The organism is Bremerella cremea (assembly GCF_003335505.1).
GTDB classification, from domain to species: Bacteria; Planctomycetota; Planctomycetia; order Pirellulales; family Pirellulaceae; genus Bremerella; species Bremerella cremea_A.
The window spans coordinates 807,402-1,038,087 of record NZ_QPEX01000010.1 but is presented as its reverse complement, the minus strand read 5'-3'; the positions used below and the strand labels follow the sequence as shown (position 1 = coordinate 1,038,087).

Here is a 230,686-nt window from a genome sequence, read left to right as displayed (position 1 = left end):
CACTTCAAAGGGCCAGTCTTCGGCAGTAAGCCCATGGATCACGGCGATTCCTGCGGCATTGGTAGAATGGTCGCGCTGTAGATCGGACCACGGCAGGCGAACTCGGGCATCTGGAATAGGCGTGTCATCCGAGTCTTGCAAGACTTTGACTACCAGCGATGGGGCCGAACTCAGCTTGAGTTCGACCTGGTCTCCAGGGTTAACCCGCTGCTGCTTAAACCGTTTCGCACGCGTGGCCATGTCTTTATAAAACGCGGCAATACGGTGATTGCCAGGCTTGATGTCGGTAAACTGAAACTTCCCCTCGGCATCGGTTTGTGTAGTGAAGTGGTCGTAGTTGCTTTTCGCTTGGTTGTAAGTCAACAAGCGAACCTCGGCACCCACAGCCGGTTGCCCATCGGGCAGGAGGACGTTGCCTTGGATTGATTGGGGATCTTGTTGGGCCGCGTCTTCTTGAGCTAAGGCCTGCGATGCGAGTGTTAGGCCAGCGGTCGTTATGGCAGTCGCACCGATCAAGATGAGCAGGATCGTAGAATCTTGCAGGCCGATACGCTTTGCTAATGGACGCTGGGTATCGATGGCCCGTTCAACCCGCTCTTCGATTTCTGACTTGCGCGCCATTCCCACCGACAACGGTTGCAAGCGGCCATGTTGCTGAGAAACCCGTGCGGCCATCTCTAGCAAGATACGGGCATATTGATTGCGTTCGCCGGTTTCGCCGATTACTGCGTCGTCGCACGCATGTTCGGCCAGGTCGGTCAAACTGTGCTGAAGCCACCATGAGGTTGGGTGGAACCAGTAAAGGGTTGTGCAGATGGCAGCCAGGCAAGCGGTCAGTGGATCGCGCCGGCGTAAATGCTCGGCCTCGTGCGAAAGGACCATCGCCAACAGCGAAGCGTCCCAGGTTTTCCAGTCTGCGGGAAGTAAGATCGTCGGCTGCCAAATCCCTTGGCACAGCGGAACGGTAATCGCCGACGATTGAACCACTTTCGCACTGCCTGCCAAGTGGGCGACAGCGGAAGGTAATTCCACTCGATGACTGTCTTGCAGCAGTTGGCGACAATGATAAACGGCCCAGGCCAAACGCACACTCATTACCAGCCCGCCAGTTAAGTAAATTGCTGCCACCAAAACCACTAACCCATCGATGCCGCGTGGCCAGGTGGAAGAAGTCGGTGGATTATTAGGAGCAGGCAAGACCACCGGGGCCGCGGCTACCGGCGTGTGGGTTTCAGCCATTGGTGGCGCGATTTGTGGTAGAGTTGGCCCTGACGGGGTGTTTTCTGCGGGAGGAAGGGAAGCTTCAAGCGGCTTCGCAGGAAGAGGCTGGGTGGTTGGCTCTGCGGCGGTGACAGGGATTGTTGGTGGAACATTTGCGGACGCGACTTCCGCTTGTGGTGGCGGTGCTTGCCAGGCGAGAAATTCGGTCCCGGGAACTGGGATCGATGGAGCAAGAACGGCCAGCAGAGGCATGCCCAGCAGCGCAAGCAGGCAAAACGACCAGGCACGATGAGCCCAGGTTGCACTACGAACGCGGGCAATCGTCAGGCCAGCCCAGACCAGTATCGACAGTAATAGAGCTTTCAGGGAAAGAGTCAGCAGCAGCCCTGAAAGCCACCATGCGTATGCGATCAATAAGGAAACGTTCACGGCCTATTCTCCTCGTTTTCGACGTGGCTTCTTGCTCGGGGCGGTTTGGTTTTTCGCTTGCTTCTCTTGCTCAGCAATCTTGTCGGCCAGCTTTCGAAGGGTTTCTGGCGAAACGACTTCCCGATCGACCATGCCCAGTAATAACGTCTCGATCGAGCCACCACAAAACCGCTCGATGATCGACCGCACCGCATCGGCGGCCACGCTTTGCGAGCGAACCTGGGGCGCGTAGACATACGTGCGGCCATCCAGGCGATGACTCACATACCCCTTTTCCTCTAGGCGACGAAGTATCGTGCGCACGGTCGAATCCTTGAGCGGCGGATCGGAGTCGAGCTGCTGACGAACCTGATCGGCGGTGACTTCTTGCTGCTGCCAGACAATCGTCATGACCTTGTTCTCAAGGTCGCTTAGCGGCGGCTTCTCTTGACGGGCCATGCGTTCTCCTTTGTGCTACATGGTGTAACGCTAATGGTTGTAGTGTTACGCGTTGTAACTGTCAATCGAAAACGCCTGAGACGAAGGTAAATAGAGAGTTGAAATTCTCGCAAGAAATTTCTGGCACGCTGCTTGAATCTGGCTGAAAACTAAATAAGAATACATGCACAATCGATTGAGCAAAATCGACTGTACTCATCCCCCATCCTGCAATGCCTGCCCAGAAATTGAAAAAAACACGCGCTAATTCGACCTTGAGCGATGTTGCCAAAGCGGCCGGAGTAAGTGCTTCGACCGCTTCACGGGCACTCAATGGGCTCGCACAAAAGTACCGCATCAGTGAAACGACCGAGCGGTTAGTTAAGGAATCGGCTGAGCGGCTCGGCTTTCGCCCCAGTCAGGTTGCCAGGTCGTTAAGGTTGCAGCGGACAGGCTTGTTAGGGATTGTGGTGCCTGATTTGGCGAACCCCTTCTTCTCTGCGATTGCTCGTGAAGTGACGGTCGCTGCCGAACTGGGAGGCTTTTCGGCGATCTTGGCCGATAGTGGTGGCTCGGTGAAAAAAGAACGGGAGCTAATCGATCAACTTCAGGCCCGTCATGTTGAGTCGCTAGTTGTTTGCCCTGTTGGTCTTGAATTCGATCACCTGGCCGGAGCAATGCAGCGAGGTTTGCCGCTGGTTGCTGTTGATCGGTGCCAAGCCAACTCGTCCTTGGTCCAGGTAACCTCCGACCATCTGGCTGGGGCCAAACTCGCGATGCAGCTGCTGCTCGAGAATGGACATCGTCGCATCGGTGTTTTGCAAGGGTTGCCAGGGACCTTGCCTACCGAGTTGCGGCGGCAAGGGGTGCGAGAAACACTTGCCCAAGCGGGCATTCCGTTCGATCCTCAATTGGTCGCTGGCGATCAGTTTTCGGAACAAGCTGGTTATCACTCTGCCCGTGAACTGCTGACCACATCGCCTGATCTGACGGCGTTGTTCGCGATGAGTACGCCCAATGCATTTGGCGCGTGTCGCGCGGCGAGTGAACTTGGTTTGCGAATCCCTCAAGATTTGTCCTTGCTCTGCTTCGATGATGTCGCGTTCGTTGAGTTCATGAAAGTGCCCCTCACAACGATCGCCCAAGATGTGCCTGAGCTGGGGCGACGGGCCGCCAAATTGGTGACCGAGCAAATGCAAACAGGCAACCCTCCGCGTAAGAAAATGCACAAAATCCCCGTCAAACTGATGTCCAGGGCATCGGTTGGAAAGGTCCCCTCCTGATGAAATGGTTCATGCCACTGCTGGTTCTTTTGATTCTTCCACAGGTTGTTTTCGCAGAGGAAGCCCGAAAGCCGGTACCGGTTATTTTCGATACCGACATTGGCAACGACTGCGACGATGTGCTGGCACTAGCGATGCTGCATGCCCTTGAGTCGCGTGGTGAGTGCAAGTTACTCGCCGTTACGATCACGAAAGATCACGATCTTGCAGCGCCGTTTACCGATTGTGTGAACACTTTTTACGGGCGCGGAGACATTCCGATTGGTGTCTGCAGCAGCGGTGTCACGCCCGAAGCGGGGAAGTTTAATCCGTTAGCAAGTGCCAAAGATGACGGCAAAATGCGTTATCCGCACGATCTTGTGTCGGGGAAAGAAGCCCCTGACGCGGTCAGTGTGCTTCGTAAAACCCTGGCCGCCGCCGAAGATGGATCGGTGGTCATTTGCCAGGTTGGTTTTTCCACGAACTTGGCCGACTTGTTAGAGTCGCCAGCGGATCAGTACAGCGAACTAAGTGGAATCGATTTAGTGAAGCAGAAAGTTCGTTTGCTCTCGGTCATGGCCGCCGCGTTCACCGATATCCCGGACGGAAAAACGGGCGAGTTAAAACGTTATCGCGAGTACAACGTGTTCAAGGATGTTCCTTCCGCACGGCGTCTATTCAGCCAATGGCCAGGGCCGATTTTATGGAGCGGTTTTGAAATTGGATTGAACCTCCGCTATCCGCACGAGAGCATCGAACGCGATTATGGCTACGTCGATCACCACCCGGTGGCCGAGGCGTACGAAATTTATATCATGCCGCCACACGATCGTCCCACTTGGGATCTGACGTCGGTCTTGGTTGCCGTTCGGCCAGAGCATGGCTATTTCGATCTTTCGTCCCCAGGCAAGGTTACCGTGGAAGAGGATGGCTATACGACCTTTGTCCCGGCTGAGGGAGGCCGCGATCGGTATTTGATTTTGCGAGACGAGCAGAAGCCACGCATCCTTGAAGCGTTAACGCTCCTTTCGAGTGAGCCGCCGCATGCTTCCTCAAATTCGACTGCGAGCGAAAGGTAATCGGGATGTCTGATTCGTGCGCCCGGCCGCGTGTTGTGGTGGTGGGTTCGATCAATATGGACCTGGTGCTAAAGTGTGCCCAGTTCCCTCAGCCTGGCGAGACCATTGCTGCCGATTCTTTCAACGAAGTTCCCGGCGGGAAAGGGGCAAACCAGGCCGTTTCCGCCGCCAGGGCAGGGGCATTGGTCAAGATGATTGGCCGTGTCGGAGACGATGCGTTTGCCGGTCGCTTGGTGGCTGGGCTGCAGCAGTGCGGCGTCGACTGCACTTCGGTTTGGTCAACCGAAAAATGCGAAAGTGGCCTCGCGTTGATCTTGGTCGAAGAGAGTGGCCAGAACACGATTGTCACTGTGGCCGGGGCTAACGCTCGGCTATTGCCAGCCGACATCAAGGCCGTGCGAAACGTGATTCAGGAGAGCGATGTCGTTTTGCTGCAGTTGGAAGTGCCTTTGGAAACCGTGCGTCAGGTTATCGAAATCGCCGCAGAAACAGGAACCCGCGTCATCCTCGATCCGGCTCCAATTCCGCAAGGCTTGCCGAACGAGTTGCTGCAAGTCGATTTGATTTGTCCGAATGAGCGAGAAGCGGAGCAACTCACCGGGCTATCGATTACCACACTCGCAGAAATTGAAGAGGCCGCAAAAGGGCTTTATCAACGTGGCCCCAAGCATGTGGTGATAACCTTGGGCAGCCAAGGGGCGTATCTCTTCGACGAAAACGGTGGGCGGTTGATCCCTCCTTTTCCAACCGATGCCGTCGATACCACTGCCGCTGGCGATGCGTTTGCCGGAGCGTTGGCCGTGTGGTGGGCTGAAGGTGCCAGCGTAGAAGAAGCCGTGCGAATGGGAAACGCGGCGGGCGCGATTGCGGCTTCACGGCTCGGCGCTCAGCCTAGCATTGGATCTCGTGCTGAACTTGAACAACTTGGAAAACCCCAATCATGAAACGACTACTCTTAATCAGCCTGCTGCTATTGAGTGGCTGCTCGAGCGAACCAGCTTCTCCCAAGGGAGACCACGGCAACGCCGACAAACCGAAGGTTGCTTTGATTATGAAATCGTTGGCCAACGAGTTCTTCTCGACCATGGTCAAAGGGGCCGAGACGTATCAGGCCGAAAACCCTGATCAGTTTGAATTGGTCGTCAACGGTATCAAGGACGAACGGGACTTAGGGCGTCAGGTTGCGTTGGTGGAAGAGATGATCGCCAGCAACGTCGACGCGATTGTGATTGCTCCGGCAGATTCCAAGGCCCTGGTGCCGGTGCTCCGCCGGGCCAAGAAGGCGGGCATTGTAGTCGTGAATATCGACAACCGCCTCGATACCGAAGTGCTCGCCGCAGAAGGTGTAGAAATCCCATTTGTTGGGCCAGATAACAAAGCGGGGGCCAAGCAAGTGGGCGCCTATCTGGCCAGCAAACTCAAGCAAGGGGACGGCGTTTGCATCTTGGAAGGCGTACTAACTTCCTTCAACGGCCAACAACGTTTTGCCGGGTTTGCCGAGGCCATGCAAGACGCCGGAATTAAGGTCATTGATCATCAAACGGCGGAATGGGAGATGAGCAAAGCCAACACCATCGCTTCGTCAATGCTAAGCGAACACCCCGAAACCAAAGCGGTCCTCGCTGCTAACGACAGTATGGCATTAGGAGCGGTTGCCGCCGTCAAGGCTGCGGGGCGAAGTGGCGAGGTGTTGATTGTGGGCTTCGACAACATCTCGGCCGTCCAACAAGCGATTCGTGATGGAAAAATCTTGGCGACGGCCGATCAGCACGGCGATCAGCTGGCCGTGTTTGGGATCGAAAAGGCCTTGCAGCTGTTGCAAGATCCCCAGGCGGTTGTCGAGGACGTCGAAACGCCAGTTGATTTGATCACACAAGAGTCGTTGACAAAGTGAACACCGTGGCGGAGCCCTTGTTAGAACTCGTAGGCCTGACGAAACGCTACGGCGAGCAAACCGTTTTGCGAGATTGTCCGCTATCCGTGCGCCCCGGCGAAATTCATACGTTGCTGGGTGGCAATGGAGCTGGTAAGAGCACGCTAGTACGTATGGTGGCCGGCCTGGTAAGTCCGACCGCTGGCGAGATGAAATTGGCCGGTAAACGATACGCTCCGCAAACCAAACGCGAGGCAGAAAACGCCGGCGTGGAAATCGTCCAGCAAGAGTTTAATCTCATTCCAACTCTCTCTGTAGCCGAGAACCTCTTGCTGACGCGAATGCCTGCTTGGGGCAGTGTGATTAATCGCCGGGAACTGCATCGGCATGCTCAAGCGGCGCTCGATCGACTTGAACTCAAGGGAATCGCTACCGATGCGATTGTCGAAACGCTGGGCGTTGGCCAACAACAGATGATCGAGATTGCGGCGGCACTCGACCGAAAGTGCCGTTTGCTGATTTTAGACGAACCGACGGCCGCACTCAGTACCGGCGAAGCCGAGTTGTTGTTTCAGTGGCTGGATAAGCTACGGGCTCAAGGGGTGGCGATTATCTATATCAGTCATCGCTTGGATGAAGTGTCTCGACTGTCCGATCGAATCAGCGTCCTACGGGATGGAGCGTATGTGGGTACTTACGAAGCTGCTCGGCTGACGACCGATCAAATGGTCGACCTGATGACCGGCGATGTCCATCTGGCCACGCAAAAGCATGAACCTGGCAATGCCTCCCCAAAAGCAGAAACCCAGTTTGCCCTCCGTGTTTCGGGGCTAACAGGGGGAATCGTTCACGACGTATCCTTTGAATTGCGTCGTGGCGAGATCTTAGGAATCTCGGGGTTGGTCGGTTCGGGACGGACGGAACTATTACGCTTGATCTTCGGTGCCGACGTGGCGACCGCAGGCAGTATCTATGTTGGCAGTGATGCCAGGCCGCATCGATTTCGTCATCCCAAGCAAGCGGTGGATGCCGGAATCGCCATGGTGACGGAAGATCGCAAAAAGAACGGCTTGCTTTTGCCGCAATCGATTCTAGTGAACAGCACTTTAGCCGCGATGGAGAAGTGCTTTAGTCGCTGGGGGCTGATTCGTGCACGAGCCGAGTCCGCGTCTACCGAGCAGCATCGGCAAGCGATGGAAATTCGCTGCGAATCGATCCAGCAACCGGTTCGTACGTTAAGTGGCGGAAATCAGCAGAAAGTGGTCATAGCCCGTTGGCTAACGACCGGCGCCGACGTTTTCCTGCTCGACGAACCGACACGAGGAATCGATGTGCCAGCACGGCGGCGCATTTATCGATTGGTCGATACGCTGGCTGCCGAAGGGAAAGGGGTTGTTATCGTGAGTAGCGACCTGGAAGAACTGTTGGAAACATGCGATCGGATTGCCGTGATGTCCAACGGAAGATTAGTCAAGACATTTAACCGCCCTGAGCTATCGCACGATGCGATCATGCAGGCCGCTTTCTCTGGGTATCTCGATCAAAAGGCCCCTGCGTGAACCAGCGATATTTCCGGAATTGGGCGATTCAGTATGGCGGGCTCCTTTTAGTGTTGGCCGCCATGGTTGCTGTGTTTAGTTGGCAGAGTGATAACTTTCTGCAGCGTTCGACTTTCACATCGATTGCGAATCAAATTCCAGACCTGACACTCGTAGCCGTGGGGATGACCTTTGTGCTGGTGATTCGGGGCATCGATCTTTCAGTGGGGGCGATCTTGGCGTTGTCTTCGGCGGTGCTAGGGGTGTTGATGGTCGATGCTGGCTGGTCGCTTTGGGCGGCGATTCCTATTTGTCTCTTAAGTGGGACAGTGTGCGGGCTGCTCAATGGCGCGGTATCGGTTGGGCTGAGTATCCCTTCCTTCATTGTGACCCTCGGCATGCTGGAAATTGCACGTGGCGTAACCAAGAAGATCACCGACTCACAAACCAAATACATCGGTTCCGCAGTCGAGGGAATTGGGGAACCGCTTCCCTATATTCACCTTTCGCCAGCCTTCCTGCTGGCGTTAGCGGCGGTGTTGATCGGGCAGTTTCTGTTAACGCGGACCATCTTCGGGCGATACTGCATCGCGATCGGTACAAACCAAGAGGCGGTCAAAATGTCGGGCATTCGCACCGAGCCCTATGCCGTTTGCGTGTTTGCCTTCAGCGGGCTATTGTGCGGGCTAGGAGGGCTGGCGCAGGTTTCGCGATTGTCGAGTGCTGACCCTAACGCAGCGATTGGCCTAGAGCTTTCGGCGATTGCCGCTTGCGTGATTGGTGGCACCAGTCTGATGGGAGGCCGGGGGAGCGTTATCAGTTCGTTTATTGGGGTGCTGATTATCTCGATTCTGCAAACCGGCTTGGCTCAGATGGGCGTTTCGGATGCGAACAAGCAGATTATTACCGGGGTGGTGATTGTCGTAGCGGTGCTGATTGATGCCCTCCGAAATCACTTTCGCCGTTAATTGCTGGATTTTGTGCCAGAAACTAAATGCTTGGCCAGGATCAACTCGGACTGGTGTATTTTCAACTCATCGTACCTTCCTCTCAGATAGTTATCTTCAATTCCTTTATGCTTCTTTGGCAACTGCCAGTGAAGTACCCACCTTGAACAATTCGCGAGAAAGTCATGAAGAACCTGCTTGGTATTCTTGGTTTATTCCTCTTAACGACGACGACTTTCGCAGCAGACACTTCGCCTGCGAAAATCATCGATGTGAAGAAAATATGGGACGAAGCTCCCCACAACGCATTCACAGACCTAATTCGTTATCAGGACAAATGGTACTGTGTGTTTCGTGAAGGAGGGGGGCATGTATCGAAGGTCGGCTCGCTTCGGGTGCTTCGCTCTGAAGATGGGAAGAACTGGGAATCGGCCTCGTTAGTAACCTCTGCAGATGCCGATTTGCGCGATGCGAAGATTTCTGTTACGCCTGATGGAAAGCTTTGCTTGGCAGGGGCAGGAGCATTGCATCAGCCAGCCTCGGCGAAACATCAATCGTATATCTGGTACTCCGAAGATGGCGAAAAGTGGAGTGACGCGATTCCGATTGGTGAGCAGAATTTTTGGATTTGGCGAGTGACCTGGCATGACGGTAACGCCTACGGTGTTGGCTATAGCACGGTCGAGCCTCGGGCGGCAAAGCTCTACAAAAGCGAAGATGGCAAGACCTTTGAGCAGGTCGGCGATAAATTTGATGTGGAAGGCTACGCCAACGAAACCGGCTTGATCTTTTTGGAAGATGGAACGGCAATGTGTGTGTTGCGCCGCGATCCAACGGCCGCTTTACTCGGTACGGCGAAGGCACCTTACACCGATTGGACTTGGCAAGATCTGGGAATCCGTGTGGGGGGCCCAGAGCTGATCCTACTGAAAGATGGTCGTTTCATCGTCGCAGGCCGAAGATATCCTGGCGGTGCTAAGACGGTTGTCTGGGAACTCGATCCCAAGCAAGGCAAGCTGCACGAGTTGGCGACACTCCCTTCCGGCGGCGATACCAGCTATCCTGGCTTAGTTGAATATGATGGCAAGCTGTGGGTTAGCTACTATTCCTCGCACGAAGGGAGAACGAGTATTTACTTCGCGGAAATCGAGCTGCCCAAAGACTCTGTGCTGGAAGATGCTGCCGGCTAAAACCACTGCAAAAGAAAAAGATTGATGAACAAGGGAAGTGAACGGGAGTCGCTGTTAGAAAAGCTGGGTTGTCTGGTCAAACGCACGACTCCTGAGGGCTCAGAGGTTTCCGTTGAAGAAGCCACCCAAGCGGCGGAACGATGCGCGGCCAATGTGTTGCGGGCAGTTCGTGCTCATATCGGCACGCTCGAACTGCTTTTGGTATGGCCCAATTGCCATTAGGGGCCAGCGTGGTAGTGGAAATGATTTTAAGATTACGTGCTTAGCGGCTTTGGCTGCTAGGCAAGTCATTCAACCAGGCGAGTCGTTTTCGCAAAGAACGGCTCGCCTTATTTCGTATACAAGAGTCGCAAGCCAAGTCCTGCTTGGTTTTCTAGCTTCTGCGAGGTAGTGGTTTGCCGATTGGTTACCAGCACATCTAACTCATCGAGATCGGCGATATGTCGCATCGCATGATGGCCAAATTTGGAGTCATCGGCTAAGACGGCAACTCGGTCGGCATGCTTAATCATCAGCCGCTCGCTCTCGACGACATGCTCGTTGTCGTTAAAGATGCCGGCTTCTGTAATGCCTCCTGCTGAAAGCAATGCCCAGTTGGCGTGGTACTGCACAATGCCAGCTTGGGCGCTCGGTCCGACTAACAGACCCGAGCCAGGGAAGAGGAAGCCGCCGGTCAGGAAGATCTCCCACCGCCCACGTCCAGCAGTACGACTCTCGATCGCTGCTGCCAAGGTAAGTGAATTGGTGATAATACGGAGCTTGACTGGGGGCAAGCATTGGGCAAGCTGCAGGGTGGTGGTTCCGCCATCCACAAAGATCACATCCCCCTCGCTGAGCAAGCGACTTGCCCGCCGCGCGATCTCGAGTTTCTCGTCCGCATGCTGAACTTCTCGGGCGGTAAAGGGAAGCATGCCTCCTTCGTTGGCCATGCGAATGCCTCCGCGCACTCTTTGCACGAGCCCGCTTTCCGCTAGGTGGTTGAAATCACGGCGAATCGTGGCAGGGCTCGCAGCAAAGCGGCCCACCGCTTCTTCAACATGCAAGGTGCCTGTCTCGGCAAGCAAACGAAGTATTTGATCGTGTCGGTCTGGACGCATGGTGTCTCTGATCAAAAGTAATCAAATTCAATCACTTTATCTAATCGAGTACGATTCAAGTTGCAAGCAAAGAAGCTTCAAACGCTTGAATTACATAAAAAATAGCCAAGTAAGCTTAAGATTGAAAATGACTGGTATTGAGTGATTCTGATCGGGCCATACGATGAAGGTATCGACTGCGGCTTCGCAGGCTCCTATCTCTTTCCTCGGCAATGGTTTTCCCCTGCTATGTCTCTTACGCTCCAGCTTGGCGTCAAAACCGACCCAATTGAGTACCGCTATTCCTTTCCTTGGCTCTTTCGTTTGCTGGCCGAAGAAGAGGTGCGTTTGGTCCAAATTGGAACCTGGTTCGAGATGTACCAGTTGCCGGACGAGTTCTTCGTGCAGTTGCGACAGCAAGCGGAGAATCACGGAATCCAGATCGCCAGCATGTTTACGGCCCATCGCGAACTGGGTGGTTTCTTTCGCGAAGAGGTCGGCTTCGAGCAAGTCGCGCGGCGAAATTTTGAACGCTATATTGAAATCGGCTCGCTCTTGGGTGCCGACTCAATTGGATCGAACCCTGGGGCCATCCTGCGCGATCGCATGGGAACGAAGTCGCAGGGAATAGAGTGCTATCTGAAACACATGCGCGAGCTGATGCACTATGCGAAAGAGAAAGGTTTGTCTTGGCTGACCATAGAGCCGATGTCGTGCCTGGCCGAACCGCCGACACTGCCGGAAGAGGTTGCCGCAATGGGGCAGACATTGATGGATTATCATCATCAACACTCTGATTCCACGGTTCCAATTGGTTTTTGCGCCGATATCGCCCACGGCTACATCAACCAACAAGAGGAAGTGGGCTTCAATCATGTCGAACTATTCGAGGCCACCTATCCTTGGCTCTACGAATTTCATTTGAAGAATACCGATGCCCGGTTTAACTCGACGTTTGGTTTCAGGCCCGAAGAACGAGCCAAGGGAATCGTCGATGTAGCGCAATTTCGCGAACTATTGATGGCCAACGCTGACAAATTGCCGGTCAACGAGATCACCGGTTACCTTGAGATCGGTGGCCCGAAGCTAGGACGCGATTACAGCGACCATCATTTGGAAGAAATGTTGCGGAGTTCCCTACGACACTTGAAAGCAATGTTCCTCGGACAAGAGAGAGAAACGCCACATCTCGCGGCCCCGGCGGCGGCTGTCACCGCTAAGCCGATTGAAATTTCTCCTTCAATGATGTGTGTCGATCCACTCAACTTCGAGGCGGCGCTACGTCAGGTCGAACGAGTCGGTGTCGACATGTTGCACCTGGATATCATGGATGGGCATTTTGTACCGAACATGCCGATGGGACTAGGGATTGTCGAGGCCCTGCACAAAGCGACTGACTTGCCGTTGGATGTTCATTTGATGGTGGCGGACAACGACTTCTTTGTCGAACAGCTTGCCAAAATGGGCGTAAGTCAGGTTTCTGTTCACCTTGAATCATCGAAGCATCTTGATCGCACGTTGGCTCGTATTCGGGAGCTCGGGATGAAAGCTGGTGTTGCCATCAATCCTGGCACTTCCCTGGCCGCAATCGATTATGTGCTAGAACGAATCGACTACGTTCTAGTCATGACAGTGAACCCTGGTTACGCCGGTCAAGCGATGACGCCGGCTTCGCTGCGTAAGATTGCTGATTGTCGCGATCTGCTGGCATTTCGCGGTTTTGATTTGCCAATCCAAGTCGATGGAAACGTCAGCTTCGAGAACATCCCTGGCATGGTCGCCGCAGGCGCAACGAATTTGGTCGCCGGGACCAGCAGTTTGTTTCATCGCTCGGCTTCGCTGACTGACAATAAAAGCCGCATGTTGGCTGCGATTGCTGAAGGTTTGGCAGCTTGTGGCAAGTCTTAGTTGATGTCTGCTTAGTGCCCAAAATTCCCTGCAATTTAGCGAAGGTATTCGCCGAACATGAGTCAACCAATAGAATCCCAAATGGAAGCGATCGTTCTGCATGGCGTGGGCGATTTGCGGTACGAGAAGGTGCCTGTCCCTCCGGTTGAGCCTGGCAAGGTTCGTGTGAGGATCGGTTTTTGCGGCGTGTGTGGTTCCGATATTCCACGCTGTTTTAGTAAAGGAACGTACTCCTTTCCTACGATCTGCGGACACGAATTTGCGGGAACGGTGGAAGCGTGTGGCGAAGACGCACAACAGTTTCAGCCAGGAGACCGGGTGGCTGTGTTTCCTTTGTTGTGGCGTGAAGATCATGCGGCATGCGAACAAGGCAAATATGCTCAGTCCGACGGCTACGACTATCTTGGCTCTCGTAGCGATGGGGCATTTAGCGAGTATGTGGTTGCCCCAGAGCGAAATCTAATTCGTGTGCCAGAGAATGTCTCGTTAGAAGAAGCCGCAATGACCGAGCCAGCCGCGGTTGCTCTGCATGCTGTTCGTCGGGCGAAGGTGCGGTTGGGGGATTCGGTTGCCGTGTTCGGCCTTGGTCCGATTGGCTTAATGGTTGCCCAGTGGTTAAAAGCTTCCGGTGCCGGGCCGATCTTGCTGTTTGATATTCAGCCAGAAAAGCTTGAGATCGCACGCCAGCTTGGTTTCGAGCACGCCTACGATAGCCGCGCTGTCCAAGTGAGTGATGTGGTAAACGAACTGACACATGGACACGGTGTGCATGTCGCGATTGAAGCAGCTGGCGTCCCTCCCACTATGCTGGCCGCATTGCAAGTCGCAAGACGTGCTGGCCGCGTCGTCTTGCTCGGCAATCCGTCCGCCGATGTTACGTTGCCAGCTCCGCTAATCTCGCAAGCAATGCGACGCGAAATCGATCTTTTAGGCGTGTGGAATTCCGACTTCAGCGTCTATAGCGACGACGATGATTGGCGGACGGTTTTGGCGGCAATGTCCAGCGGCATCTTAAACCTCAAGCCGTTGATTACCCACCGTGTTCCGTTGGTGGAAGGGATTGCCGCGCTCGAAATGATGCACGCTCAGTCCGAGTTTTTTACCAAGGTTCTGATTCATCCGGAAGCGAAGTAAGTTGCTTGTTGCGTTTGCCTCTCCCCTGTCACGCCCATCTCGAAAACTTGAGTTACTATGAAATCGCAGATTCAATACCTTGATCAACCTGGCGGCCAATTCACCCTCAGCGAAGCCGAACTGGCCCAACCGGGCCCAGGCGAGATTCGTTTGAAGACGGTCACTACGTCGGTTTGCCAATCGGACGTGGTAATCTATAAGCAAGGTCTGCCCCGGATTAAAAAATGGCCTGCGATTCTTTTGCACGAAGCAGCTTGTGTGGTGGACGAAGTGGGCGAAGGTGTCACCCAGTTCGCGCCTGGCGACCTGGTGGGACTAGGGTGCGACATCCCTTGTGGCGATGAAGCGTGCATTTACTGTGGCGAACACGGCACTGGTGATTGGACGAGTTGCCCTAATACCTGGGCCACCGGTCACGAGTTCGATGGCTTTGCCCGTTCGCACGCGATCTTACCGGCTTGGTTCGTAAAGTATGGCCCGATTGTGAAGTTTCCCCAAGGGTTTAACCCCTCGCACGCTTGCCAGTTGGAACCGCTGGCTTGTTGCTTGGAAGGAATGACACGGGTAAATCATTGCATCGAAAACCGGATTGTTGTCCTGATCGGCGCCGGTTCGCAAAGCACCTACGCCCTGCAATGTGCCCAAGCCATGGGGGCGCGGAAGATTATCGTGATTAATCGAGGCCAAGAACGTCTCGAACGTGTGCTCCGCGATTTTGGCGGACCCAATGTGGTGGGTGTTCGCTGGGATGAAAACGTGGTGGAGAACGTCTTTCAGGAATGTCATCCATTTAATGAACCACATTTTGTGATGGTCAACGCACCCGTCGCGGCGGCGTATGAATTGGCACCTAAGTTAATGGGCTACGGTACGGTGATGGATGCCCATGCCGGGGTGAAAGGAGCCAGCGGCAAGCCACGTTTGGCTCACGAAGTCGATCTCAATAACGATATTCACTATCGGCTGCAGTGTTATCAGGCCACGCACGGCTCTAGCATGCGTGGCATTCGCCTGGCTCACCAGTTTCTGGCCGAAGGGCGCCTGCCAAAGATTGATTTAATGACAAACGAAACCGAGCGTTTCGGACAGAACGAAATTAAAGCAGCGATTGACCGAGCCGCCGACTCGGATAGCTTGAAGGTGATCATTCACTGGGATTAGTTTTCGGTAGCGGCGACTTGAGGAACTCTAGCAAGTCTGCCATTTGGTCGAGCGAGATTTCCTTTTCCAGACCACTGGGCATTAGTGATTGATCGCTCGTTTGGAAAAGTTCGATCTCGGAGCGTGGAATTTCCAGCGTCTTGCCATCGGCTGTTTGCAGCACCACGGCTTGCGAAGTTTCCGTGGTGACGACCCCACCGTAGGTTTGCCCGCTGGCGGTCAGGATTTGGCTTGCGGCATATTTCGGTTCCACTTTGCCGCTTGGATCGAGGATGTCGAACAAGATCGCTTCACGAGGGCGGTTTTGCGAGTCCGACAAGTCTGGCCCCACGGTTGGTCCGCCAGGCTCGGTGGGAGCATGGCACTTGGCACATTGCCTAAGGAATACGGCACGGCCAGCTAAGGGGCTGCCGATGGTATGCGTAGCTGGTTCATATTGGGCCAGCACGGCCGCCCGATCGGTAGAAGCCGCTTGCCCGAGCAAGTCTTCTGCTTGCTTGCGGATCGCTGGATTGGGGTGTTTCCGGATCCAAGCTTGCTGGTCCAAGCTAATCTGATTCGGGGTAATTTCCCCGGCGCGAACCTTGTTAAGCACGAGCTCGATTCCTACCGGCTGACGCAGCAGTAAGGTAAGGGTCGTTTCTCGGGCGGCTGGTGCCATTTCTTTCCACAAGTTCAGCAGAACGCGTCCCCGTTGTTCGCTTGGCTCGGCAGCTAACGCGGTAATCGCGGCTTGCTGAACCAGGGGGGGCTCTTGCGGTAAGCAGAGCTTCGTCATCAGGCGAGCATCGCTTTGCGAGCATTTCATCATCAAGAAAATCGCATCACGGCGGTCCTCGGCATTGCTTTGGTTGTCTGCGGCGATTGCTGCTAACTGCTGAAAGAACGCTTGACGTTGTTTCTCAGACGTGGCGAATAAATGATCGATCTTCGACTTGCCATTTAGTCCTTCGGCCAAGCCAGACATGATAACGAGCTTGCGGTGTGGGTTGGGATGTTCCGAAATGGCACTTACCGTACGAGCCAACTCTTCTGGATCTCTCCGGGCTCCAACCACTTTCGCTAATCGGCGTAAGATGGCATCGGCTGTTGGGGGAGCATTGGATGTATTCCATAGCACCGCCCCTGAGCACGTTTCGGTGGCGGTAAGAATGGCATCGGCAAAATCGGGGTTGCCTCCGTCGTGGGAAGCCAAGAATGCCAGGGCTGGTATGCGGTTCGGAGCATCGGTGGTGCCCAGGGCTAAAGCTAACTGGTAACGGACCCAAGGATCTTTGTCTTGCGTTCGTTTGAACGCCGTCTGCAGAAGTTGAGGTGCGGCTTGCCAATGCCGCGAGGCCAAGCGAACCGCCGCCGCGCGAACTGCGGAAGATGGATCTTCCAGCAAGGCTTGAATGGTATCGGCATCTAGCTGTTTCAACCCTTCGAGCGTCCATAACGCGTGCAAACGTCCGAACTCGGACTGGCTCGTCGTGGCTAGGTGTTTCAACGCCGGAGCGGCCTCGGTTCGCTTCCCTTCGACCAACAATTGTTGGGCCGTGCGGCGCTGCCAACCGTTGTTGTTTGCCAGCATCGCCACAAGATCTTCCGTGCTTTTTGGAGCATGATAAGAGGGCTGCTTTTTCAAGTCTTCCGGCACGATTCGCCAAATCCGTCCTCGGTCTTCGCCAGCCCGCCAATCTAACTGGGCAGCGATTTCTGGCGGTAGGAACTTGGGATGCTCGACCCATAGTCGATACATGTCGGCCAAGTAGAGCATGCCATCAGGACCATTGGCCAAGCTGGCTGGGCGAAACCATGTGTCGGTCGCCGCTAGGAAATCAGCATCTTCGCGGGCACGCTGCGAATGCAAACGGGCACCGTCGCGCGAAACCACCGCCCGGGTAACCAGGTGGCCAATCGGTTCACAGGCAAAAACACTATCGACCATCTTCGGCCCGAGTCCGTCGCCGACATACGCGGTGGTGCCGCAAGCGGAAGTGTGTGTCCCCGCGTGTGAAAGCCAGTTACTTTTCATCGCTACCAACGGGAAGACTTTCGAGTTGCCACCGGACGGAGCGACATCGTACTGGATACCACGCACCGCAAAAAATTTGTTGCGTGTGGCTTCCTCGTTGGTCATCGTGGTAGCAATGATGGGGTTGCGATTGGTGGCAAACAAGCGGTCTCCCCAAGCAGTGATCGTGTTGCCATATTGGCCCGTGCCACTCGCAGCGCCGAACTCGTACGTCAAAGGATCGAACCAAAACTCTTGCCCGGGAATTTTGGTGGCTGCAGTTTGGCCTGGTCCCATGATGTTGCCCACGCCGTAGTTGAGGTAAATGCGGTTATCCAAACCCCACCGAGGGCAACCAACTTGCATCTGGGGATGGGCAGGCTGAAAGCCACTGAACAGCACTTCGCGGACGTCGGCCTGGCCATCGTTGGTGGTATCTTTTAGCAGAATCAACTCGGACTGCGCACAAGCTAAAATTCCTCCTGCGTGGGGTATCAAGCTGTGGCAGAAATTCAGCTTGTCGGCGAAGAGGTGCCGTTTGTCCATCACACCGTCGCCATCGACATCTTCCAGCCAGACAATCCGCGACAAAGGTGCGTCGCTGCTGTTTGCCGGGCCGGTCGGGTAGTCGCTATACTCCGCCACAAACATCCTACCGTCGGCATCAAACGCAATCGCAACGGGGTCTTGAACCAACGGTTCAGCGGCGACTAATTCGATACGATAGCCAGGTTCGATTTGAAACGAGGCTAGTTCTTCCTGAGGGGTACGGGGGGCGGGAGTCTTCTCCGCGACCCAGTGTCGGCCTCCTTTGGTCTGCTCGTCGGCGCTTACGGGAGTAGCGGCTGTCGCATCCGTTTGCGTCCCGTCGTCGGCCAGGCTTTGCAATTCACTAGCCGACAACGCGCGATTGAACATAGCGACCTCGTCCAAGCGGCCTTCCCAGTTGTTTTGATTACTGGACTGCCCGCCGAGATAAACGATGCTGTCCGATTCAGGCAACGCAGCTTCGGTTTCGATTTCTGTTTCGCCGTTGAGCAGCACACGAACCGTTTTCCCTGCGCGAACGAGGGCAATTTGATCCCAGGCCCAACGCTTGAAGGCGGTCTTGCCGAACTGGCGTGAGGCTTCGTCGTCGCCAATTTGCAGCATCAGTTGGCCGGCGTGCTCTCCGTCGCCAGCCAAGCCTAGGTGAATACCATGATGCGATGCCAGCCAACCGGCAACCGGGCGAGCTTTCAGATCGATTCCGTTCCAGCCCCAAAGACTGATCGTGAAGTCGCCAGCAAGTTCAGGAACGTCCGCTACAATTCGCCCGCCTGCGAAGTGGGCAGCTCGGTTAAGCTGGTTCTCGGTGGCTAGTGCAGGTCCGGTTGCCCCTTCCAGGTAGAAGACAATGCCATCTTCAAACCGAGCATTGTTTTCATGGTTGGTTGCTTCGTAGACTTGAGTCCCTTGCATGTCATCAAGCGGAAAATAGCGGACCGGCTGCATGCCCTTGATCTTGGTGGCCATTAAGCTGGCCGGGGGCAGGGCAGGGCGTTGCGGCTGTCCGACGGCTTGTTCCAAAAGCTTGACGCTGGCTTCAACAATCTTTGGTTCCGCTGTGGTTTCTAAGCCAGCCGAACGGGCCGCCCAGGTGTTGTAGCCGCCGAGGAAATGTTGTTCCGGGGGAGGGATATATCCGTCGCCTCCGTTGGCCAGTTCAATGACCATCGTTTGTTCTAGCGGGCTACGGGCCTTTAGCTTCAAGCCAGTCAATGCGTAAGTTTCGTTAGGGGTTGTCGCGATGGCGATTGAGCCGATCTTGAGAGCTTGCAGCACGATTTCGGTTGATTGGCGTTCGTGCAGAATCAACTGCTCTAGGGCGTAAACTTCTTCGCGGGTTTGGGGAAGACGGTCGCCCATCGCATCGACGATTTGCTTGGACTTTGCCAGGCGTGAGGCGTCGGGAACGCGATAGTCAAGCCGCATTCGCGTTTCGGCCATGTTCAACGGGACATCGCTCTGATAGTCGATCCCTTCGAGGGCCTGTTTGGTTTTGGCAATCATGCCGTCCACGAAACCATCGAACGTTTGATTGGTGCCGTTGCGATAATCGACACGCCAGATATCGCCGCTGCAGCCGTGCGACATGACGGCGACGAAAGGAGCTTGTTTGTCTTGCGGTTGTGGAGCAAGCTCTTGTTCCAGTTTTTGACAGTAAGCACCAAAGTAGTCCGCCGCTCCTCCGCCGCCAAAATAGTGCATCGAGAAGTTCGCCAAGACGGCGATCGGCTTGTCTTCTAGCGTTTGAAAGGAGATCACGGCGAGTTCTGGATCTTCTGGCCCTGATTCCCCGGTGACGTTCGCCAAATTGTTTTTGGCCGTGTGCATACTGGCCCGCACCGTCTTTTCGCCGAACGGATCGATCTGCATTTGGTCGGGGCGCAAGATCCAACGTCGTAAAGCGGTAAATTGATTGGCGTCGACAGACCCCCAACCAACCTTGGCTGGGGCCAAGTTCTTTTCGGCGGCTAGTATAGCTTCGGCTAGTTTGATCCGCAGATAAGGAACGTAGGTTTCGTCGGGTGGCGTCCCTAAGGCTCCCATAGAAGAAGGTGCCGTGTGGGTGTGAGTGGCCGAAATCAGCATGTGGTCGGGCTTGATCTGCGATCGCTGGGCGGCGAGTTGCTTGGCGCTATCGATCAGATCCTTCGGCAGCATACAGCTATCGGTCACCACGATGGCAATGCGTTGTTCGCCATCGTCCAGCACAATCGCCCGGGCGTAAATGTCTTTCGGTTCGCCTGTGCGTGAAAAGAAGCCACCGTTGATCAATACGGGAAAACGCTCTGGCGTGACATCCACTGCAGCGGCACCGACTTTTAGTTCCGCTTGCAGGGGAGTGGCCAAAGCGAACGCACATATCAGGGCAAGAACAACAAGACGTGCCTGCGGCATCGTAGGACTCCGGCGGGACGAAAAAAGGTGGGACTGCGAATAGGGTTCGCGAATCACAATATGCCATGACTCGACGAAGAAGGCAAACATTCTCTAAGAGCAGCATCAAGAATGTGATGCCTCGTGATATGTTGACGGAGTGTTTTGCCCGCGTTATGGTCAGAAAGCCCGCATTTGAGGGGCGTTCTTTCTTTTGCAAAAATTGCACCTTTCGTTTGAGAGTCCTGCCGATGTTTTCGACCAAAGCTCACCGATCTCGTTTAGGGCTACACCGGATGAAATGGTTGCTCGGAATTTTGTTAATCGGCGTCGCTATGGGATGGGCTTTTGCTGCCGAACTGGCGTGGCAAGATCCGGCACTCAACTATCGACTCGACACTACAATCGAGACGTTTGGAGTCAGCCGGGATGGCAAAGGCGATATGACGATCCCGCTGCAAAGAATGATTGATTCCGGGATTGGCAGCATTCACTTGCCACGCGGAACCTACCGGATTAGCAAACCGCTGGTGGTTGATCTGGAAAAGGTGGGCGTGACTTCCTTTATCGGTGATGGAACGCCCCGAATTGTGATGGAAGGAGCCGGACCGGCAATTAAGTTTGTGGGAACGCACGAGGGAAGTGCCGATCCCAAGACCGTGAAAGACAACGTCTGGCAGAAGCAACGCATGCCGTTGGTGGAAGGGATTGAAATTGTCGGTGGGCATGAGGCTGCCGACGGAATTGAAGCCGTGAAGACGATGCAATTAACGATCTCGCGAGTGGTCATTCGCCAGGTACGTCATGCGGTGCATCTGACCGAGAGAAACCGAAACGTGGTGATTGTTGGCTGCCACTTTTATGAGAACCACGGCATCGGTGTCTTCTTAGATGATGTGAACCTGCATCAAATCAACATCACCGGCAGCCACATCAGTTATAACCAGGGAGGAGGCGTCGTCTCTTACCAGGGGAACACCCGCAACATCCAAATAAGCGGCTGCGATATCGAAGCGAATGTCCAGAACGTTTTGATCGATAGCGGTGGAACGAAGTATGGGACGGCAGAAGTCGCGATTACCGGCTGTACCTTGCAACACTCAGGCGGACCTGATTCAGCCAACGTGCGTTACATTGGTGCCGACCTAGAAGGGGAGCGGTGCTGGGGGCTAGTGACGATAGCCAATAACATTCTTAGTGACGTCGAAACGAATATCGACATTCAGAAAGCACGCGACGTGGTGGTTGTCGGCAACACGATTTCCAGCGGCTACAAGTACAATTTGCGTGTCGAGGATAGCTCGAACGTAGTTGTCGGCGCGAATGTGATGGGGCGAAATGCTCCGTACAAAGACGACGAAACCTGTGACAACCGAGTGCTGTTTCGCAATTGCGACGACGGCACGGTCAACGGATTGCATGTTCATCGGGTATTGCGTGGCGAAGCTGGTATCGTACTCGACCAGTGTCGCCGCTTTCATGTTTCTGGCTGCACGGTACTCGACTGCGACAAGGCGGGGATCTTGCTAAATGAGGTGGAAGATTGCCTAGTCAGCAATAACTTGCTATCGAATCAAAAGAGTGCCACCGACCAATGGCAAGCCGTGAAGGTGGTGGGTGGCCAGGGGGACGCGATCGTCCCCTAACTAAGTCGGCATTTTCTGGCAGCGATGAGGGAGTGATCCTCAGGGCACTCGCGGGATGCTAAACGAGGCGTCAAACAGCGCCTCGTTGTTTGCAGCTAATACGAGTCGGTTCACGTGGTGGAAACGAGAAGTATGATGCGTTTCCAGAAACGAATGTAAGCAGTTGGCTGCCTACGAATCTTCGTCGCCTGACGGACCGTAGAGAGCTGGCACAGGGATATCATTCACACGGAAGTAAACCGTTAGGATCCCCCGGTGATGGATCGTATGGTTGATCACCCAGGTACGGACCACTGCCATTTTGGGCATCGTGAACAATACCTGACCGGAGTTCAGAAACGACCAAGGCTTGTCCAGGTCTTCATCTTGAAAAGTGGCCATCGCCTCACGGGCATCGGCCAGGTTCTTGTCAAAGATTTCGAGCGTTTCTTCAATCGTGGGTGGGCGGGTTGGTTGAACCGGCGGAGCGTCAGGCGGGCAAATATCAAAGCTATCATGCTTCAGTGCGGAAACGGTCCAGCTCGGAATCTCGGCCAAATGGCCAGCTAACCAGCCGATCGTGTTCGACTTCTCGTGAATCTTCCAGTCCCACTTATCGTTAGGAATCCGCTCTAAACATTTACGAGTGTTGGCCATCTCATGTTCGAAATCAGCAAAGATCTTTTCACGCAGGCTCATAGTCAATCATCCCTAATTCAAAAAGTGAGTATTCATCAAACATACAGCTGCCCCGAGAACGCCTGTAATGTATACATGCGTTCAGTGTTTCGCAAGCCGGTTTGGATAAATCTTTTTTTAAGGGCGTGGGTTAGCCAGTGGCTTGGCGTTTCCTAGAGCAATTGCGTATGCAACGGCGTGAGTGCGGCAGTGCGAGATACTGATTTGCACTTCCGTGATTCCACGGCGTTTGGCCGAGTCGAGCGCTCCGCCAGAGAGGTGAATGATTGGCTTGCCACCAAATTGGTTGGCAACTTCCACATCACGCCAGGTAATGCCTTTGATCCAGCCGGTTCCGATCGCTTTGAGCACGGCTTCTTTGGCAGCCCAGCGGCCAGCATAGTGCTGCGTCGCCGCTTTGCGTTCGCTGCAATATTCAATCTCGTGCTGCGTGTACACTCGATTGATGAACATCTCGCCATGCCGCTCGATCATTTGGGCAATACGCAGGCATTCGATGATGTCGGTACCTATTCCGATGATATCCATGCGTTGCTTTATCCTACTTCAATCGTGCGTGCCAGGCGGAAATACCAGATGCCTCTTGGGCCCGCGTCAGGACTTCACGGGCTTTTTTACGGGCAACCTGGGCACCGTCACCGAGAATCTGTTTGACCTTTTCTGGGTGAGCCACCAGTTCCGCCCTGCGCTGGTGGGCTTCCGCGAAATAAGCTTCCGCCGCATCGGCTAAGGCTTTCTTCACGTGACCGTAACCAAAGCCCCCTTTGCGGTAAAGCGCGGCCATCTCTTCCAAGTCGGCAGGAGCAGCAAACAGCGAGTAAAGCTGGTACAAGTGATCGATTTCAGGATCTTTGGAATCTTCCATCGGACGCGAATCGGTGACAATTCGCATGATCTTCTTGCGGGCCTGCTTGGGTGGCTCGAACAGTTCGATGATGTTGCCGTAGCTCTTCGACATCTTCTCGCCATCGGTCCCGGGGACTTTGGCCGAGGCGTCGAGCACCTTAGGTTTGGGCAGCACAAAGACTTCGCCATATTGGTGATTGAAGCTTTGAGCAATGTCGCGGGTCACTTCGATGTGCTGGACTTGGTCTTGGCCCACCGGGACGACGTCGGAATCGTACCCTAAGATGTCTGCCGCCTGTAGAACCGGGTAAGTGAACAGCCCAGCATCCGCTCTTAGCCCTTTGTCTTTTTTGTCTTTGTAGCTGACACAGCGTTCGAGCAATCCCATGGGGGTGCCGGTCATCAAAATCCAGCACAGCTCGCTGATTTCTGGCACGTCCGACTGGACGAAGAGCGTTGCCTGGTCGGGATCGAGCCCGAGCGCTAACAAGTCGAGCGCCATGTCAATGGTCGCCGTTTCCAGCTTTTCGCGGTCGCGAACCGTCGTTAAGGCGTGCAAATTAGCAATAAAGTAGAACGACTGCTCGTTCCCTTGCAGCTCGATATATTGCTGAATGGCACCAAAGTAGTTGCCCCAGTGGGGACGCCCGGTTGGCTGGATTCCGGAAAGGACACGCATGGATTTATGGGAATACGGGGACCAAAGAAGTCAGAACCAGCGTGTTATTATGACGGACGGCAGGCGAACGTGTCACCCCGGGTAGACGCTCTCAGCCAGCGTTTACGTATGAAGCGTTCCGACCACATCTGTGACGCTGGCCGCCCCGATACTTTCCAACGCCGCCGGAAGCTCTTTGATCACCCGGTTGGAAAGGGTGGGATCGAAGTAGTTGGCCGTGCCGATTTGAATTGCCGTAGCCCCGGCGATCAGGAATTCCATCACATCGTCCAGGCTACTAATCCCGCCAATACCGATGATGGGAATACTCGTTGCTTTGGCGATCTGGAAGACACATCGTAGGGCCACCGGCTTGATGGCAGGCCCTGAAAGCCCTCCGATCACGTTCCCCAGCATCGGTTTCTTCCGCCGCCAATCGATCGCCATCCCTTGGACCGTGTTGATGGCCGAAACGGCGTCGGCGCCGCCAGCTTCGGCGGCTTTGGCGATCGCGGCGATGCTGGTCACGTTGGGGGTTAGCTTGGCAATAATCGGATGCGGGCAGGCCGCGCGAACTTCGGCAACCAGCTTCTCGCACGTTGCCGGATCGGTACCGAAGTCGATTCCACCACTGACGTTAGGGCAGGAAATATTCAATTCAATCGCCGCCACTTGGGCATGCTCGCCCAGGGCGGAAGCCATGGCGACGAAGTCTTCGCGGGTTTTGCCAGCAATGCTGACCACCAGGGGCGAACCCAGCGACCCCAGATAAGGCAGGTGGTTCTGCAGAAAGTAGTCGATACCGTCGTTGTCGAGCCCAATGCTATTGAGCATCCCCCCTGTGGTTTCGACCGTTCGCCACGGCTTGTTGCCTGGGCGGGGGCTGCTGGTGATGGTCTTAGGCAGGATGCCACCAAGCTTTGCCAGATCGACAATGCCGGCCATTTCCTTGGCGTAACCAAAAGTACCGGAAGCAACCAAGACAGGATTAGGAAGGGAAAGCCGCCCAAGCTGGACAGCAAGTTCAACAGACATGCCAGATGCGATCGTTGAAGAAGTCAAATAAACAGGCTCTACCCGGCCGTTAACAGTCTGTTGATTTTCTGCTTCGTGAGCGAGTTATTGAGATTGGAGCGAGTGCAAGGCGTGAATCCGCAGGCATATCCACTAGATATGTCGAGGAATTCACAACGCCGCAATCGGTCCAATCTCAATAACGTAGCCGATCTGAGAAATTCAACAGGCTGTTAAGCCGCAAAAACGGTAAGCCAATCGTATCGGCGAAAGAGCGATCTCGCAACGAGGTAGGGTTTTATGGAGAGAGTCTTATATATTCATTTGGCTGTTCGTCCAATAAAACGATGCCGTCTGATTGCTGTTCGCTAGGCTCACTCAGGGTAATCGTTTCCCAAGCTCGTCAGCGAACCCAGCCACGAGAACCACCACAAACTGAGAACCCAACCCACGACGAGCCCCGATCACTCGGCAGCCGGTGCCACGGTTCCGGGGAGGGGGCCGGTTGTGCTGGTCGTAGGGGTGGGGAGGGTCAAATCGGCCATCCGATACCAGGGGTACACCCGGCATAATCGGCAGCCCTTTTGGCGCTGGTGGCGAAACTGACTAACGCGTCAATAACTTCTGAAAAAGTCATCAATAATACGATGGCGATAAGGTTCAATTTCTCCACATAGGACACTTCGTGCCGTAATGGACCAAATCGCGCGAGAGTTACGAAAAGGGACGCATCTTTTTCATAACTTCATAAGTCGTTGGATTTTTGCCTGACGAATCGATATAGAGCGAAAGATACTCGACCTGATAAATAAGTGAAAATTGCTAGAACTAGCTGAATCCCTGTCCAAGCGACGAAGATGCCCCAATCATTTGCCCAGTCCCAATATCCCTGCTCTTGCCTTAGTGACTCCGCAAAATCAACGCCTATCAGGCTTACACTAAACCAGGCTGGTGAAATACAACGAATCGCTTCGCCCCAACCTATGGGCCTATTTGGCCAATCCTTGCATCTTTCTAGGATGAAAAAAGTAGCAGTCATTGCGAAGGTAAACGCGATACCCGAAATAGGCATGAGTTTTAAGATGGACGATCTAAATCCGAGGTACAGACACACACAGCAGACCAGAAGAATCAAGTGGGCGAGTGAAATCTGCCATATGGGCTTCACTTATCACCTCCGTCTTTTTCGCGGAGGAGGGTTCAAGATGTCATTGATTTGATCCGTGACATCGCCGACAACAACATTGTCTATAGCTGTATGTGGGGTGTTTGTGTATCCATTGTCATTCATCCACGGCGATCGCACCATAAATCACTTCCCCAGCAGCACTTCCAGCAGGTACTTGTCGTTTCGCCCTGCTTTTAGTCGTTTGTTCTTCACGCCGACCTTGGCCGTTTTGTTGTTCTTTAGCAATCTCAGACTTGTCCGCCTTAACAGGCTGAAGTTGATGTCGGCGTGTCCTTTCCTAATCCGGCTTTGGTCTTCACCGAACGTTACGTCGAGTTGCCAGTGCAGTGAATTCTCGATGCTCCAGTGCCCGCGAACCGCTTCGGCGAAACGTTTGCCGCTGAGGTATTTGCTGACGATATAGTAACGAACGTCGCTCGTCTCCTTGCCGTTTCGTTTCACCAAGTTAACCGTCATGCCGATTGCCTTCAGGCCTGACCAGTTCGAGGCGTGCGGGAACTCTTCGGCATCGATCGGGCAGAGGTAATAGTATCGCGACTCTTCACGGCCATGCCCTTTCTCGTGCGTTTCGTGACGGTGCACTTTCATCTTCTTGAAGTCAACATCCATCGCGGCGACGAAGTGATCGCGGATTGCCTGGTGCAAGTAACGTTGATTCCCCTTAATCGCCAGGCAATAATCACCGCCGCCGTCAACGATCTTCGCAGCGATTTCCTTCTGACAACCCATCGCGTCGATCGTTACCAAACAGCCTGAAACCTCGATGATTTCCAGCAGTTTGGGGATCGCTGTGATCTCATTACTCTTCGCTTCAGTCGCGACCTGACCAAGGCTCACGTGGTTGGCCGTCGCCCAGGCACTGACCATGTGAATGGCCGCCTTGCTGCTGGCCGCATCGAAACTCCGCCGCAGCGTCTTGCCGTCGATCGCGATGATCTGCCCGTCGGTCACATCCTGCAGCGCGGTGATCCAACTCAACAAACACTTCTCGAATTCGGCTGGCTTGAGCGCGCCAAGAATTGCATTGAAACGATCGTGCGATGGGACGCCAGTGCTCATGTCGAGAAACTGCGCGAGCCACTCCTTCTTGTCTTCGGCCCAATCGGCGATCGCCACAAAATCATCCGCCCCGCCAAGCACCGCACACAGCGACATCGTCACAATGTTGACCAACGGATAAGTAACCTTACGTACGCGCGGATCCGTCAAATCGGCGAAGTGCTGTTGAATCGAAGCGGCGGACGAAGACGACGAAGCAGACATGCGATAACCTCCCTGCAAAGCTAACCCAGGCCGCGAAACAAACATCGCAAAACGCCTAAGATGCACTTGCCGAATTGTCGCAGATTACCCATCATGGCGCAATCGCCCTGATGGCGGCACCTGCTATATCAGTTCAAACACAAATGACTGATTGGCAAGGTAAATTGCTAAAGCACACCACAAGCACATGACTAGCATGAGGGCAAAAAAGAATGCCATGTATGCCAACGATCCATATCGTACAACCTCGTCATTACGTGATATCCACAAAATCGAACTGGAAATTGCTGCAAGAGGAATGATCACCCAAGAATAACCATAACTAAACCGAAAACATTCGGAGATCTGTGGCAAAGCGTTATCCGAATTCTCAATGTACGGCTGATGGTGCTCGAATTCGAACAGTCCAGCGGTATAGATAAAACCGTAGCACGTCGCAGAGCTTGAAATGACAATAATGGCAATCATTGCCTTGTAGAAGTTAATCACAATTTCTATTCTCTACTCGTCGTCTGGGAGTATTATGTTGTCGCTTGTTGCTGTAACCCCATCGTTAGTTACAGTGATTGTGCCATAATCTGGCTGAGTCGGATCCCATCCTCCCGCAAGCACAAATATAATCTCAACTTTTTTGCATCGATCTGGATAAGTCTTTAGCCACTCTTTTGCTTTCTTTATTGCTCCTTTCACTGCTTCATCTATCCAGTACTTTCGAGTGTGGGTGGGGCCGCCTGATGGGTTGCCGGCACCAGTGTGAATATGTCTCTTTTCTACCATCATCAGCCCTTCGATCTGCCAGTGCTCCGGAACTTTTTTATTGGTTGCACCAGCATCGCATCCAATGAATCCACCTGCTTGTTGTGAATCACGGAAATTAAAGGTATGAGGCTTTGTAGACGCACCATGCCCGTAGAGCAGGATAATTGTCCAGTTTTCTTTTACTGTGATGGTTGTGGATTTATCCTTATTGGTTTCCTCTATGTATTTTTCCAGCCCACTTGGATCAATGAAATTCGTCGGACTGTTCCCCACGTAACGCCGTAGGTTCGTGTCCTCTGCGTCAAACTCAATTGGATCTTCGCTAAGCCACTGACCAATGGTTGGATCGTACATTTCAAATAACTCCTGAAGTTATAGCGGCTTCCTAATGGGTTGCCAGTTGACTGGCTTCGTAGTTGTTAAGAATGCGGTTGACGTTCTTGATCACATTTGGACGAAAGTTTCGATGGCATCGCCACGCAGTTCAAGGGCTGCCAAACCGATGGCGGATTGAAATGGCATCTTCTTACTGAGTTGACGGAACTTTTGTAGCTCGTTCCATAGCTGGGCTGTGTAAAACCCCCGCTTGTAGCTGTTGTGATAAATCGCATTGCTGGGAGCAAGCTGCTTGGCGCAAGCTAACGCTTCTACCGCTGACTCGAATTGAAAGTTATCCATCAGACAATTCGCTCGCTGTCCAGCAAGCATGGCGAATTCTTCTTGCTGGGTTTGTGGCCGGATATGTCCGTAGTCTTGTTCCTGTTTCGGAGTAATCGGGAAGGGCCATTTCCGATAGTAATCTTCCGTTGGAGCATTGAAGCCTTGACTGGCAGGCTCAAAGCAAAACGACTCGTCACCATCCCAACGGCAGAAGACGTGTTGATTGGTGGTTGCCAAAGAAATGGGGTAACGAAGCCTACGACCAATGGCAGTGTAAACCATGGGCAAGAGAGGCACACGTACCTCCAAAACCGGTGAGAACGCCGTGAATGAAGAGGTTGCGGGAATCGCTGGCGTCGTACTCCCCCTTCATGAAGCCAAAGTTGAACTTGATTCCAATGTGCCGCTGTAAACATTCGATCATGGCCACGACACAGAATTGAGCTTCCGTAAAATGTCGCCGCTTACCTCGAAGCCTCTTCTGGGCCGTCTTGGTGAAGTTTTCAACCCGGTCTGTCCACTCATTGATTTTGTCGATCCCCAGCTTTACCAGTTCATTTTTCATGCCAGGTAGATCAACCGCACAGCGAAGATTCATCTCGGCAATGTCGTACTGCTCCAGCTTCGGTTGCTGGATTAGCTCATGGAACCATCGGCCCCAAGGCGTTACCCGAACTTGAATAGTCGCTGTCATCGATCAGGGAGTTCCGCTGCCGTAATCGGGAGGGGATAAGCATTCGACCGATGAGTACATCGGGTTAGTAACCGATGGTCTAATAAAATGCTGGGGCTTAAATTATCCAAGGCCCCACCGCGCATACAAAAAGACACCATCCGACTGCGCAAACGCAGCCTGATGGTGTCTCGTTTCACGGTTCTTTAAACGGAGAGCGTCCTTAGAGGATGCCGCCGTGGGTGCGGTAAGGTGTCAGGTGGCTAGGCTGGTCGAGGAACCAGATGCGTTGCCATTCCTCTAACACGTGTCGCATGTTTTCCGAGGTATAGATCAATTCGGTCGTACGAGTGGTCGGGTCAGCCGAGTAAATCGGCAGGAAGCAACCGGTGTTGCCGATAAGTGCGATCCCTAGCAGCGTCGCAATGATGAAGTTACGCATCTCATTTCCTCCGTGAAACTTATGAAGCGGCCATCCTGACCGTCTGCGTTAATGTTCCGTCGACCGTGGTCTTGAAATTTGGAGAGTTCGGAGAGACCTGCGTAAGTGGCAACCGAAAGCGGTGATTTGCTTTACGAGCCGTAATCGCCTGGGTTGGGCGGATTGGGCTGGCTCGAATAGGGCGAACCGTAGCTTGGTGTTTCGCTAGGTGGTTGCGAGGGAGAACCATAGGGGGAAGGGGATGATTCGCCAGAGCTTTGCTGCTCTGACTCGAGGCGGCCTTGGCGGGCCTTTTCCTCTAGCTGGCGAACGCGTTCTTCCATTTCTTTGCCGGGCTTGAACGTGACGACGAATTTTTCATCGACGTCTACCTTGGCACCCGTTCGCGGGTTTCGTGCCTTGCGAGCGGCTCGCTTCTTGACCTCGAAAACGCCGAAGTTGCGTAGCTCGATGCGTCCTTCCTCCACAAGGGTGGTGACGATGGCATCGAACGTCTTCTGGACGATCTCTTTCGTCTTGAGTTGTGTGAGCCCGATCTCTTCAGAAATCGTCTTCACAATCTCTTTTTTGGTCACGAGTCGACTCCCACACATGGAATGAATGAAACGCCGTAAGTTTTTCAAGCAACTCTCGGCAATTGCTCCAAGTGTAGGAGCCACAAGTACTAGAGTCAAGACGATTCTGACGCCACGTTTATTTAACGCGATGCCAGCATCCTCACCTGACGCTAGTTTTCAGGCTTCTCCGAACTATCCAATTTTCAAAGAACAAAGGTCTGAAAGGCCAGTTTTAGATCGATCGGGGTGAATTTCACCCTGGGCGGTCTAAGCATACCGTTCTCCGTGTAATCGGTATCGACGGAATAATCGGTAAACCTTCAATCGAAACCGGGTATTTTGACCTGAAAAATCGTTAAATTCGGATTTCGCTAGCACGCTCTTGGATTTCCTCCAGCGTATACAGCCGCCCTTGGCCGCTGCCAGGGCAGAAATCGCAGGTCGATTGCCAGTCTTCCGGGGTACGAATATTCGAGTCCCAGAAAGGCCAGGTTTTGCATTGGCGAGGACGTGCCGGATAGACCGTACAACCCCTTTTTTCGGTATCGAGAAAAACGCAGTCTCCGGTTGAGTATTCTTTCAAACTCTTTCGCATGCCAACTTGGCGAACGTAAACCGACTCGAATTGCGGGACGGTCATTCCGGTCTCTTGGGCCAAAGCTTCGATTTCGGCATCGTTTACCCACACGTAGCCAGGCCCGCCGGTGCAGCAGTCGCCGCACTGCGAGCATTCAAATTGAAGTCCGTCCTGGTACCAAGGACCTTTATTAGGGGAAGAATTCGACATGTTCTTGAAATCTCGTAGAGACGGTGAATGCTTACTTCAAGATCGTTCGCAGAGCGTCTAGCGTGCGTTCGATTTGTGGCGGCGTGTTGAAGATGCCTAGGCTAAACCTAAGCGTACCGCCGGAACCGATCGTCCCCAAGTGCTGATGCGTCAGCGGGGCACAGTGCAGGCCAGCCCGGCATTGAACGCCGAAGGCGGAATCGAGTGCGGTTGCCAGTTCGTGCGGGTCGAAGGCTTCGACCTGAATGCTTACCACCCCAACGCGGTGTTCTAGGTTCTCGGGGCCAAAGATGCGAATCTTGGGGAGGCTCTGCATCCCTTCGAGAAGTTGGGCCGTGCACTGCATGGTTTGGCGATGCAAAGCGGTAACGGTCTGTTCGCGAATATATTCGACACCAGCTCGTAGGCCCAGCAAGCCGGGCACGTTGGCATTTCCACTTTCGTACTTTGTGGGAAGCTCGTCAGGCTGCTCGTCTATTTCACTTTTGGTACCGGTGCCGCCTTGGCGACGAGATTGCAGCTCGGGAACGACCTCGGATTGAACGATCAAGACCCCAGTGCCCAGTGGACCAAGCAGCCCTTTGTGCCCTGGAAAAGCGACGAAGTCGATGGGTGTTTCTGTCAGGTTGATGTCTAAGTGGCCTGCGGACTGGGCGGCATCGACCAGCATGCGTACGCCACGATCTTTGGCAATTTGATAAATGGCCTCGATTGGCTGAATCGCGCCGGTGACGTTCGAGACGTGGGTGATCGCGATTAGACGCGTATCAGGACGAATCGCTTCCCCGATCGCTGCCGGATCAACTCGACCATCTTCGCCAGGAGCAACATAAGTGACTTCAATCTCTAGCGTTTTCTTCAGGAAAGAAAGCGGGCGCAAGATCGAATTGTGCTCTACCGTGGTGGTGATCACATGATCCCCCCGGCGAAGCAGGCCGTGCAATGCTAGGTTTAGCATGTCGGTGCCGTTGTAGCCGAAGATGACATTTTCGAGGGTATGCGTCCCAAACAAGTAGGCGATTTGCTTGCGGGCGTCTCCGATCAGACGTTCAACTTCATTCGCCTCGCGATACCCGCTTCTGCCTGCGCAGGCCCCTAGTTGGGTCAGGTGATGCTGAACGGCCTCGACCACGCTAGGCGGTTTGGGCCAGCTGGTTGCCGCGTTATCTAAGTAGATTCTTTCCCTTGCCACTTACCTGACGCTCACTTCCTAAGGTTGCTTAACCCCCGATTTGATACATGGCACGTTCTGGCGGAACGAACTCGGGGGAGTCCATTCCATGCGAGGCCTTCTTGGCCCTCACGCAATCGCTTAATAGTTTGGCCAGTTCGTGATCACTTCCACCGCTTCGTAAAATCTGTCTGGCGTCCCACTCGGTGGTACCGAACAAACAATTACGTAGTTGCCCCTCTGCTGTCATCCGTAGCCGATTGCACGAGCCACAAAAGGGCTCTGTTACGCTGTTAATAAAGCCAACGCGTTGTTTGCCATCGGCATACGCATAATCGGTTGCTGGTTGGCTTTTGTCGAGGCGGTCGATTTCCACGAGCGGAGCCACGTCGCGCGAGATGATCTCTCGCAACTGACGCCCGGAAAGGACCTGATCGGTATGCCAGGCCTTGTCGGCATCGAGCGGCATGAATTCAATAAAACGCAAATGGAGGTCATTTTCACGTGCAAAGTTGGCCAGCGGGACAATTTCTCCCTCGGTTAAATGCCGAATTGCAACCGTATTGAGACGGATTTCAGCAAAACCAACCTTTTGAGCAGCCGCAATACCAGCCAAAACACGCTCGACCCCAGCGCGCCGCGTGATCTGCTGAAAGATCTCTTCGTTCAGCGAATCGAGGCTGATATTCACACGGCTGAGGCCAGCTTGCTTCAGGGCCTCGGCTTGTTCGGCCAGTAAGATCCCGTTGGTGGTGAGCGCGACTTCTTCGATGCCACCGATTTCACGCAGCAGGCGAATCAATTCTGGTAGGTTAGAACGGACCAGCGGTTCGCCTCCCGTAAGGCGAAGTTTGCGCACCCCGTGTAAGGCAGCGACACGAACAACGCGGGCGATTTCCTCGAAGGTCAACAGTTCAGCACGTGCTTTGAAACGAATGTTTTCTAGCGGCATGCAGTAAAAACAGCGTATGTTGCAGCGATCAGTGACACTGACGCGCAGGCTGGTGTGGGCACGCCCGAAGGAGTCGACAAGCGGATTCTGAATATCGGAAGACATACCGCTATTGTACTCCATTATCGTCCTGAGAAGGGAATAAGCCTGGATGGACCCAATCAGTCCCACCTTGGGCCCAATGTTCTTTTTTCCAGACAGGAACTAGCTCTTTCAGGCGATCCATCAACCAGCTTGCCGCTTCAAAGGCATCGCGGCGGTGAGGGCTGGAAACAGCTACTGCAACGCTGGCTTCTCCGATCGGAACCTCCCCCAAGCGATGGACAATTGCGCACTTTTCAACCGGCCAACGGGCTTGTGCCTGAGCGGCGAGCTTCTCCATTTGACTTTGCGCCATCGGAGCATAAGCGGTATAGGTGAGCGTAAGGGTTTCCTTGGCGTCGGTGAATTGACGCGTTGTTCCCAGAAATAGCACGATGGCGCCACACTGCGGTGAGCTGACCGCTAGGCGGATTTGCTCGGCATCGATCGGGGCTTCCGTAAGTTCAATCATCTACGCAGACTTTCGTCGCTTTTGGTATTAACCACCACTAACTGGCGGTAAGCAAGCAATTTCGGCTTGGTCACGGACTTCGGTAGCATTGGTGGAGTATTCGTTATCGACCGCGAACGCGCAGCTAGGCAGGATCGGCCCTAAAGCGGGAGCCGCTTCCGCCAAGGCTAAGCGAATCGCGGCAATCGTTACCGGTGGAGCAAGCTCGAGAGAAACCTCTGAGGTGCCTGCGAGGTCTTGGGTCAGGGCAAACAGCTTGACGCGAACGTTCATGAAACAAACAAGTCGTGAGCGATGGGAGCAAAGAGGTCCGAGTCAGGGTCGAGGACGCCGTACGATTTGGCCAGCAGTTTGATGGGATGCACGACCGCTTTATTGCCGGCTTGCTCGATCTGCATTTTACAGGCACTGCATTCCGTAGAGCCAATCTGAATTTTTTTGCTTCGCATGGCTACGATTAACTCCCAGCCGATGCGAAGACTACTACGGAAGTTCTTGCGCGTAAGCCCAAAGGTGCCTGCCATGCCCGAACAGCCCTTCTCAATGGAGCGAACCGAAAGCCCGGGGATTAACTGCAAGATTCTTTGCCCGTACGAAACTTCGTGCAGTGCACGCAGATGGCAAGGAACATGAAAGCCAACGACCGCATTCAGCGGTTTCAAGTCGAGTTCCAATTCACCATGGTGATGCAGGTCCCACAGAAACTCGCAGGCCTCGCGCGTGTTCTCGGCCACAATTCGAGAATCGTCCGAATTAAGCAAGTTGGGGTACTCGCGCGTCAGGGCCATCACGGCAGAGGGTTCGGTCGCAACGATCGTGTAACCTTGCCGAACCGCTTCGGCCAACGCTTGCACATTGCGATGGGCGAGCCTGGCTGCCAGCGTTACGGCTCCTTGGGCAATTGCCGGCATGCCGCTGGTTTGTTGCTTCGGATGAACGTAGACCGCAATCCGGTTATGATCCAAAACGTTGACAAACGCCTGGGCTAGTTGGGTGTCGAACAGGTTGGCGTACATGTCGACGAAGTAAAGTACCTTCCGGCCACTACGCCGGGTTGCGGTTGTTAATCCCCGGCGAGCCGCTTGTTTGATGAAGCTGCGATGGGCTAGGTGGGGCAGCTTCCGCTGCTTGGCGAGGCCAACCAGGCGTTCCAACAGCCAACGCATCGCCCGGTTGCCCAAAGCCCAATTCGTTACGTGAGGAAAACGATTGCCCCACAACGCCCAGCGATGAATCTTGGCCTGGAAAGAGGAATCTTGCGTCAGCCCGTTGGCATCGACGTTATGAGCTTTCATTTCTAACGCCATCTTCGGAATATCAACGTTCGACGGGCAGTCGAGGCGACATTGGTGGCAATGAAAGCACGTGTCGAGCAGTTCTTTGGTGTCGTAGGTATCTAAACGATCTGGCGAAAGTTGACCCGAAAGAACGCTTCGCAGCAGATTCGCTTTCGCCCGGGGCGAAGCTTCCTCGCGCGAATCGAAACGGAAGACTGGACACATTCGCGTGTCGGCCCCATAAGTGCGGCAGCGACCGCAGCCATGGCAACTTCGGGCCGTGTTAGCCATCTCTTCCATCGTCCAATTCAAGATCGGCAGTTCCATCTCGCTGCCGGCTGGCAGGGAAGCGTCGTCGTTGGTGTCGACTTGAGATTCGGTCGATAGGGTGTTGGCAGGCAGTTCGACACGCCGGACGAGTTCCATCGGCGAAAACGTCGAAGCGAGCACCTTTTTGCCAGGGTTAAGAATCCCTTGCGGATCGAACAAATGTTTGATCCGCCCGAAGAGATCGTACAGCGATCCGTACTGCCGCGGTAAATAAGGCGTTCGGCTAATTCCATCGCCACTCTCGCCACTGATGGAACCATGGATCTGGAACAACTCTTCGTAAATCTCGTCGGCGATCCGTTCCAGTTTGGCCAAATCGTTAGGGTCGGCTAAGTTGAGCAGGGGACGCACATGCAGATGGCCGTGCGCCGCGTGGGCAAAGATCGAAGCGATTGTTTCATGTCGCTTCATGACATCTTGCACCTTGGCCAGAAACGCAGGCATTTGTGCCGGCGGGACGACGATGTCTTCAATGAAGGGCAGGGGACGCGTGTTGCCTTTGAGGCGATAGAGGATCGGGGTCATTCGCCGAGCCAGTTCCCAGTAGGTACCTACTTCGCTGGGATTGGTCGTAATCAACGAATGAAACGCCATCCGGCGACGACGTCGAATTCGATCGGCAATTTGTTCTAAGCGGTCATGAACCTCGGCCTGAGAATTGCCGGAAACCTCGACCAAGAGCATGGCTTCGGTGTTCTCAGGAATGAGGTTGGAGTAGCGTGGATCGGTTTCGCGCGCGATCGATAAGATTCGGCGATCCAGCAAGTCGCAGGCACTGATATTAAATTGGCGAAGCTGTACGGCAGCCTTTGCGGCATTGTCGATGCGTTCAAAAAACAGAAGTACCAACCCGCGAGCTGGCGATCGAGGCGATGTCTTAAGCTTGGCCTGTGTGATCAGGCCCAAGGTTCCTTCCGACCCGGCCATGATCTTGCAAAGATCGATCTGATTCTCTTGCACGATGCCAGACAAGTGGTAGCCGCTTCCCTGGTTGAACGTTTGGGGAAGGTGCCCTTGAATTTTGTCGGCGTGCGATTGCAGTAACTCTGCCAGGCCTGAAGTGATCCGCACGAGCTCTGGCGACTCTAACTGCGAAACATGATCCAAATCTGTGGGCAGCAACGTAACCGATTCGCCACTGGCCAAAACCACTTGGAGTTCGAGAATATGATCGTGGGCCGCACCATGTTGCAGCCAGTGACTTCCCGAAGCGTCTAGGGCCAGGACACTGCCCATGGTGGTCACGCTACGGGTGGCTGGATCGGGGCCGAAGATTCGTCCGCGCTGCGCCAAGTGACGATTGAGGTTGGCCAGAATAACGCCTGGTTGGACACGTACCCAGTCGTCGCCCGTTTCTAGAATTCGCCGCATCGAATGGGCAAAATCAATGACAATGCCTCTTCCCAGCGATTCTCCGGCAGTGCCGGTGCCGGCACCACGGGCGTGGACTGGAATTTGGTTTTCAGCTGCATACTGAACCGTGGCAAGGACATCCGCCGTCCGTTTGGGGCGAACAACGGCCAGCGGTTTAATTTGAAAGATGCTCGCGTCGGTCGAATACAGTTCGAGAAATGTATCGTCGCAACGGATCTCGCCGCGCACAATTCCACGGAGATCGGCTCGTATTCGTTCGCGTTCTAGATCCATTGGCTGCAGAGATCAGTGGTAACTCGGCAAAAGCGGGCCACCGTGGAGCGTTGGTTCAATTCGACGTCACGACAACGCTTCCCAGCCAACGCCGACAGACGATGGGTGGTTGCTGCCAGTCAGTTGGCGTTCATGGTAATGGGATTCGAGCCTGCTGCCCAGGGATCTTGCGGATGGGAACCATGGGCAAAACTTGGTTCGAGGAGGGCTAAGAACTAAAAGATTGTTCTCTGCCCAGACAATAAATTCCAGCCCTGACCGGCAAAGAAGCAGGAAAAGAAGCTAGTTACTAAATTTCTTCGCCGATACAGCCAAGATCCCTAAAACGATCAAAAGTCCCCCCACGGTGTACCAAAGCGTCGAGCTTTGATACCACGCGACAAGTGGTGCTCCGGTGCCAGGTTGAACCCATTCTTCGAGGAAGAAATTGCACCGTGGGCAATGGTCGCCGGGGCCGTAACCGGTTGGTAATTCCAGGCGGCAACCAGGACAGTGGCCAGGTTCGACATCTTGTGCTGGGTTACTACTGAAACGATCAGGAAAGCTAGGCGATTCTGTGCCGGTCTCAGGCGAGGTACTCTCCATAGGCTGGCCATCGTTGGCGGCAAGGTCGTTCTCGCCAGGCTGCATGCCGGCCGGTTGCCCGCCACCAGGGCTTTGGAAGTTAGGATCGCCGCCGTTGGATGTGGGCGTTGACTCAGACGGCGGAACGTAAGGGGCGCCGGCTGGGGGAAGGGGATTAGAAGGTTGCATGGGCGAGCTGTCGGACTTGCCACTGGTGGCGGCAAGCTTGCTCATGTACTCGTCCAGCTCTTTGTGAATCGTGGGATTAACCCGTTCCATCACTTCACGCGGAAGGATCTTGTTGGCTTCTCCTCTCAGAGCCAGCTGTTTCCGCAGCCAGTCTTGGTCGTCTTGGCTTAAAAGGTAGAACGAGATCGGGGGCTGCCCTTTATTGCCACGAATGAGATAGACATAGCCATCTTTCATGTTGGCGAAACGCGCGGTCAACGAGCGTCCCTGGAAGTTCGTCCACAGCCGGTCCTCATCGAGTTCGTCTTTCACCGGCGGAGAATCTGGCTTGTTCTGCTTGGCCACCGTCTGCTTGACGTACTGTTGATCGGCTTCGCTAAACACATTCAGGGGGATCGAGTAGGGCTTTCCATCGTCTCCTTGGATTTTGACCAATTCCTTCGAGTCTTTGGTGATCAACTCGACAAAGGTACCCGTCAGCTTCTTGCCCCCTTTGTCGGTCCACTCACGCGACTCTTGAGCCAAGGCCGAAGCGGTCAGTAAGCAAAAGAGAGTAGGAATTAGCAAGTAATGTCGGCTGGCCAACATGGTGTAGGAACTCCCGATTCCGGGGATGGATTACTAGGGGACGACAAGGGTGCAGACTGTCGATGTTCTGCTACCAAGGGTCTGCTAAGAGAAGGGGCGATCTCTGTGGCAATTAATATAACCGAGGACGCTAAACGAGTCTTGCCCGAATCGCTTGGCTGGTCGATTAAGAGCTTTTCTCTAGTTGCCGCAACGTCCCAGGAGACTAGCTGCGGCAGCTGTGAAATGCTCTAGCTTATGCCTAATAGTAAACCAAATCCGCCGAGGGTTAAACAAACTCCTAGCAGCATGGTCAACAAAGGAACGCTCGCTTTGTCCCATTCGGAAATACCGAACATGATGGCCATGCCTGGGATCAGACTGCGTAGTCCCCATTCCAGGTTCTCCATAAAGGCCAACGCAATCAACCACATATACCCTCCGGCCATCATCAAGCAGCCGCCAGAAAGCATTACCACCGCAAAAACTTGAAGATTCCAGTCTGCCGTCGTGAATTCGCGCGGCGCGGGAGGTTCTATGGGGGTGAATTCCGACGATGGGGTAAACAGCTGTGAATTGCCAAATTGCGGATTGCCATCCCCGCCAGATTTTGGGGAAGAAGGGGCAGGGCGTTTGCTTCCACCACTTGCCGACGAACCAAATGGATCGGGGGCCGAGGTGGTCCGCTTGGGCGAATTGCCCGTGGGAGGTAACTGGGGCTCTGGGGTTGTCTGCGTTGGCGAATTGCTTGTTGGTTCATCGAAACCTCCCGGTGACCGCGCAGGAATCGAAGCGACATCAAACAGAGGACGATCGTCGTCGCTCTCAGAGCCGGAAGAAGAATCGACAATCGTCGAATTGGGGAGGCCAACTTTCTTCGGACGATTGCCCCCCACAGGAGTGAAGGATTCGTGAACTTCCGTGGCTTCTGGAGTTGTATTGGAAAGATCACCAAAACCAGAGGCTGGTAACTTCACTTCCGCGTCGAACGGTGTGGAAGGGGTGGTAGTCGGATCGATCGCTCCGAAACCGTTATCAGGCAATGCGATTCCAGAATCGGAACCTTCAATCGAGCCGAAACCGTTAGGGGGTAGGTTCTCTTCGCTATCTGAAGTGCTGCTGCCGGTTCCGGAGGCCGGTGACATCGGCGGGTTCGAAGGGGTGGGAGGATGCTCTTGGTAGGCCGGAGGCTCCATGCCAGGATCGGTCAAGTCATTTCGCACCGGTGGAATCATGTCGGCTTTGCCCATCGCGGCATGGGCATCGTAGATAAACTGGCGGTCTTCTACGGAAAGATCGTAGAAGTCGATTTGGTCGTAGTTAAAACCGCTCAGCTTCAACAGGACAATGCTCCCTCGCATCCGCACGAATTGGGCATCAACGGTAACCCCTTCCCGCGAGGTCCAAGTCCGACGCGATTTCAGGCGAATGGTATTCGGCTCTTTATCGACTTCCTTTTCCTTTTCTGACTTGGCATCTTCCGCGATATCATCGGCGATATCTTTCTCAATCTCGGCGGCGGTGGGGCGTCGCATGGCATCTTGCAGGCCTTCGACGTATGCCTGATCTCTGACGGAAAGACGCTCTAAGCTGACTTCGTACCGTTTCCCTTTGACGTCTAAGAGAACCCCCTTGCCGTCTTGGACAATCTCGACCAATTCAGCCTCTACCTTGGTCCCCTCGGCTGTGGTCCAAATGCGAGCCTCTACCGAGACTGGAAGCAAGAGCCCCAAGCCACATAACAAGATAGTTAAGCGCAGGCTGGTGGTTCGGATTTGTGGCAGTAACATGAGGTTCACAATCAGGTTGGGCTAGGGAAGCTGGCCAAAGCGCGCGTAGCTCATCCGAAAACAACGTTATAACATTCAGTCTTGCTGATAGACGAACCGGTTTGAAAAAGAGTTTCTTGATTCCCCGATAGAGGGATATGATCATATCCTCCAGACCAAGCCAATGTCAATTTTTAAAAATCAAACCCAAGGACGAGCAATTGCCACAAATTATTTCATAATAAGGCCATTCGCCATTTGCTCGCTTATCTTGAAAACCAAAATACGAAGTCTCTATGGATGTCGCCGCAACGATAAAAAAGATTCTGGGAAATGTTGAGAAAGTCATTCTCGGAAAGCGTCAGCAGGTCGTCTTTTCGCTGGTTGCTTGGCTTTCCGAAGGTCACATCCTGATGGAGGACGTGCCCGGTGTTGCTAAGACTATGCTAGCAAGGGCTTTAGCGAAAAGCGTTGGCTGCACGCTGAAACGCATTCAATGCACGCCCGACTTGCTGCCGACCGACGTCACTGGGACTTCGATCTTCAATCAGAAGACTTCCGAGTTTGAATTCCGCCAGGGGCCGGTTTTCACGAATATTCTTCTCGCGGACGAAATTAACCGGACAACACCCCGCACCCAGGCCGCACTACTCGAGGCGATGGCCGAATCGCGCGTCACGATCGATGGGGTCACGTACGATCTTGATCCGCCGTTTCTGGTGCTTGCCACGCAGAACCCGGTTGATCATGAAGGCACGTTTCCGCTGCCGGAAGCGCAGTTGGACCGCTTTCTCATGAAGTTCAGTCTTGGCTATCCCAACATGGAAGACGAACTGAAGATGCTCTCCGCCTCGCGCAAGCAGCATCCGTTGGAAACGATCGGCCCGGTGGTGACCAAAGAAGAACTGCGGGCCTGCCAGAAAGCGACGCGGAGTGTCAAGATTCACGAAAAAGTCCAACGCTACATTGTCGAACTGGTCCATGCCACGCGGAGGCACGACCAGTTGATGCTCGGGGCAAGTCCTCGTGCTTCGTTGGCCCTGTTTCGGACAAGCCAGTCGTTGGCGGCGATTCTCGGACGCAATTACGTTTTGCCCGACGACGTCAAACGAGTCCTTGCTCCGGTCATGGGGCATCGCATGATCTTGCGGCCCGAAAGCCGCCTGCGAAAGGTGACCTCGCAAGACGTTTTAGAGGACATCTTGCAGGAAGTCCCGGTTCCGATGATCGACGAGGCACCGGTTTAATGCGTTGGATCTTGGGGGCGGCGGTTCTCTTGGCAATTGCCCTGGTCTTTGGGCTAGGGCTGATGGTGTATGCCATGTACGCGCTGATCGCCGTGATCCTCGGTTCGCGCTTGCTGGTTCGTTATTGGCTGATGCATCTGGCCGGTACGCGGCACGTGAGTCGGCTGGATGTAGAAGAAGGGGACGAAATCACCGTCGGAATCACGCTACGTTATGACGGCGTGATCCCCATGCCCTGGATGCTGGTCGAAGATCTCTTGCCACGTCACGCGATCGTCACTCGTCCGCCTGCTTTAGAAGTACAAGGCAAGCGTTTGTTCTTGGCCATGCTGTGGCCTCGTTCGACACGTCTGTTGACCTACCGCATTCTTTGCAATCGACGAGGTTATTTTCAACTAGGCCCAGCCGTACTCGAAACGGGTGACGTTTTCGGTTTGTACAAACAATTTAAGATGATTGCCGAGCCCGAGTTCATCACCGTCGAACCGGCCATCATTCCGCTCGAAGGTTTTGACTTGGTTTCTAAGCGTCCCCTGGGCGAGATCAAAATGCAGTCTCGCTTGTTTGAAGATCCCTCGCGAATTGCAGGCGTGCGCCGCTATCAATTAGGAGATCCGCTCAATCGAATTCACTGGGCCTCGACCGCACGAACGGGCCAACTGCATAGCAAGCAGTACGAAGCCACCTGCATCGCCGGCGTGAGCATTCTGCTAGATATGCACCCCGATAGTTTTCCGGCGAAAGACGAACCGATCCGTAGCGAGCTTTCCATTAAATGCGCGGTGGCGATTGCCAATGCGGTGCAGTTGATGGACCAGCAAGTGGGCATCGTGACCAACTCCGTCGATGCTGCTCAGCGAATGAAATACGAAGGGTGGGACTTCGATGCCCGCACACGCGATGCCGCGCGGAAGTCTGCCGGGAAGGTCGATCGCGATCCACGTCTGGCCCCGCAAAAAGTACGCACGCGTCGCGGCGCCGAGCAGTTCCAGCAGATTCGCCACATGATGGCCCGTAGCGAGAAAAACGAAGGGCTTAAACTCCCTTCGCTCCTTTTGGAAATGCATAGCGATTTGCCACGCGATGCCACGGTCATTCCTATTCTGACGACGGTAACGCCTGAAATGGCCTTGGCGCTGGGCAATCTTGTCCGCAGCGGTTACGTGGTGACGCCCATCATTAACTGTTTCGACGAATACGAATTCGCCCAAGGTGCCGGCATGCTGCTGGCGGAACGGATGGTGGCCAAGCAATTGAAATCGTTAGAGGCCATCGGGCAGATCTGCCAGGAACAAGCGTACCCCTTATTTTGAACTCGAATCGAAAACAACGCGCGTAAATCGTCCACCATGCGACCTCGTTTCAACGAACTCGATTATGCCATTGTCGCCGTTGCTCCGGCGCTGATCATGGTTTTGGTCGGCAGCTTGATGCTGTTTGCCGTCGGGTTGTTCTATCACGGTCCGCATACATTCCGTCTGAATTGGATCGTTTGTATGTTTGTGCTGGGGATCGTCTCTCTGGCTCGGGTGCATATCGAAGAAGGAGTAGCCCGTTCGTCAACGCTGGGGGCGGCATTCAGCGCGGCCATGTTGTATGCTGTCTGGCGGTTGGTCCCCGATGCGATGCTTCTGGCTGTTTTCATCTTGATTGGCGTGTGGTGGCTCAGCACTCGTTTGGTGTACGACTGCACAGTGCTAGAGCAATCAATCGATGCCTCGAAGAAGGGGCTGATGCAGTGGATACGACCAGAAGCAGAAGAAGACAGCAGCGAACGCCAAGCAGCCCCACAGATGCAGCCAGAGATCGAAGGAGTTACTGGCCAGTCGCCCGCAGAGAAGCCGGTTACTCTCGCCGACAAGGTCGATGCCTGGCTCAATCCGACGAACACCAAGTTTGCCCCGGGGGCGTGGGTCGTTTACTTTTCGCTGGGAGCGCTGCCCATCTTTGGTTTTGGTCAGGCCTTTGCCCCCAGTCTGGCACCAGACAGCCGTTGGTATCTCTTCAAGTTGCTGGTTGCTTATGTCTTTGCGGCGTTGTGCTTGTTAGTAACGACCAGCTTTCTCGGCTTAAGGCGTTACCTGCAACAACGCGGCGTCGAAATGCCGCTGAGCATGACCGGAACCTGGCTGGGGGTGGGCTTCGGCGTGGTCGCGCTCACGTTGATCGTCGTCTCGATTCTTCCTCGCCCTAATGCCGAGTACGAGCTGGCCAAGATTCCCTTCTACGAAGATCAACAGCAGCGTCAGGCTTCGCGTTATGCCCAAGGAGAAGACGGCACTAAAGATAACCGCAAAGACCGGGCCGGTACGACCAAGAACCAAGATCAAGCCGACGAAGATTCCGCCAAGTCGAACGAAACCCGCTCAGACGGGAAAGAGCCCAGCAAGCAGACCGATGCCAACGGTAAGCAGACCAAGCAAGGGAAGTCACAAGATTCCAGTAAACAAAGTGGCGATCAAGCGAAAAGCGACCAGCAGCAAAAGGGAGAGTCGGGCAAGAGCGACTCGAAGTCTGGCGAGAATTCCTCAGACCAAGGCAAATCGCAAGATAGCCAAGCGAAACAACCGCAGGGGGATCAAGCGAAGCAGCAAGATTCACAACAAAGCAAATCAGGGGATCCGCAACAAGACAACAACCAAGCAAACGACTCGCAAAAGGAGAAGCCGCAGTCTAACAGCGACCAGCCAGACAAGGCGAAAGGGAATGCTGATCCTCAGAAGTCTGCAGAAGACTCTAGCCAATCGGAGCAAAGCGATACGCAGCAGCAGCCTTCCTCTGGGAGTAATTCGTTCTCGTTACCAGACTTGGGCGATTTGTTAAAGTTGGTTGTCTATGGGGCCGTCGCTGCGCTCATCCTCTTTATCGTTTGGAAATTCCACGAAGACATCGCCAAGGCTTGGGCCGATTTTTGGAATAGCTTGTTCGGTGGCAAGAAGAAGGAATCAGGCGAGCAAGAAGAGGCCGCACCAGCACAAAAGCCGCGCCGACGATTTGCTTCGTACCGCAATCCGTTCCAAGATCCGGCCTGGAAGAAGAAGCCAGCGGAAGAGTGGGTTCGCTATAGTTTTTCAGCCTTGGAAGCTTGGGCCGATGAACGGGGGCATGCTCGGAAGGAAGAGCAAACGCCTGGGGAGTTTGCTTTGATGTTAGAGCAACACTTCGACGAACTAACCGAGAACGTGCGACGTGCCGCCGAACTTTATGGACAAGTTGCCTACGGATCTGGCAAGGCCCCTGGGGAAACGCTCGAAATTTTGCGAAAGTTATGGCAGAACCTCAACCGTGCGGCTTGAGGTGCAAATCTGTGGTTCCGCCAGCCTCACTTGAAGAAGTCACCATGATCGAAGATCTCGCCGAGCGAAAAGCCCAGGCCCGCCGCGTAGTGCGGCAGTTGAAAAAAGACTATGCCGATGCCGAGTGCGCGCTCAACTTCGATTCGCCGTTTCAACTGTTGATTGCAACCATTCTTTCGGCCCAATGCACGGACGTGCGGGTCAATATTGTGACGAAAGACTTATTCGCCAAATATCCAACGGCGCACGATATGGCGGTTGCTCCGGTCAAAACGCTGGAAAAAATGGTTCAAACCACCGGCTTCTTTCGTAACAAAGCCAAAAACATCCACGCCGCCTCGCAGGCCCTGGTCGACGACTACGACGGCGAAGTCCCTCAAGATTTGGCAAAGCTTGTCGAACTGCCCGGTGTAGGACGCAAAACGGCCAATGTTGTGTTAGGGACTGCGTTTGGAATTCCTTCAGGCATCGTCGTCGATACGCACGTTGGCCGCCTCACGCGACGCTTGGGGCTGACCGAGAAAGCGGATGCCGTAAAGGTTGAAGAGGAACTGATGGAAGTGGTCCCCAAGAAAGAATGGATCGACTTCTCGCATCGCCTGATCCACCATGGCCGCGCGGTTTGCAATGCTCGTAAACCGAAATGCGAAGCGTGCCACTTCTTAAAGTTCTGTCCGCAAGAAGGGGTAAGCTAACCCGCTTTCCTCCTTCAACGGCTGTCAAACTTTGGTTTGCTAAGTGGACAGTTTCTCGTTACGGTAACATCTGAATACGGGCCAGCGGATCCGGCGTTTTGCCGTGCGCGGTACGAATCTTGTCAGCCGCAGGGGAAGTCCAGCTGACATACTCAAAACAAACCGTGAGAGGAGTTTTGAGTATGAACTTGGTTAGATCGTTTTTGCTCAACGAAAACGCTGGGCAGGAGTTTTGAGTATGAAACCAAAACGAAGTTAAACCAGTCTCGGGTGCCCCGGGCATCTTGCCCGGGAGGCCCTGCTGACCGGGTTTTTGCTTCACACCGGCAGGATGCCAGCGGCACACATAGATATGCTCAAAATAGCTAGAACCGAGTTTTGAGTATGAACTTGGTTAGATCGTTTTTGCTCAAAGAAAACGCTGGGAAGGAGTTTTGAGTATGAAACCAAAACGAAGTCAAACCTGTCTCGGGTGCCCCGGGCATCTTGCCCGGGCGGCCCTGCTGACAGGGTTTTTGCTTCACCCTGGCAGGATGCCAGTTGCACACAAAGATATATCCTCAAAATAGCTAGAACCGAGTTTTGAGTATGAAACCGGATGGCAGTAAAGGTATTACCGTGAGAAGAGTTTTGCGTAGGAAACGGTTGTCGCATGAACGACAACGCTGTGGAAACTAGCATTTAGCGGTGTTCATTCCTCGTTCGAGGGGGGCTTTCACTGGGGACAGATAGAGCTACTCCGTTTTATTTTCGTGAAATCGTTCTATAATCAGCACTTCGGCTTCTTTTTGGACATCTCGCCTGCGTGAAATCTTGGTGGTTTTTCGCGGATAACCCAGGACCCCTCCATGATTCTTTCCGGTAACGAAATTCGGAAACATCTCGGCTCCAAGATCTTCATCGAGCCGTATGACGAGAACCGGTTGAATCCTAATAGTTACAACTTGACCCTAAACGACGAGTTGATGACCTACGAGGAGCTAATCCTTGATATGCGTCATCCTCATCGGGTCCGGCGGATTACTATTCCTGAGGAAGGTTACGTGCTGAATCCCAATCAGCTGTATCTAGCTCGGACCAACGAATTGACCGAAACGCACGGTTTCGTCCCGATGATCGAAGGACGTTCTTCGATTGGACGGCTAGGGCTGTTCGTTCACGTGACTGCTGGGTTCGGCGATGTGGGCTTCAAAGGTTTTTGGACCTTAGAGATGTTCGCGGTGCAGCCGATTCGCATCTATCCGAACGTCCCAATCTGCCAGATTTTCTACCACGAAATTACCGGCGATATTACCGAATACGTCAGCGATAAGTATCAGAACAATCAAGGAATTCAGCCAAGTTTGCTGTTCCAAGAGCTGAACCCCGGGGCCAAGCCGCCGGACGAATCGCAATTGGCGTTTCCCTTCGACAACTCCTAAGCACCTCCCTTTTCCCTTCCGAGGTCGATCTGCCATGCCCCACAATACTCCGCATGTATCGCGTCGAAATCTGTTAAAGACTGCCCTGGGAACGGGGATGGTCGGCAGCATGGCCGCAGGGGGAACGGTTTGGGCGACCGAGGATTCAGCCGCGAAAATACCTCCGGCAGATTTCCGCGCCACCGGTAAGAACATCAAGCAGTCCGTCATGGCATGGTGTTTCAATCCGATGCCGATGGAAGAGTTTGTGCCGGCGTGTGCCCGCATGGGGCTGGTCGGTGTCGAGGGGATCGATGCGAAGTATTATCCACTGATGAAAGAGCACGGGCTCAAGGTCTCGCTTTGCTCTGGGCATGGTTTCAAGCAAGGCCCGTTGAATCCTGAATACCACGAGCATTGCCGAACCGAGTTACGAAAAGCGATCGACCGCGCGGTGAAGTGGGACTGCCAGAATGTGATTACGTTTACGGGCATGCGGGAAAAAGAAATCAGCGACCAACAGAGCCAGAAAAACTGCGTCGAACTCTGGAAGTCGGTAATCGACTATGCAGAAGCAAAGAACGTGACGCTGGTTCTCGAACACTTGAACAGCCGCGACGATTCGCATCCCATGAAGGGACATCCGGGCTATTTCGGCGATGATGTCGACTTATGCATCGATTTGATCAAGCAAGTCGACTCACCGAACATGAAGTTGCTGTTCGACTTTTACCATGTGCAGGTAATGAACGGCGACGTCATTCGCCGTTTTCAGCAGGGTCTGCCTTATATCGGCCACTTGCACACCGCCGGCAATCCTGGTCGCTGCGAATTGGACGAAAACCAGGAGATGAACTACGCCGCGATTATCAAAGCCGTGGCCGAATCGGACTACGACGGCTATGTCGTGCAAGAGTACATCCCGACCTGGGACGACAAACTTGGCTCGCTGCGACATGGCGTCGCGCTATGTGACGTCTAAAGAAACGTTACTTGGCCCCATGCTCGGCCAACGTTTGTTTGAAATCGGTCCAAAAGGCGGTGTCTTTTTCGTACTTGTCTTTAGGAATCTGGTTCTTGAAATAGTCCAGGTAGTCCAAGAACTGCTGGGCTAAGTCTTGGTAAGAGAAGTCCTTCGCAGCCATCGGATTCACCCAATCAGGATCCCCTGGCTCGCGTTGTCGCACAAATTGTCCATAGTCGTCGACAATAATGTTGGCCGTCATGACGGAGAGCTTCATCTGCAGCTGGTACATCATTTTGTCCCTCGGGGACATGTCGGCCGTCGTTTCATTCCAGGCATCGACCACCGCATCGGGGGTGCGGCTATCGGGGAAACGAATGAGGTTGGCTGCCCCTACTTGCGTGAGCCCGTCGTTGTTTGCATCGACCTGAGCAGGTTGCGGAACGAGAAGATTCAGGGCACCTTCTTCGGTGATGGCATTAGTATCGATGGGACCAGCCAAGCGATTCACGTGCTGAACGATTTCCATGTCCTCGTCGCTGAGGCTATTGAGGAAACCCTTGGGATCCGCGTAGCCTCCTTCTTCGTAGGCACGTACCAGAATCTGGCCGTAGCCAGTTTTCAGCTCCTCGGAATGAACCCCTTCAGGATGGTTCCCCGTATCGCTAACCGAGAACCAATCGTCCCAGGTCTGCTGAATGTCCGTTTCCACGGTGTTTTCCGAGTCGTATGCTTCGGCGGAAGCATAGCCAGCTTGCCCTGCTTGCGTCAGGATCTCGTTGAACAGGTTTTGAACCTGCTCGCCGGTAGCTTCCCGGCGTTGCTGACGTGTGAGAGAGGGCGCAGTCGCCGATTCAACTTGCATGGCACATTCTCGCTGTTGGCCGAAAACCGTGGGTTGTTATTCATGGTTTTCGGCTTCTCGGGGGAACGACTTCAATCGTTTCCCCCTCTCCAGCGGATTGGCGTTGCAATGCGGTGTTTGCGAAGAATAGGCAAATGCCTAGCGAGTGGACAGCCGCTTTTTGGCCGCCATCACTTCGTCGGCCGCCTCGTCTACGGTAGCCGCAGTAACCGTGAGGTGGCCCATCTTCCGACCAGGACGTGGCTGGTGCTTGCCGTAAAGATGCAGCTTAATTGCTGGGTTTTCGCAAGCAGCCGCCCAATTGGGGATATCAGGGTCCCACACGTCACCCAGCAAGTTGATCATCGCGGCTGGGCGAAGCTGATCCGTCGAGCCCAATGGCAAGCCGCAAACGGCCCGCACTTGTTGTTCAAACTGGCAGGTGACATGAGAGTCGATCGTCAAATGCCCCGAGTTATGCGGCCGAGGGGCAAGCTCGTTAATCAGCAGACGATCGCCGGGTGCCAAGAAGAACTCGACGCATAGCACGCCAACCACGTCGAGCTCTGTTAGCACAGCCGTGGCAATCTCGATCGCTTCGCTGCTGGCCTTGGCGGAAAGTCGACCAGGCGAAATCGAAACGTCCAGAATGTGATTCGTATGCAAGTTCTCGATCGGGGCATAGCAGCGAACCGTGCCATCGATACTACGGGCAGCGACCACGGAGAACTCTTTCTCGAAACCGACCAGTTCCTCCAAGATCGCTTCCTGCTTCAACTCTTCTGTCCAGGCTCGCCGTAACGAATCGCGGTCGGTTACTTTGGCTTGGCCTTTGCCATCGTAGCCCCAAGCCGCTGTCTTCAGCACGCCAGGGAGCAGCGCGTCGGGAGCTGTGTCTAGGTCGGCTAGTTTGCCAATGGCATGAAACTTAGGGACCGGAAAACCATGATCACGCAGAAAAGTCTTTTCCCGCAGGCGATGTTGCGTGGTATGCAACACCCGCCCAGCCGGGCGAACAGGCACCTTTTCGTTGACAACGTTGACCGTTTCAAGGGGAACATTCTCGAACTCAAACGTGACCGCGTCGACCGAATCGGCAAAGCGCGCGACCGCAGCGAGATCGTCGTAAGGGGCTTCGATTTCCAAATCGGCAACTTGGCCGGTTGGCGTGTCTTTGTCGGGGGAAAGGACATGAACCCGATAGCCCATTCGGCGAGCGGCAATGGCGAACATGCGGCCAAGCTGACCGCTGCCGAGCACACCAAGGGTTCCGCCTGGTAGTACCGTTTTGGTCACAGTTCTGAGTCCTCAAGCACTTTGCTAGTCTGTTCTTCCTGGAAAGCTACCAACTTGGCTTGCAGGGCTGGATCGGTCGTGCCGAGAATACGGACGGCCAGAAGAGCCGCGTTCTTGGCTCCCGCGTCCCCGATAGCCAACGTGCCGACAGGAATTCCGCCGGGCATTTGCACGATCGAGAGAAGCGAATCGAGCCCAGAAAGGGCTCGGCTTTTCACGGGAACACCCAGCACTGGGAGCGTCGTTTGGGAAGCGACCATGCCGGGCAAATGAGCGGCACCGCCAGCCCCGGCAATGATGATCTTCAAACCACGCTCTTGGGCGGTAGTGGCATACTCGTTCATCCAAGCGGGCGTGCGATGGGCGGAGACGACCCGCTTTTCGTACGGCACGTCGAACGATTCCAGCATTTCACAGGCATGCCGCATGGTTTCCCAATCGGACTTGCTACCCATGATCACACCCACCAGGGGGTTGGTCGCTTGAGACATCTCTGGCTCACTCCAAGGTCAGTATCGTCTGCCGGTATTGTGCCAAGTTTGACACAGCCTTCTCACGACAAATGGTACCGGGAAGAGCCGTTTTTCGCACCAGGAGGGGGCCGTTGGCAGACCCAGAAACTTCGCCTCAGGCCATAATTTTGGGGATACCGCTGCCAAGATATCCATAAAAAAAGGTGGCCAAGCCTTGCGAATAAGACTTGGCCACCTCTCACCAAGAGACGCGACGGGCGTTAATCGTAGGATTCGTCGTTGGAAGTCTCTTCGGAAAGAACTTGCAACACGATCTTGCCGACAACGTGCTCCCCTTCGCTCTGGCGATGGGCATCGGCGACTTCATTCAAAGGATAAACGGTATCAATCACCGTTCGTAACTTTCCTTCGTTCGCCAGCGAAGCCAGAGCTCGCAGGGTATCGCCATCGGGACGAGCCAACACGACATGACAGCCTTGACGCTGGAGCTTCGAGATGACGGAGAAGCCGATATTCTCCACGGAGGGTAGCGTAGCGATGTAGTGCCCGGTTGGGTTCAGAATGCGACGGCATTCCGAATAGGTAGACTTACTAACCGCATCGAACACGATATCGAACGTGCGATTGAGACGGGTGATGTTAACCTGGTGATAATCGATTGCTTCGTCGGCCCCGAGGCTGCGGACGAGTTCATGATTGCTCTCGCTACATACCGCAGTCACCTTAGCCCCGAGTGCTTTAGCGATTTGCACGGCATACGTCCCCACACCTCCGGATGCTCCGTTGATCAGGACTTCGTCGCCGGAATGAAGCTGCCCTAACTTCACTAGCGACTTCCAAGCCGTGGTGCCTGCCAGCGGAATACCAGCCGCTTCTTCGTAAGAGAGATTGTCTGGCTTGCGGGCTAACAGCTTGGCATCGACAGCCACATACTCTGCGTAACAACCACCGAGCGTATTATCAGAGAAAGCCATGACTGCGTCGCCAACTTTCCAACCTTGTTGTTGGGCTGCGTAGCCGACTTCGCTAATTTCACCCGCCGCATCAAAGCCCAGCACCCCAGGCAACATGTCTGGCATTACCCATTTAAGCATTCCCTGGCGTAGCTTCCAATCAACAGGGTTCACACTTGCTGCGTGAATCTTGATCAACACTTGATCGGCGGTAATTTTGGGAGGGCGAATACTGGTTACCTGAAAGTTGTCGGCCGAGCCGTAACGTGGCAGGACGATAGCTTGCATTAGGTTTGTGTTGACTTCGGGTTGTGCTTCGGCAGTGGCCATGAGAAATCTCCTCGTTTGTGTACGGTTTCTTTAATTGGGTGGTTACCGAATCAGGTAATCGTCGTGGCGTTGTAACTGGGAGGATCACTCGCCGGAAACGTTTCTTCCAACGCCTCGTCCACCTCGTTATTGCGATCGATCTCAGGCTTGGTCTTTTTGGCGGTCGCCTGATCGCTGAATAGGGTTGTCACCAACAGGGCGCTATCGATAACCGCGTCGACACGGTAGGGTAGCCCCTTGCCGATATAAATCATCTGGTTGGCGGTAACGTCGTGGTGCTGACCGTTAATGGTCACGTCTAACTTGCCGATAACGCAAAAAAGCAGCACTTCACCCGAAGAGACATGCGTGCTGGTATGTTCCCCACCCGCGAGCCGAAGGTAGTCCGCACTAGGGGAAAACGCCTGTTTAGAGTCGCCCGGGAACTCGCTAACAGAGGTCGGCTCACCGATCCCAGGGAGCTTTTCGACATCAATCCTGGAGTTTGAAGCAGTCATGACATGCCTCCTTTGGTATTAAAGCACACTAGAAGTCTAGTGCATGTTTCATACCAATCCCCTTTTGGCACACCTGGCGTGCGTGATGGGCGAATAGAAGGAATAAGGGGCCTGATACACGACCAGCTTGGTCAGTAATTGACCAGAACCACACAACTCGAAGTGGAATTCTTCCCTTTTAATCTGCCGCATTTCAGGCAAGCGGTTCGCCCTGTTTACCCCAGCCACCACCCCCCGGCGTTCGCAAAGTGAGGCGGTCTCCCGGCTGGACTTGAAAGCTGATGGTATTGGGCAAGCGGATTTCCTCGGCTCCCTTTCTTTGCAGAAGGTTTTCACCCAATTGGCCTGGCATGCCTCCCGCGAGACCATACGGAGCATAAGGGCCGCGACGCTGCGTCAACAGCGAGACATCGAGAGGACGAAGGAATTCAATTTCTCGGACGATACCATCTCCGCCGTGGTGTTGGCCAACTCCGCCAGAGCCACGACGAATCGCGAACTGATGGAGTCGCACGGGAAAGCGGAGCTCGAAGACCTCGACATCGGTTAACCGAGTGTTGGTCATGTGGGTATGGACAGCGGAAGCTCCAGCATTCGTTGATGTTGCGCCTGAGCCTCCACAGATGGTCTCGTAATACCCAAAGCTGGCATCGCCAAAGGTCAGGTTGTTCATCGTTCCCTGGCTGGCTGCGGCCAGATTCAAAGCGCCGAGTAAAACGTCGACCACTCGCTGCGAAGTTTCGACATTCCCACCGGCAACCGCCGCGCATTCGGCAGGCGAGTGGTGGCGAGGAGGATTCAGCAGGCACTCTGGCAAGATAATGGTTACCGGTTCGAGCACACCTTGATTGAGAGGGATCTCCTCATTTAACAGGCAGCGAAGACAATACATGACCGCAGCGGTAACAATCGCGCGGTTCGCGTTCAAATTGCCCGCGAGCACGGGGCCGGTGCCTGTGAAATCGATGGTCGCAGTTTCGCCTTGCAGGTTGATGGAAACCGCGATTGGAGAACCATCGTCAAGGTGATCGGTAAGCTGATAGATACCAGACGGAATTTTGGCTAACGCGGCACGAGTTTTACGGGCAGCGGCGTCTTGAATGTAAGCGGCATACGAGCGAACCATGGCCAACCCATAATGCCGAATCATCTGGTCCAGGTTGGTAACCCCATGGTGATTCGCCGCGATCTGGGCAGCGATGTCTGCCAAGTTGTCGGGAACGTTGCGGGAAGGGTAGGGGGCATCGCGTAAGATAGCTTCCATCGCTTCCCACTGCGGTTCGCCTGCGGAAACGACTTGGAAGTTATCGATTAAGACCCCTTCCTCCGCCAAATTGGTCGAACCGGAAGGCATCGAGCCTGCGGCGATTCCACCGATCTCGGCATGATGCGCACGACTGGCGGCAAAGAAACTGGGGCAGGTATCCGTAGTAGTGGCAAACATCGGTGTGATAAGGGTCACGTCCGGAAGGTGTGATCCACCGCGATACGGATCATTGGTCACGAAGACGTCACCCGCTTGCATGTGGGGATGCCGCGTGATGGTCGCCTTCACGGTTTCCGACATCGCCCCGAGATGCACGGGAATATGTGGTGCATTGGCGATCAGGTCGCCGTTGGCGGTAAACAGAGCACAACTAAAGTCGAGTCGCTCTTTCACGTTGACGCTAACCGATGTGTTTTGCAGGGCGACGCCCATTTGTTCGGCGATTGCCGCGAACTGATTATTGATAATCTCGAGCAAAACAGGATCTGGTTCGTTACCGATCGTAGCGGAGGAAGTCGTTACGGCGTTCTCCTTTTTCGCAGTGGCAACCCGCGCGGCCAGAAGTTCGCCGCCCGATAGCATCTCGGCCTGCCAATTCGGATCGATCACCGTCGTGGCCAGCGATTCCGCGATCAGGGCCGGGCCAACGATCTTGGCACCCGGACGTAGATCATCTCGATCGAAAACCTGTGCGTGGCAGGGCTTGCCTTGAAAGGTGATCTCAACGGTTTGATTGGGAGTTGGGTAATAGGTTGCCACACGCTCGCTAGAATTCTGGGCTTGGCGGGCAATCCCAATTGCTTCGACCCGAGCTGCCACGATCTCAACGGTTTGCTGACTCCGATCGTACCCATAGCGACGACGATGCTCGGCGTGATACCGTTCGGTCGCATTCTCTAGCGGGTAGGCTTCAATGGTCAGCGAAGCTTCAAGACCGCGATAACGCAGTTCTAGTTGAGGTTGCAGTTCGATCCGATCAAAGTCCCCTTCCTGCTCGACTTCGGCCTGGGCTTGCTGGCTCAGCTTATCAAGAACACCGTCAAGCTGGGAAGCGACTTCGCGCAGTGGGGCATAAAACGGTTGCGTCGCGAAGCGATTGATATTTGCGGCACCGATGCCCACGGCGCTCAAGATGCCGGCACTCGGATGAAAAAGCAGCTGCGATCCTCCCAGCAAATCGGCCACCGCACAGGCATGCTGACCAGCAGCACCGCCAAAGGGAACCAGTAGATAGCTGCGCGGATCGTACCCTTTGGCCACCGAAATCGTACGAATCGCTTCGGCGATGTTGGCGTTGGCGATCTGCAGAAAGCCCTCGGCCAGTTCCAGAGGAGAGCGGCGAATACCGGTGGCGGCTTCAACCTGATCGGCGATTTGCTTTAAACGGTTTTCGACCGCCTCGGCATCTAAGGGAAAGGGGAGCCGGGCTGCTTTAAGTTTTCCCAACGCGAAGTTGATATCGGTTACCGTTAGCGGACCGCCACGACCATAACAGGCCGGACCAGGGGCGGCGCCGGCGCTGCCAGGCCCAACGACCAGCTTCACGCCATCGAACGCGCAGATCGATCCTCCACCGGCGGCGACCGTTTCAATCGCCATCATCGGCGCAACAATTCGCACGCCTGCTTTTTCGGTTTCAAACTGGCGTTCGTAGGTGCCATCGAAGCGGGAGACATCGGTGCTGGTCCCTCCCATGTCGAAACCGATTGCCTTGCGCATGCCGATTGCTTGGGCGGCCGACGCAAAGCCGACGACGCCTCCGGCGGGGCCAGAGAGGATGCTATCTTTCCCCGAAAAAGACTCGGCCGCAACCAAGCCACCGGCGGAAGTCAGCAGCCGCAGTTGGCTACCTTTGCCGAGGGCAGATTGAATCCGTTGAACATAGTCTTGCAGAATTGGATTCAAGTACGCGTCGACCACCGTGGTATCGCCTCGCGAAACGATCTTGATTAACGGAGCGACCGCATGGGAAACGCTGATGTTGGTGAAACCAAACTCTTGAGCGATCCGAGCTGCTCGTTGTTCATGCTGCGGCTGGCGGTAGCTATGCAAAAAACAGATGGCCAACGAGCGGATGCCGTCGTTTTGAAGATTGCGAAGCTGCTGCCGAAGATCGGCCTCGTCCAAAGGATGCAAGATTTCGCCGGTCGCGTCGAGCCGTTCGCGCACTTCGGCAACTTTCGTGACCAATGAAGTCGGTTTGCGAATGTTTAGATCGAACAGCTTGGGCCGACTTTGCGAGCCGATCTCCAGCACATCGGCAAAGCCAGAAGTGATCAGCAGCCCAACTCTTTCGCCGGTTCGCGTGAGTAGCGCGTTGGTACCACGTGTTGTTCCTAAACGTACATCAACAGCCGGTAACGGCTCGTCACGAGAAATCCCCAACAAGTAACGCATCGCCAACAGGGGAGCCTCTTCTCCGCCATCTAGTAAGTAGACCGTGCCAGGAAGGGGAGTAACTGTCAGCGGAGTATCGAGGGAAAGTTGGCAAGTGGCGGGATCGAACGAGCGAACATTTGCCTTCTGGACGATGTTCCCTTGACGGTCGAGCAGTTGAAATTCGTAGCCACGCCAAACATCGCGTGCATCGGACTGACGGGTAAGATCGACGATCAATGCTGGCTGGCTGCCAGCGCCGACTTGGCCTTGGACTTTGCCTGAGCTAAGCACTTTGTGCCGGGCAGTCGGTTGCCCTGGTTGGTGAAGCAAACAATCGGTGAACGTTCCGCCAACATCAATCCAGAACTCAGGTTGCATTAAAATCGTCACAATACGCAGGCAAAAAATGTCATTCCTTAGCAGAACCCCATGATAGAGCAGTCAGGGCGACGTTCGGAAGACTAGCAGCCGATTGAATTTCCCGGATCGGCTACGGTATTGCGTTTTGGGACCGGAGGCTCCCCGTTTGTTCTCGGCTGTCTACCAAAAAAGCCCCAGACATCCGCTGAATCTTATTCGGCGAAATCCTCGGGCTCGACGTTGAACGATGGCCACATCTACGCAAGTTACTTAGGGAGAACCATTGCTACTGGAAGTCGCAACGTAGAGCCCTTTTGCCATCTCGAAGAGTTTTTCGTAGGTGTTTTCATTACCCGGTTCCGGCGGCGCGAATTCAACACCGTTGCGTACCATGTAGGAAAGCAGAGATGTTAAGTTTTGGCCATCAATAGACGGCGTGTAGCCGCTCAGGATCAAAGCACCGTCTGCCTTGCCAACTTGTTTCAGGCGACGAGCCGCATGCGAAAGGCTTTGTAAGTGGGTTTCGGATTCCCGGTAGATGTAGTAGTCTTGGACCCCCTTGCGAGCCATGGCCTGACCGTCGACTTCTGCCAGGAACTTATTGGCCAGCGCCAGAATCGAGCTTTCTAGTTGAGCCGTTAATTGGGGATCGATTTCCGATTGCTGCGATGCGGCTTGGCGAATTGAGGCTAGGTTGGCTTCAATCGCTTCTCGCTCGGTCTTGAAACGGTCGTCACGCAATAGCTTTGGCCACCATTGAAACGTGTTGAGTTGTCCCGTATCGGCGCGAAAGGTGCCGGTTTCGCCTCGCACGTTTGTAAGTCTTAAATTGATTTTGGAAAGATCTTTCGGGGTTAATTGCAAACGAGACATCAAGTCCGCGACTTCGTAATCTTCGTTCAAATAGGCAAAGGAAAGCACGCTCGAGCGGAGGGCTTCTTTCATCGTGTTAAGCGCCTTGCCGTTGGTGATTCCTTCCCCGGTCATTTCGGGGTGATCGACCAAGCGGCGAAGTGCGCCCGTCTTTCTTTTGTCAGCTTCGTCGAGGTGATTTTTCAGCACCTTAGCATCGCGTAGTTCCCGCCGGCGAAAGTAAATGTCGACCGTTTTAAGGGCGTTATCCAGTTCCATATTGTAGGCTTCGGCGGCAATCGTGCGGGCCGTTTGATAGTCGACCGCCGCTTCGGCTTGAGAGCGAATTAATTCGGCTTGGCCAAAGACGAGGCCAACTTCCATGTGAGGCGAAAGCGAGTAAATAAAAGGTCGCTGATTGTTGTTGTCGATGACAACCTGTGCGTCCGCCAGCTCCAGCGGCAATGCTGTTACACCGAAGATGAAGCAACACTGAAGTAGACGACAGAGCATGGTACTTTCCTCGGCAATGCCCGATTAGTTGTTGGTGAATTGACGAACAAACGGCAAGACATCGACCAGAACCGTCGCATCGAACGTTTCGCCAGTAGGAGGCGCGCCTAACTTGATTTCCGGAGTTGCACGAGAATAGATCCCGACAAGTTCGCCTTGAGAATTCAGCAGGGGAGAGCCGTTCCAGTTGGTATCTAAGTGAAGTTTGGTTTGGTCGGGCGCGTCAAATTTGGCTACCACCAACCGAGCGTTCTTGGTATCGCCAGCCACCCCACTGCTGTTTTGCACGCGTATGATTGCATCGCTGATAGGGAGAGGGGAATCAGCAGCATAATACGGCGCCAGGCGATCGTACCCATGCCCTAATAACGTCAGTCGTTCGCGAGGCATTAGGGCCGCGCTGTTTGCTATCGGAAGCCAGAACGGAATCGACTCGGTCACTCGAATGACGGCGACATCATAGTGGCTCGGCTTTTCGGCGATGACCATGTAATGACGATAAGCTTCTTCTAGAGCCTGCGCGAGCTCGTCGGGAAGTTCTGATAAGTCGGTTGTTTCGACCTGGGAATAGATCTGATCGAACTTCCCCTTGGCCTCTTCCGCCTCTTGAAACGAGGCGACGTAGGTGGGATGAGGGGTGAACTCTTCGATCGTAAGTGCAGGCTTGCCCAGCAAAATAACCTGCGGATATTTCTTGCTCAGTAGCTCTTGCACCATGTGCACGGTGCTTGAGGTCACAATGGTATGAGGACCGACGGCGACCCCAGTGCCAATGCGAAAGACCTGCGACTGATCGGCGTTGGCTACGGCGATCACATGGATGGCGTCTTCTGGGTGATCGACAACCGCTTGATTTTTTACGGCCTCGCTGGGAGAAGGGGATGGGCTTGATTTGGCTTTTGGAGCAGCCGCCGTGTTGTGATTCTCGTTATCACTGGATGCAGAGGTTGCGGGATCGTTCGCATTAGGCGTTTGGGTATCGGCACCACCGCCCCAGAAGATAATCGCGATGACGACCAGCAGCAGAAGAACGGCCGCCGCCACGCCACTGCCAATGAGTAAGTGCAGCGGAAAGCCAGGTTCGTCCTCGAAAGGGGCATCGACCGGAGGGGCCGGCGTAGGAGTAGGAGAACGCTTAGGAGCAGGGGCCGGTGCGGTCAACTGCGATGGCATGGGCATCGTGACGCTTTTGCCCAACGTGACTAACGCGTCGGGATGAATTTGCTTGCGTTTGAAAATCCGCTCGCCGTTTACAAACGTGCCGTTGGTCGACTGAAGGTCTTCGATGAAAACGCGTCCTTCATCAAATTCCAGGCGGCAATGCTCGCCGGATACCGTGGGCTGGTCGACCACGATGTCGCACGTTTCGCGAGCGCCGACAATCCAGACCTTCTTCGCTCCCATATTCTCCTTACACCCATCCTTCCTTCTTCATCATAGCTCGCAGTGCATTTTGCATTTCACGGGCGTTGGGATATCGCTCGCAGCACTCGGTTCGGAGGGCCGTATCTAACACTTCGGCCAGCCCCGCATGCATCCCTGGATACCGCTTCCGCAGCAGTGGTACTTCTCCCTGCAAAACCAACGATAACGAGTCACTTCCCTTATCGTCTCCGCGCGGAAAGCGTCCTGTGATGATTCGATAAAAACTCGCCGCCAGGCTAAACACGTCGCTTGCTGGATTGACATATTTATAATCGGTCAGAAGCTCTCGCGGCATGTAGGGGAGGCTACTCGCAGTGGTTTCTGTGAGGGGCGTCCCTGAGAAGCCTGCTTTTTCGAATGCCTTGTTCAAGCCAAAATCAGATATCTTGGGAATCCAGCGTTTCTTTTTTCTGGTCGCCAGCAAATTCGATGGCTTGATATCTCGATGAACCAAGCCTTTGTCGTGGGCATACGACAAACCATCTAACAGCAGATAAAGCGAAACGGCGATATGCTTGGCCTGCAGCGAATTCTTTTTGGCCCGAAATAGGCGGGCGAGAGAGCCACCATCGCAATATTCGGTAACGAAGTAGAATTCATTGCCAAGTTTGCCAGCGCCGTAGAGCTGAACGATGTTGCGATGTCTCAGCCGCGCGCTCGTTTCCATCCCTTGAAGAAATTCGTCTTGAGCTTCTTTTGCAATGTTGATTCGCGAAGCGAGAAATTTCACCGCGACCGGACTATTGTCAAGCGTTCGCTTAGCGAGAAAAACTTCGCCCAAACTGCCGGTGCCAAGCGATTGGTTAAACTCGAATCCTTGAAGAATCGGGAATTCACCAAGTTGACGTTGGGGAAATGGGGAGGCAGCCGTTTCGTGATGTCCGACATGGCTACCTAAGGCACCAGCTGTTGAAGATGCTCCTTCGACCATCGTGGCTCGTCCAGCAATCAAAGCAATTTCGTCCCGCCTGTCTGCCGGTTCGTTGATGGTCTGACGCCCGATGCTGGGGCCCGATGGCGAAGGCATTTCGACAATCGTTTGTCGTCCCAGGCTGGGGGGCAACTCATGGATTGTTTGGCGGCCCACATGGGATGCTGCGTTCGGGCTTGGCATCTCGCAAATCGTACGGCGAATATCGGGCGAAGGAGCAGCCGGTTCATCTTCCTGATAAGGAGCACGCCCGATATCGTGGGGTGCTGTGATGTTCTTCTGGTTTTCGACAAAAACCTGAAAAACAGTTTTGCCAGCGGTGATTACATCTCCATTGGTTAGGTCGACCGTGGGCCCGGCCACTTTGGCGTTCTCTTCGGCTGCCGCAAAGGTGGCACGGCCGCCATGCTTGGTGCCGTTGACGAATGTGCCGTTACGGCTCCCTAAATCTCTGAGGCGGGAAAGAGGCGGATTGACTTCTAGTAGAAAGTGATGCCGCGAAACGAATGGATCTTCTTGAATGGAAGCATGGCAATGTTGCTCGTCCCGTCCGAACAGGAAGATGTCGTGGTCTTCAAATGTAAAGACCTTTCCTTGCATGGGGCCTTTTTTAACTTCGATACGAATCAATTGTCGTCTCCACAAGGGAAGTCGCGGCACTTGCCCGACAACAAATAAGACTCTACTTCAAAGGCTTGGGAAGTCATCACGCGATGCCGCGACCAATTGGCATCAGGTGAAAACTTCTCGCCTGCGATCTACTTCGCGAGAACCTCAGTCGTTATCAATAGTTTGGGCAAGAGTTTGCCTAAGTTTCCCCAATTGTGACCGATCTATCGTAAATCATGGATAAGAAACGCTTCAGAATGCCAAGCCCCAGGCCAAAGCGACCGATCCAGCGGAACATCCGTTCCCATAACACTTTATCCTATCACACCCCATCGATTCTAAGCTGCACCAATCGCAGCTTGCAAATTCTTTTCTGAGATGGACTTAGGTTGGTTTTTTTTCTGCTGAATCTTGATTTATGGGCGACTAGGCGTCATACCGAGGGAATCGCCTTGTCTGATCGACGTTTGTTGATGAGACGACACCGAATCACCAGGTCATTTCCGCGCAAATTGATCGACAAGCCAGTGGCCAGGCCAACCTAGGCTGCCCTAAAGGGGATTAGGCTAATTTCGGCAAAAAGAGGGGGGCTATACCGTTCGGGGAGAGAATGACCAATTGCCCAGAGCTTGGCCGTCGATGCTGGTCGCCGTTAGCTTGAACTGCTTGGAATCGGCGAAGCCGCGCAAAATGGTGCCGCGTGATAGGCTGGGACCACCTCCGACGATTTGGGCATAGGAGTGATCCTCGGTCGGCTTATCAAAACGAAACTGGTGGGTATGTCCACTGGCCACCAGTTGTACTCCGGCTTCAGCCAGGTGTGGGTGCCAGGCTTGTTGCGACTGCCGAGAGTAGCTCGCATATCCTTCGAGCGTGTCCCCGGGGTTATCGCCAGGTAGGCCCCACAAGGGAATATGGCAAAAGACAACAATGTAGGGCGCCGAAGCGATGTCTTCTCGCTTGAGGGTTTCGGCCAGCCATTCTCCTTGGGCTTGGCGATACGGCTCGAAATTGGCAAGACCAGCGAAGACCGGGTGGGCATCTGGTTTATCTTCGCCGGTATCTAAACCAATGATTGCCAAGGGCCCCTGACGCACGGCGAACGAACGCCCGAGCTCTGCCGAACTGGGCCAATCAAGGATGGCCTGCGAGAGCGAACGTGCATTCACGCCTCGGACATCGTGATTACCGCTGGTGAACAAAACCGGACGTTCGACCGCATAGCCACCGCCAGCTGGTTCCAAGACCTGAGCGACAATTTGATCGTCCGTGCGGATATCGTTGAAGACGTCGCCGTTCCAAATGGTAAAGTCCGCTGGCTCGGCCGCAAGTTGTTTCATGATCGCTTGGAGGACTTCTGGCTTTTCGTGCGTATCGTTGATCATCGCAAACGAAGCGGTTGGTGCCGCCGCGTCTGGGAGCTGAAATGTAAACGTTTCGCTAACCTCCGGATCACCCGGCTTGATTTGATAGGCGGTTCGGAAGTCAATTGGTGTGGTTACCGTGCGATAATAAATCTTTTGCCCCGCAGGCAGGTCTTGCAAACGGGCCGAGAGAAAGTGACGGTTAAGTTGATTGAGCCCATTCGAAGAAACAGACGTTCGTTTGCCGAGTTGAGGCGTCGTTCCATATTCCACCCACCCCGTCGCTAACTGGGGAGCCGACCAGGCAACCGCAATGCTGTCAGCGGTCGGGGTTTGCAGTACCGGCAAACCCGGCTTGCCAGGCATAGGCCGTTTATCTTCGGCCTGAACCGTTTCCGGAAGCAGGCTGGTCCCTATCGCCAAAGAAGAGACGGCCGTTAAAAAGTTGCGGCGATTGGAGGAAGAGTGGTAAGCAGGGGAAGAATCGGTGGGCATCGATACAGCTCGCGAAGCTAGAAGTTAGGCTAGGGGCCTGGAGGGTTTACTTTACCGTAACTAGACTGCGCGGAAACGTAAAGTCTAGCGGCTTTTTTCGCTCGCTGGCAGGAACGAGGCCTATACGTTGGCTTGTTCTGGCGAGTCGTTGGTGGATTGAGACGATTCGGTCTCACGAGGCACGCCTGTAATCAAACGCGCCGAGCGGCCGAACGTGATAAAGCTCCAGATCCACTGAATGAAGACGAGAATCCGGCTCTCGAATTGACTCAGGTTGGCGATATGAATCACCAGCCACAGCGTCCACGCCAGGAACCCGCTTAGCTTCCAACCGCCAATCTCTGCGACAGCGGCTGATCGGCCAATTGTGGCCAAGCTGCCTTGGTGGTGATATTGAAACGGTTCGCGTTTTCGGGGCTTGTTGGTTTCTGCCAAGGCAAGTTCCTCGCGAATCAACTTCGCCACGTATTTTCCTTGCTGCATTGCTACCGGAGCAATGCCAGGCAGTGGTTTACCATCAGTTCCGGTGCAAGCGGCCATGTCGCCGATAACGAAAACTTCCGGATGCCCTTCTAGGCTCAAGTCCGATTTTACGGCAACTCTGCCGGCGCGATCGATATTGGCATTGGCTTGCTCACCCAGACTTTTGGCCAGAGGAGATGCCTCGACGCCGGCAGCCCATAAAATGGTGGTTGCTGGCAGATGTTCTTGCTGCTGATCGGATGAGGCCAGCGTAAGCAGACCTTCTTCGACGTCTAAGACACGCGTTTGGCAACGAACTCGCACGCCGAGTCGCTCGAGCGAAGCTTGGGCCTCAGCCGATAACTTGGGTGGGTACATGCCAAGAATGCGATCGGCGGCTTCTACCAAAATGATGTGAGCCGACGAAGGATTGATTTTGCGGAACTCAAATTCCAGCGTATGCCGAGCGATTTCGGCCAAAGAGCCAGCCAGTTCCACACCGGTTGGCCCCCCGCCGACGATCACGAAAGTAAGCAACTGACGCCGTCGATGCTCATCGGTTTCGTTTTCTGCCGCTTCAAAGGCGGACAATATCTTGCGGCGAATCTCGGTAGCGTCTTCGATGGTCTTCAAGCCAGGAGCGGCCGATTCCCATTGGCTATTGCCGAAATAACTGTGCCGAACCCCTGCCGCGACGACCAGGTAGTCGAACGACACCTCGTGACCATCGCTTAGCAAGACCATCTTGCGCGTGAGATCGATATCCGTTACTGCTTCTAGTTGGACCGAAACATTCCAGTGTCGCCGCAACAAATTACGCAGCGGGGCCGCGATATTGGCAGGCGAGAGGCTCCCGGTGGCGACTTGATAGAGCAGCGGTTGGAACAGGTGAAAGTTGCGACGGTCGACCAGCGTCACTCGCGATTCGGTTCGTCCCAAGTTCCGCACGGTTGCCAGGCCGCCGAAGCCACCGCCAATGACCACCACATGGGGCAGTTTGTCACCGCTGTTGGTAAAGCGTTCTCTGGCCTTTTGCCAACGCCAAAGGTCCAACGAACGCGTCACACTTATCAGCAGCGTGACTACGGTGATGGGAATCGCGAAGCAGATCATCAAGACTTCAAAGGCCGGTAACGCCGTGCTTTTCGTTGTGAAAAGGATGATTGCCACGAGATACGCGACATAGTAGCCAACGAACAGCAAGCCTTCTCCGCGCGCGATACGGTGGCCGGTGAAGAACACCGGTAAGCAGGCTGCCGCCACGGCAATCATCACCGGCATGTCAAACTTCCAGGCCTGTTCTGCCACGGTAATACCGCCAGGAAGAACGGCTGCGGAAAGCCCCAGCACACCGAGAAGATTAAAAATATTACTCCCTACGACGTTGCCCACAGCAATGTCTCGATGTCCACGTAGTGCGGCCACGACCGATGTCGCCAATTCTGGCAAAGACGTCCCCGCAGCGACGATCGTCAGCCCAATCACCAGTTCGCTCACACCCAAACTGCGCGCGATGGTTGTCGCGCCCGAGACCAGGCAATTGGCTCCTATTACCAATAGAACGAGCCCGCCGACAATCAGAGACAATTGCCAAACGACATTCACCCGCGTCGCAGAGGGCGTTTTGTCCTCGTTGGTGGCAAGATACGCATCGTTGTATTCTTGTTTCACCTCGATCGATTCTTGGCGACCAACCAGAACACAGCGGATTGTGTAAGCAATCAACCCTGCAAACAGGAGAGCCCCTTCCCATTGGCTGATTCTGAGATCGTATGCGAACAGCCAGACAATGATCGAGATAACTAGAATCAGCGGAACGTCGAAGCGAACGAGCTTCTGATCGACGACCAAAGGGGTAATCAGCGCCGACAAACCCAGGATAAGCAACACGTTAAAAATGTTGCTACCGGTAACATTGCCAACGGCAACGTCGGAACTTCCCGTAAGTGAGGAGGTAACCGAGACGGCCATTTCCGGCGCACTGGTACCAAAGGCCACCACGGTTAGCCCGATTATAAGCGATGAAATCCCCATCGACGCAGCGAGCTTGGATGCGCCTTGAACCAGTATTTCAGCACCAATAACGAGGGCGATTAAACCCACTACGATCAGCAGCAAGGCTATCATTCTTTTGACTTAACATCCAAAGAGAATGGGCGTGCTTGAATATGCTTTTCTAGACACGCATCGAGCGAAATTGTTCAGAGAGGCGTGTCTCAACAGAACATGCTGCCGAGTGGCTGGCAAGGGGGGACGAACGCGCGATAACACCAACGGTAACCTAGCCGCCACCATTGCCAATCAGTGGTAAGCCACCCGGCAATTTACGGCTACTTCACGGATAATCCTTGTGATGCGTGTTCAAAATGACATGACTTTGTTGGCCAGCGACAAGGCTCTTTCAAGGGGGATCGCTAGGGGATATGCGTAAAACAGGTATTTTGTCTGCTGGGGTTTGCTAGAATGAGGGCCTCAGTCCTGCTCAAAACGAGGCAGGAAAACGCCACCCACCGAATGATTTTCCTACCTGGAGTTTTTGAATGCGAAGTTTGTTTCCCCGTGTCTTGATGGCGGGCGTTGTTGTTGCACTCGGTTTTCCCACGTTTTTACAGGCCGACCAGCCGCAACCCCCGGAAGGCTTTCGGGCTTTGTTTAATGGCAAAGACTTAACCGGTTGGTATGGCTGGAATCCTCATTCCTCGGTCAAGCTCGCAGGAGAGAAGAAAGAAGAGAACCTGAAGAAGCAGCGTGAAGAGTTTCCGCAGAATTGGACCGTTGAAAATGGCGAGCTGATCAACGACGGGCATGGCCCCTATGCGACGACCGAAGAAGAATTCGGTGACATCGAAATGCGAATCGAATACAAGACGGTCCCCTCCGCCGATAGCGGGATCTATCTGCGAGGTACGCCTCAGGTTCAGATTTGGGATTCTAATCAAAAGTTCGATCCCATGCGTCCCACACGCCGCCCTCATCTGGGCTCTGGTGGGCTGTTCAACAATGCTCCGGACGCCCCTGGTCGCGACCCTGCTGTTTTAGCTGACCGTCCGTTTGGTGAATGGAACACGTTACGTATTCGCCAAATTGGTGATCGAACCTGGGTTTGGTTGAACGATCAAGTGACGGTGGACAATGCGGTGATGGAAAACTACTGGGATCGCAGCAAACCTCTGCCTGCGAAGGGACCGATCATGCTGCAGACGCACGGAGGAGAAATCCGCTGGCGAAATATCTTCATCCGCGAAATCAGCCCTGAAGAAGGAAAGAAGATCTTGGCGGAAGCCGCAGCCAAGCAGTAAGACCAACGGTTGCAAAACAGCCGATGGCTTACTGGGCTTCTTCTTTGACGACACGGAAGCCTAGGTAGCTGAACGCGTCATTGGCTTCCGCGAACGCGCGAACGGAACTCCGGCATTGCAGAGGAGCCACATACCAAGAGCCGCCACGCACGGTCCGCCAGTCGCCGTGGCGGTGCTTGGGAGTGTCTTCCGGGCCGGTGGGATCGACAATTGGTTTCGGGTGCGTGCGAGAACCTTGCTGCCGGGCCTGGGCAAGCATGTCTTGGTAGTGTCGGTCCGAGTACTTATCGCTGCACCATTCCCAAACATTGCCGTGCATATCGTGTAGCCCCCACGCATTGGCAGGAAAAGAGGCAACCGGTGCGGTATAGACATAGCCATCGGCGAACTTGTCATCGGTACCGACCGTTCGTTGTCGGATGACATCTTCTGGGAAAACAGCCGATAAGCTCGAGTCTGCCACGTTCGCCACGCGGTAAAGATCGTCCGGCTTTTCGCCGCACCAGTACGAACTGCGTGTGCCTGCTCGACAGGCGTATTCCCACTCGGCTTCGGTCGGCAAGCGATAGGTCGCTCCTTCTTGTTCGCTCAGCCAACAGCAATAAGCTTGGGCATCGTTCCAGGAAACGCAGGTAACTGAATGGTTCTCGGTTTGTTCGAAACCAGGGTTCTGCCAATTGGTGCCAGCGACTCTTTGAAAACGATCGAGCGGTTCTTCTGCTTGCGGTGTGAAAACGAATGCTCCGCCAGCTTTGTCCGCGTCGGTCTGGTAGCTGGTTGCTTCAACGAATTTACGAAATTGCCCGACGGTCACCTCCGACGCGCCAAGCGAGAAGGGCTTGGTCAGCTTGACGGGAAACGCAGGGGCTTCCACATAATCATGAATCTCGCGTTGATAAGCGCTCGACTTGTGCTCCAGTTTTAAACGATGTTCGTCCAACATGCCCATCTCGAACTCGCCGGCTGGCAAGCGGACCAGCTTCATTCCTACGGAATTTTCCGAGAAGGTGGGCTTTTGGGCGTGAGTCAAGTTTGGAACAAGCCCAACGCACATGGCGAAAACGGTGGTCGATATCAATCTTGGTAAACGCATGTTATCCCACCAGGGCGGCAATCGTGCCGGGGCTGTCTTGGAAGTGATCGGCAACCGGCACGCCAACGCGATCAAGCATTGTTTGCCAGAGCGAGGCCAAAGGTACTTCTTGCTCGAGCTGCAAATGGCCATGATGTTTGACACCTAGCCCCATCCCACCGCTGAGTACGGTAGGGAGATTATTCTTGCTGTGCTCGAAGCCCATGCCGCTAGAGAGCCCTAACAGCGTGCGATCGAGCAAGGTGCTATCTCCTTCGCGGATCGACTTCAAACGATCCAATAAATAGGCCCAATGCTGCATGTAAATCGTATCGACGCGGGCCAATTCCTCTAAGCTTTGGGGATCGTTGCCGTGATGGGAAAGCGAGTGATACCCTTGCGAAACGTTGAATTCTGGATAGACACCGCCGGCAAGTTCCTTGCGAACGACATACGACACTACCCGGGTAGAATCGGTTTGAAATGCCAGGGCGATCAAGTCGTACATCAGCTTGGCATAGTCATCGTACAGATAATCTCCGTTGCCTTCCGGACCTGCCATCTTCTTGTCGTACGTGCCGTGCAGGCTATCGGTTTCGATCGATGGCTTAGGCGTGTCGGCCCATTCGACGCGGCGTGCCAACGATTGTTCTAACTCGCGAACGGAGTTGTAGTATTGGTCTAACTGGTCTCGGTCAGTCTTACCGAGCTTGCGGGCCAACTGCTGGGCATCGTCTCGAACTAGATCCAAAATGGAACGCCGTCGTCGGAACTCGTTCTTCTCTTGCGACTTCTCGGCTTGGGTATCAGGGCGGAAGAGTTTGTCGAAGATTGCTTTCGGATCGTTTTCTGCGGCTAAAGGAACGCCTTGTTCGTTCCACGAAATGGTCGCCAAAGCCTGGCTGCCGTAGTTGGTGCCTCGGTCGACCGAGAGTTGTAAGGAAGCGAAACGTGTCTCGGAACCGATCGCGGCAGCTGCAATTTGATCAGGGCTGCGCTGCTGCTTTTTTCCCTTCGCAATCGAGGTACTAAATGGATAAGCGCCATCGTGGCCACCCCCTTCGTTGAGATAGGTGCCGTTGATGGCCGTAAAGCTGCCGCGATGCTTCTCTAGCGGTTTAAGAATGCGAGAGCTCGCGGCATCAACTCCGCTTCGTTCCGGCCAGAACTGTCGCATGTTCATGCCGGTGCCAAAGTAAAACATGCCCATGCGGGTTGGCGCTGCCGGGACCGGCGCGGCGAAGACGCTTTGTGGCATCATCGCCTCCAGGTAGGGTAACGCCATGGCCACGCCGGTACCACGAAGGAAAGTTCGGCGCGAAATCCAAGGTTTGGCGGTGCTGTTCATGCGAAGGGTTGCCTGGGACGAAGTGTTGCTACTTGGTTTGGAAAGTATCGCTGAGAACGATGCCATGAATGAGTGAACTAAGCGTGTAGTTTTGTTGTTGCATTTGCTGGGTGAGCTGATTCAGTAAGCCTCGGTCAGTTGGTTCGAGAGGGCGCCCCAACGCATAGACGAGCATTTTCTCGGCGAGCCCACGGGCAAAACGTTCATCTTGCTCAAGCAAAAGGGATTTGAACTGGGCAAAGTCCGCGAAAGACTTGCCGTTAGGAAGGGTGCCAGAGGCATCGATCGGCGGTGAATTGCGCCCGCGAAAGTCTTCGCCATCTTGCTGGTTTCGCCATTGGCCGATAACGTTGAAATTTTCCAGGGCAAAACCATAGCAATCGATCGAGCGATGGCAGGCCGCACACGAGGCAATTTGTTGATGCTGAATCAACCGCTCGCGGACCGTCAAGCGTTCTCCTTGAATGTTGGGTTCTACTTCGCCAGCATTCGGTGGAGGTGGGTTGGGGGGATCGTTGAAGAGAACCTCGCGCAAGTAAACACCACGATTAACGGGCTTGGTGCGATTCCCGTCCGAGCCTCGCAGGGCAACCCCGGCCATAGCTAAAAGACCTCCACGAGGTGAGTCCGCCGGCAGTGTTACGCGGCGAAAGTGATCTCCTTGGACCCCTTCAATCGCGTAGAACTTGGCCAGTCTCTCGTTAAGCATGGTCCAATCGGAATCGATGAATGTAAGGGCCGATTCATTTTGACGGAGCACTTCGCCAAAAAAAGCCAACGCCTCGCCAACCATGGCTTCTCCCAACTTGTCGTTGTAATCGCGATAGAGTCGGCTATCGGGCATGAAGTTGCGGAACTCACCGGTTTTTAGCCACTGGGCACCGAACCCTTGGGTGAACCCCTCAATCTTCTCGTCGGCGAGCATCCGTGTGACTTGTTGAGAAAGGACTGCAGGATCGCGCAGCTTTCCGGCTTCGGCTAAGGCAAACAGTTCGTCATCGGGCATGCTGGACCATAAAAAGTAACTCAAACGCGAGGCCAGTTCCCAGTCGTTCAGTGGGCGTTTCTCGGTGGCGTCCGAGGGTTCTAGCAGGTAGAGAAACTTTGGCGAACAAAGCACGGCGACTAAGCCGGTCCGTACTGCATCGTTAAAAGTGGCACCGGCAGCCAGTTCGCTGTTGCATAAGGTCACGATGCGATCGACTTCAGCTGCGGTTACCGGTCGCCGGAAAGCTTTGGGAAGAAAGCGGGTGAAGATCTCGCGGAGATACTCTTCGTTCTCCGGCTTGTGCGCCCCACCAAAGAGAAGTGTTTCGTGGCTTTTGGGGGGCCATTGCTCGAAGAGAGGCCCTTCGCATTCAAGCCAGTCAACAATCAATTTACGCAGTTTCGAGCGATCTGCGACTGCGGGATTCGGTTTGCTCCATGTTAGGTTTTCCATCTGCTGCCGCGCTTGCAGACGCATGACCTGCTCGAAATTCTTTTCTTCGCCGGCTTTCTGCTGCAAATTGCGGAGATCGTTGCCCACACGGCTCGATATTTGGAAGCCAGCTTCGTTCACGATCGAGACGTTATACTCACCACACTTGGGGTCACGCGGGACGACGATTTCGTAGATTTGCGGAGTGGCCGTGACCTCCGTTTCTAGCAACAGTTGTTGGTCGGCGTTAGGATGGTTTTGCCTCACTCGCATGACAACCGGCTGCCCATCCTCACCAGGCTCGCCCCAGGCACGTACGCGAATTCGGTACATGCCTTCGATGGGAATCTCTTGTCGCAGGCCTGGGTATTTCATCACGCCAAAAGAGCGAGTGGAACCTTGCATCAAGACGATCGCCTTTTCCTGGCATTCAATGCCTGGGCTGGCGCACAGGTAACGGATCGCGCGGTTCTCGGCAATGTCTTCCATTTCCAAACGCATCTTTTCTGTGGGAAATGGAGGTGCCCCATCCACAATGGCCGAGTCCGCAATGCGCTGGGCAACTTCGAAATATTTATCGAGCAAGGATGGATCGAGCATCAAGGCCACCGAGACCTTGTCGAACCCCTCCGCCGTTCCGTCCGGGGGGAGAAGGCTCTCAGGGCTTTCGCCAGGCAGAAAATCGAGCGAGAGAAGATCGCGGACCGTATGGGCATATTCCGCCCGGTTCATCCGCCGAAGGATTACGTGTCCCTGAGCACCCAGCTTTTTCCGTTCCGCCTGACGCAACTCGGTGGCAATCCAGCCGGTAACCGAAGCAACTTCTTCCGGGCTCGGAAGCGTTGATCCCTCAGGCGGCATTTCGCCCAGGTTCATCTTGTCCATGACTTCAATCCAAGTACTAGCCGTCCCTGGTTGGGCGAAATCAGGTTGAAGTTGATCGAGACGCAGATCCGATTCCTGGGTTTCGATTCCATGGCACTCGACACAATATGTCTTCAGAAAACGCCCAATCTGCTCTTGGGCGATTAGAGATGTTTCCGAGTGATCCGCAGGAGACTGAGCGTAGCCGATGGTCGCAAGGGATAGCCACGCAATGACAGCCGTAAGCTGGCAAAATCGCATGAGTGGGCGGGCTTCTGGGAAACCTGGAAAACGACCTGTCATGGTCTATGCTTTCGAAATCTGCCTAGGGCCGGGGAGGAGAGGTGGCGAGAGTAGAATTCCAGTCTACCTCATTTCCGCACAAGACGAAAACGAAGCGTTAAGGGGGGCTCTATAGAAGTATGTTCGTTAGCTGGAAAAGGTTTCAGGGGCAACGCAAAATAGCAGCGTTCCACTGAATCGTTGATAGAACGATGAGAAAGCACACGCGAGAATGCACGCCTTTGTTGGCACGGAATTGCTTGCTAACAAGGGTAGAATCGGCGCAAAGTACTCTCGGGAAGCTCCCTATTTAGAATACTTCCGAGAAGAGCTTTGGCTGAGAATCGCTTGCTAGACATCGGCGACGGTACCGGTGCTGTCGGCAAAGCGATCGGTTTCGACGCCTAGGCGTTGAAGCATGGTGACAAACAGGTTCGACAGCGGAACGTCTTCGTGGTCGACTTCTTTCTGCCATGGTTCACGACCCCCGAGCCAAGCTCCACCGGCAGGCTTTTCGGGGCCGTAGTTGAGGTATTGGCCATGCCGGAAGCCCATATTCTTGCCACCTGCCAGGATCAGGGGATAGTTGCGGGAAAGGTGGAAGGCACTCGATGCCGAACCGAAAAGAAGCAACGTATTGTCTAACATGCTACCGCTTCCACCGACGTCGGGTGTGGCTTTTAGCTTGGCCAGGAAGCGTCCGTATTCTTCGCTGAGGAAGCGACAGTAGGTGCCAAAGTTCTTCCAGCCGTCTGGTTCTTTGGTGTTATGAGTTAGTTGATGGGTCAAGTTGAAGCCTACGGCCCGCGCCAGATAATCGCTTACACCAATCGCGTTTTCACGGCCAAGCTGATAAGTCGCAACCCGTGTGGAATCGGTTTGGAAGGCTAGATAAATCAACTCAAACATCGTTTGCAGGAACGCACGAGGATCCTCTGGCGTAATGTCTAACTTAAGGTGATCGACATTTACAGTGGGAAGCGGCATGTTGACCCAACGTTTGGCTTTTTCAACACGGATTTCTGTTTCACGCACCGATTGAAGATACTCGTCCAAGGTCGCCTGATCGTGCTCCGAAAGCCTCTGCCGTAACGATTTGGCATCGGCCAGCAGGTCGTCGAGTGCGCTTTGGCTGAGGGCCAACCGCCTGGCGGCATCGTTGTCGCTCTTCACAAACAGCATGTCGAAAATCAACTTGGGGCGATGTTCGGCAGGAATCGCTTTCCCGCTTCGATTGAATGACATCGTGTGCGCGCCACGCGGGGTTCCGGTTCCTCCGTCGGTGGAAAGAACCAGTGAGGAGAATCGCGTTTGGTCACCAACTTGTTCGGCAAATACTTGATCGAGCGAAATAGAATTGTGATAGTCGCCTGCCGCGCCCGTCGAGGCCCCTGTTAGGAACTGGTCCGCATTCGAGTGTCCATGAATACTTCTAGCTGCAGGGTGTGAGAAGCCCGATAGAACGGTAAGTTCATCTCGCAGTGGTTCCAGCGGATCGAGGCATTTGGTGAAGCTGAAGTCTTTACCGCTGCCATGAGGAAACCACGCCCAGTCATGGTGAGCAGGGTCTTCGGCGAGCGGCATCGGGACACCGTCCGGCATGTAGAAGCAGGCCAAGCGTTGACGGCTGGCGCCTGCGGGCGAAGCTGAAGCCAAACTCGAGAAGGTTTCAAACCACGGCAGTGCTAGGGCGATCCCTGTTCCACGGAGAAAACGACGGCGATCTAACGAGGCGAGGTTAAAAGTCATCACAGTTTACCTTCTCGAATCCGTGGGTGGGTATCTTGCTTCCGGCTAGGGGCGACCAGAGGCAATGGAGGAATTTGTAGGGGCTGGAAAACCAATGGCAAGCGATAAGACTGGGCGTCTTATCTACGCAAGATGGTGGTGAGGTGGGAAAGAGAATTAAGGAGGTAACTTGTGGGGCAATTTACCATATCTCGTCAAGGGTACACAAATTTTACTCCGACTGAAATAGATCGCTGGCGACAATCAGCTTGATGGCGGTTGCCAGGCCATCGCCTTGCTGGCGAAGTTTCGCCGTTATATCGTCGACGCTGGCTCGGTCGCCAAAATTCAAATGTCTGCCTAACGCATAGCTCGTTAGTTTGTGGACGACTGCCTGGGTGAATTGATCTTGGCGTTCTTCCAGCAGATAGCGCTTCAGCCCTTCCACGCCGTCTAGCTCTTGGTTGTTGGAAAGCATGCTCGACGCATCGACCGGTTGTCCGCCGACTTCGGTACGCCAGCGACCGATGGCATCGAAGTTTTCGAAAGCGATTCCCCATGGGTCGATCTTGGCATGGCAAGATTTGCACGCTGCTTGGTTGCGGTGGTTCTCGATACGTTGCTTCAGCGTCATTTTGGCGATCTCGGGGTCGGCCAGATCAATGATCGGTACCGCCGCAGGAGGCGGGGGAGGGGGATCATTCAGCAGGCTCTTGAGTACCCAGATGCCCCGTTTCAACGGGTGAGAATCCTTGCCATCCGAGTTCATTGCCAGCAAGCCAGCTTGCGTCAGCAGCCCGCCACGTTGATGCTGTGGCTGAAGATTCACGCGGCGAAACGTATTTCCATGAACATCTTTGATACCGTAATGCATGGCGAGACGCTCGTTGGCAACGGTGTAATCGGCATGAATAAAATCGAGTACGCTTTCGTTATTTCGCAGCACTTCGTCAAAAAACGCGACTGGTTCTTCAAGCATTGCTTCTTTCAGCGCGGGATCGAACTGCGGATAGGTCTTCCGATCGACGTTTAGGTAGTCGAGCAGTTGCAGCCCCAACCATTGGCGGACGAAGTGCTCGGAAAAACGACGTGAACGTGGATCGGCCAGCATGCGATCGACCTGAGCGTTCAAGATGGTGGGATCACTTAGCTTCCCTTGCGCGGCCAGGGTTAAGAGTTCCTGATCTGGAATACTGCACCAGAGAAAAATCGAAAGACGGGTTGCTAGACGCTCGTTGGCGATAACGTTCTCGGGGACGGTGGCATCGGTGTTCGAGTGCGAAAGGTAAAGGAATTGTGGCGAAGAAAGAACGGCCGCCAAGACTTCCGTCATCGCCTCCTCGAAGTCGGTGCATTGAGGACGGATGGTGGTGAAGAGTTTAATCTTCTGGGCAACTTCTGCCTCGGTCACGGGCCGTCGCCACGCACGCGACATGAAAGAGGATAAGATCTCGCGAGCGTAGTTGGTTTCATCGGTTTGATTCACGCTTTCGATGAAGATGCGTGTATGCGATGCTGGCGGCCATTGCTCGTAAATGCCTGCGGCGACAGTAACATGATCGATCTGCACGTCGGCTGGAGAAACCGAGCTGTTGACCAGTTTGATAAACTCGGAAGGACTGGGGAGATCTCCTAGCTTGTTAATATGACGCACCGAGTTGCGGGGCTGAATCTCGCTAAGAGGCACTCGCCATTCGTAGAATTGCGGGCTGTCGGGAACGGCGTCGATAACCTTATCGGGGCCGCCAACTCGTACAGCGGCGTATGAATCGTTACTGGCCTGCCAACCGAATTCAAGGCTCAGGCTAGGCAGACGCGGGTTGTCGAGGGAAGCTCTGGCAGCTCGTACCCGTACACGCAGCATTCCTTCTTCAGGAATGGTGTCCCCCAGTTCGAGGATCAGCCTTTTCTGCGGAGGGATCACGGCGACAACTTCTGGCTGGCCCGTGGGGGCATCGACTGGTTGTGCGATGGGCTTACGAGCATATCTAGCGTTGTAGTAAGCCCACTCTTCACTGGCCGTGTGCCCGTTGGCCAAATCAAGATAATAGGTATCGCGCGGTGTGGCCTGGGCGTTCTTCAACCGTTTTTTTAAGGTCTCTGGATCATCCTTGAGTTCTTTTTTGATGTTTGCGATTTGTGCATCCTTTTTCTGGAAGTCAATCGCTGCGGCATCCTTCATCGAAATATCCCAGTAAATCGGGTGGGGCATCTCGCCCCGAACGATCGCATGTTGCAAGGCATCGTGGCTCAACTGGCGGTAGGCAGAAAACTGAATCGCCGACATCGTGAGCGTTTCGGAACTGTTCTGAAAGCCATCCTCGGAAGAAGCGTCTGGCGGTAAGTCGCGAGCGAAGTTGTACGGCAGCCCCAAGAGATCTTGAAGTGCATAGTTGTACTCGTAACGGGTCATCCGGCGAAACGACGAGTGACCTTCTTCGGCCCGGCGAACGGCAGAGGCGACCTGAATTTCCGAAGTCAGCCACTCGACAATCGCGGCCCGGTCTTGGTCAGAAAGATCACCTTCATCTGGTGGGGGCATCTCGCCCTTGCTTAGCGCCGCGAGAACTTCCAACCACCACGCTACGTCTTTGCCATGCAGTAAATTGGGATCTAGCGTATCGATCCGGATATTGCCTTCCTCGGTATCAGGACCGTGACAGTCGACACAAGCCTGCAGCAACACAGGCTTAATGCTTGCGTTGAATTCAGCCAGTTTGGGCTGCGGCGGTTCTTTGCCGAGCGGCGAAGGGGTGAAATCGCGGAGCCGAGACTGTAACCGGCCTGTTTCTTTCAGATTCTCTAGCGTGAGAATTTTGGTTGGTACTGGCGTCGGCTGATTTTCGAGGCTTTCCGGAGTTTGCCCGATCGCCAGCGAGGCAAGCAGACACACCGTAGTAAGAGAGGCAAGAGTTTGGCGAATACGCATTGGGCAGGCAATTTTAGGAGGTGGGATCGAGTAGCGGCTAGATTCACTATAACAAAACCAGCGTCGTATCTCGTAATATTTCTGGCTGAGCAAAGCTTGGCCACTTACAATCGGTTTCAAGAGGCCTGAACCGATTGCTTTAGCGTCATCGATCGCCGAATGTCAATTTAACTCGCTGCCCGAGCGAAAAATCAAGCAGAAGTTCTTGGTGCCTGTTCAACTGAGCGAAACTGGACCAAACGTTCAGCCTGCGAATTTTGGATTCAATCGGGACGCTGTTCGGGCATCGAACACCCCACACCCTTTTATAACGAAAGAGACTATGCCCAGGTATTTTCAGGGGACCATTAGTTGCGTGCTGCTTCTCTTGACCACGTCGTGGGGGATGGCAGATCCACCTGAAGTTACCGCTCCAACGTCATTAGCTGAAGCCCGTTCGAGAGCGGTGCTGTTGCACGAAACCATTCATGGTGCTTTGCAAGTGGTGCATCGTGATTTTTTTCTGGAAGATGAATCTCGCGTGATCCCATCGGCTTCCTTTGAGGATGTGTTTCATTCTCTGGAAGAACGTCATCAGGTTCGTCTGAAATGGTTAGTTGTTGAAACGGACGTGGTGAATGTCGATCACCAACCAGAAGGAGCGTTTGAAAAGGAAGCCGTCAAAGCTCTTGCAAGCCGTAAACCTTACTGGGATGGGGTCGAAAAAGAGACCTATCGGTTTGCTGGTCCGATTCGCTTGGCTTCTCAATGTTTGAAGTGCCATGTGCGAAATCGGAAAGATACCAACGATCGCACTGCTGGGTTGGTGATCTCGATGCCGATATCCCTGCCTCCGCAAAAACCGAACGTACCGTAAGTGCCTACTACTCCTGTGGAGGACGTATGCCAATGTCCCATTGTCAGTTACATGTGCCCTTATTCTTCCGTTGAAATCGCCGGGACTGCTGAGACAGACTCTGCCGCCAAGGGCTCGTTTGGGCGTGTGAAGATAACCCGTCGCGGATTGAAGAAGAGCCAGCAGACCGCCCCCAGCAGGTAAATAGCAGCAAACAAAGCGAGGACCAAGTTCCAATTATCGGTCCGCTGAAAGATCTGCCCGATAACAATGGGGCAAAGAGCGGCGGCAAAGTTACCAACCATATTAACCGCCCCTAAAACCTGAGCTACGCGCGAGCCGCTAATATCAATGACCGAAGTAAAGGTCGCAGGCCCGGCCAGCGAAGCAAACAAGACGCCTGCAGTGAGAAGGCCGATCGCCAGATAAACGTCTTCTACGAGCCAGCTTCCTAAAATCAATAGGCCGCAAGTACCAAGGGAAAACGCACCCATTCCGCTACGGCTCAGCCAAAGGTTGCCACTGCGCCGCCAAATCCAATCGGTAAGCAGCCCGCCGAGAAGGCATCCGGTAAGTGCTCCGGCGAGCACCAGCCCTTGCATATAGCCAGACTCTTTGATGGAGACGCCGCGTGTCTCTTGCAGGAACGTGGGAAACCAACTTGCAAAAAACATGTAGCCAGCCGCACGGCAGATTTGCTGTCCATAGATCAACCAGATACCGGGATGGCGAAGCATGGCTTTCCAGTCCGTTGGGCCCGTTTCATGGTCGGCGTTGTGTGTTTGCTCTGAAGGGCGGCCTGCACGGATGAGCGAACGTTCGGCAGCGTTGGTTCGCGGATCAAGTTCCGGGCGATCGCGAAATCGAAAATAGAATGCCGCCGCCCAAAGAAACCCTGGCAAAGCAAAGAGTACGAAAACCCACCGCCAATCGATCGCTTCAAGTAGCTCGCCTGTCAGGACCGAGGCAACGATGGCTCCGACCTGCATGCCCACCGCCAGCATTCCGCAAGCCAACGATCGATTGGCCATCGGAGTCCAGTAATTTACGGAGTTGGTCGAAGCCGGGAAAATGCCTGCTTGGGCAATGCCCATTAATAGCTGAGCAGAAATCAATAGCCAAAAACCAGGGGAAACGGCGGTCGCGAACGTAGCCGCAGACCAACCGATCGCAAACAAGGTCAAAGCAATTCTTGTCCCGAAATTATGGGAAAACGAACCGGTGGGAACCTGGAAGATCGCGTACGTCCAAAAGAACGCTCCTAGAATGTAGCCAGATTCATTCAGCGAAATATCAAGGTCGCCGCGGATACGGCTTTCGGCGATACCAATGGCATTGCGGGTTAAATAGGCGAGGGATGCGGCGGTCGTCAGCCAGAGGATCGCTAGAAAGCGAATATTCGTCGGCGGCAGGGTATCGATCGTCGGGGCCGATGTTTCGGCTTGCAGGTCTTCTCGATCAGACATCAAGCGAATTCCTCTGTGTTGAGCGTAACTTTCTCTGGCGGCAATCCACAATTGGCTTAAGGGTGCGCCAACGCATGGTGTGCTGCAGGGGGGCGTCGAGCGATTTCGATTCTCGGAAGCCTCAGCGTAATACCTTCGCTAACCGCAGGAAAAGTCGATCCACCTCGGCTTGAGTCTCTGCGTCGAGTTCCCAAGCGACCGGCTGCCTCTGTAGCGTGTTGGGGAACAGCCCCCGTTTTTTCATCAAGTACTTTTCAATCGCCAGAAAGCCATCCAGCCCAGCGGACAATTGCAACGCGACCAAAGCCCCAAGCGGGAGCGATATTTCGTAGGCACGTTCTTCATTCTTCGCTTCAAGGGCCTGCCAAAGGGCGATGACGGCATCCAGCAGATCGGTTCCTGGCATCGTTCCTTGAATTCCGCGACGATAACAATCGACGAGGTTAATTCCACCAGAGCCCTCAAAGATGCGGGCCTGGCCTTGGGTGGCGTCTCGGAGGCGAGATAAATTGGGGCCCAAGGGATGTGCTTCCGGCTTGAAGAAGATTCGTTCGGGGCCAAATTGTTCCAGCAGGTCGAGATAAACGTCGAGAGATATCTCTGCTCCGACATATCCGGAAGCATCTTGAACCACCAAAGGAAGATCGATGCTCTGAGCAATCGCGGCAAAATAAGCACGTATCGCCCCAGAGCCTAACCGCGACGCGACTGGTGGGATTGCCATTACGGCTGATGCCCCGGCTTGTTGCGCGTGTTCGGCGAGTGAACACGCCTCTAAGGTGCTCTCGGCGCCGACGCTTATCACGCTAAATCCGCGACCTTGGGCCGAGTTGCAAATGAGTTCCGCAAGTTGGTGCCGCATCGGTTGAGGCAAACGCCCTACCTCGCTGACCATTGCCATGACAACCCCGTGAGCACCCGTTTGAAACGCCCAGTCAATCTCTCGCGCGAGCGTAGCCTGGTCGATTGCTCCATCTTCTCGAAAAGGCGTATGCAATACCGGCAAAACACCATAGAGCGACTTGTTAGGAGAGAAGTTCATGGATGGTTTGCCTTGCCGCTGAAAGGGTTTGCTCTAGGCAGCCACGATCGAACGGTGTCTGCCAGACAGGATAAATTTCGAGGTCATACAGTTCTTGGGGCGGGAGATACCCCAGCGAACCATTAATCAGGTTCATGCAAATCACCGCCTGAGTAGGAAACTCGGCACGCAACTCTTTTTGGAAAATGGAATACGCTTCTCCGAGACTGCCAACGAAGATCGCATCGCCAATCTGCAAGGTGGAAAGCGGAAGCGGATAGACCGTGCCATCGCCGAGTGCCAAACGAATTCCCAGCCGTCGACGCAAGCGTTCTTTTTGATAGCGGTCGTTCGATGCCTCGTACGCTTCTTGAATCTGAGCGGAGCTGGGCCAAGCTTTTATCGGGATTTCCACGGTGGTTAGGCGAGCCTGTAGATGGGACGAAGCCTGCTGCGGCACATGCTCCCAGGCCGCCAATGGCGCACCCGATTCGACAACCTGAGCAAATTTCAGCGTGGTTCCAGCGGGCTCCATGCCAGCTAAGGTCGAAAGCACCGCGTGTCCCAATTGCCAACCATGTGCGTCAGGAATGGAAGTGTCGCCGGTGTATTGATTACGGGGCGCCAGTTCGCCGCAAGCTCCAAGAAGAAACAGCATGGGCGCCCCGGTCTCGCGTTCGACTAGTTCCCGCGTGGCACCGATATAGTCGGGCGAGATCGCGGTGTTTGCCCAAGCCAGGGTGGTAGGATGGCAGGCATAGTTGACGATCGTCGCCTTCATGTTTCCGTGAAGGTCGACCATCCGGCCAACCAGTAACGTGTCGTCGGCATCCTTGTCGGGCGTGTAGCCGCACAGATAGCGATCTTGTGTTGGATCGGGATCGGGCAGATCACGGGGCTTGGCAAGCGTGCAGCGCCCCGTTTCCCATTCGAGCGTCGCCGGGCAGCTGTTCTTCTCGGCAGCGCGAACGGTCTCGACGATCTTCGGAGGCAACGATTCCATCCAAGCTTGCAGCAAGTCACCACCGGGAAGCGGTTCGTCGGTGAGCATCAGAGGTGGGGTCGCATGCGAGTGAGAAAGGGCGAAGATAATATTCTCGCGGGGGAGTCCCAGTTTGCTAAGGAACCGCTCATGGAAGCCGGCCATCGCCTCAGGCGTTTTCCAGAAACTCAGATCCCCGCAGATCAGCACCAAAGGCGAAGGATGCTCATCGGTCGCGATGGTCATCGCGGTCAGCGTTAAAGGGCGGTGAATTGACGCAGCGGTGTCGTGAGTCGCCGCACCCCAACAACGCGAGTAGATTCCGACTGGGGGCGTAATTTCGCATTGGGCGACCCCAATGTGGCCACGAAACGCAGGGTGACGAAATTCAAGAGAAGCCATGGTGTTACCGGTAAAAAGCAAATGAGAAAGAATCTATCGGCAGCATGTGCAAACAGAACCGGCTACCAGTCTCCTACCGCCCCATCGCGATAGAAGACACGTTGGGGGAGTTCCTGCTGGAATGGATATTTCTTAATCGCCTCTTCGTTGATGGTTACTCCCAAGCCAGGTTTCATGTTGGGGCTTATGGTGCGGGTTTTCTCGTCCAAAACGTAGCCTTCCTCAACAACATCTCGCCGCCAAGGGACATCTTCATGAACCGATTCGCAGATAATGTAACTTGGCTGCGAGAAACCAAACTCCAAAGACGCCGCAGTGCTGACTGGCCCCTGGGGGTTGTGAGGAGCGAGGGCGATTCGGTGGGCATCCGCCAACGCAGCAATGCGGCGAGCCTCGGTGAATCCGCCGCAATGGGTTAGATCGAGCTGGCATACTTCACAGCCCCGTGCCGCAAACAAATCGCGGAATGCGGCCAAGTGTGTTAGACGTTCACCGGTCGCAATCGGAGTGGTTACTGCCGCATTGATGGCAGCAAGCGATTCAAGGCTTTCCGGCCAACAGGGTTCTTCAAAGAAATAGAGCCCATACAAATCGAGTGCTTTGGCAAACTGCATTCCCATCGCCGGCGAAGGTCGGGCATGGCAGTCGACCATAATATCGATATCTTCCCCGACGGCGTCACGCATCGCCGCGACACACTTATCGGCAGCCCTGATAGAACGCATGCCTTCGATCGGCATCGTCGGGGGGACTGCCATCGACTTGAACGCACTAAAGCCATCTTCGGCTGCTTGCTGGGCTAGGTCTGCGAATTGAGCGGCGTTGTCGACCGGTGTTTCATAAAAGCTTTCCAGGCGGCCTCCACCCAAGTGGCAATAAGTGCGAATGGAATCGCGAACCGGACCTCCCCACAGTTTGTGACAGGGGACTCCGTGAACCTTGCCGATAATATCCCACAAAGCGAGATCGATTCCTGAGATCGCCGTTGAACGGACAACACCGCTTCCGTGCCAGAAATGCTGCCGCCACATCATCTGCCACAAGTATTCGACACGCGTGGGGTCTTCACCGATTAGCAGTTCCGCTAGGTCTTGCACGGCGCCGACGACACCCCGCGTGTGCCACTCGAGCGTCGCTTCGCCCCAGCCAACTAAGCCTGGTCTATTGGTCAGGATCTTCACGAAAACCCAGTTGCGCATGCGGGCATTACAAACCAGCGTTTCTATCGCGGTGATCTTCATAGAGGAACCAAAATTGGGTGAATTCTTGATCATAAGCCGTTAGATTAAGTATTTGACTTTGGCATCACCGTAGTTGATATTGTTGACAAAAACAAGTACTGCGATCGGCTTTGGTTGGTCATTATGCTTGTATACAGCTTACTTGTAGGTAGTAAAATTTGACTTTGTTTACAATGTAATTGACTTTGGCGACAAAGGCACGTATAGTCACGCTCATGTCTATTTCCAATTACATCCGAGACGATTTAGCCAACCGCTTGCGGTCGGGGCAAGATTTGCCTGCTCAGCTAACCATTGGCTCACTGGCTGAGCTTTATGAAGTGAGTTTTACGCCGGTCCGCACGGCCATTGCCGAACTCATTCACGATGGCTTTCTGGAAAAAGGCCCCAATCGCCGTTTGGTGGTGACATCCCCGTTGCCGACAGAAGTTGACAAAACGGGGCCGGTTGCTGCGCCTGCTCCCCCGCGCGATCCCTATCAAGAAATCGTTAGCGATTTGGTCCAGCTCAGCCTTAAAGGGAAAACAATCTACCTCCGCGAGGAGGTAACCGCCGAGCGTTACGACATCAGTCGTTCCGTGATTCGCAATATCTTTCATCGTTTGACCGGCGAAGGAATTCTCGATCACATTCCGCGGCGAGGATGGCGGCTGAGGGCTTTTCGCCAAGATGATTTGCAGGCTTACATTGAGGTGCGAGAGTCTCTGGAGTTAAAAGCCTTGTCGTTGGCTTTTTCCCGAATCGATAAGAAAGAAGTCAAGCGGATGTTGGATGCCAACGTTTATCCAACCTCTGCAGCCCAGTCGCCGAAGATTGACGAGTCGTTGCATGCCTACTTAATCAAGCTTTCCGGCAACAGCTATATCCAAGACTTCTTCGCACGTCAGGGGCGATACTACGAACTGCTGTTTTCGTGGGAAGATCACGATCGCGAGACGGCCATCGAGACGGTTCGGCAGCATCGTGCCATTCTGGCTGCCTTGCTGGAAAGCAACGAGCATGCCGCACGGTCCGCTCTCTCGTACCACATCTTGAACAACCATCCAATTCTCAGTCAGATTGCCGAGCAAAGCTTGGCTCTGGAGGAGGAGTAAATCGATGCCAGACCGAATTCGCATTTCAGGTCGACGTATGTCGCTACTGCAGGCAGTGTTGGCAATTGCGCTGAGTGCTGCGGTCGTTGATTCCGGTTTACTTTTTGCTGCCGACGGGGGCGTGGACTACCAGCAGCAAATCAAGCCGCTTCTGCGAGCGCGCTGTTACGCTTGTCATGGCTCGTTGAAACAAGAAGGTGGTTTGCGACTGGACACGGCGGCGCTGTTAAAAATGGGGGGAGATTCCGGCGAGGCTATTTTCCCCGGCGAAGAAGCCGCTGCCAGTCTCTTATTGGAACGGATTGCTACGAAGGATGTTTCGTACCGCATGCCCCCAGAGCACGAAGGGGAGCCATTCAACACGCACGAAATCGACCTCATTCGAAAATGGATCGCCGGTGGTGCCCAATCTCCAGAAGACGAACAGCCTGAGGCAGATGTATCCGACCATTGGTCGTTTCAACCGATAGAAAAAGCTCCGCTGCCAGAAGTAAGTAATACGCAGTGGGTGCGCAACCCAATCGACCGCTGGATTGCTGCCGGCCACGAAAGCCAAGACTTGCAGCCTCAGCCAGAAGCCCCACGCATTGTCCTTGTCCGCCGCTTGTATCTCGATTTGATCGGCGTTCCCCCAACCGCAGAGCAGATCGCAGCTGCCGAGGCGGATACCTCCGACGATTGGTACGAAAAGATTGTCGATCGCCTGCTAGAAGATCCTCGCTATGGAGAACGTTGGGCACGGCATTGGATGGATGTCTGGCGATACAGCGACTGGTGGGGATTAGGCAATCAGTTGCGAAATAGCCAAAAACATATGTGGCATTGGCGAGATTGGATTGTCGAGTCACTCAACGAAGATCAGCCGTACGATGAAATGGTCTGCTTGATGCTGGCCGCAGATGAAATTGCCCCGAACGATCTCGATAAACTACGAGCAACGGGGTTTCTTGCACGCAACTATTTCATTTTCAATCGCGATAAGTGGATGGATGAAACCGTCACCCATGTCGGTAAGGGGTTTCTTGGGCTGACGCTGAACTGTGCGAAGTGCCACGATCATAAGTTCGATCCGATTCCGCAAACAGACTATTACCGCATGCGGGCCTTCTTCGAGCCGTATCACATTCGGATGGACATGGTCCCAGGCACAACCAGTTTTGCCCAAGACGGAATTCCACGGGCATTCGATGGCAGTCCCGACGACTCCACGTTTTTGTTCATTCGTGGTAATGAAGCCCAGCCAGATAAGTCACACCCTATTTCGCCCGGCGTGCCAGAAGTCGCTGCTTTTGAGGAAATCGAGATTCAGCCCGTCGAGCTTCCCGAAGAGGCCTGGCAGCCGGGACTACGGAGTTGGGTGCTAGAGAATCATCGCAAGGACGCACAGAGCCAGTTGGCGACTGCTCAAGCTCAGCGAGACGAAGCCGCGAGTCAGTTGAACGCAACGCAGGAGACACCGGAACCGCCAGCGATTATTTTTGACCCCATCGTAGAGACGTTTACCACCCTCGATCGCCAACGCTGGCAAGTTCGTGGGGAAGGTTGGCAGCATACGGCAGGCAAGTTACAGCAGAATTCAAACGCGCCGGTTCGTTCCGAGATAACGCTCCTAGAAGAGGTGCCGCGTGACTTTGAAGTGGTTCTTCAGTTCAAGATTGTGGGAGGAACCACCTATCGTAGCGTCGGAATCGATTTCGATGTTCCCGGCCCGCAATCTGGCGAACAGGACTCGTATTCCTTCGTTTATATCAGCGGCCATTCTTCCGCTGGCAAGGTTCAAGGAGCCTTTTCACAAGATGGCAGTACGCACTACCCACCGGAAGGACGTCGCAGCTATTCGGTAGAACTGAATCAGCCGTATACACTGCTTTTGCGTGTGCGAGATGGTTTGGTCAACGCCGTGCTCAACGACAAGCTCGTTCTCGCTTGGCGTACGCCGGTAGAACGCCATCCGGGTGCGATTCGGCTGATGACCTACGACGCAGTGGCAGAGATCACCCATTTTGAGTTGACGGCACTTGATCCGGCCAGCGAGCTTACCGAAACATCGGGAAAACCGACCGTTACCACTCGCGAGACATTCGATCGCGCCGTCGCCAATTTGACTGTAACGGAGACATACCTAAGCTCGGTCGAGCAGCGGATTGCGGCAATCGAATCGCGACAAAAGCAGGAAGCTGCTGAGAAGCAGGAAAAGCTCCGCATCGCGGCAATTCGAGCCGAACAACATTACGCAGTTGCCTTAGCTCGCCGAGAGGTTCTTGTCGCGGAGCAAAATGCCACCAAAGCCCCTCAGGAAAAAGCCACTGAGGCCGAAAAGCAGCTGGCCTCCGCCAGAAAAAAGTTGAAAGAAGAACTAGCGAAGCTGGATAGTGAAGTCGCCTCGGATGCAACATTCACGTTGTTTCAAGGGGCGGAATGGTCCGCTACTCGGTTCAAACACACAGGGCATGATGATCCCACGCTTCCATTCCCAGCAACCAGCACCGGCAGGCGAACGGCTTTGGCTGAATGGATTACTGATCGACGCAACCCGCTGACTGCTCGCGTGGCGGTTAATCATCTTTGGGGGCGGCATTTCGGGACTCCCTTGGCAACTTCGCCGTTCGATCTTGGTCGCAATAGCCCGACTCCAACGCACGCAAAACTAATCGATTGGCTGGCTGCTGAGTTCATGGAACATGGTTGGAGCATGAAGCATCTGCACCGTCTGATCGTAACTTCAGCTACGTATCGCATGTCCTCCTCGCGACTCGGTGCCGAGAAAAACATCGAGAGCGACTCGGACAATCTCTATCTGTGGCATCGTCAGCCGCTGCGTATGGAATCGCAATTGGTACGAGACGCTATTTTGTCGCTAGCGGGTACGCTTGATTCGACAATGGGAGGCCCTTCGATTCCGCCTGGGCAGCAAGAGGATTCCCACCGTCGCAGTCTTTACTTTTTCCATTCGAATAACGAACGCAATCTGTTTCTCTCGACGTTTGACGAGGCAGAGGTAACCGAATGTTACCGCCGCGATGAAAGCATTGTTCCTCAGCAAGCTTTGGCAATGACTAATAGCAAGCTGGTCCTTGAATCGGCTCCCTTGATTGCTAAACAGCTCAGCGAATCGGCGGAAACCGAACAAGCGTTTCTTCAGACCGCGTTCGCTGTGGTTCTGGGGATTCATCCCACATCAGAAGAAATTGAAGCGAGCCACCGTGCGCTCGAGGAGTTGCAGGAGTTGCCAGAGAGTACAACCGAACGAGCCCGTGCTCAGTTGATCTGGATACTTCTTAATCACAACGACTTCGTTACGGTTCGCTAATCCGAGGATGAGAGGAGATCGATATGAGTACGCCATTTCAACGACCATTGTCGCGTCGCTCGTTTCTAAGTGATACATGCCTCGGCTTTTCTGGCTTGGCATTAGGGGCAATGCTCCGCCAGGAGGGAGTCGCGCGAGCTGGTTGGTCGCCACCGACCGGGAAACCACATCGACCTCCAAAAGCGAAAAGTGTCATCTGGCTGTTCATGAACGGTGGCGTCAGCCAGATGGAGAGTTTCGATCCGAAGCCAATGCTGTCCAAGTATGGCGGCAAAACAATCGCGGAAACTCCGTTCGCTGATACCCAAGATCCGAAGAAGCTGGCCATTGAAAGACTGGTCGCCCCCGATGGGAACGGCATGCAGCGCAATACGCTGTATCCACTGCAAGTTGGCTTTAAGAAGCATGGACAGAGCGGAATCGAAGTTAGCGACTGGTTCCCGCATATCGCCAGCCAAGTCGATAAACTAGCCGTTATCCGCTCGATGTGGACAACCGACAGTAATCACGGAGCTCAGGCTCAGTTTCACACCGGTCGGCATTTGAACGATGGAGCTTTTCCCACGTTAGGTGCCTGGGTGCATTATGGGCTCGGGTCCTTAAATGAAAACCTGCCGCAGTTCATTTCTATCGGCAAACGCGAATATTGGAACAAGCGAGACGGCCAATATCTTGGCCCAGCACACGATGCCGTGCCGCTGCGAATCGATCCTCAGAATCCCCTTGATTTCAGTCAGCCAGAGATCGAGATTCCGGCTGGTGCGAAAGGAATCGGTAAAGAACTGCTCGGCAAGTTAAACTCTTTACGCGAAGCAGAGTATCCTCACGATCCTGCCATGGAAGCCAGAATTGCTTCGTACGAACTTGCCTTCAGAATGCAGACTTCGATTCCCGATATTGTCGATCTCGCACAAGAAACGCCTGAGACGCTTTCGCTTTACGGAATTGATCAACCCCATTGCAAAGAGTTTGGCACACAACTGTTAGCAGCTCGCCGCATGGTGGAGAAGGGGGTTCGCTTTATCCAGATTCAGCACGGTGGCGGCGGAGCTGGTGCGTGGGATGCCCACAGCGGTTTGAAATCAAATCACGAAAAGCTTTCTAGCGCGGTTGATCAACCGATCGGCGCGTTGCTGCAAGATCTTGACCGGCGAGGTTTGCTCGATGAAACCCTCGTTGTTTTTTGCACCGAATTTGGACGGACCCCAGGCACGCAAGGTGCTGACGGTCGTGATCACCATATTTTCGGCTTTACCGTTTGGATGGCCGGAGGTGGAATCAAGGGAGGAATCACACATGGTGCCACCGACGAGATCGGCTTTCATGCGGTGGAAGACCGTCACTACGTTACCGATGTCCATGCAACCATTTTACATCAACTCGGGCTCGATTCCCGAGAACTAGAACTCCCTGGTCGCAAACGAACTGAAATCGACCACGGACATCCTATTTTCGAGATCATGGCCTAACGGAGTTGGCATTTGTTCCGTCAATCAAACGACGAACGAATGCGCAGAACCTATTGCAAATCATATTGCGTGATGCTTTTGAGCTCTCTCGAAAATCTATTAGTAAATAACAGCGGTGTTGATCGAACAGGAAAGACTTTTATTTGCCTCGGACTTTGCGAGGTGAATGCTTAACCCCGTTTAGACTGCGTCTGCGGACATCACTCACTCTTCCCCTCATGCTTTGCCCTTTATGCACTTGGGCAAGCTTGCTCCTTTTCGCGACTACTTTTAATTCGTCTGTTCTCAATAAAGGTGTGCAATGAGTAAGAAGTGTAAGCAGGGCTTCACGCTAGTTGAACTGCTAGTCGTGATCGCAATTATCGGCGTCTTAATCGCCCTCTTGTTGCCAGCCGTACAGCAAGCCCGTGAGGCCGCGCGGCGAATGAGTTGCAGTAACCACGTAAAACAGCTTGGTTTGGCACTGCACAACTATCACGATACTTTCGGGGCGTTGCCTTACGGTGGACGTGGGCAGTTCAATCAATCGTGGTTCGTTTCGATTTTACCGCAGATCGAACAGTCGGCAATTTACAACCAGTTCAAGTTTGATGTCACGATGAGTGGCTACCCAGGCGGCGTCAACGGGACACTGTTGAATCAACTGACGCCTGATTATGTCTGGTGTCCATCGAGCTCGGCGGAACGCGTGAACCGCCGCACGGATGTTGCCAATCGTTTTTCAACGGCCTCGTATATCGGAATCGCAGGGGCATCGACCAGTGCTACGGTGGCCAGCGATCCTACTGGCCAAGGACGTTGCGTGGCAGGTTCTCAAGGTTATGCGTGTGCCAACGGCATGATGATTCCTAACAAGGTCTCGCGCTTTCGCGATAGTATTGATGGGCTGACCAACACGCTCATCATCGGAGAGCAATCCGCAGTCGGCAAGAATAGCAGCGGCGCTCGGGTCGATATTCGTAGCAGTTATGAATGGGGCTGTTGGATCGGTCCTGGTGCGACGGTGGTTCCGCCTGAGACGGGCGGGACTTATGCCTGGTCTGGCACGCCTTGGAGTCGCAATACGACGACCGTTCGTTATCCTGTTGGTACCATTACCGAAGGGGCTGGCAATACACGCGATGGGGTGAATACATCGATCTATTCAGAACACCCTGGTGGTGCCATGGTTCTTCGTGGTGACGCCAGCGTGACATTCGCAATCGAGACCATGGAACTGCTGACCTTGCGAAATCTATGCATTCGCGACGATGGCCAGGTCATCGGTAACGATTTTCGATAGACCAAGCGGGGAAGCTGCAAATGCTTCCTGCTCGAACGCAGGCAACTTGGCGCAGTGAGAGACGATACGATTCGTCTCTCACGCGAAATAATCTGTGCGCGATTCTTCATGAACGTTATTTGAGAACCCATACGCTCTTCGTAGCGCCAATTAGGATGAAACAGGATGACCGCGAATTTTCGATTTCGTGAGAAACACTTTCGCCGACAATGGGGATCGTTGGCTTGGTTGATCGGTTTGGCGGCACTCGTTGGCTGTAACATCGGGGCCTCTCCCTCGGCTTCGGTCGATGGAGCGGTAACATTAAACGGTAAGCCAATTCCCGACGGCTCGATTGTATTGGTCAACGACCAAGGCTCGATTGCTACGGCTGCGCTTCAGCCAGATGGTAGTTACTCGCTCAAGTGCCCTCCCGGCAAGTACCTTGTGGCCGTTACGCCTCCGCCTGAGCCCGATCCGCTGGCTCCAAAAAACGTGGGACCTGCACCTAAGCGAATAGACATTCCGCGATCTTACTTGGATGTCGGTACAAGTGGCCTTATCGCGGAGGTCAAAGAAGGAGGAAACAGTTTCGACTTCGATCTCGATTCCAAATTCAAGGGACGTTAAAGCAATGAGTCGGTTTTCTATTGCCCGGTGGTTGGGGTGTGTGACGATTTTGCTGGTGCTCCGAAGTGTCGCCATGGCGGAGGAACCTAAGACTGCGGCCTCGCGTCCGGTTCTGCTGTTTACGGTGCCGGAATATTGCGAGGGAATCGTTTTCGACCATGCTGGCAATGGTTACATCTCGCACGGCGCAGAGATCACTCGTTTCACCCCGGACGGTAAGCGAAGCTTGTGGGCAACCACCGGAGCGCCGAATGGGCATAAGATCCTGGCCGACGGAACTCATCTCGTCTGTGACAAGAGTCAACACGCCGTGTTACGTCTATCCGCCAACGGCAAGCCCCTGACTCCAGCAGCAACCGACTGCGATGGCAAGCCGTTGCGTGGACCTAACGACCTGACTTTGGATACTCCGCACGGAGGTTTTTATTTTACTGATCCAGAAGAAAGCGATTTGGAAAACCGAATCGGTACCGTTCATTATGTTGATCACAACGGGAAGACCAGCTTAATCGATCATGGCCTGGCCTATCCGAATGGAATTGTCCTGAGCCCCGATGGCAAACGTTTATGGGTGGGCGAAAGCATGACCAATCGTGTGCTTGTGTACGAAGTGGAAGGGCCAGGCAAGGTGAAGAACCGTAAGATCTTTGCCCAGTTGCCGCTTAAAAATGACCAGCTAGGACAAATCAACAACCTGCCAGACGGTATGTGTCTCGATGACCAGGGCAACCTGTACGTTGCCCATTACGGCATGCAACGCGTGCAAGTTCTCGATCCGTCCGGCAAATGGATCAAGCAACTTGACGGCGGCAACCTAACGACGAGCAACGTCGCGTTCGGCGGCCCCAAAATGAACCGGTTGTTCGTCACTGGCGGCTTAGCGACTGGCCAAGGGGGACTATTTCGTCTCGACTTAGAGGGGACTAAGGGCCTAACGATAACCCCACAAATCTCTCTGCACTCTGAGAAGTGAGCGTTCCGTAGTCTCGTTCGCACTTTGCGCAGACATCAAGGGAGAGTTTCCAGGCGGCGATAATTGTCTGCGATTGACCCGTATCGGAATTCCTCGAACCATGCCGTCGGTCTGCTCGCCCAATAGACCTCGGCTTCTGCGCGAGCAAGTTGCCTGACCGTGGTCTGCAACGTTGCATTTCGATTGTTCCATCTGCTCGTTCGGTGCCCGGCGCGGTGTTACCGAGGTGTGTCATCGAATTTTGCGGCCTGTGTTGCGCAGAAAAGGAGATAATCAGGCCGCACGATCTAACGATCATGCCCCCGACTTGTTTCCTCTCGGAGAAGATGAGAAGGTAAATGCTACTTCGTTGGCAGGAATTAAGCAGAGGGGCAAGCAAGCCCTGAGTGAACACATCCTTAGGGTCGTCCGTATTATTGATGTTTGCACTAGCAATTAAGCATGGGCGACCCATGAACGCCTCATAATTTGCGGCATTTCGGATGGAATCGAGGTTTGAATTCCTGCACCAACAAAAAAACATGACAACTTGACGGCAATGCAGGCCGTTCTGTTCGTTTCCCCCCCGGATTTTACCCCTGGAGATTTCCTGATGAATTTTGATCGCCGAAAGTTCCTGGCATTGGCAGGTACGGCTGGAGTGATGGCGGCTTCCGGATCTTTTACGAATATTGCCTTTGCGGCTGAGGCCACCTTGCCGCCGCTGCCCTACGCGTTTGACGCGTTAGAGCCATACATTGATGCCAAGACAATGGAAATCCATCACGACAAGCATCATCAAGGGTATGTGAATAAGCTAAACGCGGCCCTGGCCGAGCACCCTGAATTACAGGAAATGCCCCTTGAGAAGCTACTGGCCAACCTCGATGCCGTTCCCGAATCGATTCGCACCGCAGTACGTAACAACGGAGGCGGGCATCTGAACCATTCGCTATTCTGGCAAATGATGACCCCGGATGGTGGCAAACAAGACAAGGGAAGAGTGGGGGACGCTATCAACAAGACCTTTGGGAGTTTTGAGAACTTCCAGAAGGAGTTTGCGGCGAAGGCCGGAGGTCAATTTGGGAGCGGATGGGCTTGGCTTGTCGTAGGTGATAATGGCAAGTTGGAAGTTATTTCAACCCCCAATCAAGATACGCCGGTCTCGCAAGGCAAGACGCCAATTCTCGGCGTCGACGTCTGGGAACATGCCTATTATCTCAAATATCAGAACCTGCGCGGCGGCTATGTGGATGCTTGGTGGAACGTTGTGAACTGGGATTTTGTGAATGAGTTGTTCGCAAAAGCCAATCGCTAGAACGTAGTAAACAACGGCACAACAACGTTGACTCGGCAAACGGTCGGGCATAGTTTACGAACTCTGCCGACCGTGCGTCGAGATTGTGTTTGGAGATACTCCAGAAACAGATTCCACCGTCTTAAAGGTCCTGACCAACCGAATTGGGACTGAGACTCATACGCAATCTTGCTGCGGGGTTTGCTAGATGTTCGCATCGCCAGATACGACTGGCCCGCAGCTATTGACGCTTCACAACGGCGTTTTCTGTAGGCCGATTGCGATTGCTTAACAAAGGACGCTGGCTCACGATCCTTCATTCGATTCTACAGAATTCAGCCAGGGGCAACGTTTTTCTACCACGCAGACGCCATTCGATAAGCGTCTTTTTTGAACGTTCCACGGATCTCTTAGCGGCGATTTACGAGTGTCTCAAACTTTGATTGCCGAAACTCAGGCTACGATCGATTCGCAACGAGGCTTATGGGTGTATGCGCAAGGAATCCATGCATCAATCCATCCGTTGGCTGCCAGTGGCTTGTCTGGGAGCTAACTCCCGCACCGCTTTGACGTCGTCAGAGGGAGGTTGACGCAGTACGAATCGTAAGTGCAGATTGAGAGATCGATAAATCACTGGCGGTAGCATGTCAACGAGAATCAATTTCGCATATCCTGACAATGAAAGATGGCTCGTCAGGCATGCTTGGCGGCGAATCGGAATCGATCAGTGTCGAGTTACGTGCTCAGCCATCCATCGGTTCGATTCGCTTTAGTTCAGGGATCTGGCAGAGGAAGTAGAACGCACGTTGCTTCAAATGATAGAGGATGCAGCCCCTTGACCCATGCTACCGAATCTCCACGCTCAGGCAGATCCGAGAAAACTAACCCGTCCAAGGAATCGGCTAGTCAGATGGTCAACTGGTGGAACCGAAAGTCGCTCGGCATCGCGGCCTTTGCCATTTTAGCAATTCTTCTACACCTGCTGCTGCGATTTGGTGTTCAGACCACCGCCGCAACAAGCGATTTGCCGCTGCTGACCACGCTGGTTGTTGGTGGTTTGCCTCTACTTGTAGACTTGTTACGAAAGCTGCTCCAGCGAGAATTTGGCTCGGACTTGCTGGGGGGGATTTCTATCATCACCTCGGTATTACTGGGGGAGTATCTTGCTGGATCGATTATCGTGTTGATGCTCTCTGGAGGCGAAGCATTGGAAGCGTATGCGCTTCGCAGTGCATCTTCGGTACTGGCGGCGCTGGCCAAGCGTATGCCGTCGGTTGCTCATAGAAAACGTGGTTCCGAGATTGTCGATATCGATTTGCACGACGTGGTTGTCGACGACACGTTGGTTATCTTTCCGCACGACATCTGCCCTGTAGATGGTGTCGTGATTGAAGGTCGCGGAGTTATGGATGAATCCTACTTGACCGGCGAGCCTTTTCAGATCACCAAGACATCGGGCTCAAAAGTAATCTCGGGCGCCATCAACGGTGAATCGGCTTTGACTATTCGCGCAACCAAGCTTGCTGCCGATTCGCGTTATGCCAAAATCATGGAAGTGATGCGTGAATCCGAAGCGAAACGCCCGAACTTACAGCGTTTGGGCGATCGGCTAGGTGCAATCTACACGCCGGTGGCGTTGGCAATTGCTTTTCTGGCCTGGGCGATCAGTGGCGAGTCGATTCGTTTTCTATCGGTGTTGGTGATCGCGACGCCTTGTCCACTATTGATCGGAATTCCGGTTGCCATCATTGGTTCGATATCGCTTTGTGCACGCCGCGCGATCATTGTCAAAAGCCCTATCGTGCTAGAACAGATTGCCGCATGCCGCACAGCGATTTTCGATAAGACTGGGACGTTGACTTATGGTGAACCGTCGCTTACTGAAAAGTTGATCGCTCCCGGCCACGACCCACATGAGGTTTTGACGCTTGTCGCTAGTTTAGAGCGTTACTCGAAACACCCCTTAGCGATCGCTGTTCTTTCGGCCGCTAGTAAAGCGGGAATCGTGTTACCCGAAGCAACTGAAGTTAGTGAGCAGCCAGGACAAGGCTTGAGGGGGAACGTTGCTGGGCATTCGTTACAAATTACCAGCCGCAACAAGCTCGCTTCGCAGAAGATCTCCGGACTCGATCAACTTCCGCCAATCGCTGGAGGTCTAGAGTGTGTGGTCGCAATCGACAACCGTTTCGCCGCCGCGTTTCGATTCCGTGATGCGCCGCGATCGGATAGCCGTTCGTTCGTAAAGCATCTCGCTCCTCAGCATCAGTTTAATCGCATCATGATTCTATCAGGGGATCGCGAAGCGGAAGTTCGCTACTTGGCCGATCAAGTGGGTATCACAGAGATCTATGCGGAACAGAGTCCCGAAGAGAAACTGGCCATTGTCCGTAAGGAAACAGCTGAGGCGAAGACGTTGTATGTGGGGGATGGGATCAATGACGCACCTGCGATGATGGCCGCGACGGTCGGAATGGCGATCGGACAAAATAGTGACGTGACTGCAGAAGCAGCCGGCGTTGTCGTGATGGACAATTCCCTTACCAAAGTCGACGAGTTCATGCACATCAGCCGTCGCATGCGAACGATTGCCCTTCAGAGTGCCGTCGGTGGTATGGCACTCAGTTTGCTTGGAATGGGTTTCGCTGCATCGGGATACCTAACGCCAGTTGCCGGTGCCATCCTGCAAGAGGTCATCGATGTCGCCGCAGTACTGAACGCCTTGCGAGCCGCTTTCCCTCCCAAGGTAATCCATGACCTTTAATACCTGATTGTATTATCCGGCAAACAATGAAATTCGCGAAACCAGTCGTCGCCGGGGTATAAACGCTAAGATCAGGAACTGCTCTGGAAGATTAATGTCTCGTCACTAACGACAGATGGACGTATATCCTCATGCGAGTCAACGCGAACTGCTCCGCGACCTACGGCTGCCCGAATTGTGTGGCTAAACAGAAGGCGATTCCAACCAGTAGCGGATGAATCCCCTTCAATTCGTGTCTGCCGAGCGACCTGCTGGATTAGTGGCACCGTTCTCAAGAAAGATCGATCGCGTCTGGTTCGAGAAGGGCATTGTAACGGGAGGTGGTGGGGATAGAGTTCTTCTTTCTTCTACCCAACCGATAGGGATAAAAAAGAAGGCTCTGGCAAAATTGACGTCTGGGCGACTCTAACGCGTTTGCAACGAGACGCGATCGAGGCCAGCGAGAAACTCTCTTGAGTTTTCTAGATTGGGATTCGCTTTTAGTGCCTCTTGGAAGGCCTGGCGTGCTTCCACATCCCGACCTTCTTGAGCTAACAGCACTCCCATGTTTTGATGTGCGGCCGCTGGTCCCACCACTTTCGCAAAAGCTCGGTGGGCTTCTTCTAGGCGGTTTTGCCTAAATAAGGTCCGTGCCAAGTTCGTTTGTGCGTGTTGATGGGTGGGGGCAATGGCGAGCGCGGCTCGAAATTCTTGTTCGGCCTGGGTGTTATTGCCCTGGCGAAAATAGAAGTATCCGAAATCATTGCGCAGATCAGCATCGTTGGGATGCTTTGCCAGTGCAGCGTGAAACGCTTGTTCTGCTTCCTCTGGCATGTGTAATTCGTCGTACAGAACTGCCAGATGGCGGGCATAGTCGTACCGTTGGGGACTCTCTGCCTGGGCTTTTTCCAACAGCTTGGCCGCTTCCAGATAGTGCCCTTCCTGGTGAAGGGTTTGTGCGGTCACGATACAGGCTTCGGCTCGCTTGTCTTGTGGATCGCTAGGGGACTCAACGAGTGACTTGGGTAAGGACGGCATAAGTGATGTTGCCGAGCCCCAGGTCTTGCACCCGCACGACGCCAACAGAGCCAGAACCAAAGGTAACCATCCCAAGCGTAACATGCGGTTCCCCTTAGTAGCCAATCGCGGAGTTGTTGGAGGCACGGATCTGAGAGCCACCGAGGTAGGTACTGGCGACCCCTTCTGCCTCGATGCCATACATCGGTTCCGCTTTGGCATACCCGAGAACGACCCACTGCTCAGGCTGAGGGAAGTCGGTCTTGGACAACACTTCTTGGATGTAGGTCAAACGTTGTTGGTCGAGTTCGTGATTCTCTGACATTTCAACCACAATCGGCTCTCCCAACTGCATCGCAAGCGTGGGAAGGTCGGTCATATGCCGCTTGCCATAGGGGCCCAGGTCGGTCGAGGCACCAATCCATTCAGCCTGATAGATCGTCAGCATATCCCTTTGGGCTGCAGTGGTTTGGGCATTCTGCCAACCGCAGCCGTAGGTTCCCAGTGGTTGCGGGATGGCTCCAGCAGGAATGTCGGCGCAGCGATCCCAGCAAAAGGGGCTACCACACTTCGAGCAGCACCCTGTTTGCCAAAGGCAAATGCCAAACAGCAGCAATAGCCAGGCATTGTTTCGAGTTTGGATCATCATGAAACTACTTTGTCGGGGTAGGGCAGCGTGGAATTACTTGGCCAATATGGGTTGACGACAGCAATCGAATGCTCGACCTGATGGGCCAATCAGGAACTGGCATTCATCGCAATGATTTCCCACATGCTGACGTTGATGGTCGGTTCGCACCGGGCTTCGGTATCCTTGGGAATGCCGGCTTTCTAGGCGATTGAGTAGAAAGAACTCAATGTCGTTGGGTTCATGCATATCTTCCCCTGGCAGTGGTGGCCCTTCGCATGCGTCGATGGGATGAACAAGTTGAGGCGTAATCAGCACGACCAACTCTTGTTCATCCGCAGAGGTGTTGTTCAAACCTCCGGTGTTGCCAATAAATGGAAGGTCTCCCCAGAAGGGGATTCGCTTCCCGTCTGCCCCAAAATTGTGCTGAATCAGGCCGGCAACCGCCAACGTTTGTCCTTCACGAAGCTCGACCGTCGTGCTGAAATCGTTCGATTGCAACCCGGACACACTGGTACCCCCTGCTGACGCATTTCCCCCCACGCTCGTTCCCAAGCTTTCGTCTCGGCTGCTGACCGTGGCATTGACGACCAAGCGAATGCGGTCACGGTCGACGATATTTGGCGTGAAGTTCAGTTGGACACCAAAAGGCACAAACTGAACGCTTTGTGCCGAACCACCATTGGTTATCACCGCAGAAGGGACCGGGAACTCGCCCCCAGCGCTAAAACTGGCGGTTTGTCCATTGAGCGTGGTGAGAGTTGGTTCTGCCAACGATTTTGCCAGGTTCATCTGACGCAAGGCGCGAATGGCCAGATTCACTTGCCCTCCATCCAAAGAGGCGAGAACGTTACCGGCAGTGGAACCAGTGGTAAGGCCATTGGAGAGAATCCCAGCGGTCGTTTGTCGAAAAATCGTTCCCGCACTGTTGGCAACGGAAAAGTCCATCCCGATGCTTCGTGCCGCGCTGCGGTTAACTTCTGCAACGGTCACCTTCAGCATTACCTGCTGATCACCCGGGATTTGTAGCAGGTTGATAATATTAGCTTGCCGCAATTGCTGACTAATAGCATCGATTTGCTCCCGATTGACGTTGTCGGTGACGGTGCCTGGGACATAGTTGGTCTGGAGCACAACATCCCCTTCCCGAATTGTGGGACGAGATGCCGCACGGGGCGCGTTGGCGGCAACTACTTGTAGGATACGCACGGCCTCCAAGGCGTCTTGTGCCTGACCTTGAACAATCAATTGGTTTCCAACGAACTTCAACTCAACATAGCTATTAGGAAAGGCCTGGTTGATCTCGTTGGATAGATTTGCATAGGTGGCGGACAAGTACTGGGCCGCCTCAACATCGGGTTGCACGCGAATCAGATAGCTCAACACACGCTGGCCACTTGGCTGCGAGGGATCGGCAACCCAGATATTCAGAACCGTCGTGCCACGTCGAACCCCGACAATTGAAATCTCTTTGTTGGAGATGACCTGGTACGTAGCAACTTGATCATCCGGCAGGTAGACCCGAATCGGTGTTTCTTTAAACACCAAAATACGAGGGCGTCCCTCGACAACCGTCAGAGTGTTTTCAGGGTCGATGGTTCCCTGAATAAATTGCCCGTACGTTTTCTGTAAGGCTTCTGTCGGCTGAGGCTGCTGTAGTCCCGGCGGGAGCGTTTCCAGTCGTTGCAGACGGTCGACCCCTGGCTGGGGAGGTGCCTGTTCAGGGAGACGCGGAGGCTGGGCAACTTCAATCGGGCGATCAGTGGCTTGAGCCAGACGCACAATCGGTGCCTGGGTAGGGCTGGCAAATTCATGCACCAACGGTTGCCGCGTTTGGGCATTCGCGATAAGTGGCCATGCCAGCAATATGATCAATAGAAGCGCACGCATCATCGAGCCAAACCTGGTTCGAGAAAGTCCATGTAGGGGCAACCCATGCATGGAGAGAATTTTGAAACACCTTTGCGTGCTACTGAAGAGTAACACCACAACGTATCGTCTTAATCGTCATGATCAATCCAGACCATTTATTCCGATCAATCGGAAATCAAGCGGTTTGTCGCCATAAAGAGGGAGGCAATACTCGATGGTTTGCGGAAAAGTCCTTGCGATCGCTCGCTAGCAAGACATTCTGTCCGACATGAAGTCGCGGAGGATATTGGGCCAGCGTCTCGACGACAAAGTGTGCCTGGCGATTCGAGGCGATGCAGAGCCAGGGTCTGGCATCGAGGTGCTGTGATAGCACGACTCCTTCCGCCGAGCAAAAGAAGATATCCAGAGAGAAGCGTAGGAAGTGAGTATGTATCGAGCGGCAAGGAGCCAGCAACAGGCCTTCCTCCGGAGCCAATGGGGCGGCACCTTGCAGCCCGCAAAAGCGTTTCCAAAAAGAAGTCGCTAAAAGCAAGCGAGGGATAACGACTTCTTCTGTCTCGCGATCAATTAGTTGCACGGTAGAAGACACTAAAAATTCCGTACCTGCGTGAATGTATCCGCCATCTGGATCAACTGGATGAATACGGGCCCTAGCGTCCAGACAAAAAGGCCTGGCAAAAAACAGACGACCAGCGGAAACATTCGTTTGGTTGCCAGCCCCATGGCAAACATATTGGCTCGTTCCCTTCGTCGCGATCGGAGGTCGTCCGCCTGGCGTCGTAGGACATCTGAAATGCCCATGCCGACTTGATCGGCTTGAACCAACGCGGAAGTCAGAATCGAAAGGCCTGGCACGTCAGCTCGCCATGCCAGGCGGCGCAGGCATTCTGAGCGCGTTCGCCCCGATAGGATGTCCCCCTGGTAACTGCGGAGTTCCATTCCCAGCGGTCGTCCCGCCAGACGTGTCTCCATCACGCGGGAAAGTGATGCATCGAATCCAAGGCCGGCCTGGCTAAGGGTGGCCAGTAGTTCCATTGCCAAGGGGAGGTCTTGTTCTATTTTCTGGACGCGTTCGCGTCGCTTCTGACGAACCAGTAGCCACGGTCCCAAACCCAAAGTGATTGCCAGGAACCAAGGTGCCAGGTAGGCCAGCGGTAAAAAGACCTCCCCGGTACCCCCAGGCACTAGGGTGATTGTGCGAATCATCAATGTCTGCACACCGCTTAGAATGAAAAAGGTTGCAGTTGCTATGCCTCCGATAACAAAGAGTATGGTCGAAATCCACCACCAGCGGGCCGCATCCTGGCTGCGAAAACCTGCCCGATAAAGCCATCGATTCAGCCAGGGCATATCGCGGAGGTCGGTTTCGCGCGTTGCCGAGGTTTCCTCCTGGTTCAGCCAACGCGCTCGAGCCATCTGCCACGCACGCATCGATCGCCATGCCAAGGCAATTCCTACCAGGGTAATGCCCCAAAAGGCGATCATGACGAAGAGAATGGAATTTGTGTACATATTAGAACTTCGCCCGACTCATCCAATGCATCCACACAATGCCAACAGCTTGCAACAACATGCTGCCGGCGGCAAAGAATTCCCCCGTTGGTGACGTGATGAACGCTTGCATCTGATCAGGTCCGTTGCGCCACATCACCAGGGCAATGAAGTAGGTCAAGCCGATAATCGCCACGGTGGAGATATCCGACTGCGTGGCGTTAGAGCGGATTTTTCGCGAGATTTCTAAGCGATCACGAATCGTTTGCCCGACCGCAGCCAAGGTTGGTGTTAGGTTGCCACCCACTTCCCAATGAACCGAGAGGGCTGAGGAAAACAGCAGAAAAGTATCTAGCGGGATGCGAGCGGCCAGACTGGCAAACACCTGGCTGGCATCGTCACCGAAGTTAATCCGCCCTAACAGATCTTGGAATTGGCCCCGCAACGGATCGCGAATTTCCTCGATCACCACACTCAACGATGTACTCAAGCCAGCACCTGCCCCTAAGGTGCCAATCATCAGGTCGATCGCTTCGGCCAACTGCTCTTCTAATTTCGCTGCCTGACGTTGGGCATTCCAGACTTCTACAATCACCAGCAGCAGGGCGACGATAAGACCCATTGTCATCGAAATGAGCACGCTAAAACCGACAAGCCAGTAAATGATCATCGCCGCGAAAAGACCACAAACCCACGGAATCCATAGGAATCGCCGGATCACCGGACGTTGACGCATGCTGGGAGATACCTCGGGCAGTGAGGTTTCCGTCGAGACATCAAAGGTCTGAAAGCGATCGAGTGCCAACGCGCGGAGCTGTATCTGACGCATCCGATAGGCAATCAGATACAACACGCTTAGCGTGCCGATCAATACGACCGTTCCCACTAGCTCCCTCCGGCTTGAAAGAGGGACATCGGTAAGTCGGTTCCCAAGGCACGCAGTTGGTCGACAACCCGGGGAACGATTCCGGTACTTTGATGAACACCCTGAATGCGTTTGCCATCGCGCCCCTGGTGACGAAAGCGGTAGATCTCTTGGAGTTGTGGCGTGTTGCCTTCTAAACCGGCAATCTCGGCAATCGATTCAACACGACGGACGCCATCTTCGTACCTGCGGACATGCACGATCACTTGAATGGCGGAGACAATCTGTTCGCGAATCGCACGTGAAGGAAGTTCCAGGCCTGCCATCAAGACCATTGTCTCTAAGCGGCTGAGAGCATCGCGGGGACTGTTCGCGTGAATCGTGGTCAAACTGCCATCGTGGCCGGTATTCATGGCCTGGAGCATGTCGAGTGCTTCGCCGCTACGTACTTCCCCCATGATAATGCGATCGGGACGCATACGGAGCGAATTGACCATCAGGTCTCGAGCGGTGATGACGCCTCGTCCTTCGACATTGGCTGGACGTGTTTCCATACGGACGACGTGGGCCTGGTCGAGCATCAGTTCTGCGGCGTCTTCGATGGTGACAATTCGTTCGCGACCAGGAATCGATTCGGCGATCGCCCCCAATAAGGTCGACTTGCCAGAACCAGTTCCTCCGGAAACTAAAATATTGCGTCGGCCTTCGACCATGCATTGCAGGAACTGATGCATCGTGGCGGAGAACATGCCCAGTTGCATGAGATCTTCCGCCCGCAAACGTCGCTTGCCGAAGCGGCGAATGGAGAGAGTCGGGCCATCGATCGTAGCAGGGGGTAGCGTGGCGTTGACACGGCTACCATCGGCCAGACGGGCATCAACCATCGGCGAGCCCTCATCAATCCGCCGCCCAACGCGCGAGGCGATCCGCTGAATGATTCGAACCAGGTGGTCGTTGTCTCGAAACTTTATATTGGTCAATTCCAACTGGCCAAATCGCTCGACATAAATCCGATGCGGCCCATTGACCAGGATGTCGGTCACCGCAGGATCGGCCATCAACGAAGACAGAGGGCCCACACCCAGTGTTTCTTCCAGCAGGTCATCCACCAGTCGGACCCGCTCTTGTTCGTTCAAAGGCACAACCGAGTCTTGCAACGCCTGGGCCACGAAGTCATTCACGAATCGTGTTAAATCGGCTTCGCTGGCGCCGATCAAATTGCGCCGATCGAGGTCGTCCAGCAAGGTGCGATGCAGGTCGGCCTTCACGTTCAAATAGTTCACGCTCCCATTGTCTGCAGCAAGGGGAGCAGTTGTCTGAACGGTCTGGCTACGCTTTTTTTCTTCCCGCTTCATACGCTGAAGCGGGACCGAAGCCATGTTCTGGCCAAAAAGGTCTCGAAGAGAGTCGTCGCTCATCGATCATCCTCCAAGGCAATCTCCTCGTGTGGCTGACCATGGCGGCGTGAAGCGTTGTTTTCACTCTCGGGGAACGCCACGCCATTGGTTCGGCCATCGGTACGAATACTGGCCACATCACGGATCAAGCGTTTCAGTTCTCTCCCAAATCCGAAATAGCCCCGGGCTGTTATGGCGATTGGGATGCCAGTATTCGCCGAACTGATCACATTGCGATCAAACGGAAAGATCCAATCGATACCGCGTCCCAGGCGCGCGGCGATATCTTCCTTACTCAAACTGCCTGTCACACGTTGTTGACGATTGAGGATGATCTCGGTTTGCTCTGCGGGGTACGAGAATTTTTCCAGCAGTTCGATTAGCCTAGCGGTTCCCAAAAGCGTGGGGACGACGTTTTCCGTCACCACGAAGGCTCGCGATGTCAGGTCGAGAATTGCCAGCGAAATGGCATCGAACACCGGAAAGGTGTCGACAATTACGAAGTCGTACGTTCGCCGTGCCAGCGAAAGAACCTGGGTGATCACCTCGTCGTTCACCCGGGCAGCCTCGACCGCATCGCGGGGGGCAGCCAGCAAATGCAAGCCGGACGAATGCGGTACGGTCATTTCCTGAATTAAAGTTGTGTCTAGACGACTTTGCTCGTTGGCGACTTCGGTAAGCGTGGCATTCGGATGCACATCCAACATCGATGCCGCGACCCCCAACTGCAAGGATGCATCGACGAGCAGTACCCGATCGGGAAACTGCTGCGCTAGGCCAACCGCCGTGTTGATGGCCATCGTCGACTTACCGACCCCACCTTTATTGCTGACAAAAGCAACCACCGCTCCGAGTTTGGCGGGCTGCTTCAGGGCATTTTTTTTAATCCGGCGAACCAGATCTTCCAGTTCTCCGAGTGCGAAAGGATAGTGGAGAAAATCCTTCACGCCGCTACGTAATACATCGATCAGAATCTCGCTTTCAGACGAGCCATTGGTAAACAGGCCATCACGAATGATTCCCACGACCGAGGTATCGGGCGAAATCGCAGTAAGTTCCCGCGCGAAGACTTGAATCGGGAGGCTGCTTTCGCGCATTTCAACCAAGGCAATCTCAGGCGTCCGTGCTCTGGCGATTTCGACTGCCTGACGATTGTCTTGTGCGAAAGCGGCTACTAGCGCACGTTCTCCGAGCGAAGCCAATAGCTCTTGCACTTCGTCACGAAGTTTCGCATCGCGTGAGACGATCAGGATTTGGGGTTTGGTGGACAAAATGGTTACTTGGTAATCGAAGTGGCGAGGGGAGTAGGAGTGAGAATTGGTGCCATGATGAGTGAATTGGGCGCAACTTTACCTCGCGCAACAAGAAGGTTGCTTATGGCTTTCAAGCTCAAATTGCTCAGAGCAGGATTCCAACTAGCGGAGACGTTCTCTTTAAGAATGAGTTTTTCATGACGAAAATGATTGTCATCACTGGAAGTGATGACAAAGCCGTTTTCGACTTTGCCAAAGCCAACGAAACGATCTAAACCATCATCTGCTTCTGTGAATATAGCCACGTAGCCCGTGTCGTTGTTGGATGAAGTATCAACATCATTTTGATTAAAGAGTCCTCCAAACGTCAAAAATGCCGCTTGGGAACCCGGTTTTGGGGCCTTAAGTTGCTTAAGATTGGAGGTAATATCGACTCCGGCCACCCAGTCTTTTGCGTCGCACACAAGGGTCACACCATCGATAACTCGTACAACATTTTCTAAGTCGTCACGGATGGAAACTATGCGGCCAAATGTCATAGCAGGAGCTAATTGCGTCTGTGAAGCGGCCGAAAATGTAATTCCCTGCGGAACCAGATACGCCGTGCCTTCGTTTTTCAGGAGTGGCCCCCTGCCAAACAGCCAAACCAAGCCAGGATCTGCCCCGGTGAGATTTTGCTGGTGATAGGTAACGGTGATATTCTGTTCCGAAGTTCCTGGACTAGCACTTTTAAAACTAGGGAACGTTCGCATTGGATATTCATTTGGTGCTAGGCGAGGATCCACGATCTTGGGACCAGTCATGCCACCATCTTCGAGCGTTTCAAACTCAATGTCATTCGACAGGTATCGTGAGGAAGTTTCTTCCCCATCGATCGATTGATATTGAAGTGTTTGCGCAAACAAACGTTTTGCATTATCTGTAAGTAACGAATCCTCAGGGATCGCTGCTGCGTATCCATCGCGAAGTGCTTCCAAGGCGGCCGTATCCGTGGCGGATTGCATCTGTCGAAGCTTGACCCGGGCCAGACCTAGGTCGATAACCAGGGCTGCTAGTCCCAGGATCGCCCACAAGAGCATCGCGACGAGGACCAGCACGTAACCTTTTCGTGAAGTCCCTTTTCCGTTGGCTCGCCGATTCATGGTTGTGCCTCGACGGAGGAAGAGGGAACTAGATCTATCAGGTTCAACGGCTTGGAGGGTTGGTCGGTACTCTCTTGATGGTCTCGCAGGAACACAATTGGCTGGCGGGATTTGCCTATCATCGAATCGAGGACATGAATGGATTCGGTCGGATCGGCCGATTCTGGAATCGGTTGGGCGTCGACATCAAGCATCCCTCGCAAGATCGCGGTTAGTTGCGTGTCTGTGGCCAACTCGTTACTGAGCCGTGTGATCTCTGCGGGCGTAACGGCGATCACCATCGGATCGCTCATCTCTCGCTTTTTACTGCCGGTGCGCGCAGTGCCATGAAAATGCATGGCGGGCGAGCCTGGGGGAGCGAGGACGGTTGCTCCTCGTAGTAACACTTCCGTATGTGCCGTTCCGTTTAGGTGTAGTGCTCCCTGGCGAATTGCCGAAGATACGGCCAGGTCTCTGGCTCCAATTCGCTGAGCGATCTTCTGAAAATCAATCGGTCGAGTCGCCAGTAAATCAAATCGGTCTCCCAGACCCAGGCCTGCCACTCCATCCAGCCGAGCGGCATCGATCGTAAAGGCAACTTTGCCCAGTGGAACTGCCGCTGCCAGGCCCGATGCCGTCCCCAGTGGAAAAAAGTCGTCAGCCGTGAAGAACGTGCCCGGCGACTTGGTGCGACGGACAACGCGGCCAACCACTTCGTCAGCCGTTGCCAGGATGTTCAGATCTTCGACTTGTTCCTTGGCCAGCAGAATCGTTCGCGGTTGACGGGCCCCGGTCGGGGTTAGCGTCGCCAAATGGATTTCGGTGTAGGGAATTGTCTCGCGCGGAGTAACGACCACTTCGACCATTCCTTCGGGGATTGTGTTTTGTTCCTCCTTGTCGGGCCGGCCAGAGTGGGCAACAACCGTCATGGCGATGTCATCCATGGCCAGCACCTCCGTGACCGTCGGGACATCCCGTTCGTGAACTGCCAGCACCACTTCTTCGACAGGGGTAGTCCGCGACGAGGCGCCATTGAGAAGCGAGGAGGACGACGTTGTTTTCGAGCGTCGATATACGGGCGCGATGATCAGGGCATCGCTGGCAATTAAATGCGGTTCCAGGCGGTCTCCATTTCGCGACTTGGCTGAGGGATCGACGATCAGCGATGCCGGCAAAACGCTGCTAGAGCTAATCTTGCCAATAGGAATGCTGGCCAGCAGATCGACCTTGTCGCCGATGCTCAGCCCGTGAATGCCTACCAACTTACTCGCTTCCAGGGTGTAAGCTTTCATCCCTTGAGGCACACCCCCAACGGTTCCGCTGCGGGAACCCTCTGGAAGAAAGTTCTGCTCGGTAAAGCCAAAGTTGGCGGACTTCTCTCGGTCGAGCACGCGGCCGATGATATTTCCCAATCGTAAGTAAGCCCCCCCTACTTCATCTACATTCGGCAAGGGAACTTCACTTCCCGATGCCAAGAGAAAGACAGGGTAAGTGGCTCCTTGGATCTCTTTGCTGGCGACGGTCTGGACCACTCCTTCGACCGTTTCCCCTTCGAATGTCGTTCCCTTCAGCTTGCTGCCGATCGCAGACGAAGGAGGCATCTTCATGTAATGAATTTGGCCGGTCTCGAAGTTCACCAGGTCATTCCGCCCCACCCGCTGATAGGCGGCCAGTGGACGAGGATTTGCCGGAATCTGCAGCATCGGCGGCTCGGGACCTTTCAGAAAAGGAAGATCCACCCCTAATATCAGCAGCGTCCCGACGGTTCCACCTAGCAGCAATGTGGGAATCGCCACGATCAATGCCAAGGGGAGCAAGATCGATGGACGTCGGGAGGAAGTAGTTCGTTTGGCCATAGAATTGTTTTCTGTCGACTTACTGCGTGAAGACTTCCCTGCGATAGATCGCTTGGCCAGAGACGATCCTTCGGTATGGCCTTACTTGCGTTCCCCAGGCGTATTGGCGACCAAGTCCTTTGTCGCCGCCGTAGAGTTCCGTACGAGGGTCTAGTTTCTTGGGAGCCGCCTCGGTGAATTCTTCTCCTGGATTGGCAACTTCCATAAAGTTGGCGTTGGGATCGGCAAATTTGGCATCCTTAGGCGGCGGATCCATTGCGGTGAAGAAGACTGAGTGGATTGGATAGTTAATCCGAAGCGCTACCACGCCGCCTGCGTCAGTGTCGGGCGGGTAAAGGCTATCGCCAGCGGAAGTGAGAACTTCTTCTACAACGTCCACCCAGTCATCATCTTGATCTGATTCAGCAGCGAATGTTTTGGCAATCTGAATCCGCGTTTTGCCATTGATCACCCGTGGTACCGCACCGGGGATCTGAAAGTTCGTTCCGTTGTTGATCATCACCACCGAGAGCATCCGATTGACGATCGGCCAGTTGGCGATTGTTTCCTGCAGTTCTTCTGCATCGGTGCGATCAGAAAGTTGGTTGAGATCGAAGATCAGAAGCTCTTCGTTGAAGATCGTAGAGTTGATCGTTCCATCGGCCAGGGCATCGCGCAGTGATTCATCTTGAACGCTTAAAGGTCGTCGAGAAATCTCACGGGCCAAAAAATCAGCCGACATCTGTACCTGTTGAGCGACGTACAACGCATGGCCGAAGGTGAGAATTGCCCCTAGCAGCAGGTATAGCACCAGCGATACCAGGGCGAATTCGACCAGGGATGAACCTTTCCTTTGCGTTTTCATGACTTCCACGGGGGTAAATCTATTTCATCGTAATTTCAGCAGTCCTGTTTGCTAAACGAGGTCAACCTGACAAATCCACTCACACAATCCACAAACCACAGCACCGAACAAAATGGCCGGTACGTAGGCATAATCTTTCTGGCCCCGCATCAACGCGAGTAGCGCTAACGCGCCGCCTGCGATTGCCATGGCCAGCAAGGTAATGCCCAGTCCCACCGGACCCATTACCCAACCTAACGCTGTAATCAACTTGACATCGCCACCTCCCAGGCCGCCGACCCAGAACAGGGGTATCGTAACCACCAGCCCCAAGGCCAATCCCAGCAGTAAGGCTGCCCACGGAAGCGTAATCCAGCCGGCCAGTTTGGCGATAAGTCCCCAGGCCAGCAGCACGATCGACAAGCTATCGGGAATCTCCCTAGTACGCAGGTCGCATATGGTTGCGATCAGCAGCACGCCCAGAGGAACCAGAATCGTCCAGTCGACCATCGCGTTGTTTGTCCTCCGGGAAACTCGAAAAATGAGAACCCCCGCGGGCCGCACAAGGCAAACCCGCGGAGGTCCTACGCAAAGGTACGCTTAGTATGCGTAGTTAACTGCTATTCGCCTACTTCGGCGATAAGTCCGCCGAAGCCACCCGTAATGTCCGAACCCATCACGTTGTTTCCGAGACGTGTATTTCCAGAATTGGTACTAATAGTTGAAACGTCAAGTGCAATGGGCTGAGCGCCACCGGCACCATCAACCGCCGAAGTGGTCTCGATCAATTTTCCGCTTGTGATCGAACCATTGTCGTCCGCGTGAGCACCTGGCAGAACGGTGGCAACTGCGGCGATCAGGTCGCTGGTCTTGTGACCGAAGACCGAGACGGCAGCGGCACAGATCAGGGCCACGCCGGCGATGATCAGACCGTATTCGACCAAACCTTGACCCTTACGGTTGCGAAAAAGTTTCATAATCATGGGGAGAAATACCTTGTCATTGAGAGATTGAAAGTATGGAACCATTCCCGCCTAACATGCAGGATCCAAATACCTTTGCGTCCACCTGTTTTGGCGCCGATTGGTAGTGGCAACCAATCTTGATTGGTTATCGGAAGCGATCGCCTTAGCAACTCGGCGGCCTTGGAAACGGACCGGTTGCCTGGGATTCGCATCTAATTTCGAGAGAGACGGCCCGGTGTTCCTCTTCTCTTCGCTTTGATCGACTCAGCGACTTTTAGCTTCAGAGGAAAGAACTCGGAGCACTGCTTGCGGATGAACTGCCTGAAACGGCCTCGCTTGACAAAAAGGTTGCTGCCCAGGTGATCCCTAGTTGGGACTTAGAGCATCCAAGCTAGAGGGCCTGTGTCGTGGCGAGGCGAAGCAGATCGCCGCTTAAGTAAGAACCGGGGGGGCACGTCCCTGGTAAGAAAAAGCCTTTACCGTGTAAGGGCATTTGGCTTGTGCCACGGCCTGGTGAATTTCCAAAGTGGACCAGGCATCGGACTGAATATTCGTTGGTGTGATTTGCTTCAGACTAGCCAGAAACTTGCAGAGTCCACAGACGTGGTCGTCTTGCATCTGGCCAGAGGCATCGCTCTTAGTGTTTGTTTCGTCCGCTACGATTGCTAGTGATGTCGTTGAGCAACCTTGAGAGTGACTGCTGCAAGATGATTTCGGCTTGTGGGCACGACCATTATGGTTGTGGCATGTGTGGGAATCGTTCCCCATGTCAGCATGCTGACATGCCCAACCGTGGCAATGTCCCGCGTGTCCCATACCTGGCAGCATGTGCAGACCGTCTCCCAACCCTGCGAAGAGAAGCAGAGCAGCGGAGAGTATCCAGGATGTGCTGCGGTAAAGGTGGGGGAACATAGTTATCTAGGTTAAGGGCTTTTATCCGGAAAGGTTAGGCAGCAACGTGCGTCTAATGACTGCGGAAAGTGTCGGGTTTGCTGTCCAGGCAGGACAGACCACTTTGCTTTCTATGCCGCTTGATTAACTTCTCGTATCGCTTGGTTGAACCAGTCGACTTAGAGATAGCGACCACGCAAGAACAGGCCTAAACTCCTCAGAGATACTGTGCGCAGCAAGGTTGCTGCACCGACAGGTGAAATGGAATGAATTGGTACGACTTCCAGCAGAAACTGGCAGTACGAAATTGGCCTTTGCGTAATGACTAACTTAAACAGCCAGCCACGCCGTTACAAGATGCATACGCTAACTTTCCTTGCTGCGGGCGGTTTTCGCTGAAAAGCTTAACAATAAGCTCCGGCAACAATCGGCTTTCCTTCGGTCAGCATTAGGGCGTATATCTCTTGGGCTTACAGCCGATCCACCCGGATTGGGCGTTCGGGCTAGGCGTGTTATTTGCGATTTGCCAATCGTGTAGCTGATTCTATCTACATGCGAATGAGTTGCAAGATGTCTTCATTAGCATTTCTGGGAATTAACGCGAAGTAAGTTTCTTCGGGCGCTGAGGAAACCACAATACCACTTTCGACGCTCGATCACGGACGCTTTGCGCGTGAGATCAACGAAGTTTGGTTTGACCCAACCATCGCTACAAGCTATGAATCCTTAAACGCAAAGGTACAGTCGTTTTTTTCTGACCCAATTTCTGAGAAGAAGGATAGCGAGTCCATGAAGAACACCTTGTATCTGGCAGCGGCCCCGTTGTTGTTGGCTTTGTTGGCGTGGTCTCCCCAGGCACGTGCGGATGAATCGCATGAGGCCATGGAGAAAGAGCATGTCGAAGCGCATCTGGAGCACGATAAGTGGCTAGACGACCATGCCAAATGGCACGTGCAACACTTGAAAGCCTTGGCGATGCTGATGCGCCTGCAAGCCGAAATCTTGGACCACGACGCGGATTTAGCTCAGCACGATGCGATGATCCGGGCTCACGAAGACCATGCACGTCATCACGAAGAAGAGATTGAAGCCCATGAGGAGAACGGCGACGGAACAGGCCATGACGAGTTGGCGAAGCAACATGCCGACGACGCCGCCAAGCACGCCGAATTTGCCAAGATTCACGCAAAGCTTCATGCGGAACACGAAGCTTTGATGAGTGGAATCAAGAAGCTTTACGATGCCGCCAAGAAGGCTGAGCAGTAGTCAGATCGATCTGGTTCAACCATTCTGCTTGAGTCGCTAGGGACTCAAGCAGTACTCGTTGAAGCGGGCTCCAAGTCCTCTGCTGACTTCAAAGATGTGCTTGTCGGAATTCTCGTTCCGCTAGCTGGAAAGCGGAACAAGCTCTCGCTTTCGGCTCTTCAGTTTGCCCGTGTCATGAGAGGTTCCCGCATCGGCTTCCTTGATGCCGCCAGAGGCGCTTCCACGACGCTGCCGTTCGCAAGTGGGTTGCGTTTGTCCACTCTGCTACGAGCGTTCTGCGAGGGGTGACTCAGTTGCTCGAACGACAGCGGTAAAAAGCAGAAACCAGTCGCATCGGCCGTCAAGCCGATGCCCCCCAGGAAGGCTGGCGACAGACCTCACTGTTGAGTTGGTGTCGGGTTCAGTTGAATCTTTTTTCGTCGGCATTCTTCGTATTGCAAGTGACTTGCAGAAACGTTCTTGTTGCTTTTGCGTAGGTGTGGAGACTATACTTCTAAGGAATATCGGTGGCGAAGCTCGACCATGGATTCCGGCCAAGGCTGTTATGAGGACTGCGTGAATTTTCGCGTCTCTGCGGCAATGACAATTGACGCCCCGCCGTTTCCCAGAGCAGAATGCCACGAGATTCGTTTCAATTGACTGCGACGAGCTTGGATAAACTTGGTGAAGCGTTTTCTCCCAATCCGAAAAATTGCCGCATGGCTTTGCCTTGCCGTGATCCTATTTGGATCAGGCGGGGCACAGTTGCTGCACGCAATCCCAGGCTTGGGGCATCACGATCACCATTGCTGTCATGGCCACAGCCATTCTTGCGAGCGTGCCCACAAGCATTCGCATAGCGGACATGGGCATGGTCAGACCGATCATTGCCACCCGCCAGCGAAGCATGACGATACTTCAAACCGTCTGAGTGGGAATCGTTGGACCCAAGGTCATCACTGCGTGCTGTGCGAAATCATCGCGGTTTTGCACCAAGGCGCGCTGCTTGTCGATTCGCCTGAGGTTTCTTCTGACTTATTCAGGGAACCTTTCTTTCTTTGCGAAGCGTCACCGCAGAAGTGTCAGCTATTGGGGCTGCCCTCTCCTCGTGGCCCGCCCATCTCTTAATCCTGTAAACAGGTGCTTTCAGCTAGAGGAAATCACGCGCGACGTGCGTCTCTAGTTATGCATCTGGTCTGCTTCCTGGATTGAGCACGAATTGCCTGCCGCTTTGCATGCCAATGGCCTGCGTCCGTGGTTGGAAGACCATGTTCAGTCTCTCTTTTTGCCGAAGCCAATATTAGCCGACCGGTTCGCGGAGGGTGCGAATTGGTTGTGCGATCGTCCTTGGTTGACATCGAGCACGTACCGAAGTGTGCGCAGGTGCGCATGCCTGGTCTGCATACGGTTTAGGAATCATCGAAGATGAGTAACACACACGCGTCTGCCAGCCGCTGGGCCTGGTTGACGAGCGACTATACGCCGTGGGCAAACAAATATGTCTATTGGCTGAAAACGCCCATCGGCATTCTGCTTATCCTCGCAGCTGTGGCACTGGCGATGGGGATCTTCGTGACACCCCAAGGTTACGTGCTATTGCTGACGATTCTGGCCGTGGTTGGACTGGGCGTGGTTTGGCCATGGATCGGGCTGCGAGGTGTTTCGTGCGAATTGAAGTTCCGCACGCGACGTTGCTGCGAAGGCGAAAAGGCGGAAGTGGTCGTCGAAATTGGCAATCGTTGGCCCATCCCTGTCTGGGGTTTGGCGATTGAGAACGGTTTCTTTATTGACGACTCATCCAACGATAGTAACGAAGCTGCAGTGGCTTTGGCACGCATTCCTGGTTGGTCGCGATGCGAATTCGTCTGGCGTTTTCAACCACTGCAGCGTGGCGTGTACCCTCAAGCACCGCCACGGATTGTTACCGAATTCCCCTTTGGACTTTGGAAAGCCAAGCGACTAGTGAAGGTCCAGCAGGAACTGACCGTCTGGCCAAAGACCTTTCGCCTGTCGAACTTTCCTCTACCGCAAGGCAACCATCGCAGCGTAACCTCGCCCAGCGATCAACGGACCGGTCAGGAAGGAGAACGCACGGGCGTTCGGCCTTTTCGACAGGGAGATTCGCTACGCACAATCCATTGGTCGCTGACGGCCCGGCACGGTCGGTTCATCGTTTCGGAACGCCAAGGATCGGCCCAAACGCGGGCGCGCATCTATGTTGATCTTGATCGCAATTCGCATCAAGGGTTTGGCCCCGATAGCACGTTTGAATGGGCCATCCGAATTGCCGCGAGTATCGCGACGGAACTCGCCCAACAACATAACGTCGTTGTACTCGATTTTGGAACGCATGAAGAACAGATGACCGGTTCCCAGGCCAGCATTCAACGGACAATGGATCGCTTGGCCAGACTACAACCGATCCCCCAGCCGGTATCCTGGCGAAAAATGGGGCGTGAGTGCGACTGGTCTGTTTCCATTTCGACCGATTTTAGTGCCTGCGCGATGCCAACGAGTCGGATGATCGTTCTTCGTAGCAGCGGCTTTTCATCCGCTTCCGATGCTCCGGCGAAACAAGCCCTTGTGCCCGAAGTTAAGCCTTGGATTTGCGTTGAAGACCATGACGCCGCCGCGCTCCAGTTACTTTCGCAGTGGACCATAAAGGGACGGGAGGCTTGGTGTGGTAGCTGACAAGTTTACTAGACGAATCCATCTCGCGATGGTGCTGACTTCCGCACTAGGTTTGCAGTTGGCGATCAGCCACGGCGAACTGGGCTATTGGTGGCAGTGGTTAGAAGTCGCGTTGGTGGGGGCGGTTGCCTGGCTATGTGCCCGATACATGGCTCCATCGGATCCAATTCGTGATAAGCGCGTGATGGGACTGCTGCTTGCCGTGGTTGCCGGCCACTTTGTGATGGAACAAGTCCTCTACCAGACCATGCCCCGGGCTGGCCAATTGTTTGAAGGGCAGATGTCCCTATCGCTGCGTAACCTCATGATTGCGTCGCTGGCGTTTCGCGCGGAGAAACGCATCGCTAACCTGGCCACGCTGACCAGTCTAGCGTTGATGGCCGTGAGCGTCTTCATGAGTGTCTACTGGTCGGTGACAATCTGCGGAATCGTCTATGCAGTGCTCGGTGTCGGTTACCTGGTGACGTCCTATTGGGAACGCATTTCAGGAAGATTTCCGGAAGGGACCAAGTCGGAAATTCCTCGTGGTGCCGTCGGGCTCGCGTTTTGTCTAGCCGTTTTCCTGGCGGCAGCCGCCATTGGCATCGCAGGGACAAACCACGCCACGAGAGCTCTGGCTGGCTTCATGCCAAGTTCTGGGGGGAACCAGATATCCGATTCTCGTTCTCAAGGAGGTGTGGGTGACGGTGACGATTTGGTTCAGGGAACCAAGGACGCGATGAGCTTTGGGCCGACTGAGAGTGAAGTGTTTCTTGAGTCGAAGATGCCCAGTCTGTTTGACGTGTTCAACGACACCTACGACGCCCCGATTGTAAAGAAGACTGCGCGGCAGAAAGCGGTGAGCCTTCCCCGGTCGGAGATGGAACATCGCCACTCGCGCGTTGCAACGACCAAGTCGAAGGGAAATGACTTCAGCCTGTTACGGAAGAACGAGGCCCGTCGCCAGAAGTCTCTTGATGATAAAAAGTCGCCTGCGTTGTTCTATGTCAAAGGACGCGTGCCCCTCCATTTGCGGACGACCATCTACGACCACTTTGACGGCGTCAATCTCCAGGCAGCCGAAAGCCACCAGGAGCCTCCTATTAAGTTAATCAAAGAGAATGGAGTGCCGTGGTACCACGTTTCATGTCCCTTATCGGACGAACATATCCACTCCACGGAAGAGCATCTGCTGAAGTTCATTAACTTGAAGACAGATCGAATTCCGGCCCCTGCGCGTCTGGCTCGCTTTCAGATCAAAGATGTGGATCGCGAGGAAATGTTCGGCCTGGCAACGGATGGCCATCCACGAATTACCGTAGACTTCATTCCGCAACTTACCGTCATGCGGGTACAGTCATCCCTGGTCAGTTCGCCCACTCTGCTCGGCGACTACGCGACCAGCAAATTTCGGCAAAGCATCTCAGTTCCCGACCATGAGGCTTCAATTGCATCGATTCGAGAACTTGCTCATGAGTGGACATCCGACCTGCCGCCCGGATGGCAGCAGATCGCCGCTGTGCGAGATCGCCTGCGCAGCGAATACAAGTCTGCCCCCAATAGTCAGCTAAGCGAGGAGGTAGAGTTCCCCGTCGAGAGCTTTCTCTTAGAAACGAAACAGGGGCCGGACTATCTCTTTGCTACGGCGACTTCGCTGCTTCTTCGCGAATTGGGTTATTCGTCGAGAGTGGTAAGCGGATTCTATGCCGATCCGCAGAACTTCGATGTGGGGACATGGCAAACGCCGGTCTTTAAAGACAACGTTCACTTCTGGGTGGAAGTATCCTGGGATGGCAAGGTGTGGCACCCGGTCGAGCCGACGCCTGGCTACGAACTCTTAGCGCCAAGGCTGACTCCTTGGCAGCGGCTTCATGCTGTGTGCCTTGCTGCTGGCAAGTGGTGCGTCAGCAACTGGATACCACTGAGCATTGGTGCCGTTCTGATGGTCGCCGTGTGCGCGTTGTTCAAGCGTCTGGCAGACGTCGTTCTGCGGCTGGCGAATCGATATGTCCGATTTGGCAGCGAACGAAATCGAGTTCTCTGGACAGCCAAACTCATGCAGTGGCGTGCACGACTTCAAGGGCGACGTCGTCCACAAGGCCAGACGTTCACTAAATGGATTCAAGAGTGTAGCCAACCGATCTCGCCAGAGTTTATTGCCGCCACGAACTGGGCACTCTATTCCCCAACGTTAAGTTGCCCACTATCGCATGCGGAAATCGGCCGTGTTTGCGACGAAGCATTCACGACATTAGTTCATTCGCCTTCCCTGAAAAATCCAGCATCCTCTTCCAAGGAGCTATTGTGAAAACTGTGTCTGATAATGATCTGCAAGTTCTTACCCCTGAAGGGGAGTGCGAATTTCAGCCAATGATCGATGGTATTCGTCAGGCGTTGAATCAGACCCTGAAAGGGAAGCAGGATGTCGTCGAGAAGGTGATCGCTTGCGTGCTGGCTCGGGGGCATATCCTGCTGGAAGATCTGCCGGGCCTCGGGAAAACCACGCTGGCCAAATCACTTTCGACTGCCATCGGAGGCGACTTTGCCCGCGTTCAGTGCACGCCTGACTTAATGCCCAGCGATGTTACTGGCTTTAACATGTTCAACCAGAAGACACGTGAGTTCGAGTTTGTTCCCGGCCCTGTCTTTTCCAGCGTCCTGCTTGCCGACGAAATCAATCGCGCGACACCACGTACGCAGTCTTCGCTGTTTGAAGCAATGGCTGAGCGGCAAGTCACCATCGACAAACATTGCCACCGCCTGTCGGAGTCATTCTTCGTGATCGCGACACAGAATCCTGTCGACAGCCATGGTGCCTATCCCTTACCGGAAGCTCAACTCGATCGGTTCGCCATGCGACTTAGTATCGGCTATCCCGACAAGGAGAACGAAATCGAGATGCTCGCCTCGAACATCCATCGTGGCGATCCAGAGCGAGCAGATATCAAGAACGTTCTTACGCCTCGACAACTGCAGCAGTTGCAGAATCACGTTTCCCAGGTGCATATCGAAACGAACTTGCTGCGATACATGGTCGAATTAGCCGAGTTCACACGAAACCGGTCGGAAGTCACGCTGGGGATTAGCCCGCGCGGACTATTAACGTTGCAGCGAGTCGCCCAGGCGTGGGCCCACTTGAATGGTCGCGACTTCGTAACGCCAGATGATATCCAGGAGATGGCCTATCCCGTACTGAATGTCCGCCTATCAGGCGAATTCGACGATGCCGCAGAGTTCATCGAAGAGATGCTGCGAAGTGTTCCTGTTCCCGTTACGCGGGGTTAATCCATGAGTGTCGGCGATTTCTGGCATACATTCTCGATAGAAGCCGCAGTCGTTACCGTCTTGATGACGATTGTCCGTATCCTCGTAGAATCTTCCGCCACGATCCTGGTTGGGGTGCTATGCGCGGCCGCCATTCGAGTGAGCGGTGGATATCAGACGCTGCAGACGTGGCTAGGCCCAGAAGGGAACTACGAGCGAACGTTTCGTTTATTGACGGCTTGTCTATGCATTCCGGTGTGTGGTCTTGGGGTGATCCCAATTGCGAAAGAACTTGCAGGAGGAGGAATGCCACGCCGCGACTTGGCGGTGGTATGGCTAGTTGCTCCTTTGCTCAACCCCTTGTCGCTCCTTTACGCAATCAGCGTCTTACCAATCTGGCAGAGTGGTGTCTTCCTGGCGGTTGCTTGTTGCTACGCCGTTGTGGTAGCGGAAGTTGCCGATCGGTTTTCAAGTGAAGATCAACAAAAATCCCCTTCTCCTGCTCCGGTAGTCACAAGCGGCACGACCAGGCTTTGGAATGCAGCCGTCGCGGCGGGAAGAATTGCGACCGGTTGGGCAGCGTTCTACATCTTGTTGGGCACCGTTATCTCTGGACTGGTCGTGGGGCTGATTCCTGCTGGAACGTTCGAAAAGGTCCTCTCGTTTCAAAACACGGCCGGGCCGTTGGAAACGATGTTGATGACAGGACCGCAAATGGTGACTCCAATTACGTTTACCATGGCCGTGTCCGCCATCCATTCCACCCATCTCGCATTCGCGTGTGCGATTGTTCTGCAGCTACTGGGTGTGGCTTGGTGTGGAGGGACTTTCCTGGCCATGCGTTCGGTTTGGGGTAGTCGGCGTACTGTTGGGCTCCTGGTGGTGACGCTCGTTTTCGCGACTACGGCTAGCTACGGAACGTATTCAATGTTTCCACCGGCACCAGGTGACGAAGAGGAAACCCACGGCCTCGATACGCTGGCCCGTCCGTATCATGCCACCTTTGACCAGTTCCCGACGGTGCTGGGGCAGCAGCTTCGGCATACGGACGTGATCATGCAGGCCGGCACCCTCTTTCTAGGAATTCTGATGCTGTGGGGCATCGTGGTGCGATCGAAGGGGCTCCAGTTTCGTGAAGACCCCATCGAACCGACCGAGGTGAAAACGCCTGATAGTCGCTGGAATGTTGAGTTGACGCCGGGGCAGGTTGGCATTTCGTTTGTGGGCGTAGCTGCCTTCGCAATCGTCATGCTGATGTATTCCATTTTTCCTGGCGTGGAAGAATCGTTCGAGCAAATGCAAAAGGTATCGGCAGACGCGGTCATTGCCGTGAAGACCAACAGGTCGCGGGAGGCCCAGCAGAGACTTGCCCAGTGGGATACGGTCGCGGCGCGACTTCCCGTGGGCTGGGTCCTACGGATGGGCGTTCCCAACAATCGACAAGCGGCGGAGATTCGTGCCCTTCGCGAATTACTTTGGAAAACGCGTCAGCAAATAGCACAAGCGGAACTAACGGATGCTGAAGTGAAGGACCGAGGCACCGCGTTGATGGACCAATTTCAATCGTGCCGAGTTGTGTGCTTGGGAGATAAGACATGAGCGAAGCATCCCCACAGAATTCGAGTTCCCTGCCATCTCTTGAAGTTCGTATTTGGCTGGGACAACTCTTGTGGACCGTCGGCGTGGCGGCGGTGTTGACCTTTGGCTATGCGTTCTACAGCGAATCGGCCCTGTTCCGTGGTCTGGGGATTCAACTGCTGCTGACGGTGTTGCTCATTTGGTCAACGCGGCGGTCGCTTGAGATCCAAGCTACCATGCCTGCCGGACAGCCTGAGTTCCTCGAAGTTTGGTCACTGCATACCGTCTTTACCGCAGGCCCTTTGATGGTGCTGCTCATTGGCGTGATCATGTCGCTACTCGTTGGCCGCGTCGAAGTCGCTCGTCCGCTATCGCCGCAAGAGATCGCGACTTCATCAATCTTAGCCGTGCTCGCAGCAAGCCTATGGACAGCCTTGGGCAAGATGACCCATGGAGTCGTCGAGAAGCCTTCCCGCGAACTGTCGACGATTCAGCTATCACTTCATGCCGCTCGGGTCGGGTGGTTCCTGGCCGCAGCGGCTCAACTGGCTTCGTCTGTGTTTGCCGCTATCCCCCAGTGGCTAGCCGTTATTGTTCAGCTCTATCTGGTCATCGTAATTGGCGAGAGCCTGCTCCGGTTGCTGATTGCATGGTTCCAACTGGAACGAGTGACGATCACCAGCACGGAAGAGTTGCCCCAGCCGCTCGATTCGCTCGTTCGCGAGGTATTACTGTCTTCGCTCAATCCGCTCGACACACTCTTTCAAATTGCCGAACGACGTTTCGGCCTGAGCCTTCGCTCTTCCTGGTCGATTCGTTTTTTTCGCCGGGCAACACCCGTCGCGTTATTGCTTTCGCTGCTCGTATTCTGGTTGTCGACATCGCTGGTAATCGTGCAGCCTGACCAGTTGGCACTCTCGGAGGTACTAGGACAGGTACAAGCAAAACCATTAGAGCCTGGTCTGCACTGGAAATATCCTTGGCCCTTTGGCAACGTGCGACGTGTATCGGTCGGCGAAATCCGTACGCTTCAGATTGGATTTTCTCAGCCGGTGGAAGAAAAGGGGGTGGTTGCTGATCAGCCACGTTCGATGCTCTGGACCGAACCCCATGCCAACGAATTTGCCTTGGTGCTGGGAACGCAGTCGGAACTGGTCGCCGTCAATGCTCAGATTTACTTCCAGGTTGGTCGGAGTGTCGAGCAGTTAAAGAACTACCTCTTGCGGCACTCGGATCCCGGCAAAACGCTCGAAGCGGTCGCCTACCAGGTTCTTCGAGAAGAAACCGAAAACGCAACACTCGATCAGGTGCTCACCGAAGATCGGCAGGCATTTGCCCAACGCATCGCCAGTAAGGTCACGGAGAAGTCGCGGCAAATGCAACTCGGTATCGAAATCGTGGACGTCAGCTTGCTGAGCTTGCACCCACCGGTCGAAGCAGCGGGCGCGTATCTGGATGTCAGCAATGCCGAGAGCGACGCCCAGCGACGTGTGATTCAAGCACGTGGCGATGCCCAGGCCAAGCTTCTGACTGCGGAAAAGGAATCCGCAGGGCTGGTTGCCTTTGCCAAGCAAGCGGCTGCCCAGCGAGTTGGCTTGGCAGGACAAGAAGCATCGCACTTTGCCGAAGCCAGTAAGGCCTATCGTGCAGCGCCGGAAACCTATCGCACACGTCTCTGGTTCGATACCTACGAGAAAGCCCTTCCTGGCCGACAGGTCTACGTGATCGACTCTCAGCTTCAGGATGTTCTCGTAACGGACTCTAACACCCAGTTAAGTCCGACCGTTATTCCACCACGCAAATCAACGTCCCCATAACTCGCCGGCTCAATACTTCTCATGGAAAACGCAAGCGAATCTCAATCGACTCAGGCAGCACCGCTTTGGACCAAAGTTGTGCGGATCGGCCTTGGTATATCGATCTTTCTCCTGCTGGTGGCCTACCCCTGCTACGTTCAGGTTTCGGAAGGGACTTCCGTAGTTGTCACTCGGTTTGGCAAACCAACTCGGCAACTGATGGAGCCGGGCGCTTATTTTAAGCTCCCTTGGCCGGTCGAGGATGCCCGCATCGTCGACTTGCGTCAACATGTTTTCAACACGCCTTACACGGCAACGCTAACGCACGATCGCCGCAACGTAGTTCTCTCCACTTTCGTGGTATGGAACGTGGCCAACCCGCTTCTGTTTCTGCAATCCGCAGGAAGTGTTGAGGCCATTTCCGCCAAGATCGACGGGATGGTAACTGCCGCCAAGAACACAAGAATGGGCGGGTACGACCTCTCGGCTTTAGTTTCAACCGATTCGGCTCAATTGCAAACCGAACGCATCGAGCAGCAACTGTTACAAGACGTACAGCAGGATGCCCTCGACAAGTTCGGAATTCAGATTCGTCAGATCGGGATCAATCGAATTGCTTACGAATCTTCCAACGTTGCTGCTGTCCTGGCACAAATGAAGGCCGAGCGGGAAGCGGCTGCCAAACAGCTACGAGCGTTGGGTGAAAAAGATGCCAACGCGATTCGTGACGACGCGGTTGTAAGGAGCGAAGAGATTCTGCGAGACGGTCGATTGGAAGCAGGGCGAATCCGGGCGAATGCCGAGCAGAGGGTTTCGGAAATCTACGCGCAAGCCCATCTGCAAGACCCAGAGTTCTATCGGTATTGGCGATCTCTGGAAACGCTCAAGCGCAGCCTGGGGAGTGACTCGACCATCATCCTGCGGACCAACGAAGGATTCATGGATCTGTTAACCACGCCACCACCAGTTCCCCAAACCGCCGCTCCCTCCTCGCCGCAAACGGCATCCGAAGGTCGTACGGTCCTACTTCCTTTCGGCAGTTCGCCATCCAATGGAGAGATGCAGCCATGAGCGAGCAACGTACCTTCTCTCCTCCACCGCCGCCCAAAGAAAATCGTTCGCGTCGTTCCGATCAGATCGGAGCAGGCGTGGGCGCCGGCATGCGGATCATTGGGTTCCTGGCCGTGTTGTTAATGATCCTGTTCTGGTGTTCCGGCATCACGATGGTTCAACCGAACGAAGTGGCGTTATTAACTCGCTTCGGCAAGCTGGTCGGCGACACGCCTGGCGAGCAGATCCAGCCACCAGGCATCTTATTGGCTTTGCCCTATCCCATGGATGAGGTCATTCGCATTCCTGTCAAAGAAGAGCGTGAAATCGCCATCGATCGGTTGCAACTCAGTTCCGCCAGCCTTGATTCCGCCGAACTCGATCCCATTCGTGATGGATACGTTCTTTGCGGTGATCAGCACATTCTGCAAACCAATGTTCGTGTGAAGTATCGAATCTCTGATCCGGTCGCGTTTCACTTCCAAGCAGAGCAGCCAGAGCGAGTGCTCAAGGAAGCGGCGGCGGCTTCGATTGTCCAAACGATCGCCGGCTGGAATGCAATGGATACGCTACGTCTGCAACGATCTTCCAGCATGGACGCAGTCGAGCGTCTGCCAATCGTCGTTCGTGAGCGTCTTCAAAGGCGGCTCGACCAACTTGGCCTTGGGATCGAGGTGAGTGCGGTTGAGTTCCGTGAAATCATTCCCACGCCGCAGTTGGCCGAAGCGTTCGAGAATGTCCAGAGCGAACAAATCCACATTGAAACGAGAAAACGAGAGGCCGAAGGCTTCGCCGCCCGTACGATTCCCCAAGCCGAGGCCGAGAGTTACACGTTGGTTAATGAAGCAACACGCTTCCAAACCGATGTGACCACCAAAGCCGACGAGGAAGTCACCCTGTTCGACAAAGTCTATTCCCAGTACCTGGCCAATCCTGAACTGGTCTGGTCGCGTCTCTATCTGGAAGCCATGGAAGAGATCATGCAATCGGTCGGTCGGCTCAAGTTCGTTACCCCTGGAACGCGGATTGTCATCTCTCCGAAGAGTTCTGCGGAGAAGTCTCCTGCTGTTGTTAACGACTCAACCAAGGAACAACAACCATGAGTTCCGTCTCGGTTGCGAAGAGAATTCAAACAGATCTCGATGCTGGCCTGACCGCGTATGAGAAGTGGCGAATGACCATTCGCTTCAGCACGGCCTTGGTCGCTGCATCGCTGCTCTTGGTGGGTATCTTGATCGAACGCTGGATGCCTGCCGAGCAGCGATCGCTGGGGGCCGCGTTTCAGGCAGCGGCTGCACTCTTGGTACTTGCCCCTATCCTATGGGAAGCCTTGTGGGGATTGTTTCGCGAATCCCCGGAATACTATAGCGCCCAGTTAGTAAGCATCGCTGCACTCGCCGCGTTTGCCATTGGTGACTTTGCCACGGCGGTAATTGTGCCGGTGATCTTGAGCGTGGCCTTCTTCCTGGAAGAACGAAGTATCCTGGGTGCCCATTCGGCTATTGCCGGCCTTCAAGCGTTGCAGTCGAATCTGGCTCGCAAGCTTGCCGAAGACGGAACCGAACAAACGATTGCGGCATCGGAACTCAAGGTCGGCGATACGATGATCATCGCTCCTGGCGAAAGCATTCCAGCCGATGCGACCGTATTGCATGGCCATGCAGCGATCGACCAGTCTTCGATCACCGGTGAATCGACTCCGGAAGAAGTCAGTCCCGGCTCGAAGATTTTCGCCGGCTCGATGAACTTGAATGGATTGATCCGAGCAAGAGTTACCTCGGCCGGGGACGATACGACGCTTGCGAAAGTCCTCGATCTATTCCAAGAGGCCGAGCGGTCCAAAACTCGCGTGCTGCGACTGGTAGAACAATACGCCAAGTATTTTGTTCTAGCAGTCCTGATGATTGCCGGGATAACCCTGTTTCTGACACACGATGTCACACGTGCGATTACCGTCTTGGTGGTGGGCTGCCCCGGACCATTTCTCATTGCAGGTCCCGCCGCAATGGTGGCTTCTCTGGCCGTTGCCTCACGGCACGGGATTTTGGTTAAGAATGCCAGGTTCCTCGAAGCACTGAGTGAGGTCAATAGTGTGGTCTTCGACAAAACTGGAACGATGACCACCGGGCAATTAAACGTTTGTCGTGTCGTTCCGTTTTCGGGTGAAGAGCGCGAGGTCGTTCAAGCTGTCCTGGCTGGCGTCTCCGTCAACCAGCATCCCGTTTCCAAGGCGATTGCTCGCTATGGCAAACAACTAGACCTGTCTTTCGTGGAAGCCGACGAGGTCGAAGAGGTTCCCGGTTTGGGAATTCGTATCCACTGCTCAGACGGACGCATCATTCTCCTAGGGCGGGAAACCTGGCTCAACCAGGAAGGCATTGAAACGCAGTCGATCGACCACTCTGGCCCTATGGTCTGGGCTGCCGAAATTTCAGGCGAGACAAAACAACTACTTGGATGCATCTGCCTTTCCGACCATGCCCGTTCTGATTCGTCTCAGGCAATCCAGTTGCTGCGTGATCTACGGGTTGAACGTACCATTCTGCTCACAGGCGATCGTGCGGCGGTGGCCCAGCAGATCGGCCAAGAGGTGGGAGTCGACGAGATTGTGTCGGAAGTGCTTCCTTCCGAGAAACTTCAGGTCGTGGAACTAGAAAAACAAGCTGGCTACAACGTCATGGTCGTGGGAGATGGCATCAACGATGCCCCGGCACTCGCCGCAGGCCATGTCGGTGTGGCAATGGGGGTCGGCGGTGCAGACATCACAATGCGCAGCGCCGATATCGTCCTGATGACCCATCAATTAGACAGGCTTCCCATGGCCATGGTCCTGGCGGCCAAAACCAAGGCAACGATCCACCGAAATGTCCTCATCGGCGCCGGACTCACCCTGGTAATGCTCGGGATGGCATCCGCCGGAACGATCACCCCCATCGCCGGCGCAGTCCTTCAAAACGTCGGCGAAGCGTTCGTCATTATCAACAGTGCCGCGATCTTACGCTGGAAATGGCAGCCAAACAGCCAACCGATTTCGTAGGGTATAATCCCCCGGCAATCGAATTCGAAACCTTCTTTAACCCCCGAAGATTATCGCTTCTATCGCTTCTATCGCTTCTATCGCTTCTATCGCTTCTATCGCTTCTATCGCTTCTTGTGGCCAACTAGCCATTTTTCTTCCGTCGCGATTTGCGCGAGGCAAACTTGCGAAACACGTCGAGCCGTTCACCAGCAAACGACTCGACTTCGGTGTAGATCTCGCACCTAGCCACCGTCGCGCAAAGCGGAGTGGAGACAACCTAAACAGCGAGTGCTACAGGCTGCTACCCTCGGTACGGGTATCTACAAGATTTTGAAAAGCGGTAAAACCTTCCGGAAGCTTTATATTCATTGCCATCCCCGCCAGCATTTGCCATGGGGAAGGCTAGGTGCAACAATCATTCCGTGGGTTTGAATGCGATTGCCGTACGCCTAACCTCCCCTGAAAAAACGGTTACACGGATTGCCCGCCGGTGAGATATTGTAATGAAGAGAGCCAGGACGGTAATTTCTTGGGGTAGAAGTCTGACGCAGCGGTCTATAAGTCCATCGTCCGAAAGGTGATTAATGATGTCTGTGAATAATATACGGCAAATGCAGGACGACTCTAACGGTCTAACGATCTTAAGCATCTTCGCGAAGTTGCTAGGCCTGGTTGTTTGCGTGACGCTGTCTTCTCAATGCTTTGGGCAGCCACCGCAGCCTACCAAAACCACGGATGAGCTTATGGCTTTTGCTCACCTCTCAAGCCAACTTATCATGGCTAAGCCAAGATAATATTACGGAGAGCAGGGGTGATGATCTGCCGGCGACGCTGACACGGCTGTCACAGTTCGGCTTAGTTGAGCTATTCCGTCATCAGAACTCTAAATTGCTTGATAAGCCCCTGGTTACTCGTACGGAACTAATGCATCGCCTCGAAGAAATTGCAGAGCTGGTTACAGCAATCCATGCGACGCTATTCACCAGAACGAGCATAAGCAATGATGAGCTTATTGTATTTTACGGTATCATGCGAAGGCGGTCTGTCGAATTCGACTTAGCGATTCTGGGCGTCTTGACAGAAGAGGAACGATCCCGTGTTGCAAAACTTGTTTCGTTGGCAATGCCCGTTGCGATCGAAAAGATCAAGCAAGACAATGAGAAACTGGGCCCGTTTGGCTTCGAAAACGACAGATAAGTCGGCTTGCCTTTAACAACATTGTGATTCGTCCACTTCACTGAAACGGCTTGCATCATAGAGTTGAATCGCCGGGGGCCTCGGCATCATGCCCAGACCTGGCTACGGTTTCGGTTCCTAGAAGCGTACGCCTAGTAGCAAAAGTTGGTCACTAATCCCCGAGAAGCCGACAATAATCGAATTACTGTCTGCTCGTTGCTGGCGGACCATCTCCCTGCTTCTCAAGACACGGGCCAAAGGCACCGTGGCAAGCCGAGAGGTTTTCTTAGCTGCCAGTGCCACCCGCCGATGATGCCAGTCATTGAGATAGGCAGTCGCCGATAACGAATCTTCATGCTCCCTCATGTCGCGGAGCATTTCCTGAGGTGGCATCCCTGGATTGGTCGGATATCGACTTTGACGCGAGTCACGTCCATGACCGCATCGCGGCGGTGAGAGAAAGGGAAGTGCCGTATGAGCTAAGGGAAGCGGGTCAGCATTTACTCGTGTGAACGCTTCGTAGATCGAGCCCTAAATGACACAATGAATGCCACAGTTGATGTGGCATTCATTGACACACTTCAGTAAGTCATTGTCAGATAATGACTTGTGTTGCCCCCAAAAAAGGGGAAGCGGAGAGAACGGGATTCGAACCCGTGGAACGGTTTGACCCGTTCACCGGTTTAGCAAACCGGCGCATTCGACCACTCTGCCATCTCTCCTGAGGAAAGCGAAAGTCTACACACTTTTGCGGTTGTTCTCAACGGGACCTCCCCTGCTTTTTTCAAGTATGGCCTATGGTTAGGCTAAATTCGTAGCTACTCGGCTCGCTTTCAGGGCCGGAAGGGTGGCATAATTGGATTTTTTGGCACCGGAACTGCCCAAGCTCAGCCTCTTCCACCGGGGGGAAGACTGTTTCTCGGGCGAATTTTGCGAGTCTATCCACATGTTGATACGTATTGGGACGATGGCGGTACTCGTTGGGTTCGCGCTGGGAAATTGGGGCGTAGCTGGCGAGTTGTCGCTTTCTGCTGCCATCGAAACCATTCAAAAAGCGGATGTGAAAAAGCATGTCGACATCTTGGCCGACGATAGCTTCGAAGGCCGGGCAGCGGGTAGTCGAGGTGGCCGGGCTGCTGGCAACTATCTGCAGCAATTGTTTGCTAAGTATGGCCTGAAACCAGCCGGCGATGGCGGAACCTATTTTCAGCTCTTTCATGGCGGGTCTCGCAATATCTTGGGAATCTTGCCTGGGAAGGATGATGACGGCAGCGGCAGTTTGATTGTGGTGGGTGCTCACTACGACCACGTCGGTTACGGCAACCGAACGAATAGCTTTGGTCCCTTTGGTTACGTCCATAACGGCGCTGATGACAACGCCAGTGGAACAGCGGCACTGCTTGAAGTGGTGCAAGCGTTAACGGAAATGAAGGAACGTCCCCGGCATTCGATCTTGTTTGCTCTATGGGATGGGGAAGAAGCTGGGCTGCTGGGGTCTAAATATTGGGTCGAGCATCCGACGGTCGATTGGAAACGCGTGCGGATGTATATCAATCTCGACATGGTGGGGCGGCTAAGACCGCAAGGAGTCGAAGTTTATGGCACGCGGACGATGCCCGGCCTGCGCCAGCAAATTGCCCGAGCCAATGCCGGTAGCGACTTGAAACTCGATTTCCGTTGGGAGATGACCGACAATAGCGATCACTACACCTTCTTCCAGCGTTCGATTCCGACGTTGATGTTTCATACCGGCTTGCACGACGAATATCATCGGCCGCAAGACGATGCCCATTTGATCAATAATGAAGGGATCGAACGCATCGCGCGGCTGACGGCGCTGACCGTCTGGACCGAGGCAAACCGAGAGAGCTTTCAACCTTTTCGTGCGCAGTGCCGCTCGGAAAACGAGTCGGAACGAAAACGATTCGAGGTGGCGCGCGCGGTGAATCGGGCGCGGTTGGGGGTTCGTTGGAAACCAGAAGCTCAGGAGCCGGGAACCGGACTGCTGATTTCTGCCGTGAGTCCTGCCGGACCTGCCGAGCAGGGGGGACTTCAGCCAGGAGATCGCCTCAAGAAGTTCGCTGGCATTCCTTTTACGACGGAAGAGGCTTTTCTGGCTCAAGTTCAAGCAGCGCCGAGCGATGTGGTGGTGGAAGTCGAACGCGAGGGTGAAGCCGAACCCCTGATTTTGCCTGTGAAATTAGATCTGAATCCTGCGCCGGTCGGAATTGCCTGGACGAGCGACGCAGCGGAGCCCGAGACGATCATGTTAACCAACGTCACGCCGGGCTCGGTTGCCGCATTGGCTGGTCTAAAGCCGCTTGATCGAATCTACGAAGTGAATGGCCAGCGATTTCAGGACGCGACGCAGTTCAAAGATCGAATCACTCAGTTCTCCGACCCAACGAAGCTCTTAGTCGATCGAGAGGGTCATATCTTAGAAGTGGAGCTACCACTGGAGTTGATCCGGCCATTGCTGTCGCAGCAGGATGCCGAAGCTTCCACTGAAAACGAGGAGTAGCACCTTGGTTCCGAGGGGGGGCCTCTCTGACTGCGATGGGTTATTTCAGATTAATTTTGTCGTAAGTAATGGATAAGTTCTGAAATAGTCTTGTCTTTTGAGTCTGCCTGCGCGCGTGCGAGACTCCCCATCACGGGGGCGTCCGTAGAATGGCAAATTGGGGAGCGTGTCGAGGCCGCGTGATACCAAAGGCGAGCCGTTAGGGACAATCTGCACCGAATAATCAACGGTAACCTCATCAAATGGGGCCGATTTGCCGTTGTTTTATGGCTCTGTGGCATTTCTTGGCCTCGATCGTTTTGTCCTCAGCAAGCAAACAGGGCCTCGCGACTCCGACTCTACCTGGCCGTGGTTTGGCAAAATGGGTCTTAGCGGTTCTGTATTCTTCTGAAGAGCGTTTGCTAGGTTAATTGCTGCTATTTTAATCCTTCTATGAATTAAGCGGCGTGGTGTTATTGCCCTATTGGATCCCGTTTAAGGTGAGTAATGCGATATTGGTGAATTCTGTTGAGGATAGGGCATAAAGGCTGCAAAGGTTCTCATGGTTGCTTTGAATTAAATATAAGTGAATTGCGATTTGGGCAAAATGTTGGATAAATCGTTATTTTTTGCTGTTTTCATGTGTTTTTGCAGATCGGGTTTTGATAGCGTGGGGTTTCTTCTCTTTACCTCTTGGAAACTAATTTATGCCACTCATTCTTACTGTTTAGAGGGAACTGCTCGATGTCTAGTCGTACCCATAGGGGCCCCAGGGGATTCACGTTGGTGGAACTCCTTGTTGTTATTGCCATTATTGGCGTATTGATTGCGTTGCTCTTACCGGCTGTTCAGCAGGCGCGAGAGGCTGCTAGGCGAATGAGTTGTCAAAACAACCTCAAGCAGCTTGGGTTGGCGTTGCACAGCTACCACGACATTCACAAAAAATTCCCGATGAACTGGTTTGATGTTAATGGCGGGAAGAACATGTGTGTCTTCATTGGGTTGCTGCCATTCATCGAGCAGAATTCGCTGTTTGACGGAATCGATCTCACGAATAACAACCTGACCATCTATCCGGTGAATGGAAAGCCGGTCGGCCAGCACGTGATTGCCGCTTATCAGTGCCCTAGTGATCCTGGCGTATACTCCCCAGATCCTACTACGTCGTATATACGTGCCAGCTATGCCCCTAGCATCGGCGCCCAAAAAATGGAGTCTGCACACGGATGCAACTTAGCGTCTACGGCAGGGGCTTTTCCGACTGGGCTGGGACTCGACACCGACAACGATGGCGAGGATCCGTTCAATCGCGGTAACGTTCGCTCCGACTATGGCCAGCAACAGGTTTCCGGGGCGTTTGGCCGGGGTTATTTTACGCCTTACAGCGCGAACCTGCGGGACTTACGCGATGGGACGACCAATACGATCTTGATGGGTGAGGTTCGGATGGAATGCAATCTGTATGCTCCCTGGGGATGGGCATGGCCTGAATCGCTGTGGTACGCGACCACTGCTCCGATTAACTTTCCTACATGTCCGAACGAAGGTCCCTACGGTACCCAGACTTGCTTCGATAATAATAGCAACAATTGGAACGCTATTTTCGGCTTCAAATCGGCTCATCCTGGCGGATGTCAGTTCGTGATGGGAGACGGATCGGTCCATTTTCTCGCGGAAACACTCGATCGTCTGACGTACGCCCGCTTGGGAGATAAATCCGATGGCCAAGTGGTTGGCGAATACTAGATATCGTCTGACTTTATGGCGATTGTCAGGGCCGCTCCTGTAGCGAGCCGTCCTGGTCTTCTTATTAAGTTCTGCGCCAGCAATTCAATTGGGGCGACCAACGGAAGCCCCGGATTCGTGGCAAATAGGTCCGTAGCCATGTTGGATTACGTGCGCAGATATCAATAGTCTTATCGCTCGCGGGAAAGTGATTTTCCAACGTAAAGCGCGACTAGCATTCATCTCACCCTGCCAATTAAAAAGGAATCTAACCATGCGAATGTCACTGTTTCTAGGGGCTGTTGTCGTCGCTTCACTTGTCGGTTGTACTGGCAGTGACATTCCCAAGACGTACCCGGTGACTGGTTCCGTTACCTACAAGGGAAAGCCCGTCGAAGGAGCGAACATCACCTTGGTGTCAAGCGATCCAGCGGTGCGATCTGCTGGCGCCGAGAGCGATGCCGAAGGTAAGTTCTCGGTGAAAACGTATTTCTCGCCCAAGCAGCAGGCGGAAGGTGTCGTTCCCGGGGATTATGTCATCACAGTAAGCAAGATGGAGAAACACGAGCTGCCGGAAGGAATGAAGCCGGAGGAAGCAATTGCCGCTTTCCGCGAGATGGGACCCGCTAAGAACTTGCTGCCCAAGAAATTTGCGAGTCCTCAATCGTCCGACTTGAAGATATCGGTCACCGACACCGCGCCCGAGCCGTTGGTGTTAGACCTTTCCAATTAGAGGCCTATTGTCGAGAGACAGGCAAGGTGGCGATGCCTTGCTGGGAAACGCTCTAGCTCTCGCTACGCGTCATCTTGCGATACTTCAGCGGCGAAAGTCCAGTGACGCGTTTGAACTGTTTGCAGAACGATGGTTGATCGCTGAAACCGCAATCCATTGCCACAGCAGCAATCTTCTTGTCGCTATCTCGCAGCAGCACCGCTGCCGCTTCGACGCGTTGGCGAATTAAATACTGGGACGGCGTGATTTGAATCATCGACCGCATAATGCGTTCGAACTGGCTCACCGATAGTCCCGATTCTTCGGCCAATTGTTGCACTCGCAGCGGCTTGGCATATTCGTTTTGAATCTTCTTCAGGGCCACCGCCACTTTGCTATAGCGTTTGGCTTTCTCGGTCGGAGCATGGAGATCGCGCGACATGCCGACAATCGCGATTACTTTTCCGGTAACATCTTTGGCCAGAACTTTGCTGGTAATATACCAACCCAGCGTGCCATCTGGATTGGTGATCATCTCCAGCTGATCATGTAGGTTCTGCCCTTTGGTCATAAGCTGCTGGTCTTGCTGTTGGTAGCCGACCGCTAAGGCTTGCGGGTACAAATCGAAAACATCTTTGCCGATCACATCTTCGCGGCGCCACTTCGGAACACTTCGCAAAAACGCACCGTTGACGCTCAGGTAACGTCCTTCAAGATCTTTGATGCAAATGCTGACTTCTTCCAGCCGGGCAAAAAGTTCTTCGATCAGCGCCAGCGAAGGAGCCTGGGCGAAGAGTGCTTCCAGACGAGTTTCCCATTCGTTCTTGTAGGTATTCGACATTTGCGAAGTCAGTGATATCGAAAACGGTTACTGGTGTCGAAGTGGAGCCGTGCGAAGTGAACAGGACCTGCAGGCCACAGCGGACAAGTGCCGAAGGCTCTGGGGTATGTTCACTTTAGCGCGAAGAAGCTCTTATCGTAACCGCTAACCCCTATCGCTGGCGAGAGTCCCCTTCCGACTTGGCGTTTGAACCAAGCAATTTGGGGGAAACAGATGAGGGTGTGGCTTCAAACTTGCCACGTTTGACGTAGATGGGCCGCTTGATGGCGGATGGCTTCGATTTCTCCTGTGTCTCGCTTGGTCTCGATAGGTTTTAGCTGCAGTTTCATGCGAGAATTATTCGCCAACTGGTCGTAGTGGCGGTCGAGAAAGTCCCAATAGAGCGTCGTGATTGGACAAGCATTGTCTCCCACGGCCTGCTTATAGTTGTAACGACAGTTGCCACAAAAGTTGCTCATTTTGTGGATGTAATTGCCCGTGGATGCGTACGGCTTCGTGCCGACGATCCCGCCATCGCCATGTTGGCTCATCCCCAAGGTGTTAGGCAGCGAGACCCAATCGACCGCATCGAGATACATGGCCATGTGCCATTGATGGAACGCGTAAGGATCGACACCAAGCGTCAGGGACAAGTTGCCCAGGACCATCAAGCGTTGGATGTGATGTACATAACCGAAACGAAGAACGTGCTTCACCGACTGCTGAATACACTGCATGTCGGTTTGACCATCCCAGAAGAACGAAGGCATGGCTGCGTCGTGCTGGAAGTAATTCAACTCAGCGTAGTCTGGCATGTGGGTCCAGTAGATACCACGAATGAATTCCCGCCAACCGACGATTTGCCGGACAAAACCTTCAACGCTGGCTAACGGGGCGGATTGGTTTTCATAAGCCTCGATCGCGGCCGCAACACATTCTCGCGGATTGAGCAGTTTTAAATTCAAACTGGTCGACAGGCGAGAATGATGCAAAAAGGGTTCGTCCAGCCACATGGCATCTTCGTAACGACCGAAGTCTGCCAGATGCTTACCAACGAAATCGGCCAGCATTCGTCTTGCCTGGCCAGTTGTGACCGGCAGGTCGAAACCTTCTGCTGTGCCAGGATGATCTGCATAACGTGCTTCCACCAAGTCCATCACTTCTTGCGTGATCTTATCTGGGGTAAACGAAGTGGGGCGACCGATTTTGCCAGGGCCACGCTTGGGAAGCGGTTCGCGGTTGTCGTGATCGTAGTTCCAGCGGCCGCCCAGCGGCTGATGGCCATTCATCAGCAGACCGTGCTTCTTTCGCATCTGCCGATAAAACGTTTCCAAGAGAAGCGACTTGCGCCCCTGAGCAAACTTGTGAAATTCGTTCACCGTGGCATAGAAGTGAAGATCGGGCAAAATGTCGAGCGGAATCTGATGCGCTTGAGCGATCGTTTGCAGTTCACGTTTCACCCGGTAGTCGCCAGGCAAAACAACCCGTATGGCCGCAGGCTGCTCGTCTTGCAACGTTCTCCGCAGTAGATCACCGAATGTCTTGCCTTGGTCTTTTCGTGGATCGCTGGTCAGTTGATGGTAGGCGACCTGCTTGCCAGATTCCTCCAATTCGTCACGAAAATGACGCATCGCTGAAAGAAACAGGACGATCCGCTGCTGATGGCTAGGAACATTCGCGATTTCGTGATCGACTTCGGCCATCCAGAGTAGATCTTGCTGGGGATCGTAGCCATCAAAAATCGCCGAATCTCGATCGAGTTGGTCTCCGAGAATTAACAGCAAATGTCGCATGGCACGGCTCGGTAGGAGGAAAAATTCAATAGAAGAGGAACCGCCAAGATGCATCGCCTGCAACCGCAAACGGCATCGGCGATAAGCGTTCAGGTTGCTGGCGTCTAAAAGAGGAGTGCATGAGCCCGCGAGGGGACGTAGATGATTAGCATGCGAATGGTTTGTATGGGCAGGTGAATTTAAGTGGAATGAATTGACTAATAACAGATGGATGGTTTGAAGCGAATATCGAGGTAATGTAGGATGAGGCCTTTGGGAGATCCAAAGAACCCCCGCTCCCTCTAGATAAAACATCAATGACATCGTGAGACAATATGTATAAGAATTCTCCCATGGCGGCGTGGGCAGCGTTGGCTTTTGTTGGTCTCGTCTCCTCCTCTCTTTTCGCTCAATCAGCGCCTTACGATCCTTATGCACCGCAAGTCGAAGAGCCGCCAATCGCCGAAGATGGGTCACTGAATTGGCCGGTGTTCTACAAATCGCAAGACATTCAGGCCAATTACGAAAAGCTATGGATGACCGGGTCTTGTCTCGGGAACAGCAAGAAGGTGATGGTGCCGGTTGCCAAAAATCGCCTCGATATTAACAAGATGCCTGAAGGAAAGATCGAAGGCATTGTGATGCGAGTTGGCCAGGGGCAGCTTTTTGTGAAACAAGCCGATGGCAAGCTCAAGAAGGTCGCGGTTCACCCTGCAGGGGTGTCGCGAATCGAAATCTCGAAAGATGTTCCGGCCAGTTGGTTGAAGCCTGGCATGGGAGTTCGTTTGGTGGGTCAGGTCAACGAAGCCGGCCGTGGCGTCGAAACCTTGAAAGAACTCGATATCGTAACGATTCCTCCCGGGTTCGAGCCTGATCCGGTCGTCGCTGAAAAACGTCAATCGATCGTGGCAGTCGTGTCGAGTTTGCGCAGCAATCGCCTGGTTTTGAAGACACCGGCTGGTTCGCTACATCGGCTACTGTTCCAGATTTCGGACGAAACGGTTGCCCATGTTCAAGCCAAAGATCTGGCGTTCGCTTCCGTGGGGGATCTGGTCGAAGCGAAGGGGCACCTTTACAACGGCGATAACAACGAGGCTTGGGTGTTCGCCTCCGATGTAACGTTAACCCGGCCAGAAGCGAACTCTGGTGAAGAAACCAGCAGCGAAACGACATCGGTTGCTTCCAACAGCAATTAAGACCGTCGCGTTTCTTAGAACAAACTTAAATCGTGTTGGTAGCACATTGCTTAGTTACCAACACGATTTTTTTATGGGGTTGATTCTGTTTCGCTGGCTGAGTGTTCGCTAAGCCAATTCCCTAGGTTCGGGCTCGTCCAGGTCGTCGGCTTTTCGCCGATAAGCACTTCCATCCACGTCGCCACTTCGGGCCGATCGGCTAAGACCTCTGCTGCCGGTTGCGGCCCCAGCACGCTTAATGCGGATGCCCAAGCATCGGCCTGAGTTGCGTTCTGAGCGAACACGGTAATCGTGCCACGATGGGCGACACCATACCCAGTTCGTGGGTCGAGAATGTGCGAGTAGCGTTTGCCATTGTGTTCTAAGAACTGATAGGCATCGCCCGAAGTGGCCACAGCGCCGTGGGTGAGATGGGTAACCAAGATGGGAGGGGCTTTCGGATCGAGTCCAGCGATTCCCACTTTCCAACCTGGCTCGCCCCGTGGGGCCGCGCTAACGCCAACATCGCCGCCAGCGTCGACCAGGGCACGTGTAATCCCATGTTCCGAAAGCACCTGGATCGCGGCATCGATGGCATAGCCTTTGGCGATCCCTCCCAGGTCAATTCGCATGTTCGCCACGGCCAGGCTGACGGCTTGCTTATCCGGATGAAGCCTCAAGTGCTTGGCTCCGATAGCCGCGCGTACCGCTTTGATACGATCTTCGTCCAATTGATTGCGGCGACGGAATCGACGCCACTCTTTGGTCAACGGCCCCACCGTCACATCGAAGGCGCCCCGCGACTGTTGGTTGACCTCTTGGGCCTGGGAAAGGACATACCACAGGTCATCGCTCACCGGGACAGCTTGGCTGGTCGGAGATTTTGCAGAGAGAATTAAGACCTCGGAATCATTGCGGTAATCGCTACAAATTTGCTCGATCTCACGAATGCGTGCAAAGGCCGCCGTGGTCGCTTTTTGAAAGATTTCGGCGTCGTCGCAGTCAGCGACTATGCGGACCATTGTCCCCATGTGCAACTGAGAAACCGTAAGAAGGGAAGCCTCTTCCGCGCTCGCCAATGGTAATAGCACACAGAGCATGCCCCCCAACGTCCCCCAAAAGGTACTGTCAGCAACGAGGCGATTTGCCATGGAAAGTTCCTCGGAAAAAATAGTTAGGGACTACGTAAAATATTACGTAAGCCCTTATCTGTGCTGGGAATAATTGAAATAGGGTCGACGTTTCGGTATGCTATATAGCTTACCCTCACGGTAGCACGCACGTCGATTTTTCCCACCTCGCCCCTTTCTAATTTCTCGAATACGGAGAGTCTCCATTCATGTCCAAGAAAGAATCGAATAAAAAATCGGACGCGACTCAGACGTCGCGACGTGATTTCATTAAGACCGGTTCCTCGATGCTAGTCGCCGGTGGTGCGATCGCTGGTTCGTTAAGCATCGCCCAAAGTGCCCACGCTTTTGGTAGCGACCAAATTAAGATCGGTTTGGTGGGTTGCGGCGGTCGTGGTACCGGTGCTGCTGATCAAGCGATGAACACCGAAGGCGAAACCAAACTGGTCGCCATGGGTGACGTATTCGAAGATCGACTCTCGCAAAGCCTGCGTGCTTTGACTGGGCGTCACGCGAAGAAAGTCGATGTGCCAGCCGATCGTCAGTTCGTTGGTTTCGACGCCTACCAGAAGGTGATCGACTCGGACATCGATTTGGTGATTCTCGCCACTGCTCCTGGTTTCCGTCCGCTCCATTTTGAAACCGCCGTCAATGCGGGCAAGCACGTCTTCATGGAGAAGCCGGTTGCTACCGATTCGCCTGGGATTCGCCGCGTGCTGGAAGCCAACAAGATTGCTAAGGAAAAGAACCTGGCCGTCGCCGTTGGTCTGCAACGCCATCACGAAAAGGCCTATATCGAAACGATCAACCGCCTGAAGGATGGCGCGATCGGCGATATCATCTTCTGCCGAGCCTACTGGAACTCGAGCGGCGTTTGGACCCGTAACCGTACCGCTTCGCAATCCGAACTCGAGTACCAAATGCGAAACTGGTACTACTTTAACTGGCTGTGCGGAGATCACATCGTTGAGCAGCACATCCATAATCTCGACGTCATCAACTGGCTGATGGATGGTCCACCAGAGTCGGCCGAAGGCATGGGTGGTCGTCAGGTTCGTAAGGGTGCCGACAATGGTGAAATCTACGATCACCACATGATCGAATTCACCTACCCTAACGGTGTGAAGATGCTCAGCTCGTGCCGTCACATCCCTGGCTGCTGGAACAGTGTTTCCGAGCATGCCCATGGTTCGCGTGGTTACGCCGACATCAGCGGCGGCAAAATCTACGATGCCAAGGGAGACCTGGTTTGGAGCTACGGCCAAGGTGGTCGTAACGGTCACCAGGAAGAACACCATGACCTGTTCGCGGTGCTGCGGAAGGGCGAACGTCCGAACGAAGCAGAATATGGTGCTCATAGCACCATGACGGCGATCTTCGGGCGTATGGCGACCTACTCCGGTGGTCACAGCGGCAAGGGTGGTCAGGTGTTGAAGTACCAGGACGCTTTGAATTCGGAAATTGCTCTGGCCGACTTCGACAAGTTGACCAGCATGCAAGACGAAGCCCCGGTCAAGCCAGACCCAGAAGGGGTCAAGAAGCAGTTGGAACAATCGCCTTACATCATTCCAATGCCAGGCGAATCGATCACGATCTAAGCAATCGTGTTTGGTTTTGTAACCAACTTTGAAATCAGGGAAGGGCGGTCCGCATGGCGGAGCCGCCCTTTTTTCGTTAGATCGAAGGCCTTTTGCGGGTCTCCGAAGTGGTGTATGGCCGTTTATGAATGGATCTTCATCAAATCTACCCGCGTTGGCCCCTCCTGAAAGGGCTCTCTCGGCTTATCATACACAATGGCTTTTTCATGGAGACGATTGGTAACGAGACGTCATGGTACGGTCGCGAATTGGAACTTACATCTTGCTCTTGTTGGTCACGATTAGCTTCGTGTCCCTCTTGGCGATGACCTGGGCAGCCCGGCTGGAACGTAACGCGGCCATTCGCGCCGAGCGTATCAAGAAATTGCAAACGGTTGTTCAGCTTGTCAAAGTCACCGTTTGGAAAGACGAAGCCAGCCAATCCCTCGACGAAGAACTGCTCCAAAAACAAATTTCCCAGGCCGCCGCAGAAACAGGGACCTATCTCACGATTATCGATGCTGGCGGGCGCGTGTTGGCCGACTCGTTGAATCCGCCACGGCGGATGCCCAGCCTGCGCGACCAAGGCGAGTTCCGCGAAGCCGCGCGGGAAGAATTTGGCTATGCTCAGCGTTTTTTGCCCGACCAAGACATCACGATGCAGATGGTTGTGCAACGAGTCGATCGCCAGGGAAAACCGATCGCCTTTGTACGTGCTGGACTACCCAAGGATGAATTCAATAGTTCGAGTAGCACGATCTCGTTCGTGGTGGCAGCGATTGCGATGGGAGCCATCGTGGTAGGGGTCTTTCTTACCCGAGCCCTGGAAGTTCGCTTATTCGATCCCGTAGTCGAACTCATCGACGCCTGCAAATCGTTGGCGATACGCGGAGAACGGAAGAACCTCTGGAATTCCTCACCCGATGAATTAGGACAACTGGTTCGTGAATTTCAAGTCATGTCCAACACCGTGACGAAGCGCGAGGCGGAACTGCGCGATCAGGCGAATCGTATCGAAACCGTGTTAGGTAGCATGGTCGAAGGGGTGATTGCGGTAAGCTCCGATCGGGTTGTGTTGCTGGCAAATCAGGCCGTGCGGCGGTTGTTAGGCATCCGAGCTGAAAAGGTGGAAGGGCGTCCTTTGATCGAAGTCACGCGTAATCGAGCTTTAGATCAATCGGTGCAGCAAACGCTTTCCACAGGCAAGCCTGTTTCGATGGAGTTTGAGGTTCATTCTCCCTTTCGTCGTGTGCTGAACATTCATGCTAACTGCCTGCCTGGCGATCCTTGTCCTGGCGTGGTGCTGGTGCTGCACGATATGACCGAACTGCGCCGTTTGGAAAACCTCCGCCGAGAGTTTGTCGCCAATGTCTCGCACGAACTAAAAACCCCTTTGGCCGCCATTCGAGCCTATGCCGAAACGCTGCACATGGGGGCTGTGGATGATGCCGAGAACCGAGATTACTTTCTGGGCCAAATCACCGATCAAAGCGATCGATTGCATGATCTGATCATGGACATGCTGCAACTTGCCCGTGTGGAAGCAGGCCAGGAAGTGTTTGACATCACCGATGTCAACGTTGCCGATATCGCCCAGTGGTGTGCCGATACGCTTCGAGATAAAGCCGCAGCGAAGCAGATTCGCCTGGTTGTTGAGTCCGCCGAAGACGACGAGGTTTACGTCCGGGCGGATGAAGAAGGCCTGCGAACGATTGTCGGTAACCTGATCGACAATGCGGTGAAGTATTCCGGCAAACCAGGAGATGTCGTGGTGCGTTGGAAAGCCGAGGGAGACCAAGTGGCGATTTCGGTGCAAGATCACGGCATCGGTATCCCGGATGATGCCCAAGATCGAATCTTCGAACGATTCTTCCGGGTCGATAAAGCGAGATCCCGCGAAATGGGGGGGACTGGCTTGGGGCTCTCAATTGTAAAGCACTTGGCGGGCTCATTTGGGGGGAGTGTTGAACTGAAAAGCACCCTAAATGTGGGGTCTGTCTTCACGGTTCATCTGAAAAGAAGCCGCATTCTAACAAATTAACAATTGGATTTACATTGTCTTAACAATCGCTCGTTACGATTAAGGTTATCAAAAGCACCTCATTTGCTCTGCGAGGAAATTGGTTTCGGTTTCCTGACTAGAGCAGCAATCTACAACCACAGAGCCTCTGAACAATGCCGCTTCACCTGCAACGCGACTTAGATCACCTTCATCACGAGGTGTTGTCGCTCTCAGGGGTTGTGGAAGAGATGCTGGAGAAGGCGACCCGGGCGCTTTTTGAGCGGAATGCTCAAATGGCGGATGAAGTGATTGGGTTTGATTTTATCGTCGACGAGCGAGAAGTGCAGATTGAGGAAGAGTGCCTGAAAGCACTGGCCCTGCATCAACCAGTCGCAGTCGATTTACGCCGCATCGCTACCGTGTTAAAAGTCAACAACGACCTCGAACGGATGGCTGACTTAACGGTCAATCTGGCCGAACGTGCCAAATCGGTTATCGAATATCCCACGTTTGTCATTCCACCCCGCTTGGCACGCATGGCAGATATCGCCAAAGAGATGCTGGCCGATGTACTCGATTCGTTTGTCAACATGGACTGTGTCGCAGCGGCTCGCGTGGGGGCCACCGACGAGTTAGTCGATCGGATGAACGAAGAGATTATTCAAGAACTACAAAAGACGATGAAAGATCGTCCCGATCAAGTGGTCCCGGCACTGCATTGCTTTTCGGCAAGTCGGCATATCGAGCGAATTTCCGACCACGCGACGAATATCTCGGACGACGTGATTTATATGGTCAAAGGAACGATCGTGCGGCATCGTTTTTCAAGCGGCGCCAATGGTTCCTTGGCAAGTGGTTAAGTCCCATTTGGGTTTTGAAACAGGCTTTTTGATTTTTGAAATTGGACCAAAAAAATGGCCCGGATGAAGATTCTGATTGTCGAAGACGACCGTGCTCTGGCTGACGTGTTGGCTTACAACGTCCGTCAAGCTGGCTATGACGTACTCTCGGCTTACGATGGTCAGGATGGTTTGACTCAGGCACAAGTAAAAACGCCTGACATGGTGATCCTCGACTTGATGCTACCGGTCGTCGACGGTCTGGAAGTTTGCCGCCGACTGCGAGCCGACCCTGCGACGAAAGACATCATGGTATTGATGTTGACTGCCAAAGCAGAAGAGTCGGACCAGTTGATCGGTTTTTCGCTGGGGGCAGACGACTACGTCACCAAGCCGTTTAGCGTGAAAGTCTTGCTGGAACGGATCAAAGCGTTGGAGCGTCGCCGACGCGGGGAAGAAACGCCCACGACCGATGTCGTCTCCAGTCAAGGAGTCACGATCGATCGTCGGCGCCATCGTGCCACCGTGCATGGCAAGCCGCTGCAACTGACTCGCAGTGAGTTCCGTTTGCTGGAAACCCTCACCCGCCAACCGGGGCGAGTGTTCGATCGCTCGGAGTTGATCGATGCTGCGTTAGGAGAAGATACCGTTGTGATGGAGCGGACGATTGATGTTCACGTGAGAGCTCTGCGACGGAAAATGGCTGAATTCGCAGACCTGATCGAAACGGTTCGGGGTGTAGGCTATCGCTTCCGCGATCCTGGGGCAAAGCTGAGCGATGTGACCGACAACGACGAAGAATCGGCTGAGCCGGCCGGGAGCAGCTTTCGTATCTAGCCGGTGACCAAACGCGGAAAATCTAAATTCACTTTCGAACGGGCCAGGTGCCCGTTCTTTTTTGCGCAGACAGCCGTTCGGACGAATCTGAGGGAAGGAAACAACTGGATCAACTCGTTTAATCGGTCCAAATGTTCCCCGTTCAGGCCGGCATCGGCAGCTACCTACGCTCGATTCGGGGCCCCCGATTCTGGTATACTGGTTCGCCTCACCTCATATCATGATTCTCTAATCGTTTCCCCGAGTCTTGGGGATTCGTAGTGGACACGACGGCCAACCATGAAAAAAATCAGCAAGCTTCTCGTAACCAACCGTAGTGAAATCGCCATCCGAATTTTTCGCAGCGCCCACGAACTGGGGATTCGAACGGTTGGAATGTATTCGTACGAGGATCGTTTTGCGCTGCACCGTTTCAAAGCGGACGAAGCCTACCTCATTGGCCAGCCGGGCGAGCCGGTACGGGCTTATCTCGATATTCCCGGCGTAATTCGGCTTTGTAAAGAACACAACATCGATGCGATTCACCCTGGCTATGGGTTTATGTCCGAGAATCCGGACTTGGCCGATGCCTGCGATAAGAATGGCATCGTCTTTGTCGGCCCCTCGAAAAAATGTTTGGAAATGCTCGGCGACAAAACGGCCGCACGCAGCGTTGCCAAGCAGGCAGGTGTCTCCATCTTAGGAGGTAGCGATGCCGCGATCGAAAACGCTCAGGCTGGCCTGAAGGTGGCCAAAGAAATGGGCTTTCCCATTATCTTAAAAGCAGCCAAAGGAGGCGGGGGCCGCGGCATGCGTGTCGTACGAACCGCCGAGGAGTTCGAGTCGGCGTTTAACGAAGCCCAACGCGAATCGCTCAATGCTTTTGGTAGCCCCGATATCTTTATCGAGAAGTTCATTCAGCAAGCACGCCATATTGAAGTGCAATTGCTGGGGGATCGCCAAGGAAATCTGGTTCACCTCTTTGAACGCGATTGCAGCGTGCAGCGCCGTCATCAGAAAGTGGTTGAGATCGCGCCAGCACCTAGTCTCGATCCCAAAATCCGGCAAGGATTGTGCGATGCGGCCGTCGCCATTGGCAAAGCCGTTGGATACTACGCTGCCGGTACGGTCGAGTTTCTCGTCGATGCTGAAACGGGCGAGTATTACTTCATTGAAGTGAATCCACGCATCCAAGTCGAACATACCGTAACCGAAGAAATCACCGGGATCGATCTGGTAAAAGCTCAGATTCTGGTTGCCCAAGGAGATTCGCTCGATCATCCGGAGATCGGCATTCCGACGCAGGAATCGGTCGTGCCGTTTGGTTTTGCTTTGCAATGCCGTGTCACAACGGAAGACCCTACGAACAAGTTTTTGCCCGACTATGGTCGTGTTTCGCACTATCGTAGCGGAGCTGGCATGGGGGTCCGTTTGGATGCTGGAAGCGCGTTTAGTGGTGCGGTCGTCCATCCGTATTACGATTCGCTGTTGGTGAAAGTGACCGCCAGAGGACGCCGTTTTGTCGATGCCACCCGCCGCATGAACCGTGTGCTGCAAGAGTTCCGCGTGCGTGGCGTGAAGACGAATATTCCTTTTCTGATCCGCTTGATGAATCACCCTAAGTTCATCGAAGGGACATGCACCACGCGTTTCATCGATCAGACGCCAGAACTGCTAGAGTTTACCCCGCGGCGCGACCGAGCGACCAAATTGCTTAAGTTCCTGGGGGATGTCGCGGTGAATGGTAATCCGCTGGTCAAAGATCGCGTGATCTCCAAGCGACGAGATCCTGCCCCCACACCGGCACTTGTGGCCGACCAATCAAACCCTCAAGGATCGCGCGACCGCTTCAAGGAACTAGGTGTCGAGAAGTTTGCCCAGTGGGTTCGCGATCAGAAGCAACTGCTGTTCACCGATACCACCTTTCGCGACGCCCATCAAAGTTTGCTGGCAACGCGTGTACGCACGAAAGACTTGTTGAACATTTCAGAAGCTTACGCCCGCAATTGCCCAGAGATGTTCTCGTTGGAAATGTGGGGCGGGGCAACGTTCGATACGACGATGCGTTTCCTCAAGGAATCGCCCTGGCAGCGACTTGCTGACATGCGCGAGCGTGTGCCAAACATCTTGTTCCAAATGTTACTACGGGCATCGAACGCGGTCGGCTATACCAACTACCCGGACAACGTCGTTGTTGCTTTCGTGGAAGAAGCCGCTCAGGCCGGAATGGATATCTTTCGCGTGTTCGATGCCCTGAACTGGGTGCCGAACATGAAGGTTGCCATGGAGGCCGTGATTGCGGCGGGAGGAATTTGCGAAGCTTCGATTTGCTACACCGGCGATATCAGCAACCCGAAGCGAGACAAGTACAATCTGAAGTATTACGTCGATTTGGCAAAGCAGTTGGAATCGATGGGGGCCCACTTCCTCGCCATTAAAGATATGGCCGGTCTCTGCAAGCCAACCGCAGCTCGCAAGTTGATCAAGACCTTGCGAGAAGAAATTGGCTTGCCGATTCATTTTCACACGCACGATACCGCCGGGATTCAGGCCGCTTCCATTTTGGAAGGTGCTCAAGTTGGGCTCGATATCGCCGACGCCGCCATGGCGCCACTCTCTGGCGGAACCTCGCAACCCAACTTGAACACGGTGGTGGAAATGCTGCGTGGCACACCGCAGGAAAGCCAGCTTCAAACCAAAGCAATTGATGAAATTGCTGAATATTGGCGATCGGTGCGAGAGTTCTACACGCCGTTTGAAAGTACGGTGTTGCCGGCGACGGCGGACTTGTATCGCCACGAAATGCCAGGCGGGCAGTACACCAATTTGTTCCAACAAGCACACGCGTTGGGGCTTTCCGATCAATGGTCTCAGATTTGCGAAATCTACGCCCAGGTCAACGAGATGTTAGGGGACATCGTCAAGGTGACTCCCACTTCGAAGGCCGTCGGTGACATGGCGTTATTCATGGTCGCCAACGATTTGACCCCTGCGGATGTGTTGAACCCAGAGCGGGAACTCGCGTTTCCTGCTTCGGTCAAGGACTTGCTCGGCGGACGCATGGGCCAGCCGCCAGGTGGTTTCCCGGAAGCCTTGCAAAAACGCGTGATGCGAGACGAACCCATCCTCACGACACGTCCTGGCGAAAGCTTCGAGCCCGCCGATTTTGTCGCTGCGGAAGCCAAGGTCGAGAAATTCTTGGGCCGTAAGCCGAAACGCAACGAGGTCGTATCGTATCTGCTGTATCCCAAAGTCTATGAAGACTTTGCCAAGCACGAGTTGAATTATGGTGATGTCAGCGGTCTGCCGACGCCGGTCTTCTTCTACGGTCAGGAACCAGGAGAAGAACTGGCAGTGGATATCGAAGTGGGCAAGACGCTGATCGTGAAGTTCCTCACTATCAGCGATCCGCACCCCGACGGTTCGCGTGTCGTCTTCTTCGAGTTGAACGGTCAGCCCCGCGAAGTGAGTGTGATTGACCAATCGTTGGAGTCGGATGTTCCTAAGCGGCAAAAAGCGGATGCCGACGATCCAAAACAAATCGGCTCGTCGATGCCAGGTATGGTCGTAACCATTGCCGTCGAGCCTGGCGAAAAAGTTGCCAAGGGGCAAAAGCTGCTTTCGTTAGAAGCGATGAAGATGGAGACAACCATCTACGCGGAAGTCGAGGGTACGGTCGAGCAGGTTTTGGTCAAGCCTGGCAGTCAGGTCGAAACAGGTGACTTGATGATTAAGTTGAACTAGCCGATGAGTGATTGGTTTCCGGATTTGGTCCGTGTTGAAATCGAACGCGTGGCAAACTTTGCCTGCGTTAAGGTCTTCGCAGAGTTGCCTTCGACAAGCGACTATGCGCTAGAGCATATCGAGGCATACCAAGATCGCATGCCGGCCTTGTTTGTGGCCCGCCAGCAAACCAAAGGGCGGGGCAGGGGGGCACGAAGTTGGTTCGCCGGAGATGGTGCGCTCACGTTTTCTGCGTTGTTATCGCAAGCGAATACACCGATCGAGCCACACGCTTGGCCACGCAGTTCATTGATAGCCGGTGTGGCCATGTGTCAGACGCTAGAGCAGTACGCCGATACCGAACTGCTCAAGGTGAAATGGCCGAACGATGTCTACTTAGCCGGGCGGAAGGTATGCGGGATTCTGGTCGAAAAACGAGAACTCGCTAATCCGGTGATGTGTCTTGGGGTTGGTGTGAACGTTAACAATTCGCTGGAAAATGCTCCGCCAGACGTCCAGCAAAAAGCGATCGCGTTGACCGACATCACGCATCAACGCCATTTCCTGCCAGAGATTCTGCTCGAGTTTCTCTTGCGATATCAGAAGCTCTCGGAAGCGAACGCGTCGTCCCTGGAATCGCTGCTTGCTTATTGGCGAGAACACTGCTTGCTAACTGGGCGGCAAATTGAAACCATGCAGGGTACGCAACAATTGACTGGCGAATGTCATGGAATCGATGTGAATGGATCGCTGCTGGTGCAAACCTCGGCGGGGCAGCGGCAAATTGTTTCCGGCGAAATCATCCGCTGGTAACGCATCCCTGTAAGTAGCAGAAGTGATAAAGAAAGATCCCGGTCGCCATCGCTACGTTCAACGAGTCACTACCGCGTCGCATCGGTAAGGTTATCTGGTGATTGCAATGGGCGAGCGTGTTCTCTTCTAGCCCGTATCCCTCGTTCCCCATTAGTAAAACACTTCGCGGCGCGCGGGTAACTTCTGCTAAGGGAGTGGCCGTTGTGGAAAGAACGGTGGCGAATGACTCGAAGCCGAGGGACTGTAGCTTGGCCAAGTCTGCGCCGAAATCGGTCGATTCGACAATCGGAATTTTAAAGGCGTGCCCTGTGGAAACGCGAAGGCTACGGCGGGAAAACGGATCGGCGCAACCTTCATCAAGCAAGATGGCATCCGCCCCAAACGCACAAGCCGTACGAATAATCGAACCGAGGTTTTCGAAGTCGCCAATCTTCGAGGCGGCCAGGACCGTCAACTGGTTGGCTCGATCCGTGGGCAGAACACCATCAATCGAAGGACGGGGAGGCCTTTGACCGCAGGCCATGATCCCGCGATGAAAATTATACCCAACGAGCTGCTTGATATCGGATCGCGACAAAACGTAGATCGGAAACGTACCGAGCCGGTGAGGTGGAAGGGAAGGGATTTTTTCGATCCCATCGACCAGGAGCGATTCGATCAGGAAGTCGCTCTCTAAAAGCCGCTGCACCAGAAACTGGCTTTCCGCCACAAAGTATCCGTCACGCGTGTGACTTTTCCGTTCAAACTCCCGCTTATAACGCAGCAGTTGCGGATCTTCCGGGGACTCGATCTGAATAATGTTCTCGCTCATGGCGAGCCATTTTACTCGGTTTGATCGCTTGGGAAGAGGACCTCACCCAAGCCGGTCCCGAGAAAGGGACAGGACGTATTTAGTACCGCTCGCTGGGGAACCCTTTTCCTTTATTTTCGAACGAAAAAAGCCCTTGGAGTTGGGGAAGCCTCCAAGGGCGATGCGAATTCCTCTGAGTCTAAGTTGGAGGGAGACTCGTTAGATGGCTGGAGCAAAAAACGTGGCTTGCTCGATCACCATCGGCGGCATTGGAGGAACGTCTGAAGGAGATTGGTCTTCCGGAGTAACAACCGGCGGCATCGGTCGTGGAGCTTCGGTTGGTGCGGGCGTCGCAATCACGCCACAGGCACCGCCACTTTGGTTACTGCATCCGCAGTCGCCCGTACCATAGCAGCCGTTGGGGCCGCAGCCGGAGTTGACAACGTTCCATTTGACTTCGCTGTCTGGGCATTTGTATTCCCACTTGGTAAGAACTTTAACCGAGCGAACCTTGCCACAGCGAAGCGGATCGCAGCAATCTTCCCAAGGAAAACGGACAGCCGGGATGCAAACGTCTTTGCATTTGTCGGCGTAACAGTTGTGTGCCGTTTCGATTTCCTTAACTTCGGGCGAGCATGTTTTGCCGTCAGAAGAGCAGCAAGTTTTGGTACAGCAGCGTGTCAGGCAGCAGCCGCTGCCATAGACCAGCACGAGTAGCCCCAGCAGGGCAAAGTAACGGTTCATGGAGATGGCTCCGTTTTATTATTTGATTGAATGCGTATTGGAACTGTTGGACTGCTTGAAGAGACGATGCTGCTCTCAGCAGTTTGGTTTTGTCGGAGAAGCTGGGTATGGCTTCGATTTAGAAGTCGACCATGAACCGCAAACCGAGTGCGTCGTACCAACCTGCGGTGGAAGGGGCACCCGCGACGACGCGGTCTGAGATGCGACCATTGATGTAGTTGAACTGCATACGAGCATGCGGATTCCACCACCAGTTCACGCCCAAAGTGGCACTTTCGCCGACACCACCGAAGACATCCTGGTCAGTGAAGTCGCAATAGGAATAGCGTGCCGCGATCTGCCAGGCACCCCAGCCGTAGCTCCGGCAACCGTCACAGCGATTAACGATCCAGAAGTTCTCTAGCGGCTTCGTGCGGCCCAACGTGCCAGAGGTGCGGTCCCAAGGGGTGTATTCGCCGGTCAGCCAGTAAGCAGCATAGACGTAGCCGCCACCAAAGTTGGTGTTCGGTGCAGCCGTGCGGTTCGCATGAACGGTTTGGTATTCACCCACAACACTGAATGACCCTACGTTCAGCACCCCTTCCAAACCAAGTAGCTGGTAGTTTGCCGCACCGAGAACGCCGGTATCGAACCATTTGCCATCGGTTCTCGCTTCAGGGCGTGTGCGGAAGCGATCGGCACCACCACCACTAGGAAACGCTGCCGAGCCTGCGACGGCCCAGTGAGCGTAGCCTCGCCCGCCTGAAGTTTCGTCGTACCAAATGGTATTGGCCAAGCGACCCGCGACTTCTGACTGATAGTTATCGGAATACTGGTGACCAGGCTTCGAGAGGTCTTGCATGGCAAACGTACCGAAACGCCAGTTCCAGGCTTCGTTGTCGGAAAGACCATACGATTGCAAGCCAATACGACGAGCATCTTGATTGAACGCTTCAATCACAAACGGGCGTTCCATGAAGACGTTGTAGCGGCTGGAGTTTAAGTGATCCAAACCGTAAGGACGTTTTTGATTACCCAGCAGCACGGTATGCAGCCAAGGCAGTTCTGTCCAACCGAGATAAGCGTCTTTAAAGGCCAACGAATCAGGCGACGCGAACTCCATTTCAATTTTGTAGTTCATCGTTTCGTTGACATCGCCTGCTACGCCGTATCGTAGCCGACGGAAACCAATGAAATCAGGCGGGCTTTCCGCCGCATTGCCGGTATCTAAGTAGTTCGGCAGGGCCGACTCTTTAGGAAAATGCCAGTAGTCAAAATGAACACGGCCCGACCATTTTTGGGTAGGCTTGGAAAGGATTTCGACTTCCTTGCAAGCTTCTTCCGCTTTGTCAGCTTCCAGAGCTTCCACCCGCTCTAAAAGGTTGTAGTACGAAGCCGCAGAAACGGTGTCCTCCGGCTCATGCACGCTTGGCAAATGCCGTGGAACATCGTCCTCGGCAAAGTAGCTGGGTGTGGCTTGTGAGGGGGCGGCTGGGTACTCGTAGGTGGGCTGTCCGTAGCCCACATTCGGCGCATTGTAAAATGGCTCTTGCGAGTAACTGATCGCCGGAGCTAGGGCACCGAGGAAAATGCCAAGAGCGCGGCAGGTCCAACTCGTCTTCATCGTAATATCCATATTTCAGCGGTAACGCTCATCCTGAGCAAAAAGAACGAATGCCGTTGCATTGCGATAATCGTCAACGCTGTTACGAATCGCAGATCGATTCCAGGCTTACCAGTAGATCCCAAATCAATCGCAAACCCACCGAATATGGTGGAATAAGAGCAATCATGCGAGAACGCATAATCGGTAGAGTCGCACTCTTCAAGCGATACAACCCTCACAGATATCGCTAGCGGAGTTAACGAATTTGTCAGTACGAGTCAGAAATCTCTTATGGTCCGCACGAGGACTCGACTCAGCACGTCCAAAGCGATGAGTCGAGCCCCCAAATGTAGAGGCAGAGTGCGGTGATATTTACACAGTCTTAACAACAATGCGGTATGACACACGATCGGTGAATTGCGGTTATAACGATTATGACATGGTAGCACTCGTTTCAACCGCTCCAACCTTCGCACTTTTAACTCGTTTCAGCGTGTGAGACGCAGGGATAGGTTCCAGGGAACGGATGTCGACTTCCTTCTGGAACTTGCCGTGCAATTGGCTCCAGTCGATCGTCAATTGCCCGCCTGACTTCTCGTGTTGTTTCGCCCAATCGATCAAGGTCTCGAAGCAAGCGTGATCGACATAGGACAAATTGGTTAAGTCCACATGCAGGTCCGCATCTTCCGGGATCTCCTCCAAGCGAGCGGTTAAGATTGGCAGACGCAGGAACGTAGCGGCTCCATTCAGTCGAAGGAGGGCTGTTTTCTCTTCCTCGTTCACAAGCAGATCGGCCTCAAATCTTGTGAAGGTCACAAGCAATTTGATCGCCGAGAGGACAATACCTGCCACAACCCCAATCAATAGATCGAAGCTGACAATCAGTGTAATTGTCGTGGCATAAATCGCGAACTCTGACCAGCTGGTTTGGTAAAGCTCTTTGATCTGTTTGATGTTCAGAAGTTTGAAACCGGTGTAAACCAGCAACGCCCCCAAAGCGGCCTTGGGAACCATGGTCAACACCGAAGGTAAAAGCACGATGAACAACAGCAGCCAGGCACCATGTAAGATGGTCGCGCCTCGTGTTTGTCCGCCAGCGTTAACGTTTGCAGCACTACGGACGATCACGCCAGTCATTGGCAGGGCCCCGACAAGTCCGCAAAGAACGTTACCGATTCCTTGGGCAGTCAGTTCCTTGTCGTGATTGGTTTTATGTCCTTGCTTCATCTTGTCGATCGCGGTGGCACAGAGCAAGGTTTCGGCACTAGCCACCAAGGCAATCACAATCGCGGCAACATACAGAGATCTATCCGTTAAGATGGCCATCCACTCTGGCGTGGAATTAAGAAACGATACTTCATCTAACAAGTTTTGCGGCACACTCAACTGCTTGAGAGGGAAATTCCAAACGAGCGCGACGATCGTCGCCATCACAATCCCCAACAAAGCAGCCGGAACGAGTTGCAATTTCTTAGGAGCCAAAGATTGCCAGACCAACATGGTGGCGATTGTCACAATGCCAATCGCGGCAGCCAAATGATGGACGTGTCCGGCTTCTTCAGGGGTAAAACATTTCCAGATCGCTTCAGGGATCGTGGCCATGTACTCGAGGCCTCCGTGGGCTTTGTGTCCATGCCAGAGGGCTTCATGGTCCAGCATAACGTGGAACTGACTAACCATAATCAGAACCCCGATGCCTGCGAGCATCCCGTTGATAACTGCCGGCGAGACGGCTTGAAACCAACGTCCAATCATCAGCCGACCCGCGATGATCTGAATGACGCCTGCCAGCAGGACGGCAAAGCCGAGTGCCGCTAAAGCGTAGGTAAGTGCGGCGGCTTCCGCGCCTGCTTCAGGGCCGGAATAGAAGCCAAGGAACTTCGCTTTCTGTTGGGCTAAAATGTCTGCGACAATCACAAACAAGCCTGCGGCTGGTCCGCTGACTTGCAGCGGCGAACCGGAAATAAAGCCAACAACTAAACCACCGATAATGCCCGTGATGAGAGCACGGGCCGGATTTACGCCGACGGCAACAGCAATCCCAATACAAAGGGGAAGGGCTACCAGGAAGACGACAATCGAGGCGATAAAGTCTTTGCGAAAAACTCCCGGGAAGTAATTCGAGGCCGTCCCATTTGATTTTTCGTGCGTTTTCATGGTCTTTCCAATGAATGATCGGTGGGACTAAACCGTTTGTGCGACAGGTTGAGAGAATTGTTCCGTTTCCGGCGTCAGTACCGAGACGGTTCCGGTCTCAAAATCGTAGAGCCAACCCTTGAGCGTCAGCCGCCGTGCTTCGACAGCGTCGGCAACTGCGGGAAAGGTCATCAGGTTGCACAACTGTAGGCGAATATTGGCCTGGACTACCTGAGTCAGACGGTCAGTGGTTTCGTCTTGGGGAATTGCTTCCAGGGCCTTTCGAGCTGTGGAAACCCACTTACTCACCTCAGGCAGCGAAGAAGTGGAATCGGGATCGAGAAGCCCCGCCATCGCGCCACATTTGGTATGTCCACAAACAATGATCTGCGGAACTTGTAAGGCGTTCACGGCATATTCAATGGTGGCTGCAATGCCGAGGTCGGCTTCCCCTTGGCGGCCGATAATATTGCCGGCATTGCGGATCACAAATAGCTCACCAGGTTGGCAGTCTGTAAGCAGGGCCGGATCAACTCGGGAGTCGCTGCATGTAATAAAGAGAGCATCTGGTTGCTGCCCGTTGGCCAGTTGCTCAAATCGGCTTCTCAGCTCAGGGTACTTTCGCTGTTGAAAACGGGTAACGCCCGCGAATAGGTCACGCATAGGACAGGTCTACCTTGTCTGAATTTATCTGCGGTATGAAATTCGACCGCTCGGCGTGCAAACGCAACCATGTGTCTGCGCGACGAGTGGGGGGGGAAATTAAGAGTTCCAGTGATAAGTCAAACGAGACCTTCCACCAGAATGAATTTCAGAACAGACCGCTGGCAGATAGCCAAACAGGCAGGCATCGCTTTTCTGTAGGCGCGCAGCGGTCTAGCGAGACCTAACAGATAATATGGCCGCCGAATCCATTTTCGCTCAGCAGCGTGATAGGAGCGGCTGGTGGGACCGAACGAGCGAATCGCTTGAATTGCGGGATGGGGCGTTTATCAAGCGAGCGATCGGCACCTAAACTCAGAACGTATCGCGACGAACAAGCATTTTCGCGATGCTCCTCTTCTTCGCTTTCGGTTTCCGAGTTGTTTTGCGAGGAAGATGAAGAACTTGAGCCCGGGAAGCTTGAGCTCATTGCAGCACCGATCAGCCGGGGACGTGCGCCCGGTAGAAGAAGTGCCAAAACAAGCAACAGAACTAGCCAGCTGGGTCTCATGAATTAGCTTTTAGAGCTTGGTATCTCTGGAGAGCGATTGGTCATTAGCTATTAAACAATTCGGTCACTCGGCATTCGTATCGGCAGCGAATGCCCTAGAATCCGAAAAAATGTCTCTAAAAAAAGAATAGGTAAACGAGGGCCATTCGTCCAACCCCGAACTGGTGATCATGGGCAAAAAAACAAAACATTTGCGCGCAAAGTGACTTGTTCTTGCCTTAATGTCCTAATTGACGGTACGCAAAGAGCCGCGTTGCTTTCTTAAAAGCTTAGCGGCTCTGAGGTTGATTTTAGGTAGTTCTTTTGGGTGGCTGCCAGGCTTTATTTGGCCCAGTAGTCAATGACGAACGCTTCTTCCAAGTAGGGGCCCAGCAGCGAGACAAACTTTTTGTGCTCTGGATGGGGCAGATAGGTCTCGCGATCTTTTTCACTGGCAAAAGTCACCAGGAAGCAATGGGTAAAGCCCTTATCGAACATTTCTGGGCTGTTGTTTGTGCCCCACTCGTACTCTTTGATTTGCGGAATCTTGCTGGGTAGTTCGCTGAACGCCTTCTCGATCTTTTCGATGTCTTGCGCGGAGGCCGATTCTTTGAACTTGAAGATCACAACGTGCCGTAGTTTGCCGGACGATTCTTTTTCTTCAGCTTGCGACATAGTGGCCATCGTAAACATGCCCAACATCATCAGGGCTGCACAAAGGGAAAAACAACGGAGTTCCAAGCCTGGAAACTTCATAGAGGCGGGCCTTTTAGAGATCGTGTAGGAGGGAGCGTCTGAGGTAATGCTGGCGAGATATCCTTTAATTTGACACGATGTCTTTTCCATTTCAACGGTTTACCCCAAAGAAAATTGGTATGCCCTAGAAAATTCTCTCTTCTGGGCATACCAATGTGGCACACCAAGAGGGCTAAGCTAACAGCGATCGCACCTCTTGAGCTGCCTCGACCATGGCCCGCAGCGCGGCCTCGACTTCTGGCCAGCCGCGGGTCTTTAACCCACAATCGGGGTTCACCCATAGCCGCTCGGCGGGAATCACCTCGACGGCCTTTTTCAGCAAGCCAACCATTTCTGTTGTGGCTGGCACGCGCGGCGAGTGAATATCGTAGACGCCAGGGCCGATTTCATTGGGGTAACGAAATTCCACGAAGCCATCGAGAAGCTCCATCTGCGACCGACTCGTTTCAATCGAGATGACGTCGGCATCTAAAGCCGCAATTGCCGGAAGGATTTCGTTGAACTCGCAATAGCACATGTGCGTGTGAATTTGCGTTTCGTCACGGATACCGCTCGAAGCCAGCCGAAACGCATCGACCGCCCAGGCCAAGTAGTCGGTTTGATCCGACTTGCGCAGTGGCAAACCTTCACGCAGTGCTGGCTCGTCGATCTGAATGACACCGATGCCGGCTTGCTCTAGATCGATTGATTCTTCGCGAATGGCCAGGGCGATTTGCTGGCACGTCACCCAACGTGGTTGATCGTCTCGCACGAACGACCAGCACAAGATGGTAACCGGCCCGGTAAGCATTCCTTTCACTGGACGATCGGTCAGTGATTGTGCGTACTGCGCCATGGGAACCGTCATGGCAGAAAGCCGGTGAATATCGCCAAAAATAATCGGCGGCTTCACGCAGCGAGAACCATAGCTCTGGACCCAGCCGTTTTTCGAGACGACAAACCCTTCTAGCTGCTCGCCGAAGTACTCGACCATGTCGTTGCGTTCAAACTCGCCGTGGACCAACACATCGAGCCCCAGGGCTTCTTGGCGCCGGATACAAGCTTCTGTCTCGGTTTCTAGAAACTGACGGTACTGTTCAGCGGGAAGTTCTCCCTTACGAAACGCGGCCCGCGCTTGCCGCACGGCTGCGGTTTGTGGAAACGAGCCAATCGTTGTCGTCGGCAGGGGAGGCAACTTGAGGCGAGCACGCTGTTGCGACTGACGCACCGTATAATCGCCCGTTCGTTTTAAGTTCGCCGGGGAGATTGCCGCCACGCGATCGCGAATTGCCGGATTATGCGTCCGGATGGAAGTACGCCGTGTTTCTAGGGCACCTGCGTTCAGGGCAAGCGTTTCTGCAACTGCCGCTCGACCAGAATTCAATGCCGTGGTTATCGTCGTAATCTCGTCCAGTTTTTGCCGAGCGAAGGCCAGCCACGATTTCACTTCATCGTCGATCTCCGTTTCTGCGGCCAAGTCGACAGGGCTATGCAGTAGCGAGCAACTTGGCGCGATCAATAACCGATCGCTACCGATCGCCTCGGCGGCGGTTTCTGCCTGGGCGAGGGCTTTCGTCAAATCGGTTCGCCATACGTTGCGGCCATCAATCAGCCCCAACGAGAGCGACTGGCCGTCGCGAACGTATCGCAGTGCTTCCGCCAGTTGCTCTGGTCCGTAGACCAAGTCCAGGTGAACCGCAGACACCGGCAATTCAAACGCTAGGGGAAGGTTCTCGCGGAGCGATTCGAAATAGCTCGTCAGAACCAGCTTCACGTTGCCCAGCGAGCCACTTAACTGTTGCAAGCTGTGACGTAGGGCCTCTTGAGTTGCGAGATCCAAATCGAGGGCCAGGACCGGCTCGTCCCATTGAACCCATTTGCAACCAGCGGCGTTTAGCCTCTGCAAGAGTTGCTCGTACACAGGTAGCAGCCGATCGAGCAGCACTAGCGGCGATGCTTCCGAGTCTTTTAATTTCCCCAGCAGCAACAAGCTAACCGGCCCCAGCACCACCGGCCGGGCCGCAGGCGAGACCTGTTGAGCAGCCGCAATGTCTTGCAGAAAAGCGTCGGCATCCAAGTGAAACGTCTGCTCGACGGACCACTCAGGGACGATGTAGTGATAATTGGTGTTGAACCACTTCGTCATTTCCATCGCAGGCAAGTCGACTCCCTGCTGCGAGCCTCGGGCCATCGCAAAGTAGCGATCTAAGTGGCTGACAAGCTTGCCGTTCTGATAAGCACCAGGGACCGCCCCGACACGAATCGCCCAATCGAGCACGTGATCGTAAAGCGAGAAATCCCCCACCGGAATCTGCGTGATGCCTGCTTCCGCTTGCCACTGCCAATTGGTTTCGCGGACTTCTGCCGCCCCAGCCAACAGAGCCTCTGCGCCGATCTTTCCTTGCCAGTATTTTTCTAGTTGCCATTTCAGTTCTCGCTTGGCCCCGATACGCGGAAAGCCGAGGTTGGTCGCAATCGCCATGATGGGTACAGTCCTTTTTTGTGTGAAAAATGTGATAACACTTGCGATTGAGAGCAGTCTACAGCTACGATAGAAAGGGTCACAGTTTTGCATTTGTGATTTGTTGGTGGGTACAGACATGGCATGGGCTAGGCCTGGGGCAGATTTCGTAACGGAATAGGGTGACAGTTGAAAATGGCATCGCAAAACGGCAACTCGAAACCGGAAGACGAGAATACGCTCTACTATCAATTGGCCGACAAGCTTCGCCGCTTGGTGCAATCGGGGGCGTTTGTGCCGGGAGAGAAACTGCCTTCAATCCGTCGGCTAAGTGAAGAGCACCGTGTCAGTTTGAACACGGCCAAGTCGGCGCTGGCTTTGCTAGAGGATTGGCGCGTGATCGAGGTCCGGCCTCAATCGGGGCACTATGTTCGCCGACCGCCCGAGGAATTGCCGAAGCTTTCTACCACGAATCCCAACGGTGAAGCGTGCGTTATTCAAACCAATATTCCCACCCGGATGAACGCCGCAATTGGATCTGGGGCACAGCCAACCCTTGGGGCGGCGGTTCAATCGACCCAGTTGATGCCGCTGCAAGTGCTGAATCGGTCGTATCAAAAAGTAATGCGGGAATTGCCCGACGCTTGTTTTGGTTACGACGGGGTGCCAGGGCACGAAACACTGCGTAAGTCGATCGCCAAACGTGGTACCGAAGCAGGCTACGTCGTGAGCCCCGACGAGATCGTGATTACCAGCGGGGCGAAAGAAGCGGTCTACTTATCGATCAAGTGCGTGGCCCCGCCAGGGAGTATCGTGGCGATTGAATCGCCTGCCTATTATGCCTTGCTCGAAGTGCTGCAATCGCTAGGTCTGAAGGCGGTGGAAGTGGCCTGCGATCCGGAAACCGGTATCCAACTCGATCACCTCGACCACGTGCTTGGGAAATATGAAATTGCCGCTTGTGCGATTGTTTCTAACTTCTCGAACCCGACCGGCAGTCTCATGCCGGAAGAGAATAAAAAGCGGTTGGTCGAAATCTTAAATCGTTACCAGGTACCCTTGGTCGAGGATGATGTTTATGGCGATCTTTCCTTTCGCTCGCCCCGTCCCCGGGCCGTCAAGGCGTTCGATACCGAAGGACGCGTGCTTTACTGCGGGTCGTTTAGTAAGACCCTTTCCCCCGGCTTGCGGTTAGGCTGGTCGATTCCTGGCCGCTACATTCAACAGTTTCAACTGATGAAGTTGGTCGTCAACCAATGTACATCGGTGGCGCCGCAGTTGGTGGCGGCTGAAATCTTAGAGACCGGGGCGTACGATCGCCATTTGCGAAAAGTACGGGCCCAATTTGCCGAACAAATGGACGACGCCCTCAGAGCCGTCCGCAACTGCTTTCCTGCCGGTGTGCGGGCCTCACGACCGCTAGGTGGGCATGTGCTGTGGATTGAAATGCCCCGTCATGTCGATGCCATGCAGATGTATCACACCCTCAGCGACGAAGGAATCCAATTCGCCCCCGGCCCAATCTTTTCTCCCAGCGGTGCATTCCGCAACTATATCCGCATCAACACCGGCTTCCCTTGGTCTCCTGTGTTGCATCGGCAAGTCGAGCGCATGGGAGATTACATCCGCCGAGGCGCTTAGTTGGCTTTTATTCTTGCAAGACAGGGTATGCAGCGGGAAGTTAAGAAGCTTGCATGGTAGCGAGGGCGATAATGATCGTGACATGCAGAGCGATGAAGATGCCTGCGATTAAAAACGATCGTTTAATCTCGACACCGTAAAGGGCGGAAACCGCTAAGCCTAACAGGCCAACTGAGATGAGCGCGCCAATAGGAATGCCATAGATTCCCATTGCTGCTGCCAAGCCAGAGACGATGATGCTGGTACCGATGGCACCCCCAATAGCAAGCCCGATCGCTGCGAGCAGGCCGGAGTCTTCGTCATTGATAACCTTTAAGAGCCCAATCAACACACAGGCTTCAAGCAATATAACTAACACTGCAAATATCTCTCGCAAGATGACTCTGTAGAAGTGCCCTAGAATACTTCAGCAGAGGGGCCCGTGCTAGTTGTGATTGAGAATCTTTCAAGCAGTTTACAGCCGACAGTTGGCGATATTGGTTTGCAGGATCGCCGAAGCGCCAAGTTGGTCGAGGCGTTCCATGACGTCGATCACTTCTTTCCGCTTCACCATGGCTCGCACGGCGCACCAGGCGTTATCTTCCAGCGGATTGATGGTGGGTGAATTGAAGCCTGGGGTGATCTTTTCTGCTTCGGCCAGTTTGTCGCGTTGGATGTTGTATTCCAGCAGCGAGTAATCGCGAGCGATCACTACCCCTTCCAAACGGCGAACAATGCGATCGGCGAGTTCCGGTTGGCGTTTCTGTTGGTTTTGAATCAGAATCGTTTCGTAGTTACCAATCTCGGCGAAGATTTTCAGCCGGTTGGCGGCCAACGTGCTACCGGTTTCGACCAGATCGACAATCGCGTCGGCGATGCCCAGCGAGATCATCACTTCGACCGAGCCTGAAAGATTTACCAAATGAGGCGTAGCCCCGTTGGCTTCCAAGTACCGGCGGGTCACATTCGGAAAGCTGGTCGCGACGCGGCATTCTTTCATGTCGGCCACGTTTTGCCACTCGGTTTCTTCCGGGACACATAACGCCAAGCGGCACTTGCCCACGCCCAAGTTCATGCGTGTTTCGACGTCAACTTCCGCTTCCTGCACCAAGTCGCTGCCGGTGATTCCCATATCGATCGCCCCTTCGGCGCACAACACGGGAATGTCGTCGGTTCGGAGAAAGGTGATATCGATCGGCATGTCGCGCACCCGCGCAAACAGGCTGCGATCTTGTCGCCGGAATTTAAGGCCCGCTTCGCCGAGCAGTTCGGTGGCGACTTCAGCGAGGCGACCTTTGCTGGGAATACCGATCCGGAAGTTTTCCATGGTGAATACTTGGGGTTGGGTGCGGTTGAAGGTTTTACTTTGGCGGACGAGATGCTTTTTCGTCGATGCCAGAAACACCGAATCGACGAGCCAGTTCCGCTTCGACTTCCGAGAGGGGGATCTCGCGATGGCCGAGCATGACAAATAAGTGGTAGATCAGGTCGCCCGCTTCGTAAATCAAATGCTGGCGTCCTTCGTCTCCCTCTTCTCCGGCCGCCTCGACCACTTCCGCCGCTTCTTCCATGATCTTTTCACCGATCTTGGGGACGCCACCCTTAAACAATTTGGTGGTGTACGACTTTTCCGGCGGATTGGCACGACGATCTTCGATCACCGCCATCAACGCAGCTAAGACATGGGAAGGGTTATTCGAGTTCGCTTCGCCGGACAACGTTCGGCCCCTTTTTTGAGGAAGATCAGACGCTTCAATGGGCCCAGCCCCCTTCGTCGAGTGTCTGGGAATCTAGTATTGTAGTCGCCTAGGGGTAAACTGAAAATTGCACCCCTATTGATCCTTTTTGCCCAAAAATCCCAGGTCTTCCGGCCGCTTGCAGCTTGCTTGAGAATGACGAATCTCTCGACTGACAAAGAGTTTAGTTTCCTAGATGCCTGGTATTTAACCGGGGCAACCGCCAGCGGAAAGACCCGTGTCGGGCTTTGCTTGGCGAAGAAAATTAACGCGGAAATCATCGCGCTCGACTCGATGTCGCTGTACCGAGATATGGACATCGGCACCGCTAAGCCAACCCGAGAAGAGCAGGCAGTGGTGCCCCACCACCTGATCGATGTGCTAAATCCGAGCGAAAATTCAAGTATTTCGCATTATTTGCAACTCGCCGAGCAAGCCGCCCGTGAAATCCAGGGACGCGGCAAGCAGGTGCTCTTTGTGGGGGGAACGCCCCTTTATTTGAAGGCTCTTTTACGGGGACTTTCCGAGGGGCCAGCCCCTGATCTGGCCTATCGGAACGCTTTGGAAGAGGAAGCCGCCAAAGTGGGCAATAAGGCGCTGCATGCCCGGCTTAAACAGGTCGATCCCCTAGCAGCGGCCCGCATTCACGAGAACGATACCCGGCGCATGATTCGCGCTTTGGAAGTCTATCATGCCACCGGCCAGCCAATGAGCCACTATCAATTCGAGTTCGAAGATCACGTTTCGCCCGAGAATTGCCGCGCGTTCTGGCTTTCGTGGGATCGCCCCGTCCTGCACGATCGGATCAACAACCGGGTGGAAGCGATGTTCGAGCATGGCATGGTCGACGAAGTCCAGCGGCTGCTCGATAAACACTCGCCACTGAGCACCACCGCTTTACAGGCCGTTGGCTATCAGGAAGTGATCGATTACTTGGCCGGTAACCGCGAGTTAGAATCGGCCAAAGATCGCGTTAAGGCTCGCACACGGCAGTTTGCCAAGCGGCAATGCACGTGGTTTCGCAGCTTGGAAGAGTGTCGCGAAGTCTCGCTAACCGGGCAACTCGACGCCGAAGCGGTCGCCGAGCAAATTGTTGCCATGGCACGAAGTTAACACCAACCCATGCTTACGCCGACGTAAGCATGGCACCCATCAATTGGTGGGAATGGCCCTGGTTTTCGGGGTCAATTCCACCAATACACATAGTAGGCCGAAAGACCCATCGTTAGTCGCAACAATAGCGTGACCAACAAATAGAACGAGAAATGCAGGAAGCCGGAAAGAGGCTGAATATCAAACGAGCCCGCCGCGGCAAAGCCTCCCATCACTAGGCAAACTGCCGCTGTGATAACGAAGTAGGGTAAATATTCGTTCAGGTTATCGCTCAGATCCCAATAACTGATCAACAACGCATAAAGCCCCCAAATTGCGGCATACGCAACCGAGCAAACCAGCACCCGCATCCACAATTCTTGCCCCATGTAGGGTTCGAATTCGTCGTCGCGGAGGAACCAGTACCCGCTCCAGCAAATGGGAATGGCCACCAAGATAGAACCAGCGGCGACCACCATGGTCAGGCTATCTTTGTTTTCGGTCGAAGCGCCAATGAAGTAGGCGATGGCAAATGCGGCAATGGTCGAGGCCAAAACCACGCCCAGCACGACCGGCGAAAACTTGGTGTCCTCGCGGGCAACCGGCTTAAAGACAAGCTTGCCCGAAGCACTTTTGACGCCGCCAAACTCTTCCCGTTCGCGCAGCACGACCTGTTCGTCGAGTTCGGGAATTTTAATCGGCTTTTTACAGCTCGGGCACGGACCTTCCCGTCCGGCGAACTTGGCGCTCACCTCGAAGCGTTTAAAGCAACTAGGACAGGTTACGCGTATTTTTTCTTGCTGTTCGGCCATGTTGTTCCGCGAAAAGATTCGAAAGCAGGGCTGCCCGTCAAGTTTTAGGATAAGCTGAGCCGCGCGTCTAACATGGCCCGAGGCCACATTTTAGTCAATCATCTGGCAGATGATAATCGGTTAAGCCTGGCAGTGCTAAGTCATTTTGCCAAAGAAACTTCCGATTTAACCCTCCCATTTTTCAGGTCGGCCGGGCGAATTCAACCAGGGAGACGTTGGTTCTGCCTGAATATGAGCATGCCCACAGACCGGCAAACGACGGCCAAGCTCGGCGATTTCCGATCAAAGGGGGCTGCTGCGATGGATACTCTATGGCGGATTACGCGACCTTCCCTTTCTGGCCTAATCCGCGTAACCTAGAGCAGGACTTCCTGAAACTGCATTGCTGATTCCTCTGCAGGGGTTACGCTTGCCCGCGTTGTCCGGTTGGTTTCGTGTGGAGAGCTTGGCAACTTGGTACATTCCAACAGAAGAAGATCGTGAACGACGTCGCACTGAAGCCCCGCGTGGGGGCTGTTCGTTATCTGAACACCAAACCCTTGGTTTATGACTTAGACCAAGCGGATACGCCGTTTACGCTTAGTTTCGACTATCCTTCGCGTCTGGCCGACCAACTGTCGCTCGGGCTGTTGGATGTCGCTTTGATTCCCTCGATTGAATACTTCTTGGGAAAAGACTACCGCATCATTACCGATGCTTGCATTGGTTGCTTGGGGCCGGTTTGGAGCGTGAAGATCTTTTTCCGCACGCCCCCACAGCAGGTTAAAACCTTAGCCCTCGATGAAGGCTCGCGCACCAGTGCCGCCCTCGCCAAGATTTTGTTGGCTGAACGCGTCGGCGTTCGCCCGCAGCTACAAGCGTTGCCACTCGGAAGCGACATGCGCGACTGCGAAGCAGATGCGATGTTGCTGATTGGCGACCGAGCGATTCACCCGCCGGCGATCGACGCCGTGGAAGTGTGGGACTTGGGCGAAACCTGGGTCGAGTGGACTGGCCTGCCGTTTGTCTTTGCCATGTGGGTCGCCCGCCCCGGCATCGCGACGGAAGAGATCGCCAAGCGGTTGATGGAAGCCAGAGATGGCGGCATGGAAAATCTAGAAAAGATTGCCGAACGGGAAGCCGCCAAGTACCAACTGACCACAAGCGAGTGTTTCCACTACTTCCACGATAATTTACATTTCACGCTGGGCCCTCAAGAAAAAGAAGGGCTGATGCGATATTACCACTACGCAGTGCAATTGGGACTGGCACCAAGCGGCAGGACACCGATTTACGATGATTGCAAAATTGCTTGATAAAGCCGTTGCCGGCGAACGACTTACCCCCGAAGAAGGTCTGCAGATTCTCGAGTCGAACGACCTGTTGGCGATTGGCCGAGCCGCCGACGCCGTTTCGCGTCGACTGCATCCGGAGAATTACCGGACCTACAACATCGATCGCAACATCAACTACACGAACATTTGCACCGCCGTGTGCCACTTCTGCGCTTTCTATCGCGGTCCTAAAAGCGAAGAAGGTTACGTTTTGCCCCGTGAAGAGATCCTCAAGAAGGTCGAGGAAACGGTCGCTCTCGGCGGGGATCAAATCTTGATGCAAGGTGGTCTGCACCCGAAGTACAAACTGGAGTGGTACGAGGAACTGCTGCAAGATATCAAACGCAACTTCCCCCAAATCAATCTCCACGCGTTTAGTCCCCCCGAGATTTACCACTTCACCAAAGTGAACAAGCTGCCGCTGCAGGAAGTCCTATCCCGGCTGAAAGAGGCTGGCCTGGGAAGTTTGCCGGGTGGTGGGGCTGAAATTCTGGTCGACCGCGTCCGCGACGTTCTCACTCGCGGCAAGGTCATGACTGACGATTGGCTGGACGTAATGCGCGTCTGGCACGAACTGGGAGGGCGCAGTTCCGCCACAATGATGTTCGGGCATGTGGAAACCCTCGCCGAGCGAATCGAACATCTTGAACGCGTACGGCAACTGCAAGACGAAACGGGCGGCTTCACGGCGTTCATCTGCTGGACCTTCCAGCCTGATAATACCGACATGGCTGATGTGCCGGCACGTGGCACGTTCGAGTACCTCAAAACCCAGGCCCTCTCGCGGCTTTACCTCGACAACATCCCCAACATTCAATCAAGCTGGGTGACCCAGGGGTTGAAAGTAGGACAACTGGCCATGCTGTACGGAGCGAACGACATGGGCAGCTTGATGATCGAAGAGAACGTCGTCGCGGAAGCAGGCACCGTTCACTTCCTCACGCTGCAAGAGATTCGCGACGCGATCACCGAACTCGGCTACGAACCACGCCAACGCAACGTTCACTACGAGTTGTTCCCCAAAGAACACGAAATGAAAGCCGTGCAAGCAAACGCCCTGCGTCAGAAAGAACTAGTCACGCTGACGTAAGAGGTTTTGCTTTTCTACCACCAAGAAAAACAAGTAGGGTCCGCTGGGCGGACCGACAATCCACTGTTTTCCGTATGTGCCGTTGGCAAGCAGCATGAGCTAACGCCGGTGCGTCAGGACGGCACTCTTGGCATGGGTGCCGCCTGTGAAATTGGTGGCTTAAAACTCTCTTGGCTTACTTTGCTGGTTTCAATTGCCAGGCTTCATCAAAGAAATCGGCAGCCACGATTTTGCCTGGCCAGAGGGCATTCGGCTTGGTGGTCGTGTCAACAATCGCCCAGTCTGGTAGCTTCGGCACTTGGCGGGCATTGTTGAGATAGGCGTATTCGCGATAGGTAAAGCCGCTGTTGATCACCACGTATTTCTTCGGATTAAGCGGGTTCGGATAGATCATTACCGGGGCGTTCTCGCTCGACTTAAAGTTCTTGTCCCCGACGGTGATTGACTCTTGCCCCCACTCAATCGGCAACTTATCGGCAATCTTGGCTAGAACCGCATTGCTGCCAGGATCGCCGAACAAAATAAGATTGCTGTTGGCGATCTGTTCGTCGGTGAGCTTGGCGTCGGTTTGAACGAGCGCGTCGCCACGGAATTGACGCCGCCATTCTTGCACGAAGTGATCCATCTCGCCGATTGCCCACGTGTTCACGTTTTCGTTCCAGGCTTGCCCGGTTGGGCTAACCACAACGAATGAGTCAAGGAACGCGTCGTCGATTGGCCCTTGCAGCCCAGGAACTTTGGCCAAACCACTTGGTTCGCTCCAACCTTCTTGCCAGCCGTCAGCGGTTTTCTCTAGCTTGCAGGTCCACGAACGATCGGTTTCCGGACCGTCGACTTTCAAGGTCTGCGGTTCTTGGCGTTCGGCCGCATTCGCTTTGAAGAAACTCAATTGCACCTTCCGGCCAACGTAAAGTTCGGTTTGCCCTGGCGGAAAGACTAGCTCTAATCGCGATACATTTTCGGTGGCGATAGAAACATTGTTTTGGAAGTGGACCATCGCTCGGACATGTGCTGGCTTCCAATGCTCTTCCAGTCCATTTACACGAACCCAAAACATCTGCGGATAACGCAGGGTAAACGTCGCGAATTGAATTCGCCGCGGCATCGTATCGCGTCCTACTTCCGCCAGCGCGTCGAGCTTGGCGGAGATGATCTTCTTCGAGTCGGCATGAATCGAGTGCTTTGTTTGCGGCCCGATGATATGTGTTAGCGGCATGTCTTCCTTGGCCAGGGTCTCTTCCATCACATCGGCGGCTTGCTTCTGGATGTCGATTTCGCCGCTATAGGCAATCGTAGGCAGGTTAAACAAGTTTTCGGCATAGCCGGGGCAATCGTACCACTGCCAAAGCTTCTTTTCGTACCAAGTCGGTTCGAGGGTTTCTTTTTGGAACACGTCTAAGAACAACGGTGTTTCCGAAAAGCCAGCGCCCGGATTAGCGGCAAAGAACAAATCCGGGTAATGCACGGCCATCTGCCAGCAGCCAGCCCCACCCATCGAAAAACCGCGAATCGCCACTCGGTTGTCGTCGATGCGGTAATTCTTCTTCACGTCGTCCATCGCTTCCAAGATGTCGATCTCGCCGGCGAACTTGAACGCGTTGCAGTAGCGACCGAAGGGATGCAGTACGACCGTGTTCGCTGGTTGGTACTGTCCTGGTTTGCGCATGTGTTCGGCAATGAAATTTGCCTCGGTGCTCCGTTCGCCACGACCGTGGAGCCAGACATCGAGTCGGAATGGATCATTCTGATCGAAGTGGTAGTTCTCGGGGATTTCGAGCCCATACGGTTGAACCGTTTGGTCGATCTTCGAGCGATACCCCCGCACAACCAGCCCGGTTTGCGTTGTCCAAGGCGTTTTCCCTTCCAGTAAACTTTCTGCCCGGCTGAGCCCTTCTGTCAGCGTTTGCTTGGCCGCTTTGACATCGTTGGGCTGGAACAGCTCTTGGTATTCAAGGGCCTGATGCAGAGCCCGCGAAAAGATCTCGACGTCCGGCAGCATCTGCGGCGTGTGCAGATCGCGCCGCATCTTGAGTTGCTGGATCAAGTCGTTGAGCTGCGCGAGGCCAGCTTTTAGTTCGTCGGCGTCTTGCTGAGGCAGTTCGATTCCAATGGGCGGAACCGGGCGAACGTTTTCCGGGATGTTATCCGCAGGCCCATCGGCCCACAGAAAGGCAGGGAGCAAACAAACAACGAGCGAGAAAGGGAGGAGGTGTCGCATGAGGTCGATCCAGGTGGGAGATTGTCAGGCCAGCCCACACAAAAGAGCCTGCCTTACCTGGTCGATTTTAACTGCTGCGACTTGTCGAGGAAACAATGCGGGCGATTAGCGGTCTTCCTCGACCACTTCTTCCTGGACGATCACTTCGTCTTGATCTTTGCGCGGATCTTTCTCTTCGTACCAGCGACGAGGCGAATCCCAACCGAACTCGTCGTGAGCCGTGTAGACATAACGAATTCGCACCTTCTTAGGAGGAAGTGGAGCAGGGGCAGGGGCCGGCTTGGGTGCGGGCTCCGGCTCAGGCTCTGGCTCAATTTCCAATTCAGGCTCCGGTACATACACCGGTTCCGGCGTTTCCATTGGCAACAACGCCAATTCTGATTCCGGCTCTGGTTCGGGTTCGGGCACGGGATCAGGAGCGTAGTCGAATTCCATTTCGGGCTGCAAGATGGCATCGGCAACGGGGAATTCTTCTTCCTCGTCGTCCTCTTCCAGGGGTTCTTCGGCCAGCAAGGCATCCCAATCGATTCCAACCGGACGAGTCCCCTCGGCTTCTTTCAAGCGATAGTTGACGTTCTCGTTCAGATCGACATCAAAATCGGAAAGCGAAATACGGTATTTCTCAGTAACATCGCTCCCTTTGAGGCGATAGTTTACGTCTTCCTGCAGCACGTCGCAGCGAAGCCGGACGGGCTCTTCGGGAAGTTCGATGATAGGTAACGAGATCTCTTCGAACTCTTCTTCCTTCAGTTCCAACTCGACCACCGGTTCGGGCTCTGGCAGTGGCATGTACGAAGGTAGGACAACTTCGGTGTATTCAGACAGTTCGTACTGAATAACCGGCTCCGGTTCGAGGTTGGTAATCTTGACAGTCACGACCGGTTCGGGCAGAGGCAATTGCTCGACGACCGGCGCAGGCTTCGGTGGAGGAACCGGTTCGGGTTCTGGTTCCGGCTCGACTTCTTCTGGTTGATATTCCAACTGCGGCAAGGGCTGCTCGATATCGATCAAGCCTGGCTGGCAAACGCCGGTGAACTTCGGCAACTGACGAACGTCGGCGCCCATCTCTTGGAACATGGCCGCGATATGTTCGTGGCAGGTAAAGATCAGCAGTTGATGCCCTTCCTCGGCAAACTCACGGAACAGCTGAGCCGTCGCTTTGGAACGCTTCGAGTCGAAATTAACGAGCACATCGTCCAGAATCACCGGCAACACGCGGCCTTGGCGGGCAAACAAGTGAATCAACGCCAAGCGAACGCTAAGGAAGACTTGCTCGCGGGTCCCTTCACTGAGGTGAGCGAGCGACTTGGAATCAGCATCGCGTTCTTCAACGAACAGCGTGTTTTCGTGCAGGGGCGTCCAAATGCGAATGTAACGGTCGTCGGTCAACTTTCGCATATAGCTGGAAGCCAACCGCAGGGTTTCTGGCTGACGATCGTTTTCGTAAACGCGACGAATCTGTTCGAGAATGCAGGAAGTGGTGGCCAAGTTTTGCCACTTTTCAATCGCTTTCTCTAGCTGGGCTTCAACTTCGCTCAATTCCAGTTGGGCATGCAGCAGACGATCGTTCTTTTCTAGCGTTTCCAGTTGGACCTTCAATTCGCCACGACGCTCGAAGCATTCCTGCATCCGTTTTTCAGCATGGTCGTGGTCGGCCAGTAGTTTGGCCAACTGCTCGTCGGCGTCTTTGCTGACGGTCGTTTCGAGCCAAGCTTCGACTTCTTCCAGGGTAGCGTCGGTCCCTAGTTTGTCGTCGATCTTCTCGTTCTGATCTTCCAGCTTGATTTGCAGTTCTTCGACCTCTTCGGTTTTGACGATCCAGCTGAGGTAGGCTTCTTCGTCTTCGCTAGAGGCTTCTTCCAGAATGGCTTCTCGCTCGGCGATCAGCTCTTTGGCTTCCTCGGCGACTCGGCGGAAATCGCCGCGTACCTTCTGGCCTTGCTCGAACAGCTCGGTACGCTGCTTGTGCTTCCCTTCCTGCCGCAGAAGATCGTCTTCCAACTGGGCCAACAACTGCAGGGCGTCGTCTGTTTTGGAGTGGACACCGACGTCTTTGGCCAGATGAGTGATTCGGCTAAGCAGCGCCGCTCGTTCTCGTTCGGCGATTTCCTGCTCGCTGTTAAGCGTCTTCAGCCGTTTGCGGAGGCGATGAATCTGGGCTAGGTAGCGGCCCAGCGATTTGACTTTGTCGGGGTCAATATTTTCAGGTAAATCGAGAACCTGTAAGGCTTCCTTCCAGCGACGTTTGGCCTGCGCGACGGCCTGTTCCAAGTCGCTGATCTGCCGCGTGCTCGTTTCTTGTTTTTCGCGAACTTCGCCCAGCTTGTGACCGAGTGGAATCAGCTCTTCTAAGCGCGTAAGATGATCTTCCGCCGTTTTGAGCCGGGCCATCAGGGCTCCGTTGCCGCGCGGCAGCAGGATATCGAGCTCTTTTTGCTCGGCAACTGCTTTGTCCATTTGGCTGTCAAGCAGCATCAGCTGGCGTTTGGCCGAATCGAACTGCTGAGCCGATTCGGTGTCCAGCCGCCGCTTCATCATCACGCCGCCGAAGACCATTAAGCTGCCAAACATAAACTGAATGACACCAAGCCCTTCGGCCAACTCCAGTGGACGCCACAAAAACGCGTGCAGGGCCAGCGTGCCGCCCAGCACGCACATCAGCGCGATGCCCGCCATCTCAGGCTTGGGCATCATTTGGTTTTCGAGCAGATCGTGTGTTTCCGCTTCCGATTCGCGATATTGAATGCGGATCTGGTCGATCTTGTCTTCGACTTGAATTCGGCGACGCAGCAAGTTGACCAGTTCGCCAGCTTTATGCAGCGCTTTGTTGAGGTCTTCTTCTCCCAGCGAGGTCAGCGACTGCTCGACTTCGCTTTCCACGCCCAGCAGCTCTTCTTCGTGCGTGGAAGTGTGCTTGCGAGTTTCTTCGAGCTGCTCGGTTTCTTTTTCGAGCGTCCGCAGGGGATCTCGCAGCGAACGAAGCTGTTTGCGGGTCAGGTCTGGTCGTTTGCCGGCACGCGTTTGCACGCCGCACTGATCCCAGAGATCGTCGATCTCGGTCTTGATCTGGACAATCTCTTCGTCGCCCCGCTGTAGCTGTTGCGTCAGCGAGAGAATCCATTGGCGTTGTTCGCCAAGGGCATCGACACGAGCCGCCTGGCGAGCGAGTTCCTGGTTCACAGGAATCGCGCTGTGGCGTTCTCGGAGCTCGGTGTATTGGGTTCGCAGGTCACGGCAGCGATTACGTTTCTTGGCAATCTGATCTTGCAGGCCGTGCAGCTTACGCAGCGTTTCTCGCGAGACCTCGGGCAACTCGCCGTATGATTCGATTTTGTCGCGTAGCTTGTCCCTTCGCTGAATCTCGGGGCGGAGGGTTTGGCTCAGTTCCACAAACTGGACCAGGCGAATCAGGTCGTTCACTTTTAGTTGAAATTGATCGATCTGAGTTTGCAGGGCCCGGCGTTGGTTTAGTAAGTTCGACCATTCCTGGGTACCGCCACGCAGCTGTTCGATTTCTCGTTTCAGCGTTTGATGCCGTTCCAGCAGTTGATCGACAAGGGCCTCTTCTTCCCCGCCTGAGATCAACCGGCATCGCGAAGTTTCGAGTTCGCGCATCACCTCGGCCAACGAAATACGATCGAGACCGCTGGTAAGCTCGTATATCTTTTGGGCGGCGACACTATCATCCAGCGTGGCGAGAAGCTGCATCTCGCGCAGGCCGACGGCGAAGATGTTGCTGTAGGTTAGCCGGTCGACTCCTTCCAGCAGGGCGTCGAACTGCGCACGGCTTTGCCGCGAGCCGTCGCTTCCTTCCACCCAAACTTGTTCTTGGCTGCCGTCTTGGTTGTAGCGGCGGACGACCTTGAAACGGCCCATCTCACCCACCACTCGCAGGGCACCGCCAGGTTCGCCCCCGTGCAGCGGTGGCAGATAGCGGCGTTCGAGATCAGGTTCCGGCCCGTACAGCATCGTACGCAGAAAGTGCAGCAGCGTACTTTTGCCAGCTTCGTTATGTCCGAACAAAACCGTGATCGTCGGCGAAAGCTGCTCGACGCTCAGGTCGTGCCAAACGCCGAACCCGTCGATTTGAACTTGATTAAGTTGCATCCCTACACTCCTTGAGATTGCCCATGTGCAGGCAGCCGGCGGAATCGTACATCACTCGGCTCGCAGCAATTGGACGCCAAGCCGGCGTGCGTCTTGCAACACGCGGCGGCGGTTTTCTCGTGATTCAATGGCGACTGCCTCGGACAGCTGGCTTTCCTCGTGCCCCGGGGCCAGAAAAGTGGTCAGGTCGATTGGCAGACTCGGATCGGCAGCAAGTTCTCGGGTTAAACGAAGATAATCGCCGCAGATCGATTGTTCCTGGTACCAAGCTTCGGGAATGACCGACGCCGTTTCGACGGTCAGTTCGTAGGTCCACGAACCCATCGGTTCCTGGCCGAACTGTTTGTTCAATTCGTCGGTGACTTGTTGCCAAGTCTCTTCCTTCAGCAGTTCTCGTGTCGCCTCGTTGGCAACAATAACGCGCCAATCGATCATCAATTGGCGATTGCCTTTGGTGGTGTTGAGCGTGTTAAGGCGGTTGCGAATGATTTGGGTCAGGTCGCTGAGCTTTTTGCAGTTTTCCAGCTCGATGATTTCACTTTGCCAGCGGCAGACATCGGTCGGGATCGCTTCCATGGCGATGTCACCTTCCTCGTCCACCTCGACCAGCGTGCAACCACGCTGGCCATTGTGTGTGGTGGTTCGTCCTTGGGGAGAGCCGGCATAGATGGCGATTGCTGGCGAAGCATTGAGCTTGTTGCGGAGATCTTTTCCGCCGAGTGCCCAATAAGGAATGCCGCTACGGGCGATCGATTCCGATTCAAAATCGCCATGCAGGGCAGCAATTGTAAACAAACCGGCCGCATCAGGGCGGAACTGGCCCCAACTCGGATCGCGCCCGATAAAGCCTTGGGCGATGATATTACAGATGGCGACTTCATCGCGGGTATGAAGGATCTCGACCGGCTTACCAGGGCCGACGGTATGCACGTTGGCTGGCAGATGAATGGAAGCAGGCCAACGGGCCGGTGGGTCGCTTTCGCCACCGATCCAGTAGACCTTAATCCCGGCGTCGTTGAGTGTTTCGAGCTGGTCGAGCAAGAAACCGACAATCACGGGGCTACTTTGCCGTACATCAAGCACATTCCCGGTGATCAGCATGAAGTCGACTTCATGCAATAGCGCATTCTCGACCACTTGCTGAAACGCCTGACGCGGAGCGCTCAAGAAAATCTCGCGCAGGTGTTTAGGAACTTCGGCGAGTCCGCCGAGTGGTTGATCGAGATGAATGTCACCGGTCTGAATGAACCGGAAGGGGGAACCAGGCGTCACGGCCTCTCTCCATGGCTGACGGCCCTCGAAATATCATGCGATAGCATCGTGCATGCTGGCACTGCCCGACTAGTTTAACGAAACGACAAAGTTTCGCCTATCCAGATTTATTCAAGTCAAACAACCTAAAATGCCGAGACGCCAGTTTACCCCTAGAGAGGTAAACTTATCAGTGCTGTCGAATATTTCAAGAAAATCGCAGATAGCTGGAAAGTGAAGGCCGCAAACAGCAAGCAAACGCCTGTCGCAGCAAATACAACCAGCAAGAAGCCGAGAAGAATGATGCTGGTGAACCAGATCCAGGTCACCCATTGGTAACGATGCGGCAAATAGCAGACGGCAACTGCAGTGGGCAGATCAAACAACAATAGCCAAACTCCCACTAAATAGGAGTAGTTGACGAAAAGCATCGAAATATGAAAGGTGAGCTCCGTGATTGGTGCTAAATCGAGATCTTGCTGCTCGGCGAATTCCCAAGCCATGGGCACCGTTTTGACGAAGACCAGGAACAATCCCCCTGCTACCAAGACGTGAACAGCCCAGGCGACTAGCGAAATTAAGAAACGCCCGAAGATGACGCCTAATGATAGCTTGGGGTTCTCAGGGGATAGCGACGTTGGAGCATCGCCTAAGGGGCTTTGAAACGGCTGCATTGCGGATCCCCTTTTTTAGCGACTGAAAACGGTTTACCGGCGACGAGCCCCCGCCGATGGGCGTTTGGGGGGGGCTTTGGGCCCGGTTGCTTGGGCTTTGGCTTTCGAGGCATTCGGATTATCGGCCTGGCCGGTTAATTCGTAAAGGAATCGGCTCGTTTCGGTTGGGCGAGGCTTCCCCCACTTCTTGCGAGCGAGGGCGAACGAGAAGGTTAAACGTTCTTGAGCCCTAGTGATCCCTACGTAACACAAGCGGCGTTCCTCTTCGATCGCTTCGTCCCCATCTTTCAAGCTGCGCTGATGAGGCAAGATCCCTTCTTCCATCCCGACCATGTAAACATAGGGGAATTCGAGTCCTTTGGCCGCGTGTAGCGTCATTAAGATAACGCCGTTCTTTTTGAGCTGCTTTTCCTTCTCGTTGTCGAAGCCGTCCCCTGCCAGGGCGGTGTCGTCAAGGAAACCGGCCAGGGTGGCTTTCTTTTTCTTCTTCTCTTCGTAGGCACTCACGGCGTTGACGACCTGTTCGACGGCTGCTTCACGCGATTCACGGTCGTTGGGGTCAGGGTACAGCCGCTGGAGTTCCTGTTGGTAGCCGATTGCCCCAATCAAATCACGGACGATATCGGTCAGCGTGTCTTTCCCCAGCCGTCCATGATAATGCTTGATCAGGCGAACAAATTTTTGAATCGCGTCGGTCGTGGTCGTTGAAGCTCCACCCCGCAGGGCGGCGGCTTGCGGTAGCACGTCCCACAGCGGTTTGCCTTCGTTGGTTGCGTGATCGAGCAGGTCTTTTACCGTTTTCTGCCCGATCCCGCGTGGTGGAACGTTGATGATTCGCAGCAGCGAGACTTCGTCTTGATGGGAATTGATCAGCTTCAAATACGACAAAATATCGCGGACTTCTTTCCGGTCGAAGAACGACATCCCACCGATCAGCGTGTAGGGGATGTTCATTGCCCGGAACTGCTGCTCGAAGGCCCGCGGCTGTTCGTTGGTGCGGAACAAAATCGCAAAGTCACGTGGCTCGACGTTGGGATCGTTGATCTTGCGGGCAATATCCCCCACGATTTCTTCCGCTTCTTTTTCCTCGTCCTTGAAATACAGCACTTTGGGCTGATCGCCGCCAGGGCGGGCTGCGTTTAGGATTTTGTCGTAGCGAGTTGTATTGAAAGCGACCAGGCGGTTGGCCACCGTCAAAATGGCGCTGGTGCAGCGATAATTATCGGCCAGGTAAATCATTTTGGCGTCGGGCCAGTCTTCGCCGAATCGCAGAATATGCTTCACTTCGGCCCCGCGCCACGAGTAAATCGACTGGTCGTCGTCTCCCACCACGCACAAATTCCGGTGCCCTTCGGCCAAACCACGCACGATGCGATACTGCGAAGCGTTGGTGTCTTGATATTCGTCGATCATCACGTGATCGAACAGGGCCGCTTCTTGATCGCGCACAGCGGGGAAGTTGGTGAAAAGCTCTTCGGTACAAAGCAGCAAATCATCAAAGTCGAGTGCTCCACACGACTTAAGGGCGTTTTGATACCGCCGGAAAGCAACCGCAGCCAGGTGGGCTTTGTCGGTATCGGCATGGGCAAACGCGTCTTTAGGGCGGATACCCGCCGATTTCCAGCGGCTGATGAAGTTCAGCAGATCGCCTGGGCGAAGTGTTTCGTTGGGGACGCGAATTTCGCGGAGAACACCACGTGCCACCATTTCCTGATCGCTACGGTCGTAAATGGTATAGGTGTTCGGGTAGCCCAAGTGGTTAATATGTCGACGAAGGATACGAACACAATGAGAGTGGAACGTCGAAACGACCGGTTCGTCCTCGGTATGCTTGCCCAGCAATTTGAGGGCCCGCTCCTTCATTTCGGCGGCAGCTTTGTTGGTGAACGTCACGGCTAGGATTCGCTGCGGCTTAATACCGTGGCGAATAAGATTCGCGATCCGAAACGTCACCACACGGGTTTTGCCCGAACCAGCCCCAGCCAGCACCAGCATAGGACCTGACAACGTATTGACCGCTTCTTGCTGTGGCGGATTGAGTCCGTTCACCCGATTCTCGTCCGATTATTCCGTTGATTTTACTTAACCGTTGGCGCGGTAATTGCCGCGTACAAGGTTAGGTAAGCGATACCCTGATAAGCCCATTGATGGTACGGAGTTGTCCCCCCAATTTTCAATGGGGGCTTGCCTAACTTTCCAAATCGCGTTGACTAACTAGCTACGTCTACGAGTGATTCCCGGCTAAAATGGCGGTTTTGATGCACGAAAACATTCCTTCAGATCGCAAACCGGAAATCGGCATGCTTCAGCCGTGGCAACGATTTATTTCCAGGTTTTTCACTCGCTGGATCGAACACGACCATTCGACCTCGGCGGCAGCGATCGCATTCTACGTTATTTTCTCGCTGGCACCGATTGTCGTGTTCTCGATTTCCATTGCCGGCCAAATTCTGGAAAACGACGCCGGGGCCCGGGAAATGGCGAGTGAGTTTCTCGATAACGCCATGGGGGAAGGGTACGGGAAAGCGATCGTTGACCAGGTCAAAATGTCTGCGTTTCGCAAGGCGACGATCATTCCCACAGCGTTTCTGAGTTTTATCGCCGTCTGGAGTGCCTCGGCTACGTTCATGCAATTGCGACTGGCTCTTAATCGGATCTATGGCTTCACCGTCGAGGGGCTGCGTGGTGGGCTTATCTCGGTGGTACTAGGACGAGTCCGCGCGACGTTGTTTTCGATCGGAACAGGGCTCTTGCTGGCCTTGGCCACCCTGCTCAGTACCTGGTCGCATGCGATCTGGGTACGGTTGCCGGTCTCGAAGTTCATTTCGCAGGAAAGCCAAAATTTCATCACGTTTCAGGTGATTTCCTGGCTCGCCGTGATGATTGTTTTCTACTGTATGCTGCGATTTCTACCGATGAAACGACCACCTTGGCGAGAAGTGCTCGGTGGGGCGATCATTGGCACCATCTTGTTTCAGGTCGGCAAGTACATCATCAACCGCGTTGCCGAAGGAAACGTCGTGGCAACCGCTTACGCGACCAGCGGGGCATTGGTGATTACGGTGATGTGGATTTTCCTCTCAGCCCACGTCTTGCTGTTTGCCGCCGAAATGGGGCACATGCTGTTCTCGCCGGTCGATAGCCCGTTCGAGAAGTATCGTAATAAAACGGAAGACTAAGCCGTTGGGTACCCGCTGCTTTAGCGACTCAACAAAGTAAAAAGAGGGTTTCTCATTATTCTTGTCCCCTCGCCCCCGTCTGCGGGGGAGAGGGCTAGGGTGAGGGGGGCTCTTCATCAGCTAGTCCCAAAGATCGCTTGATCGCAATCGTAACCCCCTCAAGGTTCGCTAGAACATCTTCATTCGTAAAGCGAATGACTCGATATCCAGCACCGGTAAGCTGTCGTTCTCGTTGGCGATCTTTCTCTTGAGTTAAGTCGTGGTACCCGCCGTCAATTTCAATGACGAGATTTTGTTCCACGCAAAGAAAATCAACAATCCAAGGACCAATAGAGACCTGACGTCGAAATTTAAGGCCAGCGATATTGCGGTTTCGTAAAGCGGACCAGAGGGCACGTTCTGCTTATGTTGATGTTTGGCGAAGTTCACGGCGACGTGAGACTTTGTCTGGCGGTTGCGTCATGCGATGAGCCCCTCACCCTAGCCCTCTCCCCTCAGGGGAGAGGGGACAAAGTTGTGCTGTCCCTTGGCATTTTTGCGACGTGTTCAACTTCAACGCAACTAGTTGCGTGGGCTATTTGTTCAGCGCGGTTTGTTTGGGAACGGCTTGGGCGGTTCCTTGAGCCGTGTTGAGGCTGTCGATGACGGTTGTTTCATCGAGCAAGTCACTCAGCACGTAGACCTCGCCGGGGCGACCGCCAGGGAAGATGGCCAGCAGGGGAATGCTGTTGAAGCCAAGTTTGTTGATGAACTGCTGGACTGGATCGTTTGAGTCGTTGGTGGTCCAATCTACCAACACCGGCGAGATGCCGTTGGCTTCGACGTAGGCAGCGACTTTATCGGTGTTGATGGCGCGGTAGTAGTTCAGCTTGCAGGTCGGGCACCAGTCGGCGGTAAAGTCGACCATGACGGTTTCGCCGGCACTTTGTCGGGCCCGAACGTCGGCTTCGAGATCGGCAAAACGGGTTGGGGTGTATTTATCCCAAGCAATCGTTTCCGCACCTCCTTCCACCAGGTAGTTGAACGCAAACAAGCCCACGAAAATCGAAACCGCAAACGCACCGATGGTGGTGGCTAGTTTCGAGGACTGGTGTTCTAAGGTATGCACCTGGCCGAGCATCCAGCAGCCTGCCGCCAGGCCGACAAGCAGGGTCAATGTGGGAACGACCCATTTGTCTTCCATCGTGTAAAGCAGGTACACGACCGTCAGCATCATGACAAAGCCCATCGCTTGCTTAAAAGCGACCATCCAGTTGCCTGGCTTCGGCAAAAAGGCGATCAGGCGAGGGTTGATGCCAATGATTAAATAGGGCGAAGACATGCCCAACCCGATGAAACCAAACACTAAAAATGTGATGTAAGCCGATTCGGAAAGGGTGTAACCAAAAATCGGACCCAAGAAGGGGCCGCTGCACGGAGTCGAAAGCAGCGTCGTGACAATCCCTTTGAAGAAAGCACTTCCGTAACCACTTTTGTTAGCCGCTTGGGCAACGCTGCCACTTCCTAAGAAGCTCGGCATCGAAAGTTCCCACACGCCCAACATGCTGAGACCCATCGTATAGACAAGCACGATCATGCCGAGAATGTACCAGACGTTACCGCTCCATTGGCCCCAAGCCAAGCCGTCGGCTGCCCCTGGTTCCGATTTAACAAACAGACCCATAATCGTACCGAGCGAGGTCGACAAAACGGCCAGGAAGAGAAACACTGAGATCACCCCGGCCGAATAGACCAGGTTCAACATGAAGACCTGACCACGATGCTTGCCTGCTTGATTGACGAACGACAAAATCTTCAAGCCAACCACCGGCAGCACGCACGGCATCAAGTTCAAAATGGCTCCGCCCACAAAGCTGAGCATCAAGATCCAGCCCAGGCTAGAGCTTTCTGGCTGATTAAGGACCTTCCACTCGAAGCTGTGCCCCTCGGCTGGCACTGCCAAAGGAGCCGCTGCCTGATCGCCAGGGGCCGGTGGAGCGTTACCGCCGGCTGGGGGAGTATTGGCTTGATCTTCTGCGGCTTCTTGTACCGGAGCATGCGTGATTTTGGCTCGCTCGGCGGCTTTGGAATAAGTTGCTTTCGAGAAAGCGAGGGGAGCCGATTCCGTGAAAGCGGCACCTGGGCCAACTTCCACGATGCCTTCAAACATGACCCCTTCCGGGCGATCGCACGTGGAGTCAGTACAGGTTTGAAAACCGAGGTAACCAACGAGCGGGTATTTGCCTGGCTTGGCGTCGATGGGGACCTGGACCTTGAACTTCCAGGTGGTGTCTCCTTCGTGATAGCGAATGGGATCGAAGCCAGGGGTCAACTCTTTTTCGTGAATCGGATTGTCGGTGGTTGGCTGCATGGCCAGCCAGCCGGTCGCCTCTGCCAGGGCGATCTGAGTCGACTTGTAGCCGATGGTCGCATCGGTCGGAGAGTAAGCATAAACGTGATAAGCACCACTCGGCTTTACGGTCAGATTCACCGTCACCTGATCGCCAGGAGCCACTTTGGTGGGAGTGAAGCTGCCGCTGATCACCACGTGCCCGCTGGCCGATTTGAAATCGCCTGGTTTGCCTTGAATTTTGTAATCGGTCGGCGTGGTGGCTGTTTGAGGCTTCTCTGGTTCTTCGGCCACAAGCGATTTATCGAGCGGAACTTCCTTCATGCCGGCGAACTTGGCAACCGCTTCTCCCCTTACCGGAAAGCAAGTTCCGCGATCGTGGCAGCTTTGACCTTTTAGCAGCACCTTCAGATTCAACGTTTCCGGATTGATATCGGCAGGCAGCAAGAAGGGGGCTGTCCAGGTGACCGTGTTGTAGAACTTCTCTTGCGGAACGGTGATGATTTCGTCGGGAGGAACAATCTTCGGCTTATGGTCCGGCGTGAAGGTCCCCACGGCCGTAATTGCGGGCGCGTCGGCAATCTTCAGTTCGGTTGGCAGGGGGCCACCTTTCGGCTGCGTGGTCGAATACAAACACCAGCCGTTTCCGACGGTTGCCGTCACGCTGACTTGGCCATGCGTCCGCGAAGGATCAACCACATAGCTGGCGGTCACGTTCAAACCAGGGTCCGAATCGCCACCACCTCCTAAACCGTCAAAGCCTTGGAGGCCTTGAAACAGGTCACCATTCAAGCCTTGAGCCGTTGCGGCAGTAGGAAGGAAGCAAAGCGCCAGAATGAGTGTGAAGGAAGCAAAACGCGTCATGAGAGATATCATCTAACTGTGAGTTAAGCTGGGGGAGAGACCGGTCGCACGATCTGTTACCATCTTCCGAAATAATCGTCGCTTCGTAAATGCAGAATCCGTAAAACCGAACCGTCCTTGGTTGTGCTTTAATTATAGAAGAGAAATCCAGATAGCGTCTGTGATGCTAATTACGCTCCGACGTTTCCTGCTAATGGCTGTTTCATTGCCAAACCGGATGCTGTTTGATTTGCTGGAAACGCTGGCAGAGATGGCATAAACGCGAGTCGACAAGCGCTTCGCTCTCAAAACTGTAACCATCAACGACGAGCCACTGTATCCATTTCAACCCGGTAAGAATTACATTCGCCGCGTCCAGAACAATAGTCAGCCGTTTTTCTGGCTCTTTAAGGGGGTGTATCGCTGAGATGCTATCCCACGCCAATTTCCAATCGATGGGGGCTTCACTGGCCAGTTCGCTCGCCAGACGCGAGATATCTAACGCAATGTTGTCACGCCGCAGCGAACCCAGATCGATCAAGCCCGTTAGTTGGTCTCCTGTAAAACGAAAATTCTCGGGCCGCGGGTCACCAATACAGTGCTCAAGCAAATAATCTTGCTGTGATACTTCTACGAGTAGCGGTTCTAATTTGTGCTGATATTCTTGAAAGCTGACCGCGAGAAAGGAGAGATCCGCTTTTCGCTGCGGGTGGCCGTAGTTCACGATGCGAGGCCGAATTTCCTCCATCCGATGGTCGCGCCAAGTCCGGAGCATGTTCAAGCGAACCGCCACACCTTCCGACTTGCCCAACTGCGATTGATCGTGAGGTGTGTCGCGTAGCACCGTGTGAAAGCGGGCAACCGCTTGATACATCTTTGTTTTTTGCCAGTTGGAAAAAGGAGGCGTCGGCGCGTCCCCTTTGGCCCATAACTGAAGCTCCCAGATACGCTCGTCATGCACGACAAATGTCTCGCCGCTTGCCGCTTGGCAATAGCCAGCCAGGCAGGTCATGCCGGCATCGCGACGGAGAGAAACAGCTTGATGGATGGTTCGGATGCGCTGGACGGAGAAGCCGGACGGCATACACTTCAAGCAGAACTTGCCCCACGGACTTTCCACTTGCCAGACATCACTTCCACTTAATCCCCCACGCAGCCGTGTGATCTTTTCTTGGGAAATGTCTTCCAGGCGGAAACGCGCAAGAACCTGACGGAGGGTGTCGAAATTATCACGCATTTTCCCAATTTCTTCTTGCTCGTTCCGGTGAGTTGGAAAAAGTGGTACCAAGTTCGAGTTTGTGCTGCATCTGGCCCTTGTTCACGTTGTCCACGGCTCGATTATTGGGACGCCAAAAGAGGCTTGGCAAATCGTACTGGGATAGATCGATCATGGCAAAAATCTCTCTTCCAGGCATCAATAATCCATTTTATTGCGATAACCGGCTTTTCTTTCCTATTTCTCCGTGCGCAGAATAGAACAATTACGGTGGATGCTAAGAGTAGGGTATATTTTACTGATGCTTTGAGCAGACCCAATCGGGAAGTTTTTCATGTTCCGGTCTCTTTTTTTCGCAAGATAACCGGCTGAGGAGTCTCTAGTAAGCTAGAGAGTTTCCCACGGTATGGGAAGGTTGCGAGGGAATCTCCCTCTCACCTTTGGATGAAAACGGAACACGACGAACCTGTCGAACATCTCCCTCCCTTTTAATGTTACGAGAGTAGTACGCATGAAAATGCCTTCATTTTGGCGATGGTCGTCCGCGATGTGTGCGACGGCTTTGGTCGCATTGGCCACGGCAAGCCCTGTAAATGCCGATGATATGGCCACCGACACAACCGGGGAAACGGCTGCCGCAGCCGGCCCTCAAGTAGCCGCGACGACCGGAGGTTCCTCTTCCGGAGGTTCCAGCGGTGGATCTTCCAGTGGCTCGTCAACGGCGCCTCATGCTGCCATCTTGAAGGACTTTAAGAAGGCCGACGGCTTGGTTCCCACCTACCACAAAGGGAACCGAATGTTCTTCGAGCTCAACAATTCGCATTACAACGGCGAATTCATTGTGTTGATCTCGATTGCCCGTGGTGTCGGCATCGAGCCCTTGTACGGTGGTATGTCGTGGGGCTTTGGGGATGACTGGGTTTGGAAGTTCCGCAAGGTTGACGATCGCGTCCATATCATTCGTAAGAATGTCCGCTTCAAGGCCACCGACGGCAAACCAGAAGCCCGTGCGGTGAAGCATGCCTACGGCGACAGCGTGTTGTTCAGCTTGCCGATTGCCACCAAGGGACCAGGCGGCGGCGATCTCGTCGAAGTGACGCCGGTCTTCATGAGCGACTTGCCGATGATCAGCGATACGCTGCCAGGCTTTGGTTTCTCGGGCACCAAATCGCTCTTTGGCGAGGTGAAAGGTTTCGAGAAGAACCTGGAACTTCAAGTCGAAGCTACCTACGCTTCGAGCGGGCGACTACAGCTTGACTCGGTGCCTGACTCGCGTGGCTTGACGCTTGATATTCACTATTCGATTAGCAAGATCCCTTCCGGCGGCTACACGCCACGTGTCGCGGACGATCGCGTTGGTTACTTCTTAACCGCCGTCAAAGACTACTCGCGTCCGGACGACAACCAGTTTGTCCGCTACGTGAATCGTTGGAAGCTGGAAAAGGCCGACCCGTCTGCCAAGATGTCGGAGCCTAAAGAACCGATTATTTTCTACATGGAAAACACGATTCCCTATAAGTACCGCAAGCCAATCCGCGATGGCATTTTGGAATGGAACAAGGCCTTCGAAAAGGCTGGTTACATCGATGCCATTCGTGTTCGTCAACAAGAAGACGATGCCGACTGGGATCCAGAAGACGTCCGCTACAACACGTTCCGTTGGATTACGTCTGACGCTGGTTTCGCCATGGGGCCTTCTCGTGTGAATCCTTATACCGGTCAGATTCTCGACGCCGACATCATCTTCGACGCCGACTTCTTGAACTACTGGAAGCAAGCATTCGAGAACTACAATCCGCAAGCCACCGAAGCGATGCTGGGCGGTCCGGTCGATGTGCATAGCATCGAAGAGTTCCTGAAGAAGAATCCGATTAAATCGCCGAAGCATCAGTGCATGCTCTCGGGCGGTATGTCGCAGCAATTCGCTTTTGCCGCTGCCGCTGTGTTGGCAGATGTCGAAAAGGAAAAGCTGAAGGAGAAGAAGAAAAAGAAGAAGGAAGAAGCCGAGGCTAAGGAAGAAAAAGAAGGCTCGGAAGAATCTGCCGAAGAGAAGAAAGAAGACGCTGAGGAAGGGAAAGAAGAAGAAAAAGGCCCTTCGCCTGAAGAGATCAAGCAACAGCGGGAAGAACTGCTGGAACGCATGATCATGGAAGGTTTGAAGGAAGTGGCCATGCACGAAGTTGGGCATACGTTGGGCCTGCGTCACAACTTTGTGGCCAGCAAGATGTACAGCCTGGAAGAAATGGCCGAACTCCCTGAAGGGGAACCGACTTTGGCCAGTGTGATGGACTACGCTCCGCCGCACATCGCTGCCCCTGGTAAAAAGCAAGGTCATTTCTTCACCCAATCCATCGGCAAGTACGATGTCTGGGCGATTACTTACGGTTACAAACCGCTTAGCGGGGGAACCGATGGCGAAAAGAAAGAACTCGCCAAGATCGCTTCGCGCAGTACCGAACATGGTTTGGCGTTTAGCACAGACGAAGACACCACCAGCATGTCGCCTGATCCCGATTCCAACCGGTTCGACTTCGGTAAAGATGCCTTGGAGTTTGCCAATAACCAAGCCGCCGTCGTCAAACAGGCCATGGATGGTTTGGCCGATCGTGTTGTCGAAGACGGGGAAGATTACTCCCGCGTTCGTCAGGCATTTAACTCGCTGCTCAATACGCACGGTCAGGCAATGTACTTCGCTTCACGCTACATCGGTGGTGTTCACGTGAATCGTAGCCACAAAGGGCAAGACAATGCCCCGGCTCCTTTCGAGGTGGTCGATGTGGAAAAACAGCGTGAAGTGATGAAACTGCTCAGCGAGCAGGTCTTCAGCGACGAACCGTTCCAGTTCTCGCCAGAGCTTTATAACAAGTTGGCTCCTTCCCACTGGAACCATTGGGGAACGAGCTACAGCGTGCGTGGTGATTTCCCGATCCACGATACCATCGCCCAGTGGCAAAGTACCATCCTGTCGCGTTTGTTCTCTTCAATCACGCTCGAGCGGATGCACGATGCTGAATTGAAGGTGGCAGCCGATCAAGATGCGTTTACCACAGCGGAAATGTTCGAGTCCCTTACCAACGCTATTTTCAGCGAACTCGATTCGTTGGAAGAAGGTGACTACAGCAATCGCAACCCCGCGATTAGCAGCCTTCGCCGCAACTTGCAGCGAGACTACCTGAAGCGGCTTTCGACGCTGGCCATGGGCAACGCTTACGCCCCGCAAGATTGCCAGACGATCGCCTATGCTCAGTTGATCGATTTGCAAGAGAAGCTGGCAGATGCTTTAGAGCAGGAAGTCGAACTCGACGCCTACACCAAGGCTCACCTCCTGGAAAGCTCGCGACGCATTGAGAAGGTCCTCGATGCCGAATTAACGTTGTCGCGTCCGTAAGAAGAGCTTTTATCTAGCCAATAACGAAAGCACCGGAGAGATTTCTCCGGTGCTTTTATTTTTGCGCTAAGTGATTTGTGGAGACAGTAAAGCGGCCTTTTGTCAAAATATCGGGGCTTCCTTACCCCATAAGTGAGCGTGTCAATGACATTCGCCAGCAGGGGGATTGTAATCTAATACTTCTTTATGTAAAAAATTGGAATAAAGCCCGGTTCTTCGCTCTTACAGGATTCCTGGGTATCCATCTTTTCCATTATCTTTTTTTGCGCAAGGATAGTCTATGCCCAAGTTAAGGAAGCCAGGGTTCACTCTCGTTGAACTTCTGGTCGTAATTGCCATTATCGGGGTATTAATCGCCCTCCTGTTGCCAGCTGTGCAGCAGGCCCGTGAAGCTGCGCGGCGTATGACCTGTTCCAACCATCAAAAGCAGTTGGGACTATCGATGCACAACTATCACGACACGCACAAAGTTTTTCCGCCTGGCAGCTTCGCCGCTGGGTTGAATCAAAGCATGTCGACACCACCTCATTCGATGTCGTGGATGCCGACGCTTTTACCTTTCATGGAACAAGGCAATCTGTACGATCAACTTTACCCGTACATGTTGACACGAAATTCGAGTGGTTTCCCGAGCAACTTGTTCAACACCAAGATTGAAACGTTGATGTGTCCTTCGGATCCCAACCGAGGCCAAACAGGCGAAATTCATGGTACCGGAGATCCTCCGCCGGATTACAACGACGGTTTCCATGGCAACTACTTGCTCTGCAACGGGCGAGAAGAAATCACCACCACGACCGATAACGACGCGACCGGCATGTTCTATTACCAGTCCCGAACCGACTTTTCTTCGGTCCGTGATGGTACCGCCAACACGGTCATGGCGGCCGAAATCTTGCTGGTGAAATCGAATGTGGCCAACAAGCGTGACTGGCGTGGCCGTTACTATCGCTCGGATCACTTGAGCAGTATTTTCAGCACCCAGTATGCCCCGAACACGACCGTGACCGACCGGATGCGTACCTGCCAGGGTTCGCCTGATAACCCGACGTACGCTCCTTGCGTTTGGGATACCAACACGCAGGTGATTTACTCGCGTAGTAATCATCCGGGCGGTGCTATGGCAACCTTGATGGACGCCAGTGTGCAGTTCGTGCCTGAGACGATCAACGTCGATATTTGGCGTGGATATGGTACCCGAGAAGGTGGCGAAGTAGTCACAGGTTTGTAATGCCTGGTCCGCATCGATTCTGCCGGACTTCACCGGTTCAAACTGACACTCGAAAGGTTTTCATGAGATTTTCCGTAGCACATCTAACCATGCTCGTCTTGGTTGGGCTGCTTTTTCCCTTGCTTGGTTGTGGTGGTCCGAAAGAGATCATTGTCAAAGGCAAGGTCACCTACGATGGCCAGCCGGTAGATAACGGTCAAATTATCTTTATTCCCAAAGGGGAAGGCAAAGTCAGCGCCGGTCCGATTACCAACGGCGAATTTAACTTTGCTGCCCCTCCTGGGGAAATGGAAGTGAAGATTACGGCCACCAAAGAACTAGCCAAAGCTGCCAAAGATGGCCTTCCCAACTACGTTTCGTACATTCCTAAAAAGTACAATGACGAAACAAGCTTGACGGCAACCGTCGAAGACAAGGCCGAGAACACGATTAACTTCGACTTAGAGAAGTAAGTCCCGTTTATTCTCGCCACATTAAATAGAAAAAACGCCGGAGGCATTCTCCGGCGTTTTTTCGTGCGCGCTGGTAATCTATAATGTGGCTAAGCATCTTGTTTCTGGCCAGGAGAAAAGCGTGTCCACGAAGTTGGCTTCCGTTTTTATCGCGATTGTCGTCGCGCTGTTTGTCGGCATCGCGGTGCTCGGTAGCAGCTTGCTCCTGCAGTGGCGGGAAATGGCTCGCAGCGTGGGGTGTGGCAACCAGTTGAAACAAATCGGGCTGGCCCTGCATAATTACCACGATACCTTTGGCATGGTTCCACCGGCTCAGCTGATCGGGCATAGCTGGCGAGTACGGCTGATGCCGTTCATCGAGTCATCTCCCTACTATTCAAATTACCGATTTGAAGAACCATGGAATAGTGATTGGAATCTACAACTCGAATCGCGTCCTCTCGAATCGTGGAAAATGCAAGAGCCAATCATCTGCTCCCACAATCTGTATTGGCAGTGTCCCGGTGAACGCAAAGATAAATCTGTGAGTCATACAGCGTACCTCATGCTCGTCGGGCCTCATGCGTTCGGGCGGAAAGAAGAAGGGATTCGCTGGCAAGAGATCACAGATGATCCCGCCACTACCATCGCGGTCGCAGAAACGGCATCACGCAGCATTCATTGGCTCCAGCCGAAAGATCTTGATGTCGAAACGATGTCGTTTCAGATCAACGATCCCAAGAAACCCTCAATCTCAAGCCACCATCCCTACGGCCCGCATGTCTTGTTCTTTGATGGAACCGTCACCCAACTTTCGCCTGACCTTCCGCCGGAAGTATTGAAAGCGATGATCACGATCGACGGCGGCGAGAAAATCGTTCGGGACGAAAACGCCCCTGGCGGTTATCGCTTGGCGGACTCGGCCGAACCGAGCCAATAGAAAGACAGTTAGACTCGGGGTAGAGCGTCACCACGAGCGCATAAAAAAAGAGACTCCGCAAATCCGGTTAGGACTTGCGGAGCCTCTATTGGTAGCCTATTCGGATTCTCTCAGAAGAGGTTCCGATAGGGAATGTGGCTGCCTACCGGCAACCCGCCGGTAGCCGTTAGGCAGAACCACCTCTACGGCAACTACAGACATATTCCACTGGAACACCTCCTTTCTACTAAAGCATACCCTATGGCCGGACAGAACGCCGTGTAGAGCCAGCCTCAGGTCTTCAGTAACGCCGCGATGCGTGTCGCGGCCCTTGGTAATTATCACTTTGAATCACGCTTTGCAAATTGGCAAGACCAATTTTTAAAAACATGGTTCTCGGTGAACGCCCTTGTAAGACAGGGCAATCAAATTGTAGGTTCACGCCTCGAGCGAGGAAAGTAACAAATTTTTTCGGCGTTCGAATTCGTCGTCAGAAATTACCGGCTGCAAGCTACCGGTTGGCAGCGGGGCCTCAAGCTCGACCCAGCTTTTACAGCCCGCCATCGCTTCGGTGGGCCTAAGCGTAGCTGGTGTGCTGGCAACGTAAGCTCGAATCACCAGCGCATGCAGACCTGGCTGGCGATAATGAAATCGCAGTGACAACGCTTCTTCGTTCAAAATTTGTTCTGGGGCAAGTGCGACCAATTGGCGTTCGTCTTGCAAATAGACGCTTGCGACAACTTCGCACACCAAGGACAACAAAGCATGGCTTGAAGCAGGCGGCTGGTTGAATTCAGGATGGGCATCCAGCAGTTCGATTCCTTGCTGATTGAGCTTGGCAGCGGCCTCGTGAAAGAAGGTTGGATAAAGCCAGAATTGGTTCTTTGGTAGCTCGAATTCACCTTCCGGTTCGGAAATGCCACCTTTGCGTGCTAAAACAATCTGCCGGCCTTGGCCAATCGCTTCACACACGACGTTCCATTCTTTTAAGGCTAGTCGTAGTGTCATGGAGTTTTTTCCCCTGCCCGAATTGAAAGATAGTGACATCCCAGGGGCATTGATGCTAAGGTAGAAGTATCCTACCTATCAATGTGCCTGCCTAAAATCGTTGGACCGATGCCCATGGTTCTCTTCCATGCCCGTCCTTATCTTGCGCTGGTTGCCGTCGCGTCTCTTTTGGCTACGTGGACTAGCACTGCGTTGGCGGAAAACAGTTCCTCAGATCGTCCGCAGTTTACGGACAGCCAACTCGAGTTCTTCGAGAAGCACGTTCGTCCTATTTTGGTTCAGCGCTGCTATGAGTGTCATGGACCTGAAGCAGAGGCCCCCGGGGGCGGACTCTATTTGACCTCACGTTCCGCGATCTTGGAAGGTGGCGATAGTGGCCCGTCGGTGGTTCCTGGCAAGGCGGACGAAAGCCAATTGATCGAAGCCATCCACTACGACGGCATCTACCAGATGCCCCCCAAGTCACGCATGCCTGACGTCGAGATCGCCAAGCTCGAACAATGGGTCAACAGCGGCGCGGCCTGGCCGATTGAAGACGAGGCAAACACACCCAAGAAGCAAGTCTTCGATCTTGCCCAACGCCAGTCCGAACATTGGGCCTGGCAGCCGGTGCGCCGCCCAGAGATTCCCTCGGTTCAAGAAGAAGCATGGGCCAAAGATCCGCTCGATTATTTCATTCTCGCCAAACTAGAAGCGGCTAGTCTCACGCCGAATCAGCCCGCCGAACGGACTACGCTGCTGCGTCGTGTCTACTTCGATCTCATCGGGCTCCCCCCGACACCGCAGCAAGTCGAAGCTTTCTTGCAGGACGATTCCCCCGACGCGTTGGCCAAAGTGGTCGATCAACTGTTGGCTTCGCCCCGCTTTGGCGAGCATTGGGGACGCCACTGGTTGGACCTGGTCCGCTACGCCGAATCGCGCGGGCACGAATTCGATTACGACATTCCCAACGCCTTCGAATACCGCGACTACGTCATTCGGGCCCTCAATCAAGACGTGCCCTACAACAAGCTGGTGATCGAACACATCGCGGGCGATCTGGTCGAACAGCCACGCATGAACGCCGATCAAGGCTTCAACGAAGCAGTCCTCGGTACCGGCTTCTGGCACATGGGAGATTGGGTTCACTCGCCGGTTGATATCCGCAAGGACGAAGCGGATCGTTTCGACAACATGCTCGACGTGATGAACAAGGCGTTCCTTGGGCTGACGGTGACCTGTGCTCGCTGCCACGATCATAAGTTCGACGCGATCTCTCAGGCCGACTACTACGCTCAGATGGGCTTCCTGCAAAGCTCGTCCTACCGCCAAGTCCGCTTTGAAACCCAAGACCACAACGCCAAGATCGCCGCAGCGTTGGCGAAGCTCGAAGAGGAAACCAATGCTCAAGCGGCCAGCTTGCTGAGTACCCAATTCGACGAAGCTACTTCTACGATCGAGGCCGATCTGGCTGCTGGAAAGTCAGAATGGTCTGAACTGCTGGCCGAAGCTCAAGCAGATCCGCAGCACCCGCTGTACTGGTGGAGTCGCTACCTGGCCGCCACCCCGGAAAGCCGAACCGCTGAAGTCGCCACCGCTCAGGCCCGCGTTTCTGCCGAACAAGAAGCGATTGCCAATGCCAACGTGCAGATCGTCAACGACTTCGCTCGACTGCCCCAAGAGGAGTGGCGTACCGACGGGTTTGTCTTTGGGGCAACCCCCCGGCAAGCCGGGCAAATCGAATGGAGTGCGGCCAAACCAAGCGTGCGGCGTGAATCGGCCGCTGTGTTCGATCTCCGTTGGGCTCCCCTTAAGCTGCAAGAGGGTGTGCAAGACGATTTCGGTCGGATTCATAACTGGAACCGCGCCGGTCGCACGCTCAAGTCAAATTCGTTCCCGCTGCAAGATGGCCGCGTACATTACTTGGTGCAGGGGGCTGGGCGGGCCTTTGCGGTCGTTGATTCGCATCGCCTGGTCAACGGCCCACTGCATGGCGTGGTTACCATGGAGTGGAACGTGCCCGTAGAAGAAGGCCCACGCTGGATCACGCACAATCTGCGCGACTATCGCGGCCACGCCACGCACATCGAGTTCTCGCCGATCGACGACAAGCCAATGGAAGTTCTGCTGGTTGTCGAAGGAGATAAGGCCCCGCCGACGCTTTCTGCAGAAGCCGAAGTTGCCGCTGCGTTCGTACAGGCAATCGCAGGAAAAACAGATCAGCCCGCCAGCGAAACGTTGGTCGACGCGATGCACACCGCCCTGGCAACCAGCAACGATCCACGCCTGAAAGATTGGCTTCTCAAGCACTGGGAAACGATCGTTCCTGGTCAGAAAGCACCACTCGAAGACCTGGCCAACACGTACCAGCAGAAGTCGCAAGAGCTACTTAGCCAAGTTCGCTGGCAATCGCGGACGGCGCCTGGCATGTGGGATAATTCGGCCGAGCAAGAACACTTGTTAATTCGAGGCAATGTCCGCAACCCGTCAGAACCGGTCGAGCGGCGGCTGCTGACGGTGCTAGAAAAATCTCCCACGCAGTTCGACCCTCACGGTAGCGGGCGTTTGCAGCTTGCCCACCAGATGATGGCCCCTGACAACCCCTTCGCGTCACGCGTCGCGGTGAATCGGATCTGGCATTATTTAATGGGGCGGGGCATCGTACGCACGGTCGATAACTTTGGCGTGCTCGGAGAAGAACCAACCCATCCGGAACTGCTCGATTACCTGGCCAGCGAATTCGTGGACAACGGTTGGTCGCTCAAGCAAATGATTCGTCGCGTGGTCCTTTCGCAGACCTATCAAATGTCGTCCGTCCAGATCGACCCGGCGGAAACAGCCGATCCGAAGAACGACTTGTTCCATCGCGCCCAGGTCAAACGGCTTGGTGGCGAAGCAATTCGCGATAGCTTACTGATGGTCGGTGGAAACTTGGATGAAACGATGTACGGACCTAGCGTTAAGATTTACCTTACCTCGTTCATGCAGGGGCGTGGCCGACCAGGGGCAAGTGGCCCGCTCGACGGGGCAGGGCGGCGAAGCGTTTACCTGGAAATTCGCCGCAACTTCCTCTCGCCCATGATGCTGGCCTTCGACACGCCGCAGCCGATCACCACCATCGGCAGACGCAATCAATCGAACGTGCCAGCCCAGTCGTTGATTTTGCTGAACGATCCGTTTGTGCTGAAGCAATGCGAGCTTTGGGCGCAGCGAGCGATTGCCGAAACGCCGGACGATGCCCAACTTCGCTTCCAACGCATGGTCGAGCAGGCCTTTTCTCGCCAGCCGACCGATGCCGAGCGTGCGCTGGCCGACGAATTCCTCACTTCGCACATGCAGACCTTGCAGATCGATCCGCAGCAGCGACTGGTCTCGGTCGAGTTATGGCGTGACCTGGCCCACGTGTTGGTCAACGCGAAACCGTTCATTTTCGTACGATAGTTACCACGGAGAATCACGTGGATCCTTGCAATCACTCAGCCGGTCGCCTCACTCGCCGTCAACTTCTCACAGACGCTGCGTGCGGTTTCGGTGCGTTGGCTTTGAATTGGATGCTGCAACGCGACGTCGCCGCTGCCGACAATTTGGGGCTGCTCGGTTCGCCCCATGCCAGCCCCCAAGTCAAAAGCGTTATCTTTCTGTACATGGACGGTGGTCCGTCGCAGGTCGACACCTTTGACCCTAAGCCCCTTTTGAACAAGTACGATGGCCAGCCCTTCCCAGCAGAAACGGAGCCCACCCAGTTCAACAATCTGGGTGGCACGCTGGCCAGTCCGTGGAAGTTCAAACAGTACGGCGAAAGTGGAATACCGGTTAGTGACCTCTTTCCCCACGTGGCCAAGCACGTCGACGATCTGGCTGTGATTCGTTCGATGACCTCCAATTTCTCGGAGCATACAAACGCCAACTACTTCCTGCATACCGGCAGCGGCTTGCAAGGAAGGCCGAGCATGGGTGCTTGGACCACCTACGGATTGGGCAGCGAAAACGACAACCTGCCTGGCTTCGTCGTGCTGAACGGCGGCCTGATTCCGCCAGGCGGCCTCGACAACTTCAACAGCGGCTTCCTGCCGGCCGCCTTCCAAGGTTCGATCTTCGCCGCCAGCGAAACGCCGGTGGCCAATATCAAGTCGCTTGATAAGAGCCCCGCTGCCCAGCGGAGCAAGTTGAACCTGCTCGATAAGCTCGACCAGCTCACGCTCGACAAGGTGGGCCGCAACGATCAAATCGAATCGGCGATTGCCAATTACGAACTTGCCTTTCGCATGCAATCGGCCGTGCCAGACTTAATGGACCTTAGCGACGAAACACCAGGCACACTCGAGGAATACGGCTTGAACCATTCCTTCGAGCATACGCAGACCTTTGGCCGCTTATGCCTGATCTCGCGGCGACTGGTCGAGCGGGGCGTACGGTTCGTCGAGCTAACGGTGCCGAATGTTGGGCACGATCGCTGGGACCAGCATAGCAACTTGAAAGACGGGCACGAAAAGAACTGCCTGGCCGTCGATCAGCCGATCGCCGCGCTATTGGCCGACTTGAAACGTCGCGGCATGCTCGATTCGACCTTAGTGGTTTGGGGAGGCGAATTCGGGCGAACGCCGTTCGCCCAGGGTAAAGATGGACGCGATCATAATCCGTTCGGCTTCAGCATGTGGTTGGCCGGCGGCGGCGTAAAGGGAGGCAGCGTCTACGGTCAGACGGACGAGTTCGGGTACAAGGTGATCGAGAACCGAGTCGAGATCCACGACCTGCACGCCACCATCCTGCACTTGCTGGGCGTCGACCACAAACGCCTCACGTTCCGCTTTAGTGGCCGCGACATGCGATTGACCGACGTCCACGGCCACATCCTGCACGACATCCTGGCCTAGCAGCCGATTGAAAGCCCTCTCGAAACGGCCTGCCGCCAATTTTCTGGTGAACTTTCCCCCAGGACAGCCGTCTTGTAGGTAAAGCAAGTGAAGTCCTTTTTGCAGCAAAACAGCATTCCATAGCGACTTACGTCAACCGAGCCCAAAACGGCCCCCTTGACAATTCGCCCCCTACGCCCGAAACTGGTTCCCTTCCCAAGCGAGATTGTAGCTCAGTCGGTAGAGCAACGGACTTTTAATCCGTAGGTCCTGGGTTCGAGCCCCAGCAATCTCACTTTAAGTCTTCATGACATAAGAAATTTAGGCGACGTTGGTTTTGAACTGACGTCGCCTTTTTTCGTTTTTTGACCTAGCGATTTCGGTTGGGAATTGTGAGCCGTGAAAAACTTTCTTCTTGTTGCAACTCTTGGCAAGATGGCTACTTAGCGATTTGATCCGGCAGGAAAAACGGTCGTATTGGGGCCGTTTGTGTACATGGGTGTGATATACATATGTGCATGTTTCTGGCCGGGTGGTTGGGCTTTTGGATTTACCTGCTTGGCACATCGTTTGGCTCGCCGCAGTTGTGTGAGGCTGAAGTAAAAGGCAATCGCAGGTTTCGGTGCGTGCCGCCGCACCTAACGAGAAAGGAAATGGGTCATGAGTTGTTATGTTCTCACTGCCGAGCATTGGCAAGCCGCGCTCGAAGTTCCTAAGCAAATCGCTCTCGATCTGACCGCGCCGTTGAACTTGCGGCTGCAAGCGGTGCGGATGGTGCAGGCCATGCTGAAGGTGATTCTGAAAGAGGAGAAAGAACGCGACGCTCCGAAGTCTGCGGCTAAGTCAGCCAAGCCCTCGGAAGCCAGGCCCTCGTCGTTGCCTGCGGCATCGGAAACAGATGCCCACCAAAACGTGAACATCGCACCGGTAGGCGCAGACGCTGCGGAGGAGGCGATTGCGAAGGAGGATCGTGCCGCCCTAACCGCTTCGCCCCAGCCTGAAGAAGTTCGGCCTCGTTACATTGGCCGGGCTGGGCCGCGAAATATTCGTAACAAACGGAAGCACTAAGGCGGAACGACTGCTAAGCAACACGCTCAGCAACTCGCAGCTTGGCAGTTCGACTACGGGGGTTGATGGCGATTTCTTCGTCGCCGGCGATCACCGGTTTTTTCGTCAGCCGGTTTAAACGTGGGTCGTCTAGAAAAGCTTGTTTTACGGGGCGATCTTCCAGCGAGTGAAAGCTGATGATGGCCAGTCGTCCGCCTGGTTTGAGACGATCGGGCAGGTTGTCGAGCGCCGTTTCCAGTGACGAAAGTTCGCGGTTCACCGCGATCCGCAGCGCTTGAAATGTGCGGGTTGCCGGGTGGATCCGTCCCCGGCCACTGCCAGCGGAATGAGGGTAACAACTGCAAATCACATCGGCTAACTGCTTCGCTGTGAGGAAAGGGGTTTCCTTTCGCACGAGGCATATCTTTCTGGCGATCCGGCGACTGAGACGTTCCTCGCCGTTTTGATAGATCAGATCGGCCAGGTCTTTTTCCTGCAGATGATTGACCAGATCGGCGGCCGTTTTTTTGTCGCGGGCATCAAAACGCAAATCGAGCGGGCCTTCCGAATCGAAGCTGAAACCACGTTCGTCGTCGGCCAACTGATCGCTGGAAAGACCGAGGTCGAGCAAAATTCCGTCAACCTTATCAATTCCTAGCGAATCAAGAATTTTAGGAATTTCAACGAAGTTGGCATGGGCGATCTTCACAGGCAAGCCCGCCAGCGTTTGTTCGGCTCGCTCCAGGGCGATGACATCGCGATCTACCGAGATGACGCACCCTTCTTCACCAACGCGTTCGGCCATCATGCGGGTATGTCCGCCGCCACCTAAGGTGCCGTCAACGAGTAGTTTGCCTGGCTGAGGATCGAGCCAATGAAGTACCTCGGCAGGCAGAACGGGAACGTGAATGGTCGGAGGAGCCATGCTTACATGCAGCGGAAAAGGAGCAGAAAAACTTCAGCTTACTAGAGCTTTCCCGGTGAGGGCAGGGCAGAGAACGAAAAAATCCGTCGTGGTGCGTCCGTGCTCCGACCGACGGATCTGGTGAAGTCACCGCTGCACTAGCGACTTCACACTGCCAGCCCGACCCCTCTCAATCTTTGAAAAGGCGTTGCCGCACGGATTCCCAATAGTGGCCTAATTGGGGTGCGTCCAACTTACGGGACAAGCTTGAGATTCTCACAAAGTATTTGTTAGTTAGGCAAATGTTGTTGAGTAACAAGTGAGTAGTTGGTCTCGCTCAATGAGCATGTGCTAGAAGATATTCGGCAGGCATTTTTCGTCAATCCGGAAAACGCCACGAAAAATGTGCTAGCGAAATTTGCTAGCGTCGTTAAGGGTTATGGATTGCAAGGGTTACGCATCTTCCCCTGATTAGAAAAAGTTTTTATTTCACTTGGAAATGGCAGTGCTAGCTGTGCTGCTGCGGAATCGAGAGAACGGCGTCGAGCAGGGCCTCGTAACGCGCTACCATCTGGTCGAGCGAGAAGTGCTGTTGGATCTGTTGGCGATTGGCCTCGCCTAATTCCTGGCGAAGGGCTGGTTTTTCCATCAGTTGCCGTAGCAAAGACGTCGCTTGCGAGACGTTTTCGTGCGTGATGGTCTGCTGGGCGAGCTGATCTGGTAGCAGTTCGCGGACCCCTTCCACGTTGGTGGCAATCACCGGAAGACCATGGGCCATCGCTTCCAGCAACGTGTTGGGCATGCCTTCCCAGCGGGAACTGAGGGCATAGATTTCGCTTTGGAAATACCAGCCCTCCAGGTCCATACTCCAGCCAGGAAGACGAACCGATTTTTCTAGGCCTTCGGTTCGGATTTGGGTGGCTAATTCATCTCGCAGCGAGCCATCCCCCAGAATGACCAGCTCCCATTCTGGCTTCTCCTTTAGCAGCGGTCCCAGGCAGCGGATGAGCCAATCGAATCCTTTTTGGGGTTCCAGCCGACCGATTGCCAGAATGCGGTAGGCGCGCTTTTCGGGCTCCCAATACGCCTTAGGGCGAATCTCGCTCAGATCGATTCCATTCGGAATGATCTCTAACTGCTGGATAGGCAGTTTCAGCGTTTGTTCGGCAAAGACCTTAACCCCTTCGCTGACACACAAGACACGATCTGCCTTGGCCGCAGCCCAAGCTTGCAGCTTTCGACGCCACCAGCCTTGTTCGATCACGCGTAGCGATTGTAGACGCCGCAAAGCGAGTCCCCGTGTGGCGAGCTTTGCGACGACGTTGGCATGAAACAGAAAGCTCCACACGATCGCTGGATCGGTTTCTTGCACGATGCTGCGCAGCTGCGAGACGGCCGAAAATAGTTGCCGGCTGCGGCGGCAGTTTAAAAACGTGAGTTCAATGCCTGCCTCGCGCAGCTGGCGCACCAGGCCGTCGCGGGGCGGCTCTGGCGGGGCTGCCAGGGCGACGACTTGAACCTGATATTTTTCGGGGTTCAAGCGGCAGGCCAGGTTCGCCACGCAGCGTTCGGCCCCACCTACACCGAGTTCGGTCGTGACGATCACGATTTTTTGAGGCACGGCTAGCGGGGCTTCACGCATGTCGGTTTTAGATACGAAAACGGTGTGGGCCTAGGCGAATTCTGGCCCTTGCTCATATACTCAACTTTGGACGACGCGACGGAGTGGCGTTTTCCGGGAAGAATTCAAAACGGCTTCGGGAGTTCTATGACCAATATCGACCAGTACGACTACCATCTTCCTTCCGATTTGATTGCGCAGCAACCTTTGGAAAAAAGGAGCGATTCGCGGCTGCTGGTCGTTAATCGTCAGACGCAGGAAATCTCGCATCAGCACATTCGCGATCTGCCCGAGTTGCTCGGGGCTGGCGATTGCTTGGTGTTGAACAACACCAAAGTCGTCCCGGCCCGCCTGATGGGGCGACGGTCGATGACTGGCGGACGCTGGCAAGGGTTGTTCATCGAAACCGATGCCAACGGCAATTGGCTTATCCTGGCCAAGACGCGTGGCAAAATCCAGCCTGGCGAGCGTGTTGTGCTGGAAAACCGCGAAGCCCTCGAAGATGTCGAACTCGAACTATTGGCTAACCTGGGGGGTGGCCAGTGGGCGGTGAAGCCGCTGAGCGAAGAGTCGCCGTTTGATATCCTCGAACGTGTTGGCCGTGTTCCCTTGCCGAACTATATCCGCGGTGGCGAGATGATGCCGGAAGACTGGAAGCAATACCAAACCGTCTTCGCCGAAAACCCTGGCGCCGTAGCCGCCCCCACCGCTGGCTTGCACTTCACGCACGAACTACTGAACAAAATGGCTGCCCAAGGAGTCGAGCGGCAATTTGTCACGCTGCACGTCGGCATGGGAACGTTTCGCCCGATCGGTGTCGACGACATCGAACAGCACGATATGCACTACGAATATGGCGAAATCACGCAGGAAACCGTTGATAAGCTGGCCGCCGTGAAAGCCAAGGGTGGTCGGGTGGTTTCAGTGGGAACAACCGCGACCCGCGTGCTGGAAACGGCCGCAGCCGACGGCACGCTGAAACCATGGAGCGGCAAGACGAACCTCTTCATTCGCCCGCCATACGAGTTTAAAGCAGTCGACGTCTTGCTCACCAATTTTCACCTGCCGAAGTCAACGCTGTTGATCTTGGTGCGAACTTTTGGTGGGGACGAACTGATTCGCCAGGCCTACCGTGAAGCGATTAATGAAGAGTACCGCTTCTATAGTTACGGCGATGCGATGTTGATTCTGTAGCCGATCGGTCGGGAACGCCAGAGGAGGTGGTCGCCCTGCTGCTAGCAATTCGCTATTATGTCTCGGTAGCGTATTTTGCAAACAAACCCCCGCATGGAAGGGATACACATGAGTGTGGCAGAAGTTGAGCAAGTTTTGGTTGTGCCAACCGAGAAATTCCACGAGATTGGCAAGTTTCAGGGCTTTTGCGATAAAGTCGACCATTACTTAGATCAACTGCTCACACCGCAGCAAATGAGCTTTCGCCCGCGCGATCTCATGGAGCAATCGCCCGAGTTCAAGCAGCTCATTCCCTATGTCATCTTTGAATATCAAGACGATCAAGGGACCAAGCATGTTTTTCAGTACGTCCGGGGAAAAGGGCAGGGGGAAGCTCGCCTGCACAGTAAGCGAAGTGTTGGCATCGGCGGGCACGTCTCTTCCGACGACGCCCCCGGCAACACGGAAGATCCCTTCCAAGAGGGCATGCGGCGCGAACTGGCGGAAGAGGTCACTTTCAGCGCCCCGCACATTATGACCTGTGCTGGGCTGATCAACGACGACGAGAGCGAAGTGGGCCGCGTGCATTTGGGCGTGGTTTACCTCTGCAAGATCGAACGTCCGGAAGTGCTGCCCAACGAAGAAGACATCCTCGACGCTGGCTTCCGCCCAGTCAGCGATATGCTGACTCGCCTGGAAGAATTCGAAACCTGGTCGAGCATGTGCCTGCAAGCGATCTATGGCGAATAAACCAGCCCAAGCTGCCGAGGCTCAGTAAAGAATCTGGGGTGCCATGCTCACGTCTGCGTGAGCATGCGAAGCTGCGAAAAAAGCCGCTGAAGACAACGGCATGACGCCCTGACTTTCGATTTAGGGACAACACAAGGACGGTTTCCCCTGCCGGAAACCTCCCGGTGTGCAGTTAGGTTTTTCCATGCCTCCCATCTATTTCGACAACCACGCCACCACACAGGTCGACCCTCGGGTTGTTGAAGTGATGCTGCCGACGTTTACCCAGACGTACGGTAATCCTGCCAGTGTGGGGCATCTGTTCGGCGAAGCGGCCAAAGAATTGGTCGAGCGGTCGCAGCAGACGATTGCCACCGCGATCGGAGCAGAAACGCAAGAGATTGTCTTCACCAGCGGAGCGACGGAAAGCAACAATCTGGCGATCGGCGGCGTCCTGACGCAGCGTCGGCGGCGCGGCGATCATGTGGTGACGGTTACCACCGAGCACAAAGCGGTGCTCGACCCACTCGAACAATTCGAGCAACGCGGTTACGCCGTGACCCGCCTCGTGCCACGTGCCGCAGGCGATCCGTTGGCAGGGCAACTCGATGTCGAGCAAGTTGCCGAGGCCATACGGCCGGATACGGCGCTGGTTTCGATCATGCTGGCGAACAACGAAATTGGGGTGATCCAGCCGCTGGCCGAGATCGGGCGTATCTGCAAACAGCATGGTGTCCTCTTGCACTGCGACGCGACCCAGGCCGTCGGCAAGATTCCGGTCGATGTGCAGCAGCTAGGTGTCGACCTGATGAGCTTCTCGGCGCACAAAATCTACGGGCCGAAAGGAAGTGGCGGGCTGTACGTGCGGAAGAAGGAGCCACGCGTGCGATTGCAGCCCAGCATCTTCGGTGGCGGCCAACAGCGCGGCATTCGCAGTGGGACGCTCAACGTGACCGGTATCGTCGGCCTAGCTGAAGCCGTCCGCCTGAGCGTGGCTGAGATGGACGACGAGTCGGCTCGCTTGCGCCAACTGCGCGAGAAACTTTGGAACGGTCTCAACGAGCGAATTGCTGGGCTGCACCTCAATGGGCCAGAATTAGCACGTACCGAGGCTCGCCTGGCCGGTAATTTGAATTTCGCCGTCGAGCAGGTCGATGGCGAGGCGTTGATGATGAACGTTCGCGAAATCGCCGTTTCGAGCGGTTCGGCCTGCACTTCCGCTAACCCTCAGCCGAGCCACGTGTTACTGGCAATGGGCCTATCGGAAGATTTAACCCGCAGCAGCCTCCGCTTTGGCCTGGGACGTTTCAACACAGCCGAGGAAGTTGAGATCGCGGTTGACGTCGTTGCCACGGCGGTCGATAAATTAAGAAAGCTAATCGCCTAGACAGTTCCGTTGTCTTGCCCCCCAGGGGAGAGGGCCGCGGTGAGGGAACAAGTGGCTCTTAAGCCCACTTCCCAGCCGATTTTCGGTCTAAACTAGCGATTGAGGCGGATTCGGGGCAAAACGAACTTTTTTTGCACCCTTTCCCCGCTGCTGGGCATCGATAATAATAAACACAAGCAATTTTGCGTTAATTCAACGTTTGGAGTGTACGAAACATGGCAGTCGTCATCACCGAAAAAGCGGCGGACGAAGTCAAGCGAATCTTGGATGACCAGAAACACGAAAGCGACACCAAGCTGCGGATCGGCATTACCGCCGGCGGTTGTAGCGGTTTCTCGTACAGCTTGACGCTGACCCAAGATTTCGACGACGAAAAGGACACGAAGTACGACTATCACGGCATTCAGGTCGTTGTCGACAAGAAGCACGCCCTGTACCTCGATGGTACCACAGTCGACTTCTACGACGGAATCGATCGTCGCGGCTTCGCCTTCAACAACCCGAATGCAACCCGTAGCTGTGGTTGCGGTCAGTCGTTCCAAGCTTAGTTTGGCTTTTTTGGAAAGCCCTTCAGCAGGAAGACTTCGGATTCGTTGAAGACCAAAAAGAAACGCCCCAGCGGTATGCCGGGGCGTTCTTCGTTTCTTGTGGTTGGTTGGACCAAACGCCTTAGAACGGAGCTTTGGTCAGCTTCGTGAACTTGTTGTCGACGTTGCCGTTTAAGTCGAGGCTAAAGTCGTATGGGTTCAACTGCAGCACGCTGGCTCCTGGCGATAGGTCCATCTTTTTCAGATCGACCCAAATCACACTGGGGCTGGTGGTCAGTTCAAAGAAGTACTGCCGGCTAGTCAAGTCGCTCGCCGTGCGGTATTCGGTATTGTAAACGCCGAAGTTCTTGTAAGGAGCACCGAATGGCACCGAAACGTTCCGGGCAATCGCCAGCACATCGGCAATCGCTTGACGCTCCGTTTCCGGCTTCGGCAGCAATTCCAGGAAGTACGAAGCCCGTTGGAAACGATCGGCAGGGTTCACATTGCCAGGCAGCGGCATGTCGCTGCTGGGGTGCGAGAAGTTAAGCTTCGAGAGCAACTCCAACTGCTCGTCGTAGACTGGGTCGTTGGTCATCACGCGGTAATCTTTGCCATGATGAACGACTGGTTCCCCGTCGATGTATTCGATGATAGCTGAGTCGCCGTTGGCATCTTCCAGGGCCAAGTGCAGCGAGGCATGGTAGCCATGGGCCGTCACCATCACGACTTGGATTTGCTCGTTAAGTTTCAATGCTTCTTCCACGCTCTGGGCGTTGTCTAGCAGGTACTGTGCCCACAAGCAGGCTTGCACGCCCTCCAGTTTGGCATCGCGTTTCCCGTAATCGGTTTCGGTTAGGTAAAGGGCATGCACGGCCAGACCTTTCTCATTCAGGCCGTCCACGGTACCAAGCCCATAAAGGGTGGTGACCACGCTGCCGTATTTCGATTTCCAAATGGCAGGGTTCTCGTTAACAACCGTCTCGCCGGCCATTTTGCCGCCGTCATGCGAAACACCACGAGGAAAGACGACCAGCGTTGGCTGAGTTGATTCCGGCCAGTCCATCGTTCGCGAACTGGCAACTAGCAGGCCGTTGTCGTTCCACAAAATGCGAGAACAGGCAACCAGCGGGGTGATGGCGAGCATGCTAAATGCCAAAGACATCGCCAGATAGAACAAAGCGTTGAGACGAAACATGGGAATTCCCTTTACTCTAGTGACTCATGATAGAAGGATTGCGTTTGCGCAATGTGTGTAACCCTCGGTCGCGGGGCACCAGCCGGGGGATGGCCTGACGGACCAACTGTGGGCCGCCGGATGTTCAAACCTAGCACGCTATCGTTGCGATGCTGGTATTTAAGGGGAGGCAGATATTAATTCTGCCATTTCCAATCAGAGCGAATCTGAGGATTGACCACATTCCCTTCCGGCCAATTCCCACGATAGAGCGCCACAATGTTCTCGGCGGCCATGTTGGCCATGTCGCGCAGCGATTCGACATCGAGGCCTGCCACATGGGGAGCCAGGACGATGTTATCTAGCTTTAACAGGGGATTCTCCGGTCTTGGTGGTTCTTCCTGGAAGACATCGAGACCGGCAGCGGCAAGGTGCCCAGAGGTCAGGGCCGCCGCCAAAGCAGCCTCATCGACCAAGCCCCCGCGCGACGTATTAATTAGAACAGCCCCTTTTTTCAGCTGACCTAAGGTTTTCTGATTAATGATCTGGGCGGTTTCTGGCGTGCAGGGAACGTGCAAACTGAGTACGTCGGACTCGTGCCATAATTGATCGAGGGTAACCAACTGAACGCCTGGCTGGGGACTGGCTACGGGATCGTGAGCGATGACTTTTAAGCCTAAAGCCAAGGCTTTTTCGGCTAGGCAGCGTCCAATAACGCCAAACCCCAAGAGCCCCAACGTTTGCCCTTTCAGCCGTGGCAGTGCGGCGCGTTGCCAATGCCCTGTCCGAACATCGCGATCGCGCTGCATCACATTCCGTGAGATGGCGAAGAGAAACGCGAGAGTCTGCTCGGCGACTGCTTCATGAAGCACGCCGGGGGTGCGCGTCACTACGATACCGTGGGCGGTGGCCGCATTCAGGTCGATGGCATCGAAACCGACACCTGCTCGCGAAATCACGCGAACCTGGCAATTCGCAAGGACCTCTGCTGAATAAGGCTCGGGGTTGGCCAAAACCGCTTCGCAAGCACCCAGTTGGGCAATCAGCGTGGCCGGATCGTGGAGATTGTGCTTCTCGGAATCGATAAAACGGACCTCGAAGCCTGCTTTTTGGAGGATTTGATAATATTCGAGCTCGGTCGAATGGAAGTGCGAAGGAGTGACGCAGACGGTGGGCATGGTGATGGCTCGTAGCGAAGGGGCAAGATAAGTCGTAGGGGAAGATCTCGGAGTGAAGGTGGGTGAACTTTCCAGAGATCGTCGCATCTCGTAGAATCGACGCAAGTCTTTTCTACTTCAGACGCTTGGTAATGGAAAAATCGGTGAGCACGTCTCCGAAAATATTTATCGTAGGAATTGGTGACGACGGTTTCGAGGGGCTGACTAGCCAATCGACCAGGATTCTGGGAGACGCCCAGGTCATCGTCGGTAACCCTCAGGTCTTGGGGCACGTCGAAAAGCTGAGCGCTGAGAAGGTGCCCGTCGGGGGCGATCTTGGCGAAATCGTCGAGACCTTGGAAAAGCATCAGGCCAAGAACGTCGTCTTGCTGACCAGTGGCGACCCGCTTTTCTACGGCGTGTCGAAGTACCTGTGCGATAAGCTGGGGAAAGATCGTTTCCAGGTCATTCCACACGTCAGCAGCATGCAGTTGGCGTTTGCCCGCATCAAGGAAAGCTGGGACGACGCGCACCTGGCGAACCTGGCCAATCAACCGCTCGAGTCGGTGATCGCGGCAGCGCGCATCTCGGAAGCGATCGGGCTGTTCACTACCGAAGAGATTCCACCCAAAGAAGTCGCCAAAACGCTGCTGGGGCACGACCTCGATTACTTCCACGCATACGTCTGCGAAAACCTCGGCTCGCCCAACGAATGTGTCACCCAAGGCGAGCTGAAAGAAATCGCCGAGCAGTCGTTTGGCCCCCTGAACGTGATGATCTTGGTCCGCAAGCCGGATGTGCCTGACCGGCCGATGTCGTTGGTCGGCAAACGGAAGTTCGGCAACCCGGACGATGTCTTCCGTCAATCGAAGCCGAAGCGTGGCTTGCTCACGCCGATGGAAGTCCGCTGTATCGCGCTGTCGTTGTTAGATCTCGGCGATTCGAGCGTGGTGTGGGATGTCGGCGCGGGAAGTGGTAGCGTTTCGATCGAAGCCGGCATGATTGCCGAAAAGGGGGCGGTCTACGCCATCGAAATGGACCCGGAAGATCACGGGCTGATTCGCACCAACATCGAAAACTTCGCCGTGAAGAACGTCCAAGCGGTACTTGGCAAAGCCCCGGAAGCTTGGGCGACGCTGCCTGACCCTGATTGCATCTTCATCGGTGGAACCGGGCGACAAATTCGCGGCATCTGCGAACAAGCTTTGCAGCGTTTGAAGCCAGGGGGACGCATCGTGGCCAACATCAGCAGCATCGAGAACCTGGCGGACGTTCACCAACTGTTTGATACCGTCATGGAATCAGCCAAGGTGACGATGGTGAATATCTCGCACGCCACTTACCAGTTGGAACGCCACCGTTTCGAGGCCTCGAACCCGACCTTCCTGGTTAGTGGCAAGAAGCCGTTAAAGAAATCGTAAGCGAACTTGTGATTCATGTCCGCCTGGCAGATTGCCGGGCGGGAAGAAGAAGGCTTTCATGGTTGACGTAGAAAAAGAGTACCCACAGTACGACGTGATCGCCGTGGGGGCTCATCCCGACGATGTCGAAATCGCTTGCGGTGGAACGTTGGCCAAGCTTTCGGACTTGGGTTACTCGGTGGCGATCATCGACTTGACCGACGGCGAGCCGACGCCTCATTCTCCTGGCCCAGATATTCGCCTGGCCGAGGCGATGGCGGCCGCCAAGGTGTTGGGCGTACAGAAGCGAATCACGCTCGACTTGCCCAATCGGCGGCTGTTCGACTCGTTCGAGGCCCGCGTGCTGCTGGCGAAGGAGTTTCGCAAGCATCGCCCGAAGGTGGTGCTAGGGTTTGGCGACCGCACGCCCATGGCTTCGCCCGATCATTGGCAGGCAATGCAAATCACCGACGCAGCCGTTTTCTATTCGCGTCTGACGAAGTGGGACGAGTACTTCGACGGGCTACCGGTCCACACGGTTAGTCGGCATCTGTATTACAAAATCGCCTTCGAGCCGATCAACAAGCTCGACGCGGCTGGCAGCTTTGTGCATGACATCACCGACACGCTAGAACGAAAAATCGAGAGCGTTCGCTGCTACCAAACGCAATTCCCACCGGCGAAAGATTACATCTACGATCGCGTCCGCGGCGCGGCCATCTACCTGGGGGCGACTGCTGGCTACGGAGCAGGCGAACTGTTCTACACCACCCGGGCCGTCGCCACGCCTGACATGATGCAACTGCTTTTCCCCTCAGAGAAAAGCTAACTTAAGCAAACCGACGCCCAAATTGGGTGCCATGCTTACGTCTTCGTAAGCATGGGTCGAAGCTCGGGTGCCATGCCGTCGTCTTCGTCGGCATGTAAAGCAGGAAAGGCATGCTCACGAAGACGAGAGCATGGCACCCAATCTTTGTGGATGAGTCAATCGCTAGACGGAGCGATACTGGCGAAGGCATTCAAGCGTTCCCAGGATGTCGGCGGGGATTGGGGCTTCGAATTCAAGTGGTTCGCCGGTCACTGGATGTTTGATCTTTAGTCGCCGGGCATGCAGGGCGGTGCGAGCGAGAACCACGCTGGCGTCGTCGTTGCGAGCGATATCACCAACGGTCATACGAGCACGGTTGCCGTACATGCGATCACACAAAACGGGATGCCGCACGTGGGCCAGGTGGACGCGGATCTGATGCGTACGACCGGTCTTAGGATAGACACGAAACGCCGCGAAACCTTCAAAGCGTTCATCCACTTCGTAAAACGTTTGGGCCTCTTTGGCGTCGGGATCGTCCCGTACGATCGACATCCGTTCGCGATACCGGGGATGAGGGCCGATCGGTTCGTTGATGATGTCACGGTCGCGATCTGGGCAGTTGGCCACGATCGCAAAGTATTCCTTTTCGGTTTCGCGATCGGCGAACTGTCGCGAGAGTTCTTCGTGGGCTTCGTTGTTCTTGGCGATGACCAGCACGCCGCTTGTGTCGCGGTCTAAGCGGTGGACGATCCCAGGCCGCGAACTGCCGCCGATGTCGCTTAGCTGGCGGAACTTGGCGATTAATGCCGCTGTAAGCGTGCCGTCCCAGTGGCCTTTAGCTGGGTGCGTGACCATCCCGGGAGGCTTGTTGATGGCCGCTAAGTGTTCGTCTTGAAAGAGGATGTCGAGATCAACCTCTTCCGGCGTTTGCTCTTCCGCCCGGGCATCGATCTGGGGGAACTCGAGCACTTCGTCCACGTGCAGCTTGTGCGAAGGTTTCGCCGGTTGGCCGTCGACGGTAATCTGGCCGGCGTCGATCGCTTCGCGAACTTGGGCTCGACTGGCCTTCTTTAATTTACGGGCCAGAAACTGATCGAGCCTTTGACCGGCGTCCGCACTTTCGACCGTGTATCGCATGATTGCTCTTTAGCCGCGAAATGATTGATATAAAACAAAAAACGCATGGCCTGGATAAGCCATGCGGATGAGATTGCAAAAGTTGTTGGCCGCTCGGCAGAAGACTACTTCGGGTCGGCTGGGGCTTGTTCCCCTTCCGCTGGTTTTTCTTCCGTCTTCGGCTCTTCCGGGGCTGGTTCCGCAGGCGTTTCGGCTGCCGGCTTTTCTGGGGCAGCTTCTTCCTTGGCTGGCTCTTCTTTAGCGGGTTCTTCCTTGGCCGGGACTTCAGCCTTGGGAGCTTCCTCTGCTGGTTTAGCCGGTTCGGCTGGGGTTTCTGCCTTGGGCTCGGCCGGCTCTTCCGTCTTCATGGGTTGGTCAGCAGGCTTCTCGCTGGCTGCTGCTTCTTCTTTCTCGGTGAAAGAGGAAGGCTGAGGCATGCTCTCGCCGTCGGCGGCGTCCAGGTCCAAGCTTGGCGTAAAGAGAGTATCGGTTTCGGTGCCTGGCAGGGGGGTGGTCCCAGGGGAGCCAAGGCCAGGAATTCCCGTGCCAGCCGCGGGAGTACCAGTCCCAGGATTGTCGAACAGGCTGCCTGCGGGGGCTTCTAAGTTCATGTCCATACCTGGAATGCCACCATCTAGCGGAGACCGGTTTTTGGCGGCAGCTTCGGCGGTATGGGCAGCGAAGTCTTGCGTGCGGTACCAAGCGTAGAAGCCATCTTTGCCACTGATATCAGGGTTATTCAAGCGGTCGAGCCGATCTTGGGCCAGCTTCGCGGTGTTGGTGTCGGGCCAGATTTTGGTGATTTCTTCAAAGTTGGCTTTGGCCTTGCCCAGCGACTCTGGCGTGGCTTGCAGTTCGTATGCTTCGGCCATGCTCCACAGGGCTTTAACCTTTAGGACCGGCAAATCGGTTTCGTCGTAAACCTTTTGGAAGGTTTGGACAGCCCGGTCCAGGTCGGCTGTGGCAGACTTCGGGTCGCTGAAAGCAACGTCGCTGGCTTGGCTTAAACTTTGTTGGCCGTAGAAGTATTCCGACCACAAAGCGGGCCGCGATTTGCCGTATTCTTTGGCGATCGAGGCGAACTCGTCGGCGACTTTCTTCTGGGCGACGTCGTTATCTTCCACGCGGAAAGATTGGTCGAGCGTGGTAAAGACCGCTTGCCATTCTTTGTCTTGGATAGGTCCTGACGAGTTCAGCGCCACTACCACATAGGCAATGTAAGCCAGCACTACGGCCAGGATGATACCGCCAACCAGCGCAGCGTGCGGTCTGGCAGCTTCGAAGGCCCCTTCGAGGAAATGGGCCAGGGAATTCTCTTGAATTTCGTGCCGTCGTTCCGACTTCATCGCTATTTCAACGCTTGATAGTGGGGCCGTAGGGGAAACGTAATTCGCGATTCGATGACCGCTAAAATGTTTCCTGTAAAATGCTTAGATACAAGCGACTGAGTATAGGAGACCGCCACAAATAGCGTCAATAGCACTGTGCCCGCCCTCGTTGGCCGTCATTGCAACGTTTTGCCGCCCCGGGGATGATAGAGAAGCACGCCATTTGTCCCCGAACGTCGCTCTTCGCAGATAACAGGATGAACACCTTGGAATTGAACCAACGGGCCCACACCTTGGTCGAGCCAATGCTCGCCTCGCCGGGCGACTTCAATGCGAAAATGGTTCAGCTTGCTGGCGGGACGCATCTGCTCGACCTGGGGGTTCACGCGGGCTTCGGTGGCCTGGAAGCGGGGCGACGACTAGCCGAGATCTGCCTGGCAGGGCTGGCCAAGGTTGATTTCGTCCCCGGCGATTACCCGGCGACACGCACATCGGTTCAGGTGCGGACCGATCAGCCACGGTTGGCTTGCTTGGCTGCCCAGTACGCTGGCTGGCAGATCAAAGGAGAGAACTTCTTCGGGATGGGCTCGGGGCCTATGCGGCTGAAAGCGGGCAAAGAACCGGTCATCCGAGAAATGGGGCTGACGGATAACTCCCCCATGGCCGTGGGGGTGCTAGAAACGTCGCAGCTTCCGACCGACGAGATTTGCCAGAAAATTGCCACCGATTGTCAGGTCGCACCGGAGCAACTCTTTCTGTTAGCGGCACGTACGGCCAGTATCGCTGGCAACGTGCAAGTGGTGGCCCGTAGCGTCGAAACCTGTTTACACAAACTGCACGAACTCGATTTCGATCTAACGACCATCGCCAGCGGCTACGGGGTGGCTCCGCTGCCGCCGGTTGCTGCGGACGATGTGGTGGGGATCGGGCGAACCAACGACGCAATTTTGTACGGGGCAAGTGTCACGTTGTGGGTGCGGGAATCGACTGATCGCTTGCAGGAAGTGGGGGCGAAGTTGCCCAGCAACACGTCGGCGATGTATGGTCAGCCGTTCGAGAAGATTTTGCGTGACGCCAAATTCGACTTTTACCAAATCGACCCACTGCTCTTTAGCCCGGCGGAAGTTTGTCTGGTGAGCTTGTTAGACGGCCAGACGACGATTGTCGGCGAGCGAAACCTGGCCGTGCTGGCGACCTCGTTTGGGCAAGGTTGATCTTCTCCATGAATCGCACCGACACAACGCCCCGCATTGGAGTGCTGGCCAATGACGATAGCTGGTACTTCCACGATTTAGAACGCGCCGCGAAAGGGGTGGCGGACGTTACCCGAGTCGACTTTGCGGCGCTGCAGTCGCGGATTGGCGGACCTGAGAAAATCAGCGCCGAGACGCTCCTTTCGGGAAAGGTCGAGGCGATCATTGTCCGTTCGATGCCTCCTGGTTCGCTAGAGCAAGTCGTCTTCCGGATGGATGCTTTGGCAGGTCTCGAACGTCAAGGGGTGCTGGTGATCAACCCCCCCAAGTCGATGGAACTGGCGATCGATAAGTATCTTTCGCTCTCGAAGCTGGCCGAGGCTGGCTTTCGCATGCCAGAGACGCATGTCTGTCAAACGTGGCAAGACGCAGTGGCTGCGTTCGAGCAACTGGGGCCTTCGGTGGTCGTGAAACCGATCTTCGGAGGAGAAGGGCGGGGGATCATGCGAGTCGACGACCCGGACCTGGGGCACCGCGTGTTCAAGACACTCCAGCAGATGGGGCAGATTATCTATCTGCAACGTTTCGTCCCGCACCCTGGTTACGATTTACGCGTGATGGTGCTGGGAGATCAAATGTGGGGGATGCGGCGAAGTTCAGCAGATAATTGGCGAACCAATCTCAGTCGCGGCGCAACCGCCACTGCAGAAACCATCCCCGGCGAGGTCGCCCAGATTGCCCAGGCCGTTATGCGAACGCTCGACCTCTCGATCGCAGGGCTCGACTTTCTGCCTGATGGCGAAGGGGGCTGGTACTTGCTGGAAGTGAACGCGGTGCCCGGTTGGAAAGGGCTATCGGCGGCCTGTGAAGTCGATATCGCCGCGAAGTTGATTGAGTACGTGAGGGAAAGGATTGCATGTCGGACACGCTAACCAACCCTGTCTTCAATGTCGGGCTCTTGCTGGACGAGGTCGCACAGACACGTCCTGACAAGGTCGCAATCGCCGTGCCTGGCAAACGCGGCCAAGATGGCAAGCGGCTGTACGATACGATCACGTTCCGGCGGCTTGCCGAAGATAGCACCCAGGTTGCCGCCGGCTTGGCACAAATGGGGGTTAGGCCAGGGACGCGGTTGGCTTTGATGGTGCGACCAGGGATCGATTTCGTCTCGCTGGTCTTCGCGCTGTTTAAAGTCGGGGCGGTTAGCATCTTGATTGACCCAGGCATGGGCAAGAAGAACGTCCTGTCTTGTCTCGATCAAGTCAAACCGCAAGGCTTCGTGGCGATACCTATCGTGCATGCCGTGCGGAAACTGTGTGGCCGTCGCTATCAGGATTCCCAGTTCAACGTCACCGCTGGCAGGCGTTGGTTTTGGGGAGGAGCTACCCTGGAAGAACTACGGCGGACCGAAGTAGGGGACTTTCGTTCGTTTGAAGCAAAAGCGGATGATCAAGCCGCGATCATCTTTACTTCCGGCAGCACAGGACCACCGAAAGGGGTTGAATTTCGCCACGAAGGGTTTCGCCGCCAAGTACAGTTCATCCAAGAGCGTTACGAGATTCAGCCGGGGGAAGTCGACGTGCCAGGCTTTCCGCTGTTTGGCCTGTTCAACAGCGCGATGGGGGTGACGTCGGTGATTCCGGAAATGGATTTCAGCCGCCCGGCGACCGTTGACCCGCGTAACATCTTAGAAGCGGTCGGCGATTGGCAGGCCACCCAGTCGTTCGCCTCCCCTGCGGTATGGAATGCGGTCGGACAGTTCTGCGAGCGAGAAGGGTTGTGGATGCCGAGTTTGAAGCGAGTTCTATCGGCCGGTGCGCCGGTCCCGCCGCATGTGCTGAAAAGGATGAAAACGGCGGCCCCGAATGCCGAGATGTACACTCCCTATGGAGCAACCGAGGCGTTACCAGTCGCGTCGATTTCGGCCAGTGAAGTGCTGGGAGAAACGATCGAACGCTCTCGCGATGGGGGCGGAACGTGCGTTGGAACACGTTTCAGCGGGATCGATTGGCAAGTGATTGCGATCTCGGACGAACCGTTGGAATCGATCGCTCAGGTTCAGCCCCTCCCCCAGGGCGAAATCGGCGAGTTGATTGTGCGCGGGCCCGTGATCACACGACGCTACGCCACCAGCGAAGAAGCGACCCGCCTGGCCAAGATTCACGATGGAGACGCGGTCTGGCATCGGATGGGGGACGTGGGCTACCTCGACTCGCAAGATCGCTTCTGGTTCTGCGGGCGAAAATCGCATCGCGTGATCACGGCGGAGGGCCCGATGTTCACGATCCCAGTCGAATCGATCTTTAACACGCACGAAAAGATCTTCCGCAGCGCCCTGGTGGGCATTGGGCCTGAGGGAGCCAAGATACCGGTGGTGATCGTCGAACCGTGGCCAGGACAGTACCCGAATTCGCCTGAGGAAATCGACACGCTGCTAGACGAACTGCACGAGATCGGCAATAAAAACGCCCTCACCCAACGAATCGAACATTTCCTGCTGCATCCCAACTTTCCGGTCGATGTCCGTCACAACGCGAAGATATTTCGCGAAAAGCTCACGATCTGGGCGGAGGATCGCCTGGAGGCGATTTTGCCGGGGTAAAATAGGATGGGTTCCTCTTTTCTGACCGCAAAAGGCTTGTCTCTCTCATGCATTTGAAGTGTCCTCACTGTTCGACCGTGTTGAACGTTACCTCGCCTGCGGGAACTCAGGTTCAGTGTCCTACGTGCCAAGGTGTGTTTGTTGTCCCTCAGGCGGCGCCAGCGGTAGGGCCGGTGATCACACCCAAGCAAAGCGGAAGCCGGGCCAACGCCAAGGGGAAGGCCAAAGCAGCAGAGAGCGACAACACCGACCCAGATGCGGAGAACGCCGAGGCGGAAAAGGGAGAGATTCCTTGGAAAACCATCATCAAAACCGGCTATATCGTGTTCTTTAGTCTGCTGTCGGCGGCGGGTTTGTTTGTGGTGTATTTGTATGTCACTGCCGACCGTGGCGATAGCGAAGAAGTGGTGGTGGACGAAGCCGACTTCAATCGTGGAAATCAAATCCAAGAACGGATTACCCAAGCAGAAACAGGCGAGCAGTACATTAAATGGATTCCCGCCAAAAATTCTGCCACCATGGAAGGCTTTAGAGTGAAGGTTAACCATGTCGACTGGGGGGAAGTACGAGGGCGTGACGAACGGGGCGAAATCGTGACTTCAGGACGCCCCTACATCAATGTCTACTTGGAATTGTCGAATCGATCCGATAAGACTTTCCAATTCAAAAGCTGGTACGGAAACGTCTTCACCTCTCCTAGCGGAGCCTTGCGAACGGCACAGATTTCGGACGAGGAGAAGCGGACTTACGATCCCATCATGTTCGACGACCTGTCCGACCTGAAATGGTGGACGCCTAAGAAAACGTTCGAGCCGCTGGAAGAAGGGACGGACGTGATTGTGTTTGACGTGCCAGAAGACTTCGATCCCAACGCAATCGAAAACCTATACCTCGACCTGCCTGGCGAAGCGGTCACGCGTGACGGAGCCAGTCAGCCGATGAGTGGTTCCTACCGCTTTAAGATTCCCAAGTCGATGATTCAAGGCATTTCAAACGGATAGCTACGCGGAGCACACTTTGAGCATGTTGGTCACCGGCGGAGGAGGCTTCCTCGGTCGTTACATTGTCGAACAGTTACTCCTGTTGGGGGAAGAGGTTCGCATTCTCAGTCGCCAACGCTACCCCGAGCTCGAGCAGTTGGGAGTCGAGTGCGTCCAGGGAGACTTACGCGACAACGATGCCGTCGAGCGGGCGGTAAACGGCTGCGAAGTCGTCTTTCATGTTGCCGCAATCGCCGGAATTTGGGGGCGTTGGCCCGATTATTATGGGATCAACGTCCAGGGGACCAAGAATATTTTGGCTGCTTGCCAGAAATTGGGCGTCGCGCGGCTGGTCTATTGCAGCAGCCCTAGCGTGACTTTTGATGGTACCGATCAGAAGGGGGTGAACGAGTCGGCCCCTTACCCGGAGAAGTGGTTGGCCCATTATCCGCATTCAAAAGCCCTGGCCGAGCAAATGGTGCTCTCCGCAGATCAGCCTGGCTCGCTGCGGACGTGTGCTTTAAGACCTCACCTGATTTGGGGGCCACGCGATCAACATTTAATCCCTCGTTTAATCGATCGGGCGAAAACAGGCAAACTGCGGGTCGTGGGTGACGGAAAAAACTTGGTCGACATGGTTTTTGTCGAGAATGCCGCTGCCGCCCATATTCAGGCTGCTGGAGCATTGTTGTGCTCGCCAGAGCAAGTTGGCGGCAAAGCCTATTTCATCACTCAGGGGGCTCCGGTTCGCTTGTGGGACTGGATTAACGAAATCTTAGCCCTGGAAGAGATCGCTCCGGTTCGCAAACGAGTTTCGGCAAACGTTGCCTATTATGCCGGTGCAATGATGGAAACGGCTTATAAAATGGTCGGCCGTATGAATGAAGAACCACGGATGACACGCTTTCTGGCGCGGCAGTTAGCGACCCATCATTATTTCGATATCTCCGCTGCACGTCACGACTTGGGATATGTCCCCCATGTCTCGACAGAAGAGGGAATGCGCCGCCTGGGCGAGGAATTGGCTTCTCGCGGGTGACTTGTCAAGGTTCCTGGGAATCGGTAGCTTGAACGGTTTCCGTTAAATTGCCGAGGATGGGCAAATGATTGCCACTGCTGAACAACTACCCGATTCGCAACGCATTGTCATCACGGGCGTCGGTCTGACCGCACCGAACGGCAATTCGTTCGTGGAGTATCGGGAAGCACTGTTAAGCGGCAAGAGCGGTGTCTCGAACTACGAGATTCGCTACATTGGTGAAACGTTAGCTGGGATCTGCAATTACGAAGCAACCCGCTACCAAAAGAAGCGGGACATTCGTCGCGGAACCCGTGCCGGTAGTATCGGAATTTATTGTTCCGGTGAAGCAATCGCCGATAGCGGGATCGATTGGGAAAACACCGACAAAAGCATGGTCGGCGTTTACATCGGCGTGACCGAGCATGGCAATGTGGAGACCGAAAACGAGGTCTACAACATCAAGGGATACGACTACGACACCTCGTTCTGGTCGCATCATCACAACCCCCGCACAGTCGCCAACAATCCGGCTGGCGAAATTTGTTTGACCATGGGCATCGTGGGCCCGCATTACACCATTGGGGCGGCCTGTGCCGCTGGCAATGCAGGCCTGATTCAAGGTGCTCAGATGTTGCGGCTAGGCGAATGCGACCTGGCCTTAGCAGGGGGCGTATCGGAAAGCATTCAAACGTTTGGCATCTTCGCCGGTTTTAAAAGCCAAGGGGCGTTGGCCTCGCACGAAGACCCAACCAAAGCATCCCGCCCCTTTGATACCCAGCGGAACGGAATTGTTGTTTCCGAAGGGGGCTGCATTTATACACTTGAGCGGTTATCGGATGCCAAAAAACGCGGTGCAAAGATTTATGGCGAACTTGCCGGCTACGCGATGAACACCGACGCGACCGACTTTGTGCTGCCCAACCCCGAACGCCAAGTGCAGTGCATGAACTTGGCCCTGAAGCGCGCCGGGATGAACGCCACCGACATCGATATCGTCAGCACGCACGCCACCGGCACGACGCTCGGCGATCAGCAAGAATGCACTGCGATTCGCGAAGTGTTCGGTAAAAGCGAAACAACGTTCATCAACAATACAAAGAGTTTTATCGGTCACGCGATGGGGGCCGCCGGAGCACTTGAGCTTTCCGGCAACTTACCAGCGTTTAACGACGGCGTTTGTCACGCCACGATCAACGTCGACCAGCTGGACCCAGAGTGCGCGATCGATGGCTTGGTTTTGAACCAGCCACGAGAACTTGGAAACGTGAAGGCAATCTTGAACAACTCGTTCGGGATGCTTGGTATTAACTCAGTAGTAATCATCAAAAAGCTTTAGACAACGGTCGAAGGAGCCACAACGGGATGACGCCAGGAGAAATCCGTGAAGAGATTTTGGATATTTTGCGGGACATCGCTCCGGATGACGACATCACGGATATCGACGACGATAAGCCCTTCCGTGACCAGTTGGAACTCGACAGCATGGACTTCCTCGATATCGTGATGGAACTGCGCAAGCGGCATCGCGTGCAGATTCCGGAAGAGGATTATCCGGAGTTGGCTTCGATGACCAGCACGGTCACCTATCTCGAGCCAAAGATGAAAGACCTGTAATTGACGGTCGCAGGCGGAACAGGCGTAGGGTGCGTCTCGACGCACCATGCCCTGTGAAGCAACGCCGCGATCTCTTTCCGCGTGGCAACGCAAACGCACGGGGTGTTGCCTGTCGAGCCGTTTGTCTGGGCAATTACGTTTTCACGTAGATGTCTTCGATATGCCTCTGGGCAGGTTCTGGTGCGTCAAGACGCACCCTACGATATATTCACGCTTCTAGTCCCTTTCCCCTCAGGGGCGAGGGAACCAGAAGTTGGACGTTAGAAGGGCTATCTCTTCACCATGTACGACACGATCATCATTGGCGCAGGCATGTCCGGGCTGGCGGCCGGAATTCGCTTGGCCTATTTCGGTCAAAGTGTCTGCATTCTGGAGCGACACAACACGATCGGCGGTCTGAATTCGTTCTATCGGATGGCGGGTCGCGACTTCGACGTCGGCTTGCATGCGGTGACCAACTTCACCCAAAAAGGGGAAAAGAAAGGTCCGCTTGGCCGGCTACTGCGTCAGTTGCGTTTCAAGTGGGACGAGTTCGCCCTCTGCCCGCAGTTGGGATCGAAGGTGATGTTCCCTGGAGTGGAACTGAAGTTCGATAACGACATTCAGTTACTCCGCAGCCAGATCGCGCAGCGTTTCCCCAAACAGATCGACAACTTCGATCGCCTGCGCGGGCAGATTATCGATTACGACGACATCACCGCCGAAAACTACGCTGGTTCCGCCCGGCAACGTCTGGCCGAGATTATCACCGATCCACTGCTGATCGAGATGCTGCTATGCCCACTGATGTGGTACGGCAATGCCCGCGAGCAGGACATGGATTGGGGCCAATTTTGCATTATGTTTCGCAGCATATACATGGAAGGCTTCGCTCGCCCGCTGAAGGGAGTGCGGCTGCTGCTGAAAAACCTGGTGAAGAAATATCGCGAACTGGGTGGCGAACTCAAACTACGAACCGGCGTTGCTTCGATCAAAGTTGAAGAAGGGAACGCGGTTGGCGTGACGCTGGATGATGGTCGTCAGATCTCCGCCCGCAAAGTGATTTCGTCCGCCGGTTGGTGGGAAACGATGCGGATGTGCGAAGAGGGCCTCAAGCCACCCCCGAGCGAGCCTGGCCGTTTGAGCTTTGTCGAAACGATCTCGGTCATCAAGAAACAACCGGTCGAAGTAGGTTACGACTCGACGATTGTCTTCTTCAACGATTCCCCTACCTTCCATTGGGTGAAGCCGGAAGACGATCTGTGCGATGTGCGAACCGGCGTGATTTGTTCGCCGAACAATTTCGACTATCAGGACGGGGCGAACCTGGACGAAGGCTATTTACGCGTGACCGCGTTGGCCAACTACGATCGCTGGACCGAGCTGCCTGAAGAGCGTTACCGTTTCGAGAAAAATCGGTGGTACGACTTAATCAGCGACAGCGTGGTGCGGTTCATCCCTGAGTTCCGTCGTCATGTGGTGGCGGTCGATATGTTTACGCCCAAGACGATCCACCGTTACACGTGGCATAAGAACGGGGCCGTATATGGTGCCCCCGAAAAGCATCTCGACGGCACCACGCACCTCGATAATTTGTATATTTGTGGAACCGACCAAGGTTACGTCGGCATCATCGGCTCGATCATGAGTGGGGTTTCGGTTGCCAACCGCTACTGCCTGAAAGACGCCGCGTGACGCCATGCTCCGCGCTCCTCGCCTGGGTTTTTAAACCCAACGCCGTCCCCTCGCCCCTGAGGGGAGAGGGCCAGGGTGAGGGGCGAACGAAAACTAGCAAACAACCAACAAAGTAGGGTGCGTCTCGACGCACCAAGCCCTGCTAACCAGCAGCCATAAAACAACGCGTGGCAACGCATCGTCTCGGTTCCAGACCAACGTACGCAGGGCCTTGCGACGCCTACATCCCGATTCAAGCACAACCTAACTAGCACACGTTAAATGCTTCGCCCCTCATCTTAGCCCTCTCTTTCGAGAGACAGTAGCGTGGGGCAAGAATGCCAATAGGTAGATCATGGCAAAAGACTTTCTCAAAGACACACAAGACGAATACGACGTGGTCGTGATTGGTAGTGGCCTGGCCGGTTTGACGGCGGCCAATACGCTGGCTCGCCAGGGACGCAGTGTGTTGTTGTGTGAACAGCATTACAAATTGGGCGGAATGGCCACGTGGTTCAAACGACCTGGCGGGCACATCTTCGATATCTCGCTGCATGGTTTTCCGATCGGCATGATCAAAAGCTGCCGCCGCTATTGGACGCGCGAGATCGCTGACTCGATCGTGCAGCTGAAGAACATTCGCTTCGACAACCCAATGTTCTCGCTCTCGACGACATTCAATCGCGACGACTTCACCAAGCTGCTGATCACCGAGTTCAAACTGCCCGAAGAAACCGTCAAGGCGTTCTTCGATACGGCGCGTGGGATGAACTTCTACGACGATCAGGGAATGACCACGAAAGAACTATTCGCCAAGTTCTTCCCCGGCCGTGAAGACGTGATCCGCCTGTTGATGGAACCGATCACGTACGCCAACGGTTCGACCTTGGAAGACCCGGCGATCAGCTACGGGATTGTGTTTTCCAACTTCATGAGCAAAGGTGTGTTTACCTTTGAAGGGGGCACCGACCGCCTGATTCACTTGATGCACGACGACCTGAAGAAGTCTGGCGTCGATGTGCGCATCAACGCTGATGTGCAGAAAATCAATCTCGAAAACGGCAAAGTCAAAAGTATCACCGTCAACGGTAAGACGATTCGTTGTAAGTCGATCGTGTCGAACTCGAACTTGAAACTGACGATCTTCAACCTGATTGGGGAACAGTACTTCGATAAGAAGTTCATCGACGAGGCCAAAGAGGTGCGGCTGAACAATTCCAGCACCCAGGTTTACATCGCGATGAAGCCGGACGATCAAATCCCAGAAGAAACGGGCGACCTGCTCTTCAGCAGCACGGCTCCCACGTTCCGCACCGATTTGTTGCTGAGCCGCGACATCACCAGCCGAACTTATTCGTTCTATTACCCGCGTACGCGTCCCCAGGGGCGGCCCCGTTCGCTGGTCGTTTCCAGTACGAACGCTCGCTTTGAAGACTGGGCGAATCTGTCGGAAGAAGAGTACAAAGCCAGCAAAGACGACCTGGCCGAAAACACACTCGACGCCTTGGAAAAATATGTTCCCAATGTCCGCGAGCGGGTCGACCATGTCGAAGTCTCGACACCTAAGACGTTCCAGCATTACACCAAGCATCAACTCGGTTCCAGCTTTGGTACCAAGTTTGAAGGACTAGCCGTCAGCCGGGCTTTGCCAGAACAAATCCCTGGTCTGTATCACGCCGGCAGCGTCGGTATCATCATGTCAGGCTGGCTCGGTGCCATTAATTATGGCGTGATCGTGGCGAACGATGTCGATTCGTTCCTGATGAAATCGTCTATGCCTTCGCAATTGGCTGACAGTGCCAACTAGTTTCCACGAGCCAATTACTTCAGGAGCCACCATGCCGAACCCTGCCATCGAAGCGGCCATCCCTCATCGCGGACCCATGTTGTTGGTCGACGAAGTTGTCGAGCAAACCGAAGATCGGATTGTCTGCAAAAAAACGTTCACGCCGGACGAGTACTTCTTTCAAGGTCATTACCCGGACTATCCGCTGGTGCCCGGCGTTATTTTGTGTGAAGCGACCATGCAAGCCGGTGCCATTTTGCTCTCGAAGTTTGTGGTGGACGGGGAGGGGGTGCCGGTTGCTACGCGGTTGAACGATGTGAAGTTCAAGAAAATGGTTCGCCCAGGCGATTGCATCCAAATGGAAGTCAAGCTCAACGAGCGGATGGCAGATGCCTTCTTCATGACCGGCAAGGTGACAGTGGCCGGTAAACTGGCCATGCGTTTCGACTTTGCCTGTACCGTCGCGCAAATGGAAACCGATTAAGGTCCGATTCATCGTTCTGATGTCGTCGTCTTTTTGGGCTTAGCATGCTTACGAAGACGTAAGCATGGCACCCTAAAAAATTCGGCGAAACGTAAATGTAGGGTCCGCTGTGCGGACCGAAAACCCTATCGCCATTCCCCACCGGATTCCAACCGCTTCTCGGTCCGCTCGGCGGGCTTAACGCTGATGAACGACTTTTTAAAACTCGCAGGCAAGAACATCGTCGTCACCGGCGTGGCCAATCGTAAAAGCGTGGCCTGGCACATTGCCAAAACGCTGGAAGAGGCCGGGGCAACGGTGATTTACATCGTTCGTAGCGAAGCCCGTAAAGAATCGACCGCCAAGCTGCTGGCTGATCGCCAGGTGCTGATCTGCGATGTCGAAAGCCAGGAAGAGATCGACCGTGTGCGAGACGAACTATCGGCTCAAGGGATCACAATCCACGGCCTGGTACATTCCATTGCGTTTGCTGATTATTCGGAGGGGATGAAGCCGTTTCACGAAACGACCAAGGCCCAGTTCCTGCAGGCGGTCGACATCTCGTGCTTCTCGCTGGTTAAGCTTTCAAACGCATTGAAAGACCTGTTCGACGCCGATGCCTCGGTCGTGACGATCTCGATCTCGACCACCCGCATGGCGAGCGAGAACTACGGCTTCATGGCACCCATCAAGGCGGCCCTCGATTCTTCGCTGGCATTCCTGGCGAAGAGCTTTAGCGCGTTCTCGCGTGTTCGTTTTAATGCCGTCGGACCGAGCTTGCTGAAGACATCCGCTTCGGCAGGCATCCCTGGCTATGTCGACGCGTACCTGTTCGCCGAGCAGGCGATTCCTCGCAAATCGGCCGTCACCACGCAAGAAGCGGCCGATGTGGCGGTGTTTCTCTTAAGCCCACGTTCTAGCGGCATTCAGGCCCAAAACATCCCGGTCGACGCCGGCATGAGCACCAACTACTTCGATCGCGACATCATCCGCGGTGTGCTGGCCGAAGACGGGAAGTAAACAGCAAGTTTCGCAGCCGTGGTAAGTGCAGAGTGGCATTTAAAAATCTCTAATTCGGCCTCGTGTCTTCACTTGCGTGAGTAAGTAGGGTGCGTTCCACGCACCGGAATTTGCGGAAGCATCTAATCCAAAATGACCGTTCTGATCGCCTGCATACGCAGGCTATTGATCATCCGCAACGCCCTTTGAGAATCCCACACCCTGTCCCTCCTTCTTCAAGGGAGAGGTTCCGTGTCTTCTCTTGTGTACGCTTGCTATCGAGAGACAGTTGGTTGCCAAGCGGAAAAAACTTGGCGGAAAAGGCAGGTTTTTTTCACGCAGTCAGAATGCATCGATAGGTAAGGGAGTGTTGATAAGTAATCAATGGAGATCTTTTGATTCTCTTTGTTAGAAGTCTTCAGGATGTCGGTAAAACAAGCGTCTGTGTGCTAAGCGGCTGTCGTCGTTGATTCATCGAGATAAAAGCGTGTGTCGATTGATAGCGGCAGCATTCATCAGTCGGTGGCGATTGAATCGAGATAGCTTCATGCATGACGACGATGCTGTCGGTGCTGAAAGTTCCTGAAAATCGTTAGGCGTGCTGGAATTCTCTCAAGTCGAGCTGACAATGCCTCTCGTAAGCCGACCACGCAAGGGAGCGAGGTCGAATGATTGCCCATCAGATTTACGGAGATTCTCAATGCGGTTCAAACGCCCCCGTTTTCAAGCCTCGTTCGGGGAACTATTGGAAGATCGCAGCATGTTGAGTGGTACTCCGCTAGACTTGGATTTGTCAGCGGTCCCCACGCAAACCGTGTTTGCCGGCCAGACACTCGAGTTCAACCTCGGTGATCTGGGAGCAACGGTTAGCGAAGGGGAGGATGGGCCAAGGACGGTCATGTATCAGCTCGATCCCGACGGAGACGAGCGACCGGAAGGAATGTCGATGACGTTCTCCGGCGATTTCCTGTGGACACCAACTGCCGAGCAAGAAGGGCTGTATAGCGTTAAGATCATTGCCGTCGAAAACGGCAAACCGGTCAATGCCGATGTGGAAGAGTTGATGATCGATGTCCGTGTTGGGCGTCCAGTTGTCGATCTCAATGGAGAAGATCAGGAAGGCATTGACTACAACGCCGTCCTGCAACTCGGGCATGGCCCGGTCAGCGTTGTCGATGCCGATCTAAGCGTTTCGGACGAAAACGACGCCACGCTGCAATCGGCTACCATTACGCTGACTAACCGTCTCGACGGTGCGGACGAATCGCTTTCGGTCAACGTGGAAGGGACCAACATCAGCGTCGAGTACAGCGAAGACTCGATTCTGTTGACTGGCGAGGACACCGCCGAGAACTATGCCCAAGTTCTGCGGTCGCTCATCTACAACAACACTAGCCTCGATGCCGATCCGACTTCTCGCATTGTCGAGATTACGATTAGCGATGGAGAGTACGATAGCCATGTGGCTACGGCAACCATCGCAGTGAATCATGCCCCCGACTTGCAGCCAATCGCAGATCAAACGGTTGGGGCTGGGCAAAGTGTGGAAGTGGTCGTCACGGCGACCGACAAGAACGAAGCGGACGAACTGTTCCTGCTGCTGGATGTCGAGTCGCCTGACTTTGTCACGTTGACCCAGGAACCAGGTGCCCGCGAAGCAACGTTGGCGATCGCCCCAGGTGCCGAGGTCATGCCTGGCGAATACGTCATTCGCGTGCTGAGCATCGACCAACATGGCATGGCGGATGCCGAGACCTTTCTGTTAACGATTGCCGCCGCAGCCAATACTGCGCCTACGATTACCCCCATCGATGATCAAACGATCGATCAAGACAATGCAACCGACCCTCTGGCGTTCAGCATTGGCGATGCCGAGTCGGCGGTGGAGAATTTGACGGTAAGCGTTGCATCGGATAACCCGGACCTGGTCGATCCGGCTGGTATCATTGTCACCGGCGAAGGGGCCGACAAGACGTTGGTGGTGACGCCGCTGGCCGGAGCGTTCGGCACGGCAACCATCACGCTTTCAGTCAGCGACGGGGAAGAGACGACGACAGAATCGTTCGTGCTGACGGTTGGCGAAGTGGTGGCCAATACTCCGCCGACGATTACCCCCATCGATGATCAAACGATTGATCAAGACAACGCAACCGACCCGCTGGCGTTCAGCATTGGCGATGCCGAGTCAGCGGTGGAGGATTTGACGGTAAGCGTTGCATCGGATAACCCGGACCTGGTCGATCCGGCTGGGATTATCGTCACCGGCGAAGGGGCCGACAAAACGTTGGTGGTGACGCCGCTAGCCGGGGCGTTCGGCACGGCAACCATCACGCTTTCAGTCAGCGACGGGGAAGAGACCACCACCGAATCGTTCTTGCTGACGGTTGGCGAAGTGGTGGCGTCACCGATTGCGGAAGCCGATAGCTTCGCGACCGATGCCAACACGCCGTTGTCGGTCGATCCGGCTGGCGTGTTGACCAACGATGTGGGTGACGGCTTGACGGTGACCGAGGTAAACGGCGAAACGGTCAACGTCGGCAGTCCGGTGGAACTGACTTCGGGGGCCACGGTGACGATCAACGCCGATGGTAGCCTTAGTTTCGATCCAACCGGCAACTACGCATCGTTGGGCGAAGGAGAGACGGCCGTCGAAACCGTTTCGTACACGACGACCGATGCCACGTTAGGCACAGCGACCGCCGATGTCGAGATTACGATTACCGGCGTTAACGATGCCCCTGTGGCAACCGATGATGCCTATGCCACAGAGTCGGACACGGCTCTCTCGTTAACCGTTTCTGGCGTACTGGCAAATGATACCGATATCGACAACGGCGATACGCTAACCGTGACTGCCGTGAATGGTGCTGCGGAAAATGTCGGTCAATCGATCACGCTGGAATCGGGAGCGGTGCTCACGCTTAATGCGGACGGCAGCATGACGTTCGATCCGAGTGGTCAGTTTGGCGATTTGGCCGAACCGGCAACGGTGAGCTTCAGCTATACCGTTGCTGATTCGCATGGCCTGACTTCCGAGGCAAACGTGACGGTGACGGTCTCGGCTCCAAGCGGAATAGCCAATCAGAATGCCGCGCCGATCAATTCGGTGCCTGGCGAGCAGTCGACCGACAATGCCACGCCGCTCGTGTTTGACGAAGCCAACGGCAACGCGATCTCCGTTTCCGATGGGGACGCCGCCGATGCCATGGTGGAAGTGACCGTGAGTGTCGATAACGGCTTGCTGACGTTGGCGAACGGCTTCGAGAGTTTCCGGCATAAGTTGCTGGGTTCGATCGATCAGATCAACTCGCTGCTGAACGGGTTGGTTTATACGCCCAGTGCTGGTTTCGAGGGAACGGCGACGTTGACCCTGGTAACCGACGACCTTGGTAATTCCGGCTTGGGGGGAGCCAAGGCCGATGCCGATAGCGTGCTGATCGCCGTAGCGGCCGCAGCCGCTACCAATGGCGTCGAAGGTGCGGTCGAGGCACCGGCTGCGGAGGGTGAGAGCATCGATTCCATCGTCGGCAGTGAAGACGACTTGGACGACCTTTTCCAGCCGTGTCACTTCGCGTAAGCAATCTTCTTGTTCCACGAAGATGAGCTACTAACCCTTGAGGCGAGGGGGATCGACTGGTGTGGTCCCTCTCGCTTTTTTTGCGGCGTTTGTCCCGTGAAATGATGGCTAGGCGGTTATCTGGTAGATGTTCTGAGCGTTCTCTCGCCACAGCCGCGCTTGCGCCGCAGTGGGCCAGGGAGAAATGATTTCACGCAGCGCCGTAACCCATTCTTTCAGAGAGGCACCTAGTTTGCAGACCGGCCAATCGCTGCCGAACACAATCCGGCGGTCGCCGAAGGCTTCGGCGCAGTGCTGAACAATCGGTTGCAGATCGTCCGGGCTCCACTTCTCTGGTACTCGCGCGACAATGCCAGAGATCTTGCAGAAGACGTTCTCTTGTTCGGCCAGGGTGGCCATGTCTTGTCGCCACTGGTCGGCGTCGTGGTCAGGCTCTCCGCGCCGGGCATCGCTACGAGGAAAGAATGCCTTCGGATCGGCGTTGCCACAATGATCGAGCACAAAGCGTGTCTTGGGACAGGCTTCGGCCAAGCGAACCGCATCTTTTAGTTCCTTAGGTCGCAGGCAAAGGTCAAACGTTTTGCCCAACTCGCCCAAGTAGCGGCAGTTGTCGATGAACTTTCGCGACAAACAATATCCAGCCGGCGTGTTTCCTCCATGCAGTACTTGGCGAAATCCTTTAACCGCTTGGTTGTTGCGAAAGGGAGCGACGAATTTACGGAATCCATCTTGGCCGGGGTTGGCCGACAGAATCGCATACCGGGTGGACGACTTGCTAGAGGCAATCAGCGCCAAGACGTGGTCGGCTTCGCGCTGCTTTTGGTCGGCAGCCGCGTCGACTTCCATGTACATGGCCGTTTGTATATTCAGCCCGGTGGTTGCCGCAGCATACTCTTCAACCCAATGCTGAGCAGCTAAAGGAGGACCAGCATTGTTGAGCCAGGGCAGTTCCAGCTTTTCCAGATCCCAAAGGTGCTGATGGGTATCGATGATCGCAGGGGTAACGGTCGGCATGGTTGAAATGGGGCGAGGGGGAAGCAGAGATGGAGGTTTACGGAGCCCGCATTCTGAAATAGTTGCTCGCCTGCGGCAAGAAAAAATTGGTGAGTTCAGAAAAAATGACAAGCGAACCAAGAAGGGTTATGATAGAAGGCCTTCCCTGCACCTCTTCCGATATTTTCTCTTGATTGCCCCATTTCTGATTCGCGAGATTCCCCCATGCTGCGATACCTGCTGGTTTTGTTTGTCGTTGCCACGAGTTGTGGTTTGGTGGTCGCCCAAGAAAAGACAGAGCCGACGCGGCCAAATATCTTGTGGATTACCAGCGAAGATAACGGCCCAGAACTAGGTTGCTACGGCGATACCTACTCCGATTCCCCCAATATCGATGCGTTGGCGGCTCAGGGAATGCGTTACAAGCGAGCTTGGTCGAATGCCCCCGTTTGTGCGCCGGCGCGAACGACGATTATCTCCGGTATTTATCCGCCAGCGACCGGAGCGGAACACATGCGTAGCAACACCCTGCTGCCCAAGAATATGCACATGTTTCCGTATTACCTGCACGAGGCAGGCTATTACTGCACGAACAATTCCAAGGAAGATTACAACGTAGCGAAAGAGGGCTTCGTGTGGGATCAGTCGAACGGCAAAGCACACTGGCGGGGGCGAAAGGAAGGGCAGCCCTTTTTTGCGGTGTTCAACTTTACGGTCAGCCACGAAAGCCAATTGCGCAAGCGACCTCACACGTTGGTCCATGATCCGGCGAAAGCCCCGCTGCCGGCTTACCATCCTGATACGCCTGAAGTTCGCCACGACTGGGCCCAGTATTACGACAAGATCACCGAGATGGACAAACAGGTCGGCTTGGTGCTGGCTCAGTTGAAGGATGACGGCTTGGACGATGAGACGATCGTGTTTTACTACGGCGATCACGGTAGCGGTATGCCGCGCAGCAAACGCTGGCCGTACGATTCCGGCTTGCATGTGCCGATGATTGTGCATGTGCCAGAGAAGTATAAGAACCTCGCTCCGAAGGATTACCAGGTCGGTGGTGAGTCGGATCGTTTGGTCAGCTTCATCGACCTGGCCCCAACCGTGCTAAGCCTCGCCGGTATCGAGCCGAAACCGTGGATGCAAGGTGACGCCTTCATGGGGTCGTTCGAGACCAAGAACCCACAATATATGTACGGCTTTCGTGGGCGCATGGACGAACGTTACGACTTGGTGCGTTCGTGTACCGATGGCCGCTTTGTTTACATTCGCCAGTTCATGCCCCATAAAATTTATGGTCAGCATATCGACTATATGTTCCAAACGCCTACCACGCAGGTTTGGAAGAAAATGTACGACGAAGGCAAGCTGAACGCGGCTCAAAGACATTTCTGGGAAACGAAACCAGCCGAGGAACTTTACGACCTGACAACCGACCCGGACGAAGTCAACAACCTGGCGACCGACCCTGCCTATGCCGATCAACTGGAAAAAATGCGATTCGCGATTCACCAGTGGCAGCAAGAGATCCGTGATATCGGGTTCATGCCGGAGGCAGAAATTCATGCACAGCGTGGCGATTTGTCTCCCTACGAATTGGGACACGACCCGCAGCGTTATCACCTGGCCCGGGTGCAGGCGACCGCAGAAATGGCCGCGCAGCGCAGTCCTGATTTTCTGCCGAACTTGATCGACGGCCTGAAGGCCGACGACGTGACGGTGCGGTATTGGTCGGCACTGGGCATCTTAATGCAAGGGGAACCGGCGCTTGGCCAGGCACGCTCCGGGCTGCGGGCCGCGCTTGAGGATTCGTCGAAGAGTGTCCGCTGTATCGCGGCCGAAGCTTTGGGGCGTTTTGGAAACGAACAAGACGTGAAGCTGGCGTTAGATCAACTTGGCAAGATGATCGATCCCACGCAGAACGGGGTTTATGTCTCGATGCTGGCGTTGAATTCGATCGATGCGATGGAAGAACGGGCCAAGCCGTTGGCTAGCACGCTTAAGGGAACTCCGGACGGAGCGAAGCAAGCTCCACCTCGTATGGGCAACTACGTGAATCGTTTGCTCGAAGAACTTTCCGCCAAACTGAGCAAGTAATTCCCACCATGCTTCCAACCCATTGCACGACGCCACAGATCGCGGGAATAATGGCGTATCGAAATGCCATGATTTTGGGAGCAGAGGAGCATCGATGAATCAAGAAGGATTGTCGGTTAAGAAGCTGACCGAAGAACAATCGTGGCTTCAAACCGGCGCACTTCTGGTATTGGCCTTTATTGCGTTTTCGTTCGGCATATCGTACGCACGGGCTGTGTTGGTGCCGTTTACGCTGGCCTTGTTTCTGAACTATCTGGTTGCTCCGATTGTCGACTTCCAGATGATCCGGCTGAAGTTAAGTAAGTTTGTCTCGGTGACGCTAACGCTATTGCTGGTAGTGCTAGTGCTGGTGCTGATGACCTTGCTGGCGCTCTCGGTGATTCAAAATGTCACGGAAGTCACCAACAACCGAATCTTCATGGCCAAAGTACAGCAGGCGTTAGAACGCCCTGTGAATTGGGTCTTTGGTGTGCTCGAACAAGTAGGCATCGTAGAAGACGATACCCCAGATCTGCCAGCAACGCCGGAACTGCCCACCACCGAAGATCCTGCCACCGGCAAACCGGTGATCACCAAAGAAGACGCACTCAACGAGAACAGTCTGGTGTTGAATCCGAGTATTCCACCAGAGCAAGATCCTTCTCCCAGCCTGACCGATTCAGCCGACGACGAAACATCTTCCGAGGGGGATGCCGCCGAATTGTTGCCCACCGATGCCGATGCGGAAGCAGGTGAGGAGGCCACCAGCGAAAAGAGCGAAGACAAAACCGGGCTAGTCGTGGGGACGAAGAGTCAGAAGGATCGCTTCCGCCAAGTGATTACGTTGGTGCTACGTCAGTTTGACTTAGCCGTGGCAAGTTGGGCGGGGGTGACCCTGCTGAACATTCTAAGCAGTACCGTGCTGACGTCGATTTTTGTTGGCTTCATGCTCGCTGGTCGCGATCCTTACAAAATCTCGAAGGGGATTTACGCCGAGATCGATCAGAACGTCCGGAAGTATATTTCGACGAAATTCTTCATCTCAGCGGTAACGGGGGTTCTTGTTTGGATTTTGCTGTCGATGATGGGGCTGCAATTTGCTTCGATGTTCGGACTGTTTGCGTTCTTTTTGAACTTCATTCCCTCGATTGGTTCGATCATCGCCACCTTCCTGCCGTTGCCGATCGCGCTGGTGCAGTTCGGTGATTCCCCCATGATGGTTACCGCTGCGATCTTGCTGCCCGGCAGCGTACAAATGATCATGGGTAACGTCATCGAACCGAAGATCATGGGAGACGGTTTGCAACTTCACCCGGCGACAATTCTGCTGGCTTTGGCCTTCTTTGGTATGTTGTGGGGCCCGGTCGGCATGCTTTTGGCCGCACCGATTACCGCCAGTGTGCGTATTGTGCTGATGCGATTCAAAACGACCGAGCCAATTGGCCGACTGATGGCGGGCATCTTGCCGGAAGAAGAAGAGCATATTCATCACTTGTAAGCTTGGTGCCCCACTTCGGTTGTTCGCGCTTGCGCCTTAAAATGGGCACCTCGAACGTACGTAGACGCAAGGAAGTTCTGAAGTCGAAAGGATGTTGATGCCCCAACCTGCTTATTCGCCAGGTCCGCAGGACCGCACGGTACGGGATGCTGCCGGCAACGTACATGCCGTGCCTGCCGATTGGGAATTACTTCCGCCTGGCGACGCTGGGCTGACTCGCCGCGTAAAAGCAGCAGGCAAGCACATGGTGGTGCAAGAGAAAAAAGGACGGCGCATGTTTTCGCGCGGCGTCTGGGCGCCTGCTGCCACAATCCGGCAAGTCGAGGCCGGCTTAGCCGCTGAACGCTCGACCGATGCCTATGCCAAACGTCAGCAAGCCGCTGCCGCCAAGCGAGAAAAGGTGCAGGAAGAATACGTCGAGGACTTCTTCGGTGCCGTGGTCAAGTTCCTTGATTTTCATCCCGACTTCGACGTTCTCGCCCACCGTTTCGCGAAGGCCGTCACCAAGCACGCCACGCCGGTTGGTAGTGGCACCGTCGCCCGAACGCAACGAATCCCCATCGAGCGCCGGGCTGAGTCGGCTGTGATTGCCTGGATGCGGCATCAAACGACCGCCTACGACACCATGACAATCCCGCGCGTCAAAGGCAAACGCCGCGAAGTCCGCCGTATGCTGGCCCAACGCTCTAAAGAACTGCTGCAACGTTACCGCCAAGGTCACGAAATCCCCGCGACCTGCCCCCTCCGCGTGGCCTTAGGACAGAAAGCCCGCGCGTAGATCGATTACCGATTTGCTGATAAGAACCAGCTTGGAAGTGATTGAGCCAGAAAAACCGGTTGCCCTTGTTCAAAACGGGCTAAACAACGAAACGGATTTTGAAGGTCACTTTGATCATAAACGATAACGCGTTCAAGTTTTTCAATAGCCTGTTTTAAGTTTTTCATGGTTCGGGGGTAACGGGCTTTTAATTTGTCTGCTGGAATATCATGACCACCTTGTGAAACCCGCATGGCAACTCTTGTCTCGGATAGTTTTGCGGAAGCAAGTCCAATGAAGCATAGAGTTACGTCATAACCAGCTTCGGCTGCGTCAATTAGAAATTGGACTTTTTCGCCTGCAGGGTCAGAGAATACGGTTTCAAAGGCGAAACTTTCCTTTCGTTTAACTAGCTGCTTACGAATTCCTGCAGCAACGTTGGCTGCAGCATAAGGAGTAAGCCCTAGTTGCTTGGCAAGGACGTCCGCGTTGACCAGGCGAAAACCTGTATCAGCAATAAAGGAATGGTAGAAGGTTGTTTTACCTGCTCCATTGGGACCAGCAATCGCAAGTAAGTGAGGCGGTTGGCCAAGCTGCAGTCGGTGAGGTTCGCTCACGAGCTACTCTTGTTCTTCAAGTCGTTGTTCAAAGGCCACAAACTTTCCGTTGACGAACCCACCTGTGGTTCGCGAGCCATCTTCTTCTATACGGATTAGAAGATCGGGATTATTGGTCGGCTCGTAATGGGGAAAAGAGAGTTTGGCAAGATAAGCTTGTAGGCTCGCTTGTCCTTGGGGACTGTCTACCGAGGACAATGCATGCGCAAGGGATTGAACATCTTCCTGCTCTTTGCGTGGAAGCGACGGATCGCCGTAAAGCAAAGGTTCAATTACTTTACCTAGCTGTGCCCATAATTCTATCTGGCTAGCAAGCGATCGCTCGGCCATCGCACCTGTCGCGCGGGCTTCGTTTACTAATGCGTCAGAAAGCTGGATCGGTTCACTCATACTAAAATAGTAGCACGGGCCTGAGGAGGAGGCAATCTTGTGGCCAGGCGTGGCAGCGACGCGCAAAAAAAGAACGAGCGAAGCCCCGTTGGCATCGCTCGTTTCTTGAATAATCGTTTGGTGGTATTGGGTAATCCTTAGTTACCAAATACCCCCACCCAATACGTGCGGCCATCGCGGCCGACGGCGTAACCGTAGCCAACTTCGCGGGCACCGCTTAGTAGGATCGCACGGTGGCCAGGGCTGTTGAGCCAACCGTTGAACGTATCGGAGATGCCGTTGGCTCCGTAGAGGATGATTTCGCCGTAGGGGGAACCAGGATAGGCGTGACGTCGGGCGCGGGCGACGAAGCCACCGTTGACCGAGTGACTGAACTGTCCGGTGCGGGCCATGTACCAAGCGTGGTCCTGAGCAGCCTTGGTGAGTTCGGGACTGATCCGCTGAGCGTGCAATTGGTAACGGGCGCGGATCTCGTTAGAGTGCTTCCACATCTTCACCAGAGTCGGATGCTTGTGCAGAAACTCCTCTTCGGGCTTCTGGGTATCATCCGACGGCTTGGCTTCGACCTTGTTGGTTTCCGTTTCCTTTTGGGGAGTCTGGTCGCCCGTTTCTGGGGCGGCGAGCAAGCAGGAACTGAAAACGGCGGTCAACAACAAGGCGAGGGGAAATCGGGTCATCGGGAGAAACTACCTCCGTGAGGCGGGAATCGAAGCGGGTCTTTCCGGTCCTTGTGCTTCGCAGAACCGGAAAACGAAGCCCCGGTTTTAGAACGTATGAGGGGACATATCAAGTGGCAAACTTTAACGATTATGCAAAAGATTCTGCCAGGTTCTCTTGAAGCAAGTTCACGCGAAAGGGTCGATCGGAAGAGGCTTATGATGGGATAGGATATTTGCACGACGCAGGAGAATTGCGTATTGGCCTAGCAGGCTACGATCTGGCAATATTCAACAAAATATCCAACAAAATATCGTTCCTCTGCCACCTAAGATGGGGTGGCTATTGTGGCAGTCGCTTGTCCGAGCGAGAACTTGGCCTACGTTTACGCATTCCCAAGAAGTTGTTTTTTAATTGGGCGAGATGATGGAAACCGCAAGCCAATTCACAATTCTGAACGACCCAAACCGTAATCGTGGGACCGCGTTTACCGAACAGGAGCGTGCCCAACTGGGGCTCGAAGGGTTGCTGCCTTGGGGAGTCGATACGTTAGAGCGGCAGATTGAACGGATACTCGGACATCTCGACTCGAAGCCGTCCGATATCGAACGGTATGTTTACCTGCAAGAGTTGGTCGAGCGTAATGCAACGCTGTTCTATGCCACGCTGATGCGCGATCCGGCTCGCTTCGTGCCCATTGTATACGATCCGACGATCGCAGACGCATGCCTTTCGTATGGCCACATTTATCGCCGGCCACAAGGAATGTACCTGAACAAAAACATGAAGGATCGTTTCGCTCAAGTGCTGGCCAACTGGCCTGGCAAAGAGGTCCGCTTTATCTGCGTGACAAGTGGGGGCCGTATTTTAGGACTGGGCGATATTGGCCTGAACGGTGCGCCGATTCCGATTGGCAAATTGCAACTCTACACCGCTTGTGCTGGGGTTCCTCCGGAAGTGTTGTTGCCGATTCATCTCGATATTGGCACCACCAATGCCGCGCTACGGGCCGATCCGCTGTACCTCGGCCTGCGAGAAACGACACCGTCCGAGGACGAGATCGATTCCATTGTCGATGCGTTCGTGGAAGCGGCGAACGAAGTCTTCCCGGGTGTCTGCGTTCACTTCGAAGACTGGAGGGGAACCGACGCCATTCGATTGCTCAAGCGTTATCAAGACAAATACCTGGTCTACAACGACGACATTCAAGGGACCGCCAGCGTGACGTTGGCCGGGCTGATCACCGCGCTGCAAATCAAACGCGAAAAGCTAACCGATCAGCGGATACTTTTCGCTGGGGCTGGCTCGGCAGGCATTGGTATTGCCAACATGATTGTCGAAGCGATGAAAATGCAAGGGCTCAGCGAAGCAGACGCTCGGGCGAAGATTGCTATGTTCGATGTCGATGGGCTGCTGACCAAGAAGCGAGAAAATTTAAGTCCTTCGCAGCAAGCTTATGCGCATGATCAGGAAGACACCACCGATTTGGAAGAGGCCGTCAAAGAGGTGCGACCGACGATTCTGATTGGTGTGAGCACCATCGGCGGGCTGTTCACAGAAGGAGTCATCAAGACGATGTACGCTCAGTGCGATCGTCCGGTGATCTTCCCCTTAAGCAATCCCACCGATCACGCCGAAGCTACCGCCGAGCAGATTTATACCTGGACGGAAGGCAAAGCCCTGGTAGCCGCCGGGGTGCAGTTCCCCGACACCACGATCGGCGGGAGGACATTCCACCCGGGGCAGGCCAACAACTTCTATATCTTCCCGGCTGTCGGCATGGCCGTTTATGCGACCAAGCCGAAACGAATTAATGACGCCATGTTCATTGCCGCCGCCCACGGCAGCGCCGATCAGGTGGACCAATTCGAGCGTGAGCACGGGATGCTCTTCCCGCGGCAAGATTCGATTCTGGAAACCGAAATCACCACCGCAACCCGCGTGGCAGAGTTCATCTTCGACCAAGGGGAAGCGACCGTCGAAAGGCCAAAGAATATTCGGGCGTGGATTGAAGCTATGGTTTATAGTCCGACGTATTGAACGTAGGACGCCAAATCCTAATTAGAGAGTCTCCTCTCTGTTGTTCCTTCAAAACCAGGAGCTTCCCATCGTTATGCTCAAGTCATATTACGCTGCGGTCCATGTGTGCCTTTGGGCCGGTTTCGCCTTGCAAGTTGGTGGTTGTGGACCGGCAAGCATACCGTCGCCTAGTCCTCCTGGCTTCGAGACAGTCGTGTTTCCCAACGACACCGTGCAGTTCGATATGCCAAAAACGTATAAGCAGAGTGTTGAGCCAGAAGATACCGTCGTCATCACTCCGGCGGAAGAGTCCGGGATCACCTTACGTTTTAACTTGCACGTCTTGCCGGAACCCTTGGCCGTCGACTTTGTAGAAATGCAGGCGAAGGAAAAAGGGACAAAAGTGAAAATGATTGGCGACAACGCCACGTTCACGGAGAAAGGGAGTCGTAGCGATGAAGACCACGACTACGAGATGACATTCTGGCAAATCGGCTTCGACAATATGTTAGTGGTAATGTCCGCTGAAGTCGACCAAGCACGCAAGAATGACATCATCGTTGTCGAGTGCCTTAAGAACGTTCCGACCATGATTAAATCGATGCACAAGTTTTAACTTGTCAGGGCCCCACTTGTTCATGTCTCAATCGACACTCGATCGCTTGAACCGCGCGAAGCGTCAATACGACCGGGGCATGCTGTCGACGCACGAATATCCGATTGAACTTGTGCGTTGTGCAGCCACGCTTGAGTTCGCTGAGTTTCTTAAGAACGTGCCGAGCGAACTGATACCCAAACTCCAGCAGCTGGCGGCCCATGCGCCGGCTCGCCCGGAAGACGTGAACCACTTTGCGATGGGAGCGTTTACTTCAGAGGAACTCTTGGAAGAGCGGAATGCCAAGCAAAGAGAGGAATACTTTGCTGGCTGCCAACGTTTGCGTCAGGGCTTCTTTCCGGATCGCGATCCCAAGCCATAGAACGAACCTCATTGCATCGCGTTCGCTGATTCGCGACCGGAATGGATCGCCTCGTGAATCAGTTCCAGTTTTTCCATCCGGAGAGAGTGGTCGACGGACATCATATCGTTGTGAATGATCTTGCCTGCCGGATCAAGCAAGATATACATCGGGAATCCCTCAACCCCTAGTTCACGGAACGCGTGTGTGACCGTTTCCTTGGCCCCGTCGACGAAGATGGGATAATCCATGCCGTGTTTCTCGGCATACTCGCGAACCGCTTCGACGGGTTGCCCGCTGATGTGCATCGAGACGACGGTGAAGCCAAGGTTTTGATAGGCCTGATGGGCAGCATGAACGCTAGGCAAGTCCCGTTCGCAGGGGCCGCAGCCGATAAACCAGAAGTCGAGCAAGACATATTTGCCTCGGAAATCTTCCAGGCTTTTGGCGTCGGTATTGAGCCACGTTCCGTCTTGCATTTCAGGTACAGAGTTCCCTGGTAGACCTGGGGCGTATTTCTTTTTGTTGGTCTCGATCTCTTCGATCACAAGTGGGTCGATTTCTTGAGATTGGGCGGCTGGGAAAGGATCGAGCACCCAACCGGCTGGTTTATCGGCAAGCTGGACGACAAGCGATTTCGATAACACTTCGTCCTTGACGTTAAACTGGGCCAGGCCTGCTTGATTACTGGAAGGATCGAACGCCAATACACTTAGGTTCGTTTCCAAGTGAGACCCTTGCGTGGAATAGGGGATTCGTGACAGCTTAAGTTCGAATTCTCCTTTCTCATTGGTAAATGCCACGGGGTCCGCATCGCCCCGTCCCTCGTGGCGTATGCGAGTGAGGATGCCAGGGCAGGGGTTGCCAGCTTGGTCGATCACTTTTCCGCGTATCTTAGGAATGCGATACATTACGTAGTTGGGGAACACGTCGTAATGATTGCCAGACCAGGCGAAACGGATTGCATGGGGATCGGAAAAGTGCCCTTGCCCAATGGCTTCCACGCATACCGGGCCTGCCGGGGCCTCCAGTTCGTAATATCCCTCTGCGTCGGTTTGGCCATAACTAGCGGAAGTCCAAGTCCCTGGGGAAAGGTCGGGTAATGGAGCTTCTTCGTTTGCGGAGTTGGCGGTTTTCTGGGAAGGATCTGTATTGGGGAAGTTCGCATAAACCGTAATTCCCTTGATGCCGTTACCGTCCGGCCCAACTACCCGGCCACGGGCTTTGAGCTTAGGGAGCAAATTGACTTGAAGTGATAAGTCGCTCGCGTTTCTCAGATCGAGTTTCGGGTTGGGAATGTCTGCCAAGTG

Annotated in this window: 172 protein-coding genes, 2 tRNA genes and 1 pseudogene (2 of these 175 only partly in view); 85 read left to right on the top strand and 90 right to left on the bottom strand. The window is 54.4% G+C overall.

Annotation, left to right across the window (positions count from 1 at the left end):
* Both DTL42_RS05230 and DTL42_RS05225 read right to left on the bottom strand, forming a co-directional pair.
* A protein-coding gene (locus DTL42_RS05230) for a M56 family metallopeptidase (RefSeq protein WP_114367607.1) crosses the window boundary here: on the bottom strand, positions 1–1,650 show its 5' portion. It extends 3,285 nt beyond the left edge of the window; only the first 1,650 of its 4,935 coding nucleotides appear in the window; its start codon is at positions 1,648–1,650; the stop codon falls past the left edge of the window.
* Positions 1,651–1,653: 3 nt separating this feature from the next.
* Positions 1,654–2,088: a BlaI/MecI/CopY family transcriptional regulator gene (locus DTL42_RS05225; protein WP_114367606.1), complete on the bottom strand. Its 435-nt coding sequence runs from the start codon at positions 2,086–2,088 to the stop codon at positions 1,654–1,656.
* Between the two features lie 254 nt (positions 2,089–2,342).
* Here DTL42_RS05225 and DTL42_RS05220 point away from each other — a divergent pair, with 254 nt between their 5' ends.
* From DTL42_RS05220 to DTL42_RS05185, 8 genes are all read left to right on the top strand, one after another.
* Positions 2,343–3,350, top strand: coding sequence for a LacI family DNA-binding transcriptional regulator (locus tag DTL42_RS05220; protein ID WP_234824078.1), 1,008 nt, complete (start codon positions 2,343–2,345; stop codon positions 3,348–3,350).
* Positions 3,351–3,361: 11 nt separating this feature from the next.
* A complete protein-coding gene (locus tag DTL42_RS05215) occupies positions 3,362–4,408 on the top strand; it encodes a nucleoside hydrolase (protein ID WP_425305513.1) in 1,047 nt (348 codons plus the stop codon).
* Between the two features lie 5 nt (positions 4,409–4,413).
* Positions 4,414–5,352, top strand: coding sequence for a ribokinase (rbsK, locus tag DTL42_RS05210; RefSeq protein WP_114367603.1), 939 nt, complete (start codon positions 4,414–4,416; stop codon positions 5,350–5,352).
* Entirely contained in the window at positions 5,349–6,302 is a 954-nt protein-coding gene (locus tag DTL42_RS05205; RefSeq protein WP_114367602.1) for a sugar ABC transporter substrate-binding protein, read from the top strand. The genes rbsK and DTL42_RS05205 overlap by 4 nt, the downstream gene beginning before the upstream one ends.
* Before the next feature lie 5 nt (positions 6,303–6,307).
* Entirely contained in the window at positions 6,308–7,840 is a 1,533-nt protein-coding gene (locus DTL42_RS05200; protein WP_234824077.1) for a sugar ABC transporter ATP-binding protein, read from the top strand.
* Positions 7,837–8,787 (top strand): ABC transporter permease, encoded by a 951-nt coding sequence (locus DTL42_RS05195; protein ID WP_234824076.1) that lies wholly within the window; start codon positions 7,837–7,839, stop codon positions 8,785–8,787. Before DTL42_RS05200 ends, DTL42_RS05195 begins: the two co-directional genes overlap by 4 nt.
* Before the next feature lie 164 nt (positions 8,788–8,951).
* Complete coding sequence (locus DTL42_RS05190) at positions 8,952–9,956, top strand: sialidase family protein (RefSeq protein WP_114367600.1); 1,005 nt, start codon at positions 8,952–8,954, stop codon at positions 9,954–9,956.
* Positions 9,957–9,980: 24 nt separating this feature from the next.
* On the top strand, positions 9,981–10,178 hold the full coding sequence (locus tag DTL42_RS05185; protein ID WP_199590026.1) for a hypothetical protein: 198 nt from the start codon (positions 9,981–9,983) through the stop codon (positions 10,176–10,178).
* A 107-nt stretch (positions 10,179–10,285) separates the two neighbouring features.
* Here DTL42_RS05185 and DTL42_RS05180 read toward each other — a convergent pair whose 3' ends face one another.
* Complete coding sequence (locus tag DTL42_RS05180) at positions 10,286–11,053, bottom strand: DeoR/GlpR family DNA-binding transcription regulator (protein ID WP_114367599.1); 768 nt, start codon at positions 11,051–11,053, stop codon at positions 10,286–10,288.
* Between the two features lie 228 nt (positions 11,054–11,281).
* Between DTL42_RS05180 and rpe the strand changes: the two genes are divergently transcribed.
* Genes rpe through DTL42_RS05165 form a run of 3 tightly spaced genes read left to right on the top strand, consistent with a single transcriptional unit; the run spans position 11,282 to position 15,235 of the window.
* Positions 11,282–12,940, top strand: a complete 1,659-nt coding sequence (rpe, locus tag DTL42_RS05175; RefSeq protein WP_147274169.1) for a ribulose-phosphate 3-epimerase — start codon at positions 11,282–11,284, stop codon at positions 12,938–12,940.
* Between the two features lie 57 nt (positions 12,941–12,997).
* Positions 12,998–14,074 (top strand): galactitol-1-phosphate 5-dehydrogenase, encoded by a 1,077-nt coding sequence (locus tag DTL42_RS05170; protein WP_114367597.1) that lies wholly within the window; start codon positions 12,998–13,000, stop codon positions 14,072–14,074.
* Positions 14,075–14,131: 57 nt separating this feature from the next.
* Entirely contained in the window at positions 14,132–15,235 is a 1,104-nt protein-coding gene (locus DTL42_RS05165) for an alcohol dehydrogenase catalytic domain-containing protein (protein ID WP_114367596.1), read from the top strand.
* Here DTL42_RS05165 and DTL42_RS05160 read toward each other — a convergent pair.
* Positions 15,219–20,174, bottom strand: a complete 4,956-nt coding sequence (locus tag DTL42_RS05160; protein ID WP_158545239.1) for a PVC-type heme-binding CxxCH protein — start codon at positions 20,172–20,174, stop codon at positions 15,219–15,221. The two genes, DTL42_RS05165 and DTL42_RS05160, sit on opposite strands and share 17 nt — an antisense overlap.
* 275 nt (positions 20,175–20,449) lie before the next feature.
* Between DTL42_RS05160 and DTL42_RS25955 the strand changes: the two genes are divergently transcribed.
* Positions 20,450–21,799, top strand: a complete 1,350-nt coding sequence (locus DTL42_RS25955; RefSeq protein ID WP_158545238.1) for a right-handed parallel beta-helix repeat-containing protein — start codon at positions 20,450–20,452, stop codon at positions 21,797–21,799.
* Positions 21,800–21,970: 171 nt separating this feature from the next.
* Here DTL42_RS25955 and DTL42_RS05145 read toward each other — a convergent pair whose 3' ends face one another.
* From DTL42_RS05145 to DTL42_RS05045, 18 genes are all read right to left on the bottom strand, one after another.
* Positions 21,971–22,477, bottom strand: a complete 507-nt coding sequence (locus DTL42_RS05145; protein WP_114367593.1) for a DinB family protein — start codon at positions 22,475–22,477, stop codon at positions 21,971–21,973.
* Between the two features lie 117 nt (positions 22,478–22,594).
* A complete protein-coding gene (gene acpS / locus DTL42_RS05140; protein ID WP_114367592.1) occupies positions 22,595–23,005 on the bottom strand; it encodes a holo-ACP synthase in 411 nt (136 codons plus the stop codon).
* Between the two features lie 13 nt (positions 23,006–23,018).
* The gene (trpS, locus tag DTL42_RS05135) at positions 23,019–24,002 is read right to left on the bottom strand and encodes a tryptophan--tRNA ligase (RefSeq protein ID WP_114367591.1); all 984 of its coding nucleotides are present in this window, start codon (positions 24,000–24,002) and stop codon (positions 23,019–23,021) included.
* A 102-nt stretch (positions 24,003–24,104) separates the two neighbouring features.
* On the bottom strand, positions 24,105–25,016 hold the full coding sequence (locus DTL42_RS05130; protein WP_114367590.1) for a dihydroorotate dehydrogenase: 912 nt from the start codon (positions 25,014–25,016) through the stop codon (positions 24,105–24,107).
* Between the two features lie 1,291 nt (positions 25,017–26,307).
* A complete protein-coding gene (locus DTL42_RS05120; protein WP_114367588.1) occupies positions 26,308–27,447 on the bottom strand; it encodes an ISAs1 family transposase in 1,140 nt (379 codons plus the stop codon).
* Between the two features lie 501 nt (positions 27,448–27,948).
* Positions 27,949–28,560 (bottom strand): RHS repeat protein, encoded by a 612-nt coding sequence (locus DTL42_RS05110; protein WP_114367586.1) that lies wholly within the window; start codon positions 28,558–28,560, stop codon positions 27,949–27,951.
* Between the two features lie 90 nt (positions 28,561–28,650).
* Positions 28,651–29,163, bottom strand: coding sequence for a hypothetical protein (locus DTL42_RS05105; protein WP_147274167.1), 513 nt, complete (start codon positions 29,161–29,163; stop codon positions 28,651–28,653).
* Positions 29,123–29,560: a hypothetical protein gene (locus tag DTL42_RS05100; RefSeq protein WP_114367584.1), complete on the bottom strand. Its 438-nt coding sequence runs from the start codon at positions 29,558–29,560 to the stop codon at positions 29,123–29,125. Before DTL42_RS05100 ends, DTL42_RS05105 begins: the two co-directional genes overlap by 41 nt.
* A gap of 202 nt (positions 29,561–29,762) precedes the next feature.
* On the bottom strand, positions 29,763–29,981 hold the full coding sequence (locus DTL42_RS05095) for a hypothetical protein (RefSeq protein WP_114367583.1): 219 nt from the start codon (positions 29,979–29,981) through the stop codon (positions 29,763–29,765).
* 131 nt (positions 29,982–30,112) lie between these two features.
* On the bottom strand, positions 30,113–30,556 hold the full coding sequence (locus DTL42_RS05090; protein WP_114367582.1) for an HU family DNA-binding protein: 444 nt from the start codon (positions 30,554–30,556) through the stop codon (positions 30,113–30,115).
* A 337-nt stretch (positions 30,557–30,893) separates the two neighbouring features.
* Entirely contained in the window at positions 30,894–31,325 is a 432-nt protein-coding gene (locus DTL42_RS05085) for a YkgJ family cysteine cluster protein (RefSeq protein WP_114367581.1), read from the bottom strand.
* A 31-nt stretch (positions 31,326–31,356) separates the two neighbouring features.
* Positions 31,357–32,517: an aminotransferase class V-fold PLP-dependent enzyme gene (locus DTL42_RS05080; RefSeq protein WP_114367580.1), complete on the bottom strand. Its 1,161-nt coding sequence runs from the start codon at positions 32,515–32,517 to the stop codon at positions 31,357–31,359.
* Positions 32,518–32,545: 28 nt separating this feature from the next.
* The gene (gene moaA, locus DTL42_RS05075; RefSeq protein ID WP_114367579.1) at positions 32,546–33,553 is read right to left on the bottom strand and encodes a GTP 3',8-cyclase MoaA; all 1,008 of its coding nucleotides are present in this window, start codon (positions 33,551–33,553) and stop codon (positions 32,546–32,548) included.
* A gap of 4 nt (positions 33,554–33,557) precedes the next feature.
* Positions 33,558–34,001, bottom strand: a complete 444-nt coding sequence (locus DTL42_RS05070; RefSeq protein ID WP_114367578.1) for a molybdenum cofactor biosynthesis protein MoaE — start codon at positions 33,999–34,001, stop codon at positions 33,558–33,560.
* A 27-nt stretch (positions 34,002–34,028) separates the two neighbouring features.
* The gene (locus tag DTL42_RS05065) at positions 34,029–34,274 is read right to left on the bottom strand and encodes a MoaD/ThiS family protein (protein ID WP_114367577.1); all 246 of its coding nucleotides are present in this window, start codon (positions 34,272–34,274) and stop codon (positions 34,029–34,031) included.
* Entirely contained in the window at positions 34,271–37,255 is a 2,985-nt protein-coding gene (locus DTL42_RS05060) for an FAD-binding and (Fe-S)-binding domain-containing protein (protein ID WP_114367576.1), read from the bottom strand. Before DTL42_RS05060 ends, DTL42_RS05065 begins: the two co-directional genes overlap by 4 nt.
* Positions 37,256–37,537: 282 nt before the next feature.
* Positions 37,538–38,596 carry a hypothetical protein gene (locus DTL42_RS05050; protein ID WP_114367574.1) on the bottom strand — a complete coding sequence of 353 codons (1,059 nt, stop codon included), beginning with the start codon at positions 38,594–38,596 and terminating at the stop codon, positions 37,538–37,540.
* A gap of 230 nt (positions 38,597–38,826) precedes the next feature.
* On the bottom strand, positions 38,827–40,365 hold the full coding sequence (locus DTL42_RS05045; protein WP_114367573.1) for an SHD1 domain-containing protein: 1,539 nt from the start codon (positions 40,363–40,365) through the stop codon (positions 38,827–38,829).
* A gap of 275 nt (positions 40,366–40,640) precedes the next feature.
* On the opposite strand from DTL42_RS05045, the gene DTL42_RS05040 reads away from it, so the two are divergent.
* From DTL42_RS05040 to DTL42_RS05010, 6 genes are all read left to right on the top strand, one after another.
* Complete coding sequence (locus DTL42_RS05040) at positions 40,641–41,591, top strand: AAA family ATPase (protein ID WP_114367572.1); 951 nt, start codon at positions 40,641–40,643, stop codon at positions 41,589–41,591.
* Entirely contained in the window at positions 41,591–42,904 is a 1,314-nt protein-coding gene (locus tag DTL42_RS05035; protein WP_114367571.1) for a DUF58 domain-containing protein, read from the top strand. Before DTL42_RS05040 ends, DTL42_RS05035 begins: the two co-directional genes overlap by 1 nt.
* Before the next feature lie 36 nt (positions 42,905–42,940).
* A complete protein-coding gene (locus DTL42_RS05030; RefSeq protein ID WP_114367570.1) occupies positions 42,941–44,887 on the top strand; it encodes a DUF4129 domain-containing protein in 1,947 nt (648 codons plus the stop codon).
* Between the two features lie 44 nt (positions 44,888–44,931).
* Entirely contained in the window at positions 44,932–45,582 is a 651-nt protein-coding gene (nth, locus tag DTL42_RS05025; protein ID WP_114367569.1) for an endonuclease III, read from the top strand.
* 848 nt (positions 45,583–46,430) lie between these two features.
* A complete protein-coding gene (gene dcd / locus DTL42_RS05015) occupies positions 46,431–47,003 on the top strand; it encodes a dCTP deaminase (protein ID WP_114367567.1) in 573 nt (190 codons plus the stop codon).
* Between the two features lie 34 nt (positions 47,004–47,037).
* Positions 47,038–47,964 carry a TIM barrel protein gene (locus DTL42_RS05010; protein ID WP_234824075.1) on the top strand — a complete coding sequence of 309 codons (927 nt, stop codon included), beginning with the start codon at positions 47,038–47,040 and terminating at the stop codon, positions 47,962–47,964.
* Positions 47,965–47,971: 7 nt separating this feature from the next.
* On the opposite strand, the gene DTL42_RS05005 is transcribed toward DTL42_RS05010, so the two are convergent.
* The 11 genes from DTL42_RS05005 to DTL42_RS26685 form a co-directional block, all read right to left on the bottom strand.
* Positions 47,972–48,811: a hypothetical protein gene (locus DTL42_RS05005; protein ID WP_114367566.1), complete on the bottom strand. Its 840-nt coding sequence runs from the start codon at positions 48,809–48,811 to the stop codon at positions 47,972–47,974.
* 138 nt (positions 48,812–48,949) lie between these two features.
* Positions 48,950–50,086, bottom strand: a complete 1,137-nt coding sequence (locus tag DTL42_RS05000) for a 5-(carboxyamino)imidazole ribonucleotide synthase (protein ID WP_114367565.1) — start codon at positions 50,084–50,086, stop codon at positions 48,950–48,952.
* Positions 50,083–50,577, bottom strand: a complete 495-nt coding sequence (gene purE, locus DTL42_RS04995; protein ID WP_114367564.1) for a 5-(carboxyamino)imidazole ribonucleotide mutase — start codon at positions 50,575–50,577, stop codon at positions 50,083–50,085. Before purE ends, DTL42_RS05000 begins: the two co-directional genes overlap by 4 nt.
* A gap of 242 nt (positions 50,578–50,819) precedes the next feature.
* Entirely contained in the window at positions 50,820–51,842 is a 1,023-nt protein-coding gene (locus DTL42_RS04990) for an NAD(P)-dependent alcohol dehydrogenase (protein ID WP_199590024.1), read from the bottom strand.
* Positions 51,843–51,892: 50 nt separating this feature from the next.
* On the bottom strand, positions 51,893–52,339 hold the full coding sequence (locus DTL42_RS04985) for a cupin domain-containing protein (protein WP_114367563.1): 447 nt from the start codon (positions 52,337–52,339) through the stop codon (positions 51,893–51,895).
* Positions 52,340–52,532: 193 nt separating this feature from the next.
* Positions 52,533–56,363: a hydantoinase B/oxoprolinase family protein gene (locus DTL42_RS04980; protein ID WP_114367562.1), complete on the bottom strand. Its 3,831-nt coding sequence runs from the start codon at positions 56,361–56,363 to the stop codon at positions 52,533–52,535.
* A gap of 252 nt (positions 56,364–56,615) precedes the next feature.
* Entirely contained in the window at positions 56,616–57,710 is a 1,095-nt protein-coding gene (locus tag DTL42_RS04975) for a hypothetical protein (RefSeq protein ID WP_114367561.1), read from the bottom strand.
* Positions 57,711–57,734: 24 nt separating this feature from the next.
* Positions 57,735–59,114, bottom strand: coding sequence for an FHA domain-containing protein (locus DTL42_RS04970; RefSeq protein ID WP_114367560.1), 1,380 nt, complete (start codon positions 59,112–59,114; stop codon positions 57,735–57,737).
* A gap of 7 nt (positions 59,115–59,121) precedes the next feature.
* Positions 59,122–60,696, bottom strand: a complete 1,575-nt coding sequence (locus DTL42_RS04965) for a protein kinase domain-containing protein (RefSeq protein WP_114367559.1) — start codon at positions 60,694–60,696, stop codon at positions 59,122–59,124.
* 569 nt (positions 60,697–61,265) lie between these two features.
* Positions 61,266–62,534 carry a metallophosphoesterase family protein gene (locus tag DTL42_RS04960; protein WP_114367558.1) on the bottom strand — a complete coding sequence of 423 codons (1,269 nt, stop codon included), beginning with the start codon at positions 62,532–62,534 and terminating at the stop codon, positions 61,266–61,268.
* 120 nt (positions 62,535–62,654) lie between these two features.
* Positions 62,655–65,123, bottom strand: coding sequence for a calcium/sodium antiporter (locus DTL42_RS26685; protein ID WP_114367557.1), 2,469 nt, complete (start codon positions 65,121–65,123; stop codon positions 62,655–62,657).
* 413 nt (positions 65,124–65,536) lie between these two features.
* Between DTL42_RS26685 and DTL42_RS04950 the strand changes: the two genes are divergently transcribed.
* A complete protein-coding gene (locus tag DTL42_RS04950) occupies positions 65,537–66,295 on the top strand; it encodes a 3-keto-disaccharide hydrolase (protein ID WP_199590023.1) in 759 nt (252 codons plus the stop codon).
* A gap of 28 nt (positions 66,296–66,323) precedes the next feature.
* Here DTL42_RS04950 and DTL42_RS04945 read toward each other — a convergent pair whose 3' ends face one another.
* The 5 genes from DTL42_RS04945 to DTL42_RS04925 all read right to left on the bottom strand — a co-directional run bounded on the left by DTL42_RS04945 (position 66,324) and on the right by DTL42_RS04925 (position 75,938).
* A complete protein-coding gene (locus DTL42_RS04945; protein WP_158545237.1) occupies positions 66,324–67,280 on the bottom strand; it encodes a formylglycine-generating enzyme family protein in 957 nt (318 codons plus the stop codon).
* A 109-nt stretch (positions 67,281–67,389) separates the two neighbouring features.
* The gene (locus DTL42_RS04940) at positions 67,390–68,715 is read right to left on the bottom strand and encodes a DUF1552 domain-containing protein (RefSeq protein ID WP_114367555.1); all 1,326 of its coding nucleotides are present in this window, start codon (positions 68,713–68,715) and stop codon (positions 67,390–67,392) included.
* A gap of 28 nt (positions 68,716–68,743) precedes the next feature.
* Positions 68,744–71,302, bottom strand: a complete 2,559-nt coding sequence (locus tag DTL42_RS04935; RefSeq protein ID WP_114367554.1) for a DUF1592 domain-containing protein — start codon at positions 71,300–71,302, stop codon at positions 68,744–68,746.
* A 330-nt stretch (positions 71,303–71,632) separates the two neighbouring features.
* The gene (locus DTL42_RS04930; RefSeq protein ID WP_114367553.1) at positions 71,633–73,030 is read right to left on the bottom strand and encodes a DUF1552 domain-containing protein; all 1,398 of its coding nucleotides are present in this window, start codon (positions 73,028–73,030) and stop codon (positions 71,633–71,635) included.
* A 211-nt stretch (positions 73,031–73,241) separates the two neighbouring features.
* Positions 73,242–75,938 (bottom strand): DUF1592 domain-containing protein, encoded by a 2,697-nt coding sequence (locus DTL42_RS04925; RefSeq protein WP_114367552.1) that lies wholly within the window; start codon positions 75,936–75,938, stop codon positions 73,242–73,244.
* A 322-nt stretch (positions 75,939–76,260) separates the two neighbouring features.
* Here DTL42_RS04925 and DTL42_RS04920 point away from each other — a divergent pair, with 322 nt between their 5' ends.
* Entirely contained in the window at positions 76,261–76,794 is a 534-nt protein-coding gene (locus DTL42_RS04920; protein ID WP_114367551.1) for a c-type heme family protein, read from the top strand.
* Positions 76,795–76,853: 59 nt separating this feature from the next.
* On the opposite strand, the gene DTL42_RS04915 is transcribed toward DTL42_RS04920, so the two are convergent.
* The 4 genes from DTL42_RS04915 to dgoD form a co-directional block, all read right to left on the bottom strand.
* Entirely contained in the window at positions 76,854–78,239 is a 1,386-nt protein-coding gene (locus DTL42_RS04915; protein WP_114367550.1) for an MFS transporter, read from the bottom strand.
* A 121-nt stretch (positions 78,240–78,360) separates the two neighbouring features.
* Positions 78,361–79,281, bottom strand: coding sequence for a dihydrodipicolinate synthase family protein (locus DTL42_RS04910; protein ID WP_114367549.1), 921 nt, complete (start codon positions 79,279–79,281; stop codon positions 78,361–78,363).
* Entirely contained in the window at positions 79,265–80,644 is a 1,380-nt protein-coding gene (locus tag DTL42_RS04905) for an alkaline ceramidase (protein ID WP_114367548.1), read from the bottom strand. The genes DTL42_RS04910 and DTL42_RS04905 overlap by 17 nt, the downstream gene beginning before the upstream one ends.
* Before the next feature lie 62 nt (positions 80,645–80,706).
* Positions 80,707–81,885, bottom strand: coding sequence for a galactonate dehydratase (gene dgoD, locus DTL42_RS04900; protein ID WP_114367547.1), 1,179 nt, complete (start codon positions 81,883–81,885; stop codon positions 80,707–80,709).
* Between the two features lie 215 nt (positions 81,886–82,100).
* Between dgoD and DTL42_RS04895 the strand changes: the two genes are divergently transcribed.
* The 8 genes from DTL42_RS04895 (at position 82,101) to DTL42_RS04860 (ending at position 94,659) form a co-directional block, all read left to right on the top strand.
* Positions 82,101–82,979, top strand: coding sequence for a GntR family transcriptional regulator (locus DTL42_RS04895; RefSeq protein WP_114367546.1), 879 nt, complete (start codon positions 82,101–82,103; stop codon positions 82,977–82,979).
* A 4-nt stretch (positions 82,980–82,983) separates the two neighbouring features.
* Positions 82,984–86,289, top strand: a complete 3,306-nt coding sequence (locus tag DTL42_RS04890) for a DUF1553 domain-containing protein (protein WP_114367545.1) — start codon at positions 82,984–82,986, stop codon at positions 86,287–86,289.
* 23 nt (positions 86,290–86,312) lie between these two features.
* On the top strand, positions 86,313–87,758 hold the full coding sequence (locus DTL42_RS04885) for a DUF1501 domain-containing protein (RefSeq protein ID WP_114367544.1): 1,446 nt from the start codon (positions 86,313–86,315) through the stop codon (positions 87,756–87,758).
* Between the two features lie 301 nt (positions 87,759–88,059).
* Positions 88,060–89,040: a DUF1559 domain-containing protein gene (locus DTL42_RS04880; protein WP_114367543.1), complete on the top strand. Its 981-nt coding sequence runs from the start codon at positions 88,060–88,062 to the stop codon at positions 89,038–89,040.
* Positions 89,041–89,205: 165 nt separating this feature from the next.
* Positions 89,206–89,649: a carboxypeptidase regulatory-like domain-containing protein gene (locus DTL42_RS04875; protein ID WP_114367542.1), complete on the top strand. Its 444-nt coding sequence runs from the start codon at positions 89,206–89,208 to the stop codon at positions 89,647–89,649.
* A gap of 4 nt (positions 89,650–89,653) precedes the next feature.
* On the top strand, positions 89,654–90,622 hold the full coding sequence (locus DTL42_RS04870; RefSeq protein ID WP_158545236.1) for an SMP-30/gluconolactonase/LRE family protein: 969 nt from the start codon (positions 89,654–89,656) through the stop codon (positions 90,620–90,622).
* A 538-nt stretch (positions 90,623–91,160) separates the two neighbouring features.
* On the top strand, positions 91,161–91,919 hold the full coding sequence (locus tag DTL42_RS04865; RefSeq protein ID WP_425305510.1) for a superoxide dismutase: 759 nt from the start codon (positions 91,161–91,163) through the stop codon (positions 91,917–91,919).
* Positions 91,920–92,808: 889 nt separating this feature from the next.
* Positions 92,809–94,659: a heavy metal translocating P-type ATPase gene (locus DTL42_RS04860; RefSeq protein WP_114367540.1), complete on the top strand. Its 1,851-nt coding sequence runs from the start codon at positions 92,809–92,811 to the stop codon at positions 94,657–94,659.
* Positions 94,660–95,064: 405 nt separating this feature from the next.
* Here the strand turns inward: DTL42_RS04860 and DTL42_RS04855 are convergent, their stop codons facing one another.
* From DTL42_RS04855 to DTL42_RS04795, 13 genes are all read right to left on the bottom strand, one after another.
* Positions 95,065–95,676, bottom strand: a complete 612-nt coding sequence (locus DTL42_RS04855; protein ID WP_158545235.1) for a tetratricopeptide repeat protein — start codon at positions 95,674–95,676, stop codon at positions 95,065–95,067.
* Positions 95,677–95,770: 94 nt separating this feature from the next.
* Positions 95,771–96,304 carry a hypothetical protein gene (locus tag DTL42_RS04850; protein WP_114367538.1) on the bottom strand — a complete coding sequence of 178 codons (534 nt, stop codon included), beginning with the start codon at positions 96,302–96,304 and terminating at the stop codon, positions 95,771–95,773.
* Between the two features lie 33 nt (positions 96,305–96,337).
* On the bottom strand, positions 96,338–98,176 hold the full coding sequence (locus DTL42_RS04845) for a type II and III secretion system protein family protein (RefSeq protein WP_158545234.1): 1,839 nt from the start codon (positions 98,174–98,176) through the stop codon (positions 96,338–96,340).
* A gap of 154 nt (positions 98,177–98,330) precedes the next feature.
* Positions 98,331–98,744, bottom strand: a complete 414-nt coding sequence (locus DTL42_RS04840) for a DUF192 domain-containing protein (RefSeq protein WP_158545233.1) — start codon at positions 98,742–98,744, stop codon at positions 98,331–98,333.
* A complete protein-coding gene (locus DTL42_RS04835) occupies positions 98,744–99,667 on the bottom strand; it encodes a type II secretion system F family protein (RefSeq protein WP_114367535.1) in 924 nt (307 codons plus the stop codon). The genes DTL42_RS04840 and DTL42_RS04835 overlap by 1 nt, the downstream gene beginning before the upstream one ends.
* Before the next feature lies 1 nt (position 99,668).
* Entirely contained in the window at positions 99,669–100,532 is an 864-nt protein-coding gene (locus tag DTL42_RS04830) for a type II secretion system F family protein (protein WP_114367534.1), read from the bottom strand.
* A complete protein-coding gene (locus DTL42_RS04825) occupies positions 100,532–101,929 on the bottom strand; it encodes a CpaF family protein (RefSeq protein WP_234824074.1) in 1,398 nt (465 codons plus the stop codon). Before DTL42_RS04825 ends, DTL42_RS04830 begins: the two co-directional genes overlap by 1 nt.
* A complete protein-coding gene (locus DTL42_RS04820; protein WP_114367533.1) occupies positions 101,926–103,179 on the bottom strand; it encodes an AAA family ATPase in 1,254 nt (417 codons plus the stop codon). Before DTL42_RS04820 ends, DTL42_RS04825 begins: the two co-directional genes overlap by 4 nt.
* A 5-nt stretch (positions 103,180–103,184) precedes the next feature.
* A complete protein-coding gene (locus DTL42_RS04815) occupies positions 103,185–104,303 on the bottom strand; it encodes a Tad domain-containing protein (protein WP_114367532.1) in 1,119 nt (372 codons plus the stop codon).
* Positions 104,300–106,138, bottom strand: coding sequence for a hypothetical protein (locus tag DTL42_RS04810; protein ID WP_114367531.1), 1,839 nt, complete (start codon positions 106,136–106,138; stop codon positions 104,300–104,302). The genes DTL42_RS04815 and DTL42_RS04810 overlap by 4 nt, the downstream gene beginning before the upstream one ends.
* Positions 106,139–106,157: 19 nt before the next feature.
* Complete coding sequence (locus DTL42_RS04805) at positions 106,158–106,982, bottom strand: TadE/TadG family type IV pilus assembly protein (RefSeq protein WP_114367530.1); 825 nt, start codon at positions 106,980–106,982, stop codon at positions 106,158–106,160.
* Positions 106,983–107,033: 51 nt separating this feature from the next.
* Positions 107,034–107,471, bottom strand: coding sequence for a prepilin peptidase (locus DTL42_RS04800; RefSeq protein ID WP_114367529.1), 438 nt, complete (start codon positions 107,469–107,471; stop codon positions 107,034–107,036).
* A gap of 110 nt (positions 107,472–107,581) precedes the next feature.
* Positions 107,582–107,944 (bottom strand): Flp family type IVb pilin, encoded by a 363-nt coding sequence (locus DTL42_RS04795; RefSeq protein ID WP_114368005.1) that lies wholly within the window; start codon positions 107,942–107,944, stop codon positions 107,582–107,584.
* A 1,662-nt stretch (positions 107,945–109,606) separates the two neighbouring features.
* On the opposite strand from DTL42_RS04795, the gene DTL42_RS04790 reads away from it, so the two are divergent.
* The 10 genes from DTL42_RS04790 (at position 109,607) to DTL42_RS04745 (ending at position 124,636) form a co-directional block, all read left to right on the top strand.
* Positions 109,607–110,083 (top strand): hypothetical protein, encoded by a 477-nt coding sequence (locus tag DTL42_RS04790; protein ID WP_114367528.1) that lies wholly within the window; start codon positions 109,607–109,609, stop codon positions 110,081–110,083.
* Positions 110,084–111,487: 1,404 nt separating this feature from the next.
* A complete protein-coding gene (locus tag DTL42_RS04785) occupies positions 111,488–112,753 on the top strand; it encodes a DUF58 domain-containing protein (RefSeq protein ID WP_114367527.1) in 1,266 nt (421 codons plus the stop codon).
* The gene (locus DTL42_RS04780) at positions 112,743–115,040 is read left to right on the top strand and encodes a transglutaminase-like domain-containing protein (RefSeq protein WP_147274166.1); all 2,298 of its coding nucleotides are present in this window, start codon (positions 112,743–112,745) and stop codon (positions 115,038–115,040) included. The genes DTL42_RS04785 and DTL42_RS04780 overlap by 11 nt, the downstream gene beginning before the upstream one ends.
* A gap of 62 nt (positions 115,041–115,102) precedes the next feature.
* Complete coding sequence (locus tag DTL42_RS04775; protein ID WP_114368004.1) at positions 115,103–116,017, top strand: AAA family ATPase; 915 nt, start codon at positions 115,103–115,105, stop codon at positions 116,015–116,017.
* 3 nt (positions 116,018–116,020) lie between these two features.
* Positions 116,021–117,595, top strand: coding sequence for a permease (locus DTL42_RS04770; protein WP_114367525.1), 1,575 nt, complete (start codon positions 116,021–116,023; stop codon positions 117,593–117,595).
* Complete coding sequence (hflK, locus tag DTL42_RS04765; RefSeq protein ID WP_114367524.1) at positions 117,592–119,391, top strand: protease modulator HflK; 1,800 nt, start codon at positions 117,592–117,594, stop codon at positions 119,389–119,391. Before DTL42_RS04770 ends, hflK (DTL42_RS04765) begins: the two co-directional genes overlap by 4 nt.
* 21 nt (positions 119,392–119,412) lie before the next feature.
* Complete coding sequence (hflC, locus tag DTL42_RS04760; protein WP_114367523.1) at positions 119,413–120,441, top strand: protease modulator HflC; 1,029 nt, start codon at positions 119,413–119,415, stop codon at positions 120,439–120,441.
* The gene (gene hflK, locus DTL42_RS04755) at positions 120,438–121,523 is read left to right on the top strand and encodes a protease modulator HflK (RefSeq protein ID WP_114367522.1); all 1,086 of its coding nucleotides are present in this window, start codon (positions 120,438–120,440) and stop codon (positions 121,521–121,523) included. The genes hflC and hflK (DTL42_RS04755) overlap by 4 nt, the downstream gene beginning before the upstream one ends.
* Complete coding sequence (locus tag DTL42_RS04750) at positions 121,520–123,457, top strand: heavy metal translocating P-type ATPase (RefSeq protein ID WP_114367521.1); 1,938 nt, start codon at positions 121,520–121,522, stop codon at positions 123,455–123,457. Before hflK (DTL42_RS04755) ends, DTL42_RS04750 begins: the two co-directional genes overlap by 4 nt.
* A 717-nt stretch (positions 123,458–124,174) precedes the next feature.
* Positions 124,175–124,636, top strand: coding sequence for a hypothetical protein (locus tag DTL42_RS04745; protein WP_114367520.1), 462 nt, complete (start codon positions 124,175–124,177; stop codon positions 124,634–124,636).
* 612 nt (positions 124,637–125,248) lie between these two features.
* Here DTL42_RS04745 and DTL42_RS04735 read toward each other — a convergent pair.
* Positions 125,249–125,337: transfer RNA gene (locus DTL42_RS04735), tRNA-Ser, on the bottom strand.
* A gap of 224 nt (positions 125,338–125,561) precedes the next feature.
* Between DTL42_RS04735 and DTL42_RS04730 the strand changes: the two genes are divergently transcribed.
* The 3 genes from DTL42_RS04730 (at position 125,562) to DTL42_RS04720 (ending at position 129,573) form a co-directional block, all read left to right on the top strand.
* Positions 125,562–127,136, top strand: a complete 1,575-nt coding sequence (locus DTL42_RS04730) for a M20/M25/M40 family metallo-hydrolase (RefSeq protein ID WP_114367518.1) — start codon at positions 125,562–125,564, stop codon at positions 127,134–127,136.
* A 723-nt stretch (positions 127,137–127,859) separates the two neighbouring features.
* Positions 127,860–128,861 carry a DUF1559 domain-containing protein gene (locus DTL42_RS04725; RefSeq protein ID WP_114367517.1) on the top strand — a complete coding sequence of 334 codons (1,002 nt, stop codon included), beginning with the start codon at positions 127,860–127,862 and terminating at the stop codon, positions 128,859–128,861.
* A gap of 253 nt (positions 128,862–129,114) precedes the next feature.
* Positions 129,115–129,573, top strand: a complete 459-nt coding sequence (locus DTL42_RS04720; RefSeq protein WP_114367516.1) for a carboxypeptidase-like regulatory domain-containing protein — start codon at positions 129,115–129,117, stop codon at positions 129,571–129,573.
* Positions 129,574–129,625: 52 nt separating this feature from the next.
* On the opposite strand, the gene DTL42_RS04715 is transcribed toward DTL42_RS04720, so the two are convergent.
* Both DTL42_RS04715 and DTL42_RS04710 read right to left on the bottom strand, forming a co-directional pair.
* A complete protein-coding gene (locus DTL42_RS04715) occupies positions 129,626–130,393 on the bottom strand; it encodes an AraC family transcriptional regulator (RefSeq protein WP_114367515.1) in 768 nt (255 codons plus the stop codon).
* Between the two features lie 227 nt (positions 130,394–130,620).
* Entirely contained in the window at positions 130,621–132,165 is a 1,545-nt protein-coding gene (locus tag DTL42_RS04710; RefSeq protein WP_114367514.1) for a cryptochrome/photolyase family protein, read from the bottom strand.
* A gap of 332 nt (positions 132,166–132,497) precedes the next feature.
* Here DTL42_RS04710 and DTL42_RS04705 point away from each other — a divergent pair, with 332 nt between their 5' ends.
* Positions 132,498–133,340, top strand: a complete 843-nt coding sequence (locus DTL42_RS04705; protein ID WP_114367513.1) for a hypothetical protein — start codon at positions 132,498–132,500, stop codon at positions 133,338–133,340.
* A 71-nt stretch (positions 133,341–133,411) separates the two neighbouring features.
* On the opposite strand, the gene DTL42_RS04700 is transcribed toward DTL42_RS04705, so the two are convergent.
* Positions 133,412–134,470 carry an FAD:protein FMN transferase gene (locus tag DTL42_RS04700; RefSeq protein ID WP_114367512.1) on the bottom strand — a complete coding sequence of 353 codons (1,059 nt, stop codon included), beginning with the start codon at positions 134,468–134,470 and terminating at the stop codon, positions 133,412–133,414.
* A 188-nt stretch (positions 134,471–134,658) separates the two neighbouring features.
* On the opposite strand from DTL42_RS04700, the gene DTL42_RS04695 reads away from it, so the two are divergent.
* From DTL42_RS04695 to DTL42_RS04670, 6 genes are all read left to right on the top strand, one after another.
* A complete protein-coding gene (locus DTL42_RS04695) occupies positions 134,659–136,047 on the top strand; it encodes a Gfo/Idh/MocA family protein (protein ID WP_114367511.1) in 1,389 nt (462 codons plus the stop codon).
* Between the two features lie 232 nt (positions 136,048–136,279).
* Complete coding sequence (locus tag DTL42_RS04690; RefSeq protein WP_114367510.1) at positions 136,280–138,067, top strand: sensor histidine kinase; 1,788 nt, start codon at positions 136,280–136,282, stop codon at positions 138,065–138,067.
* 134 nt (positions 138,068–138,201) lie between these two features.
* On the top strand, positions 138,202–138,888 hold the full coding sequence (gene phoU, locus DTL42_RS04685; RefSeq protein WP_114367509.1) for a phosphate signaling complex protein PhoU: 687 nt from the start codon (positions 138,202–138,204) through the stop codon (positions 138,886–138,888).
* 54 nt (positions 138,889–138,942) lie between these two features.
* Positions 138,943–139,704 (top strand): response regulator, encoded by a 762-nt coding sequence (locus DTL42_RS04680; RefSeq protein WP_114367508.1) that lies wholly within the window; start codon positions 138,943–138,945, stop codon positions 139,702–139,704.
* A 279-nt stretch (positions 139,705–139,983) separates the two neighbouring features.
* The gene (locus DTL42_RS04675) at positions 139,984–143,427 is read left to right on the top strand and encodes a pyruvate carboxylase (RefSeq protein ID WP_114367507.1); all 3,444 of its coding nucleotides are present in this window, start codon (positions 139,984–139,986) and stop codon (positions 143,425–143,427) included.
* A gap of 3 nt (positions 143,428–143,430) precedes the next feature.
* Entirely contained in the window at positions 143,431–144,219 is a 789-nt protein-coding gene (locus DTL42_RS04670; RefSeq protein ID WP_114367506.1) for a biotin--[acetyl-CoA-carboxylase] ligase, read from the top strand.
* Here DTL42_RS04670 and DTL42_RS04665 read toward each other — a convergent pair.
* The 7 genes from DTL42_RS04665 to metE form a co-directional block, all read right to left on the bottom strand.
* On the bottom strand, positions 144,206–145,030 hold the full coding sequence (locus tag DTL42_RS04665) for a TrmH family RNA methyltransferase (protein ID WP_114367505.1): 825 nt from the start codon (positions 145,028–145,030) through the stop codon (positions 144,206–144,208). The genes DTL42_RS04670 and DTL42_RS04665 overlap by 14 nt on opposite strands.
* A gap of 198 nt (positions 145,031–145,228) precedes the next feature.
* Positions 145,229–145,753, bottom strand: coding sequence for a hypothetical protein (locus DTL42_RS04660; protein WP_114367504.1), 525 nt, complete (start codon positions 145,751–145,753; stop codon positions 145,229–145,231).
* 118 nt (positions 145,754–145,871) lie between these two features.
* On the bottom strand, positions 145,872–147,356 hold the full coding sequence (locus tag DTL42_RS04655) for an OprO/OprP family phosphate-selective porin (RefSeq protein ID WP_234824072.1): 1,485 nt from the start codon (positions 147,354–147,356) through the stop codon (positions 145,872–145,874).
* A 414-nt stretch (positions 147,357–147,770) separates the two neighbouring features.
* Complete coding sequence (locus DTL42_RS04650; RefSeq protein WP_114367502.1) at positions 147,771–149,495, bottom strand: SulP family inorganic anion transporter; 1,725 nt, start codon at positions 149,493–149,495, stop codon at positions 147,771–147,773.
* A gap of 27 nt (positions 149,496–149,522) precedes the next feature.
* Positions 149,523–150,137 (bottom strand): carbonic anhydrase, encoded by a 615-nt coding sequence (locus tag DTL42_RS04645; protein WP_114367501.1) that lies wholly within the window; start codon positions 150,135–150,137, stop codon positions 149,523–149,525.
* 871 nt (positions 150,138–151,008) lie between these two features.
* The gene (locus DTL42_RS04635) at positions 151,009–151,341 is read right to left on the bottom strand and encodes a Dabb family protein (protein ID WP_234824071.1); all 333 of its coding nucleotides are present in this window, start codon (positions 151,339–151,341) and stop codon (positions 151,009–151,011) included.
* 253 nt (positions 151,342–151,594) lie between these two features.
* Entirely contained in the window at positions 151,595–153,883 is a 2,289-nt protein-coding gene (metE, locus tag DTL42_RS04630) for a 5-methyltetrahydropteroyltriglutamate--homocysteine S-methyltransferase (RefSeq protein WP_114367499.1), read from the bottom strand.
* Positions 153,884–154,057: 174 nt separating this feature from the next.
* On the opposite strand from metE, the gene DTL42_RS04625 reads away from it, so the two are divergent.
* Positions 154,058–155,503 carry a PLP-dependent aminotransferase family protein gene (locus tag DTL42_RS04625; protein WP_114367498.1) on the top strand — a complete coding sequence of 482 codons (1,446 nt, stop codon included), beginning with the start codon at positions 154,058–154,060 and terminating at the stop codon, positions 155,501–155,503.
* Positions 155,504–155,543: 40 nt separating this feature from the next.
* Here the strand turns inward: DTL42_RS04625 and DTL42_RS04620 are convergent, their stop codons facing one another.
* The 3 genes from DTL42_RS04620 to DTL42_RS04610 all read right to left on the bottom strand — a co-directional run bounded on the left by DTL42_RS04620 (position 155,544) and on the right by DTL42_RS04610 (position 157,200).
* Entirely contained in the window at positions 155,544–155,861 is a 318-nt protein-coding gene (locus DTL42_RS04620) for a hypothetical protein (protein WP_147274165.1), read from the bottom strand.
* Between the two features lie 96 nt (positions 155,862–155,957).
* Entirely contained in the window at positions 155,958–156,809 is an 852-nt protein-coding gene (hisG, locus tag DTL42_RS04615; protein WP_114367496.1) for an ATP phosphoribosyltransferase, read from the bottom strand.
* 34 nt (positions 156,810–156,843) lie between these two features.
* On the bottom strand, positions 156,844–157,200 hold the full coding sequence (locus DTL42_RS04610) for a phosphoribosyl-ATP diphosphatase (RefSeq protein ID WP_261341592.1): 357 nt from the start codon (positions 157,198–157,200) through the stop codon (positions 156,844–156,846).
* A gap of 174 nt (positions 157,201–157,374) precedes the next feature.
* On the opposite strand from DTL42_RS04610, the gene miaA reads away from it, so the two are divergent.
* Positions 157,375–158,331, top strand: coding sequence for a tRNA (adenosine(37)-N6)-dimethylallyltransferase MiaA (gene miaA / locus DTL42_RS04605; RefSeq protein WP_114367494.1), 957 nt, complete (start codon positions 157,375–157,377; stop codon positions 158,329–158,331).
* 71 nt (positions 158,332–158,402) lie between these two features.
* Here the strand turns inward: miaA and DTL42_RS04600 are convergent, their stop codons facing one another.
* Entirely contained in the window at positions 158,403–159,122 is a 720-nt protein-coding gene (locus tag DTL42_RS04600) for a hypothetical protein (RefSeq protein WP_114367493.1), read from the bottom strand.
* A 479-nt stretch (positions 159,123–159,601) separates the two neighbouring features.
* Here DTL42_RS04600 and DTL42_RS04595 point away from each other — a divergent pair, with 479 nt between their 5' ends.
* A complete protein-coding gene (locus tag DTL42_RS04595) occupies positions 159,602–160,417 on the top strand; it encodes a menaquinone biosynthetic enzyme MqnA/MqnD family protein (protein WP_234824070.1) in 816 nt (271 codons plus the stop codon).
* Positions 160,398–161,525: a cyclic dehypoxanthinyl futalosine synthase gene (mqnC, locus tag DTL42_RS04590; RefSeq protein WP_114367492.1), complete on the top strand. Its 1,128-nt coding sequence runs from the start codon at positions 160,398–160,400 to the stop codon at positions 161,523–161,525. Before DTL42_RS04595 ends, mqnC begins: the two co-directional genes overlap by 20 nt.
* A gap of 175 nt (positions 161,526–161,700) precedes the next feature.
* Here mqnC and DTL42_RS04585 read toward each other — a convergent pair whose 3' ends face one another.
* The 5 genes from DTL42_RS04585 to DTL42_RS04565 all read right to left on the bottom strand — a co-directional run bounded on the left by DTL42_RS04585 (position 161,701) and on the right by DTL42_RS04565 (position 171,824).
* Positions 161,701–163,743, bottom strand: coding sequence for a prolyl oligopeptidase family serine peptidase (locus tag DTL42_RS04585; RefSeq protein ID WP_114367491.1), 2,043 nt, complete (start codon positions 163,741–163,743; stop codon positions 161,701–161,703).
* Between the two features lie 105 nt (positions 163,744–163,848).
* Positions 163,849–167,850 carry an AAA family ATPase gene (locus tag DTL42_RS26985; RefSeq protein ID WP_114367490.1) on the bottom strand — a complete coding sequence of 1,334 codons (4,002 nt, stop codon included), beginning with the start codon at positions 167,848–167,850 and terminating at the stop codon, positions 163,849–163,851.
* 51 nt (positions 167,851–167,901) lie between these two features.
* The gene (locus DTL42_RS04575; RefSeq protein ID WP_114367489.1) at positions 167,902–169,122 is read right to left on the bottom strand and encodes a metallophosphoesterase family protein; all 1,221 of its coding nucleotides are present in this window, start codon (positions 169,120–169,122) and stop codon (positions 167,902–167,904) included.
* Positions 169,123–169,274: 152 nt separating this feature from the next.
* Entirely contained in the window at positions 169,275–169,604 is a 330-nt protein-coding gene (locus DTL42_RS04570) for a hypothetical protein (protein ID WP_147274164.1), read from the bottom strand.
* Between the two features lie 204 nt (positions 169,605–169,808).
* A complete protein-coding gene (locus DTL42_RS04565) occupies positions 169,809–171,824 on the bottom strand; it encodes an ATP-dependent helicase (protein WP_234824069.1) in 2,016 nt (671 codons plus the stop codon).
* Between the two features lie 209 nt (positions 171,825–172,033).
* On the opposite strand from DTL42_RS04565, the gene DTL42_RS04560 reads away from it, so the two are divergent.
* Positions 172,034–172,954, top strand: a complete 921-nt coding sequence (locus tag DTL42_RS04560) for a YihY/virulence factor BrkB family protein (protein ID WP_158545232.1) — start codon at positions 172,034–172,036, stop codon at positions 172,952–172,954.
* A 94-nt stretch (positions 172,955–173,048) separates the two neighbouring features.
* On the opposite strand, the pseudogene DTL42_RS27070 reads toward DTL42_RS04560, so the two are convergent.
* The 3 genes and pseudogenes from DTL42_RS27070 to DTL42_RS04545 all read right to left on the bottom strand — a co-directional run.
* Positions 173,049–173,345 (bottom strand): annotated as a pseudogene (locus DTL42_RS27070) (endonuclease domain-containing protein); the annotation flags it as partial.
* A 183-nt stretch (positions 173,346–173,528) separates the two neighbouring features.
* Entirely contained in the window at positions 173,529–176,147 is a 2,619-nt protein-coding gene (locus DTL42_RS04550) for a thioredoxin family protein (protein ID WP_158545231.1), read from the bottom strand.
* 202 nt (positions 176,148–176,349) lie between these two features.
* Positions 176,350–177,363: a phosphotransferase gene (locus DTL42_RS04545; RefSeq protein ID WP_114367484.1), complete on the bottom strand. Its 1,014-nt coding sequence runs from the start codon at positions 177,361–177,363 to the stop codon at positions 176,350–176,352.
* Positions 177,364–177,853: 490 nt separating this feature from the next.
* Between DTL42_RS04545 and DTL42_RS26670 the strand changes: the two genes are divergently transcribed.
* The 4 genes from DTL42_RS26670 to DTL42_RS04515 all read left to right on the top strand — a co-directional run bounded on the left by DTL42_RS26670 (position 177,854) and on the right by DTL42_RS04515 (position 183,332).
* Positions 177,854–180,730 (top strand): zinc-dependent metalloprotease, encoded by a 2,877-nt coding sequence (locus tag DTL42_RS26670; protein ID WP_234824068.1) that lies wholly within the window; start codon positions 177,854–177,856, stop codon positions 180,728–180,730.
* A 280-nt stretch (positions 180,731–181,010) separates the two neighbouring features.
* Positions 181,011–181,961, top strand: coding sequence for a DUF1559 domain-containing protein (locus DTL42_RS04525; RefSeq protein WP_114367482.1), 951 nt, complete (start codon positions 181,011–181,013; stop codon positions 181,959–181,961).
* Positions 181,962–182,023: 62 nt separating this feature from the next.
* Complete coding sequence (locus tag DTL42_RS04520; protein WP_147274163.1) at positions 182,024–182,413, top strand: hypothetical protein; 390 nt, start codon at positions 182,024–182,026, stop codon at positions 182,411–182,413.
* A 121-nt stretch (positions 182,414–182,534) separates the two neighbouring features.
* The gene (locus tag DTL42_RS04515) at positions 182,535–183,332 is read left to right on the top strand and encodes a DUF1559 domain-containing protein (RefSeq protein WP_114367480.1); all 798 of its coding nucleotides are present in this window, start codon (positions 182,535–182,537) and stop codon (positions 183,330–183,332) included.
* A gap of 417 nt (positions 183,333–183,749) precedes the next feature.
* On the opposite strand, the gene DTL42_RS04510 is transcribed toward DTL42_RS04515, so the two are convergent.
* On the bottom strand, positions 183,750–184,319 hold the full coding sequence (locus DTL42_RS04510; protein ID WP_158545230.1) for a DUF1802 family protein: 570 nt from the start codon (positions 184,317–184,319) through the stop codon (positions 183,750–183,752).
* Positions 184,320–184,427: 108 nt separating this feature from the next.
* Here DTL42_RS04510 and DTL42_RS04505 point away from each other — a divergent pair, with 108 nt between their 5' ends.
* The 4 genes from DTL42_RS04505 to DTL42_RS04490 all read left to right on the top strand — a co-directional run bounded on the left by DTL42_RS04505 (position 184,428) and on the right by DTL42_RS04490 (position 190,219).
* Positions 184,428–187,739 carry a PSD1 and planctomycete cytochrome C domain-containing protein gene (locus tag DTL42_RS04505; RefSeq protein ID WP_147274162.1) on the top strand — a complete coding sequence of 1,104 codons (3,312 nt, stop codon included), beginning with the start codon at positions 184,428–184,430 and terminating at the stop codon, positions 187,737–187,739.
* A gap of 110 nt (positions 187,740–187,849) precedes the next feature.
* Positions 187,850–189,172: a DUF1501 domain-containing protein gene (locus DTL42_RS04500; RefSeq protein WP_114367999.1), complete on the top strand. Its 1,323-nt coding sequence runs from the start codon at positions 187,850–187,852 to the stop codon at positions 189,170–189,172.
* Positions 189,173–189,373: 201 nt separating this feature from the next.
* Positions 189,374–189,446: transfer RNA gene (locus tag DTL42_RS04495), tRNA-Lys, on the top strand.
* Positions 189,447–189,811: 365 nt separating this feature from the next.
* Positions 189,812–190,219, top strand: coding sequence for a hypothetical protein (locus DTL42_RS04490; protein WP_114367477.1), 408 nt, complete (start codon positions 189,812–189,814; stop codon positions 190,217–190,219).
* 13 nt (positions 190,220–190,232) lie between these two features.
* Here DTL42_RS04490 and rsmH read toward each other — a convergent pair whose 3' ends face one another.
* Together rsmH and DTL42_RS04480 are read right to left on the bottom strand one after the other, a co-directional pair.
* Positions 190,233–191,123: a 16S rRNA (cytosine(1402)-N(4))-methyltransferase RsmH gene (rsmH, locus tag DTL42_RS04485; protein ID WP_114367476.1), complete on the bottom strand. Its 891-nt coding sequence runs from the start codon at positions 191,121–191,123 to the stop codon at positions 190,233–190,235.
* A gap of 487 nt (positions 191,124–191,610) precedes the next feature.
* A complete protein-coding gene (locus DTL42_RS04480) occupies positions 191,611–192,744 on the bottom strand; it encodes a glycosyltransferase (protein ID WP_114367475.1) in 1,134 nt (377 codons plus the stop codon).
* Between the two features lie 126 nt (positions 192,745–192,870).
* Between DTL42_RS04480 and queA the strand changes: the two genes are divergently transcribed.
* The 4 genes from queA to DTL42_RS04460 all read left to right on the top strand — a co-directional run bounded on the left by queA (position 192,871) and on the right by DTL42_RS04460 (position 196,560).
* Positions 192,871–193,917, top strand: coding sequence for a tRNA preQ1(34) S-adenosylmethionine ribosyltransferase-isomerase QueA (queA, locus tag DTL42_RS04475; protein WP_114367474.1), 1,047 nt, complete (start codon positions 192,871–192,873; stop codon positions 193,915–193,917).
* Positions 193,918–194,025: 108 nt separating this feature from the next.
* Complete coding sequence (locus DTL42_RS04470; protein ID WP_114367473.1) at positions 194,026–194,646, top strand: phosphoesterase; 621 nt, start codon at positions 194,026–194,028, stop codon at positions 194,644–194,646.
* Between the two features lie 184 nt (positions 194,647–194,830).
* Entirely contained in the window at positions 194,831–196,012 is a 1,182-nt protein-coding gene (locus DTL42_RS04465) for a cysteine desulfurase family protein (protein ID WP_114367472.1), read from the top strand.
* Between the two features lie 215 nt (positions 196,013–196,227).
* Positions 196,228–196,560, top strand: coding sequence for a HesB/IscA family protein (locus DTL42_RS04460; protein ID WP_114367471.1), 333 nt, complete (start codon positions 196,228–196,230; stop codon positions 196,558–196,560).
* A 121-nt stretch (positions 196,561–196,681) separates the two neighbouring features.
* Here DTL42_RS04460 and DTL42_RS04455 read toward each other — a convergent pair whose 3' ends face one another.
* A complete protein-coding gene (locus DTL42_RS04455) occupies positions 196,682–197,737 on the bottom strand; it encodes a linear amide C-N hydrolase (RefSeq protein WP_114367470.1) in 1,056 nt (351 codons plus the stop codon).
* 176 nt (positions 197,738–197,913) lie between these two features.
* Positions 197,914–198,894 carry a phosphoglycerate dehydrogenase gene (locus DTL42_RS04450; protein WP_114367469.1) on the bottom strand — a complete coding sequence of 327 codons (981 nt, stop codon included), beginning with the start codon at positions 198,892–198,894 and terminating at the stop codon, positions 197,914–197,916.
* Between the two features lie 143 nt (positions 198,895–199,037).
* On the opposite strand from DTL42_RS04450, the gene cbiE reads away from it, so the two are divergent.
* Positions 199,038–200,294 carry a precorrin-6y C5,15-methyltransferase (decarboxylating) subunit CbiE gene (gene cbiE, locus DTL42_RS04445; RefSeq protein WP_234824067.1) on the top strand — a complete coding sequence of 419 codons (1,257 nt, stop codon included), beginning with the start codon at positions 199,038–199,040 and terminating at the stop codon, positions 200,292–200,294.
* A gap of 58 nt (positions 200,295–200,352) precedes the next feature.
* Positions 200,353–201,102: a PIG-L family deacetylase gene (locus DTL42_RS04440; protein ID WP_114367467.1), complete on the top strand. Its 750-nt coding sequence runs from the start codon at positions 200,353–200,355 to the stop codon at positions 201,100–201,102.
* 162 nt (positions 201,103–201,264) lie between these two features.
* Here DTL42_RS04440 and DTL42_RS04435 read toward each other — a convergent pair whose 3' ends face one another.
* Positions 201,265–202,221 carry an RluA family pseudouridine synthase gene (locus DTL42_RS04435; RefSeq protein ID WP_114367466.1) on the bottom strand — a complete coding sequence of 319 codons (957 nt, stop codon included), beginning with the start codon at positions 202,219–202,221 and terminating at the stop codon, positions 201,265–201,267.
* Positions 202,222–202,325: 104 nt separating this feature from the next.
* Entirely contained in the window at positions 202,326–203,546 is a 1,221-nt protein-coding gene (locus tag DTL42_RS04430) for a hypothetical protein (protein ID WP_114367465.1), read from the bottom strand.
* 239 nt (positions 203,547–203,785) lie between these two features.
* Between DTL42_RS04430 and mch the strand changes: the two genes are divergently transcribed.
* From mch to DTL42_RS04370, 12 genes are all read left to right on the top strand, one after another.
* Complete coding sequence (gene mch, locus DTL42_RS04425; RefSeq protein ID WP_114367464.1) at positions 203,786–204,742, top strand: methenyltetrahydromethanopterin cyclohydrolase; 957 nt, start codon at positions 203,786–203,788, stop codon at positions 204,740–204,742.
* An 8-nt stretch (positions 204,743–204,750) separates the two neighbouring features.
* Positions 204,751–205,653: an ATP-grasp domain-containing protein gene (locus DTL42_RS04420; protein WP_147274161.1), complete on the top strand. Its 903-nt coding sequence runs from the start codon at positions 204,751–204,753 to the stop codon at positions 205,651–205,653.
* On the top strand, positions 205,638–207,323 hold the full coding sequence (locus tag DTL42_RS04415) for a fatty acid CoA ligase family protein (RefSeq protein ID WP_114367462.1): 1,686 nt from the start codon (positions 205,638–205,640) through the stop codon (positions 207,321–207,323). The genes DTL42_RS04420 and DTL42_RS04415 overlap by 16 nt, the downstream gene beginning before the upstream one ends.
* A 47-nt stretch (positions 207,324–207,370) precedes the next feature.
* The gene (locus DTL42_RS04410) at positions 207,371–208,324 is read left to right on the top strand and encodes an MJ0042-type zinc finger domain-containing protein (protein WP_114367461.1); all 954 of its coding nucleotides are present in this window, start codon (positions 207,371–207,373) and stop codon (positions 208,322–208,324) included.
* 22 nt (positions 208,325–208,346) lie between these two features.
* Positions 208,347–209,342 carry an NAD-dependent epimerase/dehydratase family protein gene (locus DTL42_RS04405; protein ID WP_338065619.1) on the top strand — a complete coding sequence of 332 codons (996 nt, stop codon included), beginning with the start codon at positions 208,347–208,349 and terminating at the stop codon, positions 209,340–209,342.
* Positions 209,343–209,406: 64 nt separating this feature from the next.
* Entirely contained in the window at positions 209,407–210,660 is a 1,254-nt protein-coding gene (locus tag DTL42_RS04400; protein WP_114367459.1) for a beta-ketoacyl-[acyl-carrier-protein] synthase family protein, read from the top strand.
* A gap of 26 nt (positions 210,661–210,686) precedes the next feature.
* Positions 210,687–210,938, top strand: coding sequence for an acyl carrier protein (locus DTL42_RS04395; protein WP_105332189.1), 252 nt, complete (start codon positions 210,687–210,689; stop codon positions 210,936–210,938).
* Positions 210,939–211,220: 282 nt separating this feature from the next.
* Positions 211,221–212,612: a phytoene desaturase family protein gene (locus DTL42_RS04390; protein WP_114367458.1), complete on the top strand. Its 1,392-nt coding sequence runs from the start codon at positions 211,221–211,223 to the stop codon at positions 212,610–212,612.
* Between the two features lie 334 nt (positions 212,613–212,946).
* On the top strand, positions 212,947–214,398 hold the full coding sequence (locus DTL42_RS04385; protein ID WP_114367457.1) for a phytoene desaturase family protein: 1,452 nt from the start codon (positions 212,947–212,949) through the stop codon (positions 214,396–214,398).
* A gap of 31 nt (positions 214,399–214,429) precedes the next feature.
* Positions 214,430–214,861, top strand: coding sequence for a 3-hydroxyacyl-ACP dehydratase FabZ family protein (locus DTL42_RS04380; RefSeq protein ID WP_114367456.1), 432 nt, complete (start codon positions 214,430–214,432; stop codon positions 214,859–214,861).
* A gap of 186 nt (positions 214,862–215,047) precedes the next feature.
* Complete coding sequence (locus DTL42_RS04375; protein WP_114367455.1) at positions 215,048–215,860, top strand: enoyl-ACP reductase FabI; 813 nt, start codon at positions 215,048–215,050, stop codon at positions 215,858–215,860.
* 679 nt (positions 215,861–216,539) lie between these two features.
* Positions 216,540–219,416 carry an Ig-like domain-containing protein gene (locus tag DTL42_RS04370; RefSeq protein WP_158545229.1) on the top strand — a complete coding sequence of 959 codons (2,877 nt, stop codon included), beginning with the start codon at positions 216,540–216,542 and terminating at the stop codon, positions 219,414–219,416.
* 108 nt (positions 219,417–219,524) lie between these two features.
* Here the strand turns inward: DTL42_RS04370 and DTL42_RS04365 are convergent, their stop codons facing one another.
* The gene (locus tag DTL42_RS04365; RefSeq protein ID WP_114367453.1) at positions 219,525–220,430 is read right to left on the bottom strand and encodes an amidohydrolase family protein; all 906 of its coding nucleotides are present in this window, start codon (positions 220,428–220,430) and stop codon (positions 219,525–219,527) included.
* A 204-nt stretch (positions 220,431–220,634) separates the two neighbouring features.
* On the opposite strand from DTL42_RS04365, the gene DTL42_RS04360 reads away from it, so the two are divergent.
* From DTL42_RS04360 to DTL42_RS04350, 3 genes are all read left to right on the top strand, one after another.
* Positions 220,635–222,503, top strand: coding sequence for a sulfatase-like hydrolase/transferase (locus tag DTL42_RS04360; RefSeq protein WP_114367452.1), 1,869 nt, complete (start codon positions 220,635–220,637; stop codon positions 222,501–222,503).
* Between the two features lie 94 nt (positions 222,504–222,597).
* The gene (locus DTL42_RS04355; RefSeq protein ID WP_114367451.1) at positions 222,598–223,980 is read left to right on the top strand and encodes an AI-2E family transporter; all 1,383 of its coding nucleotides are present in this window, start codon (positions 222,598–222,600) and stop codon (positions 223,978–223,980) included.
* A gap of 97 nt (positions 223,981–224,077) precedes the next feature.
* On the top strand, positions 224,078–224,758 hold the full coding sequence (locus DTL42_RS04350; RefSeq protein ID WP_114367998.1) for a DUF2293 domain-containing protein: 681 nt from the start codon (positions 224,078–224,080) through the stop codon (positions 224,756–224,758).
* A 5-nt stretch (positions 224,759–224,763) separates the two neighbouring features.
* On the opposite strand, the gene DTL42_RS04345 is transcribed toward DTL42_RS04350, so the two are convergent.
* The 3 genes from DTL42_RS04345 to DTL42_RS04335 form a co-directional block, all read right to left on the bottom strand.
* Complete coding sequence (locus DTL42_RS04345; RefSeq protein ID WP_114367450.1) at positions 224,764–225,354, bottom strand: zeta toxin family protein; 591 nt, start codon at positions 225,352–225,354, stop codon at positions 224,764–224,766.
* Positions 225,355–225,357: 3 nt separating this feature from the next.
* Positions 225,358–225,744, bottom strand: a complete 387-nt coding sequence (locus DTL42_RS04340) for a TA system antitoxin ParD family protein (protein ID WP_114367449.1) — start codon at positions 225,742–225,744, stop codon at positions 225,358–225,360.
* Positions 225,745–225,881: 137 nt separating this feature from the next.
* Positions 225,882–226,421 carry a CAP domain-containing protein gene (locus DTL42_RS04335; protein ID WP_114367448.1) on the bottom strand — a complete coding sequence of 180 codons (540 nt, stop codon included), beginning with the start codon at positions 226,419–226,421 and terminating at the stop codon, positions 225,882–225,884.
* 403 nt (positions 226,422–226,824) lie between these two features.
* Between DTL42_RS04335 and DTL42_RS04330 the strand changes: the two genes are divergently transcribed.
* The 3 genes from DTL42_RS04330 (at position 226,825) to DTL42_RS04320 (ending at position 229,397) form a co-directional block, all read left to right on the top strand.
* Complete coding sequence (locus DTL42_RS04330) at positions 226,825–228,441, top strand: NAD-dependent malic enzyme (RefSeq protein ID WP_114367447.1); 1,617 nt, start codon at positions 226,825–226,827, stop codon at positions 228,439–228,441.
* A gap of 73 nt (positions 228,442–228,514) precedes the next feature.
* Entirely contained in the window at positions 228,515–229,036 is a 522-nt protein-coding gene (locus DTL42_RS04325; protein ID WP_114367446.1) for a hypothetical protein, read from the top strand.
* 22 nt (positions 229,037–229,058) lie between these two features.
* Positions 229,059–229,397 carry a hypothetical protein gene (locus tag DTL42_RS04320; protein WP_114367445.1) on the top strand — a complete coding sequence of 113 codons (339 nt, stop codon included), beginning with the start codon at positions 229,059–229,061 and terminating at the stop codon, positions 229,395–229,397.
* 8 nt (positions 229,398–229,405) lie between these two features.
* On the opposite strand, the gene DTL42_RS04315 is transcribed toward DTL42_RS04320, so the two are convergent.
* On the bottom strand, positions 229,406–230,686 hold the 3' portion of the coding sequence (locus DTL42_RS04315; protein WP_158545228.1) for a redoxin family protein. Its footprint extends 789 nt past the window's final position; the window shows 1,281 of its 2,070 coding nt (coding positions 790–2,070); its start codon lies beyond the right edge, outside the window — the gene reads right to left on this strand; the stop codon is at positions 229,406–229,408.

Bases quoted from the DNA above. Each gene is read 5' to 3' on its own strand.
- DTL42_RS05225 (WP_114367606.1), bottom strand. From the start codon at position 2,088: ATGGCCCGTCAAGAGAAGCCGCCGCTAAGCGACCTTGAGAACAAGGTC.
- DTL42_RS05215 (WP_425305513.1), top strand. From the start codon at position 3,362: ATGCCACTGCTGGTTCTTTTGATTCTTCCACAGGTTGTTTTCGCAGAG.
- rbsK (WP_114367603.1), top strand. From the start codon at position 4,414: ATGTCTGATTCGTGCGCCCGGCCGCGTGTTGTGGTGGTGGGTTCGATC.
- DTL42_RS05205 (WP_114367602.1), top strand. From the start codon at position 5,349: ATGAAACGACTACTCTTAATCAGCCTGCTGCTATTGAGTGGCTGCTCG.
- DTL42_RS05190 (WP_114367600.1), top strand. From the start codon at position 8,952: ATGAAGAACCTGCTTGGTATTCTTGGTTTATTCCTCTTAACGACGACG.
- DTL42_RS05185 (WP_199590026.1), top strand. From the start codon at position 9,981: ATGAACAAGGGAAGTGAACGGGAGTCGCTGTTAGAAAAGCTGGGTTGT.
- DTL42_RS05180 (WP_114367599.1), bottom strand. From the start codon at position 11,053: ATGCGTCCAGACCGACACGATCAAATACTTCGTTTGCTTGCCGAGACA.
- rpe (WP_147274169.1), top strand. From the start codon at position 11,282: ATGTCTCTTACGCTCCAGCTTGGCGTCAAAACCGACCCAATTGAGTAC.
- DTL42_RS05170 (WP_114367597.1), top strand. From the start codon at position 12,998: ATGAGTCAACCAATAGAATCCCAAATGGAAGCGATCGTTCTGCATGGC.
- DTL42_RS05165 (WP_114367596.1), top strand. From the start codon at position 14,132: ATGAAATCGCAGATTCAATACCTTGATCAACCTGGCGGCCAATTCACC.
- DTL42_RS05160 (WP_158545239.1), bottom strand. From the start codon at position 20,174: ATGCCGCAGGCACGTCTTGTTGTTCTTGCCCTGATATGTGCGTTCGCT.
- DTL42_RS25955 (WP_158545238.1), top strand. From the start codon at position 20,450: ATGAAATGGTTGCTCGGAATTTTGTTAATCGGCGTCGCTATGGGATGG.
- DTL42_RS05145 (WP_114367593.1), bottom strand. From the start codon at position 22,477: ATGAGCCTGCGTGAAAAGATCTTTGCTGATTTCGAACATGAGATGGCC.
- acpS (WP_114367592.1), bottom strand. From the start codon at position 23,005: ATGGATATCATCGGAATAGGTACCGACATCATCGAATGCCTGCGTATT.
- trpS (WP_114367591.1), bottom strand. From the start codon at position 24,002: ATGCGTGTCCTTTCCGGAATCCAGCCAACCGGGCGTCCCCACTGGGGC.
- DTL42_RS05130 (WP_114367590.1), bottom strand. From the start codon at position 25,016: ATGTCTGTTGAACTTGCTGTCCAGCTTGGGCGGCTTTCCCTTCCTAAT.
- DTL42_RS05120 (WP_114367588.1), bottom strand. From the start codon at position 27,447: ATGTCTGCTTCGTCGTCTTCGTCCGCCGCTTCGATTCAACAGCACTTC.
- DTL42_RS05110 (WP_114367586.1), bottom strand. From the start codon at position 28,560: ATGTACGATCCAACCATTGGTCAGTGGCTTAGCGAAGATCCAATTGAG.
- DTL42_RS05100 (WP_114367584.1), bottom strand. From the start codon at position 29,560: ATGACAGCGACTATTCAAGTTCGGGTAACGCCTTGGGGCCGATGGTTC.
- DTL42_RS05095 (WP_114367583.1), bottom strand. From the start codon at position 29,981: ATGCGTAACTTCATCATTGCGACGCTGCTAGGGATCGCACTTATCGGC.
- DTL42_RS05085 (WP_114367581.1), bottom strand. From the start codon at position 31,325: ATGTCGAATTCTTCCCCTAATAAAGGTCCTTGGTACCAGGACGGACTT.
- moaA (WP_114367579.1), bottom strand. From the start codon at position 33,553: ATGTCTTCCGATATTCAGAATCCGCTTGTCGACTCCTTCGGGCGTGCC.
- DTL42_RS05070 (WP_114367578.1), bottom strand. From the start codon at position 34,001: ATGATTGAACTTACGGAAGCCCCGATCGATGCCGAGCAAATCCGCCTA.
- DTL42_RS05065 (WP_114367577.1), bottom strand. From the start codon at position 34,274: ATGAACGTTCGCGTCAAGCTGTTTGCCCTGACCCAAGACCTCGCAGGC.
- DTL42_RS05060 (WP_114367576.1), bottom strand. From the start codon at position 37,255: ATGGATCTAGAACGCGAACGAATACGAGCCGATCTCCGTGGAATTGTG.
- DTL42_RS05050 (WP_114367574.1), bottom strand. From the start codon at position 38,596: ATGTTGGCCAGCCGACATTACTTGCTAATTCCTACTCTCTTTTGCTTA.
- DTL42_RS05045 (WP_114367573.1), bottom strand. From the start codon at position 40,365: ATGTTACTGCCACAAATCCGAACCACCAGCCTGCGCTTAACTATCTTG.
- DTL42_RS05040 (WP_114367572.1), top strand. From the start codon at position 40,641: ATGGATGTCGCCGCAACGATAAAAAAGATTCTGGGAAATGTTGAGAAA.
- DTL42_RS05035 (WP_114367571.1), top strand. From the start codon at position 41,591: ATGCGTTGGATCTTGGGGGCGGCGGTTCTCTTGGCAATTGCCCTGGTC.
- DTL42_RS05030 (WP_114367570.1), top strand. From the start codon at position 42,941: ATGCGACCTCGTTTCAACGAACTCGATTATGCCATTGTCGCCGTTGCT.
- nth (WP_114367569.1), top strand. From the start codon at position 44,932: ATGATCGAAGATCTCGCCGAGCGAAAAGCCCAGGCCCGCCGCGTAGTG.
- dcd (WP_114367567.1), top strand. From the start codon at position 46,431: ATGATTCTTTCCGGTAACGAAATTCGGAAACATCTCGGCTCCAAGATC.
- DTL42_RS05010 (WP_234824075.1), top strand. From the start codon at position 47,038: ATGCCCCACAATACTCCGCATGTATCGCGTCGAAATCTGTTAAAGACT.
- DTL42_RS05005 (WP_114367566.1), bottom strand. From the start codon at position 48,811: ATGCAAGTTGAATCGGCGACTGCGCCCTCTCTCACACGTCAGCAACGC.
- purE (WP_114367564.1), bottom strand. From the start codon at position 50,577: ATGTCTCAAGCGACCAACCCCCTGGTGGGTGTGATCATGGGTAGCAAG.
- DTL42_RS04990 (WP_199590024.1), bottom strand. From the start codon at position 51,842: ATGGCCACTGCCGAAGCACAACCCGAAGTCAACACAAACCTAATGCAA.
- DTL42_RS04985 (WP_114367563.1), bottom strand. From the start codon at position 52,339: ATGACTGCTTCAAACTCCAGGATTGATGTCGAAAAGCTCCCTGGGATC.
- DTL42_RS04980 (WP_114367562.1), bottom strand. From the start codon at position 56,363: ATGCAACCTGAGTTCTGGATTGATGTTGGCGGAACGTTCACCGATTGT.
- DTL42_RS04975 (WP_114367561.1), bottom strand. From the start codon at position 57,710: ATGCTCTGTCGTCTACTTCAGTGTTGCTTCATCTTCGGTGTAACAGCA.
- DTL42_RS04970 (WP_114367560.1), bottom strand. From the start codon at position 59,114: ATGGGAGCGAAGAAGGTCTGGATTGTCGGCGCTCGCGAAACGTGCGAC.
- DTL42_RS04960 (WP_114367558.1), bottom strand. From the start codon at position 62,534: ATGCCCACCGATTCTTCCCCTGCTTACCACTCTTCCTCCAATCGCCGC.
- DTL42_RS26685 (WP_114367557.1), bottom strand. From the start codon at position 65,123: ATGATAGCCTTGCTGCTGATCGTAGTGGGTTTAATCGCCCTCGTTATT.
- DTL42_RS04950 (WP_199590023.1), top strand. From the start codon at position 65,537: ATGCGAAGTTTGTTTCCCCGTGTCTTGATGGCGGGCGTTGTTGTTGCA.
- DTL42_RS04945 (WP_158545237.1), bottom strand. From the start codon at position 67,280: ATGAAGCTGGTCCGCTTGCCAGCCGGCGAGTTCGAGATGGGCATGTTG.
- DTL42_RS04940 (WP_114367555.1), bottom strand. From the start codon at position 68,715: ATGAACAGCACCGCCAAACCTTGGATTTCGCGCCGAACTTTCCTTCGT.
- DTL42_RS04935 (WP_114367554.1), bottom strand. From the start codon at position 71,302: ATGACAGGTCGTTTTCCAGGTTTCCCAGAAGCCCGCCCACTCATGCGA.
- DTL42_RS04930 (WP_114367553.1), bottom strand. From the start codon at position 73,030: ATGACTTTTAACCTCGCCTCGTTAGATCGCCGTCGTTTTCTCCGTGGA.
- DTL42_RS04925 (WP_114367552.1), bottom strand. From the start codon at position 75,938: ATGCGTATTCGCCAAACTCTTGCCTCTCTTACTACGGTGTGTCTGCTT.
- DTL42_RS04920 (WP_114367551.1), top strand. From the start codon at position 76,261: ATGCCCAGGTATTTTCAGGGGACCATTAGTTGCGTGCTGCTTCTCTTG.
- DTL42_RS04915 (WP_114367550.1), bottom strand. From the start codon at position 78,239: ATGTCTGATCGAGAAGACCTGCAAGCCGAAACATCGGCCCCGACGATC.
- DTL42_RS04910 (WP_114367549.1), bottom strand. From the start codon at position 79,281: ATGAACTTCTCTCCTAACAAGTCGCTCTATGGTGTTTTGCCGGTATTG.
- DTL42_RS04905 (WP_114367548.1), bottom strand. From the start codon at position 80,644: ATGGCTTCTCTTGAATTTCGTCACCCTGCGTTTCGTGGCCACATTGGG.
- dgoD (WP_114367547.1), bottom strand. From the start codon at position 81,885: ATGAAGATCACCGCGATAGAAACGCTGGTTTGTAATGCCCGCATGCGC.
- DTL42_RS04895 (WP_114367546.1), top strand. From the start codon at position 82,101: ATGTCTATTTCCAATTACATCCGAGACGATTTAGCCAACCGCTTGCGG.
- DTL42_RS04890 (WP_114367545.1), top strand. From the start codon at position 82,984: ATGCCAGACCGAATTCGCATTTCAGGTCGACGTATGTCGCTACTGCAG.
- DTL42_RS04885 (WP_114367544.1), top strand. From the start codon at position 86,313: ATGAGTACGCCATTTCAACGACCATTGTCGCGTCGCTCGTTTCTAAGT.
- DTL42_RS04880 (WP_114367543.1), top strand. From the start codon at position 88,060: ATGAGTAAGAAGTGTAAGCAGGGCTTCACGCTAGTTGAACTGCTAGTC.
- DTL42_RS04875 (WP_114367542.1), top strand. From the start codon at position 89,206: ATGACCGCGAATTTTCGATTTCGTGAGAAACACTTTCGCCGACAATGG.
- DTL42_RS04870 (WP_158545236.1), top strand. From the start codon at position 89,654: ATGAGTCGGTTTTCTATTGCCCGGTGGTTGGGGTGTGTGACGATTTTG.
- DTL42_RS04865 (WP_425305510.1), top strand. From the start codon at position 91,161: ATGCAGGCCGTTCTGTTCGTTTCCCCCCCGGATTTTACCCCTGGAGAT.
- DTL42_RS04860 (WP_114367540.1), top strand. From the start codon at position 92,809: ATGGTCAACTGGTGGAACCGAAAGTCGCTCGGCATCGCGGCCTTTGCC.
- DTL42_RS04855 (WP_158545235.1), bottom strand. From the start codon at position 95,676: ATGCCGTCCTTACCCAAGTCACTCGTTGAGTCCCCTAGCGATCCACAA.
- DTL42_RS04850 (WP_114367538.1), bottom strand. From the start codon at position 96,304: ATGATGATCCAAACTCGAAACAATGCCTGGCTATTGCTGCTGTTTGGC.
- DTL42_RS04845 (WP_158545234.1), bottom strand. From the start codon at position 98,176: ATGATGCGTGCGCTTCTATTGATCATATTGCTGGCATGGCCACTTATC.
- DTL42_RS04835 (WP_114367535.1), bottom strand. From the start codon at position 99,667: ATGTACACAAATTCCATTCTCTTCGTCATGATCGCCTTTTGGGGCATT.
- DTL42_RS04825 (WP_234824074.1), bottom strand. From the start codon at position 101,929: ATGAGCGACGACTCTCTTCGAGACCTTTTTGGCCAGAACATGGCTTCG.
- DTL42_RS04815 (WP_114367532.1), bottom strand. From the start codon at position 104,303: ATGAATCGGCGAGCCAACGGAAAAGGGACTTCACGAAAAGGTTACGTG.
- DTL42_RS04810 (WP_114367531.1), bottom strand. From the start codon at position 106,138: ATGGCCAAACGAACTACTTCCTCCCGACGTCCATCGATCTTGCTCCCC.
- DTL42_RS04805 (WP_114367530.1), bottom strand. From the start codon at position 106,982: ATGAAAACGCAAAGGAAAGGTTCATCCCTGGTCGAATTCGCCCTGGTA.
- DTL42_RS04800 (WP_114367529.1), bottom strand. From the start codon at position 107,471: ATGGTCGACTGGACGATTCTGGTTCCTCTGGGCGTGCTGCTGATCGCA.
- DTL42_RS04795 (WP_114368005.1), bottom strand. From the start codon at position 107,944: ATGATTATGAAACTTTTTCGCAACCGTAAGGGTCAAGGTTTGGTCGAA.
- DTL42_RS04790 (WP_114367528.1), top strand. From the start codon at position 109,607: ATGAAGAACACCTTGTATCTGGCAGCGGCCCCGTTGTTGTTGGCTTTG.
- DTL42_RS04785 (WP_114367527.1), top strand. From the start codon at position 111,488: ATGAGTAACACACACGCGTCTGCCAGCCGCTGGGCCTGGTTGACGAGC.
- DTL42_RS04775 (WP_114368004.1), top strand. From the start codon at position 115,103: ATGATCGATGGTATTCGTCAGGCGTTGAATCAGACCCTGAAAGGGAAG.
- DTL42_RS04770 (WP_114367525.1), top strand. From the start codon at position 116,021: ATGAGTGTCGGCGATTTCTGGCATACATTCTCGATAGAAGCCGCAGTC.
- hflK (WP_114367524.1), top strand. From the start codon at position 117,592: ATGAGCGAAGCATCCCCACAGAATTCGAGTTCCCTGCCATCTCTTGAA.
- hflC (WP_114367523.1), top strand. From the start codon at position 119,413: ATGGAAAACGCAAGCGAATCTCAATCGACTCAGGCAGCACCGCTTTGG.
- hflK (WP_114367522.1), top strand. From the start codon at position 120,438: ATGAGCGAGCAACGTACCTTCTCTCCTCCACCGCCGCCCAAAGAAAAT.
- DTL42_RS04750 (WP_114367521.1), top strand. From the start codon at position 121,520: ATGAGTTCCGTCTCGGTTGCGAAGAGAATTCAAACAGATCTCGATGCT.
- DTL42_RS04745 (WP_114367520.1), top strand. From the start codon at position 124,175: ATGAGCTTATGGCTTTTGCTCACCTCTCAAGCCAACTTATCATGGCTA.
- DTL42_RS04730 (WP_114367518.1), top strand. From the start codon at position 125,562: ATGTTGATACGTATTGGGACGATGGCGGTACTCGTTGGGTTCGCGCTG.
- DTL42_RS04725 (WP_114367517.1), top strand. From the start codon at position 127,860: ATGTCTAGTCGTACCCATAGGGGCCCCAGGGGATTCACGTTGGTGGAA.
- DTL42_RS04720 (WP_114367516.1), top strand. From the start codon at position 129,115: ATGCGAATGTCACTGTTTCTAGGGGCTGTTGTCGTCGCTTCACTTGTC.
- DTL42_RS04715 (WP_114367515.1), bottom strand. From the start codon at position 130,393: ATGTCGAATACCTACAAGAACGAATGGGAAACTCGTCTGGAAGCACTC.
- DTL42_RS04710 (WP_114367514.1), bottom strand. From the start codon at position 132,165: ATGCGACATTTGCTGTTAATTCTCGGAGACCAACTCGATCGAGATTCG.
- DTL42_RS04705 (WP_114367513.1), top strand. From the start codon at position 132,498: ATGGCGGCGTGGGCAGCGTTGGCTTTTGTTGGTCTCGTCTCCTCCTCT.
- DTL42_RS04700 (WP_114367512.1), bottom strand. From the start codon at position 134,470: ATGGCAAATCGCCTCGTTGCTGACAGTACCTTTTGGGGGACGTTGGGG.
- DTL42_RS04695 (WP_114367511.1), top strand. From the start codon at position 134,659: ATGTCCAAGAAAGAATCGAATAAAAAATCGGACGCGACTCAGACGTCG.
- DTL42_RS04690 (WP_114367510.1), top strand. From the start codon at position 136,280: ATGGTACGGTCGCGAATTGGAACTTACATCTTGCTCTTGTTGGTCACG.
- phoU (WP_114367509.1), top strand. From the start codon at position 138,202: ATGCCGCTTCACCTGCAACGCGACTTAGATCACCTTCATCACGAGGTG.
- DTL42_RS04680 (WP_114367508.1), top strand. From the start codon at position 138,943: ATGGCCCGGATGAAGATTCTGATTGTCGAAGACGACCGTGCTCTGGCT.
- DTL42_RS04675 (WP_114367507.1), top strand. From the start codon at position 139,984: ATGAAAAAAATCAGCAAGCTTCTCGTAACCAACCGTAGTGAAATCGCC.
- DTL42_RS04670 (WP_114367506.1), top strand. From the start codon at position 143,431: ATGAGTGATTGGTTTCCGGATTTGGTCCGTGTTGAAATCGAACGCGTG.
- DTL42_RS04665 (WP_114367505.1), bottom strand. From the start codon at position 145,030: ATGAGCGAGAACATTATTCAGATCGAGTCCCCGGAAGATCCGCAACTG.
- DTL42_RS04660 (WP_114367504.1), bottom strand. From the start codon at position 145,753: ATGAACCGTTACTTTGCCCTGCTGGGGCTACTCGTGCTGGTCTATGGC.
- DTL42_RS04655 (WP_234824072.1), bottom strand. From the start codon at position 147,356: ATGAAGACGAGTTGGACCTGCCGCGCTCTTGGCATTTTCCTCGGTGCC.
- DTL42_RS04650 (WP_114367502.1), bottom strand. From the start codon at position 149,495: ATGAAAACGCACGAAAAATCAAATGGGACGGCCTCGAATTACTTCCCG.
- DTL42_RS04645 (WP_114367501.1), bottom strand. From the start codon at position 150,137: ATGCGTGACCTATTCGCGGGCGTTACCCGTTTTCAACAGCGAAAGTAC.
- DTL42_RS04635 (WP_234824071.1), bottom strand. From the start codon at position 151,341: ATGTCGCAAGCTGAAGAAAAAGAATCGTCCGGCAAACTACGGCACGTT.
- metE (WP_114367499.1), bottom strand. From the start codon at position 153,883: ATGGCGATTGCGACCAACCTCGGCTTTCCGCGTATCGGGGCCAAGCGA.
- DTL42_RS04625 (WP_114367498.1), top strand. From the start codon at position 154,058: ATGGCATCGCAAAACGGCAACTCGAAACCGGAAGACGAGAATACGCTC.
- hisG (WP_114367496.1), bottom strand. From the start codon at position 156,809: ATGGAAAACTTCCGGATCGGTATTCCCAGCAAAGGTCGCCTCGCTGAA.
- miaA (WP_114367494.1), top strand. From the start codon at position 157,375: ATGACGAATCTCTCGACTGACAAAGAGTTTAGTTTCCTAGATGCCTGG.
- DTL42_RS04600 (WP_114367493.1), bottom strand. From the start codon at position 159,122: ATGGCCGAACAGCAAGAAAAAATACGCGTAACCTGTCCTAGTTGCTTT.
- mqnC (WP_114367492.1), top strand. From the start codon at position 160,398: ATGATTGCAAAATTGCTTGATAAAGCCGTTGCCGGCGAACGACTTACC.
- DTL42_RS04585 (WP_114367491.1), bottom strand. From the start codon at position 163,743: ATGCGACACCTCCTCCCTTTCTCGCTCGTTGTTTGTTTGCTCCCTGCC.
- DTL42_RS26985 (WP_114367490.1), bottom strand. From the start codon at position 167,850: ATGCAACTTAATCAAGTTCAAATCGACGGGTTCGGCGTTTGGCACGAC.
- DTL42_RS04570 (WP_147274164.1), bottom strand. From the start codon at position 169,604: ATGGCTTGGGAATTCGCCGAGCAGCAAGATCTCGATTTAGCACCAATC.
- DTL42_RS04560 (WP_158545232.1), top strand. From the start codon at position 172,034: ATGCACGAAAACATTCCTTCAGATCGCAAACCGGAAATCGGCATGCTT.
- DTL42_RS04550 (WP_158545231.1), bottom strand. From the start codon at position 176,147: ATGACGCGTTTTGCTTCCTTCACACTCATTCTGGCGCTTTGCTTCCTT.
- DTL42_RS04545 (WP_114367484.1), bottom strand. From the start codon at position 177,363: ATGCGTGATAATTTCGACACCCTCCGTCAGGTTCTTGCGCGTTTCCGC.
- DTL42_RS26670 (WP_234824068.1), top strand. From the start codon at position 177,854: ATGAAAATGCCTTCATTTTGGCGATGGTCGTCCGCGATGTGTGCGACG.
- DTL42_RS04525 (WP_114367482.1), top strand. From the start codon at position 181,011: ATGCCCAAGTTAAGGAAGCCAGGGTTCACTCTCGTTGAACTTCTGGTC.
- DTL42_RS04520 (WP_147274163.1), top strand. From the start codon at position 182,024: ATGAGATTTTCCGTAGCACATCTAACCATGCTCGTCTTGGTTGGGCTG.
- DTL42_RS04510 (WP_158545230.1), bottom strand. From the start codon at position 184,319: ATGACACTACGACTAGCCTTAAAAGAATGGAACGTCGTGTGTGAAGCG.
- DTL42_RS04505 (WP_147274162.1), top strand. From the start codon at position 184,428: ATGCCCATGGTTCTCTTCCATGCCCGTCCTTATCTTGCGCTGGTTGCC.
- DTL42_RS04500 (WP_114367999.1), top strand. From the start codon at position 187,850: ATGCTGCAACGCGACGTCGCCGCTGCCGACAATTTGGGGCTGCTCGGT.
- DTL42_RS04490 (WP_114367477.1), top strand. From the start codon at position 189,812: ATGAGTTGTTATGTTCTCACTGCCGAGCATTGGCAAGCCGCGCTCGAA.
- rsmH (WP_114367476.1), bottom strand. From the start codon at position 191,123: ATGGCTCCTCCGACCATTCACGTTCCCGTTCTGCCTGCCGAGGTACTT.
- DTL42_RS04480 (WP_114367475.1), bottom strand. From the start codon at position 192,744: ATGCGTGAAGCCCCGCTAGCCGTGCCTCAAAAAATCGTGATCGTCACG.
- queA (WP_114367474.1), top strand. From the start codon at position 192,871: ATGACCAATATCGACCAGTACGACTACCATCTTCCTTCCGATTTGATT.
- DTL42_RS04470 (WP_114367473.1), top strand. From the start codon at position 194,026: ATGAGTGTGGCAGAAGTTGAGCAAGTTTTGGTTGTGCCAACCGAGAAA.
- DTL42_RS04465 (WP_114367472.1), top strand. From the start codon at position 194,831: ATGCCTCCCATCTATTTCGACAACCACGCCACCACACAGGTCGACCCT.
- DTL42_RS04460 (WP_114367471.1), top strand. From the start codon at position 196,228: ATGGCAGTCGTCATCACCGAAAAAGCGGCGGACGAAGTCAAGCGAATC.
- DTL42_RS04455 (WP_114367470.1), bottom strand. From the start codon at position 197,737: ATGTTTCGTCTCAACGCTTTGTTCTATCTGGCGATGTCTTTGGCATTT.
- DTL42_RS04450 (WP_114367469.1), bottom strand. From the start codon at position 198,894: ATGCCCACCGTCTGCGTCACTCCTTCGCACTTCCATTCGACCGAGCTC.
- DTL42_RS04440 (WP_114367467.1), top strand. From the start codon at position 200,353: ATGGTTGACGTAGAAAAAGAGTACCCACAGTACGACGTGATCGCCGTG.
- DTL42_RS04435 (WP_114367466.1), bottom strand. From the start codon at position 202,221: ATGCGATACACGGTCGAAAGTGCGGACGCCGGTCAAAGGCTCGATCAG.
- DTL42_RS04430 (WP_114367465.1), bottom strand. From the start codon at position 203,546: ATGAAGTCGGAACGACGGCACGAAATTCAAGAGAATTCCCTGGCCCAT.
- mch (WP_114367464.1), top strand. From the start codon at position 203,786: ATGAACACCTTGGAATTGAACCAACGGGCCCACACCTTGGTCGAGCCA.
- DTL42_RS04420 (WP_147274161.1), top strand. From the start codon at position 204,751: ATGAATCGCACCGACACAACGCCCCGCATTGGAGTGCTGGCCAATGAC.
- DTL42_RS04415 (WP_114367462.1), top strand. From the start codon at position 205,638: ATGTCGGACACGCTAACCAACCCTGTCTTCAATGTCGGGCTCTTGCTG.
- DTL42_RS04410 (WP_114367461.1), top strand. From the start codon at position 207,371: ATGCATTTGAAGTGTCCTCACTGTTCGACCGTGTTGAACGTTACCTCG.
- DTL42_RS04405 (WP_338065619.1), top strand. From the start codon at position 208,347: ATGTTGGTCACCGGCGGAGGAGGCTTCCTCGGTCGTTACATTGTCGAA.
- DTL42_RS04400 (WP_114367459.1), top strand. From the start codon at position 209,407: ATGATTGCCACTGCTGAACAACTACCCGATTCGCAACGCATTGTCATC.
- DTL42_RS04395 (WP_105332189.1), top strand. From the start codon at position 210,687: ATGACGCCAGGAGAAATCCGTGAAGAGATTTTGGATATTTTGCGGGAC.
- DTL42_RS04390 (WP_114367458.1), top strand. From the start codon at position 211,221: ATGTACGACACGATCATCATTGGCGCAGGCATGTCCGGGCTGGCGGCC.
- DTL42_RS04385 (WP_114367457.1), top strand. From the start codon at position 212,947: ATGGCAAAAGACTTTCTCAAAGACACACAAGACGAATACGACGTGGTC.
- DTL42_RS04380 (WP_114367456.1), top strand. From the start codon at position 214,430: ATGCCGAACCCTGCCATCGAAGCGGCCATCCCTCATCGCGGACCCATG.
- DTL42_RS04375 (WP_114367455.1), top strand. From the start codon at position 215,048: ATGAACGACTTTTTAAAACTCGCAGGCAAGAACATCGTCGTCACCGGC.
- DTL42_RS04370 (WP_158545229.1), top strand. From the start codon at position 216,540: ATGCGGTTCAAACGCCCCCGTTTTCAAGCCTCGTTCGGGGAACTATTG.
- DTL42_RS04365 (WP_114367453.1), bottom strand. From the start codon at position 220,430: ATGCCGACCGTTACCCCTGCGATCATCGATACCCATCAGCACCTTTGG.
- DTL42_RS04360 (WP_114367452.1), top strand. From the start codon at position 220,635: ATGCTGCGATACCTGCTGGTTTTGTTTGTCGTTGCCACGAGTTGTGGT.
- DTL42_RS04355 (WP_114367451.1), top strand. From the start codon at position 222,598: ATGAATCAAGAAGGATTGTCGGTTAAGAAGCTGACCGAAGAACAATCG.
- DTL42_RS04350 (WP_114367998.1), top strand. From the start codon at position 224,078: ATGCCCCAACCTGCTTATTCGCCAGGTCCGCAGGACCGCACGGTACGG.
- DTL42_RS04340 (WP_114367449.1), bottom strand. From the start codon at position 225,744: ATGAGTGAACCGATCCAGCTTTCTGACGCATTAGTAAACGAAGCCCGC.
- DTL42_RS04335 (WP_114367448.1), bottom strand. From the start codon at position 226,421: ATGACCCGATTTCCCCTCGCCTTGTTGTTGACCGCCGTTTTCAGTTCC.
- DTL42_RS04330 (WP_114367447.1), top strand. From the start codon at position 226,825: ATGATGGAAACCGCAAGCCAATTCACAATTCTGAACGACCCAAACCGT.
- DTL42_RS04325 (WP_114367446.1), top strand. From the start codon at position 228,515: ATGCTCAAGTCATATTACGCTGCGGTCCATGTGTGCCTTTGGGCCGGT.
- DTL42_RS04320 (WP_114367445.1), top strand. From the start codon at position 229,059: ATGTCTCAATCGACACTCGATCGCTTGAACCGCGCGAAGCGTCAATAC.